The 230686-nt window shown below is 52.8% G+C and carries 203 protein-coding genes, 8 tRNA genes and 1 pseudogene (2 of these 212 cut by a window edge); 126 read left to right on the top strand and 86 right to left on the bottom strand.

All coding sequences use genetic code 11. From position 1 onward, the window contains the following. The 3 genes from ptsH to cysZ form a co-directional block, all read right to left on the bottom strand. On the bottom strand, positions 1-98 hold the beginning of the coding sequence (gene ptsH, locus LA337_16375) for a phosphocarrier protein Hpr (GenBank protein ID UBI14744.1). It extends 160 nt beyond the left edge of the window; 98 of the gene's 258 nt are visible here — the first part of the coding sequence; the start codon lies at positions 96-98; the stop codon falls past the left edge of the window. A gap of 383 nt (positions 99-481) precedes the next feature. After that, the gene (cysK, locus tag LA337_16370; protein ID UBI14743.1) at positions 482-1453 is read right to left on the bottom strand and encodes a cysteine synthase A; all 972 of its coding nucleotides are present in this window, start codon (positions 1451-1453) and stop codon (positions 482-484) included. A gap of 163 nt (positions 1454-1616) precedes the next feature. Continuing rightward, positions 1617-2378, bottom strand: coding sequence for a sulfate transporter CysZ (gene cysZ / locus LA337_16365; protein UBI14742.1), 762 nt, complete (start codon positions 2376-2378; stop codon positions 1617-1619). 230 nt (positions 2379-2608) lie between these two features. Here cysZ and zipA point away from each other — a divergent pair, with 230 nt between their 5' ends. The 3 genes from zipA (at position 2609) to LA337_16350 (ending at position 5929) form a co-directional block, all read left to right on the top strand. Then, positions 2609-3622, top strand: a complete 1014-nt coding sequence (zipA, locus tag LA337_16360; GenBank protein UBI14741.1) for a cell division protein ZipA — start codon at positions 2609-2611, stop codon at positions 3620-3622. A 71-nt stretch (positions 3623-3693) separates the two neighbouring features. Continuing rightward, the gene (gene ligA / locus LA337_16355) at positions 3694-5709 is read left to right on the top strand and encodes an NAD-dependent DNA ligase LigA (GenBank protein UBI14740.1); all 2016 of its coding nucleotides are present in this window, start codon (positions 3694-3696) and stop codon (positions 5707-5709) included. Position 5710: 1 nt separating this feature from the next. Continuing rightward, positions 5711-5929 (top strand): DUF3820 family protein, encoded by a 219-nt coding sequence (locus LA337_16350; GenBank protein ID UBI14739.1) that lies wholly within the window; start codon positions 5711-5713, stop codon positions 5927-5929. Here LA337_16350 and LA337_16345 read toward each other — a convergent pair. After that, entirely contained in the window at positions 5926-6924 is a 999-nt protein-coding gene (locus LA337_16345; protein UBI14738.1) for a bile acid:sodium symporter, read from the bottom strand. The two genes, LA337_16350 and LA337_16345, sit on opposite strands and share 4 nt — an antisense overlap. Before the next feature lie 89 nt (positions 6925-7013). On the opposite strand from LA337_16345, the gene LA337_16340 reads away from it, so the two are divergent. Beyond that, on the top strand, positions 7014-7940 hold the full coding sequence (locus tag LA337_16340) for a LysR family transcriptional regulator (protein UBI14737.1): 927 nt from the start codon (positions 7014-7016) through the stop codon (positions 7938-7940). On the opposite strand, the gene LA337_16335 is transcribed toward LA337_16340, so the two are convergent. Beyond that, positions 7931-8272, bottom strand: coding sequence for a FlxA-like family protein (locus LA337_16335; GenBank protein UBI14736.1), 342 nt, complete (start codon positions 8270-8272; stop codon positions 7931-7933). The two genes, LA337_16340 and LA337_16335, sit on opposite strands and share 10 nt — an antisense overlap. 291 nt (positions 8273-8563) lie before the next feature. Here LA337_16335 and xapA point away from each other — a divergent pair, with 291 nt between their 5' ends. The 3 genes from xapA to LA337_16320 all read left to right on the top strand — a co-directional run bounded on the left by xapA (position 8564) and on the right by LA337_16320 (position 11694). Beyond that, positions 8564-9397: a xanthosine phosphorylase gene (gene xapA, locus LA337_16330; protein UBI14735.1), complete on the top strand. Its 834-nt coding sequence runs from the start codon at positions 8564-8566 to the stop codon at positions 9395-9397. A 57-nt stretch (positions 9398-9454) separates the two neighbouring features. Then, on the top strand, positions 9455-10711 hold the full coding sequence (locus LA337_16325) for a nucleoside permease (GenBank protein UBI14734.1): 1257 nt from the start codon (positions 9455-9457) through the stop codon (positions 10709-10711). A gap of 98 nt (positions 10712-10809) precedes the next feature. Then, the gene (locus tag LA337_16320; protein ID UBI14733.1) at positions 10810-11694 is read left to right on the top strand and encodes a LysR family transcriptional regulator; all 885 of its coding nucleotides are present in this window, start codon (positions 10810-10812) and stop codon (positions 11692-11694) included. 163 nt (positions 11695-11857) lie between these two features. Here LA337_16320 and LA337_16315 read toward each other — a convergent pair. The 4 genes from LA337_16315 to LA337_16300 form a co-directional block, all read right to left on the bottom strand. After that, a tRNA-Lys gene (locus LA337_16315) sits at positions 11858-11933 on the bottom strand. Positions 11934-11937: 4 nt separating this feature from the next. Continuing rightward, a tRNA-Val gene (locus tag LA337_16310) sits at positions 11938-12013 on the bottom strand. A gap of 47 nt (positions 12014-12060) precedes the next feature. Continuing rightward, positions 12061-12136 (bottom strand) — tRNA-Val (locus tag LA337_16305). Positions 12137-12182: 46 nt separating this feature from the next. Then, a tRNA-Val gene (locus LA337_16300) sits at positions 12183-12258 on the bottom strand. A gap of 258 nt (positions 12259-12516) precedes the next feature. Here LA337_16300 and gltX point away from each other — a divergent pair. Continuing rightward, the gene (gene gltX / locus LA337_16295; protein UBI14732.1) at positions 12517-13932 is read left to right on the top strand and encodes a glutamate--tRNA ligase; all 1416 of its coding nucleotides are present in this window, start codon (positions 12517-12519) and stop codon (positions 13930-13932) included. Between the two features lie 56 nt (positions 13933-13988). Here gltX and LA337_16290 read toward each other — a convergent pair whose 3' ends face one another. Beyond that, entirely contained in the window at positions 13989-14381 is a 393-nt protein-coding gene (locus LA337_16290) for a putative DNA-binding transcriptional regulator (protein UBI14731.1), read from the bottom strand. 1 nt (position 14382) lies between these two features. Beyond that, positions 14383-14745 (bottom strand): putative DNA-binding transcriptional regulator, encoded by a 363-nt coding sequence (locus LA337_16285; GenBank protein UBI14730.1) that lies wholly within the window; start codon positions 14743-14745, stop codon positions 14383-14385. Positions 14746-14966: 221 nt separating this feature from the next. On the opposite strand from LA337_16285, the gene LA337_16280 reads away from it, so the two are divergent. Then, positions 14967-15042: transfer RNA gene (locus tag LA337_16280), tRNA-Ala, on the top strand. A gap of 42 nt (positions 15043-15084) precedes the next feature. Next, a tRNA-Ala gene (locus tag LA337_16275) sits at positions 15085-15160 on the top strand. A gap of 143 nt (positions 15161-15303) precedes the next feature. Here the strand turns inward: LA337_16275 and nupC are convergent. Further along, on the bottom strand, positions 15304-16506 hold the full coding sequence (gene nupC, locus LA337_16270) for a nucleoside permease NupC (GenBank protein UBI14729.1): 1203 nt from the start codon (positions 16504-16506) through the stop codon (positions 15304-15306). 344 nt (positions 16507-16850) lie between these two features. Between nupC and LA337_16265 the strand changes: the two genes are divergently transcribed. Continuing rightward, on the top strand, positions 16851-18089 hold the full coding sequence (locus tag LA337_16265; GenBank protein ID UBI14728.1) for an Nramp family divalent metal transporter: 1239 nt from the start codon (positions 16851-16853) through the stop codon (positions 18087-18089). A gap of 52 nt (positions 18090-18141) precedes the next feature. Here LA337_16265 and LA337_16260 read toward each other — a convergent pair whose 3' ends face one another. The 6 genes from LA337_16260 to mgrA all read right to left on the bottom strand — a co-directional run bounded on the left by LA337_16260 (position 18142) and on the right by mgrA (position 24709). Further along, entirely contained in the window at positions 18142-19134 is a 993-nt protein-coding gene (locus LA337_16260) for an ABC transporter permease (GenBank protein ID UBI14727.1), read from the bottom strand. A gap of 13 nt (positions 19135-19147) precedes the next feature. After that, on the bottom strand, positions 19148-20674 hold the full coding sequence (locus tag LA337_16255) for a sugar ABC transporter ATP-binding protein (protein UBI14726.1): 1527 nt from the start codon (positions 20672-20674) through the stop codon (positions 19148-19150). A 73-nt stretch (positions 20675-20747) separates the two neighbouring features. Then, the gene (locus LA337_16250; GenBank protein ID UBI14725.1) at positions 20748-21710 is read right to left on the bottom strand and encodes a sugar ABC transporter substrate-binding protein; all 963 of its coding nucleotides are present in this window, start codon (positions 21708-21710) and stop codon (positions 20748-20750) included. A gap of 43 nt (positions 21711-21753) precedes the next feature. After that, positions 21754-22962: a PfkB family carbohydrate kinase gene (locus LA337_16245; GenBank protein UBI14724.1), complete on the bottom strand. Its 1209-nt coding sequence runs from the start codon at positions 22960-22962 to the stop codon at positions 21754-21756. 293 nt (positions 22963-23255) lie between these two features. Then, on the bottom strand, positions 23256-23582 hold the full coding sequence (locus tag LA337_16240) for a DUF2502 domain-containing protein (GenBank protein ID UBI14723.1): 327 nt from the start codon (positions 23580-23582) through the stop codon (positions 23256-23258). Positions 23583-23719: 137 nt separating this feature from the next. Then, entirely contained in the window at positions 23720-24709 is a 990-nt protein-coding gene (mgrA, locus tag LA337_16235; GenBank protein UBI14722.1) for an L-glyceraldehyde 3-phosphate reductase, read from the bottom strand. A 181-nt stretch (positions 24710-24890) separates the two neighbouring features. Between mgrA and LA337_16230 the strand changes: the two genes are divergently transcribed. Further along, positions 24891-26543 (top strand): indolepyruvate decarboxylase, encoded by a 1653-nt coding sequence (locus LA337_16230; protein UBI14721.1) that lies wholly within the window; start codon positions 24891-24893, stop codon positions 26541-26543. Here the strand turns inward: LA337_16230 and LA337_16225 are convergent, their stop codons facing one another. Beyond that, positions 26544-27779: an ion channel protein gene (locus tag LA337_16225; protein ID UBI14720.1), complete on the bottom strand. Its 1236-nt coding sequence runs from the start codon at positions 27777-27779 to the stop codon at positions 26544-26546. Positions 27780-27983: 204 nt separating this feature from the next. Here LA337_16225 and glk point away from each other — a divergent pair, with 204 nt between their 5' ends. The 6 genes from glk to ptsP all read left to right on the top strand — a co-directional run bounded on the left by glk (position 27984) and on the right by ptsP (position 35424). Beyond that, a complete protein-coding gene (gene glk / locus LA337_16220; GenBank protein ID UBI14719.1) occupies positions 27984-28949 on the top strand; it encodes a glucokinase in 966 nt (321 codons plus the stop codon). 218 nt (positions 28950-29167) lie between these two features. Beyond that, positions 29168-29494: a fructose-like phosphotransferase enzyme IIB component 1 gene (locus tag LA337_16215; GenBank protein ID UBI14718.1), complete on the top strand. Its 327-nt coding sequence runs from the start codon at positions 29168-29170 to the stop codon at positions 29492-29494. Between the two features lie 20 nt (positions 29495-29514). Further along, on the top strand, positions 29515-30762 hold the full coding sequence (locus tag LA337_16210) for a PTS fructose transporter subunit IIC (GenBank protein UBI14717.1): 1248 nt from the start codon (positions 29515-29517) through the stop codon (positions 30760-30762). 17 nt (positions 30763-30779) lie between these two features. Continuing rightward, on the top strand, positions 30780-31865 hold the full coding sequence (gene ypdF / locus LA337_16205) for an aminopeptidase (GenBank protein UBI14716.1): 1086 nt from the start codon (positions 30780-30782) through the stop codon (positions 31863-31865). Beyond that, the gene (ypdE, locus tag LA337_16200; GenBank protein ID UBI14715.1) at positions 31865-32905 is read left to right on the top strand and encodes an aminopeptidase; all 1041 of its coding nucleotides are present in this window, start codon (positions 31865-31867) and stop codon (positions 32903-32905) included. Before ypdF ends, ypdE begins: the two co-directional genes overlap by 1 nt. 23 nt (positions 32906-32928) lie before the next feature. Beyond that, entirely contained in the window at positions 32929-35424 is a 2496-nt protein-coding gene (ptsP, locus tag LA337_16195; GenBank protein ID UBI14714.1) for a phosphoenolpyruvate--protein phosphotransferase, read from the top strand. 367 nt (positions 35425-35791) lie between these two features. On the opposite strand, the gene LA337_16190 is transcribed toward ptsP, so the two are convergent. Genes LA337_16190 through LA337_16180 form a run of 3 tightly spaced genes read right to left on the bottom strand, consistent with a single transcriptional unit; the run spans position 35792 to position 39117 of the window. Beyond that, positions 35792-36655, bottom strand: a complete 864-nt coding sequence (locus LA337_16190; GenBank protein UBI14713.1) for a helix-turn-helix transcriptional regulator — start codon at positions 36653-36655, stop codon at positions 35792-35794. Positions 36656-36670: 15 nt separating this feature from the next. Continuing rightward, complete coding sequence (ypdB, locus tag LA337_16185; protein UBI14712.1) at positions 36671-37405, bottom strand: two-component system response regulator YpdB; 735 nt, start codon at positions 37403-37405, stop codon at positions 36671-36673. A gap of 14 nt (positions 37406-37419) precedes the next feature. After that, positions 37420-39117: a sensor histidine kinase gene (locus LA337_16180; protein UBI14711.1), complete on the bottom strand. Its 1698-nt coding sequence runs from the start codon at positions 39115-39117 to the stop codon at positions 37420-37422. Between the two features lie 387 nt (positions 39118-39504). Here LA337_16180 and alaC point away from each other — a divergent pair, with 387 nt between their 5' ends. Further along, complete coding sequence (gene alaC, locus LA337_16175) at positions 39505-40743, top strand: alanine transaminase (GenBank protein ID UBI14710.1); 1239 nt, start codon at positions 39505-39507, stop codon at positions 40741-40743. 67 nt (positions 40744-40810) lie between these two features. On the opposite strand, the gene ypdK is transcribed toward alaC, so the two are convergent. Continuing rightward, positions 40811-40882 (bottom strand): membrane protein YpdK, encoded by a 72-nt coding sequence (gene ypdK, locus LA337_16170; protein UBI18493.1) that lies wholly within the window; start codon positions 40880-40882, stop codon positions 40811-40813. Positions 40883-41225: 343 nt separating this feature from the next. Between ypdK and LA337_16165 the strand changes: the two genes are divergently transcribed. Further along, positions 41226-41840, top strand: coding sequence for a lysozyme inhibitor LprI family protein (locus LA337_16165; GenBank protein UBI14709.1), 615 nt, complete (start codon positions 41226-41228; stop codon positions 41838-41840). A 41-nt stretch (positions 41841-41881) separates the two neighbouring features. On the opposite strand, the gene lpxP is transcribed toward LA337_16165, so the two are convergent. Beyond that, positions 41882-42802: a kdo(2)-lipid IV(A) palmitoleoyltransferase gene (gene lpxP, locus LA337_16160; GenBank protein ID UBI14708.1), complete on the bottom strand. Its 921-nt coding sequence runs from the start codon at positions 42800-42802 to the stop codon at positions 41882-41884. 439 nt (positions 42803-43241) lie between these two features. Here lpxP and LA337_16155 point away from each other — a divergent pair, with 439 nt between their 5' ends. Next, complete coding sequence (locus LA337_16155; GenBank protein ID UBI14707.1) at positions 43242-43484, top strand: YfdY family protein; 243 nt, start codon at positions 43242-43244, stop codon at positions 43482-43484. A gap of 107 nt (positions 43485-43591) precedes the next feature. On the opposite strand, the gene pgtP is transcribed toward LA337_16155, so the two are convergent. After that, positions 43592-44983: a phosphoglycerate transporter PgtP gene (pgtP, locus tag LA337_16150; GenBank protein ID UBI14706.1), complete on the bottom strand. Its 1392-nt coding sequence runs from the start codon at positions 44981-44983 to the stop codon at positions 43592-43594. 416 nt (positions 44984-45399) lie between these two features. Between pgtP and pgtC the strand changes: the two genes are divergently transcribed. From pgtC to pgtA, 3 genes are read left to right on the top strand one after another with little or no spacing between them, the layout of a single operon-like run. Next, entirely contained in the window at positions 45400-46599 is a 1200-nt protein-coding gene (gene pgtC / locus LA337_16145) for a phosphoglycerate transport regulator PgtC (protein UBI18492.1), read from the top strand. Between the two features lie 11 nt (positions 46600-46610). Next, the gene (gene pgtB, locus LA337_16140; protein ID UBI18491.1) at positions 46611-48605 is read left to right on the top strand and encodes a two-component system sensor histidine kinase PgtB; all 1995 of its coding nucleotides are present in this window, start codon (positions 46611-46613) and stop codon (positions 48603-48605) included. Next, entirely contained in the window at positions 48595-49842 is a 1248-nt protein-coding gene (gene pgtA, locus LA337_16135; protein UBI14705.1) for a two-component system response regulator PgtA, read from the top strand. The genes pgtB and pgtA overlap by 11 nt, the downstream gene beginning before the upstream one ends. A gap of 104 nt (positions 49843-49946) precedes the next feature. Here the strand turns inward: pgtA and LA337_16130 are convergent, their stop codons facing one another. Then, the gene (locus tag LA337_16130) at positions 49947-50486 is read right to left on the bottom strand and encodes a DUF2058 domain-containing protein (protein UBI14704.1); all 540 of its coding nucleotides are present in this window, start codon (positions 50484-50486) and stop codon (positions 49947-49949) included. Between the two features lie 375 nt (positions 50487-50861). On the opposite strand from LA337_16130, the gene LA337_16125 reads away from it, so the two are divergent. Then, positions 50862-52760, top strand: a complete 1899-nt coding sequence (locus LA337_16125; protein UBI14703.1) for a nitrate- and nitrite sensing domain-containing protein — start codon at positions 50862-50864, stop codon at positions 52758-52760. A 174-nt stretch (positions 52761-52934) separates the two neighbouring features. Next, entirely contained in the window at positions 52935-53564 is a 630-nt protein-coding gene (locus LA337_16120; GenBank protein UBI14702.1) for a DNA-binding protein, read from the top strand. Between the two features lie 51 nt (positions 53565-53615). On the opposite strand, the gene LA337_16115 is transcribed toward LA337_16120, so the two are convergent. Continuing rightward, a tRNA-Arg gene (locus LA337_16115) sits at positions 53616-53687 on the bottom strand. Positions 53688-53762: 75 nt separating this feature from the next. Continuing rightward, positions 53763-54704: a formate/nitrite transporter family protein gene (locus LA337_16110; GenBank protein ID UBI14701.1), complete on the bottom strand. Its 942-nt coding sequence runs from the start codon at positions 54702-54704 to the stop codon at positions 53763-53765. A gap of 288 nt (positions 54705-54992) precedes the next feature. On the opposite strand from LA337_16110, the gene mlaA reads away from it, so the two are divergent. Next, on the top strand, positions 54993-55748 hold the full coding sequence (gene mlaA / locus LA337_16105; protein UBI14700.1) for a phospholipid-binding lipoprotein MlaA: 756 nt from the start codon (positions 54993-54995) through the stop codon (positions 55746-55748). A 59-nt stretch (positions 55749-55807) separates the two neighbouring features. Here mlaA and fadL read toward each other — a convergent pair whose 3' ends face one another. Then, positions 55808-57088, bottom strand: coding sequence for a long-chain fatty acid transporter FadL (gene fadL / locus LA337_16100; GenBank protein ID UBI14699.1), 1281 nt, complete (start codon positions 57086-57088; stop codon positions 55808-55810). Positions 57089-57459: 371 nt separating this feature from the next. Between fadL and LA337_16095 the strand changes: the two genes are divergently transcribed. The 4 genes from LA337_16095 (at position 57460) to sixA (ending at position 62072) form a co-directional block, all read left to right on the top strand. Then, positions 57460-57744 (top strand): YfcZ/YiiS family protein, encoded by a 285-nt coding sequence (locus LA337_16095; protein UBI14698.1) that lies wholly within the window; start codon positions 57460-57462, stop codon positions 57742-57744. Positions 57745-57920: 176 nt separating this feature from the next. Further along, the gene (gene fadI / locus LA337_16090) at positions 57921-59231 is read left to right on the top strand and encodes an acetyl-CoA C-acyltransferase FadI (GenBank protein ID UBI14697.1); all 1311 of its coding nucleotides are present in this window, start codon (positions 57921-57923) and stop codon (positions 59229-59231) included. Beyond that, the gene (gene fadJ, locus LA337_16085) at positions 59231-61378 is read left to right on the top strand and encodes a fatty acid oxidation complex subunit alpha FadJ (protein UBI14696.1); all 2148 of its coding nucleotides are present in this window, start codon (positions 59231-59233) and stop codon (positions 61376-61378) included. The genes fadI and fadJ overlap by 1 nt, the downstream gene beginning before the upstream one ends. Before the next feature lie 208 nt (positions 61379-61586). Beyond that, positions 61587-62072 carry a phosphohistidine phosphatase SixA gene (sixA, locus tag LA337_16080; GenBank protein UBI14695.1) on the top strand — a complete coding sequence of 162 codons (486 nt, stop codon included), beginning with the start codon at positions 61587-61589 and terminating at the stop codon, positions 62070-62072. An 80-nt stretch (positions 62073-62152) separates the two neighbouring features. On the opposite strand, the gene smrB is transcribed toward sixA, so the two are convergent. Further along, positions 62153-62704, bottom strand: coding sequence for an endonuclease SmrB (gene smrB, locus LA337_16075; GenBank protein ID UBI14694.1), 552 nt, complete (start codon positions 62702-62704; stop codon positions 62153-62155). Between the two features lie 166 nt (positions 62705-62870). On the opposite strand from smrB, the gene prmB reads away from it, so the two are divergent. From prmB to LA337_16045, 6 genes are read left to right on the top strand one after another with little or no spacing between them, the layout of a single operon-like run. Next, positions 62871-63803: a 50S ribosomal protein L3 N(5)-glutamine methyltransferase gene (gene prmB / locus LA337_16070; GenBank protein UBI14693.1), complete on the top strand. Its 933-nt coding sequence runs from the start codon at positions 62871-62873 to the stop codon at positions 63801-63803. A 39-nt stretch (positions 63804-63842) separates the two neighbouring features. Continuing rightward, positions 63843-64928: a chorismate synthase gene (aroC, locus tag LA337_16065; GenBank protein UBI14692.1), complete on the top strand. Its 1086-nt coding sequence runs from the start codon at positions 63843-63845 to the stop codon at positions 64926-64928. A gap of 3 nt (positions 64929-64931) precedes the next feature. Beyond that, entirely contained in the window at positions 64932-65756 is an 825-nt protein-coding gene (gene mepA, locus LA337_16060; protein UBI14691.1) for a penicillin-insensitive murein endopeptidase, read from the top strand. Continuing rightward, a complete protein-coding gene (locus LA337_16055) occupies positions 65756-66565 on the top strand; it encodes a sulfite exporter TauE/SafE family protein (protein UBI14690.1) in 810 nt (269 codons plus the stop codon). Before mepA ends, LA337_16055 begins: the two co-directional genes overlap by 1 nt. Beyond that, complete coding sequence (locus LA337_16050) at positions 66565-67113, top strand: elongation factor P hydroxylase (protein UBI14689.1); 549 nt, start codon at positions 66565-66567, stop codon at positions 67111-67113. Before LA337_16055 ends, LA337_16050 begins: the two co-directional genes overlap by 1 nt. Positions 67114-67145: 32 nt before the next feature. Further along, entirely contained in the window at positions 67146-67424 is a 279-nt protein-coding gene (locus tag LA337_16045) for a YfcL family protein (GenBank protein UBI14688.1), read from the top strand. Positions 67425-67534: 110 nt separating this feature from the next. On the opposite strand, the gene mnmC is transcribed toward LA337_16045, so the two are convergent. Then, positions 67535-69535: a bifunctional tRNA (5-methylaminomethyl-2-thiouridine)(34)-methyltransferase MnmD/FAD-dependent 5-carboxymethylaminomethyl-2-thiouridine(34) oxidoreductase MnmC gene (mnmC, locus tag LA337_16040; GenBank protein ID UBI14687.1), complete on the bottom strand. Its 2001-nt coding sequence runs from the start codon at positions 69533-69535 to the stop codon at positions 67535-67537. 159 nt (positions 69536-69694) lie between these two features. On the opposite strand from mnmC, the gene fabB reads away from it, so the two are divergent. Continuing rightward, complete coding sequence (gene fabB / locus LA337_16035) at positions 69695-70909, top strand: beta-ketoacyl-ACP synthase I (protein UBI14686.1); 1215 nt, start codon at positions 69695-69697, stop codon at positions 70907-70909. A 50-nt stretch (positions 70910-70959) separates the two neighbouring features. On the opposite strand, the gene LA337_16030 is transcribed toward fabB, so the two are convergent. After that, entirely contained in the window at positions 70960-71478 is a 519-nt protein-coding gene (locus LA337_16030) for a YbjP/YqhG family protein (GenBank protein UBI14685.1), read from the bottom strand. Positions 71479-71767: 289 nt separating this feature from the next. Between LA337_16030 and LA337_16025 the strand changes: the two genes are divergently transcribed. After that, on the top strand, positions 71768-72946 hold the full coding sequence (locus LA337_16025) for an MFS transporter (GenBank protein UBI14684.1): 1179 nt from the start codon (positions 71768-71770) through the stop codon (positions 72944-72946). Here the strand turns inward: LA337_16025 and flk are convergent. Further along, positions 72943-73944, bottom strand: a complete 1002-nt coding sequence (gene flk, locus LA337_16020) for a flagella biosynthesis regulator Flk (GenBank protein ID UBI18490.1) — start codon at positions 73942-73944, stop codon at positions 72943-72945. The genes LA337_16025 and flk overlap by 4 nt on opposite strands. Positions 73945-74052: 108 nt before the next feature. On the opposite strand from flk, the gene pdxB reads away from it, so the two are divergent. From pdxB to purF, 9 genes are all read left to right on the top strand, one after another. After that, the gene (gene pdxB / locus LA337_16015; protein UBI14683.1) at positions 74053-75189 is read left to right on the top strand and encodes a 4-phosphoerythronate dehydrogenase PdxB; all 1137 of its coding nucleotides are present in this window, start codon (positions 74053-74055) and stop codon (positions 75187-75189) included. Positions 75190-75256: 67 nt separating this feature from the next. After that, positions 75257-76270, top strand: a complete 1014-nt coding sequence (locus tag LA337_16010) for an aspartate-semialdehyde dehydrogenase (protein ID UBI14682.1) — start codon at positions 75257-75259, stop codon at positions 76268-76270. Beyond that, a complete protein-coding gene (truA, locus tag LA337_16005) occupies positions 76270-77082 on the top strand; it encodes a tRNA pseudouridine(38-40) synthase TruA (protein ID UBI14681.1) in 813 nt (270 codons plus the stop codon). Before LA337_16010 ends, truA begins: the two co-directional genes overlap by 1 nt. Positions 77083-77106: 24 nt before the next feature. Next, the gene (locus tag LA337_16000; GenBank protein ID UBI14680.1) at positions 77107-77766 is read left to right on the top strand and encodes a DedA family protein; all 660 of its coding nucleotides are present in this window, start codon (positions 77107-77109) and stop codon (positions 77764-77766) included. 149 nt (positions 77767-77915) lie between these two features. Continuing rightward, on the top strand, positions 77916-78830 hold the full coding sequence (gene accD, locus LA337_15995; protein UBI14679.1) for an acetyl-CoA carboxylase, carboxyltransferase subunit beta: 915 nt from the start codon (positions 77916-77918) through the stop codon (positions 78828-78830). 192 nt (positions 78831-79022) lie between these two features. Beyond that, positions 79023-80291 carry a bifunctional tetrahydrofolate synthase/dihydrofolate synthase gene (folC, locus tag LA337_15990; GenBank protein UBI14678.1) on the top strand — a complete coding sequence of 423 codons (1269 nt, stop codon included), beginning with the start codon at positions 79023-79025 and terminating at the stop codon, positions 80289-80291. Further along, positions 80281-80943 (top strand): cell division protein DedD, encoded by a 663-nt coding sequence (dedD, locus tag LA337_15985; protein ID UBI14677.1) that lies wholly within the window; start codon positions 80281-80283, stop codon positions 80941-80943. The genes folC and dedD overlap by 11 nt, the downstream gene beginning before the upstream one ends. 220 nt (positions 80944-81163) lie before the next feature. Continuing rightward, a complete protein-coding gene (gene cvpA / locus LA337_15980) occupies positions 81164-81652 on the top strand; it encodes a colicin V production protein (GenBank protein UBI14676.1) in 489 nt (162 codons plus the stop codon). 33 nt (positions 81653-81685) lie between these two features. Next, on the top strand, positions 81686-83203 hold the full coding sequence (gene purF, locus LA337_15975; protein ID UBI14675.1) for an amidophosphoribosyltransferase: 1518 nt from the start codon (positions 81686-81688) through the stop codon (positions 83201-83203). 102 nt (positions 83204-83305) lie between these two features. Here the strand turns inward: purF and LA337_15970 are convergent, their stop codons facing one another. Together LA337_15970 and LA337_15965 are read right to left on the bottom strand one after the other, a co-directional pair. Further along, positions 83306-85267 (bottom strand): glycoside hydrolase family 127 protein, encoded by a 1962-nt coding sequence (locus LA337_15970; GenBank protein ID UBI14674.1) that lies wholly within the window; start codon positions 85265-85267, stop codon positions 83306-83308. Positions 85268-85274: 7 nt separating this feature from the next. Continuing rightward, on the bottom strand, positions 85275-86678 hold the full coding sequence (locus LA337_15965) for an MFS transporter (protein UBI14673.1): 1404 nt from the start codon (positions 86676-86678) through the stop codon (positions 85275-85277). A gap of 339 nt (positions 86679-87017) precedes the next feature. Here LA337_15965 and LA337_15960 point away from each other — a divergent pair, with 339 nt between their 5' ends. The 7 genes from LA337_15960 to hisP all read left to right on the top strand — a co-directional run bounded on the left by LA337_15960 (position 87018) and on the right by hisP (position 93104). Next, positions 87018-88010, top strand: a complete 993-nt coding sequence (locus tag LA337_15960) for a LacI family transcriptional regulator (GenBank protein ID UBI14672.1) — start codon at positions 87018-87020, stop codon at positions 88008-88010. Positions 88011-88071: 61 nt separating this feature from the next. Next, positions 88072-88641, top strand: coding sequence for a UbiX family flavin prenyltransferase (locus tag LA337_15955; GenBank protein ID UBI14671.1), 570 nt, complete (start codon positions 88072-88074; stop codon positions 88639-88641). Positions 88642-88928: 287 nt separating this feature from the next. After that, positions 88929-89711 (top strand): lysine/arginine/ornithine ABC transporter substrate-binding protein ArgT, encoded by a 783-nt coding sequence (gene argT / locus LA337_15950; GenBank protein ID UBI14670.1) that lies wholly within the window; start codon positions 88929-88931, stop codon positions 89709-89711. Positions 89712-89958: 247 nt separating this feature from the next. Further along, positions 89959-90741, top strand: a complete 783-nt coding sequence (gene hisJ / locus LA337_15945; GenBank protein ID UBI14669.1) for a histidine ABC transporter substrate-binding protein HisJ — start codon at positions 89959-89961, stop codon at positions 90739-90741. 185 nt (positions 90742-90926) lie between these two features. Then, positions 90927-91613 (top strand): histidine ABC transporter permease HisQ, encoded by a 687-nt coding sequence (locus LA337_15940; protein UBI18489.1) that lies wholly within the window; start codon positions 90927-90929, stop codon positions 91611-91613. After that, positions 91610-92317, top strand: coding sequence for a histidine ABC transporter permease HisM (gene hisM / locus LA337_15935; protein ID UBI14668.1), 708 nt, complete (start codon positions 91610-91612; stop codon positions 92315-92317). The genes LA337_15940 and hisM overlap by 4 nt, the downstream gene beginning before the upstream one ends. A gap of 13 nt (positions 92318-92330) precedes the next feature. Continuing rightward, entirely contained in the window at positions 92331-93104 is a 774-nt protein-coding gene (hisP, locus tag LA337_15930; protein UBI14667.1) for a histidine ABC transporter ATP-binding protein HisP, read from the top strand. 33 nt (positions 93105-93137) lie between these two features. On the opposite strand, the gene LA337_15925 is transcribed toward hisP, so the two are convergent. The 4 genes from LA337_15925 to yfcG form a co-directional block, all read right to left on the bottom strand. Then, positions 93138-93653 (bottom strand): GNAT family N-acetyltransferase, encoded by a 516-nt coding sequence (locus LA337_15925; GenBank protein ID UBI14666.1) that lies wholly within the window; start codon positions 93651-93653, stop codon positions 93138-93140. 71 nt (positions 93654-93724) lie between these two features. Then, positions 93725-94618, bottom strand: a complete 894-nt coding sequence (locus LA337_15920) for a TIGR01777 family oxidoreductase (protein ID UBI14665.1) — start codon at positions 94616-94618, stop codon at positions 93725-93727. 19 nt (positions 94619-94637) lie between these two features. Further along, the gene (gene folX / locus LA337_15915) at positions 94638-95000 is read right to left on the bottom strand and encodes a dihydroneopterin triphosphate 2'-epimerase (protein UBI14664.1); all 363 of its coding nucleotides are present in this window, start codon (positions 94998-95000) and stop codon (positions 94638-94640) included. 54 nt (positions 95001-95054) lie between these two features. Next, positions 95055-95690, bottom strand: a complete 636-nt coding sequence (yfcG, locus tag LA337_15910; GenBank protein ID UBI18488.1) for a GSH-dependent disulfide bond oxidoreductase — start codon at positions 95688-95690, stop codon at positions 95055-95057. A 134-nt stretch (positions 95691-95824) separates the two neighbouring features. On the opposite strand from yfcG, the gene yfcF reads away from it, so the two are divergent. The 3 genes from yfcF to yfcD are packed head-to-tail and all read left to right on the top strand — an operon-like array spanning position 95825 to position 97678. Beyond that, the gene (gene yfcF, locus LA337_15905; protein UBI14663.1) at positions 95825-96469 is read left to right on the top strand and encodes a glutathione transferase; all 645 of its coding nucleotides are present in this window, start codon (positions 95825-95827) and stop codon (positions 96467-96469) included. Between the two features lie 55 nt (positions 96470-96524). Continuing rightward, entirely contained in the window at positions 96525-97076 is a 552-nt protein-coding gene (yfcE, locus tag LA337_15900; GenBank protein UBI14662.1) for a phosphodiesterase, read from the top strand. Between the two features lie 56 nt (positions 97077-97132). Further along, positions 97133-97678, top strand: coding sequence for an NUDIX hydrolase YfcD (gene yfcD / locus LA337_15895; protein ID UBI14661.1), 546 nt, complete (start codon positions 97133-97135; stop codon positions 97676-97678). 50 nt (positions 97679-97728) lie between these two features. Here yfcD and LA337_15890 read toward each other — a convergent pair whose 3' ends face one another. From LA337_15890 to ackA, 4 genes are all read right to left on the bottom strand, one after another. Further along, the gene (locus LA337_15890) at positions 97729-98817 is read right to left on the bottom strand and encodes a hypothetical protein (GenBank protein ID UBI14660.1); all 1089 of its coding nucleotides are present in this window, start codon (positions 98815-98817) and stop codon (positions 97729-97731) included. Between the two features lie 233 nt (positions 98818-99050). Beyond that, positions 99051-100571 carry a putative basic amino acid antiporter YfcC gene (gene yfcC / locus LA337_15885; GenBank protein ID UBI14659.1) on the bottom strand — a complete coding sequence of 507 codons (1521 nt, stop codon included), beginning with the start codon at positions 100569-100571 and terminating at the stop codon, positions 99051-99053. Positions 100572-100771: 200 nt separating this feature from the next. Continuing rightward, the gene (gene pta, locus LA337_15880) at positions 100772-102916 is read right to left on the bottom strand and encodes a phosphate acetyltransferase (protein ID UBI14658.1); all 2145 of its coding nucleotides are present in this window, start codon (positions 102914-102916) and stop codon (positions 100772-100774) included. Between the two features lie 75 nt (positions 102917-102991). Further along, positions 102992-104194 carry an acetate kinase gene (gene ackA, locus LA337_15875; GenBank protein UBI14657.1) on the bottom strand — a complete coding sequence of 401 codons (1203 nt, stop codon included), beginning with the start codon at positions 104192-104194 and terminating at the stop codon, positions 102992-102994. A 339-nt stretch (positions 104195-104533) separates the two neighbouring features. Here ackA and LA337_15870 point away from each other — a divergent pair, with 339 nt between their 5' ends. From LA337_15870 to LA337_15855, 4 genes are all read left to right on the top strand, one after another. Then, on the top strand, positions 104534-104989 hold the full coding sequence (locus LA337_15870; protein UBI14656.1) for a DUF412 domain-containing protein: 456 nt from the start codon (positions 104534-104536) through the stop codon (positions 104987-104989). 83 nt (positions 104990-105072) lie between these two features. After that, on the top strand, positions 105073-105567 hold the full coding sequence (locus LA337_15865) for a YfbU family protein (protein UBI14655.1): 495 nt from the start codon (positions 105073-105075) through the stop codon (positions 105565-105567). Then, positions 105560-106237 (top strand): sugar phosphatase, encoded by a 678-nt coding sequence (locus LA337_15860; GenBank protein UBI18487.1) that lies wholly within the window; start codon positions 105560-105562, stop codon positions 106235-106237. Before LA337_15865 ends, LA337_15860 begins: the two co-directional genes overlap by 8 nt. A 77-nt stretch (positions 106238-106314) precedes the next feature. Next, positions 106315-108147: an SLC13 family permease gene (locus LA337_15855; protein UBI14654.1), complete on the top strand. Its 1833-nt coding sequence runs from the start codon at positions 106315-106317 to the stop codon at positions 108145-108147. A 63-nt stretch (positions 108148-108210) separates the two neighbouring features. Here LA337_15855 and yfbR read toward each other — a convergent pair whose 3' ends face one another. Further along, on the bottom strand, positions 108211-108810 hold the full coding sequence (gene yfbR / locus LA337_15850; protein ID UBI14653.1) for a 5'-deoxynucleotidase: 600 nt from the start codon (positions 108808-108810) through the stop codon (positions 108211-108213). 83 nt (positions 108811-108893) lie between these two features. Then, positions 108894-110111: an alanine transaminase AlaA gene (gene alaA, locus LA337_15845; protein ID UBI14652.1), complete on the bottom strand. Its 1218-nt coding sequence runs from the start codon at positions 110109-110111 to the stop codon at positions 108894-108896. A gap of 928 nt (positions 110112-111039) precedes the next feature. Here alaA and lrhA point away from each other — a divergent pair. The 14 genes from lrhA (at position 111040) to nuoN (ending at position 127737) form a co-directional block, all read left to right on the top strand. After that, positions 111040-111978, top strand: a complete 939-nt coding sequence (gene lrhA / locus LA337_15840) for a transcriptional regulator LrhA (protein UBI14651.1) — start codon at positions 111040-111042, stop codon at positions 111976-111978. Between the two features lie 627 nt (positions 111979-112605). Further along, on the top strand, positions 112606-113049 hold the full coding sequence (gene nuoA, locus LA337_15835; protein UBI14650.1) for an NADH-quinone oxidoreductase subunit NuoA: 444 nt from the start codon (positions 112606-112608) through the stop codon (positions 113047-113049). A 15-nt stretch (positions 113050-113064) separates the two neighbouring features. Continuing rightward, positions 113065-113727 carry an NADH-quinone oxidoreductase subunit NuoB gene (nuoB, locus tag LA337_15830; GenBank protein ID UBI14649.1) on the top strand — a complete coding sequence of 221 codons (663 nt, stop codon included), beginning with the start codon at positions 113065-113067 and terminating at the stop codon, positions 113725-113727. Positions 113728-113812: 85 nt separating this feature from the next. Then, a complete protein-coding gene (gene nuoC / locus LA337_15825; protein ID UBI14648.1) occupies positions 113813-115615 on the top strand; it encodes an NADH-quinone oxidoreductase subunit C/D in 1803 nt (600 codons plus the stop codon). A gap of 2 nt (positions 115616-115617) precedes the next feature. Continuing rightward, the gene (gene nuoE, locus LA337_15820) at positions 115618-116118 is read left to right on the top strand and encodes an NADH-quinone oxidoreductase subunit NuoE (GenBank protein ID UBI14647.1); all 501 of its coding nucleotides are present in this window, start codon (positions 115618-115620) and stop codon (positions 116116-116118) included. Beyond that, entirely contained in the window at positions 116115-117452 is a 1338-nt protein-coding gene (gene nuoF / locus LA337_15815; protein UBI14646.1) for an NADH-quinone oxidoreductase subunit NuoF, read from the top strand. Before nuoE ends, nuoF begins: the two co-directional genes overlap by 4 nt. 80 nt (positions 117453-117532) lie before the next feature. Then, positions 117533-120259, top strand: a complete 2727-nt coding sequence (nuoG, locus tag LA337_15810; GenBank protein ID UBI14645.1) for an NADH-quinone oxidoreductase subunit NuoG — start codon at positions 117533-117535, stop codon at positions 120257-120259. Further along, positions 120256-121233, top strand: coding sequence for an NADH-quinone oxidoreductase subunit NuoH (gene nuoH / locus LA337_15805; GenBank protein ID UBI14644.1), 978 nt, complete (start codon positions 120256-120258; stop codon positions 121231-121233). Before nuoG ends, nuoH begins: the two co-directional genes overlap by 4 nt. A gap of 14 nt (positions 121234-121247) precedes the next feature. Continuing rightward, positions 121248-121790 carry an NADH-quinone oxidoreductase subunit NuoI gene (gene nuoI, locus LA337_15800; GenBank protein ID UBI14643.1) on the top strand — a complete coding sequence of 181 codons (543 nt, stop codon included), beginning with the start codon at positions 121248-121250 and terminating at the stop codon, positions 121788-121790. Between the two features lie 11 nt (positions 121791-121801). Then, entirely contained in the window at positions 121802-122356 is a 555-nt protein-coding gene (nuoJ, locus tag LA337_15795; GenBank protein ID UBI14642.1) for an NADH-quinone oxidoreductase subunit J, read from the top strand. Beyond that, on the top strand, positions 122353-122655 hold the full coding sequence (gene nuoK, locus LA337_15790) for an NADH-quinone oxidoreductase subunit NuoK (GenBank protein UBI14641.1): 303 nt from the start codon (positions 122353-122355) through the stop codon (positions 122653-122655). Before nuoJ ends, nuoK begins: the two co-directional genes overlap by 4 nt. Beyond that, positions 122652-124493 (top strand): NADH-quinone oxidoreductase subunit L, encoded by a 1842-nt coding sequence (nuoL, locus tag LA337_15785; GenBank protein ID UBI14640.1) that lies wholly within the window; start codon positions 122652-122654, stop codon positions 124491-124493. The genes nuoK and nuoL overlap by 4 nt, the downstream gene beginning before the upstream one ends. A gap of 250 nt (positions 124494-124743) precedes the next feature. Next, on the top strand, positions 124744-126273 hold the full coding sequence (nuoM, locus tag LA337_15780; GenBank protein UBI14639.1) for an NADH-quinone oxidoreductase subunit M: 1530 nt from the start codon (positions 124744-124746) through the stop codon (positions 126271-126273). Between the two features lie 6 nt (positions 126274-126279). Next, positions 126280-127737 carry an NADH-quinone oxidoreductase subunit NuoN gene (nuoN, locus tag LA337_15775; protein ID UBI14638.1) on the top strand — a complete coding sequence of 486 codons (1458 nt, stop codon included), beginning with the start codon at positions 126280-126282 and terminating at the stop codon, positions 127735-127737. A gap of 58 nt (positions 127738-127795) precedes the next feature. Here nuoN and LA337_15770 read toward each other — a convergent pair whose 3' ends face one another. Both LA337_15770 and rbn read right to left on the bottom strand, forming a co-directional pair. After that, complete coding sequence (locus tag LA337_15770; protein ID UBI14637.1) at positions 127796-128800, bottom strand: chemotaxis protein; 1005 nt, start codon at positions 128798-128800, stop codon at positions 127796-127798. 64 nt (positions 128801-128864) lie between these two features. Continuing rightward, a complete protein-coding gene (rbn, locus tag LA337_15765; GenBank protein UBI14636.1) occupies positions 128865-129782 on the bottom strand; it encodes a ribonuclease BN in 918 nt (305 codons plus the stop codon). 67 nt (positions 129783-129849) lie between these two features. On the opposite strand from rbn, the gene LA337_15760 reads away from it, so the two are divergent. The 9 genes from LA337_15760 to pmrD all read left to right on the top strand — a co-directional run bounded on the left by LA337_15760 (position 129850) and on the right by pmrD (position 138207). Further along, on the top strand, positions 129850-130311 hold the full coding sequence (locus LA337_15760; GenBank protein UBI14635.1) for a GNAT family N-acetyltransferase: 462 nt from the start codon (positions 129850-129852) through the stop codon (positions 130309-130311). 63 nt (positions 130312-130374) lie between these two features. Next, positions 130375-130680: a stress response protein ElaB gene (elaB, locus tag LA337_15755; GenBank protein UBI14634.1), complete on the top strand. Its 306-nt coding sequence runs from the start codon at positions 130375-130377 to the stop codon at positions 130678-130680. A gap of 104 nt (positions 130681-130784) precedes the next feature. Next, positions 130785-132083 carry an isochorismate synthase MenF gene (gene menF / locus LA337_15750; GenBank protein UBI14633.1) on the top strand — a complete coding sequence of 433 codons (1299 nt, stop codon included), beginning with the start codon at positions 130785-130787 and terminating at the stop codon, positions 132081-132083. Positions 132084-132167: 84 nt separating this feature from the next. Continuing rightward, positions 132168-133838: a 2-succinyl-5-enolpyruvyl-6-hydroxy-3-cyclohexene-1-carboxylic-acid synthase gene (menD, locus tag LA337_15745; GenBank protein UBI14632.1), complete on the top strand. Its 1671-nt coding sequence runs from the start codon at positions 132168-132170 to the stop codon at positions 133836-133838. Further along, complete coding sequence (menH, locus tag LA337_15740) at positions 133835-134593, top strand: 2-succinyl-6-hydroxy-2,4-cyclohexadiene-1-carboxylate synthase (GenBank protein UBI14631.1); 759 nt, start codon at positions 133835-133837, stop codon at positions 134591-134593. Before menD ends, menH begins: the two co-directional genes overlap by 4 nt. A gap of 14 nt (positions 134594-134607) precedes the next feature. Then, a complete protein-coding gene (menB, locus tag LA337_15735; protein ID UBI14630.1) occupies positions 134608-135465 on the top strand; it encodes a 1,4-dihydroxy-2-naphthoyl-CoA synthase in 858 nt (285 codons plus the stop codon). Beyond that, positions 135465-136427, top strand: coding sequence for an o-succinylbenzoate synthase (gene menC, locus LA337_15730; protein ID UBI14629.1), 963 nt, complete (start codon positions 135465-135467; stop codon positions 136425-136427). Before menB ends, menC begins: the two co-directional genes overlap by 1 nt. Then, positions 136424-137848 (top strand): o-succinylbenzoate--CoA ligase, encoded by a 1425-nt coding sequence (gene menE, locus LA337_15725; GenBank protein ID UBI14628.1) that lies wholly within the window; start codon positions 136424-136426, stop codon positions 137846-137848. Before menC ends, menE begins: the two co-directional genes overlap by 4 nt. Before the next feature lie 95 nt (positions 137849-137943). Further along, positions 137944-138207, top strand: a complete 264-nt coding sequence (gene pmrD / locus LA337_15720; protein UBI14627.1) for a signal transduction protein PmrD — start codon at positions 137944-137946, stop codon at positions 138205-138207. Positions 138208-138209: 2 nt separating this feature from the next. On the opposite strand, the gene LA337_15715 is transcribed toward pmrD, so the two are convergent. From LA337_15715 to nudI, 8 genes are all read right to left on the bottom strand, one after another. Then, on the bottom strand, positions 138210-138599 hold the full coding sequence (locus tag LA337_15715) for a 4-amino-4-deoxy-L-arabinose-phospho-UDP flippase (GenBank protein ID UBI14626.1): 390 nt from the start codon (positions 138597-138599) through the stop codon (positions 138210-138212). Further along, positions 138599-138934, bottom strand: coding sequence for a 4-amino-4-deoxy-L-arabinose-phosphoundecaprenol flippase subunit ArnE (gene arnE, locus LA337_15710; protein ID UBI14625.1), 336 nt, complete (start codon positions 138932-138934; stop codon positions 138599-138601). The genes LA337_15715 and arnE overlap by 1 nt, the downstream gene beginning before the upstream one ends. Continuing rightward, complete coding sequence (gene arnT, locus LA337_15705) at positions 138931-140589, bottom strand: lipid IV(A) 4-amino-4-deoxy-L-arabinosyltransferase (GenBank protein UBI14624.1); 1659 nt, start codon at positions 140587-140589, stop codon at positions 138931-138933. Before arnT ends, arnE begins: the two co-directional genes overlap by 4 nt. Continuing rightward, the gene (locus tag LA337_15700; protein ID UBI14623.1) at positions 140586-141488 is read right to left on the bottom strand and encodes a 4-deoxy-4-formamido-L-arabinose-phosphoundecaprenol deformylase; all 903 of its coding nucleotides are present in this window, start codon (positions 141486-141488) and stop codon (positions 140586-140588) included. Before LA337_15700 ends, arnT begins: the two co-directional genes overlap by 4 nt. Then, positions 141485-143467, bottom strand: coding sequence for a bifunctional UDP-4-amino-4-deoxy-L-arabinose formyltransferase/UDP-glucuronic acid oxidase ArnA (arnA, locus tag LA337_15695; protein ID UBI14622.1), 1983 nt, complete (start codon positions 143465-143467; stop codon positions 141485-141487). Before arnA ends, LA337_15700 begins: the two co-directional genes overlap by 4 nt. Beyond that, entirely contained in the window at positions 143464-144447 is a 984-nt protein-coding gene (gene arnC / locus LA337_15690) for an undecaprenyl-phosphate 4-deoxy-4-formamido-L-arabinose transferase (protein ID UBI14621.1), read from the bottom strand. The genes arnA and arnC overlap by 4 nt, the downstream gene beginning before the upstream one ends. Positions 144448-144449: 2 nt before the next feature. Next, positions 144450-145589 carry a UDP-4-amino-4-deoxy-L-arabinose aminotransferase gene (arnB, locus tag LA337_15685; protein UBI14620.1) on the bottom strand — a complete coding sequence of 380 codons (1140 nt, stop codon included), beginning with the start codon at positions 145587-145589 and terminating at the stop codon, positions 144450-144452. A gap of 282 nt (positions 145590-145871) precedes the next feature. Next, positions 145872-146297: a nucleoside triphosphatase NudI gene (nudI, locus tag LA337_15680; protein UBI14619.1), complete on the bottom strand. Its 426-nt coding sequence runs from the start codon at positions 146295-146297 to the stop codon at positions 145872-145874. 317 nt (positions 146298-146614) lie between these two features. Here nudI and LA337_15675 point away from each other — a divergent pair, with 317 nt between their 5' ends. After that, positions 146615-147157 (top strand): YfaZ family protein, encoded by a 543-nt coding sequence (locus tag LA337_15675; GenBank protein ID UBI14618.1) that lies wholly within the window; start codon positions 146615-146617, stop codon positions 147155-147157. Positions 147158-147236: 79 nt separating this feature from the next. Next, complete coding sequence (locus LA337_15670) at positions 147237-148433, top strand: nicotinamide mononucleotide deamidase-related protein YfaY (protein ID UBI14617.1); 1197 nt, start codon at positions 147237-147239, stop codon at positions 148431-148433. A gap of 38 nt (positions 148434-148471) precedes the next feature. Here the strand turns inward: LA337_15670 and LA337_15665 are convergent, their stop codons facing one another. The 4 genes from LA337_15665 to glpA form a co-directional block, all read right to left on the bottom strand. After that, positions 148472-149413, bottom strand: coding sequence for an Rpn family recombination-promoting nuclease/putative transposase (locus LA337_15665; protein ID UBI14616.1), 942 nt, complete (start codon positions 149411-149413; stop codon positions 148472-148474). A 185-nt stretch (positions 149414-149598) separates the two neighbouring features. Then, the gene (gene glpC, locus LA337_15660) at positions 149599-150789 is read right to left on the bottom strand and encodes an anaerobic glycerol-3-phosphate dehydrogenase subunit C (GenBank protein UBI14615.1); all 1191 of its coding nucleotides are present in this window, start codon (positions 150787-150789) and stop codon (positions 149599-149601) included. Further along, on the bottom strand, positions 150786-152045 hold the full coding sequence (gene glpB / locus LA337_15655; GenBank protein ID UBI14614.1) for a glycerol-3-phosphate dehydrogenase subunit GlpB: 1260 nt from the start codon (positions 152043-152045) through the stop codon (positions 150786-150788). The genes glpC and glpB overlap by 4 nt, the downstream gene beginning before the upstream one ends. Continuing rightward, entirely contained in the window at positions 152035-153663 is a 1629-nt protein-coding gene (glpA, locus tag LA337_15650) for an anaerobic glycerol-3-phosphate dehydrogenase subunit A (protein UBI14613.1), read from the bottom strand. Before glpA ends, glpB begins: the two co-directional genes overlap by 11 nt. 270 nt (positions 153664-153933) lie before the next feature. Between glpA and glpT the strand changes: the two genes are divergently transcribed. Next, complete coding sequence (gene glpT, locus LA337_15645; GenBank protein UBI14612.1) at positions 153934-155292, top strand: glycerol-3-phosphate transporter; 1359 nt, start codon at positions 153934-153936, stop codon at positions 155290-155292. Positions 155293-155295: 3 nt separating this feature from the next. Further along, on the top strand, positions 155296-156363 hold the full coding sequence (gene glpQ, locus LA337_15640; protein ID UBI14611.1) for a glycerophosphodiester phosphodiesterase: 1068 nt from the start codon (positions 155296-155298) through the stop codon (positions 156361-156363). 172 nt (positions 156364-156535) lie between these two features. Here glpQ and LA337_15635 read toward each other — a convergent pair whose 3' ends face one another. The 4 genes from LA337_15635 to ubiG form a co-directional block, all read right to left on the bottom strand. Further along, positions 156536-156790 carry a 2Fe-2S ferredoxin-like protein gene (locus LA337_15635; protein ID UBI14610.1) on the bottom strand — a complete coding sequence of 85 codons (255 nt, stop codon included), beginning with the start codon at positions 156788-156790 and terminating at the stop codon, positions 156536-156538. Then, entirely contained in the window at positions 156790-157920 is a 1131-nt protein-coding gene (nrdB, locus tag LA337_15630; protein UBI14609.1) for a ribonucleotide-diphosphate reductase subunit beta, read from the bottom strand. Before nrdB ends, LA337_15635 begins: the two co-directional genes overlap by 1 nt. A 111-nt stretch (positions 157921-158031) precedes the next feature. Then, positions 158032-160317, bottom strand: a complete 2286-nt coding sequence (gene nrdA / locus LA337_15625; protein UBI14608.1) for a ribonucleoside-diphosphate reductase subunit alpha — start codon at positions 160315-160317, stop codon at positions 158032-158034. Between the two features lie 418 nt (positions 160318-160735). Continuing rightward, a complete protein-coding gene (gene ubiG / locus LA337_15620) occupies positions 160736-161464 on the bottom strand; it encodes a bifunctional 2-polyprenyl-6-hydroxyphenol methylase/3-demethylubiquinol 3-O-methyltransferase UbiG (protein UBI14607.1) in 729 nt (242 codons plus the stop codon). Between the two features lie 158 nt (positions 161465-161622). Here ubiG and gyrA point away from each other — a divergent pair, with 158 nt between their 5' ends. Both gyrA and rcsC read left to right on the top strand, forming a co-directional pair. Beyond that, positions 161623-164259, top strand: a complete 2637-nt coding sequence (gyrA, locus tag LA337_15615; GenBank protein UBI14606.1) for a DNA topoisomerase (ATP-hydrolyzing) subunit A — start codon at positions 161623-161625, stop codon at positions 164257-164259. Between the two features lie 120 nt (positions 164260-164379). Next, the gene (gene rcsC / locus LA337_15610; GenBank protein ID UBI14605.1) at positions 164380-167226 is read left to right on the top strand and encodes a two-component system sensor histidine kinase RcsC; all 2847 of its coding nucleotides are present in this window, start codon (positions 164380-164382) and stop codon (positions 167224-167226) included. Between the two features lie 112 nt (positions 167227-167338). Here rcsC and rcsB read toward each other — a convergent pair whose 3' ends face one another. Together rcsB and rcsD are read right to left on the bottom strand one after the other, a co-directional pair. Further along, the gene (gene rcsB, locus LA337_15605; GenBank protein UBI14604.1) at positions 167339-167989 is read right to left on the bottom strand and encodes a transcriptional regulator RcsB; all 651 of its coding nucleotides are present in this window, start codon (positions 167987-167989) and stop codon (positions 167339-167341) included. Between the two features lie 16 nt (positions 167990-168005). Beyond that, complete coding sequence (gene rcsD, locus LA337_15600) at positions 168006-170675, bottom strand: phosphotransferase RcsD (protein UBI14603.1); 2670 nt, start codon at positions 170673-170675, stop codon at positions 168006-168008. 739 nt (positions 170676-171414) lie between these two features. Here rcsD and LA337_15595 point away from each other — a divergent pair. The 6 genes and pseudogenes from LA337_15595 (at position 171415) to mgtE (ending at position 178762) form a co-directional block, all read left to right on the top strand. Beyond that, positions 171415-172539 carry a porin OmpC gene (locus tag LA337_15595; protein ID UBI14602.1) on the top strand — a complete coding sequence of 375 codons (1125 nt, stop codon included), beginning with the start codon at positions 171415-171417 and terminating at the stop codon, positions 172537-172539. Between the two features lie 115 nt (positions 172540-172654). Continuing rightward, complete coding sequence (apbE, locus tag LA337_15590) at positions 172655-173707, top strand: FAD:protein FMN transferase ApbE (protein UBI14601.1); 1053 nt, start codon at positions 172655-172657, stop codon at positions 173705-173707. Positions 173708-173786: 79 nt separating this feature from the next. After that, positions 173787-174851, top strand: coding sequence for a bifunctional DNA-binding transcriptional regulator/O6-methylguanine-DNA methyltransferase Ada (ada, locus tag LA337_15585; GenBank protein ID UBI14600.1), 1065 nt, complete (start codon positions 173787-173789; stop codon positions 174849-174851). Next, a pseudogene (alkB, locus tag LA337_15580) lies at positions 174851-175541 on the top strand (DNA oxidative demethylase AlkB). Before ada ends, alkB begins: the two are co-directional and overlap by 1 nt. A gap of 35 nt (positions 175542-175576) precedes the next feature. After that, positions 175577-177220, top strand: a complete 1644-nt coding sequence (locus LA337_15575; protein ID UBI14599.1) for a multidrug ABC transporter permease/ATP-binding protein — start codon at positions 175577-175579, stop codon at positions 177218-177220. Positions 177221-177325: 105 nt separating this feature from the next. Then, positions 177326-178762, top strand: a complete 1437-nt coding sequence (gene mgtE, locus LA337_15570; GenBank protein ID UBI14598.1) for a magnesium transporter — start codon at positions 177326-177328, stop codon at positions 178760-178762. Here the strand turns inward: mgtE and LA337_15565 are convergent. Beyond that, positions 178725-179972 (bottom strand): SulP family inorganic anion transporter, encoded by a 1248-nt coding sequence (locus LA337_15565; protein ID UBI14597.1) that lies wholly within the window; start codon positions 179970-179972, stop codon positions 178725-178727. The genes mgtE and LA337_15565 overlap by 38 nt on opposite strands. Before the next feature lie 278 nt (positions 179973-180250). Between LA337_15565 and mqo the strand changes: the two genes are divergently transcribed. Further along, positions 180251-181912 carry a malate dehydrogenase (quinone) gene (gene mqo / locus LA337_15560; protein UBI14596.1) on the top strand — a complete coding sequence of 554 codons (1662 nt, stop codon included), beginning with the start codon at positions 180251-180253 and terminating at the stop codon, positions 181910-181912. Positions 181913-182007: 95 nt separating this feature from the next. On the opposite strand, the gene eco is transcribed toward mqo, so the two are convergent. Then, positions 182008-182505, bottom strand: a complete 498-nt coding sequence (gene eco / locus LA337_15555; protein UBI18486.1) for a serine protease inhibitor ecotin — start codon at positions 182503-182505, stop codon at positions 182008-182010. A 413-nt stretch (positions 182506-182918) separates the two neighbouring features. Between eco and napF the strand changes: the two genes are divergently transcribed. The 15 genes from napF to LA337_15480 all read left to right on the top strand — a co-directional run bounded on the left by napF (position 182919) and on the right by LA337_15480 (position 195103). Next, on the top strand, positions 182919-183410 hold the full coding sequence (gene napF, locus LA337_15550; protein ID UBI14595.1) for a ferredoxin-type protein NapF: 492 nt from the start codon (positions 182919-182921) through the stop codon (positions 183408-183410). Next, the gene (napD, locus tag LA337_15545) at positions 183400-183663 is read left to right on the top strand and encodes a chaperone NapD (GenBank protein UBI14594.1); all 264 of its coding nucleotides are present in this window, start codon (positions 183400-183402) and stop codon (positions 183661-183663) included. Before napF ends, napD begins: the two co-directional genes overlap by 11 nt. Continuing rightward, the gene (gene napA, locus LA337_15540) at positions 183660-186146 is read left to right on the top strand and encodes a nitrate reductase catalytic subunit NapA (protein UBI14593.1); all 2487 of its coding nucleotides are present in this window, start codon (positions 183660-183662) and stop codon (positions 186144-186146) included. The genes napD and napA overlap by 4 nt, the downstream gene beginning before the upstream one ends. Positions 186147-186152: 6 nt before the next feature. Next, positions 186153-186848: a ferredoxin-type protein NapG gene (gene napG / locus LA337_15535; protein UBI14592.1), complete on the top strand. Its 696-nt coding sequence runs from the start codon at positions 186153-186155 to the stop codon at positions 186846-186848. Next, entirely contained in the window at positions 186835-187698 is an 864-nt protein-coding gene (napH, locus tag LA337_15530; GenBank protein ID UBI14591.1) for a quinol dehydrogenase ferredoxin subunit NapH, read from the top strand. The genes napG and napH overlap by 14 nt, the downstream gene beginning before the upstream one ends. Next, on the top strand, positions 187695-188144 hold the full coding sequence (napB, locus tag LA337_15525) for a nitrate reductase cytochrome c-type subunit (protein UBI14590.1): 450 nt from the start codon (positions 187695-187697) through the stop codon (positions 188142-188144). Before napH ends, napB begins: the two co-directional genes overlap by 4 nt. 9 nt (positions 188145-188153) lie before the next feature. Continuing rightward, positions 188154-188756 (top strand): cytochrome c-type protein NapC, encoded by a 603-nt coding sequence (gene napC, locus LA337_15520; protein ID UBI14589.1) that lies wholly within the window; start codon positions 188154-188156, stop codon positions 188754-188756. A gap of 20 nt (positions 188757-188776) precedes the next feature. Continuing rightward, the gene (ccmA, locus tag LA337_15515) at positions 188777-189397 is read left to right on the top strand and encodes a cytochrome c biogenesis heme-transporting ATPase CcmA (GenBank protein UBI14588.1); all 621 of its coding nucleotides are present in this window, start codon (positions 188777-188779) and stop codon (positions 189395-189397) included. Next, positions 189394-190053, top strand: coding sequence for a heme exporter protein CcmB (gene ccmB / locus LA337_15510; protein ID UBI14587.1), 660 nt, complete (start codon positions 189394-189396; stop codon positions 190051-190053). Before ccmA ends, ccmB begins: the two co-directional genes overlap by 4 nt. Positions 190054-190128: 75 nt before the next feature. Continuing rightward, a complete protein-coding gene (locus LA337_15505; protein ID UBI14586.1) occupies positions 190129-190866 on the top strand; it encodes a heme ABC transporter permease in 738 nt (245 codons plus the stop codon). Further along, the gene (gene ccmD, locus LA337_15500; GenBank protein ID UBI14585.1) at positions 190863-191075 is read left to right on the top strand and encodes a heme exporter protein CcmD; all 213 of its coding nucleotides are present in this window, start codon (positions 190863-190865) and stop codon (positions 191073-191075) included. Before LA337_15505 ends, ccmD begins: the two co-directional genes overlap by 4 nt. After that, complete coding sequence (ccmE, locus tag LA337_15495) at positions 191072-191551, top strand: cytochrome c maturation protein CcmE (protein UBI14584.1); 480 nt, start codon at positions 191072-191074, stop codon at positions 191549-191551. The genes ccmD and ccmE overlap by 4 nt, the downstream gene beginning before the upstream one ends. Then, on the top strand, positions 191548-193503 hold the full coding sequence (locus LA337_15490; GenBank protein UBI14583.1) for a heme lyase CcmF/NrfE family subunit: 1956 nt from the start codon (positions 191548-191550) through the stop codon (positions 193501-193503). Before ccmE ends, LA337_15490 begins: the two co-directional genes overlap by 4 nt. Then, positions 193500-194057, top strand: a complete 558-nt coding sequence (gene dsbE / locus LA337_15485; protein ID UBI14582.1) for a thiol:disulfide interchange protein DsbE — start codon at positions 193500-193502, stop codon at positions 194055-194057. Before LA337_15490 ends, dsbE begins: the two co-directional genes overlap by 4 nt. Then, positions 194054-195103, top strand: a complete 1050-nt coding sequence (locus LA337_15480) for a cytochrome c-type biogenesis protein CcmH (GenBank protein UBI14581.1) — start codon at positions 194054-194056, stop codon at positions 195101-195103. The genes dsbE and LA337_15480 overlap by 4 nt, the downstream gene beginning before the upstream one ends. Before the next feature lie 96 nt (positions 195104-195199). Here LA337_15480 and narP read toward each other — a convergent pair whose 3' ends face one another. From narP to LA337_15460, 4 genes are all read right to left on the bottom strand, one after another. After that, the gene (narP, locus tag LA337_15475; GenBank protein ID UBI14580.1) at positions 195200-195847 is read right to left on the bottom strand and encodes a nitrate/nitrite response regulator protein NarP; all 648 of its coding nucleotides are present in this window, start codon (positions 195845-195847) and stop codon (positions 195200-195202) included. A 207-nt stretch (positions 195848-196054) separates the two neighbouring features. Further along, a tRNA-Pro gene (locus tag LA337_15470) sits at positions 196055-196131 on the bottom strand. Between the two features lie 74 nt (positions 196132-196205). Beyond that, complete coding sequence (yejM, locus tag LA337_15465; GenBank protein UBI14579.1) at positions 196206-197966, bottom strand: LPS biosynthesis-modulating metalloenzyme YejM; 1761 nt, start codon at positions 197964-197966, stop codon at positions 196206-196208. Positions 197967-197997: 31 nt separating this feature from the next. Then, a complete protein-coding gene (locus LA337_15460; protein ID UBI14578.1) occupies positions 197998-198225 on the bottom strand; it encodes a YejL family protein in 228 nt (75 codons plus the stop codon). A 134-nt stretch (positions 198226-198359) separates the two neighbouring features. Here LA337_15460 and yejK point away from each other — a divergent pair, with 134 nt between their 5' ends. Next, entirely contained in the window at positions 198360-199367 is a 1008-nt protein-coding gene (gene yejK, locus LA337_15455; protein UBI14577.1) for a nucleoid-associated protein YejK, read from the top strand. Between the two features lie 119 nt (positions 199368-199486). Here the strand turns inward: yejK and rplY are convergent, their stop codons facing one another. Next, the gene (gene rplY, locus LA337_15450) at positions 199487-199771 is read right to left on the bottom strand and encodes a 50S ribosomal protein L25 (protein UBI14576.1); all 285 of its coding nucleotides are present in this window, start codon (positions 199769-199771) and stop codon (positions 199487-199489) included. Between the two features lie 124 nt (positions 199772-199895). Further along, positions 199896-201656, bottom strand: a complete 1761-nt coding sequence (locus tag LA337_15445; GenBank protein ID UBI14575.1) for a DEAD/DEAH box helicase — start codon at positions 201654-201656, stop codon at positions 199896-199898. A gap of 151 nt (positions 201657-201807) precedes the next feature. Between LA337_15445 and rsuA the strand changes: the two genes are divergently transcribed. From rsuA to LA337_15430, 3 genes are all read left to right on the top strand, one after another. Next, positions 201808-202515 carry a 16S rRNA pseudouridine(516) synthase RsuA gene (gene rsuA / locus LA337_15440; GenBank protein UBI14574.1) on the top strand — a complete coding sequence of 236 codons (708 nt, stop codon included), beginning with the start codon at positions 201808-201810 and terminating at the stop codon, positions 202513-202515. 15 nt (positions 202516-202530) lie between these two features. Next, a complete protein-coding gene (locus LA337_15435; protein ID UBI14573.1) occupies positions 202531-203721 on the top strand; it encodes a Bcr/CflA family multidrug efflux MFS transporter in 1191 nt (396 codons plus the stop codon). Positions 203722-204054: 333 nt separating this feature from the next. Next, positions 204055-204399, top strand: coding sequence for a YejG family protein (locus tag LA337_15430; GenBank protein UBI14572.1), 345 nt, complete (start codon positions 204055-204057; stop codon positions 204397-204399). Between the two features lie 3 nt (positions 204400-204402). Here the strand turns inward: LA337_15430 and yejF are convergent, their stop codons facing one another. From yejF to LA337_15385, 9 genes are all read right to left on the bottom strand, one after another. Then, positions 204403-205992, bottom strand: a complete 1590-nt coding sequence (yejF, locus tag LA337_15425) for a microcin C ABC transporter ATP-binding protein YejF (GenBank protein ID UBI14571.1) — start codon at positions 205990-205992, stop codon at positions 204403-204405. Between the two features lies 1 nt (position 205993). After that, positions 205994-207019, bottom strand: coding sequence for an ABC transporter permease (locus tag LA337_15420; GenBank protein ID UBI14570.1), 1026 nt, complete (start codon positions 207017-207019; stop codon positions 205994-205996). Beyond that, positions 207019-208113 carry a microcin C ABC transporter permease YejB gene (locus LA337_15415; GenBank protein ID UBI14569.1) on the bottom strand — a complete coding sequence of 365 codons (1095 nt, stop codon included), beginning with the start codon at positions 208111-208113 and terminating at the stop codon, positions 207019-207021. The genes LA337_15420 and LA337_15415 overlap by 1 nt, the downstream gene beginning before the upstream one ends. Next, positions 208114-209928, bottom strand: coding sequence for an extracellular solute-binding protein (locus tag LA337_15410; GenBank protein ID UBI14568.1), 1815 nt, complete (start codon positions 209926-209928; stop codon positions 208114-208116). It abuts the gene before it with no gap. A gap of 99 nt (positions 209929-210027) precedes the next feature. Then, positions 210028-211587 (bottom strand): cyclic di-GMP phosphodiesterase, encoded by a 1560-nt coding sequence (locus tag LA337_15405; GenBank protein ID UBI14567.1) that lies wholly within the window; start codon positions 211585-211587, stop codon positions 210028-210030. A gap of 173 nt (positions 211588-211760) precedes the next feature. Beyond that, entirely contained in the window at positions 211761-212330 is a 570-nt protein-coding gene (mepS, locus tag LA337_15400; GenBank protein ID UBI14566.1) for a bifunctional murein DD-endopeptidase/murein LD-carboxypeptidase, read from the bottom strand. A gap of 413 nt (positions 212331-212743) precedes the next feature. Beyond that, the gene (locus LA337_15395; GenBank protein UBI14565.1) at positions 212744-213463 is read right to left on the bottom strand and encodes a phosphatase PAP2 family protein; all 720 of its coding nucleotides are present in this window, start codon (positions 213461-213463) and stop codon (positions 212744-212746) included. A 28-nt stretch (positions 213464-213491) separates the two neighbouring features. Beyond that, complete coding sequence (locus LA337_15390; GenBank protein UBI14564.1) at positions 213492-214478, bottom strand: GTP-binding protein; 987 nt, start codon at positions 214476-214478, stop codon at positions 213492-213494. A gap of 119 nt (positions 214479-214597) precedes the next feature. Further along, positions 214598-216064, bottom strand: a complete 1467-nt coding sequence (locus LA337_15385) for a mannitol dehydrogenase family protein (GenBank protein UBI14563.1) — start codon at positions 216062-216064, stop codon at positions 214598-214600. Positions 216065-216266: 202 nt separating this feature from the next. On the opposite strand from LA337_15385, the gene uxuA reads away from it, so the two are divergent. Continuing rightward, entirely contained in the window at positions 216267-217457 is a 1191-nt protein-coding gene (uxuA, locus tag LA337_15380) for a mannonate dehydratase (protein UBI14562.1), read from the top strand. Positions 217458-217499: 42 nt separating this feature from the next. Here the strand turns inward: uxuA and LA337_15375 are convergent, their stop codons facing one another. Further along, entirely contained in the window at positions 217500-218975 is a 1476-nt protein-coding gene (locus LA337_15375; protein UBI14561.1) for a PLP-dependent aminotransferase family protein, read from the bottom strand. A 165-nt stretch (positions 218976-219140) separates the two neighbouring features. Here LA337_15375 and torC point away from each other — a divergent pair, with 165 nt between their 5' ends. From torC to torD, 3 genes are read left to right on the top strand one after another with little or no spacing between them, the layout of a single operon-like run. After that, complete coding sequence (gene torC / locus LA337_15370) at positions 219141-220274, top strand: pentaheme c-type cytochrome TorC (protein ID UBI14560.1); 1134 nt, start codon at positions 219141-219143, stop codon at positions 220272-220274. Positions 220275-220283: 9 nt separating this feature from the next. Next, the gene (gene torA, locus LA337_15365) at positions 220284-222782 is read left to right on the top strand and encodes a trimethylamine-N-oxide reductase TorA (protein UBI14559.1); all 2499 of its coding nucleotides are present in this window, start codon (positions 220284-220286) and stop codon (positions 222780-222782) included. Continuing rightward, positions 222772-223404: a molecular chaperone TorD gene (torD, locus tag LA337_15360; protein UBI14558.1), complete on the top strand. Its 633-nt coding sequence runs from the start codon at positions 222772-222774 to the stop codon at positions 223402-223404. The genes torA and torD overlap by 11 nt, the downstream gene beginning before the upstream one ends. Positions 223405-223866: 462 nt before the next feature. On the opposite strand, the gene yeiP is transcribed toward torD, so the two are convergent. Continuing rightward, positions 223867-224439 (bottom strand): elongation factor P-like protein YeiP, encoded by a 573-nt coding sequence (gene yeiP / locus LA337_15355; GenBank protein UBI14557.1) that lies wholly within the window; start codon positions 224437-224439, stop codon positions 223867-223869. 157 nt (positions 224440-224596) lie between these two features. Here yeiP and LA337_15350 point away from each other — a divergent pair, with 157 nt between their 5' ends. Further along, positions 224597-224851: a YkgJ family cysteine cluster protein gene (locus tag LA337_15350; protein ID UBI14556.1), complete on the top strand. Its 255-nt coding sequence runs from the start codon at positions 224597-224599 to the stop codon at positions 224849-224851. Here LA337_15350 and setB read toward each other — a convergent pair. Further along, positions 224848-226029: a sugar efflux transporter SetB gene (setB, locus tag LA337_15345; GenBank protein UBI14555.1), complete on the bottom strand. Its 1182-nt coding sequence runs from the start codon at positions 226027-226029 to the stop codon at positions 224848-224850. The genes LA337_15350 and setB overlap by 4 nt on opposite strands. Before the next feature lie 368 nt (positions 226030-226397). On the opposite strand from setB, the gene fruB reads away from it, so the two are divergent. From fruB to LA337_15325, 4 genes are all read left to right on the top strand, one after another. Continuing rightward, complete coding sequence (gene fruB / locus LA337_15340) at positions 226398-227528, top strand: fused PTS fructose transporter subunit IIA/HPr protein (protein UBI14554.1); 1131 nt, start codon at positions 226398-226400, stop codon at positions 227526-227528. Beyond that, positions 227528-228466, top strand: coding sequence for a 1-phosphofructokinase (fruK, locus tag LA337_15335; GenBank protein ID UBI14553.1), 939 nt, complete (start codon positions 227528-227530; stop codon positions 228464-228466). Before fruB ends, fruK begins: the two co-directional genes overlap by 1 nt. Before the next feature lie 16 nt (positions 228467-228482). Then, positions 228483-230171, top strand: a complete 1689-nt coding sequence (gene fruA / locus LA337_15330) for a PTS fructose transporter subunit IIBC (GenBank protein UBI14552.1) — start codon at positions 228483-228485, stop codon at positions 230169-230171. Between the two features lie 146 nt (positions 230172-230317). Beyond that, positions 230318-230554, top strand: coding sequence for a YgdI/YgdR family lipoprotein (locus tag LA337_15325; GenBank protein ID UBI14551.1), 237 nt, complete (start codon positions 230318-230320; stop codon positions 230552-230554). 61 nt (positions 230555-230615) lie between these two features. Here the strand turns inward: LA337_15325 and LA337_15320 are convergent, their stop codons facing one another. Further along, positions 230616-230686 carry the end of an anaerobic C4-dicarboxylate transporter gene (locus tag LA337_15320; protein ID UBI14550.1) on the bottom strand. It continues 1228 nt past the right edge of the window, so only the last 71 of its 1299 coding nucleotides appear in the window; the start codon falls outside the window, past its right edge; its stop codon occupies positions 230616-230618.

The following is a 230686-nucleotide window of genomic DNA, read 5'->3' as shown; positions in this document are numbered from 1 at the left end:
ATTTCAGAAGAAAAGCCTTTTGCTTCTTTAACAAACTGAGCAGCAGGGCGAGTATGCAGACCGTTCGGAGCGGTAATGGTAACTTCTTGCTGGAACATTATATTTCCCCAACTTATAGGTTTAGTGTTGTGGAACTAAAGTCTAGCCTGGCGGCTCAACTTTAGCCTGTATTGTTAGCATCGGCGTAAACTGGACGCGACACAAAAGGAGTTCGGTGCAATCCGTTGCTGGCAACTTCTTGCCGCTGACGTTTCGTTCGTCATTAAACATTATGCCGCGAAAGGAAGAGTTGAACCAAATCATAAAATCGATTCAGCTAGCGCTTTTCCTGTAACGATTAATTTCGCGCATCAAAATAATTAGTTTGGTTAAATACCAGTTCCGGCGGGTTGAATCAATGCCAGGAGAGGTGAAACTTTGAAGCAGGCCACAAAAAAGCACCCAAAAGGGTGCTTTTTTACGCGTTTTTAACATGCTGGCATTACTGTTGCAGTTCTTTCTCTGTGAAGAGATCGGCAAACAGTGCAGTGCTCAGATAACGCTCACCCGATGACGGTAGGATAACCACAATATTCTTATTGGTAAAGGTTTCATCTTCCTGGAGCTTAAGCGCGGCAGCAACCGCTGCGCCGGAAGAGATCCCCGCCAGAATACCTTCTTCTTCCATCAGGCGACGTGCAGTAGAAATCGCTTCATCATTGGTGATGGCAACGACTTTATCGATAAGCTTCAGATCAAGGTTGCCAGGAATGAAGCCTGCGCCGATGCCCTGAATTTTATGCGGGCCTGGTTTAAGTTCTTCACCCGCCAGGGCCTGGGCGATAACAGGGGAGTCGGTAGGTTCAACCGCAACGGTGATCAGGTCGGTTTTACCTTTGGTGCCTTTAATGTAACGGGTCACGCCAGTCAACGTACCGCCGGTACCTACGCCGGAAATAAAGACATCAACCTGGCCATCGGTATCTTCCCAGATTTCCGGGCCGGTGGTTTTTTCATGGATTTCCGGGTTCGCCGGGTTACTGAACTGCTGCAGCAACAAGAATTTTTCCGGATCGCTGGCGACGATTTCTTCCGCTTTCTGGATTGCGCCCTTCATGCCTTTTGCGCCTTCGGTCAGTACCAGGTTCGCGCCCAGCGCTTTTAAGAGCTTGCGGCGCTCAATGCTCATGGTTTCCGGCATGGTCAGCGTCAGTTTGTAACCGCGAGCGGCGGCGACGTAAGCCAGTGCAATACCGGTGTTACCGCTGGTCGGTTCTACCAGCTCAACGCCCGGTTTCAGCACACCACGCTTTTCGGCATCCCAAATCATATTGGCACCGATACGGCATTTGACGCTGAAGCTCGGGTTGCGTGATTCCACCTTCGCCAGAATGCGTCCGTTACCGATACGGTTCAGTCGAACCAGCGGCGTATGACCGATAGTCAGCGAGTTATCTTCAAAAATCTTACTCATGGCCTGTCCTTAACTGTATGAAATTGGGATACCGCTTCAGCATACCTGTTGAGAAAGTATGGGGAAGTAAGGAATTCGCATATCTATATGCTGATGAGAAATAATGCGTAGCAGTATGGAATAAGAGCGGGCATAAGCCAGCCCGCTTTTACACATTTTTGCATTACTTCCATAACGCGTGCTTAGCACGATAGCAGTCTACCCACATCGCCGTGGCACCACAAACCGCGACCGGCATGATGAACAGGTTGAGCACCGGAATCATGGTGAACAGGCTGGTTAACGCGCCAAATTGCATATTGGTTACCTTGCGTGTGCGCAGCGCGACGCGCATCTCTTTAAAAGGCACCTTATGGTTATCAAACGGATAATCGCAGTACTGAATGGCCAGCATCCACGCGCTGAACAGGAACCACAGCACTGGGGCAACGGTCTGCCCAATGCCTGGAATAAAATAGAGGATCAGCAACACGAAGGCGCGCGGGAGATACCACGCCAGCTTTTGCCATTCGCGTTTCATAATGCGCGGAACGTCTTTCATGATGCCGAGAACGCCGGTGTCAGGCGGCGTGGCGCCCGTTAAGCGTGCTTCCAGCTGTTCCGCCAGCAGACCGTTAAACGGTGCGGCAATCCAGTTAGCAATAGTCGAGAACAGATAGCCGAATACCAACAGCACAGAGACAGTCACAATCGGCCACAGTAAATAGCTGAGCCACTGAAGCCAGTCAGGGACGTGGCTCATCAGCGCGGGGATCCAGCTATCGAGTTGTGTAAATAACCACCAGAATGCGCCGCCCATCAGCAGGATATTCACCAGTAAAGGCAGGATAACAAACCGACGAATACCCGGTTGAGTGATGAGCTTCCATCCCTGAGAAAAGTAATATAGGCCGCTGCGAGGTACAACTGCAGATGATGAAACCATGGTCAGGACATACTCCTTGTTATATAAGCTCTGGTAAACTTTGCGTATCTTACCGGGTTGTTGAGCGTTAAGCTGTTCGGAAATGTTCGAAAAAACAGCAAAAAGCAAAATTTTGTTCATCTTTATGCTGTGAAAGCCAAGAGTACACTTGCACTTGGCGTAATCGACAAATACTCTTAGTGAGTAAATGTTTGCCGTGGTGGCAAGGTGTTAGAACAACAGAGAATATAATGATGCAGGATTTGCGTCTGATATTAATCATTGTTGGCGCGATCGCCATAATCGCTTTACTGGTACATGGTTTTTGGACTAGCCGTAAAGAGCGGTCTTCTATATTCCGCGATCGCCCACTGAAACGCATGAAGTCTAAACGTGAAGACGAGGATTCGTTCGACGACAACGTCGAGGAAGACGAAGGCGTGGGCGAAGTTCGCGTTCATCGTGTGAATCATGCTCCCGGTAATGCGCAGGAACATGGGGTTCCTCCTCAGTCGCCGCAACACCAGTACCAGCCGCCTTATGCGTCTGCTCAGCCGCGTCAATCCGCGCAGCAGCCTGCACAAGCGCCGGTACCGCCGCCGCATGTTCAGCAGCCGCCGCAGCCTGTACAACCGCAGCAGCCGGTGCAACATCAGCCTGTTCAGCAGCAACCTGCGCAACAGCCGATGCAGCATCAACCCGCTGCGCCGCAGGTTCAGCAACCCGTGCAGCAAGCCCCGCAACCTGCGCCGCAGACCTTCCAGCCAGCTGAGCCTGTCGTTGAACATCAACCGCAGCCTGAGCCAGTAGTAGAAGAAGCGCCTGTTGCTGAAAAACCGCAGCGTAAAGAAGCGGTCATCATTATGAACGTTGCTGCGCATCACGGTAGCGAGCTCAACGGTGAAGTGCTGCTCAACAGCATTCAGCAGGCCGGTTTCAAATTTGGTGATATGAATATTTTCCATCGCCATTTGAGCCCGGATGGCAGCGGTCCGTCGCTGTTTAGCCTTGCCAATATGGTTAACCCGGGAACGTTTGACCCAGAAATGACGGGCGACTTCAGCACTCCTGGCGTGACCATTTTTATGCAGGTTCCGTCCTACGGGGACGAGCTGCAAAACTTTAAGCTGATGCTGCAGTCCGCACAGCACATTGCCGATGAAGTGGGCGGTGTGGTGCTCGACGATCAACGTCGCATGATGACGCCGCAGAAACTGCGCGAGTATCAGGACCGCATCCGCGAAGTTAAAGAATCTCACGCCTGATTTTCCTCTGGCGTGACATCTCCTTGCTAAACCCCCGCCTGTCGGGGGTTTTTTATCATTGATGGTGCGATATGGAATCAATCGAACAACAACTGACAGAACTGCGAACCACGCTTCGCCATCATGAGTATCTCTACCATGTGATGGACGCGCCGGAAATTCCTGATGCGGAGTACGATCGCCTGCTGCGTGAACTGCGCGAGCTGGAAGCACAGCATCCGGACCTTATTACCCCCGACTCGCCAACCCAGCGCGTTGGCGCCGCTCCGTTAACGGCGTTTAGCCAGATTCGCCATGAAGTGCCAATGCTGTCGCTGGATAACGTATTTGATGAAGAGAGTTTTCTGGCCTTCAATAAGCGCGTTCAGGACAGGCTGAAGAGTACCGATAAACTGACCTGGTGCTGTGAGCTGAAGCTGGACGGGCTGGCGGTCAGTATCCTGTATGAAAACGGTGTGCTGGTTAGTGCCGCAACTCGTGGTGATGGCACCACGGGTGAGGACATTACTTCTAACGTGCGCACCATTCGCGCGATCCCGTTAAAACTGCGTGGCGATAACATTCCGACGCGTCTGGAAGTGCGCGGTGAAGTGTTCCTGCCGCAGGCCGGATTTGAAAAAATTAACGCAGAGGCCCGTCGCACGGGTAACAAAGTTTTTGCTAACCCGCGTAACGCGGCGGCCGGGTCATTGCGTCAGCTTGATCCGCGTATCACAGCGAAGCGACCGCTTACTTTCTTCTGCTATGGCGTGGGGGTACTGGAAGGCGGCGTGCTGCCTGATACTCACCTGGGCCGCCTGCTGCAATTTAAAGAGTGGGGATTGCCGGTAAGCGACAGAGTCATGCTTTGCGACTCTCCGGAGGAAGTACTCGCTTACTATCATAAAGTTGAAGAAGACCGACCAACGCTGGGATTTGATATCGACGGCGTGGTTGTCAAAGTCAACTCTATGGCGTTGCAGGAACAACTGGGCTTTGTTGCCCGCGCACCGCGTTGGGCGGTGGCCTTTAAGTTCCCGGCGCAGGAGCAGATGACCTTTGTGCGTGATGTTGAGTTTCAGGTCGGACGTACCGGGGCGATTACGCCCGTTGCCCGCCTTGAGCCGGTCCAGGTTGCCGGGGTGCTCGTCAGTAACGCAACGCTGCACAACGCTGACGAAATCGAGCGGTTAGGTTTGCGTATCGGCGATAAAGTCGTCATTCGCCGCGCGGGTGATGTTATCCCGCAGGTGGTGAACGTCGTGCTTTCCGAACGCCCGGAAGATACTCGCGAAATTGTGTTCCCAGAGCATTGTCCGGTTTGTCACTCTGACGTTGAACGTGTCGAAGGCGAAGCGGTCACTCGCTGCACCGGTGGTTTAATCTGTGGGGCTCAGCGGAAGGAGTCGCTGAAACACTTTGTTTCCCGCCGCGCGCTCGACGTTGACGGTATGGGCGACAAAATAATCGATCAACTGGTCGAAAAAGAGTATGTCCATACCCCAGCGGATCTCTTCACCCTGACCGCAGGTAAACTGACTGGTCTTGATCGTATGGGGCCGAAATCGGCACAAAACGTGGTGAATGCGTTGGAAAAAGCGAAGGCAACGACGTTTGCCCGTTTCCTCTACGCGCTGGGAATTCGCGAAGTCGGCGAAGCCACGGCGGCAGGTCTGGCGGCGCATTTCGGCACCCTCGAGGCGCTGGAAGCAGCCTCTATTGAAGAGCTGCAAAAAGTGCCGGATGTCGGCATTGTGGTAGCGACCCACGTATTTAATTTCTTTGCCGAAGAGAGCAACCGCGAGGTGATCGTGCAACTGCTGGCGCAGGGGATTAACTGGCCAGCGCCGGTGGTCATTAACGCTGAAGAAATCGACAGTCCCTTCGCGGGTAAAACAGTGGTGCTGACCGGGAGTCTGAGCCAGATGTCACGCGATGACGCCAAAGCGCGACTCACCGAGCTGGGCGCAAAAGTGGCTGGCAGCGTATCGAAGAAAACCGATCTGGTGATTGCCGGTGAAGCGGCGGGCTCGAAACTGGCGAAAGCGCAGGAGCTTGGGATTGCCGTGATCGATGAAGCTGAAATGATCCGCTTGCTGGGTGCCTGAGATGGAAAAAGAGCAGCTGGTTGAAATCGCCAATACCGTGATGCCCTTTGGCAAGTATAAAGGTCGTCGGCTGATTGATGTACCGGAAGAGTATCTGCTGTGGTTTGCCCGAAAGGATGAGTTCCCGCCGGGCAAGCTCGGCGAACTGATGCAAATCACGCTGCTGATTAAAACTGAGGGGCTGACGCAACTGGTGCAGCCCCTGAAACGCCCGCTTTAAGCCTTCGCGGCGCGGCTTTTCTGCTGCGCCTGTAATGCATCCGTCTGCTGCTTGTAGCGACGCGCCAGCACGGCGCACGCCATCAGCTGTATCTGGTGGAAGATCATCAACGGCAGCACCATCATCCCAATCACCGACGTCGGGAACAGAATATTTGCCATTGGGATCCCGTTCGCCAGGCTCTTTTTCGAACCGCAGAACACAATGGTGATTTCATCGGCTTTGTTGAAGCCGCATTTACGCGCAACAAAGACGTTTATACCAATCACGACGGCCAGCAGGATGATGCTGACCACCACGATAAACAGCAATGAACCCACCCCCACTTTATGCCAGATCCCGTTAACCACGGCTTCACTGAAGGCGGAGTACACCACCAGCAAAATAGAGGATTGATCCGTTTTCGCGATCCATTTTTTATGTCGTGCTACCCAGTTTCCAATCCACGGACGCGAAAGGTGACCTAGCACAAACGGCAGCAGCAGCTGCAGCATGATTTTTCCTACCTGCTCCAGACTGCCTTCTGCGCCGTGCATATTCATCACCAGCCCGACCAGAAGCGGCGAAAGAAAAATACCCAACAGGCTGGAGGCGGAAGCAGAACATACGGCGGCGGCAACGTTACCGCCTGCCAGCGACGTAAAGGCGATGGCTGACTGCACCGTGGCGGGCAAAATACACAGGTACAGGAAACCGGTGTAGAGCATTGGGTCAACGTTGACTGGCGCCCACCAGGCGAAAAGAACGCCCAGAACCGGGAAGACAACAAACGTGCTGCACATTACCCACAGATGCAAACGCCAGTGGCTACCACCAGCAATAATGGCCTCACGAGAGAGCTTCGCCCCGTGCATAAAAAACAGCAGGGCAATGGCGGCGGTGGTTAAGCCTTCAAAGAAAGGCACAAAGCCACCCTCGGCCGGGAAAAAGGACGCTAGCAAAACAACCGTAATCAGCGTTATCGTGAACGGATCAAGGATACGAAAAAGTTTCATAAAAGCTCCTGAAATTCGGTAGTAACATTTTGCGTTTTTCCGTTTGAGAAATAAAATTGATTTATTGCATCCATATATGAATCGAATAGATGAATTACTCTCTGCGTCAGCTGCGTATCTTTGTTACCGTCGCTCAGGCCAAAAGTTTTAGCCGGGCGGGGGATATCATTGGCTTAAGCCAGTCGGCGGTCAGCCATAGCGTTAAAGAGCTTGAAGCGCAGACGGGTGTGCGCCTGTTGGACAGAACGACGCGGGAAGTGGTGCTGACGGAAGCTGGCCATCAGCTGGCGGCGCGTCTGGAACGCATTCTGGACGAACTGCACAGCACCTTGCGTGAAGCAGGCCAGGTAGGGACGCAGTTAACCGGGACGGTCAGAGTGGCTGCCAGTCAGACTATCTCGGCGCACCTTATTCCCCAGTGTATTGCCCAGAGCAATCAGCTTTATCCGGCGATCGATTTTGTGCTGCACGACCGGCCACAGCAATGGGTACTGGAAAGTATTCGCCAGGGAGAAGTCGATTTTGGCATTGTGATTGATCCCGGCGCCGTGACTGATTTGCAGTGTGAAGCCGTGCTGTCCGAGCCTTTCTTGTTGCTGTGTCGGCAGGACCATCCTTTAGCCCAGCGGGAATGGGTAAACTGGCAGGATCTCTACCATGAGCGTCTGGTGCTACAGGATTATGCTTCCGGCAGTCGGCCGCTGATCGATGCGGCGCTGGCCCACTTTTCCATTGATGCCAATATTGTTCAGGAGATTGGTCACCCGGCCACGCTGTTCCCGATGGTTGAGGCGGGAATTGGTATTAGCGTACTCCCCGCGCTGGCGCTCCCTTTACCGCAGGGCAGTCATCTGCAGGTGAAGCGTCTGACGCCGGTGGTTGAACGGCAACTGATGCTGGCGCGACGTAAAAACCGTTCTTTATCGACCGCGGCTCAGGCGTTATGGGACGTGGTGCGGATGCAGGCCAGTGAATTAACCGCCGGTCGTGCTAGCGATCCTTTGTATCAGATATAAATATCGACCCGATGTGGGTCGGTAGCATTGTTGACGCCGCTAGCTTTTCTTTGATCGGCGCTTTGCTTTTGCTGTGACTCCTCGGCCTGCTGGCGCAACAATTGAGCCAGCTGTGCTTGTAACATCTTGATTTGAGTCTGAATAAGCTCCTGCTGCTCGCGCTTCTGCTCAACACTGCCACTGCTATTGGGGATATCTTTGAGCTGCTGGGTTAGCTTGGTTATCTTATGGGTGATTTGTGCAATCTGTGCGGAGATATCATTCCCGGCTGATGCTTTTCCACCGCCGCTACTGCTTTGAACAGTTGGGGTGGAAACGTTGATAGTTGTCATACGGATCCCTCGTGCCATAAAACATGAGTATCGGCATCAGCGAACAGAACTTCAGCAATAATACGGCCGAGTGGAGTTTAATCATAAAAATCCCAAACCTTAATGTATCTGTTTTCCTGTGCCATTTCTGGCTCGAAAATAATGTGATTTCAGGCTGATTTAGCGCACCTCATCGATACCGATTTACTATCGGTTGTCGGGATAAACGGTATTGGTAATCGATTGCGTAGTCTCGCTATAACTGTGCTGTACGCTACGTCATTTTCGATTACTCAGTGTTAAGGACATCTTATGAGCCACTCTCTTTTCTCGCAAAACCCATGGTACAGCGCCGATATTATTCGTGGTTACAAACCGGATTTCACGCCGCGTGTAGCGTTTATCCTTGGTTCTGGTCTGGGCGCGCTGGCGGATCAAATTGAGGATGCGGTGGCCATCTCTTACGAGAAACTACCGGGTTTCCCGGTGAGTACCGTACACGGTCATGCCGGTGAACTGGTGCTGGGAAATCTGTCAGGCGTACCGGTGGCCTGTATGAAAGGACGTGGACATTTCTATGAAGGGCGGGGCATGACGGTGATGACGGATGCCATTCGTACGCTGAAGCTGCTGGGCTGTGAGCTGCTGTTTTGCACGAATGCCGCAGGTTCTTTGCGTCCCGAAGTCGGGCCAGGTCGTCTCGTTGCGCTTAGCGATCACATCAATACGATGCCGGGTACGCCTATGGTAGGGCCAAACGATGAGCGTTTTGGTGAGCGATTCTTTTCACTGGCGAATGCCTATGATGCTGACTACCGCGCGGTCCTGCAAACCGTTGCCGCTGAGGAAGGGTTCCCACTGAGTGAAGGGGTTTTTGTCTCTTATCCGGGACCGAACTTTGAAACCGCGGCAGAAATCCGCATGATGCAAATTATCGGTGGTGATGTAGTGGGAATGTCGGTGGTGCCGGAAGTTATCTCTGCGCGCCACTGCGGTCTGAAAGTCGTTGCGGTGGCAGCCATCACTAATTTGGCGGAAGGTCTGGGTGATGTGAAATTATCTCACGCACAGACGCTGGCGGCAGCGGAACTGTCCCGGCAGAATTTCATCAATCTGATCTGCGGCTTCTTGCGCAAACTGGCCTGAATAATTAAAAAATGACCCCGCTTGCGGGGTCTTACTTTTTTGGCAAGGAACGGAAAAATGGGTATCGCATCTCGCTTAAAGCTCATGTCGTTTTTGCAATATTTCATCTGGGGAAGCTGGCTGGTAACCCTGGGTTCTTACATGATTAACACCCTGGATTTTACCGGTGCCAACGTCGGTATGGTTTACAGTTCGAAAGGGCTGGCGGCGATTATCATGCCGGGCATTATGGGTATCATTGCCGATAAATGGCTACGTGCCGAGCGCGCTTACATGCTCTGCCATCTGGTGTGTGCTGGCGTGTTGCTATACGCCACAACCGTTACCGATCCCCAGACAATGTTCTGGGTGATGTTGGTTAACGCGATGGCGTATATGCCGACAATAGCGTTATCGAACAGCGTTTCATACTCGTGCCTGGCGCAATCGGGTCAGGATCCGGTCATTGCGTTCCCGCCAATTCGTGTGTTCGGCACGATAGGTTTTATTGTGGCGATGTGGACGGTCAGCCTGATGGGATTGGAGTTGAGTAGCGCGCAGCTGTATATCGCGTCAGGTGCTTCATTGCTGCTGGCGTTATACGCTCTTACATTACCCAAAATTCCGGTTGCCGAGAAAAAAGAGTCCGCCACGCTTGCCAGCAAACTGGGGCTGGACGCCTTTGTCCTGTTTAAAAAACCGCAGATGGCAATCTTCTTTTTGTTTGCGATGATGCTGGGGGCGGTGCTGCAAATTACCAATGTCTTTGGTAATCCGTTCCTGCATGATTTTGCCCGTAACCCAGAATTCGCCGACAGTTTTGTGGTGAAGTACCCCTCCATTTTGCTTTCGGTTTCGCAAATGGCTGAGGTAGGCTTTATTCTCACAATCCCGTTCTTCCTCAAACGCTTTGGCATTAAGACGGTGATGCTGATGAGCATGCTGGCATGGACGCTGCGCTTTGGCTTTTTTGCCTTTGGCGATCCGTCACCGTTTGGTTTTGTGCTGCTGCTGATGTCGATGATTGTCTACGGCTGTGCGTTTGATTTCTTCAATATTTCAGGGTCGGTATTTGTTGAGCAGGAGGTTAGCTCAACTATTCGCGCCAGTGCGCAGGGGCTGTTTATGACGATGGTAAACGGCGTTGGCGCATGGGTGGGTTCAATCCTGAGCGGTATAGCGGTGGACTATTTTTCTGTTGATGGTGTTAAAGATTGGCAGACAATCTGGCTGGTCTTTGCCGCCTATGCGCTGGCCCTGGCAGTTATCTTTGCATTGTTCTTTAAATACAATCATGAGCCTGAACGACGGGTACAGAAATCACCGGCACATTAACGTCCCATTAGCGGCGGGTTCCGATACCCGTCGTTTCATTTTCTGCGAGCCAATATGGTAACTTTGCGCATTACCCTTATTTCAGGAGCGCATTATCCATGGAACGCACGCACCGCATCGATCTGAAGTTACTGCGTTATTTTCTTGCTGTTGCAGAAGAACTGCATTTTGGACGCGCTGCTGCTCGCCTGAATATGTCGCAACCGCCGCTCAGTACCCATGTTAAAGAGCTGGAACAGCAGCTCGGGACTTTGCTATTTATCCGTCATTCCCGCAGCGTAGCGTTAACCCACGCTGGAAAGATATTGATGGAAGAGTCGCGCCGACTGTTATCCAGCGCCAATCAGGCGCTGGCGAGAGTGGAGCAGATTGGTCGCGGTGAGGCAGGGCGAATTGAACTCGGGGTCATCGGTACTGCGATGTGGGGAAAAATGCGCCCGGTAATGCGGCGTTTTCTGAAAGATAATCCCAACGTGGAGGTGCTTTTTCGCGAGAACATGCCCGCGATGCAGATGACGATGCTGGAACGCCGTGAACTGGATGCGGGAATTTGGCGGATGGCTACGGAGCTTTCCCCCGGGTTTACCAGTTTGCGTTTGCATGAGTCCTCTTTTCTGGTTGCCATGCCTGAAGAACATCCTCTTACCGCCAGTGAATTCGTTCCTCTGGAGGCGTTGAGAAATGAATATTTTGTCACGATGCCCTCCATTCATACCGACTGGGCATTTTTGCAGCGCGTATGCCTGAGCGCTGGATTTTCACCGATGATTATTCGTGAGGTGAGGGAGCCGCAAACGGTGCTGGCGATGATCAGCATGGGGATTGGTATTACGTTGATTGCTGACAGTTATGCGCAGATGAGCTGGCCGGGTGTGGTATTCCGACCGTTAGAGGAACGTATTCCGGCGGATTTGTATATTGTGTATGACCAACAGCAGGCGACGCCCGCGCTGGAGAAACTGGTGGCAGCATTGACGGTATGATATCTGTGCCGGATGGCGACTAACGTCTTATCCGGCCTACGCGTGCGGTATTGTCTGTAGGCCTGATAAGCGCAGCGCATCAGGCAAGGCCCGAACCTGCTGCAGGTTCGAATCTTATAAATCGCAGATAGCAAAAAGGCGCCTTTAGGGCGCCTTTTTACATTGGTGGGGCGTGCAGGATTCGAACCTGCGACCAATTGATTAAAAGTCAACTGCTCTACCAACTGAGCTAACGCCCCGAAGTGGTGGGTGATGACGGGATCGAACCGCCGACCCCCTCCTTGTAAGGGAGGTGCTCTCCCAGCTGAGCTAATCACCCACTTCGGTACTTCAATTTTATCGTAAGAAATCCAGCTGGCGAGAAAGTGGTGGGTGATGACGGGATCGAACCGCCGACCCCCTCCTTGTAAGGGAGGTGCTCTCCCAGCTGAGCTAATCACCCACTTCTCAATTTCTTACTCTACACGGCGGAGACTACATAAAGTAGTTGGTGGGTGATGACGGGTTCGAACCGCCGACCCCCTCCTTGTAAGGGAGGTGCTCTCCCAGCTGAGCTAATCACCCCCGCTGTGTGGAGTCGCATTATAGGGAGAGTTGAAAATGAGTCAACGCATTTTCTAAAGAAATTGTTCGTTCGTCGTAAATTTAAACAAAACGATCGCAAAACAATCCATGCGGCATGATTTGTATACGAAAATGGCAAAGCGTGATGTTCCAACCCGATCAACATTGAGGAATCAGACCACAGTGATAGAATACGAGCCTGATAATCTTCCCTGGATTTGCCGGTTGTCGGCATCTTTATAAACGTAAGGCCATTTCATGAAAATCAAAACTCGCTTCGCGCCAAGCCCGACAGGTTACCTGCACGTCGGCGGTGCGCGTACTGCTCTTTATTCCTGGCTTTTTGCACGTAACCATGGCGGTGAGTTTGTGCTGCGTATTGAAGACACCGATCTCGAACGCTCCACGCCGGAAGCTATTGAAGCCATTATGGATGGCATGAACTGGCTGAATCTGGAATGGGATGAAGGCCCGTACTTCCAGACCAAACGTTTTGATCGCTACAACGCTGTGATTGATGAGATGCTGGAAGCAGGTACTGCATATAAATGCTACTGCTCCAAAGAGCGTCTGGACGCGCTGCGCGAAGAGCAAATGGCGAACGGTGAAAAACCGCGTTACGACGGCCGCTGCCGCCACGGCCACGAACATCACGCTGCTGATGAACCTTGCGTGGTGCGTTTTGCCAACCCGCAGGAAGGTTCCGTTATTTTTGACGACCAGATCCGTGGGCCGATCGAATTCAGCAACCAGGAGCTGGACGATCTGATCATCCGCCGTACCGACGGTTCTCCGACCTACAACTTCTGCGTTGTGGTTGACGACTGGGATATGGAAATCACTCACGTCATTCGTGGTGAAGACCATATCAACAATACTCCACGTCAGATCAACATCCTGAAAGCGCTGAATGCGCCGGTACCGGTTTACGCGCACGTGTCGATGATCAACGGCGACGATGGTAAAAAACTCTCCAAACGTCACGGTGCGGTCAGCGTTATGCAGTATCGCGACGACGGTTACCTGCCGGAAGCGCTGCTGAACTATCTGGTGCGTCTGGGCTGGTCCAGCGGCGATCAGGAAATCTTCACTCGTGAAGAGATGATCAAACTGTTCTCCCTTGGTGCAGTGAGCAAATCTGCCAGTGCGTTCAACACCGAAAAATTGCAGTGGTTGAACCATCACTACATTAATGCGCTGGCGCCGGAATATGTGGCAACGCATCTGCAATGGCACATTGAGCAGGAAAATATCGATACCCGCGTTGGTCCGCAGCTGTCAGAGCTGGTTAAACTGCTGGGCGAGCGTTGCAAAACGCTGAAAGAAATGGCGCAGAGCTGCCGCTATTTCTACGAAGACTTTGCTGAGTTCGATGCTGACGCGGCGAAGAAACACCTGCGTCCGGTAGCGCGTCAGCCGCTGGAAGTGGTTCGCGACAAGCTGGCTGCGATTAGCGAGTGGACGGCAGAAAACGTGCACCACGCGATTCAGGCAACCGCTGATGAGCTGGAAGTGGGTATGGGTAAAGTTGGGATGCCGCTGCGCGTAGCCGTTACCGGGGCAGGTCAGTCTCCGGGATTAGACGTCACGGTGCATGCGATTGGTAAATCCCGCAGCATTGAGCGTATTAATAAAGCGCTGGCATTTATTGCTGAGCGTGAAAGCCAGCAGTAAGACCGATAGACCGATGAAACAACGGCAGGAGTGCATCCTGCCGTTTTTTTTGCCTGTTATTCAGACTCATCAATATCCAACCGGGCAAGAAAATTACGAATACCTTCGCGCGAGATAAACTGCCACAACTTTTCTTGTTCCGTAGGGGACATGTTGTCCAAAGAGCTAATTATCTGGCGACAGGCGTGGCTGCGCACCACGGGGGTGTATTCTGCCAGCGATTCTTCAGCCTGATAAACCTCAGGGACTTTGCGAAAAGCCGGAATATTGAGCAGAAACGTGCGGACGCTGGAGTCGATATGAATCAGCCTTGCACGACCACCTTTAACGCCGGGAAATTTTTCGGTGGTCCAGTTTTGTTCCCTGATCCAACGATTGACGGTTTGTTTGGCAACCCCGAGACATTCCGCCAGTTCTTCGGTCGTCATTTTGCTGCGTAATTTTTTCATATTATTTGTTTTCGCGGATCCCTAAGCGTTGTAATAAACCCGTAATGCCTTCACGCAGGATCAGAGACGTAAACATTTTCTGTTCTGACGGCGTCATCTCTTTGGCGAGTCTAATCAGCAGTGCCTCAATAGAAGTATCGCCGGATAACGATAAGTTATCTGATAAACCTTCGGCTGAACGCTCAGCGCTGCGAATGTATTCACGAACTTGTTCGGTGACGTGAACCAGTCGGGCTTTACCGCCCTGTACGCCAGGTTTTGGTGATGTAGCCCAACCCTCCTTGCGCACCCATTTATTGATGGTCTGTCGGCTGTATCCGGTCAGATTAGCAAGTTCTTCTGGCGTCATCCGTTCCTTGAACATAACGATTCCCTGAATAGTCGTGGGGTTAATTAGTGGCTCATTTTATAGCACCATTTTAGTAGAAACCGTGACGCGTTTAACTACTGAATGCGAGTTGTTACGCAATGTTCTTCATTTGACTGCTTTTTCAGCGATTGAATTCTTTGAGTTAATTTTGCCGTTGACACACGCGAAGGGAATTCATATGATGCCGCCCGTCAACTCGACAAGCTTTACGTTGTGGGGCTATAGCTCAGCTGGGAGAGCGCTTGCATGGCATGCAAGAGGTCAGCGGTTCGATCCCGCTTAGCTCCACCAAATTTAATCCCAATAAATTTGGTACATACGTAAAAGCATCGTGGGGCTATAGCTCAGCTGGGAGAGCGCTTGCATGGCATGCAAGAGGTCAGCGGTTCGATCCCGCTTAGCTCCACCAAAATTGAAACCCTCGCTGAAAAGCGGGGGTTTTTTGTTTCTGTATCTTGCACAGTCTGTGCCTGTATCTCTTTGGATTGCTAAATAGCAGGCATAAAAAGGCCGGGGAATCCCCGGCCTTTTCACTACGACGTTGTCTTACGCTTACAGCACCAGTGCTGCGATAGATGCAGACAGTACGCTCACCAGCGTAGAGCCATACACCAGCTTCAGACCAAAGCGGGAAACCACGTTACCTTGCTCTTCATTCAGGCCTTTAATCGCACCGGCGATAATACCGATAGAAGAGAAGTTAGCGAAGGAGACCAGGAATACAGAGATGATGCCTTCTGCGCGCGGAGAGAGCGTGGAGGCGATTTTCTGCAGGTCCATCATCGCAACGAATTCGTTGGAAACCAGCTTAGTTGCCATGATACTGCCCACCTGCAGCGCTTCGCTGGACGGCACACCCATTACCCATGCAACCGGGTAGAAGATGTAACCCAGGATGCCCTGGAAGGAGATGCTGTAGCCAAACCAACCGGTCACGGTCGCGAACAGGGCGTTCAGGGCAGCGATCAGCGCGATGAAACCAATCAGCATCGCCGCAACGATAATTGCCACTTTGAAACCCGCCAGGATGTATTCACCCAGCATTTCGAAGAAGCTCTGGCCTTCGTGCAGGTTAGACATCTGGATATTTTCTTCGCTGGCATCAACGGTGTACGGGTTGATAAGCGACAGTACGATAAAGGTGCTGAACATGTTCAGAACCAGCGCCGCAACAACGTACTTCGGCTCCAGCATGGTCATGTACGCGCCGACGATAGACATGGAAACGGTCGACATCGCCGTTGCAGCCATGGTGTACATACGGTTGCGAGACATTTTGCCGAGAATATCTTTATAGGCGATAAAGTTCTCGGACTGACCCAGGATCAGCGAGCTGACGGCGTTGAAGGATTCCAGCTTGCCCATACCGTTCACTTTGGATAACAGGAAACCAATTGCGCGGATGACAACCGGCAGAACACGGATATGCTGCAAAATACCGATCAGCGCGGAAATGAAGACGATCGGGCAAAGCACTTTCAGGAAGAAGAATGCCAGGCCTTTATCGTTCATGCTGCCGAAGACAAAGTTTGTTCCTTCATTAGCGAATCCGAGAAGTTTCTCAAACATCTCGGAGAAGCCTCTCACGAAGCCCAGACCAACATCAGAGTTCAGGAAGAACCATGCCAGTAACACTTCAATAACAAGCAACTGAATAACATAACGAATGCGGATTTTTTTACGGTCACTGCTTACCAGCAGTGCGAGTACCGCAACCACGGCAAGGGCCAGGACAAAATGAAGAACACGGTCCATATTTGCTCCAAATATGAGGCAGGTTTAGTTTTCGTGCACATTCTATGTAACAACCATAAAGAAAACGAGATCAAACACACACTATAATAAGGACCTGTGACGAGATTCAAAATTAGTGATCGGTGATACACTTCTGTTATGTTTAGTATGGAAGTGAAAAGTTATGTCATTGTGCTAATCTCATAACAATAATTAAACATCTCACCGGTATTTCCAGAATCCTTATCGATCCATAGACAAACGCTATCAGAGGAATCAACTTCACCCATCAAAATGAATTTGATAATCATTCTCAACAGGCGTAGCTTGAAACATAGCAAAGGCTATGTTTCTGAGGCACTAAAATGACTAACGATCGCGTTGAGAGTAGCAGTGGACGGGCAGCGCGCAAGTTGAAGCTCGCATTAATGGGACCTGCGTTCATCGCGGCGATCGGCTATATCGATCCGGGTAACTTTGCCACCAATATCCAGGCGGGGGCCAGCTTTGGCTACAAACTGCTGTGGGTAGTGGTCTGGGCAAACCTGATGGCGATGCTGATCCAGGTGCTGTCGGCGAAACTGGGTATTGCCACGGGTAAAAACCTGGCGGAGCAAATTCGCGATCATTATCCTCGCCCGGTGGTGTGGTTCTACTGGGTGCAAGCCGAAATTATCGCCATGGCGACGGACCTTGCTGAATTTATAGGCGCCGCGATTGGCTTCAAGCTGATCCTCGGCGTTTCCTTATTACAAGGGGCCGTGCTCACCGGGATTGCGACGTTCTTAATTCTGATGCTGCAGCGTCGCGGGCAAAAGCCGCTGGAAAAAGTCATCGGCGGCCTGCTGCTGTTTGTGGCTGCGGCTTACATTGTGGAGCTGGTTTTTTCGCAACCGAACTTCGCGCAGCTTAGTAAGGGAATGGTGATCCCAAGCCTGCCTAATTCCGAGGCGGTGTTCCTGGCAGCCGGGGTGCTCGGCGCGACTATCATGCCGCACGTCATTTATCTGCACTCTTCCTTAACCCAACATCTGCACGGCGGAACGCGTCAACAGCGCTATGCGGCCACGAAATGGGATGTGGCTATCGCCATGACGATTGCCGGATTTGTCAATCTGGCGATGATGGCGACGGCTGCCGCGGCATTTCATTTTAGCGGGCACACCGGTATTGCCGATCTCGATCAGGCGTATCTGACCCTTGAACCGCTGTTGAGTCACGCTGCGGCGACGGTGTTTGGTTTAAGCCTGGTGGCTGCGGGGCTCTCTTCTACCGTGGTCGGTACGCTGGCGGGGCAGGTGGTGATGCAAGGATTTATCCGCTTTCACATTCCGCTATGGGTACGCCGCACCGTTACCATGATGCCATCATTTATTGTGATTTTGATGGGATTGGATCCGACCCGCATTCTGGTGATGAGCCAGGTATTGCTTAGTTTCGGTATTGCGCTGGCACTGGTGCCGCTGCTGATCTTCACCAGCAACAGTCAACTGATGGGCGATTTGGTAAATACCCGCTGGGTAAAACAACTGGGCTGGGTGATTGTTGTGTTGGTGGTGGCACTCAATATCTGGCTACTGGTGGGAACCGCGCTCGGTTTGTAGTAGGGTTTGCTTTTGCTTATGGTTACCCGGATGTACCGGGTAACCATGGCATTTATTTTTTATTCAGGTGGCTACGGTAGGTATCCAGTACTACTGCAACGATAATAACCGCTCCTGTGATAAAGCGTTTTGTGGGCTCGCTTGCCCCAACTTGCGCCAGCCCTGCAGCCAGAACGGAAATAATTAAAGCGCCAAGAAAAGTGCAGATAATTGAACCTCGTCCTCCCATCAAGCTTGTGCCACCAATCACGACAGCAGCAATAACCTGTAGCTCCATGCCAACACCACTATTCGGGTCAGCGGCCTCAAGACGTGCCACCTGAAACAGTGAAGCCAGACCGGATAATCCCCCCATAAGCGCAAATACAGCGATCTTATAAGGTCCGGGATTAATGCCTGATAATCGAACTGCTTCTTCATTGGTACCAATACCAATTAAATGGCGGCCAAATACGGTTCGGGTTAATACCAGATGCCCGACAATAATGACTACGATAGCAATAATAAAAGACGGGGAGACGCCGAAGAAAATGGGGTCGGCCAGGTAGTCATAAATCGAACCGATATAAGCCGTTCGCGAATCAGTCAACTGGTATGCTGCTCCACGAGCCATTTCCAGCACCCCGAGAGAGACGATAAATGCCGGAATACGCCAGGCTACAGTAATCAAGCCTGTTAACGCCCCTACCAGTGTTGCGAGCGCTATACCAGAGAGGGCAGCTAGCCATGGCGACCACTGGAAATTTAAATAAGTAACGCTTACTACTGCGGCGGCAAGAGCCAGTAGCGACCCCACGGAAAGGTCGATACCGGCAATAATTAATATAAATGTCATCCCCACCGACATAACGATTAAGTCAGGGATTTGATTCGCAATAGTACTAAAAGTATTCATGCTCAGGAAATGCGTACTGAGGCATGAAAAGAGCACGATCATCGCTAATAATGCTCCGAGTAGCCCGATGTAGCTACTTAACCCTGTCCATGACGTCTGGGCGTTTCCCTTCTCTGCTGCCGTTTGTTTTGTCGCTAAGTTATTCTTCATTTTTTATCCCCGGCTATTCGGTGGAAGTCTTTTCTACGTGCTGATATGCAGAAAATGCTGCTGCTAAAATTCGATCCTGGCTCCAGTCATCCCGCGAAAATGTGTTCACTAACTTTCCATCGGAAATTACCGCAATACGATCGCAAACGAGCATCAGTTCGCGAAGGTCACTGGAAACGACAACCACGCCTTTCCCCTTTGCCGTCAGCGTATTCATTAATTGGTAAATATCTTGTTTTGCGCCGACATCGATACCGCGAGTGGGTTCATCAAATAATACAACGTCGCAATCTCGTTCCAGCCAACGGCTAATCAGCACTTTTTGCTGGTTGCCACCCGATAAACTCTCCACCGCCTGTAAAGTGTTGGTCGTACGGACACCTAAACTTTTAATGTGTTTGTTCGCTAACGTCGTTTCGCTTAAAGAGTTAACAACCGACAGTTGACTTATTTTGTCGCTGTTGCCCAGCGAAATATTGGCTGCAACCGATTGAGGTAATAAAAGACCTTCACCTTTACGGTCTTCTGTGACTAACGCAATACCGTGCCGTATGGCGTCTGCAGGAGAGCGAATCGCTATAGGTTTTAATGGATCGCCAGTCTGTAATGTACCGCTGTCAATTTTATCTGCGCCAAAAATAGCGCGCAGAAGTTCGGTTCGACCAGAGCCAACCAGACCGCTAATACCTAACACTTCACCACTGTGCAACGTAAACGAAGTATCCCGAATGATTTTCCCACGCTTGAAATTTTCCACCTTCATTATGGGGCGGCCAGCCCGACGTCCACTTAAATCAAATGAACTTTCCAAATCACGTCCGACCATCAGGGAAACAATCTGATCGCTGGTAAAATGCTTGATCTCGTCTACGCAAACTAAATGACCATCTCGCAGAACAGCAATATCATCTGCAATTATGGCTAGCTCATCCAGCCGGTGAGAGATGTAAATTATTGAAACCCCGCGGGCTTTGAATAGCGCTATCTGTTTAAACAATAATTCAACTTCGCGGCTACTGAGCATGGCTGTTGGTTCATCCAGAATAAGCACCCGGCTTTCACCAATTAAGTTCCTCGCAATTTCAATCATTTGTTGATGGCCGATGCCTAATTCACCCACCAGAGTATTCGGGTCGATTGATTGTAGTCCGACCATTGCCATGACGGGGTGAGCCATTTGCTCTAACTTTTTACGATCAATCCAGCCAAATCGGTGAGGGAGTTGTTCGAGAAACAGATTCTCTGCCACCGACAGCGTAGGCAGTAAATTGAGTTCCTGCATAACCATGCGAATACCCAATTTTTCCGCATCTTTCCTGCTTGTTGGTGCGTAAGGTTGCCCCTGATAAATCATCTGTCCGGCGGTTGGGCTGGTGAGTCCCCCAATGATTTTGGATAAGGTACTTTTTCCAGCACCGTTTTCCCCCGTCAACGCTAATACTTTTCCTGGATATAATGCTAGCGTTACATCCACCAGGACAGGTTCACTATAGGTTTTACCTATTCCCTGTATTGCGAGGATCTCTTGTCCACTTTTCATATTCTGACCCTATCCGGTAAGCCGCTGTGAAACCTGAGTCGTTGCAATATCACAGCGGCGTACTGTTATTAGCTTATTGTTTAACAATAAGTTTTATTGGCGTTTCAACGTTGCTGGATAACTCACTCTGCTTTTTGCCATTTTTTAGCGCGTCGAGTGCGGCATCAATGCCGAATACCGCCTGCTGGGACGCAAATTGATCGGCTGTTGCTAAGACGCGGCCATCATTCAGCATAGGTTTAATCGCTTCGATATTGTCATAGCCAACCACCATAACCTGTCCTTTTTTTCCGGCTGAACGAATCGCAGAAACGGCGCCTAATGCCATATTATCGTTATCTGCTAGCAACGCTTTGATATCGGGATATTCGCTTAACATTGCAGCGGCTACCGCATTAGCGTTGTTAATTTCCCATTGACCGGATTGAACGGAGACCACCTTCATTCCACCCTGCGCCATTGCATTCTGGAAACCCAGAGTTCGTTGCTGAGAATTGCTGGAGGTTGGAATACCTTCGATAATACCAACCTGGTCGCCCGGTTTGAGGTGTTTCGCTAAATAATCACCAATATCTTTAGCACCTTTTTGGTTATCTGGACCAACAAAAGGAATGTTTAATTTTTTATCTTTGAGTACGCCATCATCAAATTTATTATCAATGTTAATAACAATTATTCCTGCATCAATCGCTTTCTTAATTACCGGCAGGAGTGCTTTTGAATCTGATGGTGCAATAATGATAGCATCGGCTTTAGAGACGATCATTTGCTCTACAATCTGGATTTGATTTGCCGTATCCGTTTCGTTCTTGATTCCGTTAGAAATCAAGTCAAATTTGTCTGCATTTTTTTTCTGATAATCCTTTGCTCCTGTCTCCATTGTCAGGAAAAACTCGTTTGCTAGCGATTTCATGACCAGCGCGACTTTAGGTTTATGCGTCTGGGTATCAGCGGCAAAAGCAGGCGCGGCGAAGGCGGCGGAAAGCGTTAATCCGACAGTTGCACCGATAACATGATAAAACAATTTATTTTTCATCTAATTATCCTATAGGTGTAGGGGGGTATGATGCTCTAAATAGTTACTGCATTCGGTGATAAACGAGCGAGTTACTGGGCATGTTTGATGCACCTTTACGTTCAACTTTCAACGAGGCAAACGCAGAAGCATACTGCGCTGCATGGATGAGTCCTTTGCCATTTGCAATACATGCAGCCAGTGCTCCGGTAAAGGCATCACCTGCTCCACTGGTATCGACGACAGCTGATTTATAGGCAGGTATATGGGTAAAAACTTTGCCATCAAAGATCAGACAACCTTCGCTACCTAACGTGATAATGACGCATTTTGCGCCTTGAACATGAATGTTTTTGGCAGCATTTTTTGCCGAATAAATATCGACAATGGTGATGCCAGACAGTGCTTCAGCTTCAATTTTATTTGGGGTAATAATATCTATTAGATGTAATATTTCTTTTATTTCTGAAACATACGGCGCTGGGTTTAACACAACGAGAGATTTTCCAATTTTTGCCTGCATTACAGCATAACGGGTTATAGGGAAATTGTTTTCTAATTGAGTTAAAAATACCTTGCAATTGCGAATGGTATCAATATCCAACAAAATATCCTCTTGGGTAAATGTTTCATTGGCCCCAAGATCGATGCTGATCATGTTGTCTCCGGTGGCACCAGAAACCCATACGATAGCAATCCCAGTTGATGACATTTCATTTTCAAAAAAAGAAAATGATGAGATTTCAGTGTTTGTTAAATATCGCTTAGCTTTTTTGGAAAACTCATCGGCACCTAACTTTACCGTTAAGTGAACATTGTTATTGATTTTTGCCGCAGCGACGGCCTGATTTGTACCTTTTCCCCCGGCATAAAAATGGGTTGCCGATGCGCGTATTGTTTGCCCTACCTGGGGTAGTGTTGTTGTTTCAGAGACAATATCAACGTTAAACGAACCGAGGATGTAAATGCTTTCATCAATATAGTTGTTTTGTGTAGAACGGGTTGCCGCAGGCGCAATATCTTTGTCGCTTTTAAATCCATTCAATATCGTTTTTGTAAACGATTGTTCAAATAAGGATTCATCATCAGGTGTGTTTTTTAATTGTGCGCCACCATGAAATAATGAGAATAGAGTATTTTGGCATAACTCGTTTAGATCATTACGAATAGTTCGAGTTGTTACCGATAATTCCTTTGCTAATTCGCTAACATAAACTTTTTTATCCGTTACCAGCTTAACGCGAATGGCTTTATGTCGTTCTTGTTTTTTCATTAGCGCCCCCCCCCAACTTTTATAGTATTAAATTTATGTTAATATTTATGGCGTAAAGCTCAAAAAAAGCACCATAAATCGGAATTTTTTTTTCCGATTTTGCGAATTAGTGAAATGATGAGGAAAGTTGAGAAAATCTGGGCGGCTTTGCTGCGAGTGAGCGAAAACTGGCTTTTGGGTAAGAATGACGCAAAAGGGTCCCTGTAAAGACATGGACCCTTTTTTAAACCTGCCAACAAAGTCTGGGATTGCTCCCTTGTAGGAAGGGGATTACATACTGGCTTTTTGTTACATTAATGATGATGCTTGTGGCCGCGCCCACGACCGCGATGGTCATCGCGATCGTTCCAGCCTTCACGATAACCGCGCTCATAAGCTTTGCGTTTGTCCCAGCCACGATGGTAGCCGTTGTCATGACGCCACCAGCGATTTTTGCGCCACTCATAGTTATGGTGCCAGTAATCCCGGTCGCGCCAGCGGCCGCCATCCCAGTAGTTACCGTAATTATCGCGATCGCCAATTTGTAATTTTATGGATGGCAGCAGGGTGATTTCGCCGGCGTTCGCGGCCAGCGGTGTAAAAGCCAATAAGACTGCCGCCAGAATCAGTGACCTGAACATGTTTTCTCTCCTTCACGATCGAGCCGTAGCCGGCCTGTTAAGGTAATATTACGGGGCAGTAAAGCCCCGTTTCATCGCCACAACTCTTAAATCGCAAGTGAGAGCACTTTTTGTTAATAAATGTGTCTTTATTTCAATCAACTCAGGATGGCATCAATCTCCGCGCACTCTGCAGGCGTAAAGTGACGGTTTGCCAGCATCCCAACGGCATCTTCAATTTGCGCCGGTTTACTGGCGCCAATCAGCACCGACGTGACGTTGTCATCCCGGAGCACCCACGCGAGCGCCATTTGAGAAAGCTTTTGTCCGCGTCGCTCTGCCAGCGCGTTCAGCGCCCGCACCTTTTCCAGTTTTTGTGGGGTTAACTGGTCTGGGTTCAGAAAACGGCTGGTGCTTGCCGCGCGAGAATCCGCAGGAATACCGTTCAGATAGCGGTCGGTTAACTGCCCGCCAGCCAGCGGTGAAAAGGCGATACTGCCGACGCCTTTTTCTTTTAATAGCGACAGCAATCCCTCTTCGACCCAACGTTCAAACATAGAATATTTGGGCTGGTGGATGAGGCAGGGCGTACCTAAATCATCTAGTATTTCAATCGCTTGCTTTGCAAGATCGGCCGGATAGTTAGACAGTCCGACGTACAGCGCTTTGCCCTGACGGACGATATGATCCAACGCGCGCATGGTTTCTCTGAGCGGGGTTTCAGGGTCGGGGCGATGGTGGTAGAAGATATCGACATACTCCAGTCCCAGACGCTTCAGGCTTTGGTCGAGGCTGGCAATCAGGTATTTGCGTGAGCCCCAGTCCCCGTAAGGGCCTTCCCACATGGTGTAACCCGCTTTGGTGGAGATAATAAGCTCATCCCGCCACGGTAAAAAATCTTCCTGCAGGATGCGACCAAAATTCCGTTCCGCTGAACCTGGCGGCGGACCATAGTTATTCGCCAAATCAAAATGACTGATCCCTAAATCGAACGCGCGCTGTAACAACGCCCGACTGTTCTCGACCTGCGTGGTATCACCAAAATTGTGCCACAAGCCCAGAGAGATAATCGGCAGTTTAAGACCGCTCTGACCGCAACGGCGATACTCCATTGTTTGATAACGATTTTCATCAGCCTGATAAGCCATGTAGCCTCCTGTCGGATAACGTGTATCTCTGAGTGTATACGTTTACACAAGGTGGGTAACAATGAAATTTTCGGGTGAAAACTGTACATCTTGCTTTCCACCCCTTCACTGCGACTTTCCTGGACAGTCATCACAGTTCTTCGATACTCAACATGAGGTTACCGTCAGAAGGATAGCTGTCATGCAAACCCCGTATTCCGTTGCTGATTATCTGCTGGACAGGCTGGCAGGCTGTGGCGTCGGCCATCTCTTTGGTGTGCCTGGCGATTATAATTTGCAGTTTCTTGACCATGTGATTGAACATCCCAGCGTACGTTGGGTCGGGTGTGCGAACGAGTTGAATGCGGCTTATGCTGCGGATGGCTATGCCCGGGTATCCGGGGTGGGGGCGCTGCTCACTACGTTTGGCGTTGGGGAGTTAAGCGCAATTAACGGTATCGCTGGAAGCTATGCGGAATATGTTCCAGTTTTGCATATTGTTGGCGCGCCCTGTCGCGGAGCGCAACGTCGTGGGGAGTTAATGCATCACACCCTTGGGGACGGTGATTTTCTGCATTTTTATCGTATGCAGCAGGCGGTGACGACGGCCAGCGCGGTGCTGGATGAACAAAGCGCCTGTTATGAGATTGACCGTGTGCTGCGAACAATGCTTATCGAACGCAGGCCGGGCTATCTGATGTTACCTGCGGATGTGGCAAAACAGCCCGCTACGCCGCCGGATGACATTCTGATTGTTCCTCTGAGCGAGCCGGAAAGCAGTGTGGCAGAAGCGTTTCGCTATCATGCCCGCGAGCGATTGCTGGATAGCCCGCGCGTAGCGCTCCTGGCAGACTTTCTTGCGTTGCGCTTTGGCCTGCAGCCAGTTTTGCAACGATGGATGGCGGAAACGCCGATGGCTCACGCCACGCTGTTGATGGGCAAAGGGCTGTTCGATGAGCGTCATCCGGCGTTTGTTGGCACTTACAGCGCTGGAGCCAGCAGCGACTATGTGCGTCAGGCGATAGAAGATGCCGACACGATAATGTGTGTCGGCACACAATTTGTCGACACCCTGACCGCCGGTTTTACGCAACAACTACCGCAGGAACGCACGATTGAGGTGCAGCCACATGCCTCACGGATTGGAACCAGATGGTTTAACATCCCAATGGAGCAGGCAGTCACCACCTTGAGGGAACTGTGTCTGGAAATGTCTTTTTCACTACCGCCAGAACGCCCGCCAACAGGACGTATTCAGGTTGAGAAGGGGCCTCTGACGCAGGAAAATTTCTGGCATACGGTGCAGCAGTTTCTCGCGCCCAATGACATTATCCTCGTCGACCAGGGAACCGCTGCCTTTGGCGCGGCTGCGCTCACGCTACCCGGCGGAGCGGAAGTGCTGGTTCAGCCGCTGTGGGGGTCTATCGGCTACGCGCTCCCGGCTGCATTCGGTGCGCAAACTGCCTGCCCCGAACGCCGGGTGATCCTGATTATTGGTGATGGCGCGGCGCAGCTCACCATTCAGGAGCTGGGCTCTATGATCAGGGACGGCCAGTCTCCCGTTATTCTGCTGCTCAATAATGATGGCTATACCGTGGAGCGGGCCATACATGGGGAAAATCAGCGTTATAACGATATCGCCGCCTGGAGCTGGACGCAGGTGCCGCAGGCGTTTAGTCGTGAATGTCAGGCCGAATGCTGGCGGGTAAAGCAGGCGGTACAGCTGGAAGAAGTGCTGGCACGGTTGGCCCGTCCGCAACGATTGTCGTTAATTGAGGTAGTGCTACCGAAAGCCGATCTTCCTGAGTTATTGCGCACGGTAACCCGTGCGCTGGAAACGCGTAACGGAGGATAGTTAATTATCCGGACGCTCGGCGACCATCATCGGTTTGCCCGCCAGCAGTAGCCAGGCGGGTAGCATGACGATGCACAGTAGCGGCAGCAGGGTGGAGTCTGGCACCACCACTGCTGCCATAAACAGGCTCAGCCAGGCGTCACGGGTAACGACCAGCACCAGTCCAAGGATCGCGCAGGAGACCGTGATGGCCGCTGGCACCGCTTCAACGTGGGCGTGCAGCATCAGGCCAAGCGCGACGCCAACGAACACTGCCGGGAAAATTCGCCCGCCGCGAAAACCGCTCGCAGCTGCAACCACCAATGCCGCCAGTTTGATCACGGCGAGCATGAAATAATCCGATGTCCCCAGCGTCTGGCTGAACGCCATTTGCTGCATTTCGTCCAGCCCTTTAAACAAGGTGAGCGGTCCACCAATAACGCCCAGAATACCGAGGATAAAGCCGCCAACGCCAAGGATCAGAACCGGGTGTTTTAATCGATGCATTAAACGGTGTAAACGCGGCAGACACCAGACGGCCACCATCCCGGCGGCAATGGCGATGGCGGCAACGACCGCACCGCTGAGGATATCGATCAAGTGCATCTGCGTGTAGTGTGCAATGGGTAATGAAAAATGGGGGTGAAAAAACAGGCTGGTGGTCAGTGAACCCGCGGCGGCGGCCATTAACGGTGCAAACAGGCGATCCCACAAGGGCACTTCGTTCGAGCTATTCAGCGTTTGCGAAAATACCAGTGCGGCGGCAACGGGGGTGCCAAATAGCGCGCCGATGGTGCCGGCAGAGGCAAGGATAGTCCAGTCCAGCTTCGCAATGCGCGGAAACATGCGGCTGCCGAGTGCCACAGCCAGTGCGATGTTCACGGTCATAATCGGGTGTTCCGGACCCAGACTGACGCCTCCCGCGAGGCCAAGGATGAGCGCGGCCAGCAGGCCCGGTATTGCTGATGTTGGCACCGGCATACCAATTAACGGTTCACAGGCAGGATCCGGTCCCGCGTGGCCCTGGCTGTAGCGAATAACTAACCCGACCATGATCCCCGTGAGCGTCAGCATACCGATAATCCACAGCGCAGAGTCCTGGGCAATACCAATGCTAACGGGTAGGCGCTCCCACAAAAATTGCTGTAAAACGGAAGCCACTTTCATCACAACGATCAACACCAGGCTCGACGCTATGCCAATGATTAGCGCTGGAGTTGATAGCAAGAGCATCGTTCTGGCGCGCGGATGGAGCATTTTCTATTCCTTAAAACAGAGTCATAGACATAGTTTGCACAGCCTGCGTAACCGCATCGCTGCAAATGGTGCTGAAACGATAAAGTAATTATGTGATCTGGATCGATTTTCCACGGGCATCAGCCTTCAGGCCGTTGTTGTTATGCCCCCATGAATTTACAGTGTGGCAAAGATTTATTCTGACTTTAGCGGAGCAGTGGAAGAATGACAAAATATGCTTTAGTAGGTGATGTTGGCGGCACCAACGCGCGTCTTGCTCTGTGCGACATTGCCAGCGGCGAGATTTCGCAGGCAAAAACCTATTCCGGGCTGGATTACCCAAGCCTCGAGGCAGTGGTGCGCGTGTACCTGGATGAGCATAGCGTCAGCGTTGAAGATGGCTGCATTGCCATTGCCTGCCCGATCACCGGCGACTGGGTGGCAATGACTAACCATACCTGGGCATTCTCTATTGCTGAGATGAAAAAAAATCTGGGCTTCAGCCATCTGGAAATCATTAATGATTTCACCGCTGTGTCGATGGCGATCCCGATGCTGAAAAAAGAGCATTTGATCCAGTTTGGCGGCGCGGAACCTGTGGAAGGCAAACCTATTGCTGTGTATGGCGCAGGAACCGGGCTCGGTGTGGCGCATCTGGTGCACGTGGATAAACGCTGGGTAAGCCTCCCAGGTGAAGGCGGCCACGTGGATTTTGCGCCTAACAGCGAAGAAGAGGGGATTATCCTTGAGGTTCTGCGCGCGGAAATTGGTCACGTTTCTGCAGAGCGCGTGCTGTCCGGCCCGGGGCTGGTGAACCTGTATCGCGCCATCGTCAAATCAGACGGGCGTCTGCCGGAAAATCTACAGCCTAAGGATATCACCGCCCGTGCGCTGGCTGATTCCTGTATCGACTGTCGTCGGGCGCTGTCGCTGTTTTGCGTCATCATGGGGCGTTTTGGCGGCGATCTGGCGTTGACGCTGGGCACGTTTGGCGGTGTATACATCGCCGGCGGCATCGTACCGCGCTTCCTCGAATTCTTTAAAGCTTCCGGCTTCCGCGGTGGTTTTGAAGATAAAGGGCGTTTTAAAGCCTATGTACAGGATATTCCTGTGTATCTGATCGTGCATGATAACCCGGGCCTGCTTGGTTCTGGTGCCCATCTGCGCCAGACGCTGGGCCATATTTTGTAAGACCAATGCCGGATGGCATTTAGCGGTCATCCGGCCTGCATTCCCACAAAACCGCGCTCCTGACGCGGTTTTTTTATGCCTGCTAACCGCCTTTCCGACCTTCGTCACATTTCCGAGTGACGGAATCATTTGTCCAGTAAAAGCATTATTTGTCTGATAACGGTCGTTACTTTCCCCGGACCATAATTTCACTCGTCAACGATTAAGAGGAAATGATTATGAGCAAAAAACTGATTGCCGTTTGCGCGTGCCCAATGGGTCTGGCCCACACCTTTATGGCGGCTCAGGCGCTGGAAGAAGCCGCAGTTGAAGCGGGTTATGAAGTAAAAATTGAAACCCAGGGCGCGGACGGAATTCAAAATCGACTGACGGCGCAGGATATCGCAGAGGCAACGTTAATCATCCACTCTGTTGCCGTTACCCCGGAGGATAACGAGCGTTTTGAGTCGCGTGACGTCTACGAAATTACGTTACAGGACGCGATAAAAAATGCGGCCGGCATCATTAAAGAGATCGAAGAGATGGTTGCCGCTGAACAACAATAATCATCGACAGGGAATTACTTATGGCCATTAAAAAACGCAGTGCAACCGTTGTGCCAGGCGCATCTGGTGCGGCAGCGGCAATAAAAAATCCACCGGCCTCCCGCAATAGCTTCTGGGGCGAACTTCCGCAACATGTGATGTCGGGTATTTCGCGCATGGTGCCGACGTTAATTATGGGCGGGGTCATTCTCGCCTTTTCGCAACTGATCGCCTATAGCTGGCTCGATATTCCTGCTGACACCGGCATCATGGATGCGCTGAACAGCGGAAAATTCACCGGTTTTAATCTCTCATTACTGAAATTTGCCTGGCTGTCGCAATCTTTTGGCGGCGTGCTGTTTGGTTTTGCTATCCCGATGTTTGCCGCGTTTGTCGCCAACTCTATCGGCGGCAAGCTGGCGTTTCCGGCAGGATTCATTGGCGGGCTGATGTCTACTCAGCCGACACAGATACTGAATTTTGACCCGGCGACGCTGCAATGGGCAACCAGTGCTCCGGTTCCGTCAACCTTTATTGGCGCGCTGATTATCTCGATTGTCGCCGGGTATCTGGTGAAGTGGATGAATCAAAAAATCCAGTTGCCGGATTTCCTGCTGGCGTTCAAAACCACTTTTTTACTGCCCATTCTTTCCGCGATATTCGTCATGTTGGCGATGTATTACGTGATTACGCCGTTTGGCGGTTGGATTAACGGCGGAATTCGTACACTGCTGACGGCAGCCGGAGAGAAAGGCACGCTGATGTACGCGATGGGGATTTCCGCGGCAACGGCGATTGACCTCGGCGGTCCGATTAATAAAGCCGCAGGATTTGTCGCCTTCAGCTTTACCACCGATCACGTTTTGCCGGTAACCGCGCGCTCTATTGCTATTGTCATTCCCCCGATTGGCCTCGGGCTGGCCACGCTTATTGACCGTCGCTTAACCGGCAAACGCTTGTTCAGCGCACAGCTCTACCCGCAGGGGAAAACGGCAATGTTCCTCGCGTTTATGGGTATCAGCGAAGGAGCGATCCCGTTTGCGCTGGAAAGCCCCATCACGGCAATTCCTTCCTATATGGTTGGCGCCATTGTCGGGTCGACGGCTGCCGTCTGGCTGGGGGCGGTGCAGTGGTTCCCGGAATCGGCTATCTGGGCATGGCCGTTGGTCACTAACCTCGGCGTCTATATGGCGGGGATCCTGTTAGGCGCGGTGATTACGGCGCTGATGGTGGTGTTCCTGCGCCATCTTATGTACCGCAAAGGCAAGTTGCTGATTGAAAGCCTCTGATTAAAAGGATTATAACCATGAGCTTACTTGTCTCGCTGCGCGACTGGCTGACGGAGCAACATCTCGACGCGATGCTGCTGTCATCGCGGCAGAATAAACAGCCGCATATGGGGATCTCCAGCAGTTCAGGGTTTGTGTTTATCAGCCATGAAAGCGCGCATATCCTGGTCGACGGCCGTTACTACACCGATGTCGCCACGCGCACTCAGGGCTACCAAATCCATCGACTCGATGGAACGCAGACGCTGTATTCGCAGGTGAATCACATTATTGCACTCGAAAAGCTGCAGACGGTGGGATTCGAAGGTGAGCAGGTAAGCTGGGATACCGCGCAGGTCTGGTCGGGCACACTGCATGCCCGACTGGTGAGCGCTGTGCCGGACGTGCTTCGACAGGTGAAAACCGCGCAGGAGATAGCCTGCATCCGTGAAGCCTGCCGGATAGCTGACCTGAGCGCAGAACATATACGCCGCTTTATTCAACCCGGTCTTAGTGAGCGCGAAATTGCCGCCGAACTGGAGTGGTATATGCGTACGCTCGGCGCAGATAAAGCCTCTTTTGACACCATTGTCGCCAGCGGCTGGCGCGGCGCTCTGCCACACGGTAAAGCCAGCGACAAGCGTGTCGAGGCAGGTGAGTTCATTACGCTGGATTTTGGCGCACAGTATCAGGGCTATTGTTCTGATATGACGCGAACCTTTCGCATCCCCGACGCCAACCAGCCAGCGGAAGAAAGCGCGCTGTTTGCCGTGTATCAGATTGTCCTGGCGGCGCAACGTGCCGCGGTGGCGGCAATTCGACCAGGCGCGCGTTGCAATGAGGTAGACACTGCAGCCAGGCGGGTCATTATGCAGGCGGGCTATGGCGATGCGTTTGGTCACAATACCGGACACGCTATCGGTATTGAGGTGCATGAAAACCCACGTTTTTCCCCCACAGATACAACGCCTCTGGCGGCTGGCATGTTGCTCACCGTTGAGCCGGGTATTTATCTGCCGGGCCAGGGCGGAGTGCGTATTGAGGATGTGGTGCTGGTTACGCCAGACGGCGGCGAGGTGCTCTATACCATGGCGAAAACATTGTTACACACGGGAGAGGCGTAATGGATTTGTCGCTACTGAAGGCGCTGAGCGAGGCGGACGCGATCGCCTCTTCTGAACAGGAAGTGCGTCAGATCCTGCTTGAAGAGGCGGATCGTCTCAATAAAGAGGTGCGCTTCGATGGACTGGGATCGGTGCTGATCCGGCTCAATGAATCAACCGGTCCGAAGGTGATGATCTGCGCGCATATGGATGAAGTAGGATTTATTGTGCGCAGTATTTCCAGCGAAGGGGCGATCGATGTATTGCCGGTGGGAAATGTGCGTATGGCGGCCAGGCAATTGCAGCCGGTGCGGATCACCACCCGCGAAGAGAGCAAGATCCCTGGTCTGCTTGACGGAGAGCGCAGCGGTAATGAAGTTAGTGCGCTGCGGGTGGACATTGGCGCGCGGTCCTATGACGAGGTACTGCAGGCCGGTGTGCGCCCGGGCGATCGCGTCACCTTTGACACAACCTTTCAGGTTTTGCCGCACCAGCGAGTCATGGGAAAAGCCTTTGATGACCGACTTGGATGTTATTTGCTGGTGGCGCTGCTGCGTGAATGGCATGACGCCATTCTCCCTTGCGAGGTCTGGCTGGTGGCCAGTTCCAGTGAAGAAGTGGGATTGCGCGGAGGACAAACCGTAGCACGCGCGGTCGCACCGGATGTGGCGTTTGTGCTGGATACGGCCTGCTGGGCCAAAAACTTTGATTACAGTGCGGCCAACCACCGACAGCTCGGTAAAGGCCCGATGCTGGTGTTGAGCGATAAATCACTGATTGCGCCGCCGAAGCTGACGACGTGGGTTGAAAACGTGGCCGCTGATGCGGGTATTACCCTGCAGCTCGACATGTTCAGTAACGGCGGCACCGACGGCGGTGCGGTGCACGTCAGCGGCACGGGGGTCCCAACGGTTGTCATAGGGCCTGCCACACGGCATGGACACTGCGCGGCATCGATTGCCGACTGTCGTGACATCATCCAGACACAGCAGTTGTTGTCAGCTCTTATTTCACATCTAACGTGCGAAACCGTGGCTCATCTGACGGATTTCAGGTGCTGATTTCGCGCTAATCAGGAGTTGTTATGTTAACGATTCAATTTCTTTGCCCGTTACCCAATGGCCTGCATGCGCGTCCGGCGTGGGAGCTGAAAGAGCAGTGCAGCCAGTGGCAAAGTGAGGTGATATTTATTAATCATCGCCAGAACGCGAGGGCGGATGCGAAAAGCTCGCTGGCGCTGATTGGCACCGGGACGCTGTTTAACGACAGTTGTAGCCTGACCATTACCGGTCGCGATGAAGAACAGGCCCGGCGAACACTGGAGGAGTATCTCCAGCACCGGTTTATTGACAGCGACAGCGTTCAGCCGACGCCGGCGGAACTGGCGGCGCATCCATTGCCGCGTTCGCTGATTCGCCTCAACCCGGACCTGCTGTACGGTACCGTGCTGGCAGGAGGCGTGGGGACCGGTTTGCTCACGCTTTGGCAAAGCGATAATCTGGAAAATTATCGCGCGATAGCGGCGAGTGCGGAAGATAACGCCCGGCTGGAGCACAGCCTGGCGACGCTTGCCGAGCAGCTCAATCAACAGTTGCGCGAGCGCGACGGCGAGAGTAAAACCATTCTCAGCGCGCATCTGTCTCTGATTCAGGATGATGAGTTTGCCGGGAATATTCGCCGTTTAATGCAGGGTCAGCATCTGGGGCTGGGGGCGGCGATTATCGTCAATATGGAACAGGTATGCGCCAGGCTATCGGCCTCCGGTAGCGATTATCTGCGCGAACGCGTCAGCGACATCCGTGATATCAGCGAACAGTTGTTGCACATCACCTGGCCTGAAAGACGCCCGCGCAATGCGCTGGTACTGGAAAAACCGACGATTCTGGTCGCTGAAGATCTGACGCCCAGCCAGTTTTTAAGCCTCGATTTGCAGCATCTGTCTGGCATGATCCTGGAAAAAACGGGGCGCACCTCGCATACCCTGATCCTCGCTCGCGCGTCCGCGATTCCGGTGCTTAGTGGCTTGCCGCTGGAGGCCATTAGCCGCTATACCGGGCAATATGCGGTACTGGATGCCCGCTGTGGGGTGCTGGCCATCAACCCAGACGAAGCGGTTCGCGGTTATTACGCGATTGCGCAGAAGCTGGCCAATGAATGCCAGCGTCGACAGGCGCTTGATGCCGCCCAGCCCGCGCTGACCAAAGATAATCAGCGTATTGACGTTGCGGCGAATATCGGTACCGCGCTGGAAGCGCCGGGAGCGTTTGCCAACGGCGCGGAAGGAATTGGGCTGTTTCGCACTGAAATGCTGTTTATGGACCGCGACAGCGCTCCCGACGAGCAGGAACAGTTTGAAGCCTACCAGCAGGTCTTATTGGCTGCGGGTGATAAGCCGGTTATCTTTCGTACCATGGATATTGGTGGTGATAAGAATATCCGCTATCTCAATATTCCGCAGGAAGAGAATCCGTTCCTGGGCTATCGCGCGGTGCGGATTTATCCAGAGTTTGCCGGACTGTTTCGCACCCAACTGCGCGCTATTTTACGGGCGGCGACCTTCGGTAACGCACAACTGATGATCCCGATGGTGCACAGCCTCGACCAGATTTTATGGGTAAAAAGTGAACTGCAAAAAGCGCTGGCGGCGCTGAAAGCGGACGGTTTACGCCATGCCCCGACGATTTCATTGGGGATTATGGTTGAAGTGCCGTCGGTGTGTTACATCATCGACCATTTCTGCGATGAGGTGGATTTCTTCAGTATTGGTTCAAACGACATGACCCAGTACCTGTATGCCGTCGATCGTAATAATCCGCGCGTTTCGCCGCTGTACAACCCGATTACGCCGTCGTTCCTGCGTATGCTGCAGCAAATTGTTCGCGTGGCGCACGAGCGCGGAAAATGGGTCGGCATTTGCGGCGAACTGGGTGGCGAAGGGCGTTATTTACCGTTGCTGTTGGGTTTAGGGCTCGATGAACTGAGTATGAGCAGTCCTCGTATTCCGGCGGTAAAAAGCCAACTCTGTCAGTTGGACGGTCAGGCATGCCGCGAACTCGCTTTGCAGGCCTGCGAGTGCCGTAGCGCTCAGGAGATTGAAGATCTGCTCAACCAGTTTGCACCGCAGAAAGATGTACGTCCGCTGCTGGCGCTGGAGAATATCTTTGTTGGTGAATCTCTGAGCAACAAAGAGCAGGTGATTCAGTTTCTGTGCGGCAACCTTGGCGTTAACGGGCGAACTGAACATCCGTTTGAGCTGGAAGAGGATGTCTGGCAGCGCGAAGAGATAGTCACTACCGCCGTTGGTTTTGGGGTAGCTATCCCACACACGAAATCCCAGTGGATCCGCCATTCCAGCATCAGCATTGCCCGGCTTGCACAGCCCGTTGACTGGCAGTCTGAGATGGGCGAGGTAGAGCTGGTGATCATGCTGACGCTGGGTGCCGACGAAGGCATTAACCACGTGAAGGTCTTCTCGCAGCTGGCGCGTAAGCTCGTTAACAAGCAGTTCCGCCAGTCGTTGTTCGCCGCTGAAAATGCCGAGAGCATTCTGGCGCTGCTGGAGGCGGAACTGACATTTTAAGCTTCACTGAAAGAGCGCTATCCTGCCTGTGGCGCTGTGGTTGCAGGCGGGATAAAGGCTACTGGAAAGCGAAATCATCAATGCGGCGCGTTGTGCCCCGGTAGTTTCCCGGCTCTTAACAGTTTCATCTCTTGCTTGCAGAGCAGAACCACCGCCTGACGACCTTTAACTCGGCGGGAGGTAAGGGCTCTTTTCACGGTTTGACGATCCGCACCTGATTCCAGCATCTGAAAACACATCAGGGAGAGTGCACGTCTGTTTTTCATCGCATATTCACTTTATTGAGTAAGCCAGTAGGATTGGGCTAAAGGCCGCTATTTTACAACGAGGCAAACGGATATGACTAACACTGTTGGTGTTGTCTCACTTAACGCGCTGACTGAAAGCGCGCGCCGTACTCTCCCGGCGTCAGGCCAAACTGACGTCGGAACAGGCGGCAGAAATAATCGCTGTCCTGATATCCACACCGCTGTGCGACTTCGCTAATCGACAGATGGTATTTCTGTAAGATGATGCGCGCCTTCGCCATTCTGACCCACCGCAGATACTCGACAAATCCCATGGTACCGTGCTGGGCAAACACTTTTGACAGGTGATTGGGCGTGATATTAAAAAACTGCGCCACGCTTTCCCGGGTCAGCGGTTGGGCATAGTTATCTTGTACCCAATTACACATACTATGATAGAGAAATTCAGCACGAGGACGCTCTGTGTCAGGGCGGCTATTCACCACGCTACGACACAGATGCAGCAGGCTAAGCACCAGCGGCTGAATGATATCCTGGGCCTGAGGAGTGCGGCTTAAATGGGTTAATGCGGTCAGCATTGCCTCGCCTTCGCCGCGCTGCGGATGGGGTAACTCAATACGGCGGAGCGGACGTAACAGCGATGCGGTTCGGTTATCGTAAAAAGAGAGTCCCAGCCAGGCCGGAGAAAACACCAGGCTCAACAGCATCACGGGCTTGTCGCTGCCGGGCAGATTTGCCGCTTTCGTCGGGATAAACAGCATGTCGCCTTCTGGCAGGCTGTGCTGCTGTTTTTCCAGGAGGTTGCTGTATTCGCCACGCAGCACGATATCGAGGCGCGGAAGGTCAATACATAAACTTCCGGTTGGTAATGTGGTGGGTTGGGTCGCGAACCACACGCGCCCCAGATGCTGCGGGTTTAATACCAGGCCGCTGAACAGATCGGCGAAAAACTGTTGGTCTGCGGGTAGGCCTGGTTCTTTCATCGCTCTTTCTCTGCGCTATAAGTGCATTAACTGTCTGAACTCTTTCACTTTACTCCGACTAACCGGGATTTCAAATTCCAGATCTTTTAAGCGCAAAATGTAGGTGTTGTTAAACCAGGGTTCGATCTCGCGAATTTTATTCAGATTCACGCAGAACGAGCGGTGGCAGCGGAAGAAATGCGAAGCCGGCAATTTGCTGCAAAATTCGGTGATGTTCATCGGCATCACGTACGACCCGCGTCGGGTGTAGACAAACGTCATCTTTTCATGGGCTTCTGCGTAGTAGATGTCGTTGATCGGGGTCACGATGATTCGCTCATCTTTGATCAGATTGATCGTGTCGTTTTCGCGTGCTACCGGACTGATGGGCGAAGTTCCCGTTTGCTGTTGTTGCCAGGCGGCTTCCAGCTTTTGCAGCATGCCGACGATCCGCGATTCCTGATACGGCTTCAGGATGTAGTCGAAGGCCTCCAGTTCAAAGGCTTCAACGGCGTGCTCTTTCCACGCGGTAATAAAGACAATAAAAGGCTTGTGCGCAAACTGGCTGATGTTTTGCGCCAACAGCACGCCATCCAGCGAGGGAATATTGATATCCAGAAAAATGGCGTCAACGCGGTTGTGCTGGAGATATTTCAGCACGTCCAGGCCGTCGTCGAATGTGCCGACAATTTCCATCTGGCTGTGCTCTTTTATCAGCCAGCTAAGTTCCTGTTGGGCCAGGAATTCATCTTCAACAATGATGACTTTCACGACTTCGCTCCTGGTTAAAGCAACAATGTGGCCGGTGCGGCTGCGGGCGAGTGCTGATTAGGCACGTAAAAGGCAATCTCAGTGCCTGGCTCCAGACGGCGGATATGTAAGCCCTCGCCGTAGAGCAGCTTAACGCGATGATGCACATTCAATAGGCCAATTTTGTTACCCGGCATTTCATTGGATTCGACCCGTTCAATGACTTTTGGATCGATACCGTGGCCCGTATCCCGCACGGCAATCCTTACCCGGTTACCGCATTCTGCCACGCTGATAGTGACCACGCCTTTTCCTTTGCAGGGTTGAATCCCATGGACAATCGCGTTCTCTACCAGCGGCTGAATCAGCAGGCTGGGGATATAACAGCTTACCTCTTCGTCGATATCATAAATAACCGTCAGCTTGTCGCCAAAACGAGCCTGCTCGATGGCGATGTAATCCTTGATTTGATACAGCTCCTTTTTGATATCTATCTGCTCATCGTCTTTTAATTCAATATTATAGCGAAGATAGCGCGACAAATTAAAAATGAGCTGGCGTGCGGTGTCCGGATTAAGCCGCACCGACGATGAAATCGCATTCAGGGCGTTAAACAGGAAATGGGGATTTATTTTACTTTGCAGTGCGCGCAGTTCTGCCTTATTTGCCATTTCACGAAGCTGCTCAGCCCTGGAAACTTCAAGCTGTGTCGAGATAATTTGCGACAGACCAATCGCCATTTCCTGCAGTGAGGAGGTTATCTGGTGGGCATGGCAGTAGTAGATTTTTAGCGTACCGGTGACAACGCCTTTCTCCCAGAGCGGGATCACCAACATGGAGTGTATTTCGGGCGTACGGTGCGCTTCATCATTGTTTTTAATGATGATTTTTCCGTAATTGATCGCCTGCTGGGTGGTCGGGCTGACGAAGTCATCGTTATCGCGGTAGTTAAGTTCACCCACGCCAACGTACGCCAGTACGTGCTGGGTGTTGGTAATCGCGACGGCGTCTGCATGTATGTCATGGCGAATAATTTCGCACACCTGGCGGAGCGACTCGCTGTTAACCTGACGGAAAAGCGGCAGGGTTTTGTTGGCGATATCCAGCGCCAGCTTGGCCTGCTTCGCGGCGCTGGCCTCTTTCTCACCCTCCACGCTTTGAACCAACATGACGATAAAGCCAATGCAGACGCTGCCCAGGATCATAGGGATGCCGATTTTCGAGACAATATCCAGCCCCAGCTCAGTGGTGGGCGCCCATGCGACGACGAGGATCATGGTCAGGGATTCGCACAGCATTCCGCCTAAAATACCTGCGCGCCAGTGCTGCGCTTTGGGGATCTTACGGTTGATCCACCCGGCAATACAGCCTGCCAGAATGCTGGTGATAAAGCAGGGCACAGCGGTTACGCCGCCGATGTCGATCAGGTAGCGATGGGTGCCCGCGATGAGGCCCGTAATGATGCCGACCCACGGACCGAACAGAATTCCTCCTGACATGACCGCAATAATACGTACGTTAACCAGTGAGCCTTCAACCGGTACGCCGGACCAGGTACTGAACAGGGCAAACATTGAGAAAATCGCGGTAACGGCGAGCAGCTCTTTTGGGGAGTGGGCTGACTTGTGCAACAGTTCGCGAAACAGGCGGATACGAATCAGGAAAAACAGACAGAACAGCATCAGCGCTGCCCGGTCAAATACCGCCAGCAGCATATTGAATATTTCGTGCACGGGTGACTCTTGCGCAAGGGTTAAACCTCTATGATAGGTAACCTGAGGCTGGATGACCAGCACCCCCGCAACCTGGGTCTAATGAGGAAAAACCTTAATATTAAAAGGGGATTGTTGCATGATTGTTGTATTTACAATACCTGTCCTGTCAGTGCCGCGTTCAAAGTAATGTAGTTAACAACAAAATGTTAAATGATGGTAATTTTAAGCGGGCTGTGAAAAAGGTTATTTCCCTATTTTTTCTTGTTGTTCCTCTTTTTCGTTAATAAAAAATATTTTGCTTTGCCTCTCGACAGAAGGAAATTATTCAGGCTATTTTCTAAACGTGTCACCATCGTGGCAGCGTCGCTCGGACGGTCCGGGCGCTAACGTTAATCTGAGGATATTATGGCTGACTCCCGCCCTGAACGTCGCTTTACGCGTATTGATCGCCTTCCCCCTTACGTTTTTAACATCACTGCTGAGCTGAAGATGGCTGCGCGTCGGCGCGGCGAAGATATTATCGATTTCAGCATGGGGAACCCGGATGGGGCCACGCCTCCTCATATTGTTGAAAAACTGTGTACCGTGGCGCAGCGCCCGGATACTCACGGTTATTCCACCTCGCGCGGCATTCCGCGTCTGCGTAGGGCGATTTCCCGCTGGTACCAGGAACGCTATGACGTTGAGATCGATCCGGAATCCGAAGCGATTGTGACGATTGGTTCTAAAGAAGGACTGGCGCACCTGATGCTGGCAACGCTGGATCACGGTGATACCGTCCTTGTACCGAACCCGAGCTATCCGATCCATATTTATGGTGCAGTGATTGCTGGCGCGCAGGTACGTTCAGTGCCGCTGGTCGACGGCGTCGATTTCTTTAATGAGCTGGAGCGCGCGATTCGCGAAAGCTATCCTAAACCGAAGATGATGATCTTAGGTTTCCCTTCTAACCCGACTGCGCAGTGCGTCGAGTTGGAGTTCTTTGAAAAAGTCGTGGCCCTGGCGAAACGCTATGACGTGCTGGTGGTTCATGACCTGGCCTATGCCGATATTGTCTACGATGGCTGGAAAGCGCCGTCGATTATGCAGGTACCGGGTGCTCGCGATGTTGCGGTTGAATTTTTCACCCTGTCGAAAAGCTACAACATGGCGGGCTGGCGTATCGGTTTTATGGTGGGTAATAAAACGCTGGTCAACGCGCTGGCACGAATTAAGAGCTATCACGATTACGGAACCTTTACGCCGTTGCAGGTTGCAGCTATCGCCGCGCTGGAAGGCGATCAGCAGTGCGTACGGGATATTGCGGAGCAATATAAACGCCGTCGAGACGTACTGGTAAAAGGGCTGCATGAAGCCGGTTGGATGGTCGAGATGCCAAAAGCCTCGATGTACGTTTGGGCGAAAATTCCAGAGCATTACGCCGGGATGGGGTCACTTGAATTTGCCAAAAAGCTGCTGAACGAAGCGAAGGTCTGCGTTTCTCCGGGGATTGGATTTGGTGATTATGGCGATACGCACGTGCGCTTTGCGCTAATTGAAAACCGCGACCGTACTCGCCAGGCGATTCGCGGTATTAAAGCGATGTTTCGCGCCGATGGCTTACTGCCTGCCAGTACAAAATCGGCTACTGAAAGTACCGACTAACAACCCGATTCCCCAAAAGCAAACAGGAGCCTGATGGCTCCTGTTTTTTTTTGCTGCGTCTTTTAATTTAGATCATCAGGGCGAAAGTACCGGCCCAAACGATGACCATAAAAGAAATGCCCATAAAGAAATATTTCACTTTTCATCTCTCCGCGTACCTGAGGTACGTCTAAATGAACATATGCTTACCTGACAGAGAGCTGATGCACGCGTAAACGAAAGGGAGAATTCCCCTCGTTTGCTTGGCTGCATCACCTCAGAATTCTGAGCTTTCATGCTCCAGACGGCGCTAATGTACGCCTAAAAATGAGGCGAGACAAGAGTCATTTTTTTATTTGATTTTAATAACTTACAAGTGTCGTGATTCGGCGACAGTTTAATTTCTGCCGGTAATAAATTGCTATTGAGCGACGTAATGGTTACTCGGAGAATTCTCATATCGCCATGATGTTAATACGGTTAATTTTTCGCGGAGTTAGATAATGAAAAGGTTAAAAATGACCAGATTAATGATGTTAGCACTCGTTCTTACGCCATTGACGTCGATGGCGGCCTCGCCGTTGGCATTCAATTTCAGCTGCGCAAGTATTGGTGGTGTGAATAGTGATGGTAAAGGCAATGTCTGGATTGATGGCACGAAGGCTACGGTGAAGGCTTTTAATGAAAACTATTGGGAAGCAAAAAGCGGTAACAATACCGTTTCTATTTCCCGCAAAGATGACGGGAATCCGGATGTTTCCTGGAGCGGGCCGAATCGAAAGCATGGGGTATGCCTGCCTGAAGACAATATTGACTTTTCCGGGGCAAAAAAATCGACCAGCAGCGGGCCTTCTTTTTCCTGTGCTGCGGTAGTAAAAGGCAGTATCGAAGAGGCTATCTGCCAGAGCCCTGCGCTCTCAGCTATGGATATGGCGCTAAATGGGGCCTACAAGCAGGCGCTGGTGAAATCGGGTAATAACCCGACGCTCAAAGCAGAGCAACGCGGTTGGGTGAAAGGGCGTAACGAGTGCTGGAAAGAGCAGGACAAGCCAGCCTGTATTGCCCGTAACTACAATGAGCGAATGACTGAACTCCAGAACAAGTGGGGCGTTAAGTAATTCAACTGCGGAAAAAAAGAAAGGCCTTACGGCCTTTCTTTTTAGATATATAACGAGGCTTCACCCATCGGGCGAGTTTTGAAGCGGCGGTGGATCCAGAGATACTGCTCGGGTGCGCGCATGATCTCTTTTTCGATAATTTTGTTCATATACGCTGCAGCCTGGCTTTCATCTGCCGGGTAACCTTCCATTTGCGGGGTGATGAACAGGCGGTAACCGGAGTTATCTGCTTTTCTCACCATGGTTACCGTCAGCATTGCTGCGCCCGATAACCGTGACAATACGTAAGTGCCGTTAGTGGTCGCAACGTTTTTGACTGCGAAGAACGGGGCGAATGAACTCCCTTTGCGACCATAGTCCTGATCGGGGGCAAACCATACGGCCTCGCCTTTTTTCAGGGCACCGACAATACCACGCAGATTATTTCTGCCGATCATGGCCTTGTTAGAGCGCATACGACCGCGGGTTTGGATCCACTCCATCAACTTATTGTTGTGCGGGCGATAGGTTGCCATCATCGGTTGGCAAAGCCCCATTACGCGACCACCTAACTCGAGCGACATAAAGTGTACGCCTACAACCATCACGCCACGGTTTTGCAATTGGGCGCGTTTCAGGTTGTCGAGCCCTTCTACGTCAAACCATTTACGCACCCGGCGGTCCGGCCAGAACCAGGCCATACCTGTTTCAAGCAGTCCCATGCCGAGTGAACGAAAGTTCTCATCGACCAGCTTGTCTCTTTCTTCTTGCGACAGATTCGGGAAACAGAGTTCGAGATTTTTACGTGCAATAGATTCACGGCGTTTCAAAAATGGACGAGCAAGCGTTCCTGTACGGGTACCAAGAAAACACAATACGGGATAGGGAAGTTGTACCAGTAACCAGAGCACACCAACACCAAACCATGTGAGCCAGTAGCGCGGATGCAAAAACGCGCGTGAAAATTTACATTGGGGGAACATAAGCACCTGTTGTTGATACGAAATAGATGTATCGCGAAGATTCTTTGTCAGTCGCTTTATACTCTGTACTGATCGTTAGGCCGCCATGAACGACATTGGTTCCTGTAAAGAGTGTAAAACTGAGTCAGGAGAAAACCACGAGGGGGCATGAATGATCGGACGCACAATGTACACCCGAAGATTAATGTCAGCCAGAAATAATTACTCAAGATTCGTAAATGTTTTTAGGGCGATTAAGAACAAAAATTAATCTATATATAATTCGTTGTTTTTATGCAGATTAAATAACAGTCTGTTGAAGAGTTAACAGTACGCAGGCGAATGACATATGTAACTAAGATGTTGCTTAAATTGCATGAAGATAGGAACTATCTTAGAATATAAAGTTAAGGGAGTGTAAGGACTTAGGTTAAGTTTATGGCAGACAGGAGGTATCGCTATGTTCTATTTCTGGATCTTTCTTGCACTGAGCATTTTGTGCGTCAGTTGCTATATTTGGCAGGTTATGGGCGCAGCGGCGTCAATCAGCGCTTTTCTCGGTATGGCCATCCTTACGGCATTAATTTACGTTTTTACTATGCGGTTGACCAATGGTAACGAAATGGTAACCGGATTATTCCTTTTTCTTGCCCCTGCATGCGGTTTGATTATTCGCTTTATAGTGGGCTACGGTAAGCGATAATTAGGAATGTTACTATTAGCAATACATTATCACACAGAGCGACTTATATTTATCTGAGTTATTGAAGTGCCAGCATCGCTGGCACTTTTTTGCGAAACCTACGTCGATTACCGGGCATCTGCCAACTGGAGTGAGGCTTCCTCTTGCTGAGCATTTTTTCGCTGTTGTTCGAGCTCCAGCGCGCCACGATGAGAGAGGTAGCAGAACAGGATGCAGCAGACAATCCCACCCATCAACAGATAGAATCCGCCATGCCATCCCATTTTGTCGACCATCACGCCAAACAGACTGGTTCCCAGGGATGCGCCAAAAATGTAGCTCATGAATCCGCGTAACCCGACCGCAGAACCTACCGCGAAACTGGGGACAATTTCCATCGTCTGAACGGACGCGAGGAACTGCGGAACATAAATCAGGCAACCCACGATGGCGGCAAAAATAGTGACCATCACTAACGATTCACTTTTCCAGTAGCCGATCAGGCAGACGAAAATCAGCGCCATACAGATCATAGCCAGCGGCATGCGGCGGCCTTTAAACAGTTTATCAGTGAGCCAACCCGCCAGTAATGTGGATGGAATTGCCGCCCATTCGAAAAACAGGAACGCTACGCTCATTTGTTCTTTCGAGAAATGTTTTTCGGTTAATAAATAAATTGGCAGCCAGCTTATCATGCCAAAACGCACCATATAAACAAAGACGTCTACCAGTGAAACATACCAGGCATTCTTATTGCGCAGGACATAGGTGCAGAAGATCTGGAAGGCGCTCATATTTTCTGGCGCTTCGACAACGTGTCGGGTATTTAATACGACTTTTTCTTCCGGCATCATTTGCTCTAGTGCCGGTAAGCCTTCCTGACGCGGTGAGCCTTTCCCCAGCAGCAGTACAATAAAAGCAAACAGTACGGCAACGCCGGCTGGGACAATATAGCTGGCGCTTTGCCAGTGTTCGCTCCCCAAAATGGCAAAGGCGGCACCAACAATCGGCGCGACAATACCTCCGCCAACGTTATGTGAGATATTCCAGAATGCGCCAACGCGTCCACGCTCTTTACGTGGAAACCAGTTAGCGATGGTAATAAATGAAGGGCCGACGCCCATCCCCTGGAACAAACCGTTGAAAACGACCAGAGCGGCAAAAATCCAGAATCCGGTACTGAACCCCAGGCCTACGTTGACGATAGCACACAGGATCAGGCCGCATGCCATGAAGACTTTTGGGCTGGCCTTATCTGCCAGACTGCTCATTATGCCTTTACTGATCCCATAGGCAATAAGCATGCAACTGCTAAGTAAGCCAATCTGCGTAGCACTGAGATCCAGATGCTCTTTCAGGTATGGAGTTGAGAGCGTGAAGTTATTGCGCACAATATAGTACGCAAGATAGCCAAGAAATACGCTGAGTAATGCCTGCATGCGGTATCGGCTATAAGTAGCCTGGACTTTCTCCGCCGGGACTTTATTTGCCGCTGGCCCTGCCTTAAATATTGATAACATATCATCACCTAAATTTATATTGATGTGAATATCAGGATTTTTCGCAGTGAAGAGTGAAATAGATGGCAGAGAAACTCAAGTTGATGAAATGAGTCACTATTGACACAAATTGTGTGTTGCGTAGCTGATTTTGACTCTTTTTAAATAAAGGATTTTAAAATCTATTCTTTTACGGGAATTTTTATCTTCGGTGTGTGCGGATATTAACAAATTCAGACCGCATTTTCGGGTATTCTTTACTGATGTCGTCACTTTCCGTTTGGTTATTGTACGAATAACCTTATTCTTCTCCCCCTGCGGTGATAAACGGGTAAGTTTTGTCTCAATATTATTTTTTGCACATGTTGGTATTTATGAACGGGATCACAAACAGACTTTTGGGTCGGGGGCGCTTTTGGGCGATCTTGCTCTGTTTTATGTCGCTGTCGGTGAGTAGTCTGGCTTTGGGGAAAGAACTGGTGATGGCGACTACTTTTTCCCCAGGGGCAACGGCCTGGATTATCCAGCGCTGGCAGACGGAGCCAGGGTCAGTGATGATTCGCACGTTAAACCGGACCAGCAGTTCACTGGAACAACTGCTTGATACTGCCAATGCGGAAAACGTCGATCTGATTCTGACCTCGTCGCCCATGCTGTTGCAGCATCTTCAGGAGCATCAGAAGCTGGCGCCCTTCGATAATGTACTGCCGGAAAGCCAGCGGCTGGTGCCTGACTCGATTCGTTCTACCTCCGTGGCCGTTGCGATATCTGGTTTTGGTCTGCTAATTAACCGTTCTGCGCTGGCGGCGCGTCATTTGTCGCCTCCTGCTGACTGGGGGGATTTAACGCAACCTAAATATCAGAACGCGTTGTTAATGAGTAGCCCGTCGCGTTCCGATACCAACCACCTGATGGTTGAGTCGCTGCTGCAGCAAAAAGGATGGGAAGAGGGCTGGGCGACGCTGTTGGCCAGTGCCGGTAATCTGGTCACTATTTCATCTCGCAGTTTTGGTGTGGCCGACAAAATTAAGAGCGGTCTGGGCGTGGCGGGGCCGGTCATTGATAACTATGCCAACCTGTTGCTAAACGATCCGCACCTGGCTTTTACCTATTTTCCTCGCTCGGCGGTTTCGCCTACTTATGTTGCCGTTCTTAAGAACAGCCAGCACCCCAATGAAGCGCGTCGATTTATCCGTTATCTGTTAAGCCCTGAAGGGCAGCGGATCCTTGCCGATGCGAACACGGGAAAATATCCGGTTACTCAGCTCGCGCCTGATAACCCACGCGCGGCTCAGCAGGCAATTTTGATGAGCCAGCCAGCGCTTAATTATCGCCTGATCCTTAAGCGACAACAGCTGGTACAGCGGATGTTTGATACCGCGATCAGTTTTCGACTCGCGCAACTGAAAGATGCCTGGCGGGCGCTTTATAGTGCCGAAGCGCGCCTGAAACGCCCGCTACCCGAAATCAGAGCGTTACTGACCAGCGTTCCGATAGATGCCAGGAACAGTGAAGATGAGGCCTGGCTTGCGCAATTTGATAATAAAAGCGTGGCCGAACAGCAGATGATGGAGTGGCAGTTGTGGTTTCTTAAAAATCAGCGTCAGGCGATTTCCAAACTGGAAGAGTTAAAATGAAAGGTGGATCGATACTGCAACGCCTGCGTCAGCTCAGCATCAGCAGCAGCCTGCGGGGCGCTTTCCTTACCGGCGCATTACTGACGCTGAGCGTAAGCTGCGTCAGTTTGTACTCCTGGCATGAGCAAAGCTCGCAGATACGTTATTCGCTTGATGATTACTTCCCGCGCGTGCATTCCGCTTTTTTGATTGAAGGGAATCTCAACCTGGTTGTGGATCAACTGAATGAGTTCCTGCTGGCCCCCAACACCACGGTAAGGTTGCAGCTACGCAATCAAATAATCTCCCATCTGGATAAGATTGAGGTGCTGAGCCGGGGCTTGCAACCGACAGAGCAGCAGCAACTGGCGGTGCTTTTGCAAGACAGCCGGGCGCTGATGGCGGAACTGGATCGGGTGCTCTACAACCTGTTCCTTGTGCGTGAAAAAGTGAGCGAACTTTCCGCGCGCATAGACTGGCTTCATGATGATTTTACTACCGAGCTGAATTCGCTGGTGCAGGATTTTACCTGGCAGCAGGGGACGTTGCTGGATCAAATCGAGGCCAAAAATGGTGATGCTGCGCTGTATCTCAAACGTGCCAGAGAGGTGCAAAACGAGCAGCAGCAGGTCTACACCCTGGCAAGAATTGAAAATCAGATCGTTGATGATTTACGCGACAGGCTCAATGAACTGAAGTCGGGTAGTGACGACGGCATGTTGGTGGAAAATCACATCCGCTATCTGGAGAACCTGAAAAAAACGGCGGATGAAAATATCCGTACCCTCGATGACTGGCCCAGTACGATAACCCTGCGGCAAACTATCGACGAGCTGCTGGAAATCGGCATGATGAAAAATAAAATGCCCGATACCATGCGCGATTATGTCGCCGCGCAAAAAGCGCTGGTTGATGCCAACCATACCCGAGAGGCAACGCTCGGGCGCTTTCGAACGCTGCTGGAAGCGCAGTTGGGAAGTAGCCATCAGCAAATGCAGATGTTTAACCAGCGGCTGGAACAGATTGTTCGCGTCAGCGGCGGACTTATTTTGCTGGCTACGCTGCTCGCGCTACTTCTTGCCTGGGGGCTTAACCACTACTTCATTCGTTCGCGGCTGGTGAAGCGTTTTACCGCGCTCAACCAGGCCGTGGTGCAAATTGGTCTTGGCAGAACGGATGCTACTATCCCGGTTTATGGGCGCGATGAGCTGGGGCGTATTGCAGGCTTGCTGCGCCATACTCTGGGTCAGTTGAGTGCGCAAAAAAATCAGTTGGAGCAAGAAGTGACGGAGCGTAAGGAGATTGAGTCCGATCTCCGGGCGATGCAGGATGAACTGATCCAGACGGCAAAGCTGGCGGTGGTTGGTCAGACGATGACCACGCTGGCGCATGAAATTAACCAACCGCTAAATGCGCTGTCGATGTACTTGTTTACGGCGGGAAGGGCAATTGAGCAGGACCAATCCGCTCAGGCCAGAAGTACGTTGGCTAAAGCGGAGGGGCTGATTACCCGCATCGATGCCATTATTCGTTCACTGCGTCAGTTTGCGCGTCGGGCCGAACCGGGCGCGCCTTTGCATCCGGTCGACCTACGACAAACGTTCAGCGCTGCCTGGGAACTGTTGGCTATGCGGCATAAGCCGCAGCAGGGCACGCTGACGCTTCCAGACCGGAGCGTGTGGGTGGCAGGTGATGAAGTGCGTATTCAGCAGGTGTTGGTAAACGTCCTGGCAAATGCACTGGATGCATGTCCGACTGCCGCGCACATAGACGTTCACTGGCAGGCTGAGGGCAGCCAGTTGTGCGTCTTTGTCTGTGATAACGGTCCCGGCTGGCCAGAGGCGTTATTGCCATCACTGTTAAAACCGTTTACCACCAGTAAGGATGTGGGTCTCGGTATTGGCTTATCGATTTGTGTATCGTTAATGACGCAAATGGACGGCGAACTGCGCCTGGCCTCGACGCCGGGTCATAATGCCTGCGTCGTTTTGCAATTTAATCTGACGGATGTAAACGATGTTGAGTGATGAATATTCTGTTCTGCTGATTGATGATGATGCCGATGTTCTCGACGCTTACACCCTGTTGCTTGAACAGGAGGGGTATCGTGTCTGCGCATGCAGTAACCCTTATGACGCCCGAAATTGGCTGCAGGCCGACTGGCCGGGAATTGTGCTGAGCGACGTGTGCATGCCTGGCTGCAATGGAATTGATTTGATGACGTTGTTTCATCAGGATGATAATCAGCTGCCGATCCTATTGATCACCGGACATGGCGACGTCCCTATGGCGGTAGAGGCCGTGAAGAAAGGCGCATGGGATTTTCTGCAAAAGCCGATCGATCCCGGCAAACTGCTGTCGTTGGTAGAAGATGCGCTGCGCCAAAGAAAATCCGTGATTGCTCGTCGCCACTATTGCCAGCAAAAGCTCCAGGTTGAACTGCTTGGCTACAGTGACTGGGTCAATCAGTATCGCCAGCGCCTCCAGCACCTGGCTGAAACGGACATTGCCGTCTGGTTTTATGGCGAGCCGGGAACGGGGCGTATGACTGGCGCTCGTTATTTACACCAGCTTGGGCGTAATACCGAAGGGCCATTTATCCGTGGGGAATTGACGTTAGAGAATGCGGGGCAACTGAATGACCTTATTACTCAAGCGCAAGGGGGAACGCTGGTCCTGAGCCATATTGAGTGCCTGACGCGTGAACAACAGCACCATCTGGTACATCTGCAAAGCCAGGAACGGCGTCCGTTTCGCCTGATAGGTATTGGCGCTACATCGCTGGTGGAACTGGCGGCAACTAATCAGATTGTGGCCGAACTCTACTACTGTTTTGCGATGACGCAAATCGGCTGCCAGCCTCTGTCACAGCGCCCGGATGATATTGAGCCGCTGTTTCGACATTATCTGCAGAAAGCCTGTCTGCGCCTGAACCATCCCGTGCCCGAGGTTGAAGGAGATTTACTGAAAGGCATGCGGCGTCGTGTGTGGTTAAGCAATGTCCGTGAACTGGCGAATGCCGCCGAGCTTTTTGCCGTTGGTCTGCTTCCACTGGCTGAAACAGCGAATCCGCAGCTGCATCTGCCCGAACCGACACCGCTTGACCGTCGGGTTGAAGAGTACGAGCGGCAGATCATTACTGAAGCGCTAAATATCCATCAGGGACGTATTAATGAAGTCGCGGAGTATTTACAAATCCCGCGTAAAAAACTCTATTTACGCATGAGAAAATACGGGTTGAGCAAAGAACACTATAAGTTTTAGTGGCCAGGATCGGGGAGGAGGAGACGTTGACAGTATTTCGGTGGCGGCGTTAGCGTTCACCGAAATATGCGATGAAATTCCGGGTGATTATTGGGATGTTTCGCTTACCACATCAGATCATCAGGAATGACAAAATCAGCATACGGATCGTCTTCATCCTTCGCTTCCTGGCTCAGTTCGCAATTAAGCACGATATAGCTTGCATCGCGCTGGGCAATCTTGTCGGCGACGACTGCCGGAATGATGGCGTATTCGCTCTCGCTACCACTTTCAGCCGTCAGACGGGCAATGGCCAGACGGCCCTTGATCAACTGAGACTGGGTCACCTTATCAACATAGACTTTTTTGATCAGATTATTGTCAGTAAAGTTGTAACCAATATCGCCACGGGTAATGGTGATTTTATTCATTTCAATCAGTTGTTTGATCTGCGCTTTATACTCTTTAGACAACGCGGCCTGCTTTTGTTGTTCGCTGAGTTGCTTATCACGCTCGATCTGCGCTTTTTTATTCTCTTCAACCGCTTCTCTGGCTTCACGAGCCTGAACGCGCGATTTCTTAGCCGTTCTCTGCACTTTCGCCATTTTTTTGCTGCTGACCAGACCTGCTTTAAGCATCTGTTCTTGTAGGGTAAGTTTTGTCATTGTCGCTTCTAATCCAAAAAAATCGTTGTAAGGATTATAACCTCAACGTTTGGCGGGATGCCAGATAATGGCCGTGTGACAACAGTTACCTCCAGCAATTGTAACTGTTATGGGGCTGACTCTTTTTTATGAATCGTGTTGATAGTTACCCAATTTCTCAAAATTTAATAATATGCTAAATAAATTGAAAAAATGAGATAAAGATTCAATGAGGCTTTGTGTTACAGATGTTTGTATTGTCGGTTATAATCAAATAGAGTTATTTTGGCAGACATTCAATCTATAAAACAACCACTTGCTTCTTGATAAAATTTAAAGTGCAGCCTCTTCACGCCGATAACCATAATGAAAATATGGACAATGGAGGGGAGTAGCATGTGGTGGGTTTATCGAATGCCGATGAAAATGAAGTTAATAATCGCGCTACAACCACTATTACTGGCGTTATGTTGGTTTGCAGGTTCAGGAATATTGACGCGCATTGAGACAGAACGGCAGATGGAGAATATTGCCCAGCTGACAGCGCTCGCTCGCAGTGCCGGAAATGTGGTGCATGAACTGCAAAAAGAACGGGGAATGAGTGTCGGATTTCTGGGCGCTGCAGGGAAAACGTTCAAAGATGAGTTAAATGCACAACGGGCTTTGACCGATCGCGAGATTGAGGTTTTCGTGCGCTCGTTGTCCGATACTGCATTACCGGAAGGGGATGTTGCTACCTCTGTCGCTGCGTTTAAGAAAAACATTCTTTCGCTTGCCACCATCCGGGAAAATGTCACGCAGTTGGGGCTTCCAGCCGCAGATGTGGTGAAGTTTTACACCAACGTCATTGCTGATGTGCTGAGTTTTGTCGGCAAGTTGGGACAGTTGACGGATTCTGGCGAAATGGCAAACGCATTCGCCGCCTACTACAACCTGCTGAATTTGAAAGAACAAGCAGGTATTGAACGAGCACTGTTATCAAATATCTTTTCCTCCGGTCATTTCGCCGAAGGACAGTTACATCAGCTCAGTGATGTCGTCAGTAAACAGAACGTCTGGCTGGCACAATCGTTGCGCCTGAGCTCGCCGGAACAGGCGGCCATGTTGAAAAATCGCTTACAATCTGCAGAAGCGTCAAAAGCCCTCTCATTTCGTGAAACCGCGTTTAGCCATGCTGCCAACGGTGGATTTGATGTCGATCCAACTGTCTGGTTTAAAGTACAAACCCAGCGTATTGAAGTGATGCGGCAGATAGAAAATGTGACGGCGAATCTTCTGTTGGCGAATGCGAAAAAACTTGCACAGGATGCACGAAAAAACTGGCAAATATATATGGTCGTCAGCTTGTTAGCGCTACTGGCATCATTGACCTTCGCCGGAGCCATCGCAATCAATATGCATCGCCAATTCAGCGACACGCTGCGCAAGATTGCGGGTATGAATGGCGATCTGACTCAACGTCTGGCGACGCCGGGTAAAGATGAGCTTTCCTCACTTAATCGTGCCTATAACACCATGCTGGAAAGTATTCAGCATATCGTACAGGAGATTAAACAAGGCTCCGTGGTTTTGTCCGATGCCAGCAGCAGTATTACGGCGGGTAATCAGGATCTGGCCCAACGCACGGATGAACAGGCAGCATCAATAGTACAAGCCGTGGCCAGTATGGAGCAGCTATCAACGACGATTACGCAAACGGCGGATAATGCCCGTGAAGCGGAGCATCTGACAATCAGGCTGGAAAAAGAAGTTCGGCAGGCGAGCAACGTTGCCAGTGCGGCGAACCAGAGTATGGGGGATATTCGCGCTTCCAGTGAGAAAATATCGAATATTGTGACCTCAATTGATGATATCTCGTTTCAGACCAATTTGCTGGCGCTGAATGCGGCAGTGGAAGCAGCGCGGGCGGGAGAGATGGGCCGGGGATTTGCGGTTGTGGCCAGTGAAGTGCGGAATCTTTCGCAACGTTGCGCCAAAGAAGCTAACCAGATCCGCGAGCTGGTTGCGCAGAATATGGTCAAAATTAGTGAGGGCGTTGAGCGTGTCACGGCGTCTGCTACCGCGCTGGAAGCGGCGGCGGACAATACCACCAGTATGAAGCAATATATTGCGGATATCGCGCGTGTGGCGACGGAACAGTCGCAAGGGGTAACCCAAATAAACCTGGCACTGCGACCGATGGAGCAGGTTACTCAGCAAAATGCGGCGCTGGTTTCTCAGGCCGCGAGCGACAGCCAGCGGCTGGACAATCTGTCGGTCACCATGAAGGGGCTGGTCAATCGTTTTGTTGTCTGACATGACGCCGCTGTACTGATCCGGTAAACGCGTCGGATCGGTCAGTTGTCTTCATCTTTGTGTGATGATATGAAGCAAATATTGGGCGGGTTAAGAAAAGATTCCTGACATAGCAATCTTGTCGCTGGTAAAGTGAACAACCGATACCGAGATGTGGCCAGAAGGGAATTCCGTGTGACTGAACGTATTGATTATGAGACTGAAAAATACAGTTTTACTGAGGCGACTGAGAGTTCCCGCCTTAGGGGCCAGTGGGCTGATGTTATTACTGAATGTCGGGAATTGAAGGCGGGGCCGCAAGAACGTCTGCGTATTGCTTTATTGAATGTAGACTATGTGACCAGTTTTGAGCTGCCTTTCCGCTTGTTATTACTCCGTACTCCACAACTGATTGCCAGCGTGCGTGAAGAGTTGCAGCTTAGTCAGAAAAACGTCATCTTTAACGGCAAACGCTTTGGTTGTGTTTACAGCCTGAAAGCGAATCTCGACGGGATCCCGGATGAATTTCAATACCGTCTGTCGCATCGTATCCGACGCATTGGCCCTGCAGGTTCAAGCGAAGCGCCATATCAGCAGATTGCTAAAGCGGTAAAAGCGCCGCGTGAACGACTGAAGCTGGCTCTGGAGTCTGGTCTTGATGTCACGGCTCTGGATGGGCTTTTCTGGTTTGGCAGCCAACGTATAGCTGCTGACGTACTGAGGCTGAGAAAATCGGGGATGCGGATAGCTACAGAGCAGACGATAGTGTCCGACAATCTGACTGCAACAGTGAGGAATGTGCCGTTTTATCGCCAGGCCCTGTGATGAACTGACTGGTAAATGATTGGATTTAAGCAGGAAGCATTAATTTCAGAGTGTCCCCTGCAGGAATCGAACCTGCAACTAGCCCTTAGGAGGGGCTCGTTATATCCATTTAACTAAGGGGACGAAGCGGCACGAGTATAGCGTTTTTTCCTCACAACGGTAAGTCTCAAGCCGCCCGACTGCTCAAACAGTCACCATTTAGTCCTGTTTTTTCTGGTTTTTCTGCTTTTGCTCATCACGCTTTGCTTGCAACCTGGCTTCTTCCTTGCGTTTGTTGCTCATATCATTGCGGATCTGCGCATGGCTCATCAGCGCGAAGATAAACGTTCCGCCACAGATATTTCCGGCGAGCGTTGGTAGCGCGAAGGGCCAGAAAAAATCACTCCAGTGCAGCGTGCCATTAAAGACCAGATAGAGAATTTCCACCGAACCGACCACGATGTGCGTGGTATCGCCTAACGCAATCAGCCAGGTCATCAGAATAATGACCACAATTTTTGCTGCCCCGGCAGCAGGAAACATCCACACCATCGTGGCAATTAACCAGCCAGAAATAATCGCGTTAGAAAACATCTCTGTTGGGCTGTTTTTCATCACGTCCATACCGATTTTGACGAAAGCATCGCGGGTCTCTTCATCAAAAATCGGCATATGCTCAAACGCCCATGCTGCAACCCCGGTGCCAATAATATTACCCAGCAGAACCACGCTCCACAGGCGCATCAACAAGCCAAAATTGCCGAGGGTTGGGTTTTGCATCACCGGCAGTACGGCGGTGACGGTATTTTCGGTAAAGAGTTGCTGGCGGGCCATAATGACAATAATAAAGCCGAAGGTATAACCGAGGTTCTCCAGTAAAAATCCCCCTGGTACGCCTTCCAGTTGTACGTGAAAAATCCCTTTAGCCAGTAGCGAGGCGCCCATCGACAGCCCTGCAGCGATGGCTGACCATAATAGCGCCATCGCGTCGCGCTCCATCTCTTTCTCCCCATCCTGGCGGATATGTTCATGGATCGCCATGGCGCGGGAGGGGAGCCTGTCCTCGTCGACCTCAATCTTTTTACCCTCTAACTTTTCATCACTTTCGACCTGAAGCTCGTCGCTGTGCCGATCAATCTTTTCTTTCTCAATGTCATTCATAGCCGAATCCCGAATTAGCACGTATTGCTAAAGCGTAGCGGCTTTTGTCCGAAAATCAGCGGGAGAAAGTCTGAGATAGCAAAAATGGTAACGTTTGTTTTTATCGGGTTAGCTAGAATAGAACCGCCGCGGAGTGCGTATTACCAGGCTATGATCAAATCAGTAAGACAGGGTATATAGACATCATTTGACGTGCTGTTACAATCGCTCACATCTAAACAGGCGGATACGTCCTCGTTCCGTCATGGATGGCAATCAGCGATAGCCATAATACACAGGGAGACACTTATGAAGCTTCGCCTGTCGGCGCTTGCGCTGGGAACCACACTTTTGGTGGGGTGTGCGAGCTCCGGTACTGAACAGCAGGGGCGTTCGGATCCATTTGAAGGGTTCAACCGCACCATGTACAACTTCAACTTTAATGTTTTAGATCCATACGTTGTTCGACCGGTAGCCGTAGCCTGGCGTGATTATGTCCCGCAGCCGGCACGTAATGGTTTAAGTAACTTTACCGGCAACCTTGAAGAGCCGGCCGTCATGGTTAACTACTTCCTGCAAGGTGACCCTTATCAGGGAATGGTGCACTTTACCCGTTTCTTCCTGAATACTCTGTTAGGTATGGGCGGCCTTATTGACGTGGCAGGTATGGCTAATCCGAAGTTACAGCGTGTTGAACCGCACCGTTTTGGTAGTACGTTAGGCCATTATGACGTTGGTTACGGACCGTATATGCAGCTTCCATTCTATGGCAGCTTCACGTTGCGTGATGATGGCGGCGACATGGTGGATACGCTGTATCCGGTACTGTCCTGGCTGACATGGCCGTTGTCGATAGGCAAATGGACGGTTGAAGGGATTGAAACCCGCGCGCAACTGCTCGATTCCGACGGTCTGCTGCGTCAGTCCTCCGATCCTTACATCATGGTGCGTGAGGCTTACTTCCAGCGTCATGACTTTATTGCGAACGGTGGGAAACTCAAACCAGAAGAAAACCCGAACGCGAAAGACATTCAGGACGATTTAAAAGAGATCGATTCCGAGTAAGGACTGATGAAAATAAAAAGGTGAGCTAAAAAGCTCACCTTTTTTATATCTGAAGAAAATCAGAATGCGTAGTTGAAGTTGGTACCGAACAACCAGGCTTTACCTTCAGAGTCGAAAGTATACGGGCCTTCTTTGACGGTCACTTTCTGACCGTGCATATAAGAGACGCCAACGTCGATGGACGCATCATCATTGAATGCGTAAGTCGTACCCGCACTCAGCCACAGGCGGTCCTGGTCAGGAATGGAGATGGAACGCTTGCTCGCAGGAACCGGGCTATCGTCATAGGCGATACCGGTACGGAAGGTCCAGCTTTTATCCATGTAATAAGTCGTACCCAGCGCGATGCGGTAAGAATCCTTGAAGCCTTCTTCTTTATAGAACAGCGTTTGTCCGTTGGTGCCGGTTGCTTTCAGCTCCTGGAACTGGCTCCAACTGGTGTATGCGATGCTGTAGTGAATCGCCCACTGCGGGTCTACACGGTTGTAGCCTGACAGTTCCCACATTTCCGGCAGGTTAAGCGTCAGAGAACCTGGGACTGTGGCATTGGTTGTTCCCCACGGGAACGCCGTGCCTGCGCCAGGTAACGCGTTGGCCTGAGTACGGATACCACTTTTATAATCGCCATCAAAGTCGATTTTGACTTCAGAGCGGTACGTTAAGCCATAACGGTTATTTTTATCCAGCTCATACAAAATACCGGCGTTCCATCCGTAGCCCCATTCATCACCCTTCAGGCTGGCAATTTTCTGGTCCACTTTCGGCAATGCAGCAGTTTGTTCGCCGGAATAACGTTCAATTTTTGCATCGGCGTAAACGGCATTAAAACCAACACCAAAGCTCCAGCTATCATTCAGTCGATAGGCTCCGCTCAGGTTCAGGTTTACCGTTTTAAGGTCGGTTTTACCGCCGTATTCGCCGACGATGTAGCTGTCGTTAAATTCGGTTGCCAGGCCATAGTTTGACGTGACAGAAGCACCCCAACCAAACTGGTCGTTAATAGGCATCACGAAGTGAGCATTGGGAACCCACGCCGTAGGGGCGATGTTGTCCGCATCGGTGCTGCGTCCGGTGTATGGCGATCTACCGGAAATATTGACGTCTGGATCGATATACACCGCACCCGCAGAAAAAGTAGGGCGGTCGAACATCATAATCAGTGCCGGGTTACGACTGGCGTTACCTGCATCATCTGCAATAGCGCCTTCACCCGAATATGCCCGGCCAAGGCCAGAGGAAGAAAATTCGTTTAACTGAAAGCCTGCAGACCAGGCCTGTGTGGAGATAATTGCCACTGCGACTGCGAGAGCAGACTTTGTAAACAGGGTTTTCTGGCTCATGACCATAACCTCATTGATTTATTTTTATACAAACAATGTTACATACCGTAACAGGAGCGCGAAGTGTAGGGTCTGAGGTACGACTTAGAAATCAGACCAGTGCCGAGAGTATAGGTCGGACCAGCTGAAATGTTGCAAGTATGTTTATAAATATTTTCAATTCTGATCTCGGAAACGCGATCCAGCTGGCAAAATTGCGGGTATGCGCACTCACCTGTTTGGGTGATTTTTGTTTTAGATCATTTTTAAGTGTGATTTCGGTCACTTATCTCATTTCATACAATTAACGACTGGAGAGGCGAATAATGGGAGCGTAAAATATCCCCATCGTTTATCTGGCACCTCAGGTGCGAATACAGAGGAAATCTACAATGAGTAAATGCAGTGCTGATGAAACCCCGGTTTGCTGCTGTATGGATGTTGGCACCATCATGGACAACTCCGATTGCACCGCGTCATACAGCCGTGTGTTCGCGAATCGCGCAGAGGCAGAAGAAACGCTGGCTGCTCTGACTGAAAAGGCGCGTGGCGTGGAATCTGAGCCTTGCCAAATCACCTCGACCTTTACTGAAGTGTCTGAAGGTGTGCGTCTGGATATCGACTTTGTTTTTGCCTGTGAAGCTGAAACGCTGATCTTCCAGTTGGGCCTGCGTTAATCCCTTCAAAAAATGCCCTTGCTGCCTGGTAGCAAGGGCTTTTTCGTAACTGTCAGTGATTATTCACTGTGTCTTAGCTCCCACTTTCTTTTCTCTCCGCTTGGCTAAATGTAAAAAATTGGTTAAGACTGTGATCAGGTCAGACCACTTATTTTTATTTTTTACAGGGGAGTGTTATGAGTCAGGCTTTACCGCTGGTTACCCGCCAGGGCGATCGCATCGCCATCGTAAGCGGATTGCGTACGCCATTTGCCCGTCAGGCAACCGCATTTCATGGCATTCCCGCCGTAGATTTGGGGAAAATGGTTGTTGGCGAACTGTTGGCGCGCAGCGAAATACCCGCAGATGTGATTGAACAACTGGTTTTTGGCCAGGTGGTGCAAATGCCTGAAGCCCCCAATATTGCTCGTGAAATTGTGCTGGGGACCGGGATGAATGTGCACACGGATGCCTACAGCGTAAGCCGGGCCTGTGCCACCAGCTTTCAGGCAGTGGCGAATGTCGCGGAAAGCCTGATGGCGGGGACGATTCGCGCAGGAATTGCCGGCGGTGCGGACTCGTCGTCAGTTCTGCCGATTGGCGTCAGCAAAAAGCTGGCGCGGGTGCTGGTGGATGTCAATAAGGCCCGGACCACCGGTCAGCGTCTTAAACTTTTCTCCCGACTGCGCTTACGTGACCTGATGCCTGTGCCGCCAGCCGTCGCTGAGTATTCTACTGGTTTACGCATGGGGGATACGGCCGAGCAAATGGCCAAAACTTATGGTATTACGCGAGAACAACAGGATGCCCTGGCGCATCGTTCTCATCAGCGTGCCGCTCAGGCGTGGGCTGAAGGAAAACTGGCAGATGAGGTGATGACGACCTACGCACCGCCGTTTAAAGATCCTTTTGCAGAAGATAACAATATTCGCGGCAACTCTACGCTGGCCGATTACGCAAAATTGCGTCCGGCCTTTGACCGCAAGCATGGCACAGTGACCGCGGCGAACAGTACCCCGCTAACTGACGGCGCAGCCGCCGTGATTATGATGACGGAGTCGCGCGCGAAAGAGCTGGGACTGGTGCCGCTGGGATACTTGCGTAGTTTTGCCTTTACCGCCATTGATGTCTGGCAGGACATGCTGCTGGGACCGGCGTGGTCAACGCCGCTTGCTCTGGAAAGAGCGGGTCTGACGATGGCAGATTTAACCCTGATCGATATGCATGAAGCCTTTGCCGCACAAACGCTGGCGAATCTTCAACTGCTGGGCAGCGAACGTTTCGCCCGCGACGTACTGGGCAGGGCGCATGCCACTGGCGAGGTTGATGACAGCAAATTTAACGTGCTGGGCGGATCGATTGCCTATGGACATCCTTTTGCGGCGACCGGCGCGCGGATGATCACCCAAACCCTCCATGAGTTACGACGTCGTGGCGGCGGTTTTGGTTTAGTGACAGCCTGTGCGGCAGGTGGTTTGGGTGCGGCAATGGTTCTGGAGGCGGAATAATGGAAATGACATCGGCTTTTACGCTAAACGTACGTCTGGATAACGTTGCTGTTGTCACCATTGATGTGCCCGGAGAAAAAATGAATACCCTGAAGGCGGAGTTTGCTTCTCAGGTGCGGGCCATTCTGAAACAAATTCGTGATAACAAAGCATTGCGTGGCGTAGTGTTCATTTCGGCTAAACCCGATAACTTCATCGCCGGGGCGGATATCAACATGATCGGTAGCTGTCGCAGCGCAGAGGAAGCCGAAACGCTGGCCCGTCAGGGGCAACAGATTATGGCGGAAATTAATGCCTTGCCGATCCCGGTTATCGCCGCGATTCATGGAGCATGTCTCGGCGGTGGCCTGGAAATGGCGCTGGCGTGCCATAACCGTATTTGTACCGATGATGCTAAAACCGTACTGGGTTTGCCGGAAGTGCAGCTTGGTCTGCTGCCCGGCTCCGGCGGTACGCAGCGACTGCCCCGTCTGATTGGCGTTAGTACCGCGCTGGATATGATCCTCTCCGGAAAACAATTACGCGCAAAACAGGCGCTGAAAGTTGGCTTAGTGGACGAAGTTGTACCGCATACCATTTTACTGGAAGCCGCCGTGGAACTGGCTAAAAAGGACAGTTCCGCTCATCGAACTCTGCCGGTGCGAGAGCGTGTGTTAGCGGGGCCGCTGGGGCGGGCGCTGTTATTCCGCATGGCCAGTAAAAAGACGGCGCAAAAAACGCAAGGTAACTACCCTGCAACAGCACGTATCCTTGAGGTCATCGAAACCGGTCTGGCGCAAGGTAGCAGCAGCGGTTACGACGCAGAAGCCCGCGCGTTTGGTGAACTGGCGATGACATCTCAGTCTCAGGCGCTGCGGCACATCTTTTTTGCCAACACCGATGTGAAAAAGGATCCGGGAAGTGATGCGAAACCCGGCCCGCTTAACAGCGTAGGCATTTTGGGCGGTGGTCTGATGGGCGGCGGTATTGCTTACGTGACGGCCTGTAAAGGCGGCGTACCGGTGCGTATCAAAGACATAAACGCTAAGGGAATCAACCACGCGCTGAAGTACAGCTGGGAACAGCTTGAAACGAAGGTTCGCCGCCGTCATATCAAAGGCAGCGAGCGTGATAAACAGCTGGCGCTGATTTCGGGATCAACCGACTACCGTGGCTTTGCGCATCGCGACCTGATTATTGAAGCCGTTTTTGAAGATCTGGCCTTAAAACAACAGATGGTGGCAGAAGTTGAGCAGAATTGCGCATCTCATACCATTTTTGCCTCAAACACCTCTTCTTTGCCGATTGGCGATATTGCAGCGAACGCTGCCAGGCCTGAACAAGTCATTGGTTTACACTTCTTTAGCCCGGTGGAAAAGATGCCGCTGGTCGAGGTTATCCCGCATGCCACGACCTCTGAGCAGACCATTGCGACAACCGTTAAGCTGGCGAAAAAACAGGGTAAAACACCGATAGTGGTCAGGGATAAGGCTGGATTTTATGTTAACCGCATTTTAGCGCCTTACATCAACGAAGCTATACGTATGCTAACCGAAGGCGAGCGGGTTGAAACCATTGACGCCGCGCTGGTTAAGTTTGGTTTTCCGGTCGGGCCAATCCAACTTTTGGATGAGGTCGGAATTGATACGGGCACTAAAATTATACCAGTGCTTGAGGCTGCATATGGAGAACGTTTTAGCGCGCCTGCAAATGTTGTTGCTTCAATTTTGAATGACGATCGCAAAGGTAGAAAAAATGGTCGGGGTTTCTATCTTTATGGAGTGAAAGGGCGTAAAAGCAAAAAACAGGTCGACCCTGCAATTTATACGCTTATTGGCGTCCAGGGTCAGGGCCGGCTTACCGCCGTGCAGATAGCTGAGCGGTGCGTCATGTTAATGCTCAATGAAGCAGCACGCTGTTTCGACGAGAAGATAGTCCGCAGCGCGCGTGATGGCGACATCGGCGCTGTATTTGGTATTGGTTTTCCGCCATTCCTCGGCGGCCCGTTCCGGTATATGGATTCTCTCGGCGCGGGTGAAGTGGTTGCGACTCTGCAACGGCTGACCACGCAATACGGCTCGCGGTTTACACCGTGTGAGCAGTTATTGCAGATGGCGGAACGCGGTGAAAAATTCTGGAATACTGGGGAAACTGACCTGAATTCATGAGGTCAAACGTAGGATGAATCCGCACTGAATGTATGGGTCTCGCTCAAAATGTAAACAGAGATTGACTATACTTACGTCGTTGAGGTAAAAAACAGCGTTTCATTCGGTGAATGGATAAGGCACAATGCCGGCCACCACATCGTTACCACGGTCAATAGGGGCTGTGGATAAAGGTGTCGGTGATTCTGGTTAACAAAAGCGGTGCAATATGCAAGTTTTTATCATGCGTCACGGCGACGCAGCCCTCGATGCCGCCAGTGATTCGGTTCGTCCCTTAACCTCTTGTGGTTGTGACGAATCTCGCCTGATGGCGAACTGGCTGAAAGGTCAAAAAGTGGATATCGAACGTGTTCTGGTGAGCCCGTTCCTACGAGCCGAACAAACGCTGGATGTGGTGGGGGAGTGTATGAACCTGCCAACCGGTGTGGATGTTTTGCCGGAGTTGACTCCCTGCGGCGATGTCGGTCTGGTCAGCGCCTATTTACAGGCTCTGGCCAATGAAGGTATCGCCACGGCACTGGTAATCTCTCACTTGCCTTTAGTGGGATATCTGGTGTCTGAGCTTTGCCCGGGCGAAACACCGCCGATGTTTACCACATCAGCGATTGCCAGCGTTACGCTTGATGAGAGCGGGAAGGGGACTTTTAACTGGCAGATGAGCCCGTGTAACCTGAAAATGGCAAAAGCGATTTAAAAAGTCTGGAATCGGATAAGGCGCAGCCGTCATCCGAAAAATCAAAGAGCCGCAAATGCGGCTCTTTCTGTTTTTTTGCATTACGGAAGTTCAGGCGGTAGCCACTCTTCCACTTCAATCAGCACCAGCAGCGCGGCGTCACCACCGTACTCTTTCGGCGCCTGATGAAACGCCATCACGTGCGGATGCTGCGCCAGCCAGAGCGGCGTTTGCTGCTTAAGAATATGCTTTCCGTGGCCATGCATCACGCAGGCACAAAACACATGTTCGCGACGACAGGCGGCAATCAGCGCGCCTAACTCCTGTTTGGCCTGCTGCTGGGTCAGTCCGTGCAGATCGAGAAACAGCTCCGGGGAGTAATCGCCACGGCGCATTTTTTTCAGTTCGAAATGGCTCACGTCGGCACGCAGGTATCTTACCGGGCCGTCCGTATTCAGCAGCGGCTGAAACTCGTCCGAGAAATAGTGGCTGGCATCAGCCTGCTCTTGTAGCAGCCTTTTAATCGGAACCTCGGCAATTTTTTTACGTGGGGGGCGGTGAACAATGGTGTCCTGTTTAATTTTACGCGTACCGGTCATCAGCTGGCGAAACAGCGTCTGATCCTCCTCGCTGAGCGATGTTTTCTTTTTCATTCGAGAGTCTCAACTTTTATTTTCCGCTAGTTTAACCCGACTCGGCGGGCATCCGATCGCTTAAAACGCAATTTTCGCTCTCAGGCCCTGTGTGAATGCTGATTTATCGCCGTCTTCGTGGCAAACTAGCCGCCGAATTTAATACGAGCATGCCCTGGAGGAATACGTGGATAAAATTTTCGTCGATGAAGCAGTGAGTGAACTGCATACCATTCAGGACATGTTGCGTTGGGCGGTCAGCCGTTTTAGCGCGGCGAACATCTGGTATGGCCATGGCACGGATAACCCATGGGACGAAGCTGTACAGCTGGTGCTGCCGTCACTTTATCTGCCGCTGGATATTCCAGAAGATATGCGTACCGCGCGTCTGACTTCCAGCGAGCGCCATCGTATTGTTGAACGCGTGATTCGCCGCGTCAATGAGCGCATTCCCGTTGCTTATCTGACCAACAAAGCCTGGTTCTGCGGGCATGAGTTTTATGTAGATGAACGCGTGCTGGTTCCGCGTTCACCAATTGGCGAACTTATTAATAATCGCTTTGCGGGTCTTATCAATGAGCAGCCGCAGCATATCCTCGATATGTGTACCGGCAGCGGCTGTATTGCCATTGCCTGCGCCTATGCGTTCCCGGAAGCCGAAGTCGATGCGGTGGACATTTCCACGGACGCGCTGGCGGTGACCGAACACAACATTGAAGAGCACGGCCTGATCCATCACGTAACGCCGATCCGCTCCGATCTGTTCCGCGACCTGCTGAAAGTCCAGTATGACCTGATTGTGACCAACCCGCCGTATGTCGATGCGGAAGATATGTCAGACCTGCCAAACGAATATCGCCACGAACCTGAGCTGGGTCTGGCGTCCGGCAGCGATGGGCTGAAACTGACCCGCCGCATTCTGGGGAACGCCCCGGACTACCTGTCAGATAACGGTATTCTAATTTGTGAAGTCGGAAACAGCATGGTACATCTGATAGAGCAGTATCCGGATGTACCGTTCACCTGGCTGGAGTTCGACAACGGCGGTGACGGCGTATTCATGCTGACCAAAGAGCAGTTAATCGCTGCTCGCGAGCACTTCAGCATTTATAAAGACTAAATACACGCGCACATACACAACACTCATAACGGAGCCGTGATGGCAGGAAACACAATTGGGCAACTCTTTCGCGTAACCACTTTCGGCGAATCACACGGGCTGGCGCTCGGTTGTATTGTCGATGGTGTTCCGCCGGGCATTTCTCTGACAGAAGCTGACCTGCAGCACGATCTCGACAGACGCCGTCCGGGCACATCGCGCTACACTACGCAGCGTCGTGAGCCGGATCAGGTGAAAATCCTCTCCGGCGTGTTTGAGGGCGTTACCACCGGCACCAGCATTGGGCTGTTGATTGAAAATACCGATCAGCGTTCACAGGATTACGGCGCGATTAAGGACGTTTTTCGTCCAGGACACGCCGACTATACCTATGAGCAGAAATATGGCCTGCGCGACTACCGTGGTGGCGGACGCTCATCCGCACGTGAAACGGCGATGCGCGTGGCGGCCGGAGCTATTGCCAAAAAGTATCTGGCAGAAAAATTCGGCGTTGAAATTCGCGGCTGCCTGACGCAGATGGGTGATATTCCGCTGGAGATCAAAGACTGGTCCCAGGTGGAACTTAACCCGTTCTTTTGTCCGGACCCGGATAAACTCGACGCGCTGGACGAACTGATGCGTGGGCTGAAGAAAGAGGGTGACTCCATCGGAGCGAAGGTGACCGTTGTTGCAAGCGGCGTTCCTGCGGGTCTCGGCGAACCGGTATTCGACCGCCTGGATGCCGACATCGCCCATGCGCTAATGAGCATTAACGCCGTTAAGGGCGTTGAGATTGGCGACGGATTTGACGTTGTTGCGCTGCGCGGCAGCCAGAACCGAGATGAAATCACCAAAGAAGGTTTCCAGAGTAACCATGCGGGCGGCATTCTGGGTGGGATCAGCAGCGGGCAACAAATCATTGCTCATATGGCGCTGAAACCGACGTCCAGTATTACCGTTCCAGGTCGTACCATTAACCGCTTCGGTGAAGAAGTCGACATGATCACTAAAGGTCGTCACGATCCATGTGTTGGGATCCGCGCTGTGCCGATCGCCGAGGCGATGCTGGCGATCGTATTGATGGATCACCTGCTGCGTCAGCGGGCGCAGAATGCGGACGTGAAGACCGATATTCCACGCTGGTAAGAGATGAAAAAAACGGCACTTGTGGCGCTGGCTCTGTTTGCCAGCACCGCCTGTCTGGCGGCGACGCCCTGGCAGAAAATTACCCATCCGGTTGCAGGTAGCGCGCAGTCTATCGGCGCGTTTTCCAATGGCTGCATTGTTGGTGCAGATACGCTGCCTGTACAGTCAGAACACTATCAGGTGATGCGCACCGATCAGCGTCGTTACTTTGGTCATCCGGACCTGGTGATGTTTATCCAGCGTCTGAGTAATCAGGCTAATAATCTGGGGCTGGGCACGGTGTTAATCGGCGATATGGGCATGCCAGCCGGTGGGCGGTTCAATGGCGGTCACGCCAGCCACCAGACGGGACTGGATGTCGATATTTTCCTGCAACTGCCAAAAACGCGCTGGACCCAGTCGCAACTGCTGCGACCGCAGGCGTTAGATTTGGTCTCACAGGACGGTAAACGTGTCGTGCCGTCACTGTGGAAGCCGGAGATTTTCAGCCTGATAAGGCTGGCGGCAAAAGATAATGAAGTCACGCGTATTTTTGTGAACCCGGCGATTAAGCAGCAACTTTGTCTGGATGCGGGTACCGACAGGGACTGGTTGCGTAAAGTGCGGCCATGGTTCCAGCATCGTGCGCATATGCATGTACGGTTACGTTGTCCTGCCGACAGTCTTGAGTGCGAAGATCAACCGTTACCGCCACCGGGTGACGGCTGTGGCGCGGAGCTGCAAAGCTGGTTCGAACCTCCAAAACCTGGAACCACCAAGCCTGAGAAGAAGACACCGCCCCCGTTGCCGCCTTCCTGCCAGGCGCTACTGGACGAGCATGTACTCTAATGGATCATTTTGCCTCTGTGTTTATGGTGTCGCCACTGCTGTTAGGCGTGCTTTTTTTCGTGGCGATGCTGGCAGGTTTTATTGATTCTCTGGCCGGAGGCGGTGGTTTACTCACCATCCCGGCATTGATGGCGGCCGGCATGCCACCCGCGCAAGCGCTGGCTACCAATAAGTTGCAGGCCTGTGGCGGATCTATCTCTTCTTCCCTCTATTTTATTCGTCGGGGCGTGGTTAACCTGGCGGATCAGAAGCTCAATATCTTCATGACGTTTATCGGGTCAATGAGCGGCGCGCTATTGGTTCAGCACGTGCAGTCAGATATTCTGCGCCAGATCCTGCCGGTTCTGGTTATCTGTATTGGCCTTTACTTTCTGTTAATGCCGAAAGTGGGCGAAGAAGATCGTCAGCGTCGATTGCACGGGTTGCCTTTCGCGCTGGTGGCCGGTGGCTGCGTTGGCTTTTACGATGGCTTTTTTGGTCCGGCGGCGGGATCGTTCTACGCGCTGGCCTTTGTCATGTTATGCGGCTATAACCTGGCGAAATCGACGGCCCACGCCAAAGTATTAAATGCCACATCGAATATCGGTGGGCTGTTGCTGTTTGCCCTCGGCGGCAAAGTGATTTGGGCGACCGGATTTGTGATGCTCATTGGCCAGTTTATTGGCGCACGGATGGGCTCGCGTTTGGTGCTCAGCAAAGGACAAAAACTCATACGGCCAATGATCGTCATTGTCTCCGCCGTGATGAGCGCCAAGCTACTTTATGATAATCATGGACAGGAGATTCTCCACTGGCTGGGGATGAACTAATGAATAATACCCATCACTATGAACAGTTAATTGAGATTTTTAACGGCTGCTTTGCCGATGAATTTAATACCCGTCTGATTAAAGGCGACGACGAACCGATCTATCTTCCTGCTGATGCGGAATTACCGTATCACCGTATCGTTTTTGCGCATGGTTATTATGCCAGCGCGCTACACGAAATCTCACACTGGTGCATCGCCGGTAAGGCCCGTCGTGAGCTGGTCGATTTTGGTTACTGGTACTGCCCTGATGGACGCGATGCGAAGACGCAATGCCAGTTTGAAGATGTGGAAGTGAAGCCGCAGGCGTTTGACTGGCTGTTTTGCATGGCGGCGGGATATCCGTTTAACGTCAGTTGCGACAACCTGGAAGGGGACTTTGAACCGGATCGCGTGGTATTCCAGCGCCGTGTTCATGCCCAGGTGATGGAGTATCTGGATAAGGGCATCCCCGAACGTCCGGCGCGCTTCATTAACGCGTTACAAAATTATTATCACACGCCTGAACTTAAGGCGGAACAATTCCCGTGGCCCGAAGCGCTCAACTGAAGCCGCTACCACGTTTACAATGAGGAAAGAAGATGATCGCGGAGTTTGAATCACGCATTCTGGCATTAATCGACGATATGGTAGAGCACGCCAGCGATGATGAGTTGTTTGCCAGTGGCTATTTGCGTGGGCACCTGACGCTGGCCGTGGCTGAACTGGACGCTGGCGAGGACCATTCCGCTGAGGCATTGTACGCCAATGTGACCAGCAGCCTGGCAAAAGCCATCAGCGCAGGCGAACTCTCGCCGCGTGACCAGGCGTTAGTGAAAGAGATGTGGGACATGTTGTTCCAGAAGGCGACAAAACAATAATTGCAGTGGATTGTGCCGGATGGCGACGCTAAGGCGTCTTATCCGGCCTACAAGGACGGGAGTTGTAGGCCTGATAAGCGCAGTGCATCAGGCAATGATGAGAGGGTATCTTATTTCACCGCTTTTCCCTTCAATAACTTCCTGACCCACAACCGATTCGGATTCAACGCCGCCAGCGTGCTGGCATCCATAGGGATAGGTTCATCGCTCATTTGTGATGCCAGAATTTCTGCACATAGCGGGGCAGTACACAACCCGCGCGAGCCCAGCGCGCCCAGCATAAACAAATCGGAATACACCGGGGCGTTTACGGCGTGCTCTTTGTCTTCGGCAAGAGTGGCATACTGGCTGAGCGTGGCGTCATAGTCCGCGACGTTGCCGACCATCGGCATGTGATCGCGCGTGGCGCAGCGCACTCCACAACGGGCGGCATGCGCACTGACGTCCACCTCTTTTGCCCACGCAGCGTTAGGCAAGCAGTCGATTAAGCGCTGACGATTTTGCTGCTGATCGTCCTCGCGATATGCGGTTTCCTCGCTCCCTCGATGATAGCTGGCGCCAATGCAGTGCTGCTGATTTTGCGGGTTATGCGGCGTGAGGTAGCCGTCATAGCACAGCACCTGACGCAACGCTGAAAGCGCAGGCGTGGCGGGAATATGACTCACCTGACCGCCCACGGAGTACACCGGGAGCGACTGCGTCTGCTCAATGCTGTTAATTCGATGACCGTTAGCCAGAACGACAGCTGCGTGAGTGGCGGTTTCACCACTGGCAAACTGCAATTGCCAGCTTGCCGTGTGGCGTGTCAGTGAGGTCAGCGTATGTTGATAGCGGGTGCGTAATCCCAGCGTTGCGGCATAGTCCAGTACGGCGGCGGTTAACTGCGCCGGGTATAACCATCCTCCGCTCGGATACTGAATCCCGCCGCATCCGGTTTCCACGCCTGTCGTTTGTAACACCTGCTGTGCGTCAACCCCGATGGCGAGCGCATCGGGCAGTTCAAGGGACAGCATCTGCGCGATTTTTTGCTGGCTTTTCTCATCCCATGCCAGTTGCGTCACGCCGCACCAGTCATGCGCGAACTCAACGGGGAGGGCGTCATACAGTCGACGGGCAAAGGTAAACGCGGTGGGGAAAAACAGATTAATGGCTGCGTCATGTTTGCTGAGGAGCGGGTAGAGCGCACCCTGGCGATTGCCGGATGCACCCCCGGCAGGTTTTTCGTCTGCGCAATACAGCGTGACCTGCCAGCCACGGCGCAGTAACGCCAGAGACAACAATGCGCTGGCAATCCCCCCGCCAATAATGGCGGCTTCACGTTTATCTGTTCCCGTACGTGCAAACCATGGCGCTGAGGAAGGGAGTGCCTGAGTCTGTTCCATTACGCCACAGAGCATTTCGCGCTTGCGGCCAAAGCCTTTGCATTTTTGCATTGTAAACCCGGCTTCCTGCAACCCCCGACGTACAAAGCCTGCCGATGTGAAGGTCGCTAATGTACCGCCGGGACGAGCCAGTCGGGCCATCGCATTAAACAGTGTTGGCGTCCACATATCCGGGTTTTTTGCCGGCGCGAAACCGTCCAGGAACCAGGCGTCCACCTTTTGATTAAGAGAATCATCCAGTTTGCAGGTCAGCTCGTTAATATCGCCAAACCACAGGTCCAGTGTGACACGCCCTTCATCAAGCAGCAGACGATGACATCCCGCCAGCGGCAGAGGCCATTGCTCTTGCAGCGCCGAGGCCCACGGCGCAAGTTCTGACCAGTGCTGATGGGCTAAAGTAAGATCTTCACGCGTTAGCGGATATTTTTCGAAACTGATGAAATGTAATCTTTCCAGGGTAGCGTCAGGGTGAGTATCGCGAAACTCGGAAAATGCCTGCCAGAGCGTGAGGAAGTTAAGTCCGGTGCCAAACCCACTTTCTGCCACCACGAAGAGGGGGCGTGAATGTGACGGGAATCGCTGAGCGAGATGGTTACCGCCGAGAAAGACGTAACGTGTCTCTTCCAGCCCGTTATCATTAGAAAAATAGACATCGTCAAAATCTCGGGAAACAGGTGTACCCTCAGAGTTGAATTCAAGGTTGGCAGGTTGTATAGCGTATTGTTTCACGTAAGTTACTCGTCTGGCAGGCTGTGCCCCGATCTTAGCGATGAGTGCCTGGCTGCGCAAATTTCCACATAAATTGGCTGATCGGACTTGTTCGGCGTACAAGTGTACGCTATTGTGCCACTCGAAACTTTAAAATAGTGCGACTTACAGAGGTATTGAATGAAACGTGCAGTGATTACTGGCTTGGGCATCGTTTCCAGCATCGGTAATAACCAGCAGGAAGTCCTGGCATCTCTGCGTGAAGGACGTTCAGGGATCACTTTCTCTCAGGAGCTGAAGGACTCCGGCATGCGTAGCCACGTTTGGGGCAACGTAAAACTGGATACCACTGGCCTCATTGACCGCAAAGTAGTGCGCTTCATGAGCGACGCATCCATTTATGCATTCCTTTCAATGGAGCAGGCTGTGGCTGATGCTGGCCTTGCTGCAGAAGATTACCAGAATAATCCGCGCGTTGGCCTGATTGCAGGTTCCGGCGGCGGCTCCCCACGTTTTCAGGTATTCGGCGCTGACGCAATGCGTAGCCCGCGTGGCCTGAAAGCGGTTGGCCCGTATGTGGTCACCAAAGCGATGGCGTCCGGCGTTTCAGCCTGCCTCGCAACGCCGTTCAAAATCCACGGCGTAAACTACTCCATCAGCTCTGCCTGTGCGACATCTGCGCACTGCATCGGCAATGCGGTAGAACAAATTCAATTGGGCAAACAAGACATCGTTTTTGCTGGCGGCGGCGAAGAGCTGTGCTGGGAAATGGCGTGTGAATTCGACGCAATGGGCGCGCTGTCTACCAAATATAACGACGATCCATCCAAAGCTTCCCGTACCTATGACGCAAACCGTGATGGTTTCGTTATTGCAGGCGGCGGCGGTATGGTTGTCGTCGAAGAACTGGAACACGCTCTGGCCCGTGGCGCGCATATCTATGCGGAAATCGTCGGTTACGGCGCAACGTCCGATGGTGCTGACATGGTTGCTCCGTCTGGCGAAGGCGCAGTACGTTGCATGCAGATGGCGATGCACGGCGTAGACACGCCGATCGACTACCTGAACTCCCACGGTACCTCTACTCCGGTAGGCGACGTGAAAGAGCTTGGCGCAATTCGTGAAGTGTTTGGCGACAACAGCCCGGCAATCTCTGCGACCAAAGCGATGACTGGTCACTCCCTGGGCGCGGCTGGCGTACAGGAAGCTATCTACTCTCTGCTGATGCTGGAACACGGCTTTATCGCGCCAAGCATCAACATTGAAGAGCTGGATGAGCAGGCGGCAGGTCTGAACATCGTGACCAAACCGACCGAGCAGGCGCTGACCACCGTGATGTCCAACAGCTTCGGCTTTGGCGGCACCAACGCAACGCTGGTCATGCGTAAGCTGTAAGTGTAAGTCTACAAAATGAGATGCAAAGGGGAGCCTAATGGCTCCCTTTTTTATTTTTTCATCTTTTCGTACTCCGGTGCGATCTCCGCAGACCATGCCCTGGCTTGCGCAATATTACCGGCGCTGTAGATTGGCTGTTCAAATTGATTGCCCAGATCCCGCACACGATAAATTTTCCAGCGACCCTCTTCCCAACGGGTATACACTTCCAACTGCATGGGCGCTTCGCCTGTCGGTCCACCTAATTGTACTTCCACCTTTTCGCCACCGAGAAAGGGCTGGGCCGCCCCAACCCGTAACAGTGGGATCCATTCAGGGGCGTAATCCTGCACGTACATAAAGTAGTCAGAATCCATTATTTCCTGCTCGTAAAGACTGTCAATCAGCGCCAGACGGTCGATAACGTCTTTCGCCACATAAAGTTGCATGAGTGCGGACGTATCCCGATCTTGTGTGTAGGCGGACATCCACGCGAGATAGAACTGTTTTACATCTTGTGTGCTGTCCCGATGAGGCGCAGAGCAGCCGCAAAGCACCAGGATGAGAGCAATAAGCGAAAATGCTTTCATTTCCGTGTCCCTAAAATATTCTGGCGAAACTGATCGTTGAGTGTCTTCCTGATTGACAACTTTTTCCTCATTGTTTGTGCTTTTCTTAGAGAGAATAACCATTTGTTTTGTGTGGTGTTCAGTGATTTCAAGGTTGACAAGTTTAGCCCCTCGCAGGCAGACTCCAGCTTCAACATTATCCTCTTGATAATGCGTAAGCGTTTAACGTTATCCAACGCACCTTAATCCTGATAGTCAGGTAGAGGGGGCGTGGGCATTCCTCGCCTTACTCTGCATTTTGGAGTAACGCATGACAGTTGTAACTCAACAAGAAAAAACACCTTCGGCGAACTTTTCGCTGTTTCGCATCGCTTTTGCGGTTTTCCTGACCTATATGACGGTCGGTTTACCTTTGCCCGTCATTCCTCTGTTTGTGCACCAGGAGCTCGGCTATGGCAATACCATGGTCGGTATCGCCGTAGGCGTACAGTTTCTGGCAACGGTATTAACGCGCGGCTACGCCGGGCGCCTGGCCGATCAATATGGCGCTAAACGTTCGGCGCTACAGGGGATGTTTGCCTGTGGGCTGGCGGGCGCGGCGTGGCTTTTAGCCGCGCTATTGCCTGTTTCTGTCCCCGTAAAATTTGCGTTGTTAATCGTCGGTCGTTTGATCCTCGGTTTTGGCGAAAGCCAGTTGCTCACCGGGACGCTGACCTGGGGACTTGGGCTGGTCGGGCCAACACGTTCGGGTAAGGTGATGTCGTGGAACGGGATGGCGATTTACGGTGCGCTGGCTGCCGGTGCGCCGTTGGGCCTGTTGATCCACAGCCACTTTGGTTTTGCGGCGCTGGCGGGGACGACGATGGTTTTACCGCTGCTGGCATGGGTATTCAATGGCACCGTGCGCAAAGTGCCTGCTCATGCAGGAGAACGTCCTTCGTTATGGAGCGTGGTAGGGCTTATCTGGAAACCGGGCCTGGGCCTGGCGCTGCAGGGCGTTGGCTTTGCGGTGATCGGTACGTTTATTTCACTCTATTTTGTCAGCAACGGCTGGACGATGGCGGGGTTCACCCTGACCGCGTTTGGTGGGGCGTTTGTGCTGATGCGCATTCTGTTTGGCTGGATGCCGGACCGGTTCGGCGGCGTGAAGGTCGCCGTTGTCTCCTTGCTGGTGGAAACCGCAGGACTGATTCTGCTGTGGCAGGCCCCATCGGCCTGGATTGCGCTGCTCGGGGCGGCATTAACCGGGGCCGGGTGTTCGCTTATCTTCCCGGCATTGGGCGTCGAGGTCGTGAAGCGAGTGCCCGCGCAGGTTCGCGGTACAGCGCTGGGCGGTTATGCCGCGTTTCAGGATATCTCCTACGGCATAAGTGGTCCGATCGCCGGGGTGCTGGCCACCGCATACGGTTATCCCTCGGTATTCCTTGCCGGGGCGATATCCGCCGTGGTGGGCATTATTGTAACGCTGCTAACGCTGCGTAAAGGTTAAGCGACCAGCCAGAAAATGGCTAACGCAATCATCAACGCAATAAACAGCAGTCCCGGTCGTGCCGACAGAGATTTAACCGTTTCAATCATCGGCGCGAACGGGCTGTAAATGGGCTGCAGATGACGCGGATCGCTGAGCTCGCGTTCTCGTTCCACGCGGCGCAGGAAGATTTGATTCAGCAAGTCCTGCACCTGCACCGTGGTCAGAATCGTTTGTGGTTGGATCTGATACGTCTGCTGCGCGTACTCTTTTATTGCCGTCAGCTCATTCGGCTCTAATGGCAGCTTTAGCGCCGCCTGGAGCGTTTGCAGTGTTGGGGCGCTTTGCAGGCTGAGCGTCTGGCGCGCCTGCAGCCAGGTGACCAGATGCGTAAATTGTTTGGCGGGGATCAGCTCTCCGCTTTTTACGCCAGACAGCTCCAGCATCGACTGCCAGATCATCTTCCCGGATTCTCCCGTGGCCGCCGCCAGTTTGGTAACCAACTGGTTCAGCGTATTGTGCTCAGCGGGGAGCAACGGACGATCGGTGGCCGGGCGCTGCTGCGGTTGCGGTATCGAAAGTTGCCCTTGCTGCAGCAGCGTGAGCACGTTCTTCAACTGCTCAGGCGTGAGCTGGCTAAGCGCCGTTTGCCCATACTGCTGACGGATAAAATCACTTACCGCCTGGCGGTTATTTCCCTGACTCAGTAATTCAGTGAGCTGCGACAGCACCTGACGATTAGCATGATTTTGCTGAGCAACCCCCAGCCGTTGGTTAAGGTTTTGCTCAGCGGCAGGAAAGTGACGTGACTGCAACGGCGTATCACTTTTAACGCCCAGATCGTGCTTCATTCCGGCCCACACCTCGGCGCTTTGCTGTTGGGTGAGTGAAATCAGACGGGTAATCAGTCGCTCCAGCACGGTACGTTGTTGTGTGGATAACGGTTGTTCACCCGCCGCGGAAGGGGCATTTTGGCCTTCGCCGGGAGGGCGAGCGGGCGTACCTGAAATGGGCTGCATCATCTCTGTTCCTTAAATCTGTGCTGACCAGGTCTCGCAGTATGCCTGGCGGCGAGATTATGGCACACTTGCCCGGTTAACTCTCGTTCTCAAACAGGTGCGAAAGACGTGAAAATCCTCGTTGATGAAAATATGCCCTATGCCCGCGAACTGTTCAGTCGTTTGGGGGAGGTAAAAGCGGTTCCCGGTCGCCCGATTCCCGTTGCCGAACTGGATGATGCAGATGCCTTAATGGTGCGCTCGGTGACGAAAGTAAATGAATCACTGCTTAGCGGAAAACCGGTTAAATTTGTCGGTACGGCAACCGCAGGCACGGACCATGTGGATGAAGCCTGGCTTGCGCAGTCGAAGATCGGTTTTTCCGCCGCCCCCGGCTGTAACGCGATTGCGGTCGTGGAATATGTGTTTTCAGCACTGCTGATGCTGGCGGAGCGTGACGGGTTTGCGTTATGCGATCGTACAGTGGGCATCGTGGGCGTGGGTAACGTGGGCGGACGTTTACAGACGCGCCTGGAAGCGCTGGGGATCCGTACGCTGCTGTGCGATCCACCGCGAGCCGATCGCGGTGACGAAGGCAATTTCTGCACGCTGGATGAACTGGTAGAGCAAGCCGATGTGCTGACTTTCCATACGCCGCTGTTCAAAGACGGACCGTACAAGACGTTGCACCTCGCGGATGACGCGCTGATTAGCCGACTGAAGCCGGGCACCATTCTGATCAACGCCTGCCGCGGGCCAGTCATCGACAATACGGCATTGCTGAACCGATTGAATGCAGGTCAGTCGCTGAGCGTCGTACTGGATGTCTGGGAAGGGGAGCCGGATCTCAATGTGGCATTGCTGGAGAAAGCCGATATCGGCACAGCGCACATTGCCGGGTACACCCTGGAAGGAAAAGCGCGTGGCACCACGCAGGTCTTTGAGGCCTATAGCAAGTTTATTGGTCGCGAACAGCACGTGGCGCTGAATACCCTGTTACCGGCGCCTGAATTTGGTCGTATCACTCTGCATGGCCCGTTAGATCAGCCAACGCTGAAAAGGCTGGCGCATTTAGTGTATGATGTGCGCCGCGATGATGCGCCGCTGCGTAAAGTCGCTGGAATTCCGGGTGAGTTTGATAAACTGCGTAAAAATTATCTTGAGCGCCGTGAATGGTCGTCTTTATACGTGATGTGTGACGACGCAACGGCTGCGGCCTTGCTGTGTAAGCTGGGTTTTAACGCGGTTCACCACCCGGCACATTAATGTCTTCTTAATGCTCCCTGTCGAATAATACGACAGGGACGCTTACGTATTTCTGGAGTAAATCACCATGTCTGAAGGCTGGAATATTGCCATTCTTGGCGCTACGGGCGCCGTAGGCGAAGCCCTGCTCGATACGCTGGCTGAACGCCAGTTCCCGGTCGGTGAAATTTATGCGCTGGCGCGTAATGAAAGCGCCGGCGAGCATCTGCGTTTTAACGGTAAATCGGTCATTGTGCAGGACGTTGCAGACTTTGACTGGACGCAGGCGCAGTTAGCATTTTTCGTTGCGGGCGCAGAAGCCACCGCCGCATGGGTCGAAGAAGCGACCAATGCCGGTTGTCTGGTTATCGACAGCAGTGGCCTGTTCGCGCTTGAGCCGGACGTTCCGCTGGTGGTTCCGGACGTTAACCCGTTCGTGCTGGCGGATTACCGCAACCGTAATGTGATTGCGGTCCCTGACAGCCTGACCAGCCAACTGCTGTCTGCGCTGAAGCCGCTGATTGATGACGGCGGTCTGTCACGTATTACGGTGACCAATATTATTTCGGCTTCCGCTCACGGTAAAAAAGCCGTCGATGCGTTGGCCGGACAGAGTGCGAAACTGCTTAACGGCATCCCGATTGACGAAGATGATTTCTTTGGCCGTCAGTTGGCGTTCAACATGCTGCCGCTGCTGCCAGATCGCGAAGGTAGCGTGCGGGAAGAGCGTCGTATTGTCGATGAAGTGCGCAAAATTATGCAGGACGACGGACTGCTGATCTCCGCCAGCATCGTGCAGTCGCCCGTGTTTTATGGCCATGCGCAGATGGTGAATTTTGAAGCTCTGCGTCCGCTGGCGGCGGAAGAAGCACGTGATGCGTTTTCACGCGGTGAGGACGTGGTGTTGTCGGAAGAGACTGATTTCCCGACCCAGGTTGGCGATGCCTCGGGCACTCCGCACCTGTCAATTGGCTGTGTGCATAACGATTACGGTATGCCGGAGCAGGTTCAGTTCTGGTCTGTGGCAGACAACGTACGCTTCGGCGGCGCGTTGATGGCGGTGAAAATTGCGGAAAAACTGGTACAGGAGTACCTGTACTAATGTCTGACCAGCAACAGCCTGCAACCCATAAAATTGCGCTGGGCATTGAGTATGACGGCAGCAAATATTATGGCTGGCAGCGCCAGAACGAAGTGCGTAGCGTTCAGGAAAAACTGGAAAAAGCGCTCTCTCAGGTGGCGAATGAGCGTATCAATGTCTTTTGTGCCGGACGCACGGATGCAGGTGTTCATGGCACGGGGCAGGTTGTGCACTTTGAAACGACCGCCCTGCGTAAAGATGCGGCCTGGACACTGGGGGTAAATGCGAATTTACCTGGTGACATCGCTGTACGCTGGGTGAAAGCTGTACCCGATGATTTTCATGCCCGTTTTAGCGCCACGGCTCGCCGTTATCGCTACATCATCTACAATCATCGGTTGCGCCCTGCGGTTTTGGGTAAAGGGGTAACCCATTACTATGAACCGCTGGACGCTGAGCGTATGCATCGTGCTGCCCAGTGTCTGATTGGCGAAAATGATTTTACCTCGTTTCGGGCGGTGCAGTGTCAGTCGCGCACACCGTGGCGCAACGTGATGCACATTAACGTCGAACGTTTCGGTGCATATGTGGTGGTGGATATTAAAGCGAATGCCTTTGTACATCATATGGTCAGGAATATTGTCGGCAGCCTGATGGAAGTAGGCGCCCACAACCAGCCGGAGAGCTGGATAGCAGAACTGTTAGCGGCGAAGGACAGAACGCTGGCAGCGGCAACGGCGAAAGCGGAAGGGCTGTATCTGGTTGCGGTAGATTACCCGGAACGGTTCGACCTGCCAAAACCGCCTATGGGCCCGCTATTTCTGGCGGACTAATTTGAGTCGTATAAAGGCAAAACTATGGACCTGATTTACTTTCTTATCGATTTTATCTTGCACATTGATGTGCACCTGGCGGAGCTGGTTGCGGAATACGGTATCTGGGTATACGCGATTCTGTTTCTGATCCTGTTCTGCGAAACCGGACTGGTGGTAACGCCGTTCTTGCCGGGAGACTCGCTGTTGTTTGTCGCTGGTGCGCTTTCTGCGCTGCCAACTAACGATCTCAACGTTCATCTGATGGTGATGTTGATGATTGTGGCGGCGATTATCGGCGATGCGGTGAACTACACGATTGGCCGGTTGTTCGGTGAAAAACTTTTCAGTAACCCGAACTCTAAAATTTTCCGTCGCAGTTACCTGGATAAAACCCATGCGTTCTACGAGCGTCATGGCGGCAAAACGATTATCCTGGCGCGTTTCGTGCCTATCGTGCGTACATTCGCGCCGTTTGTTGCCGGGATGGGGCACATGTCCTACCGTCATTTTGCGATGTATAACGTCGCAGGCGCGCTGCTGTGGGTATTGCTGTTCACCTATGCAGGCTATCTGTTCGGCGATCTGCCGATCGTTCAGGAAAACCTGAAATTACTGATTGTGGCGATTATCGTCCTTTCCGTATTGCCGGGCGTAATTGAAGTGATTCGCCATAAACGTGCTGCGTCACGGGCTGCAAAATAGAAAGTAACTCAGCGGTTCGACCACTTTTTTATCCAAAGTTTCGGGCTGTTATGTTTTAATGTGCAACATTCATGGTCTGTTAGGGGCAAAAATGGCATTATGCGCCCCTTATTACAAAGCTGACTAGGGTTCAGGCAGAAAGGTCACCAATGAGCTGGATTGAACGAATTAAAAGCAACATTACTCCCACCCGCAAGGCAAGCATTCCTGAAGGGGTGTGGACCAAGTGTGATAGCTGCGGTCAGGTTTTATACCGTGCTGAGCTGGAACGTAATCTTGAGGTCTGTCCGAAGTGTGACCATCATATGCGCATGTCGGCGCGCAATCGCCTGCATAGCCTGTTAGATGAAGGTTCTCTTGTGGAACTGGGTAGCGAGCTTGAGCCGAAAGACGTGCTGAAGTTTCGTGACTCCAAAAAATACAAAGACAGACTGGCTTCTGCGCAGAAAGAAACCGGTGAGAAAGATGCGCTGGTGGTGATGAAAGGCACGCTCCACGGTATGCCGGTCGTTGCTGCTGCATTCGAGTTCGCGTTTATGGGCGGCTCCATGGGCTCTGTGGTCGGTGCGCGTTTTGTCCGCGCCGTTGAGCAGGCGCTGGAAGATAACTGTCCGCTGATCTGCTTCTCCGCTTCTGGCGGGGCGCGTATGCAGGAAGCGCTGATGTCTCTGATGCAGATGGCGAAAACCTCTGCCGCGCTGGCGAAAATGCAGGAACGCGGTTTACCGTATATTTCTGTACTGACCGACCCAACGATGGGCGGTGTTTCCGCGAGCTTCGCGATGCTGGGCGATCTTAACATTGCAGAACCGAAAGCACTGATCGGCTTCGCGGGTCCGCGTGTTATCGAGCAAACCGTACGTGAGAAACTGCCGCCGGGATTCCAGCGCAGCGAGTTCCTGATTGAAAAAGGCGCTATCGATATGATCGTCCGCCGTCCGGAAATGCGCCTGAAACTGGCAAGCATTCTGGCGAAGCTGATGAATCTGCCTGCGCCGAATCCGGATGAGCCGCGTGAAGGCGAGGTGGTACCTCCGGTTCCCGAGCAGGAACCAGAGGCCTGATAGTTTACTCTATGGGTTTCGGGTTGCAGGCAGGCGATAAAAGCGTTGATCCCGATGAGCTTACACCGGTAAGTGATTCGGGAGAGCGAGTACAGCCAACGCATCTGCAACGTGAAAAACGACGTGTAAAAAAGGGCAGGCCGGTTGGCGCTGCCCTTTTGCTTTCCTCAACGTAAAGAATCTACAGCCATCATGGACAATAAACGTATTCCTCAAGCCGCGTCGCCCCTGGCATCGTGGCTTTCTTATCTGGAAAACCTGCACAGTAAAACCATCGATCTTGGCCTTGAACGCGTCAGTCAGGTGGCGCGCAAACTCGGTGTGTTGAAACCCGCGCCATTTGTTTTTACAGTGGCGGGAACCAACGGGAAAGGCACAACCTGCCGTACGCTGGAATCTGTGCTGACCGCAGCAGGTTATAAAGTTGGCGTTTACAGTTCACCCCATCTGGTGCGCTACACGGAACGCGTGCGCGTGCAGGGACGTGAACTGCCGGAATCCGCGCATACCGCCTCATTTGCTGAGATTGAAGATGCGCGTGGCGACATTTCTCTGACCTACTTTGAATACGGTACGTTATCAGCGCTCTGGCTGTTTAAACAGGCTCAACTGGATGTCGTCATTCTGGAAGTTGGGTTAGGCGGCCGCCTTGATGCGACCAATATCGTTGATGCCGATGTCGCTGTGGTGACCAGCATTGCACTCGACCATACTGACTGGCTGGGCCCGGATCGCGAAAGCATCGGTCGTGAGAAGGCGGGAATTTTCCGCGCAGAGAAACCGGCTATCGTCGGCGAACCGGAAATGCCTTACACCATCGCCGATGTCGCGCAAGAGAGCGGGGCGATTTTGCAACGCTGCGGCGTGGACTGGCGCTATGCGGTCACGGAGAATGACTGGTCGTTTACGGACGCTCATGGAACGTTGTCGCACCTGCCGTTGCCGCAGGTTCCACAACCTAACGCCGCTACCGCACTGGCCGCGCTTCGCGCAAGCGGGCTTAACGTCAGCGAGCAGGCGATTCGTGAGGGTATCGAAAAAGCGATTTTACCGGGGCGTTTTCAGATTGTGAGCGAGTCGCCGCGGGTGATTTTTGATGTCGCCCATAACCCGCATGCGGCGGAGTATTTGACCGGACGTCTGAAAAAGTTAGTGAAAAGCGGGCGTGTACTTGCGGTTATCGGTATGCTACATGATAAAGATATTGCCGGTACGTTAGCCTGGTTAAAAAGCGTGGTTGACGCTTGGTACTGTGCGCCCCTGGAAGGGCCGCGTGGTGCAACGGCAGAACAACTGCTGGAGCACCTGGGCAAAGGCAACGCCTATGACAGCGTGGCGCAGGCATGGTCTGCAGCACTCGCTGAGGCGAAGCCAGAAGATACCGTGTTGGTGTGTGGATCGTTTCACACTGTCGCACATGTCATGGAAGTGATAGACGTGGGGAGAAGCGGTGGCGAGTAAGTTTCAGAATCGATTAGTCGGCACAATTGTGCTGGTCGCGCTGGGGGTGATTGTGCTCCCCGGGCTGCTTGACGGGCAGAAAAAGCATTATCAGGATGAGTTTGCGGCGATCCCTCTGGTGCCGAAACCCGGCGATCGCGATGAACCAGACATGATGCCTGCGGCAACGCAGGCGCTGCCGACCCAGCCGCCGGAAGGGGCGGCAGAAGAGGTGCGGGCGGGTGATGCTGCCGCGCCATCGTTGGATCCGTCACGTTTGACGACGGCAAACAGCGCGGAGTTAGATCCTGTCCCTGCGCCCGTAGAGCAGCCGAAGCCCAAACCGAAGCCGCAGCCTGTTGCCGTCGCTCCGACGCCTGCACCGACCCCAGCGCCTAAACCGGCTGTTGAGGAACCGCCAGCGCCGACTGGTAAAGCGTACGTTGTACAGCTTGGTGCGCTGAAAAATGCGGATAAGGTCAATGAGATCGTGGGTAAACTTCGTGGCGCGGGCTTCCGGGTATATACTTCCCCGTCGACGCCGGTGCAGGGTAAAATAACCCGTATTCTCGTAGGGCCTGACGCCTCCAAAGATAAGCTAAAGAACTCGCTGGGCGAGCTGCAGAAGATCTCTGGTCTGAGTGGCGTCGTGATGGGGTACACCCCTAATTAAGGGATTGCGCTGTTCTCGGCGCTGCTCTTATTCAGGCCGGATAGGGTGTTTTCACCGCTATCCGGCACTGCCCGAAGAGTCATAAAACGGTATGGCGTTGAAGATTTTTTCAGCGCCATTTTTATTTACGCGTGGAAAGGAAATCCCTACGCAAACGTTTTCTTTTTCTGTTAGAATGCGCCCCGAACAGGACGACAGGGCGTAAAATCGTGGGACACTTATGGTCTGGATTGATTACGCCATTATCGCGGTGATTGGTTTTTCCTGTCTGGTTAGCCTGATCCGTGGCTTTGTTCGTGAAGCATTATCGTTGGTGACTTGGGGTTGTGCTTTCTTTGTCGCCAGCCATTACTACACTTACCTGTCTGTCTGGTTTACGGGCTTTGAAGACGAACTGGTTCGAAATGGGATTGCTATCGCGATACTGTTTATCGCGACACTTATCGTCGGCGCTATCGTTAACTTTGTGATAGGCCAACTGGTAGAGAAAACAGGTTTGTCGGGTACCGACAGGGTGTTGGGGATCTGCTTTGGTGCTCTGCGAGGAGCGCTGATCGTCGCCGCCATACTGTTCTTTCTCGATACCTTTACCGGTCTGTCGAAAAGTGAAGACTGGAGTAAGTCGCAGCTGATCCCGCAGTTCAGTTTCATCATCAGATGGTTCTTTGACTATCTGCAAAGCTCGTCAAGTTTCTTGCCCAAAGTATAAACTTTGGGTTGTTGCTGAACGAGGAAAAGACGTATGTGCGGTATTGTCGGTATCGCCGGTGTTATGCCGGTAAACCAGTCGATTTATGACGCGTTAACGGTGCTCCAGCATCGTGGTCAGGATGCCGCAGGCATCATCACCATTGATGCCAACAACTGCTTCCGCTTGCGTAAAGCAAACGGAATGGTGAGCGATATTTTTGAAGCGCGCCATATGCAGCGTTTGCAGGGCAATATGGGCATCGGTCATGTGCGTTACCCAACGGCTGGCAGCTCCAGCGCCTCCGAAGCTCAACCTTTTTACGTCAACTCACCGTATGGCATCACGCTTGCCCATAATGGCAACCTGACCAACGCGCATGAGCTACGTAAAAAGCTGTTTGAAGAAAAGCGCCGCCACATCAATACCACTTCAGATTCTGAAATTCTGCTGAATATTTTCGCCAGCGAGCTGGATAACTTCCGCCACTATCCGCTGGAAGCCGACAATATTTTTGCTGCTATTGCCGCAACCAACCGCCAGATCCGCGGCGCCTATGCCTGCGTGGCGATGATTATCGGCCACGGTATGGTTGCCTTCCGCGATCCTAACGGTATCCGCCCGTTGGTATTGGGTAAACGCGATATCGGCGATGGTCGTACCGAGTACATGGTGGCGTCCGAGAGCGTAGCGCTGGATACGCTGGGCTTTGAATTCCTGCGCGACGTAGCACCCGGCGAAGCGGTGTATATCACCGAAAAAGGTCAGCTGTTTACCCGCCAGTGTGCCGATAACCCGGTCAGCAATCCGTGCCTGTTTGAATATGTTTACTTCGCACGTCCTGACTCCTTTATCGACAAGATTTCCGTCTACAGTGCCCGCGTAAACATGGGTACTAAGCTTGGCGAAAAAATTGCTCGTGAGTGGGAAGATCTGGACATTGACGTGGTGATCCCGATTCCGGAAACCTCCTGTGATATCGCGCTGGAAATTGCTCGTATCCTCGGTAAGCCGTACCGTCAGGGATTTGTGAAAAACCGCTACGTGGGACGTACCTTTATCATGCCGGGCCAGCAGCTGCGCCGTAAATCCGTGCGCCGTAAGCTGAACGCCAACCGTGCGGAGTTCCGTGATAAGAACGTGCTGCTGGTGGATGACTCTATCGTACGTGGCACCACCTCAGAACAGATTATCGAGATGGCGCGTGAAGCCGGAGCGAAGAAGGTGTATCTGGCTTCTGCTGCCCCGGAAATTCGCTTCCCGAACGTTTATGGTATCGATATGCCTACGGCGACGGAGCTGATTGCTCATGGTCGCGAAGTCGACGAGATTCGCCAGATAATCGGCGCAGACGGGCTCATCTTCCAGGATCTGAACGATCTGATTGAAGCGGTCCGCGCGGAAAACCCGGATATTCAGCAGTTTGAATGTTCAGTGTTTAACGGCGTGTACGTTACTAAAGACGTCGACCAGCAATATCTCGATTTCCTCGACTCCCTGCGTAATGACGATGCCAAAGCGGTGTTGCGTCAGAACGAAGCGGAAAACCTTGAGATGCACAACGAAGGTTAAAACTGGACATGCCGGATGGCGACGCATTGCGTCTTATCCGGTCTACAGTCCATCATCGTTGTAAGCCGGATAAGGCGTAGCCTCCATCCGGCTTTTTTATGGCTACACCTCGTCGACCCAAATTCGCATTTCGCCTTCGCCGCGGTTGGCCCAGCTAAACCACGGGATAAAGGTCAGCGTCTGCTTCTCAACCGCCGTCTGGCGATTATCAAAGCTGTATAGCGGCTTATCCTCATGCGCGGTCAACACGCGTACGCCTTCCGCTTGTAGCAGCACTTTCCCTTTCAGCAAGCCCACGCCCTGAATCTCACGAAACGCGCTCGCCTTCGGTAGCGACAGGTTGTGCAGTTGTGCGTCGTTATCCGCCTCTTCCAGACAGTAGACCAGAGGCCCACGCTGAATCGCCACTTTACCCGCCGCATGGCGCACCAGCGGATTGGCATACACGCGACGAACGGGCATCGGCAGATTTAGGGTAATGATGTCTCCTTCCTGCCACTGGCGATGCAGGTGCAGATAACCTTTCACCATTTTGCCCTGAGCCGCTTCGCCGTTTACCTGCACCATTGGTGCCGCGCACCACTCTGGCAGGCGCAGCGCCAGCGTGTGCTCGACTACCTGCGGCTGGTTAAAGCGAATCGAGACCTGCTCGTCCCACGGATAGTTACCCTCAATCTTGAGCGCCAGCGTCTGAGCGTCAACCGTAAACTGCGCCTCGCTACCGGCATAGAAGTTAATAAACAGCGCGTCCGGGCGTGGGGTAAAAATATAGTGACCAATGGCGACCAGCGTACGGGCGATGTTTGGTGGGCAGCAGGCGCAGCCGAACCAGCGTTGGCGCACGGGCTTAATGTGGTCGTAAATATGGTTATGCGGAATACTTTTGGGTTGCGTTTCCAGCGGGTTCACATAGAAGAAATGTTTGCCGTCCAGCGCCATCCCGCCCAGCACCGTGTTGTAAAACGCGCGTTCCATGACATCGGCATAGTGCGCGTCGCCTTCCATTTCCAGCATGCGGCGGGCAAACATCATCAGGCCGATGGAGGCGCAGCTTTCTCCATAGGCGGTATCATTCGGTAAATCGTAATCGCTGGTGAAGGCCTCGCCGATCCCTTGCGAGCCAATACCGCCGGTGATGTACATTCGGCGCTGCACCATGTTATTCCAGATGCGCAAGCAGGTCTGGCGCTTTTCTTCGTCGTTCGTCATGCGGGCGATATGCGCCAGCCCGGTCATCAGATACACCGAACGTACCGCATGGCCGACGGCTTCGCTCTGTTGCGCCAGCGGTTTGTGGGCGTGGGTATAGGCTTTATCTTTGACCATCCATGCCTCGCCCCAGTTATCCCAGTGCCAGGTGCCCCCGCGCTGAGCAAACTCAATATCGTAATAGTACGGTTGCTGGCCGCGCTCTTCGAGAAAGAAGCGTGCCAGCGCCTGATAGCGTGGTTCCTGTGTAACTTCATACAGGCGCATCAGCGCCAGCTCAATTTCCGGATGACCCGGATAGCCGCGCAGCTGGCCTTCGTTTGGGCCGAAAACGGTGTCGATGTGGTCGGCGAAGCGGCAGGCTATCTCCAGCAGCCGACGCTTGCCGGTGGCGTTAAAAAAGGCCACTGCGGCTTCAAACAGATGCCCGGCGCAGTACATCTCATGGCATTCCGCAACGTTGGTCCAGCGCAGCCCCGGCTCTTTAACGGTGTACCAGGTGTTGAGATAACCATCTTCACACTGCGCTTTTGCCAGCAGCTCGATGACCTCATCGGCGGTCTTCTCAAGCTGTGCGTCCGGCTTTTGACTGAGTGACCAGGCCACGGCTTCCAGCCATTTAGTCACATCGCTATCCTGAAATACCATGCCATAAAACTCACCGTGCTCAAGTCCGGCGGCAATGCGGTAGTTCATCAGCGCGTGGCTTGGCTCCGCTTCAGGGATCTCGTCGTTCAGCGCTTGCCATTGATAGGGGATAACCACGTCGCGGATCAGACGCTGGTACTCTCCTAAAAACGGGTCGGTGATGGTGATGTTATTCAGGTCGGCTTCAATCACATCAGACTGCATCATGTTTACCTCAGGAAATGTGTGAATGTCGTTGGTGAAGATCGGTTGAGATTTGCTGCATCATCGGGCCGTTGAGACGGCATTTGAGCAGGCACAGCGCCAGCGCGAGATGGAAAATTGCGGGTACGATGCTTTGCAGCAGGGTGATGCCCTGAATCGATGCCGCGGTCTGGTTTTCCAGCCCCGGTCGATAGGCCACCATAATCAGAATCAGGCTGATAATGCCCCCGGACGATGCCCAGGAGAGCTTGATAAAAAAGAGGTTGAAGGCGAAGTTCATGCCGGATGAACGAACGCCGTTTTTCCATTCACCGTAGTCATCGGCAAAGGCCATAATGGAGAAGTGCAGCGGCAGGGTGAAACCCAGCACCACGTTGTTGATTAAGATACAAACCAGCCACAGGGTCTGGTACTGCGGCCCGGTCGGCAGAAAGTACATGGCGATACCGAAGACGACCAGCGCCAGGTTGGTGTAAAAATACAGTTTCACCATATCAAAGCGGCGGGAGAGGGGATTGACGATAATCGCCCCGGCAATGGATGCCACGGTCACCACGCCAAAAAACAGCGACATAAACCCGGCGCTGCCCTGCAGGACATAAGAGATAAAGTACATGTAGCCGCCGCCGCGAATACACAGAATGTTCACCAGCAGGAAGGACATCACCAGCATCATCAAGAGCTGATCGTTTTTACGCAGCCCGGCCAGATGTTCGCGCAACGTAAAGCTGCCCGCCAGCGATAACGGTACGCGCTCTTTGACCCAGAAGAAGCACAGCAGAAACATCACCACGCCCACGGTACACAGTACCGTTACGCCGTATTGGTAGCCTTTTGCCAGGTTGCCCTGCCCAAAGACCTCCACCATCCACGGTAATCCTACCGCGACCAGGAAACCCGCAATGCCGCTTAATACAAAGCGCCAGGACTGACAAGACATCACCTGATCGTGTCGATTAGTCACTGCGTTAATCAGCGCACAGTATGGAACGTTGTTAGCGGTATAGCCGATGGAGAGCAGGAAGTAGGTGCCAAAGGCCCAGGCAATTTTCGCGTTTGGCCCCATATCCGGCACCGTGAAAGTCAGAATGCCGATTACGCCGAGCGGTACTGCGGTCCACAGTTGCCACGGACGAAAACGGCCCCAGCGGCTGCGGGTACGATCGGCAATCACGCCCATCACCGGGTCAGAAACGGCATCGAAAATACGCAGAACAAAAAACATCGCCCCCACAATGGCCGGGCTTAAGCCAAAAACATCGGTATAGAAAAAGAGCAAAAAGCCGCTTATCAAATCTGAGATGCAGTGCCCGCCGGCATCGCCTAATCCATAGCCTATCTTTTCGCGGGTCGAAAGCGTCTCGCCCGCGTCAATTGTCTGTACATCAGTATCCAGGTTATCAGCAATTGTCATAACCAATCCTCGAACAGGGGGATGATTTAAAGAGTCATTACGGCTTATCTCTGACAGTGTTTACTAAACAAGTAACGGCGGTGAGCATAGATCTGCTATGGAGCATTGGTATATGGCGTGTTTCTTTCTCTGTGAAAATGATCGTGATTTTTACTAGAAAAATATTATTAATAGTGATTTTAATCACAAATGCAGGGTGGAGGAGCACGATTAGCGGTTCTGCTAGTGACTCTGTGGGGAAATTACGTATTGTTAATCGTCTGCTGTGAGAGTGATATTCTTACGGCTAATGGAATCAGACGTCGACTGAAGAACGCGTGACAGGTGCAAACAAACGGAATGGCGAAAAAGACCCGAATTAAAGACATTGCAGCGGCATGCGGTGTTTCTATTGCTGCGGTTTCCCGGGCGCTGAAAGGGCAACCCGGTCTTGGCGAGGAGACGCGTCAGAGAATACTGACGATTGCGCAGGCTGAGGGCTACGATTTTGGCCGTTTGCGTAGCGGTCGTATTAAACGCTTACTTTTTTTGCTGCATCGCGAACACAATATCGCCAGCGCGTTACCTTTCTATTCCACGGTGATGCTCGGCGTGGCTGAAGCTTGTCGGGAAAATGACATTGCGATGAGTTTCTTACCCATCGGACCGGAAGACTCGGTGGCGGAGATGATTAACCTGCACCAGCCCGATGCGCTTATCTGCGCCGGTTATCTGGAAGCTGAAATACTTGCTGAATTGCGGAAGCTGGCATTGCCTGTGGCGCTGGTGGATCTGTGGGCCGCCGACTTTCCTTGCGTCAACCCGGATAATTTTCATGGCGGATTTATTGCTACACGTCACTTGCTTGAACAGGGACGCAAGCGCATTGCATTTCTTGGACATTCGCAACGACATTACAGTATTCGCCAGCGTGTAGAAGGGTATCAGCAGGCGCTGTTTGACGCCGGACTCTCGCTTCCTGAGGAATATCAGGTTGAAGCGCCGCCGGTCAAAAATATTGAGCAGGCGCTGATTGAGGGGATGGACAAACTGCTGGCGCTGGCCCAGCCGCCGGATGCGATTTTTGCCTATAACGATATTGCCGCGCTGGTGGCGATGCGGGTCTGTGCGCGCAAAGGAATCAGGGTGCCGGAAGATATCGCCATTGTTGGATTCGATGATATTGATGCAGCGGCCTGGGCGCATCCGGCGTTAACCACCATTGCGGTTGATAAGCGCGAGCTTGGACAGGATGCGTTTCGTTTGCTACTCAATGAGCAAGGGGAACGAAATCTGCTGCAGCCGGTTCGTCTGGTGGTTCGTGAAAGCTCGCTCAGTTCAGCGCCACATTGACAGTTGCGCCCGACGCCGTAATCCGGCAAAGTCTCGCCATTACGACGAAAAGGCTCTCACAGTGAAACGACTCATCATTGGTATTTCTGGCGCAAGCGGGGCAATTTACGGCGTGCGCCTGCTGCAGGTTTTGCGTGACGTTAGCGATGTGGAAACCCATCTGGTGATGAGTGCCGCTGCCCGGCAGACACTGGCGCTGGAAACGGACCTCTCTGTACGCGACGTGCAGGCCCTGGCGAATGTGAATCACGATACGCGCGATATCGCCGCCAGTATCTCCTCCGGTTCTTTTCAGACCGCCGGAATGGTTATTCTGCCGTGTTCAATCAAAACGCTTTCTGGCATCGTTCACAGCTACACCGATGGACTGCTTACCCGTGCGGCAGACGTGGTGTTAAAAGAACGTCGCCCGTTGGTGCTGTGCGTGCGTGAAACGCCGTTGCATCTGGGTCATCTGCGGCTGATGACGCAGGCGGCGGAAATTGGCGCGGTGATTATGCCGCCTGTTCCGGCATTCTATCATCGCCCTCAAACGCTGGATGATGTGATTAATCAAACGGTTAACCGCGTACTTGATCAGTTTGATATCTCCCTTCCGCAGGATCTGTTCACCCGCTGGCAAGGGGCGTAAGCCGTTCCATCAGCGTGCAAAGAAACATCCGTTGCCCTGTTTCAGGGCAATTTTGTAACCGCGATCATATCCTCAACATTTAATTCGTTAAAACTCAACGAAACGCTGCGGTTCAACCGTCAGACCTGCTATCTTCAAAATCAGGACATTATTGCAACGTTTTATTAACATATTTAACGTCGAATATCCTCATCGGCGCGAAAATGGCATAAGACCTGCATGAAAAAGTCTGCAAACACACAACACAACGTAAAACATAATAAAATTACGCCACTTGAGGGTTATGTATGAAGAAGACGGTTCTTGCTTTGTCTTTGCTGGTAGGACTCTCCGCCACCGCGGCCAGCTACGCAGCACTTCCGCAGACGGTTCGTATTGGTACAGATACAACGTACGCACCTTTTTCCTCTAAAGATGCCAAAGGCGACTTCGTCGGCTTTGATATCGATCTGGGAAATGAGATGTGTAAGCGCATGCAGATCAAATGTACCTGGGTTGCCAGCGACTTTGATGCGCTGATCCCGTCGCTGAAAGCGAAAAAAATCGATGCCATCATCTCCTCGCTTTCTATCACCGAGAAGCGTCAGCAAGAGATTGCATTCTCAGACAAACTTTACGCTGCAGACTCACGTCTAATCGCCGCGAAAGGTTCCCCGATTCAACCGACTCTGGACTCCCTGAAGGGCAAGCACGTTGGCGTCCTGCAAGGCTCGACTCAAGAAGCCTATGCCAATGACAACTGGCGCAGCAAAGGCGTGGACGTGGTGGCCTATGCGAACCAGGACCTCATCTATTCTGACCTGACGGCGGGCCGTCTGGACGCGGCGTTGCAAGATGAAGTCGCGGCCAGCGAAGGCTTCCTGAAGCAGCCTGCTGGTAAGGACTACGTCTTTGCCGGTCCATCAGTAAAAGATAAAAAATACTTTGGCGACGGAACCGGGATTGGCTTACGCAAAGATGATGCAGAGCTGAAAGCCGCTTTCGATAAAGCGCTGGGCGAACTGCGCAAAGACGGCACCTACGACAAAATGGCGAGCAAGTATTTTAACTTCAATGTCTACGGCGATTAATACGCCGCAGCGGGGAATTGACTGCACCATTGCGGGTAACCATTACGGTGCATGATAAATTCAGTGCACTGTTTTGGTGCTTTTATCGCTGACTTAATAAGCATGAGTGCATACTTAAGCGCTTTTCATGCAAATAAATACCGCCGACAGGGTAGAATGCTTTGCCTTGTCGGCCTGATTAATGGCACGATAACTGCACCTGGTCCTGTAAAGATCCCCTATAAAAGACAGTCTGTTGAGGATAGTTATGAAAAAACTGGTGTTGTCTCTTTCTCTGGTCCTGGCTTTCTCCAGTGCTACCGCAGCATTTGCAGCCATTCCGCAAAAAATTCGTATCGGTACCGATCCTACTTATGCGCCGTTCGAATCGAAAAATGCGCAGGGTGAATTAGTCGGTTTTGATATCGATCTGGCTAAAGAGCTGTGCAAACGTATCAATACACAATGTACCTTCGTGGAAAACCCGCTGGACGCGCTGATCCCTTCGCTAAAAGCGAAGAAAATCGATGCCATCATGTCCTCGCTTTCCATTACTGAAAAACGTCAGCAGGAAATCGCCTTTACCGACAAGCTTTATGCAGCCGATTCGCGTCTGGTTGTCGCTAAAGATTCTGCTATTCAGCCGACCATTGAGTCGCTGAAAGGCAAACGTGTTGGCGTACTGCAGGGCACGACTCAGGAAACGTTCGGCAACGAACACTGGGCGCCAAAAGGCATTGAAATTGTCTCCTATCAGGGGCAAGACAATATCTATTCTGACCTGACTGCCGGGCGTATTGATGCCGCATTCCAGGATGAAGTCGCAGCCAGCGAAGGCTTCCTGAAGCAGCCAGTTGGTAAAGATTACAAATTCGGCGGCCCGTCTGTGAAAGATGAGAAGTTGTTCGGTGTGGGTACCGGTATGGGACTGCGCAAAGACGACAACGAGCTGCGCGAAGCGCTGAACAAAGCCTTTGCCGAAATGCGAGCTGACGGTACTTACGAGAAGCTGGCGAAAAAGTACTTCGATTTTGATGTTTACGGCGGTTAATCACCGCAGGTGCTGATAAAGCCCGTAGATTTTTGACACGTTGAATTTATGCCTGATGGCGCTGCGCTCATCCGGCCTACGTTGATTTGTAGGCCGGATAAGGCAAAGCCGCCATCCGGCATTTAACGGTGAGTCTGAAATCAAAAGAGGCTTATTACTCCACCACACACGACAGGACAGGCAGCATGTTGTATGGCTTTTCAGGTGTTATTTTACAGGGCGCAATTGTTACGCTCGAGTTGGCACTCAGCTCGGTGGTACTGGCGGTTCTGATAGGCTTAGTCGGCGCGGCAGCAAAGCTGTCGCAAAGCCGGGCGCTGGCGCTTATATTCGAAGGGTACACCACGCTTATCCGCGGCGTGCCCGATCTGGTCTTAATGCTGCTCATTTTCTACGGATTACAAATCGCGCTGAACACCGTTACCGATGCCATCGGTATCGGCCAGATTGATATCGATCCAATGGTCGCGGGTATCATTACGCTCGGGTTTATCTACGGCGCCTATTTTACCGAAACATTTCGTGGCGCATTTATGGCCGTACCAAAAGGCCATATTGAAGCCGCGACGGCATTCGGTTTTACCAGCTCACAAATATTTCGCCGCATAATGTTCCCGGCGATGATGCGCTATGCCTTACCGGGAATTGGCAACAACTGGCAGGTCATTCTTAAGGCCACCGCGCTGGTATCGTTGCTAGGACTTGAAGACGTGGTGAAAGCCACTCAGCTTGCCGGGAAGAGTACCTGGGAGCCGTTCTATTTTGCCGTAGTGTGCGGGGTCATCTATCTGGTGTTTACCACTGTTTCTAATGGTGTGCTGCTGTACCTTGAGCGCCGCTATTCCGTGGGTGTGAAGAGGGCTGACCTGTGATCGAGATTATTCAGGAATACTGGAAGTCCCTGCTGTGGACCGACGGATATCGCTACACCGGCGTTGCTATCACCCTGTGGCTTCTGATTTCATCAGTGGTGATGGGCGGGATACTGGCGCTGTTTTTGGCAATTGGTCGTGTTTCCAGTAATAAATTTATCCAGTTCCCTATCTGGCTATTCACTTATATTTTTCGTGGGACGCCGCTGTACGTACAGCTACTGGTGTTTTATTCCGGAATGTATACGCTGGAGATAGTTAAAGGCACGGATTTCCTCAACGCGTTTTTCCGCAGTGGGCTGAATTGCACCGTGCTGGCGTTGACGCTGAACACCTGCGCCTATACGACGGAGATCTTCGCCGGGGCCATTCGTTCCGTGCCCCATGGTGAGATTGAAGCCGCGCGTGCTTACGGGTTCTCGTCGTTTAAACTGTATCGTTGCATTATTTTGCCTTCCGCACTGCGTATTGCGCTGCCGGCTTACAGCAATGAAGTGATTTTAATGCTGCACTCCACGGCGCTGGCGTTTACCGCAACGGTGCCTGACCTGTTGAAAATCGCCCGTGATATCAACTCGGCAACGTATCAGCCGTTTACCGCATTCGGTATTGCCGCTGTACTGTATTTGATTATTTCGTATGTCCTGATCAGTCTGTTCCGTAGAGCGGAAAAACGCTGGTTGCAGCATGTATCCTCTAAATGATTCGAGTAACACGATGTCTGAAAATAAATTAAACGTTATCGATTTACATAAGCACTACGGCGAACATGAAGTGCTGAAAGGGGTATCGCTGCAGGCCAACGCGGGTGATGTTATCAGTATTATTGGTTCGTCAGGTTCCGGTAAAAGTACCTTTCTGCGCTGCATTAACTTTCTCGAGAAACCGAGCGCTGGGTCGATTGTCGTCAGTGGCCAGAATATTGGTCTGGTGCGCGACAAAGACGGTCAGCTTAAGGTTGCAGATAAAAATCAGCTGCGCCTGCTGCGAACGCGACTGACGATGGTCTTTCAGCACTTTAATCTGTGGAGCCACATGACGGTGCTGGAAAACGTGATGGAAGCGCCGATCCAGGTGCTGGGGCTGAGCAAGCAAGAAGCCCGCGAACGTGCGGTGAAGTATCTGGCTAAAGTGGGCATTGATGAGCGCGCACAGGGCAAATATCCGGTGCACCTGTCCGGTGGTCAGCAGCAGCGCGTCTCCATTGCCCGCGCGCTGGCGATGGAACCGGAAGTGTTGCTGTTTGATGAGCCCACCTCGGCGCTTGATCCGGAGCTGGTGGGCGAAGTGTTGCGCATTATGCAGCAACTGGCCGAAGAGGGAAAAACCATGGTGGTCGTGACCCACGAAATGGGTTTTGCCCGTCATGTCTCCACGCACGTGATTTTCCTGCATCAGGGGAAAATTGAGGAAGAGGGCGACCCGGAGCAGGTATTCGGTAATCCGCAAAGCCCACGTTTGCAGCAGTTCCTCAAAGGTTCGTTGAAGTAAATCACCTGCCCGGAGGCGCTACGCTTTCCGGGCTTACAATTTTAGCGCGTCACGCTCCAGCCGAAACACCCAGTCGTCGTAGGCGATGCCGTCAATCTCATATGCTTTTTCCAGCACCTGCGTACGCACAAAGCCCGTTTTTTCCAGAATCCGTACTGAGCCCTTATTCTCCGCAAGAGCGTAAGCATTTATCGCCGTGACGGATGTCTGCTCGAAGGCATACTGGCACACCGCGCGTACGGCTTCGCTGGCAATACCTTTCCCCTGAGCCTGCGGCATAATGGCGTAGCCGAGGTCGGCCTCGTGCGGGTACAGGTGACTGATTTGCAGGCCAATATCGCCGAGCGGCGTGGGGTTGTTATGCTCGCGGATGACGAAAGTGTGCTGTGCGGCAAGGCGTCTGGCGAATAACAGACGCGTATCTTTCGCTGGGGCGATATCGCCCATATAACGCATGACGTCAGGACATTCACGTAGTCTCTGGAAAAATGACCAGTCAGAAAACTGAAACAAAGAGAGGGTAAGTCGGGGAGTCGAAATTATCGCCATAACGTCGCCATTGCGGATATCTGGTCTATAACCTTACCACCGCAACGGCGACTGTGAATAGCGCTTAAGGGTTATCGAATGACATCCGCCAGCGCTTCTTCTAAATCGTACCAACGAAAGGCGAAACCAGACGCTTCCAGGCGTTTTGGCAACGCCCGCTGCCCGCCGAGAACCAGCACTGAAGACTCACCCATCAGTAGACGCATTACGCTGGCGGGAACGCGCAGAATGGCAGGGCGGTTCAGCGCGTGGCCCAGCGCATGGGCAAACTGCTCATTGTGTACCGGATAGGGTGAAACCATATTGAAGGGACCGCGCAGATCGTTATCCAGCAGCCAGATAATTCCGTTGACCATATCATCAACATGGATCCAGGCCATATACTGCCGTCCGTTGCCAATGGGGCCGCCTAAGCCAAGACGAAACGGCGGGACCATTTTTGCCAGAATACCGCCAGCAGAGGCCAATACCACGCCGGTACGCAGCATACACACGCGAGTTTTATCGCTCTGCGCAGTGCTGGCAATTTGCTCCCAGCGGGCGCACAGCTTGTGGGTAAATTCGTTATGCGGCGGCTCTTCTTCCGTGACCACAACTTCGCCCAAATCACCGTAGTAACCGGTAGCGGAACCGGAAATAAGCACCGCGGGCGGCGTCTCGCTGGCATTGATTAAATCGACCAGCTTCTGCGTAATACCCCAACGGCTCTGGCACAGGCGTTCCTTTTGCTGTGCGCTCCAGCGCTTATCTGCGATAGGCTCCCCGGCAAGGTTAATCACGGCATCAACATCATTGAGGTTTTGCCGCTCAGCCAGGCCTTTGGACAGCGTGACCCGGGAGTCGAGGATCTGACGCGCCTTATCAGGGGAACGAGTCACTACGGTTATCTGATGCCCCAGTTCCAGCAGGTGGGGGATCAGATGACGTCCAATCAGGCCAGTACCGCCGGTAATCAGAATCTGCATGTCGCCTCCCGGGTTACGTTTAGCGCTGCCAGCTCAGCGTCATAGACACTGAGTCGGCGTAACGCAATGCGTGAAGTTTATCTATCTCCACTTCAGCATAAGTGACCCAGTGATGTTCGCGTGCGATATCGAGCACATCTTGAGTTAATTTTTCCAACAATGAGAAGCGGTTACCCTCCACGTGGGCAATGATGCTCTTGGTGATAGTGCGATAATTCAGCGCGTCGTTGATATCTTCGCTGGCACGGGCTTTGTCTGCCGGATAGTGAATGGCAATGTTGATGACGATATCCTGGCGGTTAAGGATCTCCTCTTCTTTGATGCCGATAAAGGTGCGCAGACGAAGGTTTTTTATACGAATAATAGCGTCAGGTTGTGACATTGCAGGTTTCCTCCATGTATGAACCTTTGCATGATACACGAGAACCGATTCGCGTCACCGCTTCTCACTCTGTGCTTGCTGCATGGCGCGTTCCGTAGCGGGACGCGTACGGATGCGTTCGTGCCAGTTATTAACCGCCGGATAGTTGTCGAGGTCGATGCGCTGACGCTGATGGGCGTGGATCCACGGCCAGCAGGCAATGTCGGCAATGCTGTAGTGATCCCCTCCCAGCCAGGGGGACGTTTCCAGGCGTTTATTCATCACGTTGTACAGGCGCTGGGTTTCTACCTGGTATCTTTCAATGGCGTAGGGAATCGTTTGTGGGGCGTAGTGGCTGAAATGATGATTCTGACCCAGCATGGGGCCCAGCCCGCTGACCTGCCAGAACAGCCACTGCAGCGTGGTGTGGCGCTCACGCAACTCACCGCTCAGCAGCTTACCGCTCTTTTCCGCCAGATAGAGCAAAATTTCTCCGGACTCAAACAGGCTGATAGGTCTTCCTCCGTCCGCCGGGGCGCTGTCGATAATGGCCGGGATTTTATTGTTCGGCGAGATCTGCAGAAAGTCAGGGCGAAACTGGCTGCCTTTGCTGATATCGACATGAATCAGACGGTATTGCAGCTGCGCCTCTTCAAGGAAAAGCGTGATTTTGTGACCGTTTGGCGATGGCGTGTAATAGAGATCGATCATTTTCAGCGTCCGTTTTGTCATGAACCGGGTCATAACAAGTATAGAGCCTGTTGGCGTGCGTGAGTTTTCATCAAGTGACAGCGAGAGAAAGACTCTATATTTTGAAGGCAAGCCAATACACTTCAGAGGACATTATGAGCAAATCTGCAATTACGCTGTGGTCAGATGCCAATTTTTTCTCCCCTTACGTGCTGTCTGTTTATGTCGCTCTGCAAGAGAAAGGGCTGCCTTTTACGCTGAAAACCGTTGATCTCAACAGCGGTGAACACTTGCAACCTTCATGGCAAGGCTATGCGTTGACGCGCCGCGTGCCGGTTCTTGAAATCGACGGTTTCGAGCTGAGCGAATCATCAGCGATTACTGAGTTCCTGGAAGAGCGCTTTGCGCCACCGCAGTGGGAGCGTATCTACCCACACGATGTACAAAAGCGCGCGCGGGCGCGTCAGGTTCAGGCGTGGATCCGCAGCGATTTAATGCCTATCCGTGAAGAACGATCAACGGATGTGGTTTTTGCTGGCGTGAAGAAGGGGCCATTAAGCGACGCGGGAAAAGCCAGTGCGGAAAAATTGTTCGCTACTGCGAGCAGTTTACTGAGTCACGGTAAGCAGAATTTATTTGGCGAATGGTGTATCGCTGACTGCGATTTAGCGCTAATGCTTAATCGTCTGGTTCTTAACGGCGATGAGGTTCCGCAGGCGCTTGCGGAATACGCCGCCTTCCAGTGGCAGCGCGCTTCTGTCCAGCGTTTTATCGCGCTTTCGGCGAAGCGTTCCTGCTGAAAAACGGGGCGTAATCCAGTATCATTACAAGGTAATTTTCAACGAGGAGTGAGTGATGAAACTGATGTTCGCATCGGACATTCATGGTTCGTTGCCAGCCACGGAACGCGTACTCGAACTGTTTAGCGCAAGCGGTGCGCAATGGCTGGTGATATTGGGTGATGTTTTAAACCATGGGCCGCGTAATGCGCTACCCCAGGGCTATGCGCCAGCGCAGGTTGCAGAGCGGCTGAATGAGCAGGCCGCGCGAATTATCGCGGTGCGTGGCAACTGCGACAGCGAAGTGGATCAGATGCTCCTGCATTTTCCGATGACCGCGCCGTGGCAGCAAATTCTGACCGAAAATCAGCGGCTCTTTTTGACGCACGGGCATCTTTTTGGTCCGCAAAATATGCCGGCGCTCAACGCAGGAGATGTGCTGGTTTACGGGCATACTCATCTGCCGGTCGCTGAGCGGCAGGGGGATGTTTACCACTTCAATCCCGGCTCGGTAAGCATCCCGAAAGGGGGCTTTGCGGCAAGTTACGGGATTCTGGATGATAATGTTCTCAGCGTAATGGCACTCAATGATCAAAGTGTTATTGCACAGGTCGAGATTAATCCGTAATTTACCCCACAAACATAAACGCGCCGTAAGAGCGCCAGAAAAAAGAAGGTTTCCTGATGGTGGAACAGCGTCGTTTGGCAAGTACGGAATGGGTGGATATTGTGAATGAAGACAACGAAGTCATTGCACAATCCAGCCGGGAACAAATGCGGGCGCAACGCTTACGCCATCGTGCGACGTATATCGTTGTGCACGATGGTATGGGCAAAATTCTGGTTCAGCGTCGCACTGAGACAAAAGATTTTTTGCCCGGCATGCTGGATGCCACCGCAGGCGGTGTCGTGCAGGCTGACGAGCAGTTACTGGACTCAGCGCGCCGTGAAGCGGAAGAGGAACTGGGGATTGCGGGCGTGCCGTTTGCCGAGCATGGGCAGTTTTATTTTGAAGACCAGAACTGTCGCGTGTGGGGCGGGCTGTTTAGCTGCGTCTCCCACGGGCCGTTTGCGCTTCAGGAAGAAGAAGTGAGTGAAGTTTGCTGGCTGACGCCGGAAGAAATTACCGCGCGCTGCGACGAGTTCACGCCGGACTCACTGAAAGCCCTGGCGCTGTGGATGACCCGCAACGCCAAGAATGAATCGCTGAAAGAAGAAGAAACGGAATAAGACGTTAACCGTTACCGCAACGCTAAAACTCGTTGCGGTAGCGATGTTGATTACGGATGAGTCAGAGTGATGACCGTCGGAATATTAACCGTTCCTCCGGTTAAGGCGCTTCTTTCGATAATCGCAAGGTGGGCAGATAGATTTAATGTTCCGTTGCCCGATGCGTCATAATTTAAATACCGGGAGTCAAGCGTCACTGCTTTCGTCAAATCTAAGCCAGAAAGGTAATCTGCTCCGCTAGATGTCAGTATATAACCTAATCCCACGCCAACACCCTTGGCGCTGCCGCTGGTATTGACCAGCTTATTATCTTTTACCTGGTTGCTGGAAAGATTTATCACCAGACTCGGGTTGCCGTAGCAGTTTTGCAGCTTTATTGAAAAGGGCGTTTCATTAACTGTGTCCCAGGCATATAAGTCCTCCACCGTTGTCTGCCCCAGATTGACGACTTCTTCTGCTTTAAATGCGCCGCACCCGGCGGTAGTAATGGTTACCGGTCCGTTTAAATAAACATCAATTTGCCCTCCGGCGGTGGAACTGTTGGTCACTTCGCCTACTTTTTGTCGGGTGGCAAATACCTGCTTGCCGGCTGCCTGGGCCGGGTCAAACTCGGCGGTGGTGTAGAATGTCAGCGTAAAGGTCGCGGTGGCATTCATCAGCAACTGTGCGCTTGAGTTGTTTGCACAACCCCAAACGCTTGCAGGTTCAGTCTGGTTCACGCTACTGTCGTTGGACATATAGATGGGCATTTTTTCCCAGCCGGTCCAGTAGCCAGCAGGCGGCGTTAAATTCGCGGCCAGGGTAAAGTAGAGACCGGGAATGGATTTATCGACTAATGAACCTTTATTGTTGTTAGGGTCCATCGGGTAGGATACGTTGTCAACGCGCGTAAAAATAACTTTAATGCTTTGTTTATTTTCGTTTTTCCCCCAGTAGGAAATCCCGGTGCTATTGGTTTTTACCAGAACGTCAGCGGTACTCGGCAAATAGCTTTGTCCGCTGGCGGCGATATTGATATCTGCATCAATGGTGGCATTTTGGTCGGAGGTATTGCCAATCATAAACGTACAGCCTGCTGCCCATACCGCACGTAAAGGGGCGATAAGCAGCATTAGCATAATAAGTGTATTTCGCGTCATGATGTTTTTATAAGAGTGAATTGAGAGAGTAGGGTAACATGGCGGTTTTTCAAAAATCTATTGATGAAGTCTTATTTTATGATTTTATAAATATAATTTTTGTGAATACTTTAATTTAATACATACCGATGATTGTATTTTATAATGTTATTAGCGAGGTTGTTTTATTAAGCAATGATAAATATCGGAAGCGTGACGAATGCTTCCGATATTAAATATAGATAAAAATTAAATTAATGGTAACCCATTATCTGTGCGCCGATCACCACCACGCTGGACATAATAAACAGCAGTCCCAACAGCGTGGCGCCAACCTTCAGCCAGTTTCGAAAATCCACCCGGCAAACGCCTAACGTTGCCATCAGCGATGCCGACGTTGGATAGATAATATGACTGAAGCCGTCGCCAAACTGGAAGGCCAGCACGGTGACCTGACGGTTTACGCCAACCAGATCGCCCAATGGCGCTAATAACGGCATGGTCAACGCGGCCTGACCAGAGCCGGAAGTCACAAAGAAATTAAACACCGCCTGGAACAGCAGCATAAACCACGCTGCGATGGCGTTATCCAGCCCGCTAATGCCGTTGGCAATGCTGTTTAGCAGGGTGTTTAGCACGCTGGCTTCGCCCGCCTCACCGTTGCCGACCAGCAGTAATATGCCTTTAGCAAAACCGACCAGCAGGGCAGGGGCAATCATCATGCGCGCCCCCTCGGTAAACGAGGAGGCCATGACGTTGACCGTCATGCCGTTGAGCCGAAAGACCACGCCGATAATGCCAATCACCAGCCCCATGGTGAAGAACTGGCTGGCGATTTCCGGAATAAACCACGCGTTGACGATAACGCCCCAGACCACCCAAATCATCACCGCTGTCAGCACCAGCAGCACCAGCCAGTCGCCCAGCGTGAAGCGTCGTTCCACAACCTCGTCCTGCTGCTCGCGAAAGAAGCGGTCGGACTCATGAACCCGGGACAATAGCGGATTCTTTTTGATGCGCGCCGCGTAGGCCAGCGTGAAGGTCAGGCCAATCATCGTGGCAATGATCCACACCACGATGCGCAGACCGGAACCAGAGAGCACCGGCACGCCCGCAATACCCTGCGCGACCACCACGCAGAACGGGTTCATCCACGAGCTGGCAAAGCCAATCTGAGTCGCGATATAGGTAACCAGAACGGTGGTGATACTGTCGTAACCCAGGCGCACCATCAGCGGAGCAATGATAATGGCAAAGGCGACGGCCTCTTCCCCCATGCCAAACACTGCGCCACCTAAGGAGAAAAGAATAAACAGCACCGGGATAAACAGGACTTCGTTCCCGCGCGTATGGCGGATCAGCGCCAGGATGCCGTTATCGATGGTTCCGGTACGCATAACGATGCCGAATGCGCCGCCAATCACCAGCATAAACATAATAATGCCGACGGCGGTGCCGAATTTCGATCCGGAGGTTAACCCTTCAAATGGAAAATTCATCAGGCCCGGGCGTTCATCACCGGTGGTGAAAAATTGCACCCGGTGATACTGCTCTTCACCCGCGTCGTTGGTCAGAATTCGAAAAGAGTGGGGATCGACCACCTTACGGGTTTTGGTTTGTCCATCAACCTGATACTGCACTTCCTGGCTATCGAACATCCCGACGGGAACAACCCATGTCGCCAGACTGGTTAAAATGGCGACGAAAAAAATAATCACCAGCGTATCGGGCATCGCCCATTTTCTGGCTGGCTGTGATTCTGTTACTGCTGACATGAAAGACTATCCCTGTTGCAATGCAAAAGAGAGTAAGTATGCAAACAGGAGAATAGTTATTCATTGATGCAGCGCATCCTGACAAATGTTTCAGAATATGCCACAGGGAAAAACAGAGATAAAAAAACCGGAAATATCATCTATTTCCGGTTTGATAAGCACAGGTATTGCCGGATAAGACATCCGGCACACCCGGCAGATTACTGCTGCTGTTGGGAAGACTGGATCGCGGTCAGAGCGATGGTGTAGACGATATCGTCTACCAGCGCGCCACGAGACAGGTCGTTCACCGGCTTGCGCATACCCTGCAGCATCGGCCCGATGGAGATCAGGTCGGCAGAACGCTGTACCGCTTTGTAGGTGGTGTTACCGGTGTTCAGATCCGGGAAGATGAACACGGTAGCGCGACCTGCAACCGGAGAGTTCGGTGCTTTGGATTTTGCTACGTCAGCCATAACAGCGGCGTCATACTGCAGCGGACCATCGATCATCAGGTCAGGACGTTTTTCCTGCGCCAGACGAGTCGCTTCACGCACTTTCTCTACGTCGCTACCTGCACCAGAGGTGCCGGTGGAGTAGGAGAGCATCGCTACGCGCGGTTCGATACCGAAGGCAATGGCGGATTCTGCGGACTGAATCGCGATTTCTGCCAGCTGCTCTGCAGTCGGATCCGGGTTGATCGCGCAGTCGCCGTAAACGTAAACCTGTTCCGGCAGCAGCATGAAGAACACGGAAGACACCAGGGAGCTACCCGGCGCAGTTTTGATCAGCTGCAGCGGCGGACGAATGGTGTTTGCGGTGGTGTGAACTGCACCAGAAACCAGGCCGTCAACGTCGTCCTGCTCCAGCATCAGGGTACCGAGAACCACGTTGTCTTCCAGCTGTTCGCGGGCAACGGTTTCGGTCATACCTTTGTTTTTACGCAGTTCGACCAGACGAGCAACGTAGCTTTCGCGAACCACATCTGGATCAACGATTTCTACGCCAGCGCCCAGTTCAACACCCTGAGAGGCCGCAACACGAGTGATCTCATCCGGGTTACCCAGCAGTACGCAGGTTGCGATACCACGTTCGGCACAGATAGCCGCCGCTTTAACGGTACGCGGTTCGTCGCCTTCAGGCAGAACAACGCGCTTGCCAGCTTTACGTGCCAGCTCAGTCAACTGATAACGGAACGCCGGCGGAGACAGACGACGGCTGCGCTCAGAGGTCGCGGTCAGGGATTCAATCCAGTCAGCGTTGATGTAGTTAGCAACGTATTCCTGAACTTTCTCAATGCGCTCGTGATCGTCAACCGGAACTTCCAGGTTGAAGCTCTGCAGGCTCAGAGAGGTCTGCCAGGTGTTGGTATTCACCATGAATACCGGCAGGCCGGTTTCAAATGCACGTTCGCACAGCTTAGTGATGCGCGCGTCCATTTCATAGCCGCCAGTCAGCAGCAGGGCGCCGATTTCTACGCCGTTCATGGCCGCCAGGCATGCTGCAACCAGCACGTCAGGACGATCTGCGGAAGTTACCAGCAGGGAGCCTGCGCGGAAGTGCTCCAGCATGTGCGGGATGCTACGTGCGCAGAAAGTCACAGACTTCACGCGACGGGTATTGATATCGCCTTCGTTAACGATGGTGGCGTTCAGGTGACGCGCCATATCGATTGCACGAGTAGCAATCAGATCGAAGCTCCATGGCACCGCGCCCAGAACCGGCAGCGGGCTGGATTCTTGCAGTTTGGCCGGATCAACTTTGATCACTTTCGCTTTGGAAGAGTCGTCGAAAATCTCGGACAGATCCGGGCGAGTACGGCCCTGCTCATCAACCGGTGCGTTCAGTTTGTTAACGATTACGCCGGTGATGTTGGTGTTTTTCGCGCCGCCGAAGCTGCTGCGAGTCAGTTCAATACGCTCGTTCAGCTGTTCCGGGGTATCGGTGCCCTGAGACATCACGAAGACGATTTCCGCGTTCAGCGTTTTTGCGATTTCGTAGTTCAGAGACTGTGCGAACTGATGTTTACGGGTTGGGACCAGGCCTTCAACCAGTACAACTTCAGCGTCTTTGGTGTTCGCGTGGTAGTTCGCGATGATCTCTTCCATCAGCACATCTTTCTGATTGCTGGACAGCAGAGACTCAACGTGGCTCATCTTCAGCGGCTCAGCGGCTGGCAGAGAAGAGTTAGCACGGACGATGCTGGTAGTCTGGTCTGGCGCATCGCCACCGGCACGCGGTTGAGCGATCGGCTTGAAGACGCTCAGACGAACGCCTTTGCGTTCCATTGCGCGGATCACGCCAAGGCTGACGCTGGTCAGACCGACGCTGGTTCCGGTAGGGATCAGCATAATAATACGGGACACGGTTTATCCTCTTTCGTTACCGCCAATTTAGACGGGTTACAAAACAGCACCGCCAGCTAGGCTGGCGGTGTGAAATCAGGCAGTCAGGCGGCTCGCGTCTTGCGCGATAACCAGTTCTTCGTTGGTTGGGATAACCAGCGCAGGACGGGTACCTTCTTTGTTGATGAAACCAGATTTGCCGAAACGTGCGGCCAGGTTACGTTCGTGGTCAACGTCAAAGCCCAGAACGCCCAGTTTGCCCAGAGACAGTTCACGAACCATCGCTGCGTTTTCACCGATACCACCGGTGAAGACAACGGCATCCAGACGACCATCCATCAGCGCGGTGTAAGCACCGATGTATTTCGCCAGACGGTGGCAGTAAACGTCCATTGCACGTTTAGCGTCTTCTTTAGTGGCGTAGTTATCTTCAACATAACGGCAGTCGCTGGTGACTTCGGTCAGACCCAGCAGGCCGGACTCTTTGGTCAGCATTTTGTTGATCTGGTCAACGCTCATGCCCAGGGTATCGTGCAGGTGGAAGATGATCGCCGGGTCGATGTCACCGGAACGCGTACCCATCACCAGACCTTCCAGCGGGGTCAGACCCATGGAGGTATCAACACATTTACCGTTACGGATAGCAGATACAGAACCGCCGTTGCCCAGGTGGCAAGTGATGATGTTCAGCTCATCAACCGGTTTGTTCAGCACTTTTGCCGCTTCCTGAGTGACGAAGAAGTGGCTGGTACCGTGCGCGCCGTAACGACGAACGCCGTGTTCTTTGTACAGGCTGTACGGCAGAGCATAGAGGTAAGACTCTTCCGGCATAGTCTGATGGAACGCGGTGTCGAATACAGCTACGTTTTTGTCTTTCAGATTCGGGAAGGATTTCAGCGCTTCTGCGATACCGATCAGGTGAGCCGGGTTATGCAGCGGTGCGAAAGAGGCGGAATCTTTGATGCCCTGGATAACAGAATCATCGATAACCACGGAGCTGGTGTACTTCTCGCCGCCGTGTACGATACGGTGACCAATAGCGGTCAATTGCGCGGACAATTCTGGTTTTTGTGCCAGAATAGTGTTAACGATAAAGTTCAGCGCTTCACTGTGAGCGGCGCCTGCACCTAAAGCCGCTTCTTGTTTACCGCCGTCCATTTTCCACTTGATACGTGCTTCTGGGAGATGGAAACATTCGGCTAAACCAGAGAGGTATTCTTCACCGTTTACTGCATCGATGATGGCAAATTTCAGTGAGGAGCTACCGCAGTTCAGAACCAGTACTAACTTACTCGACATGGAAGTACCTATTTATGATACGTGGCTAAAAAAACGTCAGGGAGTCATAGAGCGTAGCGCATGATGACACCGACGTTTATGATTAACATCATGCGCCATTGTCTTTTTGGGCACGATGGAATAAATACCTTTGAGTCTATGTCATTTTGCGTATTTTTCAGGCAATGGCATACTATATGCCAATTTGACGACTCAATGATTTTGGACTAAAGGCCTTACAGGCCGGCACAGGATACCTGAATGTGGGTATCAAAGACAAAATGTTTTGAACGATGTCCCTTGTAGTTGTTGTTTTGCACAATTTTTTTAATTTTTATATGTGAAGTTGAGGTAACCGCCATGTCGACACCGGATAATCGTTCCGTCAATTTTTTTAGCTTGTTTCGCCGGGGGCAGCACTATGCGAAGACGTGGCCAATGGAAAAGCGCCTCGCGCCCGTGTTTGTTGAGAACCGCGTGATTCGCATGACGCGTTACGCAATCCGTTTTATGCCACCCATCGCTGTCTTCACCTTATGCTGGCAAATTGCGCTCGGCGGGCAGTTGGGACCGGCCGTGGCGACTGCGCTGTTTGCGCTCAGCCTGCCGATGCAGGGCATGTGGTGGCTGGGTAAACGTTCTGTAACGCCGCTGCCGCCTTCAATACTCAACTGGTTCTACGAAGTTCGGGGTAAATTGCAAGAGGCCGGGCAGGCGCTCTCACCGGTAGAAGGAAAGCCTGATTACCAGGCGCTGGCTGACACGCTTAAGCGCGCCTTCAAACAACTGGATAAAACTTTCCTCGATGATTTGTAATTGACCCCTGATTACGCATATAAAAGAAGGCACAAGATGCCTTCTTTTTTTTCATCGCAGTAGCAGTGATACAGGAGTCCCAAATGGAAATGACCAACGCTCAACGTCTGATTTTGTCGAATCAGTACAAAATGATGACTATGCTCGATCCCACTAACGCCGAGCGTTATCGTCGTTTGCAGACGATTATTGAACGCGGTTACGGCTTGCAGATGCGCGAGCTGGATCGTGAGTTTGGTGAGCTGACGGAAGAAACCTGTCGTACGATTATCGATATTATGGAGATGTATCACGCATTACATGTGTCCTGGACTAACCTTAAAGACGCGCAGGCTATTGATGAGCGTCGCGTGACCTTCCTCGGTTTTGACGCCGCAACGGAAGCCCGTTTCCTCGGGTACGTTCGTTTTATGGTTAATGTGGAAGGTCGTTATACCCACTTCGATGCAGGTACGCATGGCTTCAACGCCCAGACCCCGATGTGGGAAAAATATCAGCGTATGCTGAATGTCTGGCACTCTTGCCCGCGCCAGTATCACCTGAGCGCGAATGAAATTAACCAAATCATTAATGCCTGAGGGGGCGAGCGTGCAGTGCAAAGGTTTTCTGTTTGATCTGGATGGAACACTGGTCGATTCCTTACCCGCGGTAGAACGCGCGTGGTGCAACTGGGCCGATCGTTTTGGCCTCGATCATGCCGAGGTGCTCGGCTTTATTCATGGCAAGCAGGCCATTACCTCCCTGCGACACTTTATGGTGGGAAAATCTGAGGCTGAGATCGCCGCGGAATTCACCCGCCTGGAGCAGATCGAAGCGACGGAAACCGCTGGGATCACCGCGCTGCCGGGGGCGGTTGATTTACTCAACCACCTCAATAAAGCGGGTATTCCATGGGCGATTGTGACCTCTGGATCTATGCCTGTCGCGCGGGCGCGCCACCGTGTCGCGGGGCTTCCTGCTCCTGAAGTGTTTGTCACCGCCGAGCGGGTAAAAAGAGGGAAGCCAGAGCCAGACGCCTATCTGCTCGGCGCGCAGCTTCTGGGTCTTGCGCCACAGGAATGCGCGGTGGTGGAAGATGCGCCTGCCGGAGTGCTCTCAGGACTGGCTGCAGGGTGTCATGTGATAGCGGTCAACGCGCCTGCGGATACGCCGCGTCTGGATGAGGTCGATTTTTCGCTGACCAGTCTGGAACATATTTCTGTGACCAAACAACCCAACGGAAATGTGGTCGTGGTAAGAAATACCTGATCATGATTTAGCCCCAGATTGCTGGGGCTTTTTTATGGCAGAATCGACTCATCCCTCTCATTTAACAAGGATATGTTGTGAACGGTGAATTGATATGGGTTCTCTCATTGCTGGCGATTGCCGTCGTTTTGTTTGCAACTGGCAGAGTGCGTATGGATGCGGTCGCTTTGCTGGTCATTATTGCCTTTGTTCTCAGCGGAACATTGAGCATCACAGAAGCCTTTTCCGGATTCAGCGATCCTAACGTTATTTTGATAGCGGCTTTATTCATTATCGGCGATGGCCTGGTGCGTACTGGGGTGGCGACGGTAATGGGAGCCTGGCTGGTGAAGGTGGCTGGCAGCAGTGAAGTCAAAATGCTGGTGTTGCTGATGATTACCGTCGCCGGGCTTGGTGCGTTTATGAGTTCGACCGGCGTGGTCGCCATCTTTATTCCGGTGGTCCTAAGCGTTTCCATGCGCATGGAAATTTCCCCTTCACGCCTGATGATGCCACTGAGTTTTGCAGGACTAATCAGCGGCATGATGACGCTGGTGGCGACGCCGCCCAACCTGGTCGTCAACAGTGAATTGTTGCGCGAAGGACTTAACGGTTTCAGTTTTTTTAGCGTTACCCCGATGGGGCTGGTGGTCCTGGTGCTTGGCATAATTTATATGCTGCTGATGCGCTTTATGCTCAAGGGGGAAGATTCCGGCCAGCCGGGAGACGGCTGGAAACGCCGGACCTTTCGCGATCTGATTAAAGAATATCGCCTGACCGGGCGCGCGCGTCGCCTGGCGATTCGTCCGGGCTCTCCTATGATAGGCCAGCGTCTGGACGACCTGAAACTGCGTGAGCGCTACGGGGCAAACGTGATTGGCGTGGAGCGCTGGCGTCGCTTTCGTCGCGTGATCGTTGACGTAAACGGGGTTTCTGAGTTTCGCGCCCGTGACGTGCTGCTGATTGATATGTCTGCAGCGGATGTCGATCTGCGAGAGTTTTGCAGTGAGCAACTGCTGGAGCCGATGGTACTGCGCGGCGAATACTTCTCCGAGCAGGCGCTTGACGTGGGGATGGCCGAAATCTCTCTGATCCCTGAGTCGGAATTGATCGGCAAAACGGTACGGGAAATCGCTTTTCGTACGCGTTACGGGCTGAATGTCGTTGGGCTGAAGCGTGATGGTACAGCGCTGGCCGGAGCGGTGGTTGATGAGCCGCTGTTGATGGGCGATATCATTTTAGTGGTGGGAAACTGGAAGCTTATCACGCTGCTTGGACAAAAAGGGCGCGATTTTGTGGTGCTGAATATGCCCGTGGAAGTCAGTGAAGCTTCTCCGGCGCACAGCCAGGCGCCGCATGCGATTTTCTGCCTGGTGCTGATGGTCGCCCTGATGCTCACTGATGAAATTCCCAATACGGTTGCCGCGATCATCGCCTGTCTGCTGATGGGGAAATTTCGTTGTATCGATGCCGAAAGCGCCTATAAAGCGATTCACTGGCCGAGCATTATTTTGATTGTCGGGATGATGCCCTTCGCGCTGGCCTTACAAAAAACCGGCGGTGTCGATCTGGTGGTGAAAGGGCTGATGGACGTCGGCGGTGGGTATGGTCCGTATATGATGCTGGGCTGCCTGTTCGTGCTGTGCGCGACCATCGGGTTATTTATCTCCAACACCGCGACGGCGGTGCTGATGGCGCCAATCGCGCTGGCGGCAGCAAAGTCGATGGGTGTTTCGCCTTATCCTTTTGCGATGGTGATTGCGATGGCGGCATCCGCGGCCTTTATGACGCCGGTTTCTTCGCCAGTAAACACGCTGGTGCTCGGGCCTGGCAACTACAGTTTTAGCGATTTTGTGAAGATTGGCGTGCCGTTTACCATCATTGTGATGGTGGTGTGCGTGGTGATGATCCCGATGCTGTTCCCGTTTTGATTTTTATATGCCGGATGGAGGCTAACATCCTGTCCGGCATATCAAGGTAACGTCGGTGCAAACTTACAATGGTGAATCCTGGCTTATTTCATCTAATGAGAGGTGAAAGCTCGGGACGAATACGTCCATAAAGTAGTCCATCTCCTCGCTGCGTCGCGATTCCAGCGTTTTTTCCAGACGCGTTTTAGCCAGCAGAAACTCGTTGTTACCGGCGGAGAGTTCCTCCAGACACTTCAGATATGCGCACAGGGCATCGGCCTGTTTAACAATCGATCTCTCTTCTTCACTCAAGGCATGTTCATCAATGAGCGGCGCAAAAATATCGCGCAGTTCATCAGGAACCATATCGACCAGCTTTTGCTGGGCAATTTTCTCTATCGCTTTATATTCCTGGGCAATCTGCGAGTTGAAGTATTTCACCGGGGTAGGGAGATCGCCGGTCAACACCTCTGACGCATCGTGATACATCGCCAGTAGGGCAATACGCTCAGCATTCACCTGACCACCAAATTTACGGTTTTTGATCGCGGCCAGCGCATGAGCAACCATGGCAACCTGCAGACTGTGTTCGGACACGTTTTCGGTGCGCACATTGCGCATCAGCGGCCAGCGATTAATGAGTTTCAGACGGGAGAGGTGGGCAAAAAAGTGGCTCTGCTTCATAACGACCCTTACTCAGTGACTTCAGTAACGGTATTTTGCGCAGAGAGTGCTACCGGATGCAAACCCGGTAGCACTTTGCGGGGTTACAGCTGGCGATAACCCGACAGGAAACGCTCAAATTTACTCAACGACATTTCGATATCATCAATTCGCGGCAGCGTAACGATGCGGAAATGATCCGGCCACGGCCAGTTGAACGCCGTCCCCTGCACCAGCAGAACTTTCTCCTGCAGCAGGAAGTCGAGCACCATCTTCTGGTCGTCATGAATGTTGAAGCGTTTAGCATCAATTTTCGGGAACATATACAGTGCGCCGCGCGGTTTTACGCAAGAGACGCCGGGAATGTCATTGAGCAGTTCCCATGCACGGTTGCGTTGTTCATACAGACGCCCACCAGGCATGATGAATTCGCTGATGCTCTGGTATCCGCCCAGCGCGGTCTGAATAGCATGTTGCGCCGGAACGTTGGCACATAAGCGCATAGAGGCCAGCATCTCAAGACCTTCAATATACCCCTTGGCATGTTTTTTCGGTCCGTTCAGCACCATCCAGCCCTGACGGAAACCAGCAACGCGATAGGTTTTTGACAGGCCGTTGAAGGTGATGGTCAGCAGGTCCGGAGCCATTGCCGCGATGGAGTGGTGTTCAGCGTCATCGTAGAGAATTTTGTCGTAAATCTCATCCGCAAAGATGATGAGGTTGTTCTGGCGAGCAATCTCAACAATCTCCATCAGCAGCTCTTTAGAATAAACAGCGCCGGTTGGGTTGTTTGGGTTGATGATGACGATCCCGCGGGTACGCGGTGTAATTTTGGCGCGGATATCATCGAGGTCCGGGAACCAGTCTGATGATTCGTCACACAGGTAGTGCACGGCATTACCGCCGGAGAGCGAAACCGCCGCCGTCCACAGTGGATAATCAGGGGCAGGAACCAGCATTTCGTCCCCGCTATTCAGCAATGCCTGCATAGCCTGCACAATTAATTCAGAAACGCCGTTACCGATATAAATATCTTCCACGGTGACGTCGCGCATACCACGGGCCTGGTAATGCTGCATAATCGCTTTACGGGCGGAATAAAGACCTTTTGAGTCGCAATATCCTTGCGCTGTTGGCAAATTGCGGATCACATCCACCAGAATTTCATCTGGCGCTTCAAACCCGAATGGCGCCGGGTTGCCGATGTTCAGTTTCAGAACTTTATTGCCTTCTTCTTCCAGGCGCTTTGCTTCCTTCAGAACCGGGCCGCGAATGTCATAACAGACGTTTTCTAATTTGCTGGATTTTTCAATGGGGGACATGAACGTTGACCTTTTTAGCTGTGAATGCCACTCCCTGCCATGGAAGTCAGCCCAGCACAATGTACTCCCACGGCGGTGAGTTTTGAAGGGTCTTTAGTAGAACATTTTGAAAAGCCATGAAGTTATAATTAACTGTTAACAACTAAATGATGCAATTATCATAGAATAATAATCTGGTTAACTGTATTTTATTAGTTATATGATTTGCTATGAAGGTTTGGTTGTGGTGATTTGTCTGGTCAAAAAAAGTTAAGGTTGTAAAGCGAAATGTCACCGACGTCTAAGCTGGATGAGGCAATTCGAAAATACTGAGGTTTTAGCTGCGGGGGTTGTTATCGGTCTGATCCGTCCGTGATACGGTGTAAATCCATTGTTAAGCATAATTAATGAATTGAGGGATTCTTAATTAATTATTATTTAATATTTAAATGGCATCAAATTGAGTGGGCTAATAATAGGGAAACTGCTGCCAGGACATAACACGAATTTGCCTGGAATTATTCACGATAACACTTATAAATATAGTGGTTTTAGGTTAAGATAAGTCCCATGAAATGGTAAGTAGTCTGAATTTTAAGATAATTCAAATGTTGGTTGGTTGTTCCTAACATACTGAAAAGATAGTTCTTAATGTGTAAATTATTGTTCGTTAACTTTTTTTTAAATTTACAAAATTTACATGTTTTCCATAAGTCAGAATCATCCAGCAGCTAAAAATCCGGCTCTTTCTCGTTGCTATATTCCGATGAATATCACGGGTATTAAAATAGCTCAGAAAGAGAATTGTTTCGTTTGTTAAACCAAATACATCCTTATTTTCACTTGGTTACACTAAGCGAAACTGCGAGGGAGGCACATTACAAATGGAGTTGTTTGATTCCAAATGCACAGCATTAACCCGGTATGACCCGCGAGTAAGTGAAAAACTATGATAAATGCAAATCGTCCGATAATTAACCTCGACCTCGATCTGCTGAGAACCTTCGTTGCTGTTGCCGACCTGAATACCTTTGCGGCTGCGGCAGCTGCGGTATGTCGAACTCAGTCTGCGGTGAGTCAGCAAATGCAGCGTCTTGAGCAACTCGTGGGGAAAGAGTTGTTCGCACGCCATGGACGCAACAAGCTACTGACCGAACATGGTATACAACTGTTGGGTTACGCCAGAAAAATACTGCGTTTTAATGATGAGGCATGCTCATCATTAATGTTTAATAATCTTCAGGGAGTGTTAACTATCGGTGCTTCTGATGAATCCGCCGATACCATACTGCCTTTCCTGCTCAACCGTATAAGTTCGGTTTATCCGAAGCTTGCGCTGGATGTGAGAGTCAAGCGTAACGCTTATATGGTGGATATGCTGAAGTCGCAAGAAGTGGATTTGGTGGTTACCACCAACCGACCAGGCGATTTTGAATGTCTGAATCTGCGTACCTCGCCAACACACTGGTACTGCGCTGCCGAATATATTCTGCAAAAGGGTGAGCCGGTACCGTTGGTTCTGCTGGACGATCCGAGTCCGTTTCGCGATATCGTGCTGGCGACATTAAACGCCGCACAGATCCCATGGCGTCTGGCATATGTCGCTTCAACATTACCCGCGGTTCGTGCGGCGGTAAAAGCAGGGCTCGGCGTCACTGCGCGTCCTGTTGAAATGATGAGTCCGGATTTGCGCGTCCTGGGTGCCGCCGACGGATTGCCGCCATTGCCTGATACTGAGTATCTGTTGTGCTGCGATCCGTCCACGCAAAATGAGCTGGCAGACGTTATCTTTAAGTCGATGCAAACGTATCAAAATCCTTGGCAATACAATCAGTTTACCCCTGAAGGGGGAGATGACTCGCTGATTGTTGAAGGCGACTTTGAGTAACCCGTCACAAAAAACAGTTTTAAAATGTAAGTGTAAAAAAGAGCCGCTGATGCTGAAAGAACATCCAGCGGCTCTTTTTTTATGCAAATATTGCCGCTTTATGTCATTTGCTATACTAAAACTTAACAAAATCAGAAGGTAAAAAAATGGCCTGATGTTAGACTAAAAAATAATCAGCAGCATTGCTAATTGTTTCCATGTTAAAAAACTAGAGAAATTGTTGCTGTTTTTTATGGTGAATTAACAAAAGCGTGTCACAGATCAAGAAAATACTCCCATTTAGGGGGAGGCATCTGGGTGAATTCCTGTCAAAATAGACGAGTATTATCTTTTTTACTTCACTACGGACACGATTCAACAACGTTAAAAATGACCGATGATGCGATCGAAATTGGTCTAAATAGCACTTTATGTTAATGAAGTTGGATTGGTGTAAAATAATGTGAGGAAACTTTTGTTAAAGTTGACAAAAGGTTATAGAAAGGAGTAAAAAACCCCATCAATTAGCTGTATAAAATGGTTTTTCACAGTGATTGTAAGGTTTTTTTTATTCCTCCCCATGAATCGATGTGGCGTTCATCTGCCGAAAAGAGCAGAGAATTTGGCGCTACTTTTGATGAGTAAGCAATGAGTATGTCAACATCCACTGAAATCATCGCTCATCACTGGGCATTCGCTATCTTTCTTATTGTTGCCATTGGCCTGTGCTGCCTGATGCTCGTCGGCGGCTGGTTTTTAGGTGGTCGCGCGCGCGCGAGATCTAAAAACGTGCCGTTTGAATCAGGTATCGACTCGGTCGGCACCGCCCGCTTGCGCCTGTCTGCCAAGTTTTATCTGGTAGCCATGTTCTTCGTTATCTTCGACGTTGAAGCGCTGTATCTGTTCGCATGGTCAACTTCTATCCGTGAAAGCGGCTGGATTGGCTTTGTGGAAGCTGCAATTTTTATTTTTGTGTTACTGGCAGGTCTGGTTTATCTGGTGCGTATTGGCGCGCTGGACTGGACGCCCGCGCGTTCACGCCGCGAGCGTATGAACCCGGAAACGAACAGTATCGCTAATCGTCAACGCTAACCGCGAGGCATTAAGATGGATTATACGCTCACCCGCATAGATCCTAACGGTGAGAACGACCGTTACCCCCTGCAAAAACAGGAGATCGTAACCGACCCCCTGGAGCAAGAAGTTAACAAAAACGTGTTCATGGGCAAGCTGCATGACATGGTTAACTGGGGCCGTAAAAACTCAATTTGGCCATATAACTTTGGCCTTTCCTGCTGCTACGTTGAGATGGTGACCTCGTTTACCGCCGTGCACGATGTGGCCCGTTTTGGTGCGGAAGTACTGCGTGCATCGCCGCGTCAGGCTGACCTGATGGTGGTAGCCGGAACCTGCTTTACCAAAATGGCACCGGTTATTCAGCGCCTCTACGATCAGATGCTGGAACCGAAATGGGTTATCTCCATGGGCGCATGCGCCAACTCCGGCGGTATGTACGACATCTATTCTGTGGTGCAGGGCGTTGATAAATTTATTCCGGTTGATGTGTACATCCCGGGATGTCCGCCGCGTCCGGAAGCGTATATGCAGGCTCTGATGCTGCTGCAAGATTCGATTGGCAAAGAACGCCGTCCGCTCTCCTGGGTGGTTGGCGATCAGGGCGTTTATCGCGCCAATATGCAGTCAGAACGCGAGCGTAAACGCGGCGAACGTATTGCTGTAACGAATCTTCGTACACCAGACGAGATTTAATTTGCGCCTGTCGGCAGCAGCACTTCCTTCGCTTATCACTACATAAATAGCGCGAAGCACTGCCGACCACCACGGACCATTTGCAATGGTGAACAATATGACCGACTTAACCGCGCAAGACGCCGCATGGCAAACACGGGATCACCTTGATGACCCGGTCATTGGCGAACTGCGCAACCGTTTTGGGCCGGATGCCTTTACCGTTCAGGCGACTCGCACCGGGGTACCCGTTGTTTGGGTCAAGCGTGAACAACTACTGGAAGTTGGCGATTTCTTAAAGAGACTGCCGAAACCTTACGTCATGCTGTTTGACTTACACGGCATGGACGAACGTCTGCGTACGCACCGCGAAGGGTTACCTGCCGCGGATTTTTCCGTTTTCTATCACCTGATCTCCATTGAACGCAATCGCGATATCATGCTCAAGGTGGCATTGTCTGAAAACGATCTGCGCGTACCGACTTTCACCAAACTGTTCCCGAACGCCAACTGGTATGAGCGTGAAACCTGGGAAATGTTTGGCATCGATATCGAAGGCCACCCGCACCTGACGCGTCTGCTGATGCCGTCTACATGGGAAGGTCATCCGCTGCGTAAAGACTACCCGGCGCGTGCGACCGAATTCGATCCGTTTGAGCTGACCAAAGCCAAGCAGGATCTGGAAATGGAAGCGCTGACCTTCAAACCAGAAGACTGGGGTATGAAGCGTAGTACCGAAAACGAGGACTTCATGTTCCTCAACCTCGGTCCTAACCACCCGTCTTCTCACGGTGCTTTCCGTATTGTGCTGCAGCTTGATGGCGAAGAAATCGTCGACTGCGTACCTGACATCGGCTACCACCACCGTGGCGCTGAAAAGATGGGTGAACGTCAGTCCTGGCACAGTTATATTCCGTACACTGACCGTATCGAGTACCTCGGCGGCTGCGTTAACGAAATGCCTTATGTACTGGCCGTTGAGAAACTGGCTGGTATCACCACGCCGGATCGCGTTAACGTGATTCGCGTGATGCTGTCTGAACTGTTCCGTATCAACAGCCACCTGCTGTATATCTCCACGTTCATTCAGGACGTCGGCGCAATGACTCCGGTATTCTTCGCCTTTACCGACCGTCAGAAAATCTATGACGTCGTGGAAGCGATCACCGGTTTCCGTATGCACCCGGCCTGGTTCCGTATCGGCGGCGTGGCGCACGATCTGCCGCGCGGTTGGGACAAGCTGCTGCGTGACTTCCTCGACTGGATGCCAAAACGTCTGGATTCCTACGAGAAAGCGGCGCTGCGTAACACCATCCTGAAAGGCCGTTCGCAGGGCGTTGCCGCTTACGGCAAGAAAGAAGCGCTGGACTGGGGTTGTACCGGTGCTGCGTTGCGCGCGACTGGTATTGATTTCGACGTGCGTAAAGCGCGTCCGTACTCTGGCTACGAAAACTTTGACTTTGAAGTTCCGGTTGGCGGCGGTGTGTCCGACTGCTATACCCGCGTGATGCTGAAAGTTGAAGAGCTGCGCCAGAGTCTGCGCATCCTTGAGCAGTGCCTCAATAACATGCCGGAAGGCCCGTTCAAAGCGGATCATCCGCTGACGACGCCGCCGCCGAAAGAGCGCACGCTGCAACATATCGAAACCCTGATCACCCACTTCCTGCAGGTTTCGTGGGGACCGGTTATGCCGGCAAACGAGTCCTTCCAGATGGTGGAAGCGACCAAGGGTATCAACAGTTACTACCTGACCAGCGATGGCAGCACCATGAGTTATCGTACCCGTATCCGTACCCCGAGCTATGCGCACCTGCAGCAGATCCCGGTAGCGGTACGTGGCAGCCTGGTGTCCGACCTGATCGTCCATCTGGGTAGTATCGATTTTGTTATGTCAGATGTGGACCGCTAATTATGCACGAGAATCAACAACCACAAACCGAGGCTTTTGAGCTGAGTGCGGCTGAGCGTGAAGCGATTGAGCACGAGAAGCACCACTACGAAGACCCGCGTGCGGCGTCCATTGAAGCGCTGAAAATCGTTCAGAAACAGCGTGGCTGGGTGCCGGATGGCGCGATCTATGCGATCGCGGATGTGCTGGGTATCCCGGCAAGCGACGTAGAAGGTGTTGCCACGTTCTATAGCCAGATCTTCCGCCAGCCGGTAGGTCGCCACGTGATCCGCTACTGCGACAGCGTGGTGTGCCATATCAACGGCTACCAGGGGATCCAGGCTGCGCTTGAGAAAAAACTCAACATCAAGCCGGGGCAGACGACCTTTGACGGTCGTTTTACGCTGCTGCCAACCTGTTGCCTGGGGAACTGCGATAAAGGGCCAAACATGATGATCGATGAGGATACTCACGCTCACCTGACCCCGGAAGGCATTCCCGAACTGCTGGAGCGGTATAAATGAAAGACATTATCCGTACTCCCGAAACGCATCCGCTGACCTGGCGTCTGCGTGATGACAAACAGCCGGTATGGCTGGACGAATACCGTAGCAAGAACGGCTACGAAGGTGCGCGAAAGGCCCTGACCGGGCTGTCACCGGATGAAATCGTTAATCAGGTAAAAGACGCTGGCCTGAAAGGGCGCGGCGGCGCGGGCTTTTCCACCGGTCTGAAGTGGAGCCTGATGCCGAAAGACGAATCCATGAACATCCGTTACCTGCTGTGTAACGCCGATGAAATGGAACCGGGCACCTATAAGGACCGTCTGCTGATGGAGCAGCTGCCGCACCTGCTGGTGGAAGGCATGCTGATCTCCGCGTTTGCGCTGAAAGCGTACCGTGGTTACATCTTCCTGCGCGGTGAATATATCGAAGCGGCCGTGCATCTGCGTCGCGCGATCGCCGAAGCGACCGAAGCCGGTCTGCTTGGCAAAAACATCATGGGCACCGGTTTTGACTTCGAACTGTTTGTCCACACCGGGGCAGGGCGTTATATCTGCGGTGAAGAAACCGCGCTGATTAACTCCCTCGAAGGTCGCCGTGCTAACCCGCGTTCCAAGCCGCCGTTCCCGGCAAGCTCTGGCGCATGGGGTAAGCCGACCTGCGTAAACAACGTTGAAACCCTGTGTAACGTACCGGCTATCCTCGCGAACGGCGTGGAGTGGTACCAGAACATTTCGAAGAGCAAAGACGCAGGCACCAAGCTGATGGGCTTCTCCGGTCGTGTGAAGAATCCTGGCCTGTGGGAACTGCCTTTCGGTACTACCGCGCGTGAGATCCTCGAAGATTACGCGGGCGGCATGCGCGATGGCCTGAAGTTTAAAGCCTGGCAGCCTGGCGGCGCGGGTACTGACTTCCTGACCGAGGCGCACCTTGACCTGCCAATGGAATTCGAAAGCATCGGTAAAGCAGGCAGCCGTCTGGGTACCGCGCTGGCAATGGCCGTCGATCACGAGATCGGCATGGTTCCACTGGTGCGTAACCTTGAAGAGTTCTTTGCCCGCGAGTCCTGCGGCTGGTGTACGCCGTGCCGTGACGGTCTGCCGTGGAGTGTGAAAATTCTGCGCGCGCTGGAGCGTGGCGAAGGCCAGCCAGGGGATATCGAGACACTTGAGCAACTGTGTCGTTTCCTCGGCCCGGGTAAAACCTTCTGTGCACACGCACCGGGTGCGGTGGAACCGCTGCAGAGCGCCATTAAATATTTCCGCGAAGAATTCGAAGCTGGCATCAAGCAGTCCTTCAGCAATACCCATCAGATTGGTGGTATTCAGCCGAACCTGCTGAAAGAGCGCTGGTAATTGCAGGTTAACCCCTGCATCGCGATAAGTAATTCGATTAACGCTCGGTTACGACCGAGCCAACTGGAAGCATGCTGACTATGGCTACGATTCATGTAGACGGCAAAGAATATGAGGTCAACGGAGCGGACAACCTGCTGGAAGCTTGTCTGTCTCTCGGCCTTGATATTCCGTACTTTTGCTGGCACCCGGCGCTGGGAAGCGTCGGTGCTTGCCGCCAGTGTGCGGTGAAGCAATATCAGAACGCGGAAGACACGCGTGGTCGCCTGGTGATGTCTTGTATGACACCGGCCACCGAAGGCACCTTTATTTCTATTGATGACGAAGAAGCGAAGCAGTTCCGCGAAAGCGTAGTGGAGTGGTTGATGACTAACCACCCGCACGACTGTCCGGTTTGTGAAGAGGGCGGTAACTGCCACCTTCAGGATATGACCGTCATGACCGGTCATAGCTTCCGTCGCTACCGCTTCACGAAGCGTACGCACCGCAACCAGGACCTGGGGCCGTTCATCTCTCATGAAATGAACCGCTGCATCGCCTGCTATCGCTGCGTACGTTACTACAAAGATTACGCCGATGGCGCGGATCTGGGCGTCTATGGCGCACATGACAACGTCTACTTCGGTCGTCCGGAAGACGGTACGCTCGAAAGCGAATTCTCCGGCAACCTGGTCGAAATTTGTCCGACCGGCGTCTTCACCGATAAAACGCACTCCGAGCGTTATAACCGTAAATGGGACATGCAGTTTGCGCCGAGCATCTGCCAGCAGTGTTCCATCGGCTGTAACACCAGCCCGGGCGAGCGCTACGGTGAACTGCGTCGTATCGAAAACCGTTATAACGGTACCGTTAACCATTACTTCCTCTGCGACCGTGGTCGTTTTGGCTATGGTTACGTGAACCTGAAAGACCGTCCGCGTCAGCCGGTACAGCGTCGTGGCGATGACCTGATCACGCTGAACGCCGAACAGGCGATGCAGGGCGCGGCAGATATTCTGCGTCAGTCGAAGAAAGTGATTGGTATCGGCTCCCCGCGCGCCAGCGTTGAAAGCAACTTCGCACTGCGCGAACTGGTCGGTGCGGATAACTTCTATACCGGTATCGCCCAGGGCGAGCAGGAACGTCTGCAGCTGGCGCTGAGCGTACTGCGTGACGGCGGTATTCATACTCCGGCACTGCGCGAAATCGAATCCTACGATGCGGTTCTGGTGCTGGGCGAAGATGTCACCCAGACCGGCGCGCGCGTTGCGCTGGCTGTGCGTCAGGCGGTGAAAGGTAAAGCACGCGAAATGGCGGCGGCGCAGAAAGTGGCAGACTGGCAGATTGCGGCCATCCTCAACATCGGCCAGCGCGCCAAGCATCCGCTGTTCGTCACCAACGTCGATAACACCCGTCTGGATGATATCGCCGCATGGACCTACCGTGCGCCGGTTGAAGATCAGGCGCGTTTAGGTTTCGCTATCGCCCACGCGCTGGATAACAACGCCCCGGCGGTTGACGGTATCGATCGTGACCTGCAGAACAAAATTGACGTTATCGTTCAGGCCTTGGCCGGAGCGAAGAAACCACTGATTATTTCCGGTACCAACGCCGGTAGCGCCGAGGTGATTCAGGCGGCTGCCAACGTGGCGAAGGCGCTGAAAGGTCGGGGCGCTGATGTCGGCATCACCATGATTGCTCGCTCTGTTAACAGCATGGGCCTGGGTATGATTGGCGGTGGTTCCCTTGAGGATGCGCTGACCGAGCTGGAAACAGGTCGTGCTGACGCCGTTGTGGTGCTGGAAAATGACCTGCATCGCCATGCTTCAGCTACGCGTGTGAACGCCGCGCTGGCGAAAGCGCCACTGGTACTGGTCGTTGATCATCAGCGTACGGCAATTATGGAAAACGCCCATCTGGTGCTTTCCGCCGCAAGCTTCGCCGAAAGTGATGGTACGGTGATTAACAACGAAGGCCGCGCCCAACGCTTCTTCCAGGTCTACGACCCGTCCTACTACGACAGCAACACCGTCATGCTGGAAAGCTGGCGCTGGCTGCACTCGCTGCACAGCACCGTGCAGAGCCGTGAAGTAGACTGGACGCAGCTTGACCACGTCATCGACGCGGTCGTTGAGAAGCTGCCGCAACTGGCGGGTATTAAAGATGCCGCGCCGGATGCAACCTTCCGTATTCGTGGACAGAAACTGGCACGTGAACCGCACCGCTACAGCGGTCGTACCGCAATGCGCGCCAACATCAGCGTACACGAACCGCGCCAGCCGCAGGACAAAGACACCATGTTCGCTTTCTCGATGGAAGGGAACAACCAACCGTCTGCGCCGCGTTCACAAATTCCGTTTGCCTGGGCACCAGGCTGGAACTCCCCACAGGCGTGGAATAAGTTCCAGGATGAAGTGGGCGGTAAACTGCGTCATGGCGACCCAGGCGTGCGTCTGATCGAAGCTTCTGCGGATGGGATGGATTACTTCACTACCGTTCCGGCGAGCTTCCAGGCTCAGGATGGTCAGTGGCGTATCGCGCCTTACTACCATCTGTTTGGTAGCGACGAAATGTCACAACGTGCGCCGGTCTTCCAGACCCGTATGCCGCAGCCGTACATTAAACTCAATCCGGCTGATGCCGCGAAGTTGGGGGTTAATGCCGGTACGCGCGTTTCTTTCAGCTACGATGGCAACACGGTTACGCTGCCGGTTGAAATCGCTGAAGGATTAACGGCAGGGCAGGTTGGTTTGCCGATGGGTATGCCTGGCATCGCGCCGGTACTGGCAGGTGCGCGTCTTGAGGATCTGCAGGAGGCACAACAATGAGTTGGATTACACCCGATCTGATTGAGATCCTGCTGAGCATTCTCAAAGCGGTCGTGATCCTGCTGGTGGTGGTCACCTGCGGGGCATTCATGAGCTTTGGCGAACGTCGTCTGCTGGGTCTGTTCCAGAACCGTTACGGACCGAACCGTGTTGGCTGGGGCGGTTCGCTCCAGCTGGTTGCGGACATGATCAAGATGTTCTTTAAAGAAGACTGGATCCCGAAATTCTCGGATCGCGTCATCTTTACCCTGGCACCAATGATCGCCTTCACCTCGCTGCTGCTGGCTTTCGCCATCGTGCCGGTGAGTCCGAACTGGGTGGTCGCTGACCTGAACATCGGGATCCTGTTCTTCCTGATGATGGCAGGTCTCGCGGTATACGCGGTACTGTTCGCCGGCTGGTCCAGTAACAACAAATACTCCCTGCTCGGTGCGATGCGTGCGTCTGCGCAAACGCTGAGCTACGAAGTGTTCCTCGGACTTTCCCTTATGGGCGTGGTGGCGCAGGCCGGCTCATTTAACATGACCGACATCGTCAACAACCAGGCTGATATCTGGAACGTAATTCCGCAGTTCTTTGGTTTTGTCACCTTTGCCATCGCGGGCGTGGCGGTGTGTCACCGTCATCCTTTCGACCAGCCAGAAGCCGAGCAGGAACTGGCCGACGGTTACCACATTGAATATTCCGGTATGAAATTCGGTCTGTTCTTCGTGGGTGAGTACATCGGTATCGTCACCATTTCTGCACTGATGGTTACCCTGTTCTTCGGTGGCTGGCATGGCCCGTTCTTACCGCCATTCGTCTGGTTCGCGCTGAAAACCGCGTTCTTCATGATGATGTTCATTTTGATTCGTGCGTCGTTACCGCGTCCTCGTTATGACCAGGTAATGTCCTTCGGCTGGAAAGTCTGTCTGCCGCTGACGCTCGTCAACTTGCTGGTAACGGCGGCTGTCATTCTGTGGCAGGCGCAATAAGGGACACAAAGACCATGACCTTAAAAGAATTGTTCGTAGGTTTCGGCACCCAGGTACGCAGTATCTGGATGATCGGCCTGCATGCGTTCGCGAAACGCGAAACGCAGATGTACCCGGAAGAGCCGGTCTATCTACCGCCCCGTTTTCGTGGTCGTATCGTTCTGACCCGCGATCCGGACGGTGAAGAGCGCTGCGTTGCCTGTAACCTGTGTGCGGTAGCGTGTCCGGTAGGCTGTATCTCTTTGCAAAAAGCAGAGACCAAAGATGGCCGCTGGTATCCGGAGTTTTTCCGCATTAACTTCTCACGCTGCATTTTCTGCGGCCTGTGCGAAGAAGCCTGTCCGACAACGGCTATTCAGCTGACTCCAGATTTCGAGCTGGGTGAGTACAAGCGCCAGGACCTGGTTTACGAGAAAGAGGATCTGCTGATCTCCGGTCCGGGCAAATACCCGGAATATAACTTCTACCGGATGGCAGGTATGGCAATCGACGGCAAAGATAAGGGCGAAGCAGAGAACGAAGCCAAGCCTATCGACGTCAAGAGCCTGTTACCGTAAGGAGAGGGGCAATGGAGTTCGCTTTTTATATCTGTGGCCTGATAGCCATTCTCGCAACCTTGCGGGTGATCACCCACACCAATCCGGTACACGCGTTGCTGTATCTGATTATTTCGCTGTTGGCGATTTCCGGGGTGTTCTTCTCGTTAGGCGCTTACTTCGCCGGTGCGCTGGAAATTATCGTCTACGCGGGCGCCATCATGGTGCTGTTCGTGTTCGTGGTAATGATGCTCAACCTCGGTGGTTCTGAAATTGAACAGGAACGCCAGTGGCTGAAACCGCAGGTGTGGATTGGTCCGGCGATTCTGTCGGCCATCATGCTGGTGGTCATTGTGTACGCCATTCTGGGCGTTAACGATCAGGGCATTGACGGTACGCCAATCAGCGCGAAAGCAGTCGGTATTTCCCTGTTTGGTCCGTATGTACTGGCGGTCGAACTGGCTTCGATGCTGCTGCTGGCGGGTCTGGTTGTGGCCTTCCACGTTGGACGCGAAGAGCGTTCAGGTGAAGTGCTGAGCAACCGCGCCGATGACCGCGCGAAAAGAAAAACGGAGGAGCACGCATGATCCCCTTACAACATGGACTGATCCTCGCGGCTGTCTTATTCGTACTGGGTTTAACCGGTCTGGTTATCCGCCGCAATCTGCTGTTTATGCTGATCGGGCTGGAAATCATGATTAACGCCTCCGCGCTGGCCTTTGTGGTCGCCGGAAGCTACTGGGGCCAGACCGATGGTCAGGTGATGTATATTCTCGCCATCAGCCTTGCGGCTGCGGAAGCGAGCATTGGACTTGCGCTGTTGCTGCAACTTCATCGCCGTCGCCAGAACCTGAACATCGATTCAGTAAGTGAGATGCGTGGATGAACATGCTTGCCTTAACCATTATTCTGCCATTTATTGGCTTTGTATTACTGGCGTTCTCTCGCGGTCGTTGGTCAGAAAATCTGTCCGCTACCGTGGGCGTCGGGTCGATTGGCCTGGCGGCGCTGGTGACGGCGTTTGTTGGCGTTGACTTCTTTGCCAATGGCCAACAGGCCTACAGCCAGCCGCTGTGGACGTGGATGTCCGTTGGTGACTTCAACATCGGTTTTAACCTGGTGCTGGACGGCCTGTCGCTGACCATGCTCAGCGTGGTGACCGGCGTCGGTTTCCTGATCCACATGTTCGCCTCCTGGTATATGCGCGGTGAAGAGGGATACTCTCGTTTCTTCGCCTACACCAACCTGTTTATCGCCAGCATGGTAGTTCTGGTACTGGCGGACAACCTGCTGCTGATGTACCTCGGCTGGGAAGGCGTGGGCCTGTGCTCCTATCTGCTGATCGGTTTCTATTACACCGATCCGAAGAATGGCGCTGCGGCAATGAAAGCCTTCGTGGTAACCCGTGTCGGTGACGTGTTCCTCGCCTTCGCGCTGTTCATCCTCTACAACGAGTTGGGCACGCTGAATTTCCGCGAAATGGTCGAACTGGCGCCTGCGCACTTCGAAGCGGGTAACAACATGCTGATGTGGGCAACCCTGATGCTGCTGGGCGGTGCGGTGGGTAAATCCGCGCAGCTGCCGTTGCAGACCTGGCTTGCTGACGCGATGGCCGGCCCGACGCCTGTCTCCGCGCTGATCCACGCCGCAACGATGGTTACCGCCGGTGTCTACCTGATTGCACGTACGCACGGCCTGTTCCTGATGACCCCGGAAATTCTGCATCTGGTGGGAATTATCGGTGCTATCACGCTTGTGCTGGCGGGTTTCGCCGCGCTGGTACAGACCGACATTAAGCGCGTTCTTGCGTACTCCACCATGAGCCAGATTGGTTATATGTTCCTGGCGCTGGGTGTTCAGGCGTGGGATGCGGCGATTTTCCACCTGATGACGCACGCCTTCTTTAAAGCGCTGCTGTTCCTGGCATCCGGCTCGGTTATCCTGGCTTGCCACCACGAACAGAACATCTTCAAGATGGGCGGCCTGCGTAAGTCTATTCCGCTGGTGTATCTCTGCTTCCTGATTGGTGGCGCGGCGCTGTCGGCTCTGCCGCTGATTACCGCAGGCTTCTTCAGTAAGGATGAGATTCTGGCCGGTGCTATGGCGAACGGTCATATCAATCTGATGGTTGCAGGTCTGGTCGGTGCGTTCATGACCTCTCTGTATACCTTCCGTATGATTTTCATCGTGTTCCACGGTAAAGAACAAATTCACGCTCACGCAGGGAAGGGGATTACCCATCATCTGCCGCTGATTGTGCTGATGATCCTGTCCACCTTCGTTGGCGCGCTGATTGTGCCACCGCTGCAGGGGGTACTGCCTGCGACGACCGAGCTTGAACATGGTCGCGTCATGACGCTGGAAATTACCTCCGGTATCGTAGCGATTGCGGGCATCCTGATCGCAGCATGGCTGTGGCTGGGCAAACGCACGCTGGTGACATCGATTGCCAACAGTGCGCCAGGTCGTCTGCTGGGGACCTGGTGGTATAACGCCTGGGGCTTCGACTGGCTGTACGACAAAGTGTTCGTCAAGCCGTTCCTGGGCGTTGCCTGGTTGCTGAAACGCGATCCGCTGAACTCAATGATGAACATTCCGGCCATCCTTTCCCGCTTTGCAGGTAAAGGCCTGCTGTTAAGCGAGAACGGTTATCTGCGCTGGTATGTGGCCTCAATGAGCATCGGCGCTGTCGTTGTGCTGGCACTGTTGATGGTACTGCGTTGAGTTTGTTGGCTGGATGAACGATTGCCGGATGGCGCTTCGCTTATCCGGCCTACAAATCCAAAGAGAATTTTTAAAATTCGTTGAAAATCAGGTCCAAAAGGACAGGCGTTATCGGCGAAGTCAGAGTGGACACCGCCTGCGCACAGCAACCGGAGCGTACTGAAGTACGTAAGGGTTGCGAGCACAGCCGGGGTTCGCTATGACGAGTGAGATAGCCTGAACGGGACTTAAACAAGGAACAAAGATCACCATGTTATTACCTTGGTTGATATTAATCCCTTTCATCGGTGGCTTCCTGTGCTGGCAGACCGAACGCTTTGGCGTGAAGGTGCCGCGTTGGATAGCGCTGATTACCATGGGACTGACGCTGGCGCTAGGCCTGCAACTGTGGTTGCAGGGCGGCTATTCACTGACGCAATCCGCGGGTATTCCGCAGTGGCAGTCTGAGTTTGTCCTGCCGTGGATCCCACGTTTTGGCATCTCTATCCATTTAGCCATCGACGGCTTGTCGCTGCTAATGGTAGTCCTGACCGGTCTGCTCGGTGTTCTGGCGGTCCTTTGCTCCTGGAATGAAATCGAAAAATACCAGGGCTTCTTCCACCTGAACCTGATGTGGATCTTAGGCGGCGTAATCGGCGTATTCCTTGCCATCGACATGTTCCTGTTCTTCTTCTTCTGGGAAATGATGCTGGTGCCGATGTACTTCCTGATAGCACTTTGGGGGCATAAAGCCTCTGACGGTAAAACGCGTATCACGGCGGCAACCAAGTTCTTCATTTATACCCAGGCCAGTGGTCTGGTGATGTTGATTGCCATCCTGGCGCTGGTGTTTGTGCACTACAAAGCGACCGGCGTGTGGACCTTCAACTATGAAGAGCTGCTGAATACCCCGATGTCCCACGGCGTGGAATACCTGCTGATGCTGGGCTTCTTCATCGCCTTCGCGGTGAAAATGCCGGTGGTTCCGCTGCACGGCTGGTTGCCGGATGCGCACTCTCAGGCACCGACCGCAGGTTCCGTTGACCTGGCGGGGATTTTGCTGAAAACCGCAGCCTACGGTCTGCTGCGCTTCTCCCTGCCGCTGTTCCCGAACGCGTCGGCGGAGTTTGCGCCTATCGCAATGTGGCTTGGCGTAATCGGCATCTTCTACGGCGCGTGGATGGCCTTTAATCAGTACGACATCAAACGTCTGATTGCCTACACCTCCGTATCGCACATGGGCTTCGTACTGATTGCTATCTACACCGGCAGCCAGCTGGCTTACCAGGGTGCGGTTATTCAGATGATCGCGCACGGTCTGTCTGCAGCCGGTCTGTTCATCCTGTGTGGTCAGCTGTACGAACGTCTGCACACGCGTGATATGCGTATGATGGGCGGCCTGTGGGGCAAAATGAAATGGTTGCCTGCGCTGTCAATGTTCTTCGCAGTGTGTACGCTGGGTATGCCGGGTACAGGTAACTTCGTTGGCGAATTTATGATTCTGTTCGGCAGCTACCAGGTGGTTCCGGTCATTACCGTGATCTCGACCTTTGGTCTGGTGTTTGCCTCTGTTTACTCGCTGGCGATGCTGCATCGCGCCTACTTTGGTAAGGCGAAGAGCCAGATTGCCAGTGTTGAACTGCCAGGGATGTCGCTGCGTGAGCTGTTTATCATCCTGTTGCTGGTTGTGCTTCTGGTACTGCTTGGCTTCTATCCGCAGCCGATTCTGGATACCTCGCATTCTGCGATGAGCAACATCCAGCAGTGGTTTGTTAATTCCGTTACTACTACAAGGCCGTAAATCGCCATGACAATAACTCCACAACACCTGATTGCGCTGCTACCGCTGCTGATCGTCGGCTTGACGGTGGTGGTTGTGATGCTCTCCATTGCGTGGCGACGCAATCACTTCCTCAATGCCACGTTGTCGGTCATTGGGCTTAACGCCGCGCTGGTTTCGCTCTGGTTTGTTGGCCAGGCGGGCGCCATGGACGTCACCCCGCTGATGCGGGTTGACGGTTTCGCTATGCTCTACACCGGGCTGGTGCTGCTGGCGAGTCTTGCCACCTGTACCTTCGCTTACCCGTGGCTGGAAGGCTACGACGACAACCGGGAAGAGTTCTATCTGCTGGTGCTGATTGCCGCGCTCGGCGGTATTCTGCTGGCTAACGCTAACCATCTGGCGGCGCTGTTCCTTGGTATTGAGCTTATCTCTCTGCCGCTGTTTGGTCTGGTTGGCTATGCGTTCCGTCAGAAACGTTCGCTTGAAGCCAGTATCAAATACACCATTCTGTCTGCCGCAGCGTCTTCTTTCCTGCTGTTCGGTATGGCGCTGGTGTACGCGCAGTCTGGCAACCTGTCATTTGTCGCGCTCGGTAAGAGCCTTGGCGATGGCATGCTGCACGAACCGCTGCTGCTGGCGGGCTTCGGTCTGATGATTGTTGGCCTCGGCTTTAAACTCTCGCTGGTTCCATTCCACCTGTGGACGCCAGACGTATACCAGGGCGCTCCGGCTCCGGTTTCCACCTTCCTGGCGACGGCGAGCAAAATCGCTATCTTCGGCGTGGTGATGCGTCTGTTCCTGTACGCACCGGTAGGTGATAGCGAAGCGGTACGTATCGTGCTGGGCGTGATCGCCTTTGCTTCCATCATCTTTGGTAACCTGATGGCGCTGAGCCAGACCAACATCAAGCGTCTGCTTGGTTACTCTTCTATCTCTCACCTCGGTTACCTGCTGGTGGCGCTGATTGCCCTGCAGAGCGGCGAAATGTCGATGGAAGCGGTTGGCGTTTATCTGGCCGGTTACCTGTTCAGCAGCCTCGGCGCGTTCGGTGTGGTCAGCCTGATGTCCAGCCCGTACCGCGGCCCAGATGCAGACTCTCTGTTCTCCTACCGTGGTCTGTTCTGGCATCGTCCGATCCTCGCGGCGGTGATGACGGTGATGATGCTGTCTCTGGCGGGTATTCCGATGACGCTGGGCTTTATCGGTAAGTTCTACGTACTGGCTGTCGGTGTGCAGGCTAACCTGTGGTGGCTGGTTGCCGCTGTGGTGGTAGGTTCTGCGATTGGTTTGTACTACTACCTGCGCGTTGCCGTAAGCTTGTACCTGAGCGCACCGCAGCAGTTGAACCGCGATGCGCCGTCCAACTGGCAGTACAGCGCGGGCGGTATCGTGGTGCTGATTTCAGCTCTGCTGGTACTGGTGCTGGGTATCTACCCGCAACCGCTGATCAGCATTGTGCAGTTAGCGACTCCGCTGATGTAATCGAAATGCAGAAACGAAAAAACCCGCCAAGGCGGGTTTTTTTATACGTGCAATACGGTCAGTTCAATAGCTGCCTGCTCACCAGCGGACCGCTGATGCCTTTCGCTGTGCGATCCATCACTTCCTGGATCACCGAAGAAAGCTCATTGACTTCGAATTTGGCCACGTAGCCATCCGCTTTTACTCGGCGAACGTGATCTTCGTTGGCGCTACCGGAAAGTGAAGAGTGGATAACGACCGGGATTTTCTTCAGGCGTTCGTCGGTTTTTATCTTACGGGTAAGCGTAAAACCGTCCATCTCCGGCATTTCCAGATCGGTGAGCACCAGGGCTATTTTTTCGCTGATTGGCTTACCTTCCGCTTCAGCTTCCTCAGATAACTGCTGGATCTTCTCCCACGCATCCTGGCCCGTCACATGCATCAGGTGCGGGATCTCCATGGCGTTAAGCCCTTTTTCCAGCATCGCGCGGGCCACTTTGGAATCATCTGCCACAATCGCCACCGCACCCGGCGTAATGTTGAATTTATTGGTTTTCAGGTTCGTTGCGCGCAGGTCATGGTTAGACGGTACAATGTCGTACAGGATCTGTTCGACGTCGAGCACCAGCGCCAGGTTATTGGTCTCTTTGTTATCGTCCAGGCAGGCGATACTGGTAATATAGCGACCATTGACGGCTTTCTCAGCGGTATGCACCTGTTGCCAGTCCAGACGCATAATGTTTTCCACTGATTCCACCGCAAATGCCTGGACGCTGCGGGCATACTCCGTGATCAACAGGATGTTAAGCCCGGTCTCTGGCTTACAGCCCGCGACGGCGGGCAGGTCAATCACAGGGATCACCTGATCGCGAATGTTAACCATACCCAGCAGCGGGGCCTTCATACCTGCCGGACGCGTAAAGGTCGGCATCGGTACGATTTCACGCAGCTTGAATACGTTGATGCCAAACAGCTCTGATTTCTGCTCCTCAACAGATTTGCCAAGGCGAAACAGCAGCAGTTCAAAACGGTTAGACAGGGTTAGGTTTGTCCTGTCATCAATATCTTTCTGGAAATTGTTCATCCTGTCCTCAGTGTGAAAGCCAGCCTTTCCACTGTTATCGGCACTGAGGCGGAAAAATGGAGCATTAAACGGTGAAAATGGCGAAATCGTGAGCCAGTTCCGTGTCTGGAAATATTGCTTTGCACTCTTCGAGTAACCGCTGACAGCCTTTTTCATCGTAGCGTGAGCTCACGTGGGTCATGATCAGGCGTCCCACTCCGGCCTCAAGCGCCAGCTTTGCGGCTTGTCGGGTCGAGCTGTGCCCGCGGCTGTTGGCTTTTTCCTCCATTGAGGAGTCCAGCGTGGTTTCATGCACCATTACATCCACACCTCGTGCCAGTTGAATGGCGGACGCGCAGGGGCCTGTGTCGCCGAAAATAGCCACAGATTTTCCCCTGGTGGCCGGAGCGAGAAATTCGGCACCGTTAATCGCGCGACCATCTTCCAGTACGATGGTTTTCCCGGCTTTCAAATCCTGAAACCACGGGCCCGATTTAACGCCTGCGGCCTTTAGGGCGCTGGCGTCGAGCGCCCCTGGCTTGTCGTGCTCTTCAATACGAAAACCGTAGCACTCCAGCGGGTGCGCCAGCGGGTACGCCGTTACTTTACGCAGGCCGTCATCGACAATCTCACCTGCAGTGATTTCTACAATATCCAGCGGATAATCGGTCCACGAGCCGCTTAAGCGCAAAGCGGTTTCGGTAAACTCTCGCAACCCCTTCGGGCCGTATAGCGTCAGCGGCTGGACATTGCCGGCCATCGAACGACTGCACAGCAGCCCCGGTAAACCAAACAGGTGATCGCCGTGCAGATGACTGATAAAAATACGATCGAGTTTTCCTGGGTTAAACGGCGTGGTCAGCAACTGATGCTGCGTTCCTTCACCACAATCAAAAAGCCACAGCCCCGCCTGAGTCGGGTGTTGCAGATTCAGTAAAATTGCCGTTACATTGCGGGAGCGCGTGGGGACACCCGCAGACGTGCCTAAAAATAGTAATTCCATCTTCGCGTTACACTTTTCGCCATCAACAAGGCAGGGTGTTCAGGTTATCACAACAAAGGGGCAGACAATGATCCACTGGCAAGATCTCCACCATGCAAAGCTCAATACCCAGCAGCTGTACGCCATTCTTCAGCTTCGCTGTGCGGTGTTTGTTGTTGAACAACAGTGTCCGTATCAGGATGTGGATGGTGATGACCTGGTTGGGGAAAACCGGCACATTCTGGGCTGGCATAACGATGAGCTGGTGGCGTATGCGAGGATTCTGAAAAGCGATGACGAGCTGGAGCCGGTGGTCATTGGCCGGGTGATTGTAAGCGAAGCGCTGCGTGGTGAAAAACTGGGGCAGCAACTGATGACCCAAACGCTGGCATCCTGTACCCAGCACTGGCCGCATAAGGCGCTGTATCTGGGCGCGCAGGCCCATCTGCAATCGTTCTATGCGCGCTTTGGTTTTGTTCCGGTCACGGATATCTATGACGAAGACGGTATTCCGCACATCGGCATGGCGCGAGAAGCGCATCAGGCATAAACAGGCGCAAACACGCCTGATTGTCTATAGTTAGCGGGTACGTCAATAGAAAGGGAGAATAAAATGTCTTTTCATTCTTATGAATCACGCATCGATGATGATCTGGAATTGTTGAGTGAAACGCTGGAGGAGGTGCTGCGTTCTTCCGGCGATCCAGCCGATCAAAAATACCTTGAGTTAAAAGCGCGGGCAGAGCGGGCGTTAGAAGAGGTGAGAAATCGCGTCAGCCACGCCTCTGACAGCTACTATTACCGCGCGAAAAAAGCCGTTTGCCGGGCCGATGACTATGTGCATGAAAAACCCTGGCGCGGAATTGGCGTTGGTGCCACGGTCGGTTTAGTGATGGGATTATTGTTAGCACGGCGATAAATTCCATTCCGTCAGCGCATTTGTACGTACTCCCTAACTGGGGGTACTGCTTTTTCTGCTCAGTACCCCGTATAATGTGAGGTTTTTAACAGGGAGAGGTCCGCGTGCATTCAATCACTACTGCGCTGGAAAGTCTGATGCGTCATTTGTCGCAAGAGATACCGGCAGCACCTGGAATTCGTATTTACGATATACCTTTCCCACTGAATGATGCGTTTGATGCTTTAGGATGGCTGGCCAGTCAACCCGTCTGGCCCCAGTTTTACTGGCAGCAGCGTAACGGCGACGAAGAAGCCGCCGTTCTGGGCGCTGTCGCCGCATTTTCCTCGCTGGAATCAGCTCAGCACTTTTTACGCCAGCATGATAATCATCCCGACCTGCGTATCTGGGGCCTGAATGCCTTTGAGCCCCAGCGCGGTAATTTGTTATTGCCACGGCTGGAATGGCGACGTTGCGCCGGGGCGGCGAGCTTACGCTTACATCTCTATAGCGACGTGTCGCTGCGTGAAGACGCCACGCAGGCGATGGCGTTAATTTCATCGCTCGCCAACGTAAAGCCGCTACCCGCATTGCGCCTGCATTTGACGGGAGAACAGAACTGGCCGGATAAAGCAGGCTGGACAGATCTGATAAAACTCGCCACGCAAACAATCAATGCGGAAGCGCTTGAGAAGGTGGTGCTGGCGCGGGCGACCGACTTACAGTTTTCTCAGTCGGTTAATGCCGCGGCCGTGATGGCCTCCAGCCGTCGCTTGAACCTGAACTGCTACCATTTCTTTATGGCATTCTCTGCAGAGTGCGCGTTTCTTGGCTCTTCCCCTGAACGTCTGTATCGACGGCGTGACACGGCGCTGCGCACCGAGGCGCTGGCCGGAACCGTTGCCAATCACCCTGAGGATCATCGGGCATGGCAGTTGGGTGAATGGCTAATGAAAGATGATAAAAACCAGCGCGAGAATATGCTGGTGGTCGAAGATATTTGCCAGCGTTTGCAGGGCTGTACGCAAACGCTTGACGTGCTGCCGCCGCAAGTGCTCAGACTGCGTAAAGTGCAGCACCTGCGTCGCTGTATCTGGACGGAACTGAATCAGGCCGACGATACGCTTTGCCTGATGCAGCTTCAGCCTACGGCGGCAGTCGCAGGCATTCCGCGTGAGCTGGCGCGTGAATTTATCCAACATAATGAACCCTTTGAACGCGAGTGGTATGCCGGTTCTGCGGGTTACCTTTCTCTGCGCCAAAGCGAGTTTTGCGTGTCATTACGTTCGGCGAAAATTAGCGCAAACGTGGTGCGCCTGTATGCCGGGGCAGGGATCGTTCGCGGTTCAGATCCTGAGCAGGAATGGCAAGAAATAGACAATAAAGCGGCAGGACTGCGCACTTTATTACAGATGGAAGGGTAATGAGTTGTATATTACCGACTCATATCAAAAATCCATTTATTCGATTCTTTATACTGTGTCGCAATATTGATACCGGACAATCTCATGTCAGTAAGCGCATTTAACCGACGCTGGGCGGCGGTCATTCTGGAAGCACTCACTCGCCACGGCGTCAGGCATGTCTGCATTGCCCCTGGCTCTCGTTCTACACCGTTGACGCTGGCGGCAGCGGAAAACCCGGCTTTTATCCACCATACTCATTTTGATGAGCGCGGTCTTGGGCATCTGGCTTTAGGTCTGGCAAAAGTCAGCCGGCAGCCTGTCGCCGTGATTGTGACGTCCGGTACGGCGGTGGCGAATTTGTATCCCGCGTTGATCGAAGCGGGCCTGACCGGTGAAAAACTGATTTTACTTACCGCTGACCGACCGCCTGAACTTATCGACTGCGGCGCTAACCAGGCGATTCGTCAGGCCGGAATGTTTGCCTCGCATCCATCGCAAACGCTCTCCTTACCGCGCCCGACCCAGGACATCCCGGCGAGCTGGCTGGTGTCCACCATTGATAACGCCTTAGCTGCGCTGCATAGCGGGGCGGTTCATATTAATTGTCCGTTTGCGGAACCGCTGTATGGCGATATGGACGAAACGGGGATTGCCTGGCAGCAGCGCCTTGGCGACTGGTGGCAGGACGATAAACCCTGGCTGCGTGAAGCGCGTCGGCTGGAAAGCGACAAACAACGTGACTGGTTTTTCTGGCGACAAAAACGCGGCGTCGTGATTGCAGGTCGCATGAGTGCCGAAGAGGGCAAGAAGGTTGCGCAATGGGCGCAGATGCTAGGCTGGCCGTTGATTGGCGATGTTCTGTCGCAAACCGGACAGCCGTTGCCGTGCGCCGACCTGTGGCTCGGGAATGCGAAAGCGGTAACTGAATTACAGCAGGCGCAGATTGTGGTGCAGCTTGGCAGTAGCCTGACTGGAAAACGACTCCTGCAATGGCAGGCCAGCTGTGATCCGCAGGAATACTGGATTGTCGATAATCTCGAAGGCCGCCTCGATCCGGCTCATCATCGTGGGCGCAGGTTGGTAGCAAAGGTTGGCGACTGGCTGGAGCTGCATCCGGCGGAGAAACGTCAGCCCTGGTGCGTAGAAATCCCACGCCTGGCGCAGCTGGCCTGGCAGGCGGTAGAAGCCCGCCGCGACGCGTTTGGTGAAGCGCAATTAGCCCACCGTATCCGCGAATACCTGCCGGAGCAGGGACAACTGTTCGTGGGCAACAGCCTGGTGGTGCGTCTGATTGATGCGCTGTCACAGCTTCCGGCGGGTTTCCCGGTCTATAGCAACCGCGGCGCGAGCGGTATCGACGGTCTGTTGTCAACGGCTGCAGGCGTACAGCGCGCCAGCGCAAAATCGACGCTGGCTATCGTCGGCGATTTATCTGCGTTGTATGACCTCAATGCCCTGGCGTTATTGCGCCAGGTATCCGCGCCGTTTGTCCTGATAGTGGTCAACAATAACGGCGGGCAGATCTTCTCCCTGCTGCCGACGCCGGCAAGCGAACGTGAACGGTTCTACCTGATGCCGCAGAACGTGCATTTTGAGCATGCTGCCGCCATGTTTGACCTTAAATACCAGCGTCCGGAAAACTGGGAGCAACTGGAGAGCGCGTTGAATAACGCCTGGCGTACTCCGGCGGCAACGGTGATTGAGCTGGTGGTAAATGAAACTGACGGGGCGCAAACCCTGCAGCAACTGCTGGCGCAGGTAAGCCATCTATGATCCTGCACGCGCAGGCAAACGAGGGCCAGCCAGGATTTCCCTGGCTGGTTTTCCTGCACGGTTTTTCCGGCGATTATCGCGAATGGCAGACGGTTGGCGAAGCGTTTCAGAATTATTCGCGGCTGTACATCGACCTGCCAGGACACGGCGGGTCCGCTGACATTAGCGTGAGCGGATTCGATGACGTAAACGCTTTGCTGCATAATACTCTGCTTAGTTACAACATACTTAACTACTGGCTGGTAGGATACTCTCTTGGCGGCAGAGTCGCGATGATGGCAGCCTGTCAGGAGATGCCGGGACTGTGTGGTCTGGTGGTTGAAGGTGGACATCCTGGCTTGCAAAGCGAGGAGGCGCGTGTGCAGCGTTGTCTCTCGGACGGTCGCTGGGCCGCGCGTTTTCGCGCTGAGCCGCTGCGCGAGGTGTTTAATGACTGGTACCAACAACCAGTTTTTTCCTCGCTGAATGCGGCGCAAAGAGAGGCGCTGGTCGCTCTGCGTAGCCAGAATAATGGGCATACGCTGGCGGCAATGCTTGAGGCAACCTCGCTTGCCGTACAACCTGATTTACGTGCGCAACTCCATACGCGCACATTTCCGTTTTATTATTTATGTGGTGAACGTGACGATAAATTCCGCGCTTTAGCGGCGGAAATATCAGTACCAAACCATGTGATTCGTAATGCCGGACACAACGCGCATCGGGATAATCCCGCTGGCGTGGTGGACTGTCTGGCTCAGATTCTGCGTCGCTGACTATAGGACATTTTATGATCTATCCTGATGAAACAATGCTTTACGCACCGGTAGAATGGCACGATTGCTCTGAAGGCTACACCGATATTCTTTATGAGAAATCCACCGACGGTATCGCAAAAATCACCATTAATCGTCCGCAGGTACGCAATGCCTTCCGTCCGGTTACCGTGAAAGAGATGATCCAGGCGCTGGCGGACGCCCGCTATGATGACAACATCGGCGTGATTATTCTGACTGGTGCGGGCGACAAAGCGTTTTGCGCAGGTGGCGATCAGAAAGTGCGTGGCGACTACGGCGGATACCAGGATGATTCCGGTGTGCATCACCTGAACGTACTGGACTTCCAGCGTCAGATTCGTACCTGTCCGAAACCGGTAGTGGCGATGGTTGCCGGTTTTTCCATCGGCGGCGGGCATGTGCTGCATATGATGTGCGACCTGACCATTGCGGCTGAAAACGCCATCTTTGGTCAGACCGGTCCGAAAGTCGGTTCTTTCGACGGCGGTTGGGGCGCTTCCTACATGGCGCGCATCGTCGGTCAGAAAAAAGCGCGTGAAATCTGGTTCCTGTGCCGTCAGTACGATGCAAAACAAGCGCTGGATATGGGCCTGGTCAACACCGTGGTTCCACTGGCGGATCTGGAAAAAGAGACCGTACGCTGGTGTCGCGAAATGCTGCAAAACAGCCCAATGGCGCTGCGCTGCCTGAAAGCCGCGCTGAACGCTGACTGCGATGGTCAGGCTGGTCTGCAGGAGCTGGCGGGTAACGCCACTATGCTGTTCTACATGACGGAAGAAGGTCAGGAAGGTCGTAACGCCTTTAACCAGAAACGTCAGCCTGATTTCAGCAAATTCAAACGGAATCCGTAATGCGTAGCGCGCAGGTATACCGCTGGCAGATCCCCATGGACGCGGGGGTGATTCTGCGCGACAGGCGGTTAAAAACGCGTGACGGGCTGTACGTTTGTCTTCGTGACGGCGAGCGCGAAGGGTGGGGAGAGATCTCCCCACTGCCGGGCTTTAGTCAGGAAAGCTGGGAAGAGGCGCAAACCGAACTGCTGGTCTGGGTCAAAGGCTGGCTGCAAGGCGATGCCTCTTTACCGCAACTGCCTTCGGTCGCCTTTGGCGCAAGCTGTGCGTTGGCCGAACTGGCCGGCGCATTGCCACAGGACGCAGATTACCGTGCTGCACCGCTGTGTACGGGCGATCCTGACGATCTGGTACTGCAACTGGCGGATATGCCAGGTGAAAAAGTGGCGAAGATCAAGGTCGGACTGTATGAAGCGGTTCGCGACGGTATGGTAGCCAACCTGCTGCTTGAGGCTATCCCAGAGCTGCATTTGCGTCTTGACGCCAACCGAGCCTGGACGCCGTTGAAAGCCCAGCAGTTTGCAAAATACGTTAATCCGGAGTATCGCGGCCGCATCGCTTTCCTCGAAGAACCGTGCAAAACCCGCGATGACTCCCGTGCGTTTGCGCGTGAAACTGGTATTGCCATCGCCTGGGATGAAAGTCTGCGTGAAGCGGATTTCACCTTCGAAGCCGAAGAGGGCGTCAAGGCTGTGGTTATCAAACCTACGCTGACGGGCAGTCTCGATAAAGTACGCGAACAGGTGGCAGCGGCGCATGCGCTTGGTCTCACCGCTGTTATTAGCTCGTCGATCGAGTCGAGCCTGGGCTTAACTCAGCTGGCGCGAATTGCCGCCTGGCTGACGCCGCAGACCATTCCAGGTCTGGATACCCTGAGTCTGATGCAGTGCCAGCAGGTACGCACCTGGCCGGGTAGCGCGTTGCCGTGTATTGACGTTGAAGCGCTGGAACGTCTGCTATGACCCAGCAGGACATGCCCGATAGCGTGAGCTTATCGGGCCTGATACAACCGGGTGACTGGCCGTGGCGCCACTGGCGACAAGTGCGTGCGAAGGCGCCAGCCCTGCGCCTCAACGATGAGGTATTAAACTGGAGCGAGCTCTGCACGCGCGTTGACCATCTGGCCTGCGGTTTTGCCGCTCAGGGCGTGGAAGAAGGCGATGGTGTCCTGCTTCGTGCCTGGAACCATCCGCGGGCTTTGCTGGCCTGGCTGGCATTGCTGCAATGTGGGGCGCGGGTTTTACCTGTGAATCCACAGTTGCCCCAGCCGCTGCTAGATGCGCTGGTCCCGGACTTAACGCTGCGTTTTGCGCTCGATCTGGAAGCCGCTAACGCACTTTCAGGGCTCAGTCCGTTGCAGATGCAGGTAGTGCCAGGCACGCATGCCGCCGCGTGGTTACCCGAACGTTTGAGCACGATGACGTTAACCTCTGGTTCTACCGGATTGCCGAAGGCGGCGGTGCATACCTGTCAGGCGCATCTGGCGAGCGCGCAGGGCGTGCTGTCGTTAATGCCGTTTGGCGCTGAAGATGACTGGCTACTCTCACTGCCGCTGTTTCATGTTTCCGGTCAGGGCATATTGTGGCGCTGGTTGTTTGCCGGGGCGCGAATGACCGTGCGCGACAAGCAGCCGCTTGAGCACATGTTGGCTGGGTGCACCCACGCTTCGCTGGTGCCTACGCAGTTGTGGCGCTTGCTGGTCAACAACAGGCCGGTCACGCTCAAAGCGGTACTGCTGGGCGGTGCGGCAATTCCTGTTGAATTAACGGAACAGGCGCGCGAGCAGGGGATTCGCTGCTGGTGCGGTTACGGTTTGACGGAGTTTGCTTCTACGGTCTGCGCGAAAGAGGCGGATGGTCAGGCGGATGTGGGTTCCCCGCTGGTAGGCAGAGAAGTCAGAATCGTTAATGATGAAGTCTGGCTGCGTGCCGCCAGCATGGCGCAAGGTTACTGGCGTAACGGTAAGCTTATTCCTTTAGTGAACGCGGAAGGCTGGTTTGCGACCCGCGATCGCGGCGTGTTGAAGGACGGCAAGTTGACCATTGTCGGTCGTATGGACAATCTGTTCTTTAGCGGCGGGGAAGGCATTCAGCCGGAAGAGGTGGAACGCGTAATTGCAGCGCATCCGCATGTTCTGCAAGCCTTTATTGTGCCGATAGAAGACAAAGAGTTTGGTCATCGCCCGGTGGCGGTCATTGAGTATGACGCCAACGCTGGAGAAACCAATCTGGCAGAGTGGGTTAAAGATAAGCTAGCTCGCTTTCAACAACCGGTGTGTTGGTTGACGTTGCCTCCCGAACTCAAAGCTGGAGGGATTAAAATCTCTCGCCGCGCGCTGTCGGATTGGGTAACTGCTTCATTGTTAACATTAAGAAAACAGTAATTACATTTCTCACTTTCGCCGTTGCGTAGCCATTGTCCTTTTGTTTATCTGCTAATGTGTAACCTTGTGTGAAATTCATTAGCAAAAGGTGCGCTATGGAATGGCATGTGAAGAAGACTTGCTGTCACAAAAAAGCAAGGAGGCTCTATGTTGTGCTTTGTGATAGCGGCGGTTCGTTAAAGATGCTTGCCGAGGCGCAATCTTCTGAGCGGGTTAAGCCCGGAGATCTCCTTTCTCCCTTAAAAGACGCGCAGTATTGTATTAATCGCGATTTATCCCGGATGATTAAGATAATTGATGCCAGACAGTATATTTGCGACGAATGGGAACGCGTGTTACGACTGTCCGAAGATAAATAGTCTCAGGGCTGCTGGCGCTGATGTGAAGGCAGAAAAATCGTCATTAGCCCCGCCATGATGCACAGCACTCCGGCAAGTGCCTTCAATGAAAATGTTCCCTGCCAGCCGGGCAGAATCATGGATGCAACCCACACCAGCACATAGCTCAGGCTGAGCAGAGCATAAGCTTTGCTCAGTGCGAGCTGGTGCAGGGCTTTATGCCAACAAATAACCGACAGTAAATAGCCGGCCAGCCCGGCATACAGAGCAAACGCCCCGATGCTAAGAGAAAATACGGCTGTGATGAATTCCTGCGGCCGCAGCATTGGCGGCAGATTATCCATCGCGAAGCCGAGACTCAACTGGGCGGCGGAGGTGATAATAACGCTACATAATCCCCAAAATATGCCCATTACACCGCACTCCCAAGAATAAAGATGCCGGTGATGATGAGCCCAACCCCCAGCCAGTGGCGCGTGGTGACGGGTTCACGCCAGATTTTCCATGCGGCCAGCGTCACCCAGACAAAGTTAAGACTCAGCATGGGGTAGGCGATGCCGACAGGAATGTTCTGCAGTACCGCGAGCCAGAGCAGCATGGCCAGACCGAGACTTGCCAGAGCAAGCCCAATCCATTGCGAAATATGACGTTTTCGCGCTCGTGCGGACACCGGTCGGGTCGCCTGCTTCTGGCATAACTGGCCGCAGACGCTGAGTATGCTGGCGAGAACTAAGGCTATCCAGATCATTTGGGTCGATACTGAATCAGGACCAGACGCCCCTGATTATCAATGTAATCAGCGGGAGGGATGGCAAGTTGATTAATATCTTCATCCTTATCAATCGAGAGCACGAGCGTAATGTTTCCTTGCTGACGATGTTGCGCTAACCAGTCGGCAAAGTCTTCCCGACTGACAAAACGCCCCTGGGCATCCGGGTAGTTAAGGCCATATTTTAACTCGCCCGTTTGTCCGTACATCATGATGTCGTCACGCTTCAGGCTCCAGGCCAGCCCCGCGGCGACGCCAACGCTATCGGTGAGAATATAACGGCTCGAGTCCAGCGACTCTTTGGTCATCTCGACAAAAAACTGTGGCTGTTTAGATTCCATCACCCGGTCAGGAATGGAAAAGCCAAACAGCAGTGCCAGTCCCAATGGGCACAGCGCTGCGAATGGCCAGTTCTTCTCGCGGTTATTTAGCGTATACCAGCCGAACAGCGTCCAGACGATAAAAATACCCCACGCACAAAACACCTTATACGTTTCTATATGCGACCAGACCGGCGTCTTTAACGGGCCCAGCGTGGAAACAATAAACGTGGCGACAATCCCGGTCACACCGAACAGAACGTTGATCCAGCCATTGACGCGCAGCGCGGCTGAGCCTTTTTCCGCGGCCTGTAGGCCGAAACGCGCCATCAATATCGCCAGCGGCGCGAAGCAGGAAAGAATATAGGTTGGCAATTTTCCTTTCGCGATGCTGAAAAAAAGGATTGGCATGATAATCCAGCTTAGCAGGTACAGTGTGCTGCGCGGAACATCTCGCTCACGCCAGCCCGTACGCAGTGCGCCGGGAAGCAGCCCGAGCCACGGTAATGCGCCCGCTACAAATATCGGGATGTAGTACCAGACTGGAGCCTTGTGTTGAGCATCATCCTGCGCGAAGCGTTGAATGTGTTCGACCCAGAAGAAATAATGCCAGAAATCCGGCTCACGCCGGGCAATCGCTATTCCCCACGGCAGCACAATCACGACGCAGCCGACGACCGCCAGCAGACCGTAGAGTATGAGATCTTTCCAGCGCTTTTGTGCGAAAACCCACGGCAGTACGCTGAGCACCGGAACGGCAAGCGCCAGGAAACCCTTGGTCATTACGCCCATGCCGCAGGTTAACCCTAACAGCAAAAAGGCAGTCATTTTGCGCGTTCTGGTGGTGGCCTGCATCCCCTGCCAAAAACAACACATGCCCGCCATCAGCCAGAGCGCGATGATAGGATCAAGTACCGCGTAGGTGCCGATGCTGTATACCAAAAAAAACGTTAAAAAGATAACTGATGAGAGTACGGCGGTACGCTTATCCTGCCATAACCGCATGGCAAGCCAGGCTACCAGTAGCGCCGTCAGCAAGGTGGCAAAAATGGCCCCCGCTCTGACGCCAAAATTATTGGCGCCAAACAACCATTGCCCGATGCTGTTTAACCAGTATCCGGCAATCGGTTTTTCAAAATAACGCAGCCCTAAAAAGTGAGGAACGATCCAGTCGCCAGAGGTCAGCATTTCCCGGCTGATTTCGGCATAGCGCGTCTCATCTGGCTGCCAGAGCAGGCGACTGTTGATGGGAAGAATAAAATACAGCGCAATAAAAGCGATGAACGCCAGAGTGTAGCGGGCAGCAGATTTCATTGTGTCACACTCACCGGTTGTTGGCAGCCGAGCCACCCCTCTCTGCCGGGAATTTTGCCGCGCACGATCTGTCCTGTTGGCAGCGTATTAATATCGTCTGGTAACAGGTCACCGAGCGGGCAAAATGTGATCCCCATGTCTGCGGCACGAGTAAGCAACTCGTCAAAATCCTGATGAAAGGCGATGCCTTCAACTTCCGCATGAATGGTGTACACCGGTGTTCCTCTGCTCATCTGGATGTGGGAGAGAATATAAGAGTTGAAGTCCACCGCCTGGACCTCCTGACCAACCACTTCATCCCATGTTGGTAATGTGACGGGAATTTGCGGTGTACCTGTTTTCCCGGACGCCAGCACAGGACGGAATAACGATGTTCCCCGACAGTCGCTGTTATAGCGCAAATGGAACGTTTCTTTGGCATGGATGACGCGGTTGTCGGCACGCCATCCGGCAACCGCAGAACAGGTGACAGGCTGTCCGATGATGGCTTCAAGGGCGGATATGCCTCGTGAAATATCATCAATTAACTGTTTATCATTCCAGTTTCCGCTTCGCGCCTGCCAGGCATGGTGATCCCAGGCATGCAAACCGGTTTCATGAAGCAGGGCGGTTTGTGCAATGATCGCCGCATTAGCCTGGCCGATTTCTTTACCCGGCCATGCGGTTCCCGCCAGCAAAATATCCCATCCGTAGAGTGATGCCGCGTTTGAGCGCAGCATCTTCCACAGAAATTGTGGCTTCACAAGACGCCAGAGATGGCGCCCCATGTTGTCAGGTCCAACGCTAAAGAAAAAACTTGCCCGGACGCGATGTCGGTTCAATGTCTCCAGCAGGCGGGGCACGCCTTCGCGCGTCCCCCTGAACGTATCGACATCAATGCGCAAGCCGACTTTGGTCATGATGTGTGTTCCGTGATATCCACGCTGCGTAAGAAGAAGTCCAGCGTATCTTCTACCGTTTCCTGCATCTCAATGCCAGGTTCCCAGTTCAGGCAGCGTTTTGCGTTGCGAATATTGGGCTTACGATGCTCAACGTCCTGATAACCTTTACCATAGTAGGTACTGCTTTCGACGTCGCGGAAACCGGCAAACGGCGGGAAGTGGTTACGCAATGGATGTTTTTCAAAGCAGGAAAGCAGCATTTCTGCCAGTTCCTGAATACTCGCTTCGTTCTCCGGGTTACCGATGTTGATAATCTCGCCGTCGCAGCGTCCGCCTTCGTTTTCAATGATGCGGTACAGGGCTTCGATACCATCGCGAATGTCGGTAAAGCAGCGTTTCTGCTTGCCGCCTTCAATCAGCTTGATCGGTGACCCTTCCACCAGATTGAGGATCAACTGGGTGATGGCGCGTGAGCTGCCGATACGCGCGGCGTTAAGGCTGTCCAGACGCGGCCCCATCCAGTTAAACGGGCGGAACAGGGTGAAGCGTAATCCCTCTTTTTCGCCGTACGCCCAGATAACGCGATCCAGCAACTGCTTAGAAACAGAGTAGATCCAGCGCGGTTTATTCACCGGGCCGACGATCAGATTCGAGCTGTCCTCATCGAAGACGTTATCGGTACACATGCCGTAGACTTCGGAGGTTGACGGGAAAATAATGCGCTTATGGTATTTCACGCAGTAGCGAATGATTTTCAGGTTCTCTTCGAAATCGAGCTCAAACACGCGCAGCGGGTTGCGGGTATATTCGATTGGCGTTGCGATCGCCACCAGCGGCAGCACGACGTCGCATTTTTTCACATGATACTCAATCCATTCGGAGTGAATGCTGATGTCACCTTCGACGAAATGGAATCGCGGATGTTGCAGAAAACGCCCAATGGCGTCGCTACCAATATCGAGTCCATATACTTCATAATTATCTTCTTGCAGCAGGCGCTCGGTCAGATGGTTACCAATGAAGCCGTTAACGCCGAGGATTAGCACACGAGTACGACGTTTGCTGGCGGTAACTGACTGGCTGTTCAGACGAGAACCTGGTACCAGGCCCAGAACCTGCGCCAGTTGTGACCCCTGCATTGCAATACCATCGCCAGCTTGTCCGGTAATAATCTCCAGTGCGCCATCAGCACAGGCGATCAGCAAAGGGGATACGGAGACGACGGTGCCCGGTTGGGCCGCAAAATCGTTTGTGCAAACCCGAGATGTCCAGACGGTGAACTTTTGCGTGCCGACGTAGCTAAATGCGCCCGGCCACGGATCGCTGACGGCGCGAACCTGGTTATGCAGCTCTGCGGCTGGCTTGTTCCAGTCGAGGAGGCTATCTTCCGGCGTACGGCGACCAAAGCAGGTGGCTTCTGCTTCCTGTTGGGGGCGTTCTGCATAATCTCCCGTTTTAATCGCAGGCAGCGTTTGTTCCAGCAACTGACGCGCAGCCTGGCACAATTTATGGTGCAGCGTTAACGCCACGTCTTCCGGCGAAATAGCAACGCGCTGCTGGGCAACTATGGCACCCGCATCCGCGCGTTTGACCATGCGGTGAAGCGTGACGCCGGTTTCGGTTTCGCCATTAACCAATACCCAGTTCAGAGGCGCGCGACCACGGTATTTCGGCAGCAGCGAACCGTGCAGATTAAATGCCCCCTTAGGCGCAAGACTGAGGATCTCATCACTCAGTAAATGACGATAGTAGAATGAGAAGATGACATCTGGCGCCAGTTGGCTAATGCGCTCAATCCACAGGGGATGATTGACCTCGTCCGGGGCGTAAACCGGAATACCAGCGCTGGCCGCCAGGCGGGAAACAGATCCAAAAAACGCTTTTTCACCCGGGTTGTCGGTGTGTGTAAAAATTGCAGCGATTTCATAACCTGCATCTAACAAAGCCTGGACACCCTGACATCCCATATCGTGATAGGCAAATACGACGGTTTTCATGCGCGGTTTTCCTCGTTTGACTGTGTGGTTTGTGGGCGAATAACGTGTTGAACAAAATAGCGGGGGCGGGCGCGGACATCGTTATAGATGCGACCGATATATTCGCCGAGTAAACCCATGCCAATAAACTGTGCGCCGATAAAGGTAAACAGGACGGCAAACAGCATGAATACCCCTTCCGCGGCCCACTGTGGGCCGAGCGTCAGGCGCAGAACAACAAGCACAACGGATAAGGTAAAGCCGGTGGCGGCAATCACGCTGCCCAACAGGCTCAACATACGAAGCGGCGTGGTGGTCAGACAGGTCACCAGGTCATACATCAGGTTGATCAGACGCATGAAGCTGTATTTAGAGTCACCAAATTCACGCTCTGCATGATGTACCGGGATTTCGGTGGCGCGACGGGCAAAAATATTGGCCAGAATCGGGATAAAGGTGCTGCGCTCCTGGCAATGCAGCATGGCATCGACGATGTGACGGCGATAGGCGCGTAGCATGCAACCATAGTCGCCCATCGCTTTACCGGTGGTGCGCTGAATAAGATGGTTGATCATGCGCGAGGCGGTCTTACGAAATACGCTGTCCTGGCGGTTCTGACGTACCGTACCCACCACATCGAAGCCTTCATCTGCGGTGGCAACCAGTCGGGGGATCTCCTCCGGCGGGTTTTGCAAATCGGCATCCAGCGTGATGATCAAGTCGCCGGTGACATGACTGAAACCGGCCATAATCGCCGAGTGTTGCCCGTAATTTCGATTCAGTAAAATAGAGACAATATGGCTGTTCGGTGCCTGAGACGCGTCCATCATCAACTGCGCGGAGTTGTCGCTGCTGCCGTCATCGATTAGCAGAATCTCATAGTCTTTGCCCAATTTTTCGCAGGCGGCACTGGTACGTCTGATTAGCTCTGGCAGGCTTTCCTGTTCATTAAAAACGGGAATGACCACCGAGACTTTTTTGATCGGTGCTGCTTCAAACATGGTTATTGTCCTGCAATCTCGCGAAGTGCCGTAATCACCCGCTGGGTGTCCGCTTCGGTCATGTCGGGGAATAGCGGCAGCGAGCAGATGCGCGCGCTGTTCCATTCAGTATTTGGGAGCGAAAGGGTAGTGAAGCGTTCGCGGTAATATTTTTGCGTATGGGCCGCACGAAAATGCAGACCAGTACCGATATTTTTGGCCTTTAGCGCCTCCATCAGGGCATCTCTGCTCAGGCCACAGCACGCTTCGTCAACGCGAATGATGTACAGATGCCAGGCGTGAACGTGCGACCACTGGGGCAGGCCCAGCGGTTGAAACGGGGTATCGGCCAGCGCCTGTTGATATTTCTGGGCAATTTGCGCCCGGCGTGAATTCAGTTGTCCCAGCTTATTCAGCTGTACCAGCGCGATGGCGGCATTGATATCTGTGAGGTTGTATTTGTATCCTGGCGCAAGTACTTCGGCCTGCGGCGCCCGGCCATAGGTTTGTCGATCAAATGCATCGACGCCCAGACCGTGAAACTTCAGGCTGCGAAGACGCTGGGCAAGCTGACTGTCGTCGGTGACGATTAGCCCACCTTCTGCACAGGTGATATTTTTGATGGCGTGAAACGAGAAGATTGCCGTGCCGCGCGCGCCGACATGGCGACCCTTATATAACGTCCCTACGGCGTGAGCCGCATCTTCTATAACCGGAATGCAGTAGCGCTCGCCAATGGCATAAATTGCGTCAAGGTCGGCGGGGGCGCCTGCGTAATGTACCGGAATAATGGCTTTGGTACGCGGGGTGATAGCGGCTTCAATTTGCTCCGGCGTGACCATCAGCGTATCGCGGTCGACGTCGATCATGACCGGCGCCGCACCCAGCAAAACAATCATGTTGAGGGTCGAAACCCATGTCATTGACGGCGTAATGACCTCATCGCCTGCGCCTATGCCCAGCGCCATCAACGTGATGTGCATCCCTGCCGTAGCGGAGCAGACGGCGACGGCGTGCTGATTTCCGGTGAGCTGACAGAATGCTTCTTCCAGTTGTTGGTTTTTCGGGCCGGTGGTTATCCATCCAGAGTCCAGAACCGTCTTCACAGCGGCAAGTTCTTCTGCGCCCATGGTCGGGCGAGAGAAAGGCAAAAAGTCAGACATCATTATTCCTTCAAGCCATTTAACGCCACCGAAGTTTTATTTTTCGTGATAAACAGGGGGCGTTAATTATTTAATCAGGCTTCAAAGGTTAATGACTGAAGGTTAATTTATCCTTAAGAGTTTAAGGTTTGAAATTCAAAGATAAAAAGAGGGAATGGTGATTTATTTGTTTGAATATAAAGTATTTTTAGTCTTCATGGCGGTAATGACCTCTGTTGCTGAATGCTGAGAACAATACCGCTATTGTGCACATTGTTTATATTACGTTTAAACTTGTGGGATTTACAGTAACCCTTTCAAAGTTAACGTTTTACGCGTGGCGATATTTAAGTCGTAGGTGCCGATATCTTCCGCTTTAACCCAGGCGAATGCCTGGAACTCTTCGTTAATGTTCACTTCGCGATTCGCCGCCACACAATCGAAGATGAGATAAATCATATAAATCTCTTCCTGGCTGCCATCGGCATAAGTTTTGGTACGAATATCGTCACTGAAGGTCCATGGCGTAATTTCTGATAACACCAACTGTTCACCCAGTTCTTCTCTCACTTCCCGGCGCAAAGCTTCTTCGATGCGTTCGCCTGGTTCAACACCGCCGCCAGACAGCGCCCACTGACCGGGAAACACACCGCGGTCGTCAGCCATTTTGCACAGTAAATAACAGCCATCGTTTTCAATTAATGGGCAAACAATCGTTCTTTGGCGCATAAGTTCAGTCCTTTAGGGGAGGTAGAAAAAAATTCCATCATGCACGCATCTTACCTTTTGCTGACGCTAGAAAAAATGCTTCATCAATGAATAACGCCACTTTGGCTGGGAAAACAGGATGTTTGTTGAAAACGGCCATTTGCTACGTTCACATGTATAAATGACACAAGAATTTAACCTTATCCACATCTTCTGAGTAGTATTTAGTTACAATATGTCGTTGCATCGCTTTTTTAGCTCATTGATTCCTCGTCATCTGACAGTACAATTCACCGGTTTTGGGGCTATGTTTTGATTCTTGCTGGAAAGGATAGAAAATGAAAAAAAGTTTAATGTTGGGTTTTGCCGGAATGCTGTTTTTTTCCGCGTCGGCGAGCGCGATTAGCATCAGCGGCCAGGCGGGCGAAGACTACACCAACCTGGGTTTCGGTATGGGTACTGAGACCACCGGTCTGGCTGTCAGCGGTAACTGGATGCATAACGATGACGACGGTGATGTTGCCGGACTGGGCCTGGGTCTGAATATCCCACTGGGTCCACTGTTAGCGACCGTTGGCGGTAAAGGCGTTTATACCAATCCAAACGATGGTGATGAAGGTTATGCGGCGGCGGTAGGTGGCGGTCTGCAGTGGCCGATCGGCGACAGCATTCGTCTGTTTGGTGAGTACTATTACTCGCCGGATTCGCTTTCCAGCGGTATCGACAGCTATGAAGAAGCGAATGCCGGTGCGCGTCTGACTATCCTGCGCCCGCTGAGCATTGAAGCCGGCTATCGCTATCTGAACCTGGCGGGTAAAGACGGCAACCGTGATAATGCGATTGCTGACGGCCCGTACGTTGGGGTTAATGCCAGCTTCTGATATTTCTGGCGCGGCGTTCAGTCGCGCCTTCCCCCCTCCATGCGTTATAGTGTTTTCATCATAAAAGCAGGAGAACACGATGTTAAACGTGGAGATGTTATCCACCGGGGATGAAGTGTTGCACGGACAAATCGTCGACACCAATGCCGCCTGGCTGGCCGATTTTTTCTTTAATCAGGGTTTACCGCTAACGCGTCGCAACACGGTAGGTGACAATCTTAACGATTTGGTCGCCGTCTTGCGTGAGCGTAGCGAACATGCCGATGTACTGATCGTTAACGGCGGTCTGGGGCCAACCAGCGATGACTTGAGCGCGCTGGCGGCGGCAACGGCAAAAGGCGAAGGGCTGGTGCTGCATGATGCATGGCTCGCCGAGATGGAGCGTTATTTCCGCGATCGTGGACGCGTAATGGCGCCGAGCAACCGCAAACAGGCTGAACTTCCTGCCAGCGCGGAGTTTATCAATAATCCGGTGGGGACCGCGTGCGGGTTTGCCCTGAAGCTTAACCGCTGCCTGATGTTCTTTACGCCGGGTGTACCATCTGAATTTAAAGTCATGGTTGAGCATGAAATCCTGCCGCGTTTGCGTGAGCGTTTTTCGCTGTCTCAACCTCCGCTATGCCTGCGATTAACCACTTTTGGTCGCTCAGAAAGCGATCTGGCGCAAAGCCTGGACCCGCTGCCATTGCCTCCGGGAGTGACAATGGGCTACCGCTCCTCAATGCCGATTATTGAGCTGAAGCTGACCGGACCGGATTCCCAACGCGAAGCGATGCTGGCGCTGTGGCCCGAAGTTAAGCGGGTTGCCGGGCAGAATATGATTTTCGAAGGTACGGAAGGTTTGCCCGCGCAAATCGCCCGCACATTGCAGGAACGACAATACAGCCTGACGCTGAGCGAACAATTCACCGGTGGTCTGGTGGCGCTACAGCTTTCGCGTGCAAATGCTCCTTTGTTGGCAAGTGAAGTGGTGCCTCCCCAGGAAGAAACGCTGGCGCAAACGGCGCATTGGGTAACCGAGCGACGCGGCAATCACTATGCCGGGCTGGCACTGGCGATATCGGCTTTCGAAAACGAACATATTAACTTTGCGTTGGCCACGCCTAACGGGACGCATGCCTTACGCGTACGGTTGAACGCTAATCGCTACAGCTTGCCGATTCGCCAGGAAGTGTGCGCGATGATGGCCCTCAATATGCTGCGCCGTTGGCTCAACGGCCAGGATGTTGCCAGCGAGCACGGCTGGATCGAAGTCGTTGAGTCGCTCACGATTTAATGATTGATAGGGAAGGCTACAAACCTTCCCTGTCTGACTCATTTGGTGACATCGTCAGGCAATAACCCAGTAATTAACCGAATCAAATCTCTATCAATTCCATTTTCCAGCATCATGCGTGCGATGCGCAAGGCTTCTTCTTGTGTACCTTTGCGTACTCCTTGCGCTAATCCTTGTTGTATCCCTTGTTCAATTCCTTGTTGCAGCCCATTGTGGTGACCTTCCTGTTTCAGCCTCTCTGCTATTGTCATTAACCTCTCCTTGTTATGTGGGGAACGTTCGGCAACTTCATGGATAAATCCGCTGACGTGAGAAGCGTCACCGTACCGTAGCAGATAATTAAATAGCGTTTGTAGCTGGCTGTCATTAGCGGTACTTGTAACTAATAGCGAGACCAGTCGGTCCACTAACCCCATTAAATCACGATCGCGGATATGTTTTTGCATCAACTCAAGCAGCGCAATCCCCTGATGTTGTGCGATTTCATCGTCAGGTATTACGGTAATGTCGACCAGCGGAAAAGCCTCTGAATACAGTTGGCGCGCCAGTTGCGGATTATCAAATTCATCCAGCCAGTTGAGCGACCAGGGATAGGGACTTTGTTGACCGTGATAAAACAGCATGGGGATCACCAGCGGCGGCGTTTTATGCCCGGCATCAAGATGATGCTGCATCGCAGCAGTGGCATAACGCATCAGGCGAAATGCCATGTGCTGTACCGCGGTACTCTGATGTTCGATAACACAATAGATATACCCCTGACCTTCGCGTGTTTTTAGTGACCACAATACGTCTGAGTAGTAAGCACGGAGATCCTGTTCGATAAAACTGGTGGACTCCAGCTTCAGCGTTTGCATATCGCATATCTCACGTAATGCGACAGGGAGGTGAATATCCAGAAAATCCCGAGCCATCTCGGGGTAAGACATTATCTTTTTAAAAACCGCATCGTGCGGTGTAGGTGTGGTGGATTTAGCCATGGTAGTCCGTCACCAGAAAGAGAAGATGGCGTGACGGTATCCGCTTCTAACATGCGTTGCATGTGGAGAATGGGGGCTTTGCGTAGATGAATCAGAGATAAATACGTCCAATTGCAACGTATTCAGTTAAGCGGAACATGATGCGCAAAAATGCCCGGTAAGCAGGACGCCACCGGGCAACAGAGTTAACCTAACGCTTTGGCAAGCAGGGTGATGGGATGTTCGCAACGCTTACTGGTAGACATCTCAATCTGCCATTTACAGGTTTCGCAGTCGGTGACGACGATATCAGCGCCGCTTTCTTCAATCTGGCGGAATAACGGTGCGCCAATGGATTGCGATGTCGGGTAGTTTTCCTTTTTAAAGCCGTATGTCCCGGCAATCCCGCAGCACTGCGAGTCCAGCACCGTTAGTTCCAGACCTGGAATTTGCCGTAGCAGTTCCAGCGTGTAGAGCGTCCAGCCCATTTTCTCCATGTGGCATGGCGTGTGATAGACCACCTTCAGCGGCAGCGTTTTCAACGGTAGCGTTTTGCCTTCATCCAGCTTGCGCCACAGCCAGCGGGTTGCCAGTTCAATGTGCTCGCGCAGGCCTGAGTTATCGACATCCAGCACTTCCGGATATTCATCACGCAGCGCAAAGGTGCAGGTGGATGAGGTGGCGATCACCGGAATGCCCTTGCCATCAATCGCTTCCCTAAGCGAAGCCACGTTGCTCACCGCCTGCTTACGCGCTTTATCGGTAAAGCCGTTGGCAATCAGCGGCACGCCGCAGCATTTCTCTTTGCTCAGCAGTTGCACCCCGGTTCCCATCGCGTTCAACACCTTGATCAGATCTTTGCCGAGCTGGGGATGGTTGTAATTCACAAAACAGCCATGGAAAAAGGCGACTTGATCCGGATACTGCGCCTGCTGTGCGGCAACGCTGCGATACCAGCGGCGGAAAGTACCAAAGGAGTACTTCGGCAGCGTACGGCGATGATCGATTTTTAGCGCGTAATCCAGCAGCTGACGCACCGGTTTTAGCGAGGTGGCGGTATTCACTATCGGGGCGAAGGGGGTGGATACGCTACCCATCAAATCGGTATGGCTCAGGACAAAGTTACGTAACGACGGACGTGTAGTGTCGTATTTGGCGCGCGCGCGCTGGATGATATCGCCAATTTTCACGTCTGACGGGCAAGCTACTTCACAACGCTTACAGTTAATGCAGTATTTCAGCGCATCGTCATATAACGCGCCATCTTTCAGGCGCAGACGCTCACCGTCCGGGCCGGCCTGTTTAGGACCAGGGTAGTTCGGATTGACGCGACTTACCGGGCAGGCCGTGGTGCACACCGTGCATTTGATACAACTTTCAAAACGTGTGTCGCTCATTGCTGGCCTCCTGCACGTTTCGCAATATGATGTGCGGCATGTAAAGCGCTGACAGCGCACACGCCGCCTCCGCAACCCTGGGCGATAGGGTCGAATCCGCCGAGAACCGAACCGATGGCATACATGTTCTCTATCGTTTGTCCCGCCAGTGACGGGCGTAATCCGGCATCGGTCGTAACACCAAACTGTTGCCATGGTTGTGGGTCGAAGACGTCACGCTGATACCACTCGGCGCGAGTGGTGGTTTGCTGTACATCCAGCCCCAGGATCGGTTCATAGATAGCCTCACGCGTGGCGACCAGTCCACTGCTGAAGAAGCTGCCGCTGGCGAGCACGGCGAAGCGTGGTCGCAAAGGAATATCGGCATGATTACGGGTCCAGATTTCGCTGACCACGCCATCCTGACAGGTGATTTTCTTCACTTCATCACCCGGCATCCAGACGCCGCCCTGACGCACAAACTTGCGCTGCAATTTGTTGTGCAAACGCATACCCAGAACCGAAGGCGGTAGGGTCGGTAGCAGCGACAGCGAGCAGGGGAGGCGCTCGTTAAGCCACTGCCAGAGTCGTTCATCCGCCAGACCGAAGCAGGCTGGCATGATTATCATGTCGCAGGTTTTTGCGACCGGTAATAAAGCGTCATAGAGTAGTGACCATTTATCTTCGTTATCCAGCAGGCGCGCTATATTGACGGCGCGAAACTCGGTTGGGTTATCACGCAGGACGTCCAGCTCAGGCAGGTCGATTTCTGCCGTCTCGACGCTGAGATTGCGTTGACGCAGTGAGGCCGCGGCCAGATGCGCCTGGAAATCCAGTAAGCCGCTAATACCTACCACGCAGATACGCTGCGCGGGCAGCGGCCAGACCGGAACTTCCGGGGAACTTAACCAGGTTGAGCGCAGTGTTCCCAGCGGGGTTACGCGTTGATGTGACTGATGTACCTTGCCCTGCAAATGGGTTCCACATTCTTCCAGCAGATTTTGCGCCTGCTGGGCCAGTTCCAGAACGTTGCGGGTTCCGATGGTGCTATACGGATGTGTGGGTGCCTGAGTGCGCAGCGCATTCAGGCCCGCTTCTATATCGGTCACCGGTTGGCCATCGGGTAAGTTACTGAGCAAATCCAGTGAGCCGGAAGAAAAATGCAGGGCACTTTGGCCGCGCGTGACAATCGTGCAGCGTAAACCGCTTTTTTGCAGTTGCAGGCCGCACAGCAGTCCGGCCAGACCGCCGCCGATAATGACGGTATCAAATTTCATCCTGGTGCTCCTTTTCCAGACCGCACAATCCCTGATAGACCCAGCGCGTGAATTCGCTTTCGCGCAGCGCATCTCCCCAGGCGATAGGCTGCACGCCTTTCCAGCGCTCGTTGAGGAAATCGGAAAGCTGGGTGATAGATTGCGCGGCGGTGGTGACATTAAAACGTTGCAGCAAACCTGCGGCGCGACAGGCACATAATTCGCCCTGGCAGGTCCCCATTCCAACACGGGTACGGCGACGCAAATCCAGCAGACTGTTGACGGTTAAATTTTCGACGGCGTATTGCACTTCGCCTGCAGTGACCGCTTCGCATTCACAGACCAGGCTGCGGTGTTGACGACCTTCACTAAGCCACGCAGGGGTGCGATCGCCGTGGCGGTAGACCGCCGAGCCGCGCAGTGGTGCGGGCAACGAGATCACGCGTTTAAGCGTATGCTCGGTAGAATCCTGTGAGCCAGGCAGTGCGGTGTCTGCCGTTGTACAAGGTTGGGTATTACCCAGCTTACGGCAAACCGCATCGGTAGCCCATTCCGCCATCAGGCGGTAGGTCATCAGTTTGCCGCCGGTAATGGTGATAAATCCGTCCAGTCCGTCACGCTCTGCATGATCGAACAGCACAATTCCGCGGCTGACGTTACGTCCACTTGGATCGTCGTCACTGGCCACCAGCGGACGCACACCTGAGTAGGCGCGTAAAATGCGCGTTTTCGCCATAATCGGCGCCAGTTTCTCACCTTCACGCAGCAGAATATCGACCTCTTCTGCGGTGACGCGGTTGCTGTCTATATCGTCGTAATCAATGTGCTGCGAGGTAGTACCGATTAGCGAAATGGTATCACCGGGCACCAGAATATCGGCGTCAGACGGCTTACGGCAGCGGTTGATGACATGCTGGTTAATACGATGATCCATAATCAGCAGTGAACCTTTGGCCGGAAACATACGGATGCTCAGATCGGCATATTCCGCGATGCGCTGGCCCCAGATCCCGGCGGCGTTGACCACTACTGGCGCATGCAGGGACTGCATCTCACCCGTAAGATGGTTACGCACGTTAACGCCGCAAACCGTTGCCCCTTCGCGAATCAGTCCCGTCACTTCATGGGCCGTTAAGATAACCGCGCCATGCTCACGCGCATCCAGCATGTTGGCGGCGGTTAAGCGGAAAGGATCAACCGTGCCGTCCGGCACTTTTACCGCACCAATCAGCTGTGGGTTGACGGAGGGTTCAATAATGCGGGCCTGCTGAGGGTCGATCGCTTCTGCGCGAATACCGGCCTCTTCACAGGCGCGAATAAAGGTAGCCTGAAAGGAGAGCTCATCCTCCGGCAGGGTAATAAACAGACCGTCCGTCGGCTCAACGCAATGACGGGCAATACGTTTCAGAATTTGGTTTTCGCTGATGCACTCACGGGCAGATTCAGCATCGGTGACGGCGTAGCGCGCACCGCTGTGCAGCAGGCCGTGGTTACGTCCGGTCGCCCCTGTGGCGATATCGTGGCGCTCCACTAAGATGACGCGCAACCCGCGCAGCGCACAATCACGTGCGATCCCTGCACCAGTTGCTCCTCCACCAATGATAATCACGTCACTTGTTTGCGAGTCGCGAGTTTTCATTGTTTTTCCTCACAGTTCGTTTTTTATCATTTAGCCACATAAAAAACATGGATTGTTTGATTTCGCGCATAATCGCTCATTATTCGAAAATGAAACGTGATTTCATGCGCTTTTATGAACATTTGTCATAAATCTGTAACAATATGTGCTGCGTTTCACATTTTTGTTATGTATCTTTCCTTAACATCGCGGCCACACTGGGAGCGGTAGGGTAGTAATGACGAACTGCAGTGTTTACTTCGAATGAAAGACGGCCACGGAGGCTACACTATGTTGAGCATTTTTAAACCAGCGTCACACACGGCGCGTTTGCCTGCAGCGGAGATCGACCCGACATATCGTCGATTACGTTGGCAGATTTTTCTGGGGATATTTTTTGGTTATGCCGCGTACTATCTGGTACGTAAGAACTTTGCCCTTGCGATGCCGTATCTGGTTGAGCAAGGCTTTTCGCGTGGCGATCTGGGTTTTGCCTTGTCCGGTATCTCCATTGCTTATGGATTTTCGAAATTCATCATGGGATCCGTCTCGGATCGCTCGAATCCGCGCGTTTTCCTGCCAGCGGGTCTGATACTGGCCGCCGCTGTGATGTTGTTCATGGGCTTTGTGCCGTGGGCGACGTCGAGCATTGCGATTATGTTTGTGCTGCTGTTCCTCTGCGGATGGTTCCAGGGAATGGGGTGGCCGCCGTGTGGTCGTACCATGGTGCACTGGTGGTCGCAGAAAGAGCGTGGGGGCATAGTTTCCGTCTGGAACTGTGCGCACAACGTGGGCGGCGGTCTGCCTCCTCTGTTGTTCCTGCTGGGTATGGCCTGGTTTAATGACTGGAAAGCGGCACTGTACATGCCTGCTTTCGGTGCGATCGTCGTCGCGCTGTTTGCTTTTGCTCTGATGCGTGACACGCCGCAATCCTGTGGCCTGCCGCCTATCGAAGAGTACAAGAACGACTACCCGGACGATTACAACGAGAAAGCGGAAGAAGAGCTGACTGCGAAGCAGATCTTCATGCAATACGTACTGCCGAACAAACTGTTGTGGTACATCGCTATCGCCAACGTGTTTGTTTATCTGCTGCGCTACGGCATCCTCGACTGGTCACCGACCTATCTGAAAGAAGTGAAGCATTTCGCACTGGATAAATCTTCCTGGGCCTACTTCCTGTATGAATATGCGGGTATTCCGGGCACGCTGCTGTGTGGCTGGATGTCGGATAAAGTCTTCCGTGGCAACCGTGGTGCGACCGGCGTGTTCTTTATGACGCTGGTGACGATTGCGACCATCGTTTACTGGATGAACCCGGCAGGAAATCCGAACGTTGATATGGCTTGTATGATTATCATCGGCTTCCTGATCTACGGCCCGGTCATGCTGATTGGTCTGCACGCGCTGGAACTGGCGCCGAAAAAAGCGGCGGGTACGGCGGCAGGCTTCACCGGACTGTTCGGTTATCTCGGCGGTTCTGTGGCGGCGAGCGCCATTGTCGGCTACACCGTTGACTTCTTCGGTTGGGACGGCGGCTTTATGGTGATGATTGGCGGTAGCGTGCTGGCGGTAATTCTGCTGGTGGTCGTTATGATTGGCGAAAAACGTCATCACGAAGAGATGTTACTGAAGCGTAACGGGGGCTAATAGATGAAAACCACATTGAAAAGTCTCAGCGTGGCGCTAATGCTGGCAGGTATGGTGGTTAGCAGCGCAGCGGTTGCCGCTGATAAAATCGTGATTGCGCACCGTGGCGCCAGCGGTTATCTACCGGAGCATACGCTGCCTGCGAAAGCGATGGCCTATGCTCAGGGCGCAGATTACCTGGAACAGGATTTGGTGATGACCAAGGACGACCATCTGGTCGTCCTGCATGACCACTATCTTGACCGCGTCACCGATGTTGCCGAGCGTTTCCCGGATCGCGCGCGTAAAGACGGGCGTTATTACGCTATCGACTTTACGCTGGATGAGATTAAATCGCTGAAATTTACCGAAGGTTTTGATATCGAAAATGGCAAAAAGGTCCAGACCTACCCAGGGCGTTTCCCGATGGGTAAATCTGACTTCCGCGTACACACTTTCGAAGAAGAGATTGAGTTTGTTCAGGGATTAAATCATTCAACCGGTAAAAACATCGGTATTTATCCGGAAATGAAAGCACCGTGGTTCCATCATCAGGAAGGGAAGGACATTGCGGCTAAAACGCTGGAAGTACTGAAAAAGTACGGGTATACCGACAAGAACGACAAGGTCTATCTGCAGTGTTTTGATGTCGCAGAGTTAAAGCGCATTAAGAATGAGCTGGAACCGAAGATGGGGATGGATCTCAATCTGGTACAGTTGATTGCGTACACTGACTGGAATGAAACACAGGAGAAAAAGCCGGACGGCAGTTGGGTTAATTACAACTACGACTGGATGTTTAAACCGGGTGCCATGAAGCAGGTTGCGCAGTATGCGGACGGCATTGGGCCGGACTACCACATGCTGGTTGATGAGAAGTCGAAGAAAGGCAATATCTTGTTAACTGGCATGGTACAGGATGCGCATCAGAACAAGATGGTGGTGCATCCTTATACCGTTCGTGCCGATCAGCTACCGGATTACACTACTGACGTAAACCAGCTGTATGACATTCTGTATAACAAGGCGGGCGTTGACGGGCTGTTCACCGACTTCCCCGACAAAGCAGTGAAGTTCCTGAATAAAGAGTAATGGCACAAGGCCTGTGACGCACCTCCGGTCACGGGCCTTATAGGATGAAACGTTATAAACCGCTAGATAAGGCCGTCTGCTGTCAACGTTTTCATACTTGCCTGCAGGAGAAATAAAGAGCTGCCGTTCACCGGCGGCTCTTTTGTCAGTAACGATTTTTCCCCACGATGCGCTACATTTCTATTTCAATATCGCCGTTTGCCCGACAGCAGCAGGGCAAAATTTCACCTGGTTGAATGAAGGCCAGAGGTTCGGCAATCCAGTCGATCTGTCCCGCTACCAGGCGGGTACGACAGGAGCCGCAATAACCTGCACGGCACTGATATTCTACTTCGACATTGTGCGATTCGAGCGCAGCAAGCAGGGAAGGGTGTTCATCCTGGCACAGCAACTGTGTGCCAGAGATGCGCAGAGTAACGCGGCCCATCAGAGCTGGAAGTTACTCAGATCGTCAGTATCAACTTCCGAGTCAATCTGCCCAACCAGATAGGAGCTGACTTCCACTTCCTGCGGCGCAACCTGCACGTTATCAGACACCAGCCAGGTGTTGATCCATGGGATTGGGTTAGAGCGCGTCTGGAACGGCAAATCGAGCCCGACAGCCTGCATACGAATGTTGGTGATGTACTCAACGTACTGGCACAGGATATCTTTGTTCAGGCCAATCATTGAGCCGTCACGGAACAGATAATCTGCCCACTCTTTTTCCTGCAGCGCGGCCTGGACGAACAGGTCATAGCACTCTTGTTTGCACTCTTCGGCAATTTCCGCCATTTCCGGATCGTCCACGCCGCTGCGCAGCAGGTTCAGCATATGCTGGGTACCGGTCAGGTGCAGCGCTTCATCACGGGCGATCAGACGAATAATTTTCGCGTTGCCTTCCATCAGTTCACGTTCAGCGAAGGCGAAGGAGCAGGCGAAGCTGACGTAGAAGCGAATGGCTTCCAGCGCGTTAACGCTCATCAGGCACAGGTACAGCTTCTTCTTCAGCTCACGCAGGTTAACGACAACCGTTTTACCGTTGACCGTATGTGTGCCAACGCCCAGCAAATGCCAGTAGCTGGTCATCTCGATCAATTCGTCGTAGTAGCTGGAAATGCCTTCCGCGCGTTTCTGGATCTGTTCGTTGGTGACGATATCGTCAAACACCACCGCCGGATCGTTCACAATGTTACGAATAATATGAGTATAAGAACGGGAGTGGATCGTCTCAGAAAACGCCCACGTTTCCACCCAGGTTTCCAGCTCAGGGATCGAGATTAACGGCAGCAGCGCTACGTTTGGGCTGCGTCCCTGAATGGAGTCCAGCAGCGTCTGATACTTAAGGTTGCTGATGAAGATATGCTTTTCATGTTCCGGCAGCGCCTGGAAGTCGATGCGATCGCGAGAAACATCGACCTCTTCCGGACGCCAGAAGAAAGAGAGCTGCTTTTCGATCAGCTTTTCGAAGATGTCATATTTTTGCTGATCGTAGCGGGCAACGTTCACCGGCTGGCCGAAGAACATCGGCTCCAGAAGTTGGTTATTTTTCGTCTGTGAAAAAGTGGTGTATGCCATTGATGTGAATCCTTTGTGGGATGAGCGCCGGATGCGGTATAAAAACCTTATCCGGCCTACAAACCGTGCAATCGTAGGCCGGGTAAGCGTAGCGCCGCCCGGCATCATTCATCAGATCTTACAAGCGCCGCTTTCGCAGCCGTCGTCCTGAATGGACGGCACCAGATCGTCCTGAGAATCTTCCGCACCGTCACGGGTGTTCTGATAATACAGCGTTTTGACACCAAATTTGTAGGCGGTGAGCAGGTCTTTCAGCAACTGCTGCATCGGTACTTTTCCGGACGGGAAACGTGACGGATCGTAGTTGGTGTTGGCGGAAATCGACTGATCGATAAATTTCTGCATGATACCTACCAGCTGCAGATAGCCGTCGTTGTTTGGCATTTCCCACAGCAGTTCGTACGCGTCGTGCAGGTGTTCGTAGTCCGGCACGACCTGGCGCAGAATACCGTCTTTCGACGCTTTGATGCTCACGTAGCCGCGCGGCGGTTCAATACCGTTGGTGGCGTTGGAGATCTGCGAAGAGGTCTCGGACGGCATCAGCGCAGACAGCGTGGAGTTACGCAGACCGTGCGTCTTGATGGATTCACGCAGCTGTTCCCAGTCCAGATGCAGCGGCTCGTTGGCAATAGCATCGAGATCCTTTTTATAGGTATCGATCGGCAGAATGCCCTGGGAGTAAGTTGTTTCGTTAAACCACGGGCACGCGCCTTGCTCTTTTGCCAGCTCGTTAGAGGCTTTCAGCAGGTAATACTGAATGGCTTCAAAGGTTTTGTGAGTCAGGTTGTTCGCGCTGCCGTCAGAATAACGCTTACCGTTTTTCGCCAGCCAGTAGGCGTAGTTGATCACGCCAATACCCAGCGTACGACGGCCCATTGCGCCGCGTTTGGCGGCAGGAATTGGATAGTCCTGGTAATCGAGCAGCGCATCCAGCGCGCGCACCGCCAGTACGGCCAGCTCTTCCAGCTCGTCCAGGCTATTGATAGCGCCGAGGTTAAATGCGGACAGCGTACACAGCGCAATTTCGCCGTTTTCGTCGTTAACGTCGGTCAGCGGTTTGGTCGGCAGGGCGATTTCCAGGCACAGGTTTGACTGGCGCACCGGCGCGACAACCGGATCAAACGGGCTGTGGGTGTTGCAATGGTCAACGTTCTGGATGTAGATGCGGCCGGTAGAGGCACGTTCCTGCATCATCAGGGAGAACAGTTCGACCGCTTTCACGCGTTGCTTGCGAATGCTGTCGTCGTTTTCATATTTGGTGTACAGACGTTCAAACTCGTCCTGGTCGGCGAAGAACGCATCATACAGGCCCGGGACGTCGGACGGGCTGAACAGTGTGATATCGCCGCCTTTCAGCAGACGGGTGTACATCAGTTTGTTGATCTGTACGCCGTAGTCCATGTGACGCACGCGGTTGCCTTCAACGCCACGGTTGTTTTTCAGGACCAGCAGGCTTTCAACTTCCAGGTGCCACATTGGGTAAAACAGCGTGGCTGCACCACCGCGTACGCCACCCTGGGAACAGGATTTTACCGCGGTCTGGAAGTGCTTGTAGAACGGAATACAGCCGGTGTGGAACGCTTCACCGCCGCGGATCGGGCTGCCCAGTGCGCGGATGCGGCCGGCGTTGATACCGATACCGGCGCGCTGAGAAACGTATTTCACAATCGCGCTGGAGGTGGCGTTGATGGAATCCAGGCTGTCGCCGCACTCGATCAGCACGCAGGAGCTGAACTGACGAGTAGGGGTGCGCACGCCGGACATAATCGGCGTAGGCAGCGAAATTTTAAACGTAGAAACGGCGTCGTAGAAACGTTTTACATATTGCAGACGTGTTTCGCGCGGATAGTTAGAGAACAGGCAGGCCGCTACCAGTATGTAGAGGAACTGCGCGCTTTCATAAATCTCACCGGTAACACGGTTTTGTACCAGGTATTTGCCTTCTAACTGCTTCACCGCCGCGTAGGAGAAGGTCATATCCCGGTCGTGTACGATGAACGAGTCCATCTGCTTGAACTCTTCTTCCGTGTAGTCTTCCAGCAGATGATTGTCGTATTTGCCCATTTCAACCATTTTCACGACATGGTCGAACAGTTTCGGCGGTTCAAACTCGCCGTAGGCTTTTTTGCGCAGATGGAAAATCGCCAGGCGAGCAGCCAGGTACTGATAATCTGGCGCTTCGCGGGAGATCAAATCGGCGGCAGCTTTAATGATCGTTTCATGGATATCGGAGGTCTTGATACCGTCATAAAACTGAATGTGGGAGCGTAGCTCGACCTGAGAAATCGATACGTTATTCAGTCCTTCTGCCGCCCAATCCAGAACTCGGTGGATTTTGTCGAGATTGATGCGCTCTGTACTACCATCACGCTTTGTCACCAGCAGACTCTGATTCATGTGGTTTTTTACCTGTCCGTGAAAGAAAAAATATCCCCCATATTATCCACAAAGTCATGTTGTGACTAAGTCTGTGGATAAATACTATATGTAGGGGTTGTTTGATAAAGTAGACGCTATATGGTGAGTATTCTAGTAGGGATTCTTTTCAGTACAAGAGTTGATTTTGAGGTTAAATTGAGGTTGCAAAAGGGTAATAATCGCTAAGTGCGCGTCTTATAAGGCCTGGCGAGGATGTCAATAATTGAGAAAAAAAATAGAAAATTTGATCGAGTGCTGATTTCTTCATCTAAGGCGAAGAAAGTTCTTATGATCTGGCACAGGATTTGTAAGCCTGATAAGCGGAGCGTCATCAGGCATTGTTCCCGTGAGCATGCCGGATAGCGGCGTTGACGCCTTATCCGGCCTACAGGAGAGGTTAATCAACCCTGGCGGTAGTGTGCACCATATAATTCACATCAACCCCTGGGCCGAGTTTAAAGCTGTTGGTGATCGGGTTGTAGTGCAGGCCGGTCATATGACGCTCTTTCAGCACGGTCTGGTCAACCCACTCCAACAGTTCAGCGGGCTTAATGAATTTTTTCACATCATGGGTGCCTTTTGGCACCATACGCAAAACATATTCCGCTCCAACTACGGCCATCAGCCAGGATTTGCCGTTACGATTAAGCGTGGAGAAAAACACTTCGCCGCCCGGTTTGACCAGTCTGGCGCAGGCCCTGACCACCGACTGCGGGTCCGGCACGTGTTCTAACATTTCCATGCAGGTCACAACGTCGTACTGATGCGCATGTTTTTCCGCGTGTTCTTCAACGGTTTCTTGTACGTATTCCACCTGGATGCCGCTCTCCAGCGCATGAAGTTTTGCTACCTGTAACGGTTCAAAACCCATGTCCAGCCCGGTGACGGTTGCGCCCTCGCGCGCCATGCTTTCCGCCAGAATGCCGCCGCCGCAGCCGACGTCGAGTACCTTTTTACCAAACAGGCCGCCTGAGCGCTCAGTAATATAGCCCAGACGCAGTGGGTTAATACGGTGCAGTGGCTTAAATTCACCCTCAAGATCCCACCAGCGTGACGCGACTGCTTCAAACTTGGCAATTTCTTCATGGTCAACGTTGTGAGTTACCGGGGGTTTTTCGGCATTCATTGGGGCTTCTACTCCTAAATTTGCGATGCAAATGAGTATATCAGCCTGGCGGGATGAATAAAGCCTCTGTCTGGGGGAATCCATTTACCTGAATCTGTGCGAATGTGTTATAATTTGCGACCTTTGAATCCGGGATACAGTAGAGGGATAGCGGTTAGATGAGCGACCTTGCGAGAGAAATTACACCGGTCAACATTGAGGAAGAGCTGAAGAGCTCGTATCTGGATTATGCGATGTCGGTCATTGTTGGCCGTGCGCTGCCGGACGTCCGAGATGGCCTGAAGCCGGTTCACCGTCGCGTACTTTACGCCATGAACGTATTGGGCAACGACTGGAATAAAGCCTATAAAAAATCTGCCCGTGTCGTTGGTGACGTAATCGGTAAATACCACCCTCATGGTGATACCGCCGTTTACGACACCATTGTTCGTATGGCGCAGCCATTCTCCTTGCGTTACATGCTGGTAGATGGTCAGGGTAACTTTGGTTCTGTCGATGGCGACTCCGCAGCGGCGATGCGTTATACGGAAATCCGTATGTCGAAAATCGCCCATGAGCTGATGGCTGACCTGGAAAAAGAAACGGTTGATTTCGTCGATAACTACGACGGCACCGAACAAATTCCTGACGTCATGCCGACCAAAATTCCTAACCTGCTGGTGAACGGTTCGTCCGGTATCGCGGTAGGTATGGCAACCAACATTCCGCCACACAACCTGACGGAAGTGATTAACGGCTGTCTGGCATACATTGACGATGAAGACATCAGCATTGAAGGGCTGATGGAACATATTCCGGGTCCGGACTTCCCGACCGCCGCGATCATCAACGGTCGTCGTGGTATCGAAGAAGCTTACCGTACTGGTCGTGGCAAAGTGTACATTCGCGCCCGCGCAGAAGTCGAAGCGGATGCCAAAACTGGCCGCGAAACCATCATCGTCCATGAAATTCCGTATCAGGTGAACAAAGCGCGCCTGATCGAGAAAATCGCCGAGCTGGTAAAAGACAAACGCGTTGAAGGTATCAGCGCGCTGCGTGACGAGTCTGACAAAGACGGTATGCGCATCGTGATTGAAGTGAAACGCGACGCGGTCGGGGAAGTGGTTCTGAACAACCTTTACTCCCAGACCCAACTGCAGGTTTCTTTCGGTATCAACATGGTTGCGCTGCACCATGGTCAGCCGAAGATCATGAACCTGAAAGATATTATCGCCGCGTTCGTACGTCACCGCCGTGAAGTCGTAACCCGCCGTACTATCTTTGAACTGCGTAAAGCTCGCGACCGTGCACACATTCTTGAAGCACTGGCGATTGCGCTGGCGAACATCGATCCGATCATCGAACTGATCCGCCGAGCGCCGACTCCGGCAGAAGCGAAAGCAGCGCTGGTCGCGCGTTCGTGGGAGCTGGGCAACGTTTCTGCCATGCTGGAACGTGCCGGTGATGACGCCGCGCGTCCTGAGTGGCTGGAGCCGGAATTTGGCGTGCGTGATGGTCAGTACTACCTGACTGAACAGCAGGCCCAGGCGATTCTGGATTTGCGTCTGCAGAAACTGACTGGCCTTGAGCATGAAAAACTGCTCGACGAATACAAAGAGCTGCTGGAGCAGATCGCTGAACTGCTGCACATTTTGGGCAGCGCCGATCGTCTGATGGAAGTTATCCGTGAAGAGATGGAGCTGATTCGCGAGCAGTTCGGCGACGAACGTCGTACCGAAATCACCGCGAACAGTGCTGACATCAACATCGAAGATCTGATTAGCCAGGAAGATGTTGTCGTGACCTTGTCTCATCAGGGTTACGTGAAATATCAGCCGTTAACCGATTACGAAGCGCAGCGTCGTGGCGGTAAAGGCAAATCTGCAGCACGTATTAAAGAAGAAGACTTTATCGACCGCCTGCTGGTGGCTAACACCCATGATACGATCCTCTGCTTCTCCAGCCGTGGTCGTTTGTACTGGATGAAGGTTTATCAGCTGCCGGAAGCGAGCCGTGGCGCGCGTGGACGTCCAATCGTCAACCTGCTGCCGCTGGAAGCGAACGAGCGTATCACCGCAATTCTGCCGGTACGCGAGTACGAAGAGGGTGTTAACGTCTTCATGGCAACCGCCAGCGGTACCGTGAAGAAAACGGCGCTGACCGAGTTCAGCCGTCCGCGTTCTGCCGGTATCATTGCGGTTAACCTGAACGAAGGCGACGAACTGATTGGCGTTGACCTGACGTCCGGTAGTGACGAAGTCATGCTGTTCTCTGCCGCGGGTAAAGTTGTGCGCTTTAAAGAAGATGCCGTTCGTGCAATGGGTCGTACCGCGACCGGCGTACGTGGTATCAAACTGGCGGAAAGCGACAGCGTGGTATCGCTGATCGTTCCACGCGGTGAAGGCGCAATTCTGACCGTTACCCAGAACGGCTACGGTAAACGTACGGCGGCGGAAGAGTATCCGACCAAGTCTCGTGCGACCCAGGGCGTTATCTCCATCAAAGTCACCGAGCGCAACGGTTCCGTTGTTGGCGCAGTGCAGGTTGAAGATACCGACCAGATCATGATGATCACCGATGCAGGTACGCTGGTGCGTACTCGCGTGTCGGAAATCAGCGTAGTAGGGCGTAATACCCAGGGCGTGATCCTCATCCGTACTGCGGAAGATGAAAACGTAGTGGGTCTGCAACGCGTGGCTGAACCTGTTGATGATGAAGAGCTCGACTCCATCGACGGCAGTGCTGCTGAAGGGGACGAGGATATCGCGCCTGAAGCGGAAAGCGATGACGATGCAGCGGACGACGCTGAAGAGTAATTGAGATGTTATAAGGGGGCCGGAGAAATCCGGCCCTTTTTTTAATGGCATTGCGACAAAAGACATTTACCGCTACCTTAACCACACTCTATTAATGCCCTGAGGCGGAGCTTCGCCCCTTTGAAATACCTTGCTTCCGTTCATTCAACGCTAAAAGTCTCACGCTACCTGTTCAGGGCCCTGGCGCTCCTGATCTGGTTTTTAATTGCGTTCGCCTCCGTTTTCTACATCGTGAATGCGCTGCACCAGAGAGAATCTGAGATCCATCAGGAGCTTAACCTCAGCTCCGATCAGGCCCAACGTTACATTCAGCGCACCTCTGATGTAATTAAAGAGCTGAAATATATCGCTGAGAATCGTTTAACGGCGGAAAACGGCGTGATGTCGTTGCGGTCGCGGGATGATAAAACCGTTGTGCCAAACTTTGAGCCGCTGTTTGCCGACTCCGACTGCTCGGTGATGGGCAACGCCTGGCGGGGATCGCTGGAATCGCTGGCGTGGTTTATGCGCTACTGGCGCGACAACTTTTCCGCCGCCTATGATTTGAATCGCGTGTTCCTGATCGGCAGCGACAACCTTTGTATGGCTAATTTCGGCCTGCGTGAAATGCCGGTTGAACGTGACGAGGCGCTGAAGGCGCTACACGAGCGCATTATTAAGTATCGCAATGCTACGCAAGACGAAAACGGCAACAACTTGTTCTGGATCAGCCAGGGGCCGCGTCCGGGCGTGGGGTATTTCTATGCGCTGACGCCGGTTTATCTCGCCAATCGTCTGCAAGCGCTGCTCGGCGTCGAACAACCTATTCGTATGGAAAACTTCTTCACGCCTGGCAGTTTGCCAATGGGCGTGACCATTCTTGATGAAAATGGTCATGCGCTCATTTCGCTCACCGGCCCTGAGGGCAATATTAAGGCTGAACCACGCTGGATGCAGGAGCGCTCCTGGTTTGGTTATACCCCAGGTTTTCGCGATCTGGTGTTGAAGAAAAACCTGCCCCCTTCATCGCTGAGCATTGTGTATTCCGTACCGGTCGACCTGGTGCTGGAGCGGATCCGCATGATGATCCTGAACGCGATCCTACTGAATGTGCTGGTTGGTGCGGCGTTATTTATGCTCACGCGTATGTATGAGCGACGTATTTTTATTCCGGCGGAAAGCGATGCTCAGCGCCTGGAAGAGCACGAGCAGTTTAACCGTAAAATCGTGGCTTCCGCGCCGGTTGGCATTTGTATTCTGCGTACGATAGATGGCATTAACATCCTGAGTAATGAGCTGGCGCACACCTATCTCAACATGCTGACGCATGAAGACCGGCAGCGGTTGACGCAAATTATCTGCGGCCAGCAGGTCAATTTTGTCGATGTACTGACCAGTAACAATACCAATCTGCAAATCAGCTTTGTGCACTCGCGCTATCGTAATGAAAACGTAGCGATTTGCGTGCTGGTTGACGTCAGCGCGCGCGTAAAAATGGAAGAGTCGTTGCAGGAGATGGCGCAGGCGGCGGAGCAGGCGAGCCAGTCCAAATCGATGTTCCTTGCGACGGTGAGCCACGAGCTGCGTACGCCGCTGTACGGTATTATCGGTAACCTCGATTTGTTGCAAACCAAAGAGTTACCCAACGGGGTGGATCGCCTGGTGACGGCGATGAACAACTCTTCCAGCCTGCTGTTGAAAATTATCAGCGATATTCTCGATTTCTCGAAAATTGAATCTGAACAGCTGAAGATTGAACCGCGCGAGTTTTCACCGCGTGAAGTCATGAATCATATTACGGCTAACTATCTGCCGCTGGTGGTCCGCAAGCAACTGGGCTTGTACTGCTTTATCGACCCAAATGTACCGGTGGCGCTCAATGGCGACCCGATGCGTTTACAGCAGGTAATTTCCAATCTGTTGAGTAATGCTATCAAGTTTACCGATACCGGCTGCATTGTGCTGCACGTGCAGTGTAACGGCGACTATCTCAGTATTCGCGTACGTGATACCGGAGTCGGGATCCCTGCCAAAGAGGTCGTCCGGTTGTTCGATCCTTTCTTCCAGGTGGGAACCGGCGTCCAGCGTAATTTCCAGGGAACCGGGCTTGGTTTGGCTATCTGTGAAAAACTGATCAGCATGATGGATGGAGACATTTCCGTCGATTCTGAACCGGGAATGGGGAGTCAGTTTATGCTGCGTATTCCGCTTTATGGCGCGCAGTATCCACTGAATAAAGGTATCGATGGGCTTGTCAGCAAGCGTTGCTGGCTGGCGGTGCGTAACGCGTCGCTGTATCAGTTTGTTGAATCCAGCCTGACGCGTAACGGGATGACGGTGCTGCGTTATGAGGGGCAACAACCGGATGCGGATGACCTGCTAATTGCTGACGATGTGCTGGACCAGCCGTGGCAGGGACGCGCCGCGGTGATTTTCTGCCGCCGTCATATCGGTATTCCACTGGAAAGGGTGCCTGGGGAGTGGGTGCACAGCGTGGCATCACCTCACGAGCTGCCTGCGCTGCTGGCGCATATCTACAGCGTTGAGCTGAACAGTGAAGAGCTTTCCACTGCGCTACCAGCCCCGGATAAAGTCGGTGCTACCAACGATGACATGATGATTCTGGTGGTCGACGATCATCCGATCAATCGACGTTTACTGGCCGATCAGTTGGGATCGTTGGGATACCAGTGTAAAACCGCGAATGACGGCGTGGATGCACTCAATGTACTGAGTAAAAACCATATCGACATCGTACTGAGCGACGTCAACATGCCGAACATGGATGGTTATCGTCTGACGCAGCGTATTCGCCAGCTAGGGTTAACGCTGCCGGTTGTCGGCGTGACGGCCAACGCGCTGGCCGAAGAGAAGCAGCGTTGTCTTGAGTCAGGTATGGATAGCTGTCTGTCTAAGCCAGTGACGTTGGACGTATTGAAGCAAACGCTGACCGTCTATGCGGAAAGGGTGAGGAAGGCGCGGGAATAACAGATGCCGGATGGCGGCGTTTGCCTTATCCGGCCTACGGAACACGCACCACGCAGTGTCATTCGTAGGCCTGATAAACGGCGTGCCATCAGGCACTTTTGTGCTAAAAGAATTACTCTTTGTCTGAGGGACTCAGCGTTACGGAAGAGAGGTAATTCAACAGGGCGATATCGTTTTCCACACCGAGTTTCATCATTGCCGACTTTTTCTGGCTGCTGATGGTTTTAATACTGCGGTTGAGTTTTTTCGCGATTTCAGTAACCAGGAAACCTTCGGCAAACAGACGCAGAACTTCACTCTCTTTCGGAGACAGACGTTTGTCACCGTAGCCGCTGGCGCTGATTTTTTCCAGCAGACGAGAAACGCTTTCCGGGGTGAATTTCTTACCTTTCTGCAGAGCGGCAAGCGCTTTTGGCAGATCGGTTGGCGCACCTTGCTTCAGGACAATCCCTTCAATATCAAGATCTAGTACCGCGCTCAGGATTGCCGGGTTATTGTTCATAGTCAGAACGATAATCGACAGGCTCGGGAAATGGCGCTTGATATACTTAATTAACGTGATCCCGTCACCGTATTTATCTCCCGGCATGGAGAGGTCGGTAATCAACACATGAGCATCTAACTTAGGCAAATTGTTGATCAGTGCAGTGGAGTCTTCAAATTCGCCGACAACGTTTACCCACTCGATTTGCTCAAGTGATTTACGAATACCGAACAGTACAATCGGGTGGTCATCGGCAATAATTACGTTCATAGTGTTCATGTATTGGGCTACCTTGCTACAGCAAGCTCTTGACGTAATCGTCAATGTCGCTGATGTATTTTTCTATACCTGGAGCATCTTTCTCTTGAATAAGATGTTCCAGCGCTTCACATAACTGCTTGCCGGGTACCAGATTAAGCATGGCAAACACGCCTTTCAGGCGATGGGCCGTTTGGGCTAACGCAGCGAAATCGCTGGTTGCTGCCTCAGTATACAACCTCTTAACATCATCCGGTACTGTGTCTACAAAGAGTGCATAGTAACCACTGGCATGAAGTTCGGCGTTTTCATCTCCGCCGAGGGGGAGTTCCTGGATCTCTTCTTGTGCCAGCTGCTCTTCTATCAGCTCGAGGACAGCTTCCTGCATAGCATTGCTCATATTAAAGTTGACGCGCAGCTGGCCAGGGCCAATTTTCCGCACGCCAGACTCATCATCGCTTAAAAGAAGGCCTGAGGCAGTAAGATTAGACGGATTATCTGTTAAAAAGAGATCATATTCTTGACTATTCAACCGTTCATCTGGCGTGATGCAGGTTGCGCCCCAGTTCTCCAGCTGACGTAATACAATGCTGCGTACGTCATTAGAGGTGACATCAACCATTATGCAGACGTCATCTAACAAACGTTCTTCACTTTCAGCATGTTGATCGTGCAGCGGCATTTTAACATGGACTATATAACGTGTTCCAAGTTCTTCCCGCGCTTTAATGTTCAGGTGTCCACCCAGCTTGCGGGCGAGCTGATCGCATAACCAGAACGCCAGCGGGTTGGCCTTGCCATATCGATCGCCCTGCGTGTCATTGATGAACGGGAAATGCAGGTTATCGACTTCATTCAACGTGACGCCTTCTCCGGTATCCAGAATGCGGAAGGTCAGGCGTTCAGCCTCCGACTCATCCTGGTCGACTTCCAGCGTGATTTTGCCGATTTGCGTGGTGGTTACCGCATATTGGATTAACAGCAGCAAAATACGGCGCAGGGCATCACGGTCGCCGCGGCGTTCATCATGGGCGCTCAGGTGATTTTTAATCAGCAGTTGCAGCCCTTTACGTTTGATAGCGGGCAGAACCTCAGGAACCACGTCATCAATTAACGCCTGCACGGAAAATAGCGTCGATTCCCCTTTCCAGGCGTCGCTTTCCAGCAGGTTGGCCAACTGGATTTCATCTACCATACGCACCAGAACGTCTGCCTGATTTGCCAGTTTCTGGCTGTCAGGGCTATTAAGGGCGGCGGCATTAGCGGCCAGGGTTTTAGCCGGGTCTTTCAGTGCGCTGCCGATATTCTGCATAAAGGCGGCGCGGGCCTGCTGGTTTTTCTCATACAGTCGCTGCGCTTGCTTCAGCTTTTTATTCACCAGCACTTCTCGATCCTGGTCACGAATAATAAAGATCTGCGTTCTTGATGAGATCTGGCTGCGAAATAGCCTGATTTCATACAGTTCATTATTGATGGTGGCCTGAATCACCCCCTGATGCTGCTCCGCCATGCTGGTAATGTTTTGCAGATTTAAATGCGGCAGCAGGTGGTCGGCAATTTTATTGCTGATAACCGTGCGGTTTGCTTCTTGATCGTGCACCAGCAAGCCCAGCGGCAGCAGAGAGACAATCTCTTCGTTGATCGCGCGCAGAACGCGCAATTCATTATTGGCCGCAAGGTTTGGCGCCACTTCGGTGGAACGGGCAGGGAGGTGGCGAAAGGTGGTATAGCCAAACAGCGCCAGGGCCAGCAACGCAATGTTAAGCAACAGCGGTAGCAAAATGCTTTGCAATGTATCGAGCAGCAATGAACCAAACGGAACCTGCCACACCAGACGCATATCCGTTGAGTTTAGTGCCGAAGAGATCTCAATTTTACTGTTGTTGAAATTAATGCTGACGCTGTCAGGCGACTCTTTTTCATTAAGGTGCTCGGTCGTGGACGTGGCGTCAGGTTCCAGATGAAAGCTATCCAGCGGCATGCCGGGCGGGATCAAGTCATTAATCGGCAGGTCAAAGGCGACAACCGTTGCCAGATGTCCTGGTTGATTAAAGGTCGTGCGTAGCGTGAAGTAATGCCCGTTCTGCCAGGCCAGACGGCGCAGCGAAGAGAAGCTTTCACGTTCATCCAGCGCATTGGCCTGCTGTAGCATTTCCGCGCGCCGTGAATCGACAATATTACCAATCGTCGATTCTTTAAATCCGGAAGTCAGATCTTTTAGCGGCAACGTTGAGATAAGGATCAGGCTATTGTCCTGGCCATTCAGGTAATACATAGACCACGGAACATTTTCCGCGCCCCATAGCGTATCCAGATAGCTTGAGATGCGTTGGGTCATCTCCAGCGTCGAACTATCATGCGAGCCGAAAATCAGCGCCTCGGTCTTTCTACGCGGCTTCTCAAGATAGTAGACGTCTTGTTTCAGACGCGTTTCCTGTAATCCTTCAGCGCCCGACGAACTGGCTGAGGCGGCAATATTGTCATAGATTTGCCAGGTCACGTATCGCCAGGTATCGACCCTTTTATGAATGGCGTGGGTGATATCAACAATCTGATAGCTCTTATCCTTTAACCAGGTGTTGACGGCGCTTTGGACCATAACGCCCATCATCACCAACAGCACAACGATCAGTAATAAGAAGAAACGGGTAATACTTCCCGGTAGCAGGGAGAATCGGGTAGAAGCCGTTGTGTCAGACTGACTCATTCGTGTTTATGACCTGTTAAACGACGCCAAAGATGAAGGGGCAGTATAAAGGGTAATGTATGAATTGCCACACTTACACCACGCCGCATGGCCCGCATTTTTCCGCCCCTCATTTTGTTGCAGCCATCATGATGCAAAGGTGTACAGTGGATAAAAGCGAGTACAAATATTTGTACGGAATGTATACATTTAGCATTAAATAACAAGAAATTATTAATCAGATTTATATCTGGATACGACTCTATGAGATAGTTAATAGTCGTTATGGTTTTTCATCGGTAGCACAGAACGGTAAGTTTTGTGTAAAGAAGAGTAAAAAAAAACCGAACGCGAAGCATTCGGTTGAAATAGGGGTAAACAGACATTCATGAATGAATGACGGTAATAAATAAAGTTAATGATGATAGCGAGTCTATTTTAGTTGCGAGTGAAGATTTTGTTTTGTCATTCAGTGCTATAACTAATTGCATTATAACTTGCTGATTTTTAATTAAATTTCAATAATTCTTGATTATTTGTGCTTATTTTTCCTGTTTTTTGAATTTTAAAAAGTTCCCTCTTATTAACATTTAGAAACACCTATGTGGATAAATGAAACACCTTAAAAGTTTTAGTATCATATTCGTGTTGGATTATTCTGTGTTTTTGCGGAGAATGAAGTTGCCGACTGGTTAATGACCTTAATCAGTATGCAGTGGCATAAAAAAGCAATAAAGGCATATAACAGAGGGTTAATAACATGAAAGTTAAAGTACTGTCCCTCCTGGTACCAGCACTGCTGGTAGCAGGCGCAGCAAATGCGGCTGAAATTTATAACAAAGACGGCAACAAATTAGACCTGTACGGCAAAGTCGACGGTCTGCACTATTTCTCCGACAACAAAGGTGATGATGGTGACAAGACTTACATGCGTATCGGCTTCAAAGGCGAAACCCAGGTTAACGACCAACTGACCGGTTACGGCCAGTGGGAATACCAGATTCAAGGTAACCAGAGTGAATCCAGCAACGACGCCTGGACGCGTGTGGCATTCGCAGGTCTGAAATTCGCTGATGCAGGTTCTTTCGACTACGGTCGTAACTACGGTGTAACTTATGATGTAACGTCCTGGACCGACGTCCTGCCAGAATTCGGCGGTGATACCTACGGTGCGGACAACTTCATGCAGCAGCGTGGTAACGGTTATGCGACCTACCGTAACACAGATTTCTTTGGCCTGGTTGATGGTCTGAACTTTGCCCTGCAGTACCAGGGTAAAAATGGCAGCGTAAGCGGTGAAAACGAAGCTGGTCGTAGCCTGCTGACCCAGAATGGCGATGGTTACGGCGGCTCCCTGACTTACGATCTCGGCTCTGGCTTTGGTATTGGTGGTGCGATCACTACCTCTAAACGTACCGCTGATCAGAATGCTCTTGGCGTGTACGGTAACGGTGACCGTGCAACGGTTTATACCGGTGGTCTGAAATACGACGCTAACAACGTTTACCTGGCCGCACAGTACTCCCAGTCCTATAACGCAACCCGTTTCGGTACCTCTAACGGTAGCAACCGCACTGCTGCATATGGCTTCGCAGATAAAGCTCAGAACTTTGAAGTTGTGGCACAGTACCAGTTCGATTTCGGTCTGCGTCCTTCCGTGGCTTACCTGCAGTCAAAAGGCAAAGACATCAGCAATGGCTTCACCAACTACGGTGACCAGGATATCGTGAAATACGTTGATGTTGGCGCGACTTACTACTTCAACAAAAACATGTCTACTTATGTTGATTACAAAATCAACCTGCTGGATGACAATGCGTTTACCCAGGCAGCAGGTATTGCTACCGATGATATCGTAGCACTGGGTCTGGTTTACCAGTTCTAATCTGCGCTCATGTCGTTAAAAGGCCCTGCGGGGCCTTTTTTAATGCCGTTTTTTCGTCGTACAAACAACGATTTTTGGTGTACTCTTGCGCCCGTTCGCATGAGGATAATTACGTATGGAAGTGAATTTTTATCGCGCAGCGTTACTGGCTGTGACGATTTTTTTAGTCGGGTGCGATGAGGCCCCGAAACCCGCTCAGACCACGACACCTGCCACCGTTCTGGAAGGTAAAACGATGGGCACTTTCTGGCGGGTCAGTGCGGTGGGCGTAGATGCCAAACGCGTCGGGGAACTGCAGGCGAAGATCCAGACTCAGTTGGATGCCGACGATCAACTTCTCTCTACCTATAAAAATGATTCTGCGTTGATGCGCTTTAACCTGTCGACAAGCCTGTCGCCATGGCCGGTTAATGATGCCATGGCAGATATCGTGACTTCGGCGCTGCGCATTGGCGCAAAAACCGATGGGGCCATGGATATTACCGTGGGACCGTTGGTCAATCTGTGGGGATTTGGCCCGGATAAGCAACCGGTGCATATTCCCACTCAGGCGCAAATTGACGCAGCCAAAGCGCAAACCGGGCTTTCACATCTGAAGGTTGTTAATGAGGCTCATCGGAACTATCTGCAAAAAGATTTGCCCGAGTTGTATGTGGATCTCTCGACCGTTGGTGAAGGTTATGCCGCCGATCATCTGGCACGATTAATGGAGCAGGAAGGGATCGCCCGTTATCTGGTTTCCGTTGGCGGCGCGCTGAACAGCCGCGGTATGAATGCAGAAGGGAATCCGTGGCGAGTCGCGATTCAGAAGCCTACCGATCGTGAAAACGCGGTGCAGGCGATTGTCGACATTAACGGGCATGGCATTAGTACCTCCGGCAGCTACCGTAACTATTATGAGCTGGATGGTAAGCGCCTTTCCCATGTTATCGATCCTCAAACCGGTCGTCCGATTGAACACAACCTGGTGTCCGTGACGGTGATTGCCCCAACGGCGCTGGAGGCTGACGGCTGGGATACCGGATTGATGGTCCTCGGCCCGCAAAAGGCCAAAGAGGTGGTACGTCGTGAAGGTCTGGCGGTCTATATGATTATGAAAGAGGGTGAGGGGTTTAAAACCTGGATGTCGCCGCAGTTCAAAAGCTTTCTGGTCAGCGAGAAAAATTAAAAAGCAAGATTGCGGGTTTTTGTATCCGCCTATGGGGACACACTGAGGCTAAGCGCTATGCTTAACAAAGGAGTCCATAATGAAAAATCGTTTACGCGTAACTGATGATGACCGCTGGCAGTCCGTTTTGGCTCGTGACGCCGACGCTGACGGCCAGTTTGTTTTCGCCGTCCAGACTACCGGCATTTTCTGCCGTCCGTCCTGTCGGGCGAAACATGCGCTACGCAAAAATGTCAGTTTCTTTGCCGATGCCAGGCAGGCGCTGGCCGCCGGTTTTCGTCCCTGTAAACGTTGCCAGCCAGATAAAGACAGCGCACAGCAGCATCGGCTGGAGAAAATAGCCCGCGCCTGCCAGTTGCTGGAGCAGGAACCCCCCCTTACGCTGGACGAACTGGCGCGGCAGGTGGCAATGAGCCCCTATCACTTACATCGCTTGTTCAAAGCTACGACAGGCATGACCCCGAAAGCGTGGCAGCAGTCCTGGCGTGCCCGCCGTCTGCGCGATGCCCTGGCAAAAGGCGATCCGGTAACGCAGGCGATTCTCAACGCCGGATTCCCCGACAGCAGCAGCTACTACCGACAAGCGGATCAGGCGCTAGGCATGACCGCAAAACAATTTCGTAAAGGCGGCGACAACGTTTCTGTACGCTATACCCTTGCAAATTGCTCCCTGGGTCGTTGTCTGGTGGCGGAAAGCGAGCGGGGTATCTGTGCGATCTTACTTGGTGATGATGATACGGCGTTGGTTGCGGATCTGCATGAGCTGTTTCCCGCTGCGCAGGATGTTCCTGCAGATGCCGATTTTCAGCAGCGCGTGCGCGAAGTGATCGCCGCGATCAATTCGCGTGACGCGTCGCTATCGCTGCCCCTGGATATCCGGGGCACCGCATTTCAGCAGCAGGTGTGGCAGGCGCTGCGCACAATTCCATGCGGCGAAACGATGAGCTACCAACAACTGGCCAGCGCTATCGGTAAACCGAAGGCGGTACGCGCGGTGGCCAGTGCCTGTGGGGCCAACAAACTGGCGATTGTTATCCCGTGTCACCGGGTTATTCGCGGCGACGGGGCGCTTTCGGGCTACCGGTGGGGCATTGCGCGCAAAGCGCAGTTACTGCAACGTGAAACTACTGGCGAGGAAACATAATGCTCGATCTCTTTGCGGATGCTAAACCCTGGCAGGAGCCGCTGGCTTCAGGTGCGGTTATTCTGCGACGTTTCGCTTTTGATTCCGCGCCCCCTTTGCTGCAGGCGATAGCGGCTGTCGCCAGACAGTCGCCTTTTCGCCAGATGGTGACGCCCGGCGGTTACACGATGTCGGTGGCGATGACCAACTGTGGTCGTCTGGGGTGGACGACGGATCAGCATGGCTATCTTTATTCTCCGTTTGATCCACTCACCGGCGCGCACTGGCCGCCGCTGCCGGACGCATTTGCTGACTTGTGCCAACAGGCGGCGACGGCGGCGGGCTATGCTGATTTTCAACCCGATGCCTGCCTGATTAACCGCTACACGCCAGGGGCAAAACTGTCTTTACATCAGGATAAAGACGAGCCTGACCTGCGGGCGCCGATTGTCTCGGTGTCGCTGGGGCTGCCGGCCATCTTTCAATTTGGCGGATTGCGCCGTAATGATCCCTTAAAGCGTTTGCTGCTGGAACATGGCGATGTCGTGGTGTGGGGCGGTAATTCGCGGTTGTTTTATCATGGGATCCAGCCGCTTAAAACGGGGTATCATCCGTTGACCGGAGACTGTCGCTACAATCTGACGTTTCGCCAGGCGGGTAAAAAAGAATAAAAATAAGAATTATTATTGCTGTCAGCGAAGAGATGTTTAAACTGCGGGCTGTTATTACTTGTCCGGGTTGTGTGCATGGAACTTTTACTTCTTGTCTGGCGGCAGTATCGCTGGCCATTTATCAGCGTTATGGCGCTCAGCCTCGCCAGCGCCGCGTTGGGAATTGGGCTGATTGCGTTTATCAACCAGCGCCTGATTGAAACGGTCGACACCACGCTGATGGTGCTGCCGGAGTTTCTTGGCCTGCTGCTGCTATTGATGGTTGTCACTCTCGGCTCTCAGCTGGCGTTGACCACGCTTGGCCACCACTTTGTCTACCGACTGCGTAGTGAATTTATCAAACGTATTCTGGATACCCACGTCGAGCGTATAGAACAGCTTGGTAGTGCCTCGTTACTGGCCGGTTTAACCAGCGATATTCGCAATATCACCATCGCCTTTGTTCGTCTGCCTGAACTGGTGCAGGGAATTATCCTGACCGTCGGGTCGGCGGCGTATCTGGCGATGCTGTCGACCAAAATGCTGCTGGTGACGGCAATCTGGATGGCAATCACTATCTGGGGCGGATTTGTACTGGTGGCGCGAGTGTATAAACACATGGCCACCCTGCGTGAAACAGAAGACAAGTTGTACAACGATTATCAGACGGTGCTGGAAGGGCGCAAAGAGCTGACGCTCAACCGCGAGCGCGCCGAGCATATCTTTAATCAGATGTACGTCCCGGATGCCAAAGAGTACCGTCATCATATTATCCGTGCCGATACTTTCCACCTGAGCGCGGTTAACTGGTCGAACATCATGATGCTGGGCGCCATTGGCCTGGTGTTCTGGATGGCCAACAGTCTGGGCTGGGCGGATACCGCCGTGGCGGCGACCTATTCTCTGACACTGTTATTCCTGCGTACGCCGCTGCTCTCTGCCGTTGGCGCACTGCCGACGCTGCTCACCGCGCAGGTGGCGTTCAACAAGCTGAATAAATTCGCACTGGCACCTTTTAAAGCAGAGTTCCCGCGTCCAACCGCATTTCCTAATTGGCAAACGCTGGAGCTGCGTAACGTGGTTTTCCATTATCAGGACAACGCATTTTCCGTAGGGCCGGTGAATCTGACTATTCATCGTGGTGAACTGATCTTTCTGATTGGCGGTAACGGTAGTGGGAAATCTACGCTGGCGATGTTACTGACCGGACTATACCAGCCGCAGTCAGGTAAGATTTTGCTTGATGGTAAGGCCGTTGCCGTTGAAAAGCCGGAGGATTATCGCAAGCTGTTCTCCGCCGTGTTTACCGACGTCTGGCTGTTCGACAAACTGCTGGGGCCGGAAGGTAAAGAGGCTAATCCGCAGCTGGTTGCGAAGTGGCTGGAACATCTGAAGATGGGTCACAAGCTGGAGCTGAGCGATGGCCGTATCCTCAATCTGAAGTTGTCGAAAGGGCAGAAGAAACGCGTGGCGCTGCTGCTGGCCCTGGCGGAGGAGCGCGACATCATTCTGCTGGACGAATGGGCTGCCGATCAGGATCCTCATTTCCGCCGGGAGTTTTATCAGGTCCTGTTACCGCTGATGCAGGAAATGGGTAAAACCATCTTCGCCATTAGTCATGACGATCACTACTTTATTCATGCCGATCGCCTGCTGGAAATGCGCAACGGACAGTTGAGTGAACTGCTGGGCGATGAGCGTGATGCTGCCTCTCGTGACGCGGTGGCGCGCACGGCATGATCCCACATGCCGCTGGTTTTTTATCCACCCGGCGGCACTGTTTATTGTTATTTACATAAATCGGCATCATGATTAATGATATTTCATATCATGGATTTATGATTAATGTCCGTTACAAACAAAAACAGCGCCAGGCTGCGTGATGAAGAGCGTGCGCGTCTAATCTGGCTGCTGACCACAGATAAAGCCATTATTTCAACCCTGTTGGGCAAGCTTACCCTGGCTGAGCAATATGACGTCGGTACGTTAGCCGACGATATTGCTGAGGTAGGGGCGCTGGTAGCTCACCTGCCGCCGCCCGATTTGGCCGATACCCTGGAAGCCTTACCCTCTGAAGAGCGCCACGCCCTGTGGCGACTGGTCGAAAGTGAAAAGCGCGGTAACGTACTGCTTGAGGCGTCAGAGAACGTCTGGGACGATCTGATCGATGAGATGAGCGACCGCGAGCTGCTGGATGCGTTGCAATATCTTGATATCGACGAACAGATTTATCTGGTCCAGCATCTCCCTCGTAACCTTACGGGACGACTGCTGGCGACGTTACCGGCCGAGGAGCGGGCGCGCGTCCGTCAGGTGCTGCACTACGAGAAGAACCGCGTCGGTGCGATCATGGAGTTCGAGGTCATCACCGTGCGTCCGGACGTGACGCTGGAAGTGGTGCAACGCTACCTGCGACGGCTGGGGAAAATGCCGGAGAACACCGATAAACTCTTCGTGACCGATCGTAATAAAGTGCTGGTCGGTGAACTGACGCTAACCTGTATTCTGCTCAATGATGTGCAGCGAAAAGTCAGCGAGGTGATGGAAGATGACCCGCTCACCTTTTCTCCGGAGGATATCGCCGAAAACGCTGCGCGTACCTTCGAACGTGACAACCTTGTCAGTGCCGCGGTAGTTGACCCTTCAGGTAAACTGATGGGTCGCTTAACCATTGATGAGATCGTTGATGTGGTTTATGAAGAAACCGATACCGATCTGCGTCGAATGGGGGGCTTAAGCGCCGAAGAAGATGTGTTTGCTCCCGTTACGAAAGCGGTAAAAACCCGCTGGGCATGGTTGGCCGTTAACCTCTGTACTGCCTTTATCGCTTCGCGAGTGATCGACGGCTTTGAACATACTATTTCGCAATTGGTGGCGCTGGCCTCGCTGATGCCGATTGTGGCGGGGATCGGCGGCAACACCGGGAATCAAACCATCACCATGATCGTTCGCGCGCTGGCGCTACAAAATATTCAGCCGGGAAACCTGACGTTTTTGATCCTGCGCGAAATGGGCGTAGCGTTGATTAATGGCCTCGTGTGGGGCGGAATCATGGGCGGCATTACCTGGTGGCTGTACGATGACATGGCGCTCGGCGCCGTGATGACTTTGGCGATGATGCTCAATCTGCTGATGGCGGCGTTGATGGGCGTTATTATTCCGATGACGATGGTGAAGCTCGGGCGCGACCCGGCGGTCGGCTCGAGCGTCATGATTACGGCAATCACCGATACCGGCGGTTTCTTTATTTTTCTCGGTCTGGCGACGCTGTTTCTGATGTAGCCGCACGTTGGCGTCTGACGATACGCGGCAAAATGAGCATCGTCATTACCCCGGCAACCACGCCAATCGCCAGGTTGCCGGTCGACACCGTGGCCGCGACGGTCACCAGCATCACCAGGGTTTCAGTGACGGGGAGTTTCGTCAGCGTGGTGGGCTGGATGCTGTGCCAACTGAAGGTTTTCACCGCCACAATCACCATAATCCCCGCCAGCACCGACATGGGGATTTTCGCCATCACTTCGCTTAAGGCGGTGACCAGCAGTAACAATACCAGCCCTGCGGCAAACGTTGAGACGCGGCTGCGTCCTTTACCCATCTCAACGTTAACGATGGTTTGACCAATCATCGCACACCCGGCAATACCGCCATAAAATCCGGCCAGAATATTGGCTATCCCCAGCCCGGCGCTCTCGCGATTCTTATTCGACGGCGTAACCGTCAGGTCATCCACCAGACGGGCGGTTAACAATGACTCCATCAAACCAACAAAAGCGATGCTCAACGCGCAGGGCCAGATAATCGCCAGCGTGTGCAGGTTGAGTGGGACGAGTAGCTGCGTTAATCCCGGCAGGCCGCCGCTCATTGAACCTTCGTCACCGACGGTCGGTAACAGTTGGCCGCTGGAGACAGTAAATACCGTCAACAGCACAATGGCGATAAGCGGCGCGGGGATCGCTTTAATAAAACGCGGAACCCAAAGCACAATCAACAGCGTCAGGACAAACAGCCCCCAGATTAGCGGGCTTTTACTCCAGAAATGCGGGACCTGGGCAAAGAAAATTAAAATACCCAGCGCGTTCACAAAGCCGGTCATGACGGCCGTAGGGATGAATCGCATCAGACGCGCCATTCCTAATACGCCAAACAGGATCTGAATCATCCCGGCCAGCACCACCGCAGGCAGAATATATTGCACACCGAATTGATGCACCATCGGGCCTATTACCAACGCAACCGATCCTGCAGCGGCGGTTACCATTGCCGGACGTCCGCCTAAAAATGACATCGCCAGGCACAGTACGACCGAGGCTATCAGGCTGACTTTAGGATCGACGCCGGCGATAACGGAAAAAGAGATCACTTCCGGGATCAGCGCCAGGGCGGTTACCACACCGGCCAGCGTTTCGCGAACCAGCAGACGGGGTTGGCGCAGGACGGCACGGGTCGTGTGTTCCGCGACAGCGACAGAGGAAGGATGATTTGCAGACATAGTTACACTCAGGTCAAAAATGGCCTGATACAGCAGACCGACAGGCATCCGTGCGGTGAATAGCAAAGCGCAGCATAGTACCTGTCTGACGGACTGGTTTCCAGAAATGATTGTCAATAACCGTATAAACTATCAACGTATTAATAACATTTTTAAAAATTAAATATAATTTATAAACAATATTTAATTATTTTTACTTAAGTGTTACCGTTGATGCCGCTCGATTTTCACCTGCATTAAAAGCAAAAAAGCGATACTAAAAGTAAGGCATTAACATTATGAAAAAAGTGACTGCCATGCTCTTCACCATGGCTGTAGGGCTGAACGTTGTCTCGATGGCAGCAAAAGCGAAAGCGGCGCAAGAGCAGGAAACGGATGTACTGTTGATTGGCGGCGGCATCATGAGCGCCACGCTGGGAACCTATTTACAGGAGCTGGAGCCGCAATGGTCAATGACCATGGTAGAGCGACTGGATGGTGTAGCGCAGGAAAGCTCAAACGGCTGGAATAACGCCGGAACCGGCCACTCCGCACTGATGGAGCTGAACTACACGCCTAAAAAGGCCGACGGTAGCATCAGCATTGAAAAGGCAGTCGAAATCAACGAAGCCTTCCAGATTTCCCGCCAGTTCTGGGCCTATCAGGTCAATAATGGCGTGATGCATGAACCACACTCATTTATCACCACCGTCCCACACATGAGTTTTGTCTGGGGTGACGAGAACGTGAACTTCCTGCGCGCACGTTACGCCGCACTGCAGCAGAGCACGTTATTCCGCGGTATGCGTTATTCCGAAGATCATGCGCAGATTAAAGAGTGGGCGCCGCTGGTCATGGAAGGCCGCGATCCGCAGCAGAAAGTCGCGGCAACGCGTACCGAGATTGGTACTGACGTAAACTACGGCGAAATCACGCGCCAGCTGATTGCTTCGTTGCAGAAAAAGCCCAACTTTGCGCTGCAACTGAGTACCGAAGTGCGTGGCTTTAAGCGTAATGCCGATAATAGCTGGACGGTTACGGTCGCCGATCTGAAAAATAACGAAACGGAACACGATATCAAGGCGAAGTTTGTCTTTATCGGTGCCGGTGGCGCTGCGCTGAAGCTGTTGCAGGAAACCGACATTCCGGAAGCGAAAGGCTATGCCGGATTCCCGGTGGGCGGGCAGTTCCTGGTTGCGGACAATCCGGACGTGGTCAATCGCCACCTGGCGAAAGTATACGGTCAGGCCTCCGTTGGCGCGCCACCGATGTCCGTACCGCACATCGATACGCGTATCCTTGATGGCAAACGCGTCGTGCTGTTTGGGCCATTTGCAACTTTCTCCACCAAATTCCTGAAAAACGGTTCATTGTGGGACCTGCTCAGCTCGACCACCACCTCGAACTTTATGCCGATGGTCAACGTGGGTCTGGATAACTTCGATCTGGTCAAATATCTGGTAAGCCAGGTGATGCTCAGCGATGACGACCGTTTCGCCGCGCTGCAAGAGTACTATCCGCAGGCGAAAAAAGAAGACTGGCGTTTATGGCAGGCGGGTCAGCGTGTGCAGATCATCAAAAGTGATGCGGAGAAGGGCGGTGTGCTGCGTCTGGGAACCGAAGTCGTTAGCGATAAAGAGGGCACGATTGCTGCGCTGCTGGGGGCTTCTCCGGGTGCGTCAACCGCGGCACCGATTATGCTGCATCTGATGGAAAAAGTGTTTAAAGATAAAGTCGCCAGCCCCGAGTGGCAGGCGAAACTGAAAACCATTATTCCGTCTTATGGTACTAAGCTGAACGGAAACGTTGAGGCGACAGAACAAGAACTGCAATACACCAGTGAAGTACTGGGGCTGAAATATGACAAGCCGCAGGTTGCTGATGAAGCGCCGAAACCACAGCTGAAACCTCAGGCACAACCGCAGCCTGAGCAGAAAGCCGTCGCGGATATTGCACTGTAAATAAAATGCCGGATGGCGCTGTTGCGCTTATCCGGCCTGGTTTATGCGTCTGTAGGCCGGATAAGGCGGTACGCCGCCATCCGGCACATTCACACTTAGCGCGCCACAGCGTCCTGAATCTTTTCTTCCGCTTTCCAGATACGGTATTTAACTTCCACGTTTTCCGGGGTGTAGACCACAATCGGCAACTTGCTGTTGTAACGCAGCATGCCGTCATCACCCAGATGCGCAGTAATGAATTTCTTCTCTTTCTTACCGTCCGGGCAGGCCATCATGGTTGAAACCGGAGAGGTAACTTTGTCAAAAACATAGTAATCATATCCCCAACCTTCCAGCGTTTTGCTATCCAGTTCACCGCCCAGACGGTGTTGATTACAGTCAACTTCCAGCGTTTGTCCGATCAGCAGTTCTACTTTCAGAGTAGATTCATCTTTCTCAGGGGTAAGCTGGATAACCTGGCGCTTCATACCCTTTTCCGCCTTGGGATAAGGGGCGACTTTTTCCAGCGGCTGAGCGGCGGTATCGTTACTGGCAGCCCATGCAGAGGTGCTGGCAAAGGCGGCGAAAAGCACGGCAGGGACAATTGTCTTCATCTTATTGTTCACAGTGTTTCCTTTCTTCTGTCTTATGAACGAGTCTGTAGCAGGTTAACATATTTGTATAATCTATTAATCTGGATTTACTTATATTTAAAGTGTATTGGGTAGTGGTTTACTATCAAAGTAGCGATATGTTCCAGGAATTATCCTAATATTGAGATCTTTATCTTTTTGAGTTAATCGTTATATAAGCTGTTATATAACTCATTGAAATGTGAGCAAAAGCGCATTTTTTTCCGCCAACTCAACACTCCTTTGATCCGGCAACAGCATTTACCCCGATTGGGGTATGCACCTCTAACACATCCTGAAATATCTTACGGCTAAAAATAACTACTCATAAATAGTGCAGTTTTTTATGTCGTTCAACCCGCCGAGGGAGGGCGTCATTATGGAAGGACAATGTCATGGTTGATTTATCCCGTCGAGGCATGTTGACAGGTAGCTGGCGAAACGCCAGCGCGGGGATCCGTCCGCCGTGGAGCAAGGAAGACTCTCACTTTCTTGCCCATTGCCTCCGTTGTGACGCCTGCATCCAGGCGTGTGAAACCGACATCCTGCAGCGAGGCCAGGGTGGTTACCCGAGCGTAAATTTCAAACACGGCGAGTGCAGCTTTTGCTATGCCTGCGCAGAAGCCTGTCCCGAATCACTTTTTCTTCCGCGCCACACCAGGGCATGGGATCTGAATTTTACGATTGGGGAAAACTGTCTCGCACATCAGTCCATTGAATGTCATCGCTGTCAGGATAGCTGTGAACCCATGGCCATAACCTTTCGCCCCACGCTGTCCGGCATTTATCAGCCGCAGCTCGACAATCAGGCCTGTAACGGATGTGGCGCATGTGTCGCTATCTGCCCGGTATCAGCCATTAACGCGGAGTACAACCATGGACAATAACTGGCAGGTCTGCAGCCTGGTCGTTCAGGCCAAAAGTCAGCATATCAATGATATCGCCACCCAGTTGCGTTCGTTTCCGGGTTGCGAAGTTGCACTCAGCGATGTCGAAAGCGGTCAGTTGATCGTGGTGGTGGAAGCTGAGCACAGCGAAACGTTAATGAAAACTATTGAGTCAGTACGCAACGTTGCGGGCGTACTGGCGGTGTCGCTGGTTTATCACCAGCAGGATGAGCAAGGTGAGGAAACACCATGAAACTCAGTCGTCGTAGCTTTATGAAAGCTAACGCCGTTGCGGCCGCTGCGGCGGCTGCCGGGTTAAGCGTGCCGGGCGTAGCCCGCGCGGTAGTCGGTCAGCAAGAAGCCATCAAATGGGACAAAGCCCCGTGCCGTTTTTGCGGGACGGGCTGTGGCGTATTGGTCGGGACGCAGCAAGGGCGTGTTGTGGCATGCCAGGGCGATCCGGATGCGCCGGTTAACCGTGGGCTTAACTGCATCAAAGGTTACTTCCTGCCGAAAATCATGTACGGAAAAGACCGTTTAACGCAGCCGATGCTGCGCATGAAGGACGGTAAGTATCACAAAGAAGGCGAGTTTACCCCGATTAGCTGGGACCAGGCCTTTGACGTGATGGAAGAGAAATTCAAAACGTCGATGAAAGAGAAAGGCCCAGAGTCTATCGGTATGTTCGGCTCTGGCCAGTGGACGATTTGGGAAGGTTATGCCGCTGCCAAATTGTTTAAAGCGGGTTTCCGTTCCAATAACATCGATCCGAACGCGCGTCACTGCATGGCCTCAGCGGTAGTCGGCTTTATGCGTACCTTTGGTATGGATGAGCCGATGGGCTGTTACGACGATATCGAGCATGCAGACGCCTTTGTCCTGTGGGGCGCGAATATGGCGGAGATGCACCCGATCCTGTGGTCGCGCATCACCAACCGTCGTCTGTCCGATCCTAACGTGAACGTCGCGGTTCTCTCCACCTTCCAGCACCGCAGCTTTGAGCTGGCGGATAACGGTATGGTATTCACGCCGCAAACCGATCTGGTGATCCTCAACTACATCGCTAACTACATCATTCAAAACAATGCGATAAACCAGGATTTCTTTAGCAAGCACGTTAACCTGCGTAAAGGCGTGACGGACATCGGCTACGGTCTGCGTCCAACCCATCCGCTGGAAAAAGCGGCGAAGAACCCGGGATCTGATGCCTCTGAACCGATGAGCTTTGAGGATTACAAAGCCTTCGTTGCTGAGTACACGCTGGATAAAACCGCCGAAATGACCGGCGTACCAAAAGATCAACTGGAACAGCTGGCGCAGCTGTATGCCGATCCGAAGAAAAAAGTTATCTCCTACTGGACGATGGGCTTCAACCAGCACACACGCGGCGTATGGGCCAACAACCTGGTCTATAACCTGCACCTGTTGACCGGCAAAATTTCCCAGCCAGGCTGCGGCCCGTTCTCTTTGACCGGTCAGCCTTCCGCATGCGGTACCGCGCGTGAAGTCGGGACGTTCTCCCACCGTCTGCCTGCGGATATGGTGGTAACGAACGAAAAACACCGCGATATCTGCGAGAAGCACTGGAATATTCCGTCAGGGACCATTCCGGCAAAAATTGGTCTGCACGCCGTAGCACAGGACCGTGCGCTGAAAGATGGCAAGCTCAATGTCTACTGGGCGATGTGTACCAACAACATGCAGGCCGGTCCAAACATCAACGAAGAGCGTATGCCGGGCTGGCGCGATCCGCGCAACTTCATCATTGTCTCCGATCCGTACCCAACGGTCAGCGCCCTGTCAGCTGACCTGATCTTGCCGACCGCGATGTGGGTAGAGAAAGAAGGCGCCTACGGGAATGCGGAACGTCGTACACAGTTCTGGCGTCAGCAGATTAAAGCGCCGGGCGAATCGAAATCGGATCTGTGGCAACTGGTGCAGTTTTCCCGTCGCTTCAAAACCGAAGAAGTGTGGCCGGAAGAGCTGCTGGCGCAGAAACCAGAGCTGCGCGGCAAAACGTTGTATGACGTGCTGTTTGCTACGCCTGCAGTGACGAAATTCCCGGTGGCTGAACTGGCTGAAGATCAACTTAACGATGAATCCCGCGAGCTGGGCTTCTATCTGCAGAAAGGGTTGTTCGAAGAGTACGCCTGGTTCGGTCGTGGCCACGGACACGATCTCGCACCGTTTGACGATTACCACAAAGCGCGCGGTTTACGCTGGCCGGTTGTTGAGGGCAAAGAGACCCAGTGGCGTTACAGCGAAGGCAACGATCCTTATGTGAAAGCGGGTGAAAGCTACAAGTTCTACGGTAAGCCGGACGGCAAAGCGGTTATCTTCGCGCTGCCATTTGAGCCTGCCGCAGAAGCCCCGGATAAAGAGTACGACCTGTGGCTGTCTACCGGACGTGTGCTGGAGCACTGGCATACCGGCAGCATGACGCGTCGCGTGCCTGAACTGCACCGTGCTTTCCCGGAAGCCGTGCTGTTTATCCATCCGCTGGATGCAAAAGCACGCGATCTGCGCCGTGGCGATAAAGTCAAAGTGGTTTCCCGTCGTGGCGAAGTTATCTCGATTGTTGAAACGCGCGGGCGTAACCGTCCGCCACAGGGGTTGGTGTACATGCCGTTCTTCGACGCCGCACAGCTGGTGAACAACCTGACTCTGGATGCGACGGATCCGCTCTCCAAAGAGACGGATTTCAAGAAGTGCGCCGTGAAACTGGCGAAGGTGTAACGCGTTATGTCCCGGTCAGCAAAACCCCAAAATGGCCGCCGCCGCTTTCTGCGCGACATGGTTCGTGCAGCGGGCGGGCTGGCCGTCGTTGGCGTGGCGCTGGGGTTGCAACAACAAACCGCTCGTGCAAGCGGCGTGCGGTTGCGTCCGCCAGGCGCACTGAGCGAGGAAGCATTCGCCAGCGCCTGCGTGCGCTGCGGTCAGTGCGTTCAGGCATGTCCATATGACACGCTGAAACTGGCGACGCTGGCCTCCGGGCTGGCAGCCGGTACGCCGTATTTTGTCGCCCGCGATATTCCCTGCGAAATGTGTGAGGACATTCCGTGCGCCAAAGTCTGCCCCAGCGGCGCGTTGGACAGGGAAATTGAATCCATCGACGACTCGCGTATGGGACTGGCGGTACTGCTGGATCACGAAAACTGCCTCAACTATCAAGGGTTGCGCTGCGATGTTTGCTATCGCGAGTGTCCGAAAATTGATGAGGCGATCACCCTGGAGCTGGACCGCAACATGCGTACCGGCAAGCATGCGCGGTTTATTCCAACCGTACACAGCGATGCCTGTACCGGCTGTGGGAAATGCGAAAAAGTCTGCGTACTGGAACAGCCGGCAATAAAAGTGCTGCCGCTGTCGCTGGCGAAAGGGGAGTTAGGACACCATTACCGCTTCGGTTGGCTGGAGGGGAACAATGGCAAATCGTAAACGTGATGCCGGGCGTGAGGCGCAGGCAAAAAAAGGATGGTGGAAGAGCCATCGCTGGCTGCTACTGCGTCGTCTGAGTCAGTTTCTGATACTGGCGATGTTCCTGAGCGGCCCGTGGCTTGGCGTGTGGATCCTGCATGGTAACTACAGCAGTAGTTTGTTGTTGGACGCCATTCCGTTCACCGATCCGCTGATTACCCTGCAAAGCCTGGCCAGCGGACACCTGCCGGCGACGGTGGCAATCACGGGGGCGGCCATCATCACGGTGCTGTATGCCCTGGCCGGTAAGCGACTGTTTTGCAGTTGGGTTTGTCCCATGAACCCGGTCACCGATTTAGCCAGCTGGTTGCGCAGAAGGTTTGACCTGAATCAGTCCGCAACCCTGCCGCGCCATATACGGTACGTCCTGCTGGTGGTTATCCTGGTCGGTTCTGCGCTGACCGGTACGCTGCTGTGGGAGTGGATAAATCCAGTCTCGCTGCTCGGACGTAGCCTGGTAATGGGATTTGGCAGCGGAGCGCTGCTGATCCTCGCGCTGTTTTTATTTGATCTACTGGTCGTTGAGCATGGCTGGTGCGGGCATCTTTGCCCACTGGGTGCGCTGTATAGCGTGGTGGGGAGTAAGGGTGCATTAACCGTTTCGGCAAAAGAACGTAACAGATGTAACCGCTGTATGGATTGTTTTCATGTTTGCCCGGAACCGCATGTGCTACGTGCGCCGGTGCTGGATGAGCAAAGTCCGGTGCAGGTAACCAGCCGCGATTGCATGGCCTGCGGTCGCTGCGTGGATGTCTGTTCTGAGGATGTTTTTACAATAACAACACGATGGAGTTCGGGAGCGAAATCATGAAAAGCCATGACCTGATTAAAGCGCTGAGTCAATGGACGGCTGCGCTGGCCCTGGTAGTCAGTGGGGCCGTTTGGGCTGCAAACGGAGTGGATCTGAGCCAGTCACCGGAAGTCTCAGGGACACAGGAAGGGGCGATTCGCATGCCGAAAGAGCAAGTGCGTATGCCGCTGAACTATGTGAATCAGCCGCCGATGGTTCCGCACAGCGTTGAAGGGTATCAGGTGACGACGAACACTAACCGCTGCCTGCAATGCCACGGTGTGGAAAGCTATCGCACCACCGGTGCGCCGCGCATTAGTCCGACGCACTTTATGGATAGCGACGGCAAGGTATTGGCTGAAGTCGCGCCGCGTCGTTATTTCTGCCTGCAATGTCACGTTCCGCAGGCTGACGCCGCGCCGATTGTTGAAAATACCTTCACCCCCTCGAAAGGTTACGGGAAATAAGAGGTCATTATGGAAAATTCTAACCGTAAACCAGGCTGGATTAAGCGCGTCTGGCAATGGTGGCGTCGCCCCAGCCGTCTGGCGCTCGGCACGCTGTTGTTAATCGGCTTTGTGGGCGGCATTATTTTCTGGGGCGGCTTTAATACCGGTATGGAAAAGGCCAATACAGAAGAGTTCTGCATTAGCTGTCACGAAATGCGCAATACGGTATACCAGGAATACATGGAAACCGTACACTACAACAACCGCAGTGGTGTGCGAGCAACTTGCCCTGATTGCCACGTCCCGCATGAGTGGGCTCCGAAAATGATCCGTAAGATCAAGGCCAGTAAAGAGCTGTACGCGAAAGCACTGGGGTTAATAGATACACCGCAAAAATTTGAAGACCATCGTCTGACGATGGCGCAAAATGAGTGGCGGCGTATGAAAGATAATAATTCGCAAGAGTGTCGCAATTGTCACAACTTCGAGTTTATGGATTTAACCGCCCAGAAAGGCGTTGCGGCCAAAATGCACGACCAGGCCGTGAAAGACGGGCAAACCTGTATTGACTGCCATAAAGGGATAGCGCACAAACTGCCTGATATGCGCGAAGTCAAACCGGGCTTTTAACAGGATGTAGATAACCAGGTATGCTTGAAGCCAGAGAATTACTTTGCGAGCGGGATGACAGAATACTGTTCAGCGATTTGTCATTTCGCGTTAACGCAGGGGAATGGGTACAAATTACCGGCAGCAACGGCGCAGGAAAAACCACTCTGCTGCGGTTGCTTACCGGGCTGGCGCGTCCCGATGCAGGGGAGGTTTGCTGGCAAGAGCAACCGCTGCATCACGTACGGGACAGCTACCATCAGCAATTGCTGTGGATCGGACATCAGCCGGGGATAAAAACCCGGCTTTCGGCGTTGGAGAACCTGCGTTTCTTCCACCATGATGGCGACATCGCACAGTGCCTGGCTGCGCTGGCGCAGGCGGGACTTGCCGGATACGAAGATATCCCGGTGAACCAACTTTCCGCCGGGCAACAGCGGCGCGTGGCGCTGGCTCGTTTGTGGCTGACCCGCGCCCGGCTGTGGATCCTCGATGAACCTTTTACCGCCATTGATGTGAACGGCGTTGAGCGACTGACTCAGCGTATGGCGCAGCATACTGAGCAGGGCGGTATTGTTATTCTCACCACTCATCAACCGCTCAATGTCGAGACTAATAAAGTGCGACGTATTGCGCTGACCAGCGAGAGGGCAACGCAATGATGTGGCGAATTTTCCGTTTAGAACTGCGGGTTGCGTTTCGTCATAGTGCGGAAATCGCTAATCCTTTATGGTTCTTCCTGATTGTTATCACACTGTTCCCACTGAGCATTGGGCCGGAGCCGCAGCTACTGGCACGTATTGCGCCGGGCATCATCTGGGTTGCGGCGCTGCTGGCGTCGTTGCTGGCGCTGGAACGCCTGTTTCGTGATGATCTACAGGACGGCAGCCTTGAGCAACTGATGCTGCTGCCGCTGCCGCTACCGGCCGTGGTGCTGGCGAAAGTGATGGCGCACTGGGTCGTGACCGGCCTGCCGCTGTTAATCCTCTCGCCGCTGGTGGCGCTGCTGCTGGGCATGGATATGTACGGCTGGAAAATTATGGCGCTGACCTTGTTACTCGGAACACCGACGCTGGGCTTTCTCGGCGCGCCGGGTGTGGGGTTGACGGTGGGCTTAAAGCGCGGCGGCGTGCTGTTAAGCGTGTTGGTACTCCCGCTTACCATACCCTTACTGATTTTTGCGACCGCCGCGATGGATGCGGCTTCCATGCACCTACCGGTCGAAGGGTACATGGCGATTCTGGGCGCGTTGCTGGTAGGCAGCGCTACGTTAAGCCCGTTTGCCACAGCCGCGGCGTTACGGATAAGCGTGCAGTAGTGCAGTTAGATGTGCAGGCCGGGCAAGGCGCTCCGGCAAAACGGATATTAATTTATGGAGTCTGGTGACTGAACTATGTGGAAAACACTTCATCAATTGGCGATGCCTCCTCGGCTCTATCAGATCTGTGGCTGGTTTATCCCGTGGCTGGCAATTGCCAGCGCGGTGGTACTGATAACAGGATGGATCTGGGGCTTTGGCTTCGCGCCGGCGGATTATCAGCAGGGGCAAAGCTATCGCATTATTTATCTGCACGTTCCGGCGGCGATTTGGTCGATGGGTATTTACGCCTCGATGGCCGTTGCCGCGTTTATCGGCCTGGTCTGGCAGATGAAAATGGCTAATCTGGCGCTGGCTGCGATGGCGCCGATTGGTGCAGTGTTTACCTTTATTGCGCTGGTTACGGGGTCCGCATGGGGCAAACCGATGTGGGGAACCTGGTGGGTTTGGGATGCCCGACTCACCTCGGAACTGGTGCTGCTGTTTCTCTACGTTGGCGCCATTGCACTGTGGCATGCCTTTGACGACCGTCGTCTGGCAGGTCGCGCTGCCGGTATTCTGGTGCTGATTGGCGTGGTCAACTTACCGATCATTCATTACTCGGTCGAGTGGTGGAATACGCTGCATCAGGGGTCGACCCGTATGCAGCAGAGTATCGATCCGGCAATGCGCGCGCCGCTGCGTCTGGCGATCGTCGGCTACCTGTTACTGTTTGTCACGCTGGCGCTAATGCGCATGCGTAACCTGATTTTGATGATGGAAAAACGCCGCCCGTGGGTGAGCGAACTGATCTTAAAAAGAGGCCGCCAATGACCCCTGCATTTGCATCATGGAGTGATTTTTTCGCGATGGGCGGTTACGCCTTGTATGTCTGGCTGGCTGTAGCCATGAGCGTTATCCCACTGGTGGCGCTGGTGCTGCATTCTGCGTTACAGCATCGCGCAATCTTACGCGGTGTGGCGCAGCAGCGGGCGAGAGAAGCGCGCATGCGTGCGGCGCAAGTGCAACGGGAGGCGGCGTGAATATTCGACGTAAAAATCGGCTATGGATTGCCTGCGCGGTCCTGGCGGGTCTGGCTTTGACCATTACGCTGGTGCTCTACGCGCTGCGTTCCAATATCGATCTATTTTATACGCCGGGAGAGATACTCTACGGTAAGCGCGAGACGCAGCAGATGCCCGAAGTCGGTCAGCGCCTGCGCGTGGGGGGCATGGTCATGCCCGGTAGCGTGAAGCGCGATCCGCAGTCGTTGAAGGTGAATTTCAGCATCTATGACGCCGAAGGTGTGGTGGATGTAACTTATGAAGGCATTCTGCCGGATCTGTTCCGCGAAGGGCAGGGCGTCGTCGTTCAGGGCGAGCTGGACAAGGGAAATCATGTGCAGGCCAAAGAAGTGCTCGCCAAACATGATGAAAATTACACTCCGCCGGAAGTCGAAAAGGCGATGCAGGAAAACCACCGTCGTCCGGAAAGCGTGTATAAGGATAAAACGTCATGATGCCTGAAATTGGCAATGCGCTGTTGTGCCTTGCGCTTGGCGTTGCATTACTGCTGTCGGTCTATCCGCTGTGGGGCGTAGCGCGCGGTGATGTGCGGATGATGGCCTCCGCGCGGCCCTTTGCCTGGATTCTGTTTATCTGCGTGATGGGGGCGTTCCTGATTCTGGTCAACGCTTTCGTGGTTAATGACTTTACCGTCACCTATGTAGCCAGTAACTCCAATACCCAGCTTCCGGTCTGGTATCGGGTGGCGGCGACGTGGGGCGCGCATGAAGGTTCACTGCTGCTATGGGTGCTGCTGATGAGCGGCTGGACGTTCGCCGTTGCGGCGTTCAGTCAGCGTATGCCGCTGGATATCGTCGCCCGCGTACTGGCGGTGATGGGGATGGTGAGCGTTGGCTTCCTGCTGTTTATTCTGTTTACCTCTAACCCGTTTGCCCGCACGTTACCTGACTTCCCTATTGAAGGGCGCGATCTGAACCCGCTATTGCAGGATCCGGGGCTGATTTTCCATCCGCCGTTGCTGTACATGGGGTATGTCGGTTTCTCTGTAGCCTTTGCGTTTGCGATTGCCGCGCTGATGAGCGGACGACTGGACAGTACCTTCGCCCGTTTTTCTCGTCCATGGACGCTGGGGGCTTGGGTGTTTCTGACGCTGGGCATTGTGCTCGGTTCGGCCTGGGCCTATTACGAGCTGGGCTGGGGCGGCTGGTGGTTCTGGGATCCGGTTGAGAACGCCTCATTTATGCCATGGCTGGTGGGGACGGCGCTGATGCACTCGTTGTCGGTAACTGAACAGCGTGCCAGTTTTAAAGCCTGGACGCTGCTGCTGTCAATCTGTGCGTTCTCGCTGTGCCTGTTAGGTACTTTCCTGGTGCGTTCCGGCGTGCTGGTGTCGGTGCATGCTTTCGCCTCCGATCCGTCGCGCGGAATGTTTATTCTGGCCTTTATGGTGCTGGTCATTGGCGGTTCCCTGCTGCTGTTTGCGGTGCGCGGTCACAAGGTTCGCTCACGGGTAAACAACGCGCTGTGGTCGCGTGAATCGCTACTACTGGGCAACAACGTCCTGCTGATTGCCGCCATGCTGGTCGTGCTATTGGGCACGCTGTTGCCACTGGTGCACAAACAGTTGGGGCTGGGCAGCATTTCGATTGGCGAACCGTTCTTCAACACCATGTTCACCTGGCTGATGGCGCCGTTCGCACTGCTGCTGGGGATTGGGCCATTAGTGCGCTGGGGCCGGGACCGACCGCGTAAACTGAAGACGTTACTGATTATCGCGTTTGTCACCACGCTTGTTCTGTCGCTGCTGCTGCCGTGGCTATTTGAAGATCGCATTGCCGCTATGACGGTGGTGGGACTGGCGATGGCGTGCTGGATATTCGTGCTGGCGATGTCCGAAGCATTCCTGCGTGTTTCCCGCGGGACAAAACTGACGGCCAGCTACTGGGGCATGGTATCGGGTCACGTTGGGCTGGCGGTTACCATTGTCGGTATTGCCTTTAGCCAGAACTACAGTGTAGAACGCGATGTGCGCATGAAAGCAGGTGATAGCGTCAGTATCCATGACTATCAGTTTACTTTCCGCGAAGTGAAAGACATTACCGGACCAAACTACCGGGGGGGCGTTGCCATTATCGGCGTTACCCGTGATGGCAAACCGGAAGCCACGCTGCATGCGGAAAAACGCTTCTATAACAGCACCAGCTCGATGATGACCGAAGCAGCAATTGACGGCGGATTCACACGCGATCTGTACGCTGCGCTGGGGGAAGAACTGGATAACGGCGCATGGGCTGTGCGTCTGTACTACAAACCGTTTATTCGCTGGATTTGGGCCGGAGGATTGCTGATGGCGCTGGGCGGGTTGTTCTGCCTGTTTGATCCACGCTATCGCCAGCGCACACGTCCTCGCGCTGCGGTGCAAAATAATGCGTCGGAGGCTGTATGAAGCGCAACGCACTGTTAATTCCGTTTATTATTTTTCTCATTATTGCAGCGGCGTTGCTGTGGCAGTTAGCGCGTAACGCTCAGGGGGACGATCCCACGAATCTGGAATCGGCGCTGATCGGCAAACCTGTTCCGACATTCCGCCTGGAGTCGCTGGAAAATCCGGGTCAGCACTATCAGGCCGATGTGCTGACGCAGGGCAAGCCAGTATTGCTGAACGTCTGGGCGACGTGGTGCCCGACCTGTCGCGCCGAGCATCAGTATCTGAATCAGCTGTCTGCGCAAGGTGTGCGGGTAGTGGGCCTGAACTATAAAGACGATCGTCAGAAAGCTATTGTCTGGCTGAAAGAGCTGGGCAATCCATACGCATTAAGTCTGTTTGACGGCGACGGTATGCTCGGTTTGGATCTGGGCGTGTACGGCGCGCCGGAGACGTTTCTGATCGACGGCAAAGGCATTATTCGCTATCGCCATGCCGGTGATCTGAATGCCCGGGTGTGGGAGAGCGAGATCAAACCGTTGTGGGATAAGTACAGTAAGGAGGCTGAGCAATGAGATTTTTACTGGGCCTGCTGATGCTGGTTATCTCGGGATCTGCGCTTGCGACTATCGACGTGATGCAGTTTAAGGATGAAGCGCAGGAGCAGCAGTTCCGTCAGCTTACCGAACAATTGCGCTGTCCTAAATGCCAGAACAACAGTATCGCCGATTCTAACTCGATGATTGCCACTGACCTGCGCCAGAAAGTGTATGAACTGATGCAGGAAGGGAAAAGTCAGAAAGAAATTGTTGATTATATGGTGGCGCGCTACGGTAACTTCGTCACTTACGATCCACCCTTAACACCGCTTACCGTGCTGCTGTGGGTGATGCCGGTGGTAGCGATTGGTCTGGGTGGCTGGATTATTTTCGCCCGTACCCGCCGACGTGTCCGGGTGAAACAGGAAGCGTTTCCTGACGACGTTATTCCGGAAGGCAAGCGCGGTGGATTTGGGCTGTTTGTGCCTGGTATCGTGGTAGCGCTGGTGGTTGGCGCAGTGAGCTATTATGAAATCGGCAGCTATAAGCAGGTTCAGGTCTGGCAGCAGGCCACCGCTCAGGCTCCGGCCCTGCTGGAACGCGCGTTGGATCCAAAAGCTGCCCCGCTCAATGAAGAGGATATGACACGTCTGGCGCTGGGACTGCGCACGCGTTTACAAGACGATCCTGCAAATGTTGAAGGCTGGATCATGCTTGGGCGTATTGGCATGGTACTCGGTAACGCCAGTACAGCCACTGAAGCCTATGCCAATGCTTATCGACTGGATCCTAAAAATAGCGATGCGGCGCTGGGCTACGCGGAAGCGCTGACCCGTTCATCCGATCCTGATGATAACCGTCGGGGAGGGGAGCTGTTACGTCAACTGGTGCGTGGCGAGCATGCTAACGTGCGGGTTCTCAGCATGTACGCGTTTAACGCTTTTGAACAGCAGCGCTTCGGCGAGGCGGTTGCGGCGTGGGAGATGATGCTGAAATTATTACCCGCCAACGATACCCGTCGGGCGGTAATAGAACGCAGTATTAAGCAGGCGATGGAGCAGCTAACGCCGCAGGAGAAGTAAGAGTCCAGATTGCCCGAAGGCGTGTTGCTTTCGGGCCTGTGCGGGCTTTGTAGGCCGGATAAGACGCTGCTGCGTCGCCATCCGGCATCTCATTGATTACTGCATGCCGCGCGTTTGCAAAAACAGGATGGTGGCAGCAACGCGAGAGCGCACGTTCAGTTTGCGCAGCAGGTTGCGAATATGCACCTTCACCGTCTGTTCGGAAATATTCAGCACCGATGCAATCTGTTTATTCGACAGCCCCTGAGCCAGCTCATGCAACACATCCAGTTCACGTTCGGTGAGAATGCTGAACGGATCTTCTTGAGCGCCGAACAGGTCGCGTTCGCGCAGATATTCACTGACGCGTGTGCTAAAAGCTTTACCGCCTTTGGCTCCGCTGCGAATGGCCTCCAGCAGGACTTCAGGATCGCTGTCTTTAAGCAAATAACCATCCGCGCCGGCATCAATTAGGGCGTACACATCGCTGGCGGCATCCGAAACGGTAAGAATGATAATCTGCGCGGTGACGCCATCCCGGCGCAGCGCATTCAGGGTATCCAGTCCGCTCATCCCTTTCATATTGAGATCTAACAGGATCACATCAAGGTCCAGGCGGTTCGCCAGATCGATAGCGCTGGCGCCATCACCCGCTTCCGCGACTACGTTAAATGCGGGATCCAGTTGCAATAATTGACTAATTCCTCGCCGCATTAGTGGGTGGTCGTCAACAATCAGCACCCGAAAAGGCGTTGCTTCAGGCATACTATTCTCCTGAGTTTTTATTAGTATCATTATTGTTTTCAGCGCATCAATCGTCCAGATTCATCACGCTGATGAGAGGATAAATTTTACCCCAATTTGTGCATGGGTAAGTAGTAAAACCTGTGCTGAAGGCCGGAGTAATAATAAGGAATGTTGAAGCGCAGGCATAAAAAAACCAACCATAAAGGTTGGTTTTTTTGGGATTTTTGGTCGGCACGAGAGGATTTGAACCTCCGACCCCCGACACCCCATGACGGTGCGCTACCAGGCTGCGCTACGTGCCGACGCTATGGCTGCTAATACTACTGCTTTCCGCTGCGAATGCAAGAGGATGCTTCGCTAACTGATTTATAATTAATCAGTTAGCGATAAATCGTTTCTCGTCCGTCAGAACCTGTAGCAGCAGGCTTAGCTGTGGTTTCTGATCTTTTATTTTCTCGCCGCGTAAATCATAGGTTTGATAAGTACCGTTGTTATTCAGCACCAGCGTCATTTCTGGCGTGGTAACGGCCATCGTGCTGCTGTCGGCGGCGGTAACCCAGTAATGGCGGCGGGTTGCATTGAACAGATCCTGCCCCTGCGAGTACTCGTTAGCTGGCGTGCTGACGTGCAACAGGCGCTGCATGAGCGTTGTCATCAGGTCTGTATGATCGGTCAGGCTATTGATGCGCTGGGCAGGCGTTCCCGGCCAGTGAATAACCAGAGGCACCTGCAGATGACCGCGTGACCAGGCAAAATTGTTCTCTTCCTGCGTCAGCGGTACACCGCGTCCTGCGGTAATAATCACCACCGTGTTGTTCAGTTTGCCGGAGTCGCGCAGGGCGCTAAGCACGCGGTTGATGTTGGCATCCACATCCTGAGCGGCGTTGGCATAGCGTCTGGCAAAGTTCTTCTGGTTGCTGTCATCAAGGTTCGTGCCGTTAAAGGAGACCCACGAGAACCAGCGGTTGTCTTCCTGCGCGTAGCGTCCCAGCCAGTTAATCCACTGGCTTGCGGTTTGTTCATCAGATTGTGTTTGCACGCTCGGCATGGAGAAATCTGACAGCAGCGCCTGGCGATAAAGCGGGCTGGTAAAGCCATCCGAGGAGAACAGCCCTAACTGATAACCCTGCTGATTTAGTGCAGAAATCAGCGCCGCAGGCGTTCGGGTCGACAAAATGCCGTCCATGTAGCTTGGTGAGACACCGTAGAACAGGCCGAAGATCCCGTTATCCGTGGTGTTGCCGGAACTCATGTGACGCGTAAAGGAGATATTTTGCCCGGCGAATTCAGCCAGTGCAGGCATCTGCTTTTCAAAGCGTGAGTAGTTCAGGCCGTCGACGGTGATCAGCAGGACGTTCTGACCAGTGCCCATATCACGATAGCGTAGTTCGCTAAGCGGGTATTGCACGGAAACCGCTTCCGGATTGCCCTGTTCGATCAGGCGACGCTGATACTCTTGCGCGTCCAGCAGGCCATGTTTTTCCAGGAACTTACGTGCCGTCATCGGGTAGGAGAGCGGCAGGTTCGCGCGCTGCATAGTAATCGGGCGATAGAAATTGGCATCCGCCCAGATATACACCACGTGCGAGGCGATAAAGGAAACGAAGAAGAATGCGGCTAACGGTTTAGCAAAATGGCGACGACGCGTCAGGCTGCGCAGCTTTTGCCAGCTCCAGGTCGCAAACAGCATTTCAATTAACAGGATAACCGGCACGCTGATAAACATCAGTTGCCAGTCACGCGCCGCTTCGTTCTGGTCAGGGTTGATGACCAGTTCCCAGACAATCGGATTGAGGTGCAGGTGGAAGCGGGTGAAAACTTCGCTGTCGATGAGCAACAGCGTCATGCCTGCCGTCGCCAGAATAGCTGATAAGAATCGCATCAGCCTCTGGGACATGACGATAAACGTCAGGGGAAACAGGATCAGCAGATAGGTGGCGAACACCAGAAAGCTAAAATGCCCGACAACGCTCAGGTAGGAATATACACGACCTGCAAGGGTTGTCGGCCAGTCGGCGACAAACAGGTAACGGCTACCGAGCACCATGGCCAACAGAATGTTGAACAAGGCAAACCAGTGCCCCCAGCTAACCATCTGGGAGACTTTCTCACGGTAGCGCTGACGATGAGTTACCATAAACTGTTGTTCGTTTCCCCGGAGCAGGCTCTTAATGCGCTTGGTCGTCGTTTACCGAAGACTGCAATGCGCGGGCAAAAGAGTTGGCAATCGCCTGGCGCTGGGCCGGTGCGATGCTTGTATTGATAAGGTTAGTGACCATATTTCCCAGTACCATCAGGGAAAGGTCGGTCGGCGCCTTATGTTTTTCCAGTACGTTGAGCATCTCATTCAGCAGTTGTTCAACGTGTTCGTCACTATAGCGGGAAATTTGTGGCATAAATCGAAATCAGTCTGTTCATGAAAGGGCAACATATTACCGTACGGACAGTTTTTTTTCTGCTTTTTTATCTTCTATTGCGTCACTGCCCGGCAGGTGGTTGAATACCGCCCGGTCTAAAAGGAGAGTTTATCATGAGTCTGGATATCAACCAGATTGCCCTGCACCAGCTTATCAAACGCGACGAGCAGAACCTTGAGCTGGTCTTGCGCGATTCATTACTGGAACCGACAGCGACCGTTGTCGATATGATGGCTGAGCTGCATCGGGTATATAGCGCCAAGAATAAAGCTTATGGCCTGTTTAGCGAAGAGAGTGAACTGGCGCAAACGCTGCGTTTACAGCGTCAGGGCGAAGAGGATTTTTTGGCCTTTAGTCGTGCAGCGACAGGGCGTTTGCGGGACGAACTGGCGAAATATCCTTTTGCCGACGGCGGTATTGTTCTGTTCTGCCATTACCGCTATCTGGCGGTAGAGTATCTGTTGGTCGCCGTGCTGAACAATTTAAGCAGTATGCGCGTCAATGAAAATCTGGATATCAACCCAACGCATTATCTGGATATCAATCATGCGGATATCGTGGCGCGTATTGATTTAACCGAGTGGGAAACCAACCCGGAGTCCACGCGCTATCTGACGTTCCTGAAAGGGCGGGTAGGGCGCAAAGTCGCCGATTTCTTTATGGACTTCCTCGGTGCCAGCGAAGGTCTTAATGCCAAAGCGCAAAACCGTGGGCTGCTGCAGGCGGTCGATGACTTTACCTATGAGGCGCAACTCGACAAAGCCGAACGCCAGAACGTGCGTCAGCAGGTGTACAGCTACTGCAACGAGCAGTTGCAGGCTGGTGAAGAGATTGAGCTGGAATCACTGTCCAAAGAGCTTTCCGGCGTCAGTGAAGTCAGCTTCAGCGAATTTACCGCTGATAAAGGCTACGAGCTGGAAGAGAGCTTCCCGGCGGATCGTAGCACGTTGCGTCAGTTAACCAAATTTGCCGGCAGCGGCGGTGGGTTAACCATTAACTTCGACGCCATGTTACTGGGCGAACGTATTTTCTGGGATCCGGCGACGGACACCTTGACCATCAAAGGTACGCCGCCGAACCTGCGCGATCAGCTCCAGCGTCGCACGTCTGGCGGGAAATAAAGCCGTTTGCCGGATGGGCGAGTTAACGCCTTTCCGGCCTGCGAGATACACCTTTACCGCCAGCAAAATCCCATAAAAAAACCCCGCCGAGGCGGGGTTCTTCTTCAACTTCCAGGCGATTACGCGCGAACGAAGTCGATGTGAGTCAGCTTCGGCTTGAACGGGTGACGCTGTACAGCCTGAGCTTTAACTTTAACTTCTTTACCGTCAACAACGATGGTCAGAACTTCGCTGTAGAATTCAGCTTTAGCTTGCATGTTCATAACTGCATCGTGATCCAGTTCGATAGCAATCGGGGCTTCTGCGCCACCGTAGATGATTGCCGGGAACTTGTTAGCGGCACGCAGGCGGCGGCTCGCACCCTTACCCTGCTCTTTACGTACTTCAGCGTTGATAGTAAACATTTAAATCTCTCTTTAATAATTCCTGCTACAGGCGACCCAGCAACAGGTAAGTGATCTGCTTTGCGTATGCAAAAGCGGGCGAGATTCTATACTCAAACGGCTGGTATATCAATCAAAAGTACGATTAACCGCGTAATTCATGTGCCCGGCGAAAGCGACCTTCATAATCGAAGACCTTTTCACGCACCTGCCAGTACTGACCTTTCATACGCGCCACCACGAAATCAGGATGACGTAACAGCGCCTGTTGGGCGAGGATATCGGCGGCGGTTATCCAGCGTAAGGGAATGCCAGGCGTTCGGGTGTGCGGGCGAATAAACAGTTGTTCGAAGGCCGTTCGCTGCGCGGGAGTGTGCAGGCGAAAGCGTTCGCTGACGTCGGCGCCATCCTCATCGTAATAGGTGATTTTCAGCCATTCGCCTTTTTCATCCAGGCCATTTTGTAACACCATGCCGCTACAGCGCAGAACCAGCGCATCTTTGAGTCTGAGCGCGGCTTTCAGCATATCATCCGGGTCGACCAGCACCGTGTCGCACTCCCGACAACGGCGGGCGGCGATATCATTTTCCGCATTGCACTGTGGGCAGTTTTTAAAACGGAAACGAAAATCACACTGTTCGCGATGGCCGTCATCATCTTCAAACCATCCCTGGCAGCGGCGGCCAAAATGTTCAATCAGCGTGCCGTCTGCCGTGGTTTTGCCCCAGAAGGTGTTGGCAAATCCGCAGGCAGGACAGAACACCTGTACCGGAACGTTGTCGCTTTTTCCTTTCGGCGCTCCCACTTCCGGCGCGTACAGATCGTGCGGGTTGCCGGCGTAATCGAGGATCAGACAGTCGGTTTTACCCGGTGCAAGGCGCAGCCCACGACCGACAATTTGTTGGTAAAGGCTAACTGACTCTGTTGGGCGCAGAATAGCGATAAGGTCGACGTGCGGGGCATCGAAGCCGGTGGTCAGGACCGACACATTCACCAGATAGCGAAAGCGCTGAGCTTTGAACTCTTCAATCAGCACGTCGCGCTCAGCGCCTGGCGTGTCTCCGGTGATTAGCGCGGCGTCGTCAGCGGGCAGCAGGCCCAGAATCTCTTTAGCATGCTCAACGGTGGCGGCGAAAATCATCACCCCTTTGCGCGTCTGAGCAAACTCGACAATCTGGCTGATGATATGCGGCGTTATTCGCTGCTGTTTTTTTAATTCCTGATTCAGGTCCGCTTCGCTAAACAGGCCGTTACTCTGCGCCTGCAGGCGGCTGAAGTCATATTGTACTACCGGCATGTCGAGGCGTTCTGGCGGCGTCAGGTAGCCGTGTTTAATCATGTAACGCAGCGGTAATTCATAAATGCAGTCGCGAAACAGCGCTTTTTCATCGCCGCGCACCATACCGTGATAATGAAAATGATAAATCCAGCCTTTACCCAAACGAAAAGGCGTGGCGGTAAGCCCGAGCAGGCGTAAGTGGGGATTTACTTTAGTCAGGTGAGTGAGGATTTGCTGATACTGACTCTCTTCATCATCGCCAATGCGATGGCATTCATCGACGATTAGCAGCGAGAACTCTCCCTGAAAGGCGTCCAGATTACGCGCCACCGACTGTACGCTGCCAAACACCACTTTCCCGTGGCTCTCTTTACGCTTCAGGCCTGCGGCAAAAATATCGGCTTCCAGCCCCAGTGCGCAATATTTGGCATGGTTTTGTGCAACCAACTCTTTGACGTGCGCCAGTACCAGTACGCGGCCACGCGCCACGCGGGCCAGTTCGGCAATCACCAGACTTTTGCCCGCGCCGGTTGGCAGGACGATAACCGCCGGCGTGCGGTGGTGGCGAAAATGGTTGAGCGTGGCATCCACGGCTTCTTTTTGGTACGGGCGAAGAGTAAAAATCATGGGCTCATTAAGGTAAACAGCAACAATGTATAGTATGCCATGAATCATTTCCCTTGAGGGATGGTGTAACGCCGCTATACTGGGCGGATAATAGTCCCACTTGTCGGGCGCAAACCCGCTTCTCGTATTTTTACAGGCAAAAATCACACTCATGCGACTTGATAAATTTATCGCTCAGCAACTCGGCGTCAGCCGCGCTATTGCCGGGCGTGAGATCCGTGCTAACCGCGTTACCGTAGACGGTGAAATCGTCAGAAATAGCGCTTTTAAGCTGCTGCCAGAACACGACGTAGAATATGACGGTAATTCCCTGGTTCAGCAAAATGGCCCGCGCTATTTTATGCTGAATAAGCCTCAGGGTTATGTTTGCTCAACGGATGACCCCGATCACCCGACGGTCCTCTATTTCCTTGATGAACCGGTTGCCTACAAGCTGCATGCGGCAGGGCGTCTGGATATCGACACTACCGGACTGGTGCTGATGACCGATGACGGACAGTGGTCGCATCGCATCACGTCGCCACGTCACCATTGTGAGAAAACCTATCTGGTGACGCTGGAGTCGCCAGTGGCAGACGATACCGCCGAACAGTTTGCCCGTGGCGTACAGTTGCATAACGAAAAAGACCTGACCAAACCGGCCGTGCTGGAAGTCATTACGCCAACTCAGGTGCGATTGACCATCAGTGAAGGGCGCTATCATCAGGTTAAACGTATGTTTGCCGCCGTGGGTAACCACGTTGTGGAACTGCACCGTGAACGGATTGGTGACATCAGGCTTGATGATGATCTGGAGCCGGGCGAATACCGCCCATTGACCGAAGAAGAAATCGCCAGCGTTAACTTAACCCCGCGTTAATTTCAGGAGCTAAATGTGACCACCCGGCAGAACTCGTCAATTGCCATTGTCTTTATCCTTGGCTTATTAGCCATGTTGATGCCGTTGTCGATTGATATGTATCTTCCGGCGCTGCCTGTTATCTCTGAACAGTTTGGTGTGCCTGCAGGTAGCGCGCAGATGACCCTCAGCACCTATATTCTTGGGTTCGCGGTGGGGCAGTTGCTGTATGGTCCAATGGCTGACAGCATTGGGCGCAAGCCGGTTATTCTGGGCGGGACGCTGGTATTTGCGGCGGCGGCAGTTGCCTGTGCGCTGGCGCAAACTATCGATCAACTGATCGTCATGCGTTTCTTCCATGGTCTGGCGGCTGCGGCGGCGAGCGTGGTTATCAACGCCCTGATGCGCGATATCTATCCAAAGGAAGAGTTTTCACGCATGATGTCATTTGTCATGCTGGTCACGACAATTGCGCCGCTGTTAGCGCCCATCGTAGGCGGTTGGGTGCTGGTATGGCTGAGCTGGCACTACATCTTTTGGATCCTCGCCGTGGCGGCTATTCTGGCATCGGTGATGATCTTTACGCTGATTAAAGAGACCTTACCGGTAGAGCATCGTCAGCCGTTTCGCCTGCGTACTACTCTTGGCAATTTTGCCTCGCTGTTTCGCCATAAACGCGTACTGAGCTATATGCTGGCCAGTGGGTTCAGCTTTGCCGGGATGTTCTCGTTCCTGAGCGCGGGACCTTTTGTCTATATTGAGATCAACCACGTTTCGCCGCAGCATTTCGGTTATTACTTCGCGCTGAATATTGTTTTCCTGTTCGTGATGACCATCATCAACAGCCGCTTTGTTCGTCGGGTTGGCGCATTGAATATGTTCCGTACCGGCCTGTGGATCCAGTTCGTGATGGCGGGCTGGATGGTCTTTAGCGCACTGTTCGGGGTTGGTTTCTGGGCGCTGGTGGTGGGTGTTGCGGCGTTCGTTGGCTGTGTGTCGATGGTGTCATCCAACGCCATGGCGGTTATTCTGGATGAATTTCCGCATATGGCGGGAACGGCGTCATCGTTGGCTGGGACATTCCGCTTCGGCATTGGCGCTATCGTTGGGGCGCTGTTATCTCTGGCAACCTTTAACTCGGCCTGGCCAATGATATGGTCGATAGCGTTTTGCGCCACCAGTTCAATTCTCTTCTATCTCTACGCCAGTCGCGCCAAAAAACGGTGATCTATTACACAACCTGGGGGTCATAAGGCCTCCAGAGTTGATATACATCAACCGCAAATCTATCATTTTCCCTGCTTATGTTTATTTTATGTAAAATCAATTTGTGTAAAAAGTCACATCATTGTAGTTAAAAAGGTTGAGTTAGATCGCAGAAACGAGTACATATAGCGCGGAAATATGCCAGAACCGTTGAATAAATTTAAATAGTGGGTTCGGAAAACGGCATAACGACAGGGTGTAAACGTTTACCAACTGTTTAAAGACGTATTGTCAATGATGTGTTAATATTGATGTAAAATAATTGTGAAGTAATTGTACTTCCAGGGAAAGAAAGTGATGACATTACAACTCTCAATCGTTCATCGTCTGCCGCAGTGCTATCGTTGGTCGGTGGGTTTCGCAGGTTCAAAAGTTGAACCGATTCCGCACAACGGTCAGAACAATGAGAACAGCCTGGTGGCGCTCAAATTGCTTAGCCCTGATGGTGACAGCGCGTGGTCAGTTATGCATAAACTCAGCCAGGCCCTCAGCGACATTGAGGTACCTTGTTCTGTACTGGAATGCGAAGGAGAGCCGTGCCTGTTTGTGAATCGTCAGGATGAATTTGCCGCGACCTGCAGGCTGAAAAATTTCGGCGTGGCTATCGCAGAGCCGTTTTCAAATAACAATCCGTTTTGAGCGTCAGCTTAGCGCAAGCAGCTGACGCGTATATGCCTGTTGTGGCGCGTTAAATACGTGCTCGCATTGTCCTTGTTCCACGACCTCTCCCTGCCTTAGTACAATAACCTGATGGCATAACGCGCGTACTACGTGCAAATCATGGCTGATAAAGATATAAGCCAGGCGATGCTTTTCCTGTAACGACTTTAACAACGTCAGGATTTGCGCCTGTACGGTTCTGTCGAGCGACGATGTTGGTTCATCCAGAATGATCAGGGAAGGCTTGAGAATCAACGCTCTGGCAATGGCTATGCGTTGACGTTGGCCGCCGGAAAACTCCGCCGGATAACGATGCCGCGTTTCGCTATCCAGACCCACTTCCGCCATTACCGCTTTCACCTGCGCTTCGCGCTGTTCGGCTGACAGGGTTGGCTGATGAACGCGTAACCCCTCCTCAATAATCTGTAGCACGCTCAGGCGCGGGTTCAGCGAGGAATTGGGATCCTGAAAAACCACCTGAATGCGGTGACGGACCGGCAACAGCTGGCGACGATTTAACGTATGTAGCGCCAGACCATCGAACACAATGCTACCCTGTGAGGTGATAAGTCTCAGCAGCGCCAGCCCGGTAGTACTTTTCCCCGATCCAGATTCCCCAACCAGCCCCAGCGTTTCACCGGGCCGGAGGGAAAAACTGACGTTATTAACGACGACGTTATGGTCCACCACGCGCTTCAGGATACCTTTACGAATGGGAAAGGCGACGCGGAGTTTCTCCACTTCCAGCAGCGGAGCTTGCCCAGCAGGTACAGGCACCGGATCGCCGGAAGGTTCGCTGTTTAACAATTTCTGCGTGTAGGGATGCGTTGGCGCAGCCAACAGCTGTGCTGCTCGATTTTGCTCAACGCACTGGCCGTTTTGCATGACCGCAACGGTATCGGCCAGCTTTTTCACAATGCTCAGGTTGTGGGTGATGAACAGTAATCCCATGTTCAGCTCACGCTGCAACTCTCGCAGCAACTGCAGGATCTGCGCCTGTACCGAAACGTCCAGCGCGGTGGTCGGTTCATCGGCAATAAGCAGCTCCGGTCGTGTTAGCAGCGCCATGGCGATCATCACACGCTGGCGTTCACCGCCGGACAGCTGGTGCGGGTAGTCTGCAAGACGTTTGGCCGCCTGACGGATGCCAACGCGATCCAGACAGGTCAGAATCTCGGCCCGTGCAGCCTCGCGACGCATCCCCCGATGCAGCGACAGCACTTCATAAAGCTGTTTTTCCAGGTTGTGGAGCGGGTTCAGTGACATCATCGGGTCCTGGAAAATCATGGCGATTTTATTCCCTCGTACGCCGCGAAGCGTCTGCTCGTTGGCGTGAAGTAATGATTCTCCATGAAAACGAATGTCGCCGGAAAGGTAGACTACCGGAGGGGAGGGTAATAACCGTAAAATAGAAAGCGCGGTCACGCTTTTACCCGAACCAGATTCACCCACCAGCGCCAGAGTTTGTCCGGCATCAACCCGCAGTGAGAGGGCGTTGACGACGGTGCGCACGGTCTCTTGTTGGCGAAAACCTACCGATAAATTCTCAATAGCTAACAGCGGTTGTGTCATCTTAAATCGCCTTATTGGGATCGAACGCGTCGCGTACTGCTTCACCGATGAAGATCAGTAGCGATAATAGCAGAGCGACGGAGATGAACGCGGTGATCCCAAGCCACGGTGCCTGCAGGTTGTTTTTACCCTGCAACAGGAGTTCTCCGAGCGATGGCGAGCCAAGCGGTAAACCGAACCCAAGAAAATCCAGCGAGGTCAGGGTGGTTATCGAGGCACATAAAATAAACGGTAAAAATGTCAGAGCGGCGACCATCGCGTTGGGTAGCATATGACGCAGAATAATACTGCTATCGCTTACGCCAAGCGCCTGAGCGGCACGAATGTAATCAAAGTTTCGGGTACGTAAAAACTCCGCGCGCACCACGCCAACCAGGCTCATCCAGCCAAACAGCACGGTAATGCCCAGCAGCCACCAGAAGTTAGGCTGGACCACGCTCGACAGCAGAATGATCAGAAACAGCGTTGGCATTCCTGACCAAACTTCAATGAATCGTTGCCCCCACAGATCCACCTTGCCGCCATAGTAGCCCTGGATTGCGCCAGCCATGATCCCCATCACGCTGGAGCACAGGGTTAGCATTAATCCAAACAGGACAGAAATACGTGTACCGTAGAGGATCCTCGCCAGCACGTCACCGCCATTGGCGTCAGTGCCCAGCCAGTTTTGTGCCGAAGGCGGGGAAGGGAAGGGCTTATCGGTGGCAAAGTTAATGCTGGTGGCCCCAAAGCGGATTGGTGCCCACAGGATCCAGCCCTGGTTTTCCAGGCGTTGCTGTAGCCACGGATCCTGATAATCAGCCTGGGTCGCCAGCGGTCCGCCGAAATCGCTTTCGCTGTAGTTTTTGAACAGCGGGAAATACCAGCTATTGTCGTAGCGCACCAGCAGCGGCTTATCATTGGCAATCAGTTCTGAACACAGGCTAAGACCGAACAGCACCAGAAAAATCCACAGCGACCAGTAGCCGCGACGGTTGTGGCGAAAGCGCGCCCAGCGAGCCTGATTAACGGGGCTTAATCGCGACATTAGCGTCCCTCAAAATCAATACGGGGATCGACCAGCGTATAGCTGATGTCGCTGAGGATATTCAGCAGCAGACCGATCAGGGTGAAAATATAGAGCGTGCCGAACATCACCGGGTAGTCGCGTGATACGGTGGATTCATAACCCAGAAGTCCCAGACCGTTAAGCGAGAACATCACTTCAATCAGCAGTGAGCCGGTAAAAAACATGCTGATAAACGTCGCCGGAAAGCCAGCGATCACCAGCAACATGGCATTGCGAAACACATGTTTCCACAGAATATTTTTCTCGCTGACACCTTTGGCGCGCGCGGTGACGACATACTGCTTGCGTACCTCATCCAGAAATGAGTTTTTGGTCAACATGGTCAGCGCGGCAAACCCGCCAACCACCGTCGCCAGCACCGGTAGGGTAATATGCCAAAGGTAGTCGGTCACTTTCTGATACCAGGGCAGGGAGTCAAAATTGGCGGAAACCAGCCCGCGAAGCGGGAACAGGTCGTAGTAGCTTCCCCCGGCAAAAAAGACAATCAGCAAAATGGCAAACAGAAAGGCCGGTATGGCATAGCCGATAATAATAAATGCGCTGCTCCAGACATCAAATCGGCTGCCATTGTGTACCGCTTTGCGGATCCCAAGCGGGATCGACACCAGATAAATGATGAGCGTACTCCACAGCCCAAGTGTAACGGAAACAGGCAGGCTGTCTTTGATAAGCGTCAGCACTGAGGCGCTACGAAACAGGCTATCGCCGAAATCGAAACGAACATAGTCCCAGAGCATTTTGAAATAACGCTCATGAATAGGCTTATCGAACCCGTAGCGGCGAGTGATTTCGGCGATAACCTCCGGATCCAGACCCCGTCCGCCTCGATAATTACTGTCGCTGATGTTTCCAACGCCGGTTTGCGCGTGGCTGGCGCGAACGCCTTCGCTGCCCGCGCCGGGTAATGCCCCGCTTTGCCCGAACTCAATAGCGGCGACGGCCTGCTCAACCGGGCCGCCGGGGGCGATTTGCACGATAAAAAAGTTGATGGTGATGATGGCCCAAAGCGTTGGGATCACCAGCAGCAGACGTCGAATCAGATAAGCGCCCATTTATTCTCCCTGCCGCCTGGCTGCGGGCAGCTTCTCCGCTTTATTGACGTCATACCACCAGTTGTCGAGGCCAATAGTATAAATTGGGCGAATAGCAGGATGCGAAAATTTATCCCACCATGCAATGCGATCCTCTGCCATGAACCACATCGGCAACATGTAGTAGTTCCAGGTTAATACCCGGTCCAGTGCGCGGCCCAGCGGGATCAGCTTGGCTTTATCACCTTGTGCCGCGATGATCTGACCGATCAGTTTATCAATCACCGGGCTTTGCACTCCTGGAGCGTTATAGCTGGAGTCAATATAGTCAGAGGCCCAAAGAATTTGCAGGTCGGAGCTCGGCCACGGCATTGCGCGATACAACCTTGGCATCATGTCATAGTCGCGACTGCGCAGGCGGTTTGTTATTTGTGAGTTATCCACCTGGCGGATATTCATTGTAATGCCCAGGCGCTGCAGGTTGTGCTGGAACGGCAGCACCCACTGACTGTTGCTGCCCGCCGGGAGCAACAGTTCAAAGCTCAGAGGTTTACCGCTGGTGCTGTTTACGCGCTGCTGTCCCTGTAAGACCCATCCGGCCTGTTCCAGTAAGGTATCGGCTTTCAACAGGTTGTCACGATCGTAGCCATCGCCTTTTGATTTTGGCGGCTGGTATATTTGGCTAAAGACCTCAGGGGGGAGATCTTTTTTCAAAGGCGCGAGTATCACCAGTTCATCCGCATCGGGGTATTTTGTCGCGGCATATTCGGTATTCTGAAAATAGCTGTTGGTCCGGCTCCAGGCGTTATAGAACAGCGCTTTATTCATCCATTCAAAATCAAAGGCCAGCGTGATGGCTTCCCGCACCCGCCGGTCGCTGAACACCGGTCGCTGAATATTAAATGCCAGCCAGCGGGTATCCTGGGCGGATTCGTTTTTTTGCTCATCTTTGATGATGTAATGATTGGCGAAATTTTTCCCGGTATAACGCGTTGCCCAGTTTTTGGCATCGTTTTCAAGACGCAGGTCAAACGCCCCAGCCTTAAACGCTTCAAAGGCGACGTTGTCATCCAGATAGTAGTCGTAGCGAATGGTATCAAAGTTCCAGCGCCCGCGGTTAACTGGCAGGTTCGCGGCCCAATAATCTTTGACGCGTGAATAGACTATATACTGACCCATCTTCCATTTCGCGATGCGATAAGGGCCGCTGGCGAGCGGAGGCGATGATAAGGGATCGCTGAGCTTATGATCTTTCCAGTACTTCTCTGGCATCACGGGTAATGAAAACAGGCTGAGCATGTCCTCTTTACCCGGCTTGGCTAATTCAATGCGTACGGTTAATGGCGCGATCGCTTTTACCGTTGTTCCCTTATAGACCAGACGAAACTGCGGCACGCCTTCAGTCATAAATTTGTGGAAGGTGAATGCGACATCGCTGGCGGTAATGGGGGAGCCATCGTGAAAACGCGCCCGCGGATTGATGGCGATTTCTACCCAGGAATAGTCGTCAGCATAGCGTGCGCTGTCGGCGATGAGCGGATAGTAGCTGCCAGGTTCGTCGTCGGAGGTGGTAAACAGCGTGTCGTAAAGCGTTTCGGTACGTGCACCGGGGTTACCGCGCATCGCATAGCGGTTGAAGTTATCGAAGGTGCCGATGGCGGAGAGGGTGATTTGCCCGCCTTTGGGGGCAGCAGGGTTCACGTAATCAAAGTGATTAAAGTTAAACGCGTACTTCGGTTCGCCCAGTACGGCAAAAGCATAGCTTTCTTTGATGGACTGCGCCTCGGCGCTAAACCCGATGAGGGCGATGAACAGAAGCAATACGCGAGGGATCATTAAAAGCGATTTCCTTTTCCTGCTACAACCCGACGGGCATCATGCCTGAAAGATAAGGGATGTAGCGGCGAGTGAGAGTTTATGATTCGCATACTGCGATCACCACGTCGGCTTATTGGGCTGTGCCATCCAACGCACGAAATCAGCAAGCTTTAATGGTCGGCTAATCCAGTATCCCTGGAAAAAATGCACCCCACGATCGCGCAGCCAACGGGCTTGCTCAGGCGTTTCAACCCCTTCAGCAACCGTCAGCATATTAAGACGCTTAGAGAGTGTCAACACAGCGTCCAGAACCGGAGAGGTCAGGGTCTCTGTTCCGATGGCGTTAATAAAGCCGCGATCGATTTTCAGATAGTCAACGGTAAAGCGTTCCAGATAAATCAGTGCGCTATGACCGGTGCCAAAATCGTCAATGGCAATTTCAAAACCTGCTGAATGAAGCCATTCAAATAGCTTCGTGGCCTCGTGTTGATTGAGCATATCCCGTTCGGTGATTTCCAGCACCATCTGGAAATGGTTTGCGGGAAGCGAAGCCTGCAGGCGATGAATGTCGTCTTTAAACGTTTCGCCGTGCAGATGCGTTGGCGCGATGTTGATCCCCAATTTTGCGCCAGCGGGTAAGACTTTTTGCAGCATCGGCGCGTCCTGAGCAATCAACTTAAAGAGATGCTGGGTCAGCGGGACAATCATTTTCTGTGATTCGGCGTAGTGAATGAAGGCATCCGGCGGGATTTCACCCGTTGTCGGATGATTCCAGCGTAATAACACCTCGGCACCTTTCACCTCGAGCGTTTGCACCTCTACAACGGGCTGGTACACCACATAAAATTGGTTATGTTTGATAGCGTTGAGGATATCTTTGCCCGGGCGTAAACGGATGGTGTAGATGTAATACCAGAGAAGAAGAGCGGCAATAATCCCCGCCATACACCCCAACATAATCGAATACCAGACGTCGGTGTAGGTCCACTCATCGGCATATAAACGAATCTGTAGCGGGATACCTTCCAGACTCGCCTGCCGCCAGCGAGATTTAGGCAGGGCGGAGACATCAATAATCCGTGATGAAAATGTCGAAATTGCGTTATCACCGACGACGATGGCAATGCCGTCAAAATCATCCTGTCGGGCGGTATAAAGCAGGTAAGGAGCCAGATTAATATTCAGTGAGGTAAACACGCCGCTGTCAGTAAACGATGGGTTGCGGTGCCAAATCATTATCGCCGGCTTGTTCGGCATCATGGGCGTGCCGGGGAGTAATTCCACGTCAATAGTTCTGCTGATATCAAGGCTTGGGACCAGATCTAAAATCGGGGTGAACATTGAACCCGTTGCGGAGGAGCAGAAAGCAATGCCGTTTTTGACCAGTAAAAATGCGCGGACGTTGAGGCTAAAGGCCGCGCTGGAGGTCAGTTTAGCGCCGACTTGTTGGCAACTGTTGGCGACCAGTGGCTGAAGGGCATCTGTGGTGGTTTGGAGATCGGCAAAGTAGCTACTGACATAATTCTGGATATCGGTAAGGAGCGTGTCGTACTTAACGTCTCGTTTATGCCAGGTCACGAAAAATTGCAGGGTACTCACAAGGAGCGCGACGATAAGCCCCGTTAACATACAGGAAAGCAGGATTTTCCGACCGGATGAAGAGGAGCGTCTGAACATAGTTCCTTATGTTTACCTGAGTTAAGCGCTTATTCTGTATGAATATAACCTGAAATGACTCACCTTGTGAGATTTTTCTTAGTCACGAGGCGAAGCCAAAAAAAAAGCACCGCCGAAGCAGTGCTTTTCAATATGTCTCATCAGGATAGCCAAGGGATAGCTGCCAAACGAAATTAACTGCGGCTCAGGACCCGGCGAGCTTCGTTGTAACGTTTTTTCCAGTAAGGTTCGTTCATGCTGGAAATGATAACGCCACTGCTGGTCGAGGCATGTACGAACTGGTTGTTGCCGATATAAATACCGACGTGACGGCCGGTGGAACCAGCACGGAACAGAACCAGATCGCCTGTGCGCAGGTTAGTGCGCGAAACGGATTTACCCGTTTCCTGTTGTTCGTAGGTTGAGCGAGGAAGCTCTAAACCAAATTGCTCACGGAACGTACGTTGTACGAAGCTTGAACAATCAATACCTTTTTTGGTGCTGCCGCCAAGGCGGTAACGCACGCCTTTCCAGTCAGCATACTGGTCCATAATACGTGATTTAACATCGATATTACGCACCATATTTTCAAATTCATCCTGAGAGGCTTGCAGTGAAGAGTTATCTCCATTGCCCACAGCATGCGTCTCAGAATGCATATTCCTGGCGGTGTTCGTTGTGCTACATGCAGAAAGCAGAACCGCAACTGCTATCGCGGGTATGCCCCGCAAGATATATCTCAAAATCGGTTGAGATTTGACCATTTTGTTTGTTTTCCCTTGAAGTCCTTAACGATAAATATCGTTATAAAAAATGCCAAACGTGACGAGACTAATTACCCTCGCACGATGAGACAATTCTTTAAGGTCAAATCTGTGGCAGAACGCACAAATTTATTCATAAAGAGAATAATTATCCCGCGAGGCAAAACGAGTTCGAGATTACCCGATCGTTCCGGTCATTGCGAGTGATTTTACGTGATTTCTTATAAGAAAAATTGATACAGAAAGTGAATAATCGGTATTGTATAAATTAAGAACAATTGGGATAAAAAAGACGCAACTTACTCATTTTTAACGTGAATAAGATGACAGGAGAATGACAGCCACAATGATGAAATATCAGTAAGCATCATCAGGGAATCAGAAGTATCCCTGATGATGTTAATTACTCTGCGTTATTTGTTTAAAAATTGTTTGTTTTTGCCCGGCAGGTAATTCGCAAACAGAGTCACTAATCGGTCGCTTAAAGGCGTCATTAGCCACCAGGGCAGACCAATCAGGACGACCGTCATGGAACCGATCACGATATCGGTGAGCCAGTGAGCACCAATCATTACGCGCGGGAAGGCAAAAACCACAGCAATAATAAGGCCGATTATTCCGGCGGTTTTTCCGAAATAACGCAGCATAAATGCGGAAAAAATAAGCAGCATCATACCGTGATCGCCGGGGAAACTGTCTCTGGACGCATCTTTGGTCGGAATATGCAGCAGTTCGCTGACGCGGTAAATATTATCCAGCATCAGAGTGGGGCTGGCGCGTTTAACCGGAATAAGCGCCTGACCTAACTGATTTAATACCACTGCGGTGAGCAGCATAACCAGACCAATAGCGACAATGCGTCGGCGACCTTCCGACGTCTCTTTCAGCCAAAAATGCAGCATCAATGCGCCCATTGCCAGCAATGAGCAGCCATCAAATGCCCGGTTATTGGTAATAGCAACAATCCATAAGAATAGCGGGCTTTCCACCAGCTTCTGATTAAAGAAGCGGAAAACGCCCGTATCTATTGAAGACCAGATCCCATGCCCGGCAGGAAGATACCAGGAAAGAAACAGCGCCAGGCCCGCGATATTAAGCAGGAGGATAAGAGGGTATCGGGTTTTCATCGTCATTTACCATTGCTATAAAACGAAGGCAACCTTACGCGCTGGCGTCTAAACGAAGTCTCAACAATGCGCTCTGTAACGCATTCCAGTCGGTCTCGGTATCGGAGATGAGTTCAATACGACTATCCGGCGGCGCGACGTTTTGCGTCTCAATGTGCCAGTCGTCTCCCTGGCGGTTAATGCGCACCAGTCCCTCTTTTATACGCATTACACCTTTCACGCGCCCAACAGGAGCAAGACGCGACCACTCCAGCAGACCGATGGTATCGAATACCGTATCGGCGTCAAAAATCCAGCCGCAGGCCTGATGGCCCTGACCGCTGTTCAGGCTGCGCCGCCAGCGCTGCTGCGCCGGAAGACTCAACGCCGCCAGCCCCTTTTTGTCGGCATGACGATGATTATGCTCCGCGCTTGTCGGAAGCTCCGCAAGGTTGAGTCGGGGTAAATCCAGTAGCTGCCCGTCAATTTTCCCATGGTCGGCATGAACCAACTGGCGATTGCCGCCGTAGTGTTGCCACCAGCTTTGCAGGGCATTTTCGCTTTCCATCGTGGCCCGGTCGGCTTTGTTGGCAACAATGATATCTGCGGCGGCCAGCTGATCGCGGAAATTGTCATTGGCGACGCTTTTTTCATCCAGCAACAGACGGGGGTCAAGGATACAGAGAGTTGCGCGCAAGTCGATCCACGGCTCGTAAACCGGCGCGGTGAGTAAATCCAGAATCTGTTTGGGATGTCCGAGGCCGGTGGGTTCAATCAGCAGACGGTCGGGTTTTCCCTGACGCAGCAGCGTATTAAGGCCTACCTGCATTGGCAGACCGTTAACGCAGCACATACAGCCGCCGGGGATCTCTTTTAGCAGTGCGCCGCTGTCGGCCAGCAGTGCGCCATCGATGCCTACTTCGCCAAACTCATTGACCAGCACGGCCCACTTCTCTGCGGGATCTTTGTTCGCCAATAGATGAAGAATAGAGGTGGTTTTGCCACTGCCGAGAAAACCAGTGATGAGATTGGTTTTAGTCACATTTACTCCAGAATCATAAATTACCGTAATGGCATTTAACAATCCTGGCGAAAAACGGGGAAAAAGAGAAGGGGTGGGAGGACGAAGACGTGCTTCGTCCTGCTTAATGGCAGAAATCGTTAATTTTTTAACGTTTCAATGACAGCCTGATGCGCGCCGTATTGGGCAATACGCTGCCAGGCCTGCTGAATGGCCGCGACAAACTGCGGATTCTGTACGAGATCGGCGGCGAAAATCTCATGCAGTGAAAGCAGGGCGCTGACGCGTTCTGATTCAGTGCTCTGTTTAACCAGAGCGGCAATTTTCTCACTTAACGGGTCACGAATATCAATCGCAGTGCCTGAATCATCCACGCCGCTCACGTAGCGCATCCAGCCTGCGACGCCGAGCGCCAGCAGCGGCCACTCGCTTTGACGTGCTAAATGTACGCGGATCCCTTCCAGCATGCGCTGGGGTAATTTCTGGCTACCATCCATCGCTATTTGCCAGGTTTTGTGTTTCAGCGCCGGGTTGGCAAAGCGTTCCAGCAGGCTTAAAGCATACTGGTCTAAATCCACATCGGTAATTTGCAGCGTGGGGGCCTGTTCATTGAGCATCAGCCGGTAAGCGGCTTCACGAAATGCGCTGTCCTGCATACAGTCGCTGATGTGCTGGAATCCGGCCAGATAGCCGAGATAAGCAAGGAACGAATGGCTACCGTTCAGCATCCGCAGTTTCATTTGCTCCCACGGCAACACGTTTTCGACCATCTGGACACCCGCGGTTTCCCATTGCGGACGACCACACACAAAGTTGTCTTCAATCACCCATTGGATAAACGGTTCGCAACTGATTGCGCAAGGATCGGCAACACCCAGCTCGTGGGCGATTTCAGCCAGCGACTCGTCGGTGGCGGCGGGAACAATCCTGTCCACCATGGTTCCCGGAAAACTGACGTGCTCCTGGATCCAGTGCGCCAGCTCAGGTGAGCGTTTTTCCGCCATTCCCAGTACGGCATTTTTTACCACATGGCCATTGTCCGGGATGTTATCGCAGGAGAGGACGGTAAATGGTTGCAGCCCGCGTTCACGTCGGCGGTGCAGCGCTTCTACAATTATTCCGGGCGCGGAGTGCGGTTCAGCCGGCGTCTGCATATCGTGAATAATTCGCGGATTAGAGAGATCCAACGATCCCGTCGCCGGATCGATACAGTAGCCTTTTTCGGTGATAGTTAACGAGACAATCGCCACCTGAGGCTCGCAGAATTTTTCAATAATGGCCGCCAGCGAATCCAGCGTGGCGTTCAGACACTCGTTAACGGCGCCGATGACGATGGGCTGATTGCCGTTTGCTCCTTTTTCTAACACGGTAAATAAATGGTCCTGTTCGCGAAGCTGACGCATCAGCCGATCGCCGCTGAACAGGCTGATCTCGCAAATTCCCCAGTCTCCACCCTGCGCGTTCAGCACCCTGTCGGTTAATAACGCCTGATGGGCGCGATGAAAAGCACCGAAACCAAAATGCACAATCCGCGTTTTTAATTGCTGGCGGTCGTACTGCGGCATCATGACATTTTCCGCCAGTGGCGCTGAGGCAATAGTTTTCATTTAATACACCTGATTAACCATTAATTAACAATGGCAGTATAAAGTTATATGACAGCAAATTGAATTGGTGTGCCTCATTTATCAGGGGAATGTGAGCTGGATCAATCAATGACCGGCCATCTGTTGATCATCCATGGGATGCCTGTATGGTAGTCATCATTCAGGTAGTTTAATTTGGTATAACAACTTGTGAGGTGAAGCAATGGAACAAACCTGGCGTTGGTACGGACCTAACGATCCGGTATCGCTTGATGATGTGCGTCAGGCTGGCGCAACGGGTGTTGTGACTGCCTTGCACCATATTCCTAACGGTGAAGTGTGGCCGGTAGAAGAGATTCAACAGCGTCAGGCCATTCTGGCTGAAAAAGGGCTGACCTGGTCGGTGGTGGAAAGTATTCCTGTTCACGAAGATATCAAAACGCGTTCAGGCCAGTACCAAACATGGATTGCCAACTATCAGCAGAGTATCCGTAATCTGGCGACCTGCGGCATTGATACTGTGTGCTATAACTTCATGCCGATCCTCGACTGGACGCGTACTGACCTGGAATATCAGTTGCCAGACGGCTCCAAAGCGCTACGTTTTGACCAGATTGCTTTTGCGGCCTTCGAACTGCATATTTTGCAACGCCCGGGAGCTGAAGCGGATTACACCGCAGAAGAACAACGTCAGGCGCTGGACTACTTCAATGCCATGAGCGATGCCGCAATTGAAAAGCTAACCCGCAATATCATTGCCGGACTGCCCGGCGCGGAAGAGGGCTATACGCTGGATCAATTCCGTGCGCGCCTCGCTGAATATGACGGCATCAGTAAAGACGATCTGCGCGATAATATGGCGGTATTCCTGCGGGCGATCGTGCCAGTGGCAGAAGAAGTGGGCGTGCGCCTGGCTGTGCATCCTGACGATCCGCCGCGTCCGATCCTTGGCCTGCCGCGCATTGTTTCGACTATCGAAGATATGCAGTGGCTGAAAGAAACCGTCGACAGCATCAATAATGGTTTCACCATGTGCACCGGCTCTTACGGCGTGCGTGCTGATAACGATCTGGTGAAAATGATCGAAACCTTTGGCGATCGAATCCACTTCACGCATCTGCGCTCCACCTGCCGTGAAGATAACCCGAAAACCTTCCACGAAGGTGCGCACCTGCAGGGCGATGTGGATATGGTATCGGTGGTCGCTGCCATCCTGAGTGAAGAACAGCGGCGTAAAAAGGCGGGCGATTTGCGTCCTATCCCGATGCGTCCGGATCACGGACACCAGATGCTTGACGATCTGCACAAGAAAACCAACCCCGGCTACTCCGCAATTGGTCGTCTGAAAGGGCTGGCGGAAGTTCGCGGCGTTGAGCTGGCGCTGAAACAAACTCAGTTCCGCGATCTGCTGTAAGACTTACCACAGGGATTGCGCCACCGGCGCGATCCCTGTTATTCAGCAAGGCTGCGTCAGCGCCTGCTCCAGTACCGACAGTACCCTATTAATCTGCTGTATCTGCAACCCGCCAAAGCCAAAAAACATCACCACGTCGCTGTTCTCCTTACGCCATGCGGTTTCTGACCCATTTTCTATATCCGCCAGAGTGTCAAACCGGATCCCAGCCTGCAGGCAGCGTTGTTGCAGCCTGGCTATCGTATCGGGGTGTCTTTCAACGCGTAACGAGAGATGCAGACCCGCCGTTGCGCCAGCGATTTTCCCTGTGGGAAACAGCGCGGAAAGGCCATCGCGTAACTGGTTGAGGCGCGCCGCATAGCTGCTGGCCAGCTTGCTGATATGCGTATAAAACACCTGGTTTTGCATTAATTCGGCTAAAAATTGCTGCAACAACCACTGACTGCCGTTGTTATTGAGCGCTTTCATATTCTGTACCGCCGGGAGCAATTCATCAGGGCAAATGAGGTAGCCAAGACGCGCCCCCGGTCCCAGCGTTTTAGAAAATGTCCCCATGTAGATAACCCGGTTGTGATAATCCATGGCTTTCAGCGCAGGAAGGTGATTCTCGCCATAGGTAAAAACAGCGTCGTAGTCGTCTTCTATGATATAAGCGCCGACGCGCTGTGCCCACGTTAATAATGCCTGACGGCGCTCCAGCGAAAGTACGCTCCCCATCGGATACTGGTGGGCCGGCGTCACATAGCAAAGCTGAGTTTCATATTCAGGTAAATTATCTGTTTGCAGTCCGTGGTTATCTACGGCAATTGACGTAATGTTTGCGCCGTAATAATTAAACAGATGCCATGCGCCAGAATAACAAGGGGATTCGGTCACAACGTGGCATTTTTTTTGCTGGCTGACGGCATGATGAATAATAAATATCTGACTCAACAGCGACAATCCTTCCTGGATCCCGTTGGTAATAATGATGTTCTCTGCCCGGGTATTAATGCCACGAGATAAATTAAGGTATCTGACCAGTTGTTCACGCAGTGAAAATAATCCGTTTGGTGAATGATACCGGGTAAGCAATTGTTCTTTAAGTACGCTTGGCGCGTTATTCCATTTTCGCCAACTGGCCCAGGGAAAAGCATTGGGATCGGGGACGCCCATCCGGCAGTAACACTCCCGCCCAGGCTCTGCGTAAACATCGGTAGAGACCCCGGCTGCTTTGGGTGTTACTGGCGGAGAGCCCTGGGACATGGGAACATGCGCAGGCGGGATACGAACAGGCGTGGTGAATATCACCTCATAGCCAATGCCGTGTCGGCTCTTAATTAACCCAGCCGCCATAAGCTTATCATAGGCCATCACGACCGTTATTTTGGCTACATTCAATACCTGAGCCTGCTCGCGAATAGAAGGGAGTTTATCTCCACGCAACAAATCTCCCTGCTGAATAGCCTGTAAATAAAATTGAAATATCTGCAACTGTAGCGGAGTACGGCTTTCTCTATTGAGAGTCAGTGTGAGCATGAGAAAATCCTTATTTATAGATGGTCACTATATTACGAATTTCTGCTCTTTACTATTTGACGAATCTCATAGAGTGATTGCTGTTCCTATACTCTGCCTGCGCTGTCTCTATTTTTGATTTTTATTATCACTTAGCGTGTCGCTATTAAAAAAATGGAGGCTAGCATGTCGTGGATAAGAAAAAATGCACTGTGGTGCGCATTCGTCGGAGCGGTAGTCATGGCCCTGGCGATTTGGGGAACGTGGCAAGGCGTTCATTACACCAGTACTACCGGGTTTTGTTTATCGTGTCACTCGATGCGCACGGCTGGAGAGGAATATAAAACCAGCGTGCATTTTCGCAATGCCTCTGGCGTGCGTGCGGAGTGTAAGGATTGTCATATTCCGCCGGGCATCGTGCCAACGTTGGTTCGTAAAACGCAAGCCTTAAACGATCTCTACCACACCTTTATTTCTCCTTCGATCGATACCCCCGAAAAATTTGCCGCAAAACGGGCGGAGCTGGCCCAGCGGGAATGGGCGCGCATGAGCGCGAATAATTCAGCGGCGTGTAAATCCTGCCACAGCTATGAGGCGATGGATCACGGCAAACAATCGGCAAATGCGGCGGCACAAATGACCGCGGCGGCGGAAAAAGACAGCAACTGCATTGATTGCCACAAAGGAATTGCCCATCACAAACCCGATATGAGCAGCGGTTTTCGCGATCGCTTTAAGCAGCTACAGCGTCAGGATGCGTCGTCATCGCAGGCGAGCACGCTGTTCTCGTTAAGTGAAAAAGCACTGACGGCAACGGCAGGAAGCCCCGCAGGCAAAGCGCTGTTATTTCCCGCCACCGAGGTCAAGGTGCTGCAAAAAGAAGGCAGTAACGTGCAGGTCGAAATCACGGGCTGGCGTGAAACCAAAGGACGCGGGCGGGTGATCACCCAGTATATGGGTAAGCGCGTGTTTTCCGCCGTTCTCGATGACTCCCTGATGGCTAACGTAAAAGTGCTACAAACCCAGGTCGATCCTGACTCACATCAGGCCTGGCAGCAGGTGAGCGTCACCGCCTGGACCTCCGGGCAGGATCTTATCAGCACGCTTGAGCCCATCTGGGAATACTCAGATCAAATGCTGCAATCCACCTGTAGTGCCTGCCATAGCACTCCTCCTCCCACCCGTTATACCGCTAACGGCTGGATCGCCGGATTGAAAGCGATGTCGACCTATTACCGTCTTAACCCGGTGGAGGAGCGTACGTTGCTGAAATACCTCCAGACCCATGCCAGCGATGTGTCTCAACCCATTAAAAAGTAAGGATAATGTATGGATATTCATGACTTTAATCCGTCTCGCCGCCGTTTTCTGAGCGGTATGCTGGCAGTGGGCGCTGCCAGCGCCCTGGCGCCCAATCCGTTGATATCAAAAGTGTGGGCGGCGGGAGAAAACCCCGAACAGTGGATCCAGTCCGGCTCGCATTATGGCGCTTTTGAAGCCAAAGTGGTCAACGGCGAGTGGACAGAGACCCGCCCATTCAAACATGACAAATATCCCTGCGATATGCTGAACGCGGTGCGGGAAGTGGTCTACAACCCTTCGCGGGTACGCTACCCGATGGTACGTCTGGACTGGCTGCGTAAGTGTGAGAAATCGGATCGCAACCAGCGCGGAGATAACCGTTTTGTGCGGGTAAGCTGGGATCGGGCGCTGGATCTGTTTTACGAAGAGCTGGAGCGGGTGCAAAAAACCTATGGCTCATCAGGCGTATTTACCGGGCTCGCCGACTGGCAAATGGTGGGCAAATACCATAAAGCGGGCGGGGCGATGGACCGGGCACTGGGCTTGCATGGCAGCTATGTTACGACCGTTGGTGACTACTCTGCGGCAGCGGCGCAGGTCATTTTGCCGCATGTCATCGGTTCGCTGGAAGTTTATGAGCAACAAACGTCACTGCCGCTGGTTATCGAGAACAGTAATACCATTGTGCTGTGGGGATGCGATCCGATCAAGAATCTGCAGATCGAGTTTTTGGTTCCCGATCACGATGCGTTTGGCTACTGGCAGCAAATTAAAGAGGCGGTAGCGCTGGGGAAGATGCGCGTTATCAGCGTTGATCCGGTACGCAGCAAATCGCAAAACTATCTTGGCTGTGAACAACTGGCGTTGCGACCGCAAACGGATGTCGCGTTAATGCTGGCGCTGGCGCATACCCTGTACGAAGAGAAACTGTACGACACGGCGTTTATTACCGATTACACCGTCGGCTTTGAACAGTTTTTGCCGTACCTGCTGGGTGAGAGTGATAAACAGCCGAAAAACGCCGAATGGGCGGCGGAAATCTGCGGTCTGACGGCCGGGCAGATCCGTGACTTTGCCCGCCTGCTGGTCAAAGGCCGGACACAGTTTATGGGCGGCTGGTGCGTACAGCGCATGCACCATGGTGAGCAGTATCCGTGGATGCTGGTGGTGCTGGCCAGCATGGTTGGACAAATTGGCTTGCCAGGCGGCGGCGTAGGGTTTGGCTGGCACTATAACGGCGGGGGGACGGTGACATCCGCCGGTCCCGTACTTTCTGGGTTGGGGAGTATTGCTAATCCTCCACCGGCGAAATATAAAGCGGATTTTCGCGGCGCGTCTGAGCATATCCCCACCTCGCGCATCGTGGACTGTCTGCTTGAGCCGGGCAAAAAAATTGCCTTCAACGGCGCAACGTTAACCTGGCCTGACATCAAAATGGCGATCTACAGCGCAGCCAATCCGTTCCATGCGCAGCAGGACAGAAACCGCATGATCGACGCGTGGAAGAAGCTGGAAACTGTGGTGGTGTTGGATCATCAATGGACCGCGTCGTGCCGTTTTGCCGATATCGTCCTGCCCGTTACCACTCGCTTTGAACGTAACGATATTGAGCAGTTCGGTACGCATTCGAATAAAGGGCTGATGGCGCTGCATCAAATAGTCAAACCGCAATATGAAGCGCGGCATGATTTCGACGTATTTGCCGGGCTGTGTAAGCGCTTTGACAAGGAGGCTGTGTACCGTGAGAACCGGGATGAAATGCAGTGGATACAGGCGCTTTATGACGAAGGTGTGAAGATGGGCGCATCACTCAGCGTCTCCTTACCGGACTTTACAACGTTCTGGCAGGGGGAAGGATATATTGAATATCCGCCAGGGCAGCCGTGGGTGCGTCACGGTGAGTTTCGCGACCAGCCAGACCTTAATCCGCTGGGAACGCCGTCAGGTCTGATTGAAATCTATAGTAAAACCATCGCGGGCTTCGCCTACGAGGACTGTCCTGGGCATCCGGTGTGGATGGAACCATTTGAGCGTAGCCATGGCGACAAAACAGATAAATTCCCGCTGCATCTGCAATCCTGCCATCCGGATAAACGTCTGCATTCCCAGTTGTGCTCAAGCGAGGCGTTTCGCAATACCTATGCGGGTGCCGGGAGAGAGCCGCTTTATATCAGCGAACAGGATGCCACCGCGCGTGGCTTGAAAACCGGTGATATTGCCCGCGTCTTTAACGCGCGTGGCCAGGTGCTGGCAGGCGTGGTTGTCAGTCCGGATTTTCCACCCGGCGTGGTACGCATTCATGAAGGGGCGTGGTACTCCCCGCAGGAAGGAGGAAAAGCCGGGACGTTATGCACCTATGGCGATCCGAATGTGCTGAGCGCGGATATCGGTACTTCACAGCTGGCGCAGGGCCCTTCAGCGCATACCGTGCTGGTGGAGGTCGACCGTTATCAGCAGAAAGCCCCGCAGGTAACGGCATTCGGTGGTCCGCAGACAGTGAAAGAGGAGGGGACAAGTGCAGCATAATCAAATTCATCAGCAACGGACGGCGATCTATCAGTGGTTTTCACAGTTGCTATTTCGTGAGCTGGACGAAAAACAGCTCGCCAGCCTGGAAAATGGCGATAACCGGGCGTGGATTGCCTCACTGGCGGCAATTCCCGGATTGTCTGTCGAGGTTAAACATTTTGTGCGTAGCCTGGAGCGGGTTCTGCGGCGTGACTCCCGGCAGTTGGAGCTGGCGGCAGATTTTGCCTCGCTGTTTATGCTGTCTCCGCCTGCCAGTGTTTCTCCCTATGCAGGGCACTATCCACATACGACAGCTGCGGCAGAACGTCGGCAAATGAATGTGCTGTTGGTTGAACAAGGGCTGGCGGCGCGGGAAAATGAATCCTCCGATCATATTGCTGTACAGCTGGCATTGATGGCGAGGATGGTTGCTAAAGAGGAGAAGCTCTCCACGCAATATTACTTTTTGCATCATCATATTATGTGCTGGGCGTCGTTGCTGCGCGATAGCTGCCTGGCGCGTGATGAAGAGGGGTTTTATCCTCAGGCGGTTAACCTGGTCGTGCGTTTTATGCGCGAGGATGAACAGTATCTGGAATCACTGCTGATGGATGATTTTTATCTCAGCAGCCAGCGCTGAATATGACAAAGGGACAACCTGTGCTGGCGGAGGTAAAGAACAGGCTATCTCGGAGAAAGAGTTCCGTTCACCTCATGCTCATCGCTTCAACGCTCTGACTTACAGTTAACTCTTTTTTGCTGTTTAAACAAAAAATGCAGATGGTCAGGTGTGGGTTGGTCCGGCTGAAAATTGCCGACGTGTTTTCGTAAGGCCGGGAGAACCCGCTGGGATGCGGGTTCAGGGCGCGCTTTGCAGGGATGCTACCTCGCGCCCGGCCCGGTAGCCTGAAGAAATAAGCGGAGGGGACCACGAAGTGGCAATTTTCCCGCCGGGAGCCGGGATTGTTAAGGGTACGGCGATAGTACCCTTAACACGTTCACAGGCAGTATTGTTTCAGATAAGTGATATCACTAAAGTGAACGGAACATTTTGCCAGAGACAACATGTCATTATCTTTGGTTCACCTGTAACGACAGGAGATTAATCTGCACGGCCCATGTAGCGACGTTCTTCTATATGAATACGGATTTTTTCACCCGCGCTCAGATACTCAGGAACCTGGATCACAAGACCGGTGCTCAGGGTTGCTGGCTTGTTGCGCGCACTCGCTGAAGCACCTTTAATACCCGGTGAGGTTTCAACGATTTCCAGGTCTACGGTCTGCGGCAGTTCAAGCGCCAGTAGCTGGCCATCCCAGGTCAGGACCTGCATGTCCGGCATCCCGCCTTCCGGGATGAACAGCAGCTCTTCTTCAATCTGGTCTTTGGTGAAGGTATATGGGGTATAGTCTTCTTTATCCATAAAGACATATTCGTTGCCATCGACGTAGGAAAAATCAACGCCACGACGGCTCAGGGTGACGGTATCGACGATATCGTCGCCTTTGAAGCGCTCTTCAACTTTCAGACCGGTACGGACATCAGAAAAGCGCATTTTGTACAGCGTGGCTGCACCACGTGCGGACGGTGATTGAATATCGATATCTTTTACAATCAGCAGCTTGCCGTTGTAGTTCAGTACCATACCTTTTTTAATTTCGTTCGCTCTTGGCATCGAAAAAATCCTGTAGTGAGGAGTGTCTAAAATATCGCGTAAAACTACTCGCGCCGGGGCATTCAGGCAAGCGGAATTCATGCTTTTGCTGGTGCAAAAAAGGTGGTACTGTGCGCTTCCCACACAATCCGATGGTTTACGATAAAGAGAGTACTGTATGGAATGCCGTCCGGATTGTGGTGCATGCTGCACCGCGCCTTCAATCTCCAGTCCCATCCCCGGTATGCCTGATGGCAAACCCGCCAATACGCCATGCGTTCAGTTGGATGAATCCCTGCGCTGTAAAATTTTTGCATCACCGCTGCGGCCAAAAGTGTGCGCCGGTTTACAGCCCAGTGCGGAAATGTGCGGACAGACGACGCACCAGGCCATGGTTTATCTTATTGAGCTTGAAGCGCTGACCGCGCCTTAAACGTCCTTGATGCGCGCCAGGCACACGACGGTGGCGACGATCATCACCAGCGCAAACCAGAACACCGCGTGATAGTTCCAGATTTCAGCGGCAATCCCCGCCAGCGATCCGGCAATAATCCAGCCTACGCGAATGGTATTCGTGTAGAGAGTCGTGGCTGAACCTGCCTGTCCCGGCATTAGATCCTGAAAATAGAGCATGCCAATCCCGCCGAGGATGCCGATGTAAATCGCGTTCAGCAGCTGTAAGCCGAGCAATATCGCCGGAGAGTGAGCCAACAGCATGCCGGCATAAAAGAAGAATCCGGCGACGACGGCAATCCTCATCAACAAGCGTTTGCCCAGACGCTTAGCGAAGTAGCCGGCAATCAACATGGTTGGGATTTCCAGCCCTGCGGCGGTTCCCATCATGATGCCCGCCAGCTTTTCCGGCAGATGCAGTTCGTTGATGATAAACAACGGCATATTGATGATATAGAGACTGTTCGTGCCCCACATTAATGTGCAAATAACAAATAGCAAAAGCGTGTCGCGTCGATTGCGGCGCGGGGCCTCTACCGCGCCCGTCGCGAGAGGCACGTTTTTACTCATTGAGGGTAAGAACAGCCAGACCATTATGCCGCAAACAATAAACGCCACTGCCGCACTGAGATACATGACCGTAAAGCTGAAACCCATGGCCAGCGCGTAGGCCAGCGGTGGGCCAATCACCCAGGCCAGCGAAACCTGCGCACGTAATATTGAGCTGAACATGACGGCTTCCCGACCCGTACGGTCGGCGTGTTCGCGGGCGAGAGCAAACATTTGCGGGTTGGCAGTCGATCCAAAGCTGCTGAGGAATACCCCGATAAACAGCAGAATAAAATAGTTACGGTTCCAGGCGAACAGCACGCAGGCCAGCATCCCCAGCACGCAGCAAAACACAATCAGGTTTTTGCGATCGCCTTTTTTATCCGAGCGTCCGGCCAGAAACTGACTCACCAAAATGCCGATCACGGCGCTGCCGGTAAAAAAGAAACCGACCATGCCGGGACGGGCATGGACTTCATCCGTCAGAAAAAGGCTAAGCGTTGGCGTCTGCAACGCACCGGCGATACCCGTCAGAAATGCGACAAGCAGGAACGCCGAAGACGTTAAATCAAACGCCTTGGGTGTGGCGGCTACGGGGGTGTTATGCATGTTTTGATATCAATGATGTGAAGAGACGCGGAGTTTACGCTGCTTGTCAGAAAATAAACAGGGAGCCAAATCAAAATCGGCATCAAAAATCAAAATAGCATTTCAGTCAGAGAATGCCGTTTGCTGACGCTGCTGAATCTGACATGCTGACGCCGATTTTTCGTCAGCATTTTTTTCTCCCACGCAGAGAAAATGTGCGTTATCTCTAAATTCAGCAAGTAATTTGTCAACTTTACTTGTGTGCTGAAGAAAAAAGAGCAAGACTTCTTGAAACGTTTCAGCGTCATCTCGCCATAACTGATGGATTCAGGTGACGCCTTTTTTCTCATGTTAGCTGAATCGTTTCAAATCAGCGGGAGAGGAGAACCATGTTCCAGTTATCTGTTCAGGATATTCACCCGGGCGAACAGGCCGGGAATAAAGAAGAGGCTATTCGCCAGGTTGCCGCTGCCTTAGTACAGGCGGGTAACGTGGCGGAAGGCTACGTCGATGGCATGCTGGCGCGTGAACAACAGACGTCCACGTTCCTCGGCAACGGTATTGCTATTCCTCACGGTACGACGGACACGCGCGATCGGGTGCTGAAAACCGGCGTGCAGGTGTTCCAGTTTCCGCAAGGCGTGACCTGGGGCGAAGGTCAGGTTGCTTATGTGGCGATCGGCATTGCCGCCAGTTCCGATGAGCACCTCGGTTTACTGCGTCAACTGACGCACGTGCTGAGCGATGACTCCGTCGCTGAACAGCTGAAATCTGCGACCACGGCGGAAGAGTTGCGCGCGTTGCTGATGGGCGAAAAGCAAAGCGAACAGCTGAAGCTTGATAACGAAACGCTGTCGCTGGATGTCGTGGCTAATTCGCTGGTAACGTTGCAGGCGCTCAACGCGGCGCGACTGAAAGAAGTTGGTGCGGTTGACGCCACCTTTGTGGCCAGAGCAATCAATGAACTGCCGATGAATCTCGGTCAGGGTATCTGGCTGAATGACTGTGCTGAAGGCAATGTACGCAGCGCCGTTGCGGTTAGCCGCGCAGCAACAGCATTCGATGTACAAGGTGAAGCTGCAGCCCTGCTGGTGACCGTCGCTATGAATGACGATCAACCGGTTGTGGTGCTGAAGCGCCTTGGCGATCTGCTGCTGAATAACAAAGCTGACCGTTTGTTGAAAGCCGATGCGGCCACGGTGTTAGCGCTGCTGACCAGCGATGACGCCTTAACTGATGATGTACTGAGCGCCGAATTTATTGTGCGCAACGAGCATGGATTACACGCCCGTCCGGGCACCATGCTGGTGAATACGATTAAACAATTTAACAGTGAAATTACCGTGACAAATCTTGATGGAACCGGCAAACCGGCGAATGGACGCAGTCTGATGAAAGTTGTGGCATTGGGCGTGAAGAAAGGACATCACCTGCGCTTTACTGCCCAGGGCGAAGATGCTGAACAGGCGCTGAAAGCGATTGGCGAAGCCATTGCGGCAGGTCTTGGGGAGGGCGCGTAATGAGCAGACGTGTTGCTACTATCACCCTTAACCCGGCCTACGACCTGGTGGGTTTCTGCCCGGAAATTGAACGCGGTGAAGTGAACCTGGTAAAAACTACCGGTCTGCATGCGGCAGGGAAAGGGATTAACGTCGCTAAAGTTCTGAAAGATTTAGGCATTGATGTCACTGTGGGCGGTTTCCTGGGGAAAGACAACCAGGATGGTTTTCAGCAGTTGTTCAGCGAGCTGGGTATTGCCAACCGTTTTCAGGTTGTACAAGGGCGTACCCGTATCAACGTCAAGCTAACCGAAAAAGACGGCGAAGTGTCCGATTTTAATTTCTCCGGTTTTGAAGTTACCCCGGCTGACTGGGAACGCTTTGTGAATGACTCACTGAGCTGGCTGGGTCAGTTCGACATGGTGTGTGTCAGCGGCAGTTTGCCGACCGGCGTTAGCCCGGAAGCATTCACCGACTGGATGACGCGCCTGCGCAGTCAGTGTCCTTGCATTATCTTTGATAGTAGTCGTGAAGCGCTGGTGGCGGGTCTGAAAGCGGCACCGTGGCTGGTGAAACCAAACCGTCGTGAGCTGGAAATCTGGGCAGGCCGCAAGCTGCCGGAAATGAAAGATGTGATCGAAGCGGCGCATGCGCTGCGCGAGCAGGGTATTGCTCACGTGGTGATTTCGCTCGGTGCGGAAGGTGCGCTGTGGGTTAACGCTTCGGGTGAGTGGATTGCTAAACCGCCGTCAGTTGAGGTGGTAAGCACCGTAGGCGCAGGTGATTCAATGGTTGGCGGTCTGATTTACGGCCTGCTGATGCGTGAGTCCAGCGAACATACCCTGCGTCTGGCGACGGCTGTTGCCGCCCTGGCGGTAAGCCAAAGCAATGTGGGCATTACCGATCGTCCTCAGTTGGCCGCAATGATGGCGCGTGTCGACTTAAAACCGTTTAACTGACAGCAGGAGAGGCATAATGAAAACGCTGCTGATTATTGACGCTAATCTCGGCCAGGCTCGCGCTTACATGGCGAAAACCCTGCTTGGAGCGGCGGCGCAGAAAGCACATCTGGAAATTATTGATAATCCTAATGACGCCGAACTGGCAATTGTTCTGGGCGACACGCTTCCTGCCGACAGTTCGCTGAACGGCAAAAAGGTCTGGCTGGGCGACATTGGTCGTGCGGTAGCGCATCCGGAACTCTTCCTCAGCGAAGCGAAAGGCCATGCAAAACCTTACAGCGCCCCGGTTGCGACAGCGCCTGTGGCCAGCAGTGGTCCAAAACGCGTGGTGGCGGTGACGGCTTGTCCGACCGGCGTAGCCCATACGTTTATGGCCGCTGAAGCTATTGAAACAGAAGCGAAAAAACGTGGCTGGTGGGTGAAGGTTGAAACCCGAGGTTCTGTTGGCGCAGGCAATGCCATTACGCCGGAAGAGGTGGCTCAGGCGGATCTGGTGATTGTAGCGGCTGACATTGAAGTTGATCTGGCGAAGTTTGCCGGAAAACCCATGTACCGTACTTCTACTGGCCTTGCGCTGAAGAAAACCAAGCAGGAACTGGACAAAGCGCTGGAAGAAGCAACGCCGTACCAGCCAACCGGTAAAGCACAGGCTTCAGCAACAGAAGGTAAGAAAGAAAGCGCGGGTGCGTATCGTCACCTGCTGACAGGCGTGTCCTACATGCTGCCGATGGTGGTTGCCGGTGGTTTGTGTATTGCACTCTCATTCGCTTTTGGTATTGAAGCGTTCAAAGAGCAGGGGACGCTGGCAGCGGCGCTGATGCAGATTGGTGGCGGTTCAGCGTTTGCGCTGATGGTGCCCGTTCTGGCGGGTTATATCGCGTTTTCTATCGCTGACCGTCCGGGTCTGACGCCAGGTCTTATCGGTGGTATGTTGGCGGTGAGCACCGGTTCTGGCTTTATTGGCGGGATTATTGCCGGTTTCCTTGCCGGTTATGTGGCGAAGCTCATCAGCACGAAGCTGAAACTCCCACAGAGTATGGAAGCGCTGAAACCGATCCTGATCATTCCGCTGCTCTCAAGCCTGGTGGTGGGTCTGGCTATGATCTACCTGATCGGTAAACCGGTAGCCGGCATTCTGGAAGGTCTGACCCACTGGCTGCAAACCATGGGTACAGCGAATGCGGTACTGCTTGGGGCGATTCTTGGCGGCATGATGTGTACCGACATGGGTGGTCCGGTTAACAAAGCGGCGTATGCTTTCGGTGTGGGCCTGCTGAGTACGCAAACCTATGCGCCGATGGCGGCCATTATGGCGGCAGGTATGGTGCCTCCGCTGGCGCTGGGTCTGGCAACGCTGGTTGCGCGTCGTAAATTCGACAAAGCTCAGCAGGAAGGCGGTAAAGCTGCGCTGGTGCTGGGCCTGTGCTTTATCACCGAAGGGGCAATCCCGTTCGCTGCCCGTGACCCAATGCGCGTTCTGCCTTGCTGTATCGTTGGCGGCGCGATTACCGGTGCTATCTCGATGGCGGTAGGGGCTAAGCTGATGGCGCCGCATGGCGGTCTGTTTGTGCTGTTAATCCCTGGCGCAATCACGCCGGTGGTAGGATACCTGCTGGCTATTATTGCCGGTACGCTGGTCGCCGGTCTCTCCTACGCGGTGCTGAAACGCCCGGAAGCAGAGGTTATGGCAAAGGCAGCCTGATTAAACGTTGATAGCCGGGGCAGAGACTTCTCTGCCCCTTTTTTATGCATTTACCCATACCGTTGCAGCATCGCCACAATAATCCATCCAGCCTTAAGCAAATTCGATAAAGTGCCCTTAAATCAAACTGATCACGGAAATCGAATATGAAAAAAACGCTCATTGTTGCCTCTCTGTCACTCGCGACACTGCTGCTTACGGGGTGCTCAACCACCTGGGTGATGACAACAACGTCAGGTTCAACGATAGAGACGCAAGGAAAGCCTGAGCAAGACTCCGGGACAGGACTGACAAAATACGCTGACGCCTATGGCTATCACCGCGTGATTAAGAGCAGCGATGTGAAGCAAATAGATAAAGGTAAGACGGTTTTGATGTGGTGAGCTGGCCAGATATGTAATCATTCAGGGGGCGAAATTTATTCGCACCCCTGGATCAAACGGGTCAGGCAATCATTGGCGCGATGATAAAACCAAAGGCAACGCCCGCGATGATCCCACCAAGCCCTGGCAACA

The organism is Citrobacter europaeus, from assembly GCA_020099315.1.
In the GTDB taxonomy this organism is placed as follows: Bacteria; Pseudomonadota; Gammaproteobacteria; order Enterobacterales; family Enterobacteriaceae; genus Citrobacter; species Citrobacter europaeus.
The sequence above is the reverse complement of the archived record's forward strand: the minus strand, read 5'-3'. Positions and strand labels throughout refer to the sequence as shown.

Coding starts and splice junctions, on each gene's coding strand:
- elaB (UBI14634.1), top strand. CDS start 130,375: ATGTCTTTTCATTCTTATGAATCACGCATCGATGATGATCTGGAATTG.
- truA (UBI14681.1), top strand. CDS start 76,270: ATGTCTGACCAGCAACAGCCTGCAACCCATAAAATTGCGCTGGGCATT.
- glpT (UBI14612.1), top strand. CDS start 153,934: ATGTTGAGCATTTTTAAACCAGCGTCACACACGGCGCGTTTGCCTGCA.
- LA337_16245 (UBI14724.1), bottom strand. CDS start 22,962: ATGAAAAAACAAGAACGACATAAAGCCATTCGCGTTAAGCTGGTAACG.
- setB (UBI14555.1), bottom strand. CDS start 226,029: ATGCATAACACCCCCGTAGCCGCCACACCCAAGGCGTTTGATTTAACG.
- mgtE (UBI14598.1), top strand. CDS start 177,326: ATGTCCGTTACAAACAAAAACAGCGCCAGGCTGCGTGATGAAGAGCGT.
- pgtA (UBI14705.1), top strand. CDS start 48,595: ATGTTGAGTGATGAATATTCTGTTCTGCTGATTGATGATGATGCCGAT.
- accD (UBI14679.1), top strand. CDS start 77,916: ATGAGCTGGATTGAACGAATTAAAAGCAACATTACTCCCACCCGCAAG.
- LA337_15635 (UBI14610.1), bottom strand. CDS start 156,790: ATGGGCCGCGTTACTCTGCGCATCTCTGGCACACAGTTGCTGTGCCAG.
- torC (UBI14560.1), top strand. CDS start 219,141: ATGTCGTGGATAAGAAAAAATGCACTGTGGTGCGCATTCGTCGGAGCG.
- LA337_16025 (UBI14684.1), top strand. CDS start 71,768: ATGACAGTTGTAACTCAACAAGAAAAAACACCTTCGGCGAACTTTTCG.
- ypdE (UBI14715.1), top strand. CDS start 31,865: ATGGATTTGTCGCTACTGAAGGCGCTGAGCGAGGCGGACGCGATCGCC.
- yejK (UBI14577.1), top strand. CDS start 198,360: ATGAGTCTGGATATCAACCAGATTGCCCTGCACCAGCTTATCAAACGC.
- narP (UBI14580.1), bottom strand. CDS start 195,847: ATGCCTGAAGCAACGCCTTTTCGGGTGCTGATTGTTGACGACCACCCA.
- rsuA (UBI14574.1), top strand. CDS start 201,808: ATGCGACTTGATAAATTTATCGCTCAGCAACTCGGCGTCAGCCGCGCT.
- menH (UBI14631.1), top strand. CDS start 133,835: ATGATCCTGCACGCGCAGGCAAACGAGGGCCAGCCAGGATTTCCCTGG.
- glpA (UBI14613.1), bottom strand. CDS start 153,663: ATGAAAACTCGCGACTCGCAAACAAGTGACGTGATTATCATTGGTGGA.
- arnE (UBI14625.1), bottom strand. CDS start 138,934: ATGATCTGGATAGCCTTAGTTCTCGCCAGCATACTCAGCGTCTGCGGC.
- LA337_16260 (UBI14727.1), bottom strand. CDS start 19,134: ATGAAGAATAACTTAGCGACAAAACAAACGGCAGCAGAGAAGGGAAAC.
- LA337_16110 (UBI14701.1), bottom strand. CDS start 54,704: ATGAATGACATTGAGAAAGAAAAGATTGATCGGCACAGCGACGAGCTT.
- yejM (UBI14579.1), bottom strand. CDS start 197,966: ATGGTAACTCATCGTCAGCGCTACCGTGAGAAAGTCTCCCAGATGGTT.
- LA337_16050 (UBI14689.1), top strand. CDS start 66,565: ATGAATAATACCCATCACTATGAACAGTTAATTGAGATTTTTAACGGC.
- folC (UBI14678.1), top strand. CDS start 79,023: ATGGACAATAAACGTATTCCTCAAGCCGCGTCGCCCCTGGCATCGTGG.
- LA337_15940 (UBI18489.1), top strand. CDS start 90,927: ATGTTGTATGGCTTTTCAGGTGTTATTTTACAGGGCGCAATTGTTACG.
- LA337_16320 (UBI14733.1), top strand. CDS start 10,810: ATGGAACGCACGCACCGCATCGATCTGAAGTTACTGCGTTATTTTCTT.
- rcsD (UBI14603.1), bottom strand. CDS start 170,675: ATGAGTCAGTCTGACACAACGGCTTCTACCCGATTCTCCCTGCTACCG.
- gyrA (UBI14606.1), top strand. CDS start 161,623: ATGAGCGACCTTGCGAGAGAAATTACACCGGTCAACATTGAGGAAGAG.
- LA337_15575 (UBI14599.1), top strand. CDS start 175,577: ATGGAACTTTTACTTCTTGTCTGGCGGCAGTATCGCTGGCCATTTATC.
- menE (UBI14628.1), top strand. CDS start 136,424: ATGACCCAGCAGGACATGCCCGATAGCGTGAGCTTATCGGGCCTGATA.
- rplY (UBI14576.1), bottom strand. CDS start 199,771: ATGTTTACTATCAACGCTGAAGTACGTAAAGAGCAGGGTAAGGGTGCG.
- LA337_15445 (UBI14575.1), bottom strand. CDS start 201,656: ATGATTTTTACTCTTCGCCCGTACCAAAAAGAAGCCGTGGATGCCACG.
- lrhA (UBI14651.1), top strand. CDS start 111,040: ATGATAAATGCAAATCGTCCGATAATTAACCTCGACCTCGATCTGCTG.
- LA337_15860 (UBI18487.1), top strand. CDS start 105,560: ATGCCTGAGGGGGCGAGCGTGCAGTGCAAAGGTTTTCTGTTTGATCTG.
- napA (UBI14593.1), top strand. CDS start 183,660: ATGAAACTCAGTCGTCGTAGCTTTATGAAAGCTAACGCCGTTGCGGCC.
- LA337_15395 (UBI14565.1), bottom strand. CDS start 213,463: ATGACGATGAAAACCCGATACCCTCTTATCCTCCTGCTTAATATCGCG.
- LA337_16165 (UBI14709.1), top strand. CDS start 41,226: ATGAAAAGGTTAAAAATGACCAGATTAATGATGTTAGCACTCGTTCTT.
- yfbR (UBI14653.1), bottom strand. CDS start 108,810: ATGAAGCAGAGCCACTTTTTTGCCCACCTCTCCCGTCTGAAACTCATT.
- LA337_16155 (UBI14707.1), top strand. CDS start 43,242: ATGTTCTATTTCTGGATCTTTCTTGCACTGAGCATTTTGTGCGTCAGT.
- apbE (UBI14601.1), top strand. CDS start 172,655: ATGGAAGTGAATTTTTATCGCGCAGCGTTACTGGCTGTGACGATTTTT.
- cysK (UBI14743.1), bottom strand. CDS start 1,453: ATGAGTAAGATTTTTGAAGATAACTCGCTGACTATCGGTCATACGCCG.
- LA337_15385 (UBI14563.1), bottom strand. CDS start 216,064: ATGAAAACTATTGCCTCAGCGCCACTGGCGGAAAATGTCATGATGCCG.
- ccmB (UBI14587.1), top strand. CDS start 189,394: ATGATGTGGCGAATTTTCCGTTTAGAACTGCGGGTTGCGTTTCGTCAT.
- dsbE (UBI14582.1), top strand. CDS start 193,500: ATGAAGCGCAACGCACTGTTAATTCCGTTTATTATTTTTCTCATTATT.
- hisP (UBI14667.1), top strand. CDS start 92,331: ATGTCTGAAAATAAATTAAACGTTATCGATTTACATAAGCACTACGGC.
- LA337_16010 (UBI14682.1), top strand. CDS start 75,257: ATGTCTGAAGGCTGGAATATTGCCATTCTTGGCGCTACGGGCGCCGTA.
- LA337_15565 (UBI14597.1), bottom strand. CDS start 179,972: ATGTCTGCAAATCATCCTTCCTCTGTCGCTGTCGCGGAACACACGACC.
- LA337_15960 (UBI14672.1), top strand. CDS start 87,018: ATGGCGAAAAAGACCCGAATTAAAGACATTGCAGCGGCATGCGGTGTT.
- menD (UBI14632.1), top strand. CDS start 132,168: ATGTCAGTAAGCGCATTTAACCGACGCTGGGCGGCGGTCATTCTGGAA.
- LA337_15760 (UBI14635.1), top strand. CDS start 129,850: ATGATCCACTGGCAAGATCTCCACCATGCAAAGCTCAATACCCAGCAG.
- nrdB (UBI14609.1), bottom strand. CDS start 157,920: ATGGCATACACCACTTTTTCACAGACGAAAAATAACCAACTTCTGGAG.
- LA337_15970 (UBI14674.1), bottom strand. CDS start 85,267: ATGATGCAGTCTGATGTGATTGAAGCCGACCTGAATAACATCACCATC.
- fadJ (UBI14696.1), top strand. CDS start 59,231: ATGGAAATGACATCGGCTTTTACGCTAAACGTACGTCTGGATAACGTT.
- glpQ (UBI14611.1), top strand. CDS start 155,296: ATGAAAACCACATTGAAAAGTCTCAGCGTGGCGCTAATGCTGGCAGGT.
- menC (UBI14629.1), top strand. CDS start 135,465: ATGCGTAGCGCGCAGGTATACCGCTGGCAGATCCCCATGGACGCGGGG.
- LA337_15505 (UBI14586.1), top strand. CDS start 190,129: ATGTGGAAAACACTTCATCAATTGGCGATGCCTCCTCGGCTCTATCAG.
- LA337_15420 (UBI14570.1), bottom strand. CDS start 207,019: ATGTCGCGATTAAGCCCCGTTAATCAGGCTCGCTGGGCGCGCTTTCGC.
- LA337_15665 (UBI14616.1), bottom strand. CDS start 149,413: ATGGCTAAATCCACCACACCTACACCGCACGATGCGGTTTTTAAAAAG.
- LA337_15865 (UBI14655.1), top strand. CDS start 105,073: ATGGAAATGACCAACGCTCAACGTCTGATTTTGTCGAATCAGTACAAA.
- napC (UBI14589.1), top strand. CDS start 188,154: ATGGAAAATTCTAACCGTAAACCAGGCTGGATTAAGCGCGTCTGGCAA.
- nrdA (UBI14608.1), bottom strand. CDS start 160,317: ATGAATCAGAGTCTGCTGGTGACAAAGCGTGATGGTAGTACAGAGCGC.
- eco (UBI18486.1), bottom strand. CDS start 182,505: ATGAAGACAATTGTCCCTGCCGTGCTTTTCGCCGCCTTTGCCAGCACC.
- yfcF (UBI14663.1), top strand. CDS start 95,825: ATGAGCAAATCTGCAATTACGCTGTGGTCAGATGCCAATTTTTTCTCC.
- nuoM (UBI14639.1), top strand. CDS start 124,744: ATGTTATTACCTTGGTTGATATTAATCCCTTTCATCGGTGGCTTCCTG.
- nuoB (UBI14649.1), top strand. CDS start 113,065: ATGGATTATACGCTCACCCGCATAGATCCTAACGGTGAGAACGACCGT.
- nuoK (UBI14641.1), top strand. CDS start 122,353: ATGATCCCCTTACAACATGGACTGATCCTCGCGGCTGTCTTATTCGTA.
- arnA (UBI14622.1), bottom strand. CDS start 143,467: ATGAAAACCGTCGTATTTGCCTATCACGATATGGGATGTCAGGGTGTC.
- LA337_16190 (UBI14713.1), bottom strand. CDS start 36,655: ATGAAAGAACCAGGCCTACCCGCAGACCAACAGTTTTTCGCCGATCTG.
- ccmA (UBI14588.1), top strand. CDS start 188,777: ATGCTTGAAGCCAGAGAATTACTTTGCGAGCGGGATGACAGAATACTG.
- rbn (UBI14636.1), bottom strand. CDS start 129,782: ATGGAATTACTATTTTTAGGCACGTCTGCGGGTGTCCCCACGCGCTCC.
- LA337_15375 (UBI14561.1), bottom strand. CDS start 218,975: ATGCTCACACTGACTCTCAATAGAGAAAGCCGTACTCCGCTACAGTTG.
- nuoE (UBI14647.1), top strand. CDS start 115,618: ATGCACGAGAATCAACAACCACAAACCGAGGCTTTTGAGCTGAGTGCG.
- lpxP (UBI14708.1), bottom strand. CDS start 42,802: ATGTTCCCCCAATGTAAATTTTCACGCGCGTTTTTGCATCCGCGCTAC.
- uxuA (UBI14562.1), top strand. CDS start 216,267: ATGGAACAAACCTGGCGTTGGTACGGACCTAACGATCCGGTATCGCTT.
- LA337_16215 (UBI14718.1), top strand. CDS start 29,168: ATGAGCAAAAAACTGATTGCCGTTTGCGCGTGCCCAATGGGTCTGGCC.
- LA337_15675 (UBI14618.1), top strand. CDS start 146,615: ATGAAAAAAAGTTTAATGTTGGGTTTTGCCGGAATGCTGTTTTTTTCC.
- napF (UBI14595.1), top strand. CDS start 182,919: ATGGTTGATTTATCCCGTCGAGGCATGTTGACAGGTAGCTGGCGAAAC.
- zipA (UBI14741.1), top strand. CDS start 2,609: ATGATGCAGGATTTGCGTCTGATATTAATCATTGTTGGCGCGATCGCC.
- nuoI (UBI14643.1), top strand. CDS start 121,248: ATGACCTTAAAAGAATTGTTCGTAGGTTTCGGCACCCAGGTACGCAGT.
- arnB (UBI14620.1), bottom strand. CDS start 145,589: ATGTCTGACTTTTTGCCTTTCTCTCGCCCGACCATGGGCGCAGAAGAA.
- ubiG (UBI14607.1), bottom strand. CDS start 161,464: ATGAATGCCGAAAAACCCCCGGTAACTCACAACGTTGACCATGAAGAA.
- alaC (UBI14710.1), top strand. CDS start 39,505: ATGGCTGACTCCCGCCCTGAACGTCGCTTTACGCGTATTGATCGCCTT.
- nuoL (UBI14640.1), top strand. CDS start 122,652: ATGAACATGCTTGCCTTAACCATTATTCTGCCATTTATTGGCTTTGTA.
- nuoJ (UBI14642.1), top strand. CDS start 121,802: ATGGAGTTCGCTTTTTATATCTGTGGCCTGATAGCCATTCTCGCAACC.
- aroC (UBI14692.1), top strand. CDS start 63,843: ATGGCAGGAAACACAATTGGGCAACTCTTTCGCGTAACCACTTTCGGC.
- LA337_16290 (UBI14731.1), bottom strand. CDS start 14,381: ATGAAAAAATTACGCAGCAAAATGACGACCGAAGAACTGGCGGAATGT.
- xapA (UBI14735.1), top strand. CDS start 8,564: ATGAGCCACTCTCTTTTCTCGCAAAACCCATGGTACAGCGCCGATATT.
- cysZ (UBI14742.1), bottom strand. CDS start 2,378: ATGGTTTCATCATCTGCAGTTGTACCTCGCAGCGGCCTATATTACTTT.
- LA337_15460 (UBI14578.1), bottom strand. CDS start 198,225: ATGCCACAAATTTCCCGCTATAGTGACGAACACGTTGAACAACTGCTG.
- LA337_16335 (UBI14736.1), bottom strand. CDS start 8,272: ATGACAACTATCAACGTTTCCACCCCAACTGTTCAAAGCAGTAGCGGC.
- LA337_15490 (UBI14583.1), top strand. CDS start 191,548: ATGATGCCTGAAATTGGCAATGCGCTGTTGTGCCTTGCGCTTGGCGTT.
- LA337_15480 (UBI14581.1), top strand. CDS start 194,054: ATGAGATTTTTACTGGGCCTGCTGATGCTGGTTATCTCGGGATCTGCG.
- LA337_15965 (UBI14673.1), bottom strand. CDS start 86,678: ATGACAATTGCTGATAACCTGGATACTGATGTACAGACAATTGACGCG.
- alaA (UBI14652.1), bottom strand. CDS start 110,111: ATGTCCCCCATTGAAAAATCCAGCAAATTAGAAAACGTCTGTTATGAC.
- LA337_15700 (UBI14623.1), bottom strand. CDS start 141,488: ATGACCAAAGTCGGCTTGCGCATTGATGTCGATACGTTCAGGGGGACG.
- gltX (UBI14732.1), top strand. CDS start 12,517: ATGAAAATCAAAACTCGCTTCGCGCCAAGCCCGACAGGTTACCTGCAC.
- nuoH (UBI14644.1), top strand. CDS start 120,256: ATGAGTTGGATTACACCCGATCTGATTGAGATCCTGCTGAGCATTCTC.
- LA337_16250 (UBI14725.1), bottom strand. CDS start 21,710: ATGAAAAATAAATTGTTTTATCATGTTATCGGTGCAACTGTCGGATTA.
- purF (UBI14675.1), top strand. CDS start 81,686: ATGTGCGGTATTGTCGGTATCGCCGGTGTTATGCCGGTAAACCAGTCG.
- LA337_16240 (UBI14723.1), bottom strand. CDS start 23,582: ATGTTCAGGTCACTGATTCTGGCGGCAGTCTTATTGGCTTTTACACCG.
- smrB (UBI14694.1), bottom strand. CDS start 62,704: ATGAAAAAGAAAACATCGCTCAGCGAGGAGGATCAGACGCTGTTTCGC.
- sixA (UBI14695.1), top strand. CDS start 61,587: ATGCAAGTTTTTATCATGCGTCACGGCGACGCAGCCCTCGATGCCGCC.
- ptsP (UBI14714.1), top strand. CDS start 32,929: ATGTTAACGATTCAATTTCTTTGCCCGTTACCCAATGGCCTGCATGCG.
- LA337_15325 (UBI14551.1), top strand. CDS start 230,318: ATGAAAAAAACGCTCATTGTTGCCTCTCTGTCACTCGCGACACTGCTG.
- mlaA (UBI14700.1), top strand. CDS start 54,993: ATGAAGCTTCGCCTGTCGGCGCTTGCGCTGGGAACCACACTTTTGGTG.
- LA337_16095 (UBI14698.1), top strand. CDS start 57,460: ATGAGTAAATGCAGTGCTGATGAAACCCCGGTTTGCTGCTGTATGGAT.
- napB (UBI14590.1), top strand. CDS start 187,695: ATGAAAAGCCATGACCTGATTAAAGCGCTGAGTCAATGGACGGCTGCG.
- napG (UBI14592.1), top strand. CDS start 186,153: ATGTCCCGGTCAGCAAAACCCCAAAATGGCCGCCGCCGCTTTCTGCGC.
- LA337_16130 (UBI14704.1), bottom strand. CDS start 50,486: ATGACAAAACTTACCCTACAAGAACAGATGCTTAAAGCAGGTCTGGTC.
- flk (UBI18490.1), bottom strand. CDS start 73,944: ATGCAGCCCATTTCAGGTACGCCCGCTCGCCCTCCCGGCGAAGGCCAA.
- LA337_16230 (UBI14721.1), top strand. CDS start 24,891: ATGCAAACCCCGTATTCCGTTGCTGATTATCTGCTGGACAGGCTGGCA.
- LA337_15595 (UBI14602.1), top strand. CDS start 171,415: ATGAAAGTTAAAGTACTGTCCCTCCTGGTACCAGCACTGCTGGTAGCA.
- LA337_15890 (UBI14660.1), bottom strand. CDS start 98,817: ATGACGCGAAATACACTTATTATGCTAATGCTGCTTATCGCCCCTTTA.
- glpC (UBI14615.1), bottom strand. CDS start 150,789: ATGAGCGACACACGTTTTGAAAGTTGTATCAAATGCACGGTGTGCACC.
- fadL (UBI14699.1), bottom strand. CDS start 57,088: ATGAGCCAGAAAACCCTGTTTACAAAGTCTGCTCTCGCAGTCGCAGTG.
- napD (UBI14594.1), top strand. CDS start 183,400: ATGGACAATAACTGGCAGGTCTGCAGCCTGGTCGTTCAGGCCAAAAGT.
- hisJ (UBI14669.1), top strand. CDS start 89,959: ATGAAAAAACTGGTGTTGTCTCTTTCTCTGGTCCTGGCTTTCTCCAGT.
- pmrD (UBI14627.1), top strand. CDS start 137,944: ATGGAATGGCATGTGAAGAAGACTTGCTGTCACAAAAAAGCAAGGAGG.
- LA337_16030 (UBI14685.1), bottom strand. CDS start 71,478: ATGAAAGCATTTTCGCTTATTGCTCTCATCCTGGTGCTTTGCGGCTGC.
- LA337_16210 (UBI14717.1), top strand. CDS start 29,515: ATGGCCATTAAAAAACGCAGTGCAACCGTTGTGCCAGGCGCATCTGGT.
- nudI (UBI14619.1), bottom strand. CDS start 146,297: ATGCGCCAAAGAACGATTGTTTGCCCATTAATTGAAAACGATGGCTGT.
- nuoA (UBI14650.1), top strand. CDS start 112,606: ATGAGTATGTCAACATCCACTGAAATCATCGCTCATCACTGGGCATTC.
- LA337_15410 (UBI14568.1), bottom strand. CDS start 209,928: ATGATCCCTCGCGTATTGCTTCTGTTCATCGCCCTCATCGGGTTTAGC.
- nuoF (UBI14646.1), top strand. CDS start 116,115: ATGAAAGACATTATCCGTACTCCCGAAACGCATCCGCTGACCTGGCGT.
- LA337_15405 (UBI14567.1), bottom strand. CDS start 211,587: ATGTTCAGACGCTCCTCTTCATCCGGTCGGAAAATCCTGCTTTCCTGT.
- fruB (UBI14554.1), top strand. CDS start 226,398: ATGTTCCAGTTATCTGTTCAGGATATTCACCCGGGCGAACAGGCCGGG.
- mqo (UBI14596.1), top strand. CDS start 180,251: ATGAAAAAAGTGACTGCCATGCTCTTCACCATGGCTGTAGGGCTGAAC.
- arnT (UBI14624.1), bottom strand. CDS start 140,589: ATGAAATCTGCTGCCCGCTACACTCTGGCGTTCATCGCTTTTATTGCG.
- ccmD (UBI14585.1), top strand. CDS start 190,863: ATGACCCCTGCATTTGCATCATGGAGTGATTTTTTCGCGATGGGCGGT.
- LA337_16345 (UBI14738.1), bottom strand. CDS start 6,924: ATGAAACTTTTTCGTATCCTTGATCCGTTCACGATAACGCTGATTACG.
- LA337_16325 (UBI14734.1), top strand. CDS start 9,455: ATGGGTATCGCATCTCGCTTAAAGCTCATGTCGTTTTTGCAATATTTC.
- rcsB (UBI14604.1), bottom strand. CDS start 167,989: ATGAACACTATGAACGTAATTATTGCCGATGACCACCCGATTGTACTG.
- fruA (UBI14552.1), top strand. CDS start 228,483: ATGAAAACGCTGCTGATTATTGACGCTAATCTCGGCCAGGCTCGCGCT.
- mepS (UBI14566.1), bottom strand. CDS start 212,330: ATGGTCAAATCTCAACCGATTTTGAGATATATCTTGCGGGGCATACCC.
- nuoC (UBI14648.1), top strand. CDS start 113,813: ATGGTGAACAATATGACCGACTTAACCGCGCAAGACGCCGCATGGCAA.
- mepA (UBI14691.1), top strand. CDS start 64,932: ATGAAAAAAACGGCACTTGTGGCGCTGGCTCTGTTTGCCAGCACCGCC.
- argT (UBI14670.1), top strand. CDS start 88,929: ATGAAGAAGACGGTTCTTGCTTTGTCTTTGCTGGTAGGACTCTCCGCC.
- LA337_15715 (UBI14626.1), bottom strand. CDS start 138,599: ATGGGCATATTTTGGGGATTATGTAGCGTTATTATCACCTCCGCCGCC.
- folX (UBI14664.1), bottom strand. CDS start 95,000: ATGTCACAACCTGACGCTATTATTCGTATAAAAAACCTTCGTCTGCGC.
- ada (UBI14600.1), top strand. CDS start 173,787: ATGAAAAATCGTTTACGCGTAACTGATGATGACCGCTGGCAGTCCGTT.
- arnC (UBI14621.1), bottom strand. CDS start 144,447: ATGTTTGAAGCAGCACCGATCAAAAAAGTCTCGGTGGTCATTCCCGTT.
- LA337_16045 (UBI14688.1), top strand. CDS start 67,146: ATGATCGCGGAGTTTGAATCACGCATTCTGGCATTAATCGACGATATG.
- LA337_15350 (UBI14556.1), top strand. CDS start 224,597: ATGGAATGCCGTCCGGATTGTGGTGCATGCTGCACCGCGCCTTCAATC.
- yfcC (UBI14659.1), bottom strand. CDS start 100,571: ATGTCAGCAGTAACAGAATCACAGCCAGCCAGAAAATGGGCGATGCCC.
- fadI (UBI14697.1), top strand. CDS start 57,921: ATGAGTCAGGCTTTACCGCTGGTTACCCGCCAGGGCGATCGCATCGCC.
- glk (UBI14719.1), top strand. CDS start 27,984: ATGACAAAATATGCTTTAGTAGGTGATGTTGGCGGCACCAACGCGCGT.
- cvpA (UBI14676.1), top strand. CDS start 81,164: ATGGTCTGGATTGATTACGCCATTATCGCGGTGATTGGTTTTTCCTGT.
- LA337_16350 (UBI14739.1), top strand. CDS start 5,711: ATGGAAAAAGAGCAGCTGGTTGAAATCGCCAATACCGTGATGCCCTTT.
- yfcE (UBI14662.1), top strand. CDS start 96,525: ATGAAACTGATGTTCGCATCGGACATTCATGGTTCGTTGCCAGCCACG.
- nuoG (UBI14645.1), top strand. CDS start 117,533: ATGGCTACGATTCATGTAGACGGCAAAGAATATGAGGTCAACGGAGCG.
- menB (UBI14630.1), top strand. CDS start 134,608: ATGATCTATCCTGATGAAACAATGCTTTACGCACCGGTAGAATGGCAC.
- yfcD (UBI14661.1), top strand. CDS start 97,133: ATGGTGGAACAGCGTCGTTTGGCAAGTACGGAATGGGTGGATATTGTG.
- LA337_16125 (UBI14703.1), top strand. CDS start 50,862: ATGTGGTGGGTTTATCGAATGCCGATGAAAATGAAGTTAATAATCGCG.
- nuoN (UBI14638.1), top strand. CDS start 126,280: ATGACAATAACTCCACAACACCTGATTGCGCTGCTACCGCTGCTGATC.
- glpB (UBI14614.1), bottom strand. CDS start 152,045: ATGAAATTTGATACCGTCATTATCGGCGGCGGTCTGGCCGGACTGCTG.
- yfcG (UBI18488.1), bottom strand. CDS start 95,690: ATGATCGATCTCTATTACACGCCATCGCCAAACGGTCACAAAATCACG.
- LA337_16000 (UBI14680.1), top strand. CDS start 77,107: ATGGACCTGATTTACTTTCTTATCGATTTTATCTTGCACATTGATGTG.
- torA (UBI14559.1), top strand. CDS start 220,284: ATGGATATTCATGACTTTAATCCGTCTCGCCGCCGTTTTCTGAGCGGT.
- yeiP (UBI14557.1), bottom strand. CDS start 224,439: ATGCCAAGAGCGAACGAAATTAAAAAAGGTATGGTACTGAACTACAAC.
- pgtP (UBI14706.1), bottom strand. CDS start 44,983: ATGTTATCAATATTTAAGGCAGGGCCAGCGGCAAATAAAGTCCCGGCG.
- fabB (UBI14686.1), top strand. CDS start 69,695: ATGAAACGTGCAGTGATTACTGGCTTGGGCATCGTTTCCAGCATCGGT.
- pgtC (UBI18492.1), top strand. CDS start 45,400: ATGTCGCTGTCGGTGAGTAGTCTGGCTTTGGGGAAAGAACTGGTGATG.
- LA337_16265 (UBI14728.1), top strand. CDS start 16,851: ATGACTAACGATCGCGTTGAGAGTAGCAGTGGACGGGCAGCGCGCAAG.
- ackA (UBI14657.1), bottom strand. CDS start 104,194: ATGTCGAGTAAGTTAGTACTGGTTCTGAACTGCGGTAGCTCCTCACTG.
- LA337_15415 (UBI14569.1), bottom strand. CDS start 208,113: ATGGGCGCTTATCTGATTCGACGTCTGCTGCTGGTGATCCCAACGCTT.
- ligA (UBI14740.1), top strand. CDS start 3,694: ATGGAATCAATCGAACAACAACTGACAGAACTGCGAACCACGCTTCGC.
- LA337_16055 (UBI14690.1), top strand. CDS start 65,756: ATGGATCATTTTGCCTCTGTGTTTATGGTGTCGCCACTGCTGTTAGGC.
- yejF (UBI14571.1), bottom strand. CDS start 205,992: ATGACACAACCGCTGTTAGCTATTGAGAATTTATCGGTAGGTTTTCGC.
- LA337_15670 (UBI14617.1), top strand. CDS start 147,237: ATGTTAAACGTGGAGATGTTATCCACCGGGGATGAAGTGTTGCACGGA.
- fruK (UBI14553.1), top strand. CDS start 227,528: ATGAGCAGACGTGTTGCTACTATCACCCTTAACCCGGCCTACGACCTG.
- LA337_15925 (UBI14666.1), bottom strand. CDS start 93,653: ATGGCGATAATTTCGACTCCCCGACTTACCCTCTCTTTGTTTCAGTTT.
- LA337_15770 (UBI14637.1), bottom strand. CDS start 128,800: ATGAACAATTTCCAGAAAGATATTGATGACAGGACAAACCTAACCCTG.
- mgrA (UBI14722.1), bottom strand. CDS start 24,709: ATGGCTTATCAGGCTGATGAAAATCGTTATCAAACAATGGAGTATCGC.
- LA337_16255 (UBI14726.1), bottom strand. CDS start 20,674: ATGAAAAGTGGACAAGAGATCCTCGCAATACAGGGAATAGGTAAAACC.
- napH (UBI14591.1), top strand. CDS start 186,835: ATGGCAAATCGTAAACGTGATGCCGGGCGTGAGGCGCAGGCAAAAAAA.
- nupC (UBI14729.1), bottom strand. CDS start 16,506: ATGGACCGTGTTCTTCATTTTGTCCTGGCCCTTGCCGTGGTTGCGGTA.
- LA337_16285 (UBI14730.1), bottom strand. CDS start 14,745: ATGTTCAAGGAACGGATGACGCCAGAAGAACTTGCTAATCTGACCGGA.
- LA337_16340 (UBI14737.1), top strand. CDS start 7,014: ATGAATTACTCTCTGCGTCAGCTGCGTATCTTTGTTACCGTCGCTCAG.
- LA337_15920 (UBI14665.1), bottom strand. CDS start 94,618: ATGCAGATTCTGATTACCGGCGGTACTGGCCTGATTGGACGTCATCTG.
- LA337_16225 (UBI14720.1), bottom strand. CDS start 27,779: ATGCTCCATCCGCGCGCCAGAACGATGCTCTTGCTATCAACTCCAGCG.
- LA337_15870 (UBI14656.1), top strand. CDS start 104,534: ATGTCGACACCGGATAATCGTTCCGTCAATTTTTTTAGCTTGTTTCGC.
- ypdF (UBI14716.1), top strand. CDS start 30,780: ATGAGCTTACTTGTCTCGCTGCGCGACTGGCTGACGGAGCAACATCTC.